Here is a 227,984-nt window from a genome sequence, read left to right on the forward strand (position 1 = left end):
GGCACCCACCTCCGTAACGCCTCCGCTCGGCCTCCTGACGTCGCGTTTGGCGGCGCCTGGACTATTGCGCATCGCAAGCAAAAGCAAAGGCAAAAGCCGGTCGGTAAAGCTATTTAGGACATCTCATTGGGGCTGCTATGCAGCCCATCGCGGGACAAGCCCGCTCCTACAGGCAACCCGCCAGTGGCAAGGTTTGCGTGATCCTGTAGGAGCGGCCTTGTGCCGCGATGGGGCGCGTAGCGGCCCCAATCATTGACCCCGGAGCGAAGCTCAGGGGCCGGATGCAGGAGCCAGCAGTTTTTGGTTACTTTTTATCGCGCCTGACAAAAAGTGACCCGCCGTAAAGGCGCAAAGGTGACTCAGCGTCGCCCTCGCAAACGGACTATTCGCTTAAATCAATACCAACGAGTCGACCAAACACCGGGCGCATTGGAATCGCGAAATATCCATTCGCCATGGCGGCGCTCGATCTCATGGGCGCAGGAAACCTAACGGCGAACCTGGCGCGCTTTCTTCATCCGGAACGCCACCCACAGCACTGCGATCCACAGCGGGATCAACATCACCGAGATGCGGATCGGCGGAGTCAGGTACATCACCACCAGGATCAGCACGATGAACGCCAGGCACAGGTAGTTGCTCAGCGGGTGCCACAAGCTGCGGTAGAACGGCGTGATCCCTGCGGCCAACTTGGCCTTGCGGAACTTCAAGTGAGTGATGCTGATGCTTGCCCAGTTGATCACCAGTGCCGACACCGCCAGGGCCATGAGCAGGCCGAAGGCCTCGCCCGGCATCAGGTAGTTAATCAGCACGCACAGGCCCGTGGCGAATGCCGAGACGCCCAACGCCGTCAACGGCACGCCGCGGCGGCTGACCTTGAGCAACTGGCGTGGCGCATCGCCCTGGCTGGCCAGGCCGAACAGCATGCGGCTGTTGGCATAGACGCAGCTGTTGTACACCGACAGCGCAGCCGTGAGCACGACGATGTTGAGGATGGTGGCCACCAGGTCGCTGTCCAGCTCATGGAAGATCATCACGAACGGGCTGCCGCCCTGCACCACTTTTTGCCATGGGTACAGCGACAGCAGCACAGCCAGCGCGCCTATATAGAAGATCAGGATGCGGTAGACCACTTGGTTGGTGGCCTTGGGGATGCTCTCACGTGGGTTGTCTGCCTCGGCCGCGGTGATGCCCACCAGCTCCAGCCCGCCGAAGGAGAACATGATCACCGCCAGGGCCATGATCAAGCCGGTGACGCCGTTGGGGAAGAACCCGCCGAATTGCCAGAGGTTCGCCACGCTGGCATCCGGCCCGCCATGGCCGCTGCCCAGCAACCAGGCGCCGAAGCCGATCATGCTGACGATCGCCACCACCTTGACCAGGGCGAACCAGAACTCCAGTTCACCGTAGACCTTCACCTGGGTCAGGTTGATGGCGTTGATCACCACGAAGAAGATCGCCGCCGTCGCCCAGGTGGGGAAGCCCGGCCACCAGTACTGGACATAGATACCGACGGCGGTCAGCTCGGCCATGCCCACCAGCACGTACACCACCCAGTAGTTCCAGCCCGAGACGAAGCCTGCGAACTCGCTCCAGTACTGATGGGCGAAGTGGCTGAAGCTGCCGGCGACCGGCTCCTCGACGACCATCTCGCCCAGCTGGCGCATGATCAGGAAGGCCATCAGGCCGGCAATGGCGTAGCCCAGCAGGACGGACGGGCCGGCCAGCTGGATAGTCTGGGCGATGCCCAAAAACAGCCCGGTACCGATGGCCCCACCCAGCGCAATGAGCTGGATATGGCGATTCTTCAACCCGCGCTGTAACCGCTCGGGCGTGCTCTGGTCTTGCATGAAGTGTCCTCAGGTCAGGAGGCGTGTTGTTGTTGGTGTGTGCGCAGTGAAGGATCTAGATCCATCCGCCCCACTGCAAGATGAAAATGCCGATATTGGTGGTGATCGCGGCGAGCAACGTGGTGATCACGATGATCGAGGCGGCCAGCTCGTGGTTGCCGTTGGCCGCTCGCGCCATCACATAGCTGGCCGCGGCGGTCGGGCTGCCGATGTAGAGGAACAGGATGCCCAGCTCGGCGCCACGGAACCCGCACAGCCAGGCGCCCAAGGTGCCGATCAAGGGCAGCCAGACCATCTTCGTCAGGCTGGCGTCGATGGCCAGCCTGCCGCTGTCGCGCAGCGCAGCCAGGGACAAGGTCCCGCCAATGCAGATCAGCGCCAGCGGCAGGGTCATCTGGGCGAGGTAGTCGCTGGAGGTCAGCAACCAGTTGGGTAACGCCACCTGGCCATAAGCCATGGGGGCGGCAAGCAGCACGCTGATGATCAGCGGGTTGCTGAAAATGCTCTTGCAGATGCTCCACGGGTCGGATTTCAGGTCCGGGCTGTAGACCGCCAACACCACCGCCGAGAGGGAGTTGTACAGGAGGATCACCAGGCCCGCGAGCACCGCGCCCAGGGAGATGCCGTAGTCGCCGTACAGGCTGGCGGCCAGGGCCAGGCCGATCACCCCATTGTTGCCGCGAAAGGCGCCCTGGGTGTAGATGCCGCGGTCGGCTTCGGGGCAGCGCCAGATGGCCAGGATCCAGGACAGGGCGAAACCGACCAGGGTGGCGAGAACGAAATAGAGCAGGACACCGGGCTTGACCGCAGCCGCCAGGTCGGCGTGGTAGATGCCGAGGAACAGCAGGGCCGGCATGCAGACGTTGAACACCAGGGACGAGGCGACCTTGATGAAGTTGTCGTCGATCAGACGGATACGCTTGAGGAGCACGCCCAGGAACAGCATGGCGAACACCGGGGCCGTGATGTTCAGCGTCTGGATGAGAAGGGCGAGCATTGCGGGTCCTGAGGGGTTGCCGTTGGGGGCTAATGATACGCGAACTAGGGGGATTTGCGGGGAATAGGGGGAATTCAGCGAAATTTCAGAGGTAACGGCGGTGGCCACTGCCGCTAGGATCATGTTGTTGGGTTGGCTGTCCCGGCCCTATCGTCGGCAAGCCGGCGATGGGCTGCAAGGCAGCCCTGACAGCACCAATCACCGAACGACCCTGTGAATCGATCAGCGTCGCACTGGACGTTTCTGCAACTTGCGCTGCAGCGTGCGTCGGTGCATCCCCAGCGCGCGCGCTGTCGCCGAGATGTTTCCATCATGCTCGGCCAGCACCCGCTGGATGTGCTCCCACTGCAACCGGTCCACCGACATCGGGTTCTCCGGCACCAGCGAATCCAGGTCCGCATGTTCGGACAGCAACGCCGCCAATACATCATCCGCGTCTGCCGGTTTGCACAGGTAATTGCACGCCCCGCGCTTGATCGCCTCGACCGCGGTAGCGATGCTGGAATACCCCGTCAGGATCAGCACCCGCATCTCCGGGTCGAGCTCCAGCAGCTTGGGCAGCAACACCAACCCGGAGTCCCCGTCCATCTTCAGGTCCAGGGTCGCGTAGTCAGGCACGTCCTGCCTGGCCAGCACCAACCCCTCCTCGGCGGAGGACGCGGTGCTCACGCGGAAACCGCGGCGGCTCATGGCCCGCGCCATGACGCGGGTGAAGGTGGCATCGTCGTCCACCAGCAACAGGTGCGGCAGCTCTTCGCCTTCGACCAGGTTTTCTTCGCTCATCGTTCATCTCCTCGCTTGCCATGGGGCAGGCGCAGCTCGGTGAGGGTGCCGCCCTGTTCATGACTATAGAGTTTCACCGAGCCGCCAGCACGGGTCACGCTGGCCTTGCTCAGGAACAGGCCCAGGCCGAAGCCTTTGCCCTTGGTGGTAAAGAAGGGTTTGCCGATCGCTTCGGCAATCGCCACGGGAATGCCGGCGCCGTGGTCTCGAATGCTGATGATGATGTCCTGCTCGTCCCAGTCCAACTGTACTTCCAGGTCGTCCGGGCAGGCATCGGCGGCATTGTTCAGCAGGTTCAGCAAGGCCTGGGTCAGGTCCGGTGGTGGCGTCAGGCGTGGTACCGCGCCGTCGCGCAGGCGCTGGAAGCGGTATGTGGCTTCAGGGCGCATCAGGTGCCAACGGTTGAGCGCCTCGTCGAGCCAGGCGGTCACCTCCTGCTCCACCACGCTCATCCGGCGGTTGGCCTCGGCTGCGCGTACCAGTTGCTGCAAGGTTTCCTTGCACAGCTTGACCTGGTCTTGGAGCACCTCCAGGTCTTCCTGCAATTGCGGGTCGGTATGATCCTGGCGCATCTCGTTGAGCAGCACGCTCATGGTCGCCAGCGGCGTACCAAGCTCGTGGGCGGCGCCTGCGGCCTGGGTGGCCACGGCCAGCAGTTGCTCGTCGCGCAGGCTCTCTTCGCGTCGGTCGGCGCGCAGTTTCTCCTGGCGGCGCAACTCCTCGGCCATGCGCGCGGCGAAGAAGGTGATCACCCCAGCGGCCAGGGCGATGCTCAGCCACATGCCGTAGACCTGCATCTTGTCCCGCGCCATGGGCAAGGTCTCGAGCGGGTAGAACTGCACCAACAGCAGGCTGTAGGCCACCAGCGCGATGCCCGACAGCACCAGCGAGTAGATCCACGGCAAGGTCACCGCGGCGATCGCCAGCGGCACCAGGTAATAGGAAACGAAGGGGTTGGTCGAGCCCCCCGAGTAATACAACAAGGCGCTGTGGATCAGCAGGTCGCAGGCCAGCTGGAAGGCATATTCCAGCTCGGTGACCGGCAACGACAGGCGCAGGCGCAGGGCGGTGAACGCGCACAGCAACGATGAAAGCGCCAGCGTCGCCGCCAGCGACAGCCAGGGCAATGGCAACAGCTCGGTCCAGTAGGCCACGCCCACGGAGCCGGCCTGGGCGGCCAGGACCAGGATGCGGATGAAGGTCAGGCGCCAGAGGTTCTGGCGGGTAGCGGACAGCGGGTGAACGGCAGCGAGCATGAGCTCTCCTGATGAGTGCTCCAGGAAAATCGCCTGAAGTATACCGAAGCCAGGCCCTCCACAGCAGCAATGCGGCAAAGCGCCACACTTTGTCACAGGTTCATGATGGCACTTAGGAACCCACTACACTGTTCCCGGTCTGATGGGCCATGCGTGGCAAGGACACCGCCCCCACGCTTTCTTTTTTGCCAAGGAGTCAACCATGCAACTACCTCGTCGCAGCACTGCGCTGATCCTGTCCTGTGGCCTGCTGGCCAGCCTGCCGGTGCTGGCCGCCGAAGCGCCCCGCTACAACCAGGTATCGCTGCGCGCCGAAGTCAGCAAGGAAGTGGCACGCGACCTGATGGTCGTGACCCTCTACAGCGAAGCCCAGAACAGCGACCCCGGCAAGCTGGCCAAGGAAATCACCGAGACCATGAACAAGGCCGTTCAGCAGGCGCGCCAGGTCAAGGATGTGAAGATCAGCCAAGGCAGCCGCAACAGCTACCCGGTGTACGACAGCAAAGGCCAGAAGATCACCGGCTGGCGAGAGCGCGCGGAGCTGCGCCTGGAAAGCGCCGACTTCCCTGCCCTGTCCAAGCTCACCGGCGAGCTGCTGCAGGACCTGAAGATGGGCGGCATGGACTTCTCCATCGCCCCGGCCACCCGCAAGGCCAGTGAAGATGCCCTGCTCAAGGACGCCGTCGATGCCTTCAAGGCCCGCGCACAGCTAGCCACCGAGGCATTGGGTGGCAAGGGCTACAAGGTGGTCAGCCTGAACCTCAACAGCAGCGGTTACCCACGCCCCTATCTGCGTAACGCGCCAATGGCCATGAAGGCCATGGCGGCCGACGAGGCGGCACCGGCACCGGACATCGAGGCCGGCACCAGCGAAGTCAGCATGAATGCCGATGGCCTGATCGAAGTGCAAATGCCCTGATCGGGCCTATGGCCGAAGCGACAGGTGCAACGCTTGTCGCTTCACCGTCTACGCTACGCCGCTGGAATTTTTCAGCTCAAAAAGACCTTTCCCACAGTACTTACGGCACTTTCCTATTGACTCAGAGGCCAGCAAATAACCGCTAAATTGCTGGCAAAAAACCATCGCAAACGTACAACTTGCGGCAAAGTTATAGGAATGCGACATCCATGTACGCTGGTCCCACTATTTTGACGCCAACTATCCTTCTGCCTGTTGCATTGGCAATCTCGCCTGCATAAGTATCCGCAAGTCGGCTCACGAGGCCACCTCAATCGAAAAAGAACAATGAGGCCACCATGCTAAAACACGCAGTCATTCCGTTCCTGGTCGGCGCAGGCTTGCTCGCCGGCGCACCTTCCGCACTTGCAGCCACCAACCTGGTGTTCTGCTCCGAAGGCAGCCCCGCCGGCTTCGACCCCGGCCAATACACTACCGGAACCGACTTCGATGCCTCGGCAGAGACCGTCTTCAACCGCCTGACCCAGTTCGAACGCGGCGGAACCGCTGTCATCCCGGGCCTGGCGACCAAATGGGACGTTTCCGAGGATGGCAAGACCTACACCTTCCACCTACGGGAAGGGGTCAAGTTCCATAGCACCGACTTCTTCAAGCCGACCCGCGAATTCAACGCCGACGACGTGCTGTTCACCTTCAACCGCATGCTCGACAAGAACCACCCCTTCCGCAAAGCCTACCCCACCGAATTCCCCTACTTCACCGACATGGGCATGGACAAGAACATCGCCAAGGTGGAGAAAATCGACGATCACACCGTCAAGTTCAGCCTCAACCAAGTCGACGCCGCGTTCATCCAGAACCTGGCCATGAGCTTCGCCTCGATCCAGTCCGCCGAATACGCCGACCAACTGCTCAAGCAGGGCAAGGCCGCCGACATCAACCAGAAGCCGATCGGCACCGGCCCGTTCGTGTTCAGCAAGTACCAGAAGGACGCCCAGATCCGCTTCAAGGGCAACAAGGACTACTGGAACCCCGACGATGTGAAGATCGACAACCTGATCTTCGCCATCAGCACCGACGCCTCGGTGCGCATGCAAAAGCTCAAGAAGAACGAGTGCCAGGTCACCCTCTTCCCACGCCCGGCGGACATCGAGCCGCTGAAGAAGGACCCGAAGCTGCAGATGCCTGAACAGGCCGGCTTCAACCTCGGCTACATCGCCTACAACGTGATGGACAAGGTCAAGGGCAGCAACGAGCCCAACCCCCTGGCCCAGCTTAAGGTGCGCCAGGCCCTGGACATGGCGGTGAACAAGCAACAGATCATCGAGTCGGTGTACCAGGGCGCAGGCCAACTGGCGGTCAACGCCATGCCACCGACCCAGTGGTCCTACGACACCACCATCAAGGACGCCCAGTACGACCCGGAAAAGGCCAAGCAGCTGCTCAAGGAAGCCGGCATCAAGGAAGGCACCGAGATCACCCTGTGGGCCATGCCGGTGCAACGCCCCTACAACCCCAACGCCAAGTTGATGGCCGAAATGCTCCAGTCCGACTGGGCCAAGGTCGGCATCAAGGCCAAAATCGTCAGCTACGAGTGGGGCGAGTACATCAAGCGCTCCAAAGGTGGCGAGCAAGGCGCCATGCTGATCGGCTGGAGCGGCGACAACGGTGACCCGGACAACTGGCTGGGCACCCTCTATGGCTGCGATGCCATGGACGGCAACAACTTCTCCAAATGGTGCTACAAGCCCTACGACGACCTAATCAAGCAAGCCAAGGCCACCCCTGACCAGGCCAAGCGCACCGAGCTGTACCAAAAGGCGCAGCACATCCTCAAGGAACAAGTGCCGATCACGCCTATCGCGCACTCCACCGTCTACCAGCCGATGAGCGCCAAAGTGAAGGACTTCAAGATCAGCCCCTTCGGCCTGAACTCCTTCTACGGCGTGAGCGTGGAGAAATAGCGCCAGCTCTTTCGCCGCGGGCCTGACGGCCTGCGGCGATCCCCAGCGCCACGAACGCAACCTGCAACCAGCGCCCTCCCGATGCCCCCAGCACCGGGACAGGGACCCTGTTGCCGCAATTCAACCAATCGCGGCGAAAACAGACGGAAAAGGACTCGCCATGCGCCATGCCACACTCCTCAGCACCCTGCTCGGCCTCGGCCTGATGACCCAAGCCCCTGGCCTGCTCGCCAAGAATCTGGTGTTCTGCTCCGAAGGCAGCCCCGCCGGCTTCGACACCGCCCAGTACACCAGCGCTACCGACAACGATGCCGCCGAACCGATCTACAACCGCCTGGTCGAGTTCGAACGTGGCGGCACCGCTGTCCAGCCCGCCCTGGCGACCCGCTGGGAGGTCTCCGAAGACGGCCTGCGCTACACCTTCCACCTGCGCGAGGGGGTGAAGTTCCACGGCAACAAGGCCTTCACGCCAAGCCGCGACTTCAATGCCGACGATGTGCTGTTCACCTTCAACCGCATGCTCGACAAGAATCACCCGTTCCGCACGGCCTACCCGACCGAGTTCCCCTACTTCATCAGCATGGGCCTGGACAAGAACATCGCCAAGGTCGAGAAGGCCGACCCGCTGACCGTCGTTTTCACCCTCAACAGTGTCGATGCCGCGTTCATCCAGAACCTGGCCATGAGCTTCGCCTCCATCCTCTCCGCCGAGTACGCCGACCACCTGCTGGCCGAGGGCCGCCCCAGCGATATCAACCAGAAGCCGATCGGCACCGGCCCGTTCGTGTTCCAGCGCTACCAGAAGGACTCGCAGATCCGCTACAAGGGCAACAAGGACTACTGGGCGCCGGAGGACGTGAAGCTCGACAACCTGGTGTTCTCCATCAACATCGACCCCTCGGTGCGTATCCAGAAGCTGCGCCGCAACGAGTGCCAGGTCACCCTGCATCCGCGCCCGGCAGACCTGCCGTCGGTCAAGGCCGACGACAAGCTGCAGGTATTGCAGAAGCCTGGTTTCAACCTTGGCTACATCGCCTACAACACCCAACATCCGCCCTTCGACCGGCTCGAGGTGCGCCAGGCCATGGACATGGCGGTGAACAAGCAGGCGATCGTCCAGGCTGTGTACCAGGAGGCCGGCCAAGTGGCGACCAATGCCATGCCGCCGACCCAGTGGTCCTACGACGACAGCATCAAGGACGCCCAATACGACCCCGAAAAAGCCAAGCAACTGCTCGCCCAGGCCGGCGTCAAGCCAGGCACGGAGCTCACCCTGTGGGCCATGCCCGTGCAGCGCCCCTACAACCCCAATGCCAAGCTGATGGCCGAAATGCTCCAGGCCGACTGGAGCAAGCTCGGCTTCAAGGTGCGCATCGTCAGCTACGAGTGGGGTGAATACCTCAAGCGCATGAAGAACGGCGAGCACGACATCGCGCTGATCGGCTGGACCGGCGACAACGGTGACCCGGACAACTGGCTGGGCACCCTGTACAGCTGCGATGCCATCGGCAGCAACAACTATTCCCTCTGGTGCGACCGGCAGTACGACACGCTGGTCAAGAAAGCCAAGCAGGTCACCGACCGTGAGCAGCGCACCCAGCTCTATCAGCAAGCCCAGCAACGTCTCAAGCAACAGGTACCGATCACCCCGGTGGCCCATTCCACGGTCAACCAGCCGATCAGCGCCAAGGTCAACGACTTCAAGGTCAGCCCTTTCGGGCGTAACGATTTTTCCGGTGTGAGTGTCGACTGACCGGACTGCGACCCGCGAACCGGCCGCCCCCCATCAAAGCGCTGGCATGGCGAGGGCTTCGCCCTCGATCGCGGGGCAAGCCCGCTCCTACACGGTCTGCGCCAGCAGCCTGATCTACCGGTTCCCCCGAATTTGCCCGGCGATCCCGCGGCAAACCTGGCAGTACCGCTGTACCGCAACATGCCCGGCCCATAAGGCACGGGAATAACTAGAAAATAGAAAGGGAGCTTCACCTTGAGACGTACAACCATCACCGCACTGGCCCTGGCCATAAGCGCAGTTTCCGCCACGGCACAGGCCGAACCCGTCAGCCAGGACTTCGTGCCCATCACCCTGAAATCAGGCAGCGAGCAGGCCGAGGCGAGTGGCTTTCTCGAAGGCCAGAGCCTGACCGGCAGCACGCGCAACTGGTACGCCCGGGAACGTGCTACCCGCGCGCCGCTGTTCAAGTACTACAAGAGCGACGGCACCCGGCACGCCACCCACAGCCGTGACAACTGGGTGCAGGGCACCATCCTCAATTACAGCTCGGGCTTCACCCAGGGCACCGTGGGCTTCGCCGTGGAAGCCGCCGGCTACAACGCCATCGCCCTGGAACGTGGCCGCGCCGCCGTGGCCGGGCCGAACAACCGCACGCTCACCCACAGCGACGGCGACGTGATCGGCCAGTGGAGCAAGATGGGCCTGGCCAACGTCAAGGCGCGGGTGTCCAACACCACCCTCACCGTCGGCCGCCAGTCGGTCGATACACCGATGATGGCCTACATCGGCAACCGTGCGCTGCCGTCGAGCTTCCAAGGCGCGTTCCTGCACAGCGCCGAGTTCGACAACCTGTCGTTCGACCTGGGCACCTTCGACCGCGTCTCGCCACGTACCGAGCAGAGCCTGAGTAAGTTTCGCAGCGAGTACAGTGCCACCGGCGTCGAAACCGACCGTGCCAGCACCGTCGGGGTCAATTACCAGCCGTTCAAGAGCCTGAGCACCAGCCTCTACGCCACCAAGGTCGAGGACTTCTGGAACCAGTACTACTTCGGCGCCAACCATGTGCTGGGCGACAGCGCGGTGCTGAGCCTGACCACAGGCCTGAACTACTACAAGACCGTGGACGCCGGCAGCCGCAAGATGGGCCAGATCGACAACGACACCTACAGCCTGTCGTTCGGCCTCACCCACCAGGCCCACACGCTGTCCGCCTCCTGGCAGCAGGTCAACGGCAACGAGTACTTCGACTACCTGCACGAGACCAACGGCATCTTCCTGGCCAACTCGCTGCTGTCGGACTTCAACGGCCCCAACGAGAAATCCCTGCAGATCTCCTATGTGCTGAACATGGCCCCCTATGGTGTGCCAGGGCTCAAGTTCAACGTGTACAACGCACGCGGCTGGGGCATCGACGGCACTCACTACCGAGGTACGGCGTATGACGTCAATGGCATGGACGGCGAGACCCATTATGAATGGGGCATCGGCACCAGCTACGCGGTGCAGAGCGGGCCGCTGAAAGACACCAGCATCCGCGCCACCTACACCGCGCACCGTGCCAGCAAGGCCCAGGCCGACGGCAGCCTGGACGAGCTGCGTATCGTCACCACCATTCCGTTCAACATTCTCTGAGCCAGGATGCCCGGCCCGCCCCCGTGCGGGCCGTGGCAGCTACGCTGGAACAATCTGCAGGGAGGTTCCATGAAATCGCTACCGCTACGTGCCGCCCTGGCGGCCGTCATCTTCGGCGCCGCGACTCACCTTGCGGCCAAGCCGCTGGTGGTATGCACCGAGGCAAGCCCGGAAGGCTTCGACATCGCCCAATACACCACCGCGGTTACCGCCGATGCCACGGCCGAGGCCATCTTCAATCGCCTGGTCGACTTCAAGCCCGGCACCACCGACATCCAGCCGGCACTGGCCGAACGCTGGGACATCAGCCCAGACGGGCTGGTCTACACCTTCCATCTGCGCAAAGGCGTCAAGTTCCACACCACGCCCTACTTCACGCCGACCCGCGATTTCAACGCCGACGACGTGCTGTGGAGCCTGAATCGGCAACTGAGAAAGGACCACCCCTGGCACGACAAGACCAGCGTCGGCTACCCCTACTTCGAAAGCATGGCCTTCAAGGACCTGCTCAAGTCGGTGGAAAAAACCGACGACCATACCGTGGTGATCACCCTGACCCGCCCGGAAGCGCCCTTCCTGCGCGACATGGCCATGGCCTTCACCTCGATCTACTCGGCCGAATACGGCGACCAGTTGCTCAAGGCCGGCAAGACCGCCGAGCTCAACAGCAAGCCGGTGGGCACCGGGCCGTTCATCTTCCAGCGCTACAACAAGGACGCCCAGGTCCGCTACAAGCCCAACCCGGACTACTTCCGTGGCAAGCCGCCAGCCGATGCCCTGATCTTCGCCATTGCCACAGACAGCAACGTGCGGCTGCAGAAACTGCGCGCCAACGAATGCCAGATCGCCCTGTACCCCAAGCCTGACGACGTCCCCGCCATCAAGACCGACCCCACGCTCAAGGTCGCCGAGATCGAGGCGCTGGTCACCGGCTACATCTCGATGAACACCGAGCACAAGTACTTGAGCGACGTGCGCGTGCGCAAAGCGATCAACATCGCCTTCGACCGCCAGACCCACGTCGATCAGCTGTTCGGCAAAGGCAACGCTCTGGTCGGAGTCAACCCGTACCCGCCGACACTGATCGGCTACAACAGCGAGAACCAGAACCCGCCCCGCGACCTGGCCAAGGCCCGCGAGTTGCTCAAGGAAGCCGGCGTGCCCGAAGGCACTCGGCTCACGTTGTTCACCCGCAACGGCGGCGGCCCCACCAACCCCAACCCACGCCTGTCGGCCGAAATGCTCCAGGCGGACCTCGCCAAGATCGGCATCAAGCTCGATATCCGCGTGATGGAATGGGCCGAAATGCTGCGCCGGGCCAAGAAAGGCGAGGCCGACCTGGTGTCCGCCGGCTGGGCCGGCGACAACGGCGACCCGGACAATTTCCTGAGCCCGCTGCTCAGCTGCGACGCGGTAAAGAGTGGCGAGAACTATGCCCGCTGGTGCAACCCGAAATTCCAGGAACTGATCAGCCGCGCCCGCGAAGTGATCGACAACGACGAACGCGCCAGGCTCTATGCCCAGGCGTTGAAGGTGTACGATGACGACCAACCCTGGATCAGCATGGCGCATCCGAAGATGTTCACCGCCATGCGTGACAACGTGGAGGGTTACGTGATCAACCCTCTGACCAACAACAACTTCGCCACCACCAAGGTGAAGTAGAACAACAACGACCGCCGGCGCCCCACGAAGGAGCCGGCGGCACCGCCTGACCGGCTGATGAGGTACACCCGACGATGTTGAGTTTTATTGCCCGGCGCCTGGGCCTGCTGATTCCGACCTTCTTCGGCATCACCTTGCTGACCTTCGCGCTCATACGCCTGATCCCCGGCGACCCGGTGGAAGTGATGATGGGCGAGCGCAGGGTCGACCCCGAAATGCATGCCCAGGCCATGGAGCGCCTGGGCCTGAATAAGCCCCTGCCGGTCCAGTACCTGGACTACATCGGCAAGCTCGCCCAGGGTGACCTGGGCGAATCGTTGCGTACGCGTGAAAGCGTGTGGAACGAGTTCCTCACCCTGTTCCCCGCCACCCTGGAGCTGGCCTTCGCCGCCCTGCTGTTCGCCGGCATCGTCGGCCTGCTGGCCGGGGTGATCGCCGCGCTCAAGCGAGGCTCGCTGTTCGACCACGGGGTCATGGGCATTTCCCTGGCCGGCTATTCCATGCCGATCTTCTGGTGGGGCCTGATCCTGATCATGTTCTTCTCGGTAAGCCTGGGCTGGACGCCCGTCTCCGGGCGCATCGACCTGCTCTACGACATCGAGCCCAAGACCGGCTTCATGCTCATCGACACCCTGCTCAGCGAAGAAGAAGGCGCGTTCAAGGACGCGGTCATGCACCTGATCCTGCCGGCCATCGTGCTGGGCACCATCCCCCTGGCGGTGATCGCCCGCATGACCCGCTCCTCGATGCTCGAGGTGCTGCGCGAGGACTACATCCGTACGGCACGGGCCAAGGGCCTGTCGCCTTCACGCGTGGTGTTCATCCATGGCCTGCGCAATGCGCTGATCCCGGTGCTGACCGTGTTCGGCCTGCAGGTCGGCACCCTGCTCGCCGGTGCCGTGCTCACCGAAACCATCTTCTCCTGGCCGGGCATCGGCAAGTGGCTGATCGAGGCCATCGGTGCCCGTGACTACCCCGTGGTCCAGAACGGCATCCTGTTGATCGCCTGCCTGGTGATCCTGGTCAACTTCGTCGTGGACATCCTCTACGGCCTGGCCAACCCACGCATCCGTCATCAGCGCTGAGGCCCAAGCCATGACTAGCTCGATTCCAAAATCCGTCACCCCGGCAAGCCCGGTGGACCAGAGCCTGCTCTACCCTTCCCCGTACAAGGAATTCTGGCAGGCCTTCTCGCGCAACAAGGGCGCCGTCGCAGGCCTGGCCTTCATGTGCCTGGTGGTGTTCTGCGCCGTGTTCGCCCCGTGGGTCGCCCCGCACAACCCCAGCGAGCAGTACCGCGACTTCCTGCTGACCCCGCCGGTCTGGCTCGAAGGCGGCACCTGGCAATTCATTCTCGGCACCGACGAACTCGGCCGCGACCTGCTCTCGCGGTTGATCCAGGGCGCACGGCTGTCGCTGCTGATCGGCCTGTCGTCGGTGGTGATGTCGCTGATCCCCGGCATCCTGCTGGGCCTGCTGGCTGGGTTCTTCCCGCAGATCCTCGGCCCCTCGATCATGCGCCTGATGGACGTGATGCTGGCCCTGCCGTCGCTGCTGCTGGCCGTCGCCATCGTCGCCATCCTCGGCCCAGGCCTGATCAACACCGTGATCGCCATCGCCATCGTCTCGCTGCCATCCTACGTGCGCCTGACCCGCGCCGCGGTAATGGGCGAGCTGAACCGCGACTACGTCACCGCCGCACGCCTGGCCGGCGCCGGCCTGCCACGTTTGATGTTCGTCACCGTGCTGCCCAACTGCATGGCGCCGCTGATCGTCCAGGCGACCTTGAGCTTCTCCTCGGCGATCCTCGACGCCGCCGCCCTGGGCTTCCTGGGCCTTGGCGTCCAGCCGCCCACCCCCGAGTGGGGCACCATGCTGGCCTCGGCCCGCGACTACATCGAGCGCGCCTGGTGGGTGGTCAGCCTGCCGGGCCTGACCATCTTGCTCAGCGTGCTGGCGATCAACCTGATGGGCGACGGGCTGCGTGATGCGCTGGACCCGAAACTCAAGAACGCCGCCTGAGGAGAACGCCATGTCACTGTTGCAGATCAACAACCTGAACGTGCGCTTCGGCGACGTCAATGCCGTGCCCGTGGTGGACGGCCTGGACCTTGCGGTGGATGCCGGCGAGATCCTCGCCATCGTCGGCGAGTCCGGCTCGGGCAAGTCGGTCACGATGATGGCCCTGATGGGCCTGATCGACGCACCCGGGCGCATCACCGCCGATGTGCTCAACTTCGACGGCACCGATATGCTCAAGCTCAGCGGCCGGCAACGTCGCAAGGTGGTGGGCAAGGACATCGCCATGGTCTTCCAGGACCCGATGACCGCCCTGAACCCCAGCTACACCGTGGGCTACCAGATTGAGGAAGTGCTGCGCCAACACCTCGGGCTCAAGGGCAAGGCCGCTCGCCAGCGCGCCCTGGAGCTGCTCAAGAAGGTCGAGATCCCGGCCGCCGAAAGCCGCCTGGACGCCTACCCCCATCAGCTCTCCGGCGGCATGAGCCAGCGCGTGGCGATCGCCATGGCCATCGCCGGCGAACCCAAGCTTTTGATCGCCGACGAGCCGACCACCGCCCTGGACGTGACCATTCAGGCGCAGATCATGGAGCTGCTGGTGAACCTGCAGAAGGAGCGCAACATGGCGCTCATTCTCATCACCCACGACCTGGCCGTGGTCGCCGAGACCGCCAAGCGCGTCTGCGTGATGTACGCAGGGCAAGCGGTGGAGGTGGGCCAGGTGCCGGAACTGTTCGACATCCCCGCCCACCCCTACAGCGAAGCCTTGCTGGCGGCCATCCCCGAGCACAGCATCGGTGCCGAACGCCTGGCCACCTTGCCCGGCATCGTCCCCGGCCGCTACGACCGGCCCAAGGGCTGCCTGCTGTCGCCGCGCTGCCCCTACGTGCAGGAAAACTGCCGTCAGCAGCGCCCTCCTCTAGATCCCCAGGCGCACAGCCTGGCACGTTGCTTCTACCCGCTGAACCAGGAGGTGGCGTGATGACCGTCGTCCTATCCGCCCGTGAACTGACCCGTCACTACGAAGTCTCCCGCGGCCTGTTCAAGGGCCATGCGCTGGTGCGCGCGCTCAATGGCGTGTCGTTCGAGCTGGAGGCCGGCAAAACGCTGGCCGTGGTCGGCGAGTCCGGCTGTGGCAAGTCCACCCTGGCCCGTGCGCTCACCCTGATCGAAGAGCCGTCCTCCGGCTCCCTGCAGATCGCCGGCACCGAAGTGAAAGGCGCCAGCAAGGCCGAACGCAAGCAGTTGCGCCGTGACGTGCAGATGGTCTTCCAGAGCCCCTATGCCTCGCTCAATCCGCGCCAGAAGATCGGCGACCAGCTGGCCGAGCCGCTGCTGATCAACACCGCCTTGAGCAAAGCCGAGCGCCGCGAGAAAGTGCAGAAGATGATGGAGCAGGTCGGCCTGCGTCCCGAGCACTACCAACGCTACCCGCACATGTTCTCCGGTGGCCAGCGTCAGCGCATCGCCCTGGCCCGGGCGATGATGCTGCAGCCGAAGGTGCTGGTGGCCGACGAGCCGACCTCGGCCCTGGACGTGTCGATCCAGGCCCAGGTGCTGAACCTGTTCATGGACCTGCAGAAGGAGTTCAACACCGCCTACGTGTTCATCTCCCACAATCTCGCGGTGGTGCGCCATGTGGCCGACCAAGTGCTGGTGATGTACCTAGGCCGCCCGGCGGAGATGGGGCCGAAGGAGGACATCTACGAAAAACCTTTGCACCCCTACACCCAGGCCCTGCTGTCGGCGACCCCGGCCATCCACCCAGACCCGCTCAAGCCGAAGATCCGCATTGCCGGTGAACTGCCCAACCCGCTCAACCCACCGGATGGCTGCGCCTTCCACAAGCGTTGCCCCTATGCTATCGAGCGCTGTGCCAAGGAAGTGCCGGCGCTGCGCCAGGTGAGCACACGGCAGGTGGCGTGCCATTATGCCGAGCAGTTCCTCTAGCACCTTCATCGCGGGGCAAGCCCGCTCCCACAGAACAACGCATACTGTTTGATTTTGCGGGCCTTGTGGGAGCGGCGGTGCGGCGGTCCCACAGGGGGACCAACGCTTGCCCCGCGATGGCGCCGGCAACGCCTGCCCTGGCCTTGTCACCCACGCCCGGCCAGGGCACTATCCCGCCATGACCCTCGCCGACACCCCCGAGCAAACCCCGCTCACCGCCGACACCGTGCTGCGCTACCACCTCTGCTGGAAGCACCGCGATCTCGACGGCGTCATGGCGCTCTACCACCCGGACATCCAGTACCACGACTTCTTTCAGAACCGCGTACTCGGCTTCGATGAGCTGCGCGACTATGTGCGCGCCAGCCTGCCCCATGCCGCTGGTGAGGACATCGTCCACAGCGACCGCATCCGCGTGGACGGCTGCACTGCCTTCATCCAGTACCAGGTCACGGTCCAGGGCGGCGACGGGCTGGTGGCGTTCCAGTCCAGCGAAGCGATCACCGTCAAGGACGGGCTGATCTGGCGCATCAACGAGTACGCCACCCTGGTACGCCGCGATGCCAAAGGCTCCGACCGCAGCAACCCACGACCGGCTACCAGCCGCCTTGGCCTGTCGCCCCGCCAGTTGTCGACCATGGCCCAGGACCTGGAACATTACTTCCAGCGCCAGCGCCCCTACCTCGACCCGGAGCTGGACCTGCAGCAGGTCGCCGAAGCCAGCGGCTACAGCCGCAACCAGATCTCCTACCTGCTCAACCAGGTGCTAGGGCAGAGCTTCTACCGCTACGTCAACCAGGCGCGCCTGCAGCACCTGCTGGCCAGCCTGGACGACAGCTGCACGCACATGCCGGTCGATGACCTGGCCTTCGCCGCCGGCTTCAATTCGCTCTCGGCGTTCTACAAGTGCTTTCGCGAACACACAGGGTTATCGCCCAAAGCCTATGTGAAGCAAATTTCCCTGCGTGCACGCACGTAGGACAGCCGCCACCCCGCCCCACTAGGATCGCCACAGACCTTTTATGGATGTGGAGCCGCAGCACCATGCAACCCTGGCGCACGATCAGCCTCTGGATGGACCAGCTCGACGACCCCCTCTGCGCACGCCCGGCCCTGGGCCAGGACCTGACGGTGGACGTGTGCATCATCGGTGCCGGCTACACCGGGCTGTGGACGGCCTACTACCTCAAGCGCCAGGCGCCGCACCTGAGCATCGCGGTGATCGACGCCCATATCGCAGGCTTCGGCGCCTCCGGGCGCAACGGCGGGTGGCTGATGGGCAACCTGCTGGGCGAAGACCGCATGCTCGCCAGCCTTTCGCCGCAGCAACGTCGTGCCAGCATCGACCTGCTGCATGCGATCCCCGATGAAGTCCAGGGCGTGCTGCAGCGCGAGGGCATCGACTGCGATTATCGCAAGGGCGGCGTGCTCTATTGCGCGGCCCGCTACCCCGAACAGGAGCGCAGCCTGCGCGCCTATCTGGACGGCCTGTACCGCCAGGGCATGACCGCGGACGACTACCGCTGGCTGGGCCCGGAGCAGCTCGGCGCCCAATTGCGGGTCAGCAATGCCTATGGCGCGATCTTCAGCCCCCACACCGCGACCATCCAGCCCGCCAAGCTGGTCCGGGGCCTGGCGCGCGTGGTCGAAGGCCTGGGCGTTGCTCTCTACGAGAACACCCCCGCCATCGACTGGCGCCCCGGCGAAGTGCGCACGCCACAGGCCACGATCCGCAGCCATTGGGTGGTGCCGGCAGTGGAAGGCTACGCCGCCAGCCTGCCGCCTTTGGGCCGTCATCAGTTACCTGTGCAAAGCCTGCTGGTGGCGACCGAGCCGTTACCGGAGTCGACCTGGGCGAGCATCGGCCTGAGTCAGGGCCAGGCCTTCAGCGAAAGCAGCCGCCAGGTCACCTATGGCCAGCGCACCGCCGATAACCGCCTGGTGTTTGGAGCCCGTGGCGGCTACCGCTTCGGCGGGCGACTGCGGGAAGACTTCAGCCTCACCGATGCCGAGATCGCCCTGCGCCGCTACCTGTTCAGCGAGCTGTTCCCACAACTCAAGGACGTGCGCATCACCCATTCGTGGGGCGGCAACCTGGGCATGGCCCGACGCTTCCACCCGCACATGCTGTGCGACCGCCAACGTGGCATCGCCCTGGCCGGCGGCTATGGCGGCGAAGGTGTCGGTGCCACCAACCTGGGCGGACGCACCTTGGCCGCGTTGATTCTCGACCAGCACAACGCCCTGACCGCACAGCCCTGGGTGTACGACAACCGCCCGCTGTCGAGCCTGGCCAGCTGGCCACCCGAGCCCTGCCGATGGCTGGGCTACAACGCGATCATTCGAAGCTTCGTGCATGAAGACCAGACCTTGGCCAACCCTGCCCGCGCGCCCTGGCGCAGGCACCTGGCCAGCAGCCTTGCCGACTTCATGGAAGGCTTCATGCGCTGATTCCCCTTCATCGCCACAGAGGATCCACCCCCATGAGCATCACCCAGTTCAAGCACACCGACAGCGCCATCCTGGGCAGCTCCACCCCGGTCGCCGTCCCTCTCGGCGAGCCGGTCGCGGTCACTTCGACGACCTGCGTCGAACGCAACGACGGCGTCGAGACCGGCATCTGGGAATGCACGCCCGGGCGCTGGCGGCGACAGATCGTGCAGCAGGAGTTCTGCCACTTCGTCAAAGGCCGCTGCACCTTCACCCCCGACGGGGGCGAGCCCTTGCAGATCGAAGCCGGAGACGCCCTGATGCTACCGGCCAACAGCACCGGTACCTGGGACATCCAGGAGACGGTGCGCAAGACCTACGTGCTGATTTTCTGATTCACCACTCGCCTGCCGCCCTTCGATAACAACAAACCAAGCAAGGTATACCGGACATGCGCACGCTTCTTCTCGCCCCCCTGATGCTCGCCGCCTGCGCGGCCCATGCCAGCGACTCGGTGAAGATCTACAACTGGTCCAGCTACATCGCCCCCGATACGCTCAAGCAGTTCCAGCAAGCCACCGGCATCGTGCCCACCTACGATGTGTTCGACAGCAACGAGACCCTCGACGGCAAGTTGATGACCGGTAATTCCGGTTACGACGTGGTATTTCCCTCCAACCATTTCATGGCCCGGCAAATCCAGGGCAAGGCGCTGAAAAAGCTCGACAGAAGCCAGCTGCCCAACTGGCACAACCTCAACCCGGTGCTGCTCAAGGCCCTGGAAGTGAACGACCCGGGCAACCAGTACGGCTTCCCATACCTGTGGGGCAGCACCGGCATCGGCTACAACATCGACAAGGTCAAGGCCGTGCTTGGCGACAACGCCCCGGTGGATTCCTGGGACCTGATCTTCAAGCCCGAGTACATTTCCAAGCTCAAAAGCTGCGGCGTCGCCGTGCTGGACAACGGGCCCGAGCTGCTACCGATCGCGCTGCATTACCTGGGCCTGCCGCATCACAGCCGTAACCCGGCCGACTACGACAAGGCCAAGGCGCTGCTGATGCAGGTGCGCCCCAACATCAGCTACTTCCATTCGTCCAAGTACATAGGCGACCTGGCCAATGGCGATGTATGCGTGGTAGTGGGGTTCTCGGGCGATGTGCTGCAGGCGAAGAACCGCGCCGAGGAGGCGCACAACGGGGTGAAGGTGGGCTATTCGATACCCAAGGAAGGCGCACCGCTGTGGTTCGACATGGTGGCCATGCCGGCCGACGCGCCGGACGAGAAGGCCGCCTATGCCTACATGAACTACCTGTTGCAACCGCAGGTGATGGCCAGCATCAGCGACCACGTGCAGTACGCCAACGGCAACCTCAAGGCCGACCCTCTGGTGGATCCGCAGCTCAAGGCCAACAGCATGATCTACCCCAGTGACGAGGTGCTGGGCAAGCTGTATGCCTTGGAGGCGATGCCGGCGAAGATCGACCGGATCAGGACGCGGATGTGGACCAGCATCAAGGCCGGGAATTGACGGCCCTGTAGAGCCTCATCGACCCCATCGCCGGCAAGCCGGCTCCCACAAAGAGGTTTGTGCCATACCTGTGGGCCGGCTTGCCGGCGAGGGGCCAGATCATAAGGTCCAGACCTGGCGCCAGGGATCAATGGTGCTCGCGGGTAGCGCGGAAGGTCACATCCGGCCAGCGCTCTTCCATCAGCGACAGGTTGACCCGGGTCGGCGCCAGGTAAGTCAGGTGGCCGCCGCCATCGATGGCCAGGTTCTCCATGGCCTTGTTCTGGAATTCCTCGAGCTTCTTCTTGTCGTCGCAGCTGATCCAGCGTGCCGACCAGACGGTGATCGGCTCGTAGGCGCACTCGACCTTGTACTCTTCCTTCAGGCGGCTGGCGACCACGTCGAACTGCAGCACACCGACCGCACCGAGGATGATGTCGTTGCTGCGCTCGGGGAAGAACACCTGGGTCGCGCCCTCTTCGGCCAGCTGCTGCAGGCCCTGACGCAGTTGCTTGGACTTGAGCGGGTCCTTCAGGCGCACGCGGCGGAACAGTTCCGGGGCGAAGTGCGGAATGCCGGTGAAGCCCAGCGCCTCGCCTTCGGTGAAGGTGTCGCCGATCTGGATGGTGCCGTGGTTGTGCAGGCCGATGATATCGCCGGCATAGGCTTCCTCGAGCTGTTCACGCTCGGAGGAGAAGAAGGTCAGCGCGTCGCCGATGCGCAGGTCCTTGCCCAGGCGCACGTGGCGCATTTTCATGCCCTTTTCGTACTTGCCCGAGCAGATGCGCATGAAGGCGATACGGTCGCGGTGCTTGGGGTCCATGTTCGCCTGGATCTTGAACACGAAACCGGTGAATTTTTCCTCGACGGGCTCGACGGTCCGCTCGTGGGCGACGCGGCCCAGCGGGCGCGGCGCCCAGTCGACGACAGCATCGAGCACATGGTCGACACCGAAGTTGCCAAGCGCGGTACCGAAGAACACCGGGGTCAGCTGGCCGTTGATGAACTCTTCCTGGTTGAATTCATGGCAAGCGCCCTGCACCAGCTCCAGCTGCTCGACGAACGCGTCGTACTGGTCACCCAGGTGCGCGCGGGCTTCGTCGGAGTCGAGCTTCTCGATGATCTTGGCTTCGGTGCGCTCGTGGCCGTGGCCCGGGGTATAGACCACGATGTAGTCGCCGGTCAGGTGATACACGCCCTTGAAGTCACGGTAGCAACCGATCGGCCAGGTGATCGGCGCGGCCTTGATCTTCAGCACCGCCTCGATCTCGTCGAGCAGTTCGATCGGGTCGCGGATGTCCCGGTCGAGCTTGTTGATGAAGCTGACGATGGGCGTGTCGCGCAGGCGGCACACGTCCATCAGGGCGATGGTACGCGGCTCTACGCCTTTACCGCCGTCGAGCACCATCAGCGCCGAGTCCACCGCGGTCAGGGTGCGGTAGGTGTCTTCGGAGAAGTCCTCGTGGCCGGGGGTGTCGAGCAGGTTGATCATGTGCTCGCGATACGGGAACTGCATCACCGAGGTGGTGATGGAGATGCCGCGCTGCTTCTCCATTTCCATCCAGTCGGAGGTGGCGTGGCGGTCGGACTTGCGCGACTTCACGGTACCGGCAACGGCAATCGCCTTGCCCATCAGCAAGAGCTTCTCGGTGATGGTCGTCTTACCGGCGTCGGGGTGGGAAATGATTGCGAAAGTGCGGCGCTTCGCGACTTCGGCGGCCTGGTTGGTCATGGGAAATCGCCTGACTGGGGTTCAAAAAGGGGCAGTATCATACCTGAAGTCGAGCCGCCGGCCAAAATCCGACGAATCGCTGGGGCCGCTTCGCGCCCCTATTCGCGGCACAAGGCCGCTCCTACAGGTACGGTGCAATCCTGTAGGAGCGGCCTTGTGCCACAAAAGGGCCGCAGAGCGGCCCAGCTCGTCATCAGAACCCTACACTGGCCTGCACATAGAACGTACGCGGCTCGCCTACATACAGCCCGGCGTTGTTGTCGCTGGAGCGGGTGTAATACTGCTTGTCGAAGAGGTTCTTCACCCCCGCCGCCACCTTGAGGTTCGACGCCTGCGGCCCGAAGTCGTACCCGCCGCGCACATGCCAGGTCACGTAGCCCGGAATATCGCCGTACTGCCCGTCGGCACTCGGCTCGGTGATGTAGTCGCCGTTGAAGCTGCCATCGGAATTGATCCCGGTCCCCGGCGCGCGCTGCTTGGATTGGGCATAGGCGTCGAGGTTCCAGGTCCAGCGGTTGATCTCGTAGCGCAGGCCGGCAGTGGCAACCTGGCGCGAGTAGAACGGCAGGTCGCGGCCCTTGAAGCCCGGGATCTCGCCTTCATAGGTCGCACGGGTATAGGTGTAGCCGGCATTGGCCGACAGCCCTTGCAGGCGCGGGTCGAGGCCGGACAGGTCATAGCGTACCGAGGCCTCGATGCCCTGGTGCTTGGTAGCGCCCAGGTTGGTCCAGCCCACATCGTTGCTGATGTACTGCAACTCGTCGTCGAAGTCGATGTAGAACGCCGTCAGCTCACCGGCCCAGTCGCCGTTGTCATAGCGCGTACCGATCTCGTAGGTCTTGGCCTTTTCCGGCTCCAGGCCATTGGCCGTGCTGTTGCCAGTCCCGCCCTGGCCGAGCTGGAAATACTGCAGGCTGCCGAAGGATGTCTCGTAGTTGGCGAACAGCTTCCAGGCGTCGGAAAGGTGGTACATCACGCTCAGCGCCGGCAGCGGCTCGTTGCTGGTGATGCTGCGCTTCTTCTCCGCCACCGGGCTACCATTGGCCCCGATCACCGGGCGGTCACGCCAGTCAGTGTTGATGTGCTCGAAGCGGATGCCCGGCGTGATGGTCCAGTTGCCGACATCGATCTTGTCGTCGATGTAGTAGGCGCTGGCCTCGGTACCACCGCTGCGGTCCTGGAACACATGGCCATCGGAGCCTGGTACCGGCGTGGGCACGTTGTCGACCAGCCCCAGGCGGGTCGACTGCTCGCGCATGGCCTCCTTCAGGTAGCGATAGCCAACGCTGACTTCCTGGGTGGTGGGGCCGGCGAAGAAGATGCGCGACACGCGCGGCTCGATGGCGAAGGTGTGATAGTTGCGCGGGTACGACGACAGCGTCTTCATGTCCCGCGAGGCGATGGAGCTGCCGCGGAAACTGTCGGTGTAGTAGGTCAGCACCTCGAACTGCGTCGCATCGTCGATCTGGCGCTGCCACTTGAACGACACGTCCTTGCGCCGGCCGGCGAAGTAGTCATAGTCGCGCACCGACTGGAAGGGGTCCTGGTCGAACTGGGCCTGGGTCAGGCCGCCGGGCATGTCGGCGCGGCCATCGTAGTAATGGAAGTTGAGCCAGAACTCGTCGCTGTCGGTAGGCGCCCAGTGGGTCTTGAGCATGACATCGTCGATATCGTTGTCGTTGTTGCTGCTGCGGTAACCGTCGCCATTGACGCCGGTGTACAGCAGCGCCACGCCCATACCGTTGTCGGCGGTGCCGCCGACGAAGGCCGACTCGGTGTGCTTCCAACCGCCATGCTGGGAGGTTTCCAGGGTGGTGGACAATTCACCGGAGGCCTTCTCGGGGATCGCCCGGGTGACGAAGTTGATCACCCCTCCGACGTTCTGCGGGCCATAGCGTACAGAGCCTGCACCGCGCACCACGTCGATGCTGTCCAGGTTGCCTGAGGAAATCGGTGCCATGGACAACTGCGGCTGGCCATAGGGCGCGAAGGCCGCCGGGATCCCATCTATCAGCACGGTCGAGCGCGGCGACAGGCGTGAGGTCAGGCCGCGCACGCCGACGTTCAGCGACAGGTCGCTGCCACCGGTGCCGTTGGAGTCCTGCACCTGCACGCCGGGGATGCCGCGCAGCACGTCACGCACATTCATCGCACCCTTCTCCACCATGGCCTCACGACGCACCACGGTGCGCGCGCCGGGGTGGTTCTGCACCACGCTCTGCTCAGCATCGCCCAGCCAGTCGCCCACCACCTTGATATCGGTGGGCGCCAGCTCCAGGCTGCCGGTGGTGAGCGAGCCGGCGGCCTGGGCCGGCTTGACCACTACGGTGTCCTGGGACATTTCATACGTCAGCCCACTGCCCAGCAGCAACTGCTGCAGGGCCTGTTCCGGCGCCAGGTCGCCCGACACCGCAGGGGCCTGCTTGCCCGCCACCAGCTCGGGGCTGAAGAACAGTTGCAGACGGGTTTGCTGGCCGAGCTGACTCAAGGCCGAGGCCAACGGCTGGGCCTGGATCTGGATGGCCGCCAGGGCTTGCTCGGCATGAGCGTTGGCAGTGGCGGCGCTGACCGCCAGGGCCAGGGCGAGAATGCGAAAACGCTGGAAGGGCTTGTTGTTGTTCACGTCGTCGAAAGATCCTGAAAAACGGGATAAACGCCAACCGCACGCAAATGGAAATGCTTGGCAGTTGCAGCTGGCGAGGAAGACGAACGAGCGGAAAAAAACCTGAATCTATTTCGAAATAATTTCGCTGGAGCCGTCAGGGTGGGCCTTGATCGCCACCGGCAGGATGCTCGGCAGGGCCCGCAGCAGAGCGTCGGTGTCATCGATATTGAAGGTGCTGGAAAGCCTGAGCCCAGCCACCTTGCCCGGGGCGACACGAAGCGGCCGGGCCCGGTAGCGGGACACTTCGGCGACCACCTCGGCCAGGGTGGCATCGTCGAACACCAGTTTGCCCTGGCGCCAAGCGGTCAGGGCCGCGGCGTTCACCGGGTAGGGTTGGGCCACCTGCCCCTGCGCGCCGATGTGCGAGCCCAGGCCCGCCGTCAGTTGCGCCAGCGAACCCGAAGCCCCTTGCACCCGCACGGCGCCCTGCTCGACTGCCACCCGGGTCTGGCCAGGGTCCAGGCGTACATCGAAACGGGTACCGGTCACGGTGACCTTGCCCTGGGCAGTTTCCACCACGAACGGCCGGGTGCTGTCGTGGGCAACGTTGAACATCACCTCGCCAGCTTCGAGCACGACCTGCCGCTGGCCCGCGCTGAAACGCACACCCAGGCGGGTGCCGCCGTTCAGCTCGAGCCGCGAGCCATCCGGCAGCTCGACCTGGCGGCGCTCACCCAGGGCCGTCTGCAGGTCCTGTCGATGATGCTCGCGTTGGTATTGCCAGCCGCGCCAGCCCAGCCCCAGGGCGGCGATGCCCACGCTCGCAGCCAGGGCCTGCTGTAGGAAGCGCCGACGCGGTAATTGCCTGACCGGGGCAGGTTCGCACAGCGCCTGGAGCCGCTCGCGGGGAATTCGGTCTGCGGCCAGCCATAACCGGCCGAGCAGCTCGTATTCCTCACGGTGGCGCGGGTCGGCGTCTAGCCAATGCTGCAACTGCGCCCGCACGTGGTCATCTGCAGGCCCATCGTTGATGCGGGCGAACCACGCGGCGGCTTGTTCACGCACGTCCAGGGCGCCGGGCTGTTTCATGCAAAGGGTCTCCTGACTCATCTGGTCGACACATCCAGGTGCTCACGCAGATGCCGGAGCGTGCGGATCATATACTTTTCGACCATGTTCTTGCTCAGCCCCATGCGCTCGGCGATCTCGGCCTGGCTCAGCCCCTCGAGCTTCTGCCAGACGAACACCCGCCGGCAATTGACCGGCAGCTCGGCCAAGGCCCGCTCGACGCAGTCGGCCAGCTCCAGGGCGTGTACATAGGCTTCGGGGTCACCATTGCCTGCGTGGCCGGCGTCGAACATCCCTTCTTCCAGGGCTTGGCGTCGGTCGTCACGGCGGTAGCCGTCCACGGCGATATTGCGGGCCGTCTGGTGCAGGTAGGCGCGCGGCTGCTCGACGGCCTGGCGTGGGTTTTCCAGCACCCGCACGAAGGCATCATGGGCGAGGTCCTCGGCCTGGGGGCGGCTGCGCAGTTTGCGTGTCCAGGTGCCGATCAGCTCGTGGTAGTGGTCGAGGAAGCCTTTGGGTCCGGACACAGTCGGTCATCAGGGAGGCGGAGAAGGCTGCGAATAGTAATGCTTCTCATCAAGCACAGCAAATCCGTCAGTCGGTAACAAAAAATTTATGCCTTTTTACCGGCACAGGCGTACCAGACGAATGTGGCCATAAATATGAACACCTCCGGCTTTTTCGCCGGTAAACCTGTGCCCACGGGAGCCTTGAAAACCCTGTGGGATCGGGTTTACCCGCGAGCGGGCAATCACTCTCCATTCCACAATTTTTTACGCCTTCCAACCCCTGGGGAACATCAGCCGGTCACATGAGTCGGTTATTCCATGAGCTGGTCGTCGATCCGCGGCCAACACGCCGGGATTGCCTGTTGATCTTGCTTTGTTCACGCCCTAAAGTGCGCGCCGAACGTCCATGCTGGAAACGATCCATCCGGCTCAAGTACTGACGACGAGACAGCAAGGTCACCCGCCGCTCCGCTTCACGGGCACGGTTGACCTTTTTGCTTTCGGCGACATGCCTTGGGAAGTAGGCGAACCAAAGTGGGGATACGGAGGACGTTCAGTTTGTTGCCACTTACATTTTCAGTTTGCCCATGGAGTCCCTCAGCATGTCGATCCAGGTCGAAGATTATTTCGCGCGCGAAACCTTCCAGAAGATGAAGGCGTTCGCCGACAAGCAGGAAACCCCGTTCGTACTCATCGATACCCAGATCATCAGCCAGGCCTACGATGACCTGCGCGCCGGTTTCGAGTTCGCCAAGGTGTACTACGCCGTCAAGGCGAACCCGGCGGTCGAGATCATCGACCTGCTCAAGGACAAGGGCTCGAACTTCGACATCGCTTCGATCTACGAGCTGGACAAGGTGATGAACCAGGGTGTCAGCGCCGACCGCATCAGCTACGGCAACACCATCAAGAAGTCCAAGGACATCCGCTACTTCTACGAGAAGGGCGTGCGCCTGTACGCCACCGATTCCGAGGCTGACCTGCGCAACATCGCCAAGGCCGCCCCGGGTTCGAAGGTGTACGTACGTATCCTCACCGAAGGCTCCACCACCGCCGACTGGCCGCTGTCGCGCAAGTTCGGTTGCCAGACCGACATGGCCATGGACCTGCTGATCCTCGCCCGCGATCTGGGCCTGGTGCCGTACGGCGTGTCGTTCCACGTGGGCTCCCAGCAGCGCGACATCAGCGTCTGGGACGCGGCTATCGCCAAAGTGAAGGTGATCTTCGAGCGCCTGAAGGACGAAGACGGCATCGAACTGAAGATGATCAACATGGGTGGCGGCTTCCCGGCCAACTACATCACCCGCACCAACAGCCTGGAAACCTACGCCGAGGAAATCATCCGCTTCCTCAAGGAAGACTTCGGCGATGACCTGCCGGAAATCATCCTCGAGCCGGGCCGCTCGTTGATCGCCAACGCCGGCATCCTGGTCAGCGAAGTGGTGCTGGTGGCGCGCAAGTCGCGCACCGCGGTAGAGCGCTGGGTATACACCGACGTGGGCAAGTTCTCCGGCCTGATCGAAACCATGGACGAAGCCATCAAGTTCCCGATCTGGACCGAGAAGAAAGGCGAGATGGAAGAAGTGGTCATCGCCGGCCCCACCTGCGACAGCGCCGACATCATGTACGAGCACTACAAGTACGGCCTGCCGCTGAACCTGGCCATCGGCGACCGCCTGTACTGGCTGTCGACCGGCGCCTACACCACCAGCTACAGCGCGGTGGAGTTCAATGGTTTCCCGCCGCTGAAGGCGTTCTACCTGTAAAGCAGAGCGGGGCCGCTTCGCGCCCCATCGCGGGACAAGCCCGCTCCTACAGAGGATCGCGTCTCCCTGTAGGAACGGGCTTGTCCCGCGATGGGGCACGCAGCGGCCCCGTTTCTCCATCATGCCGATCAGCGGCGTCGGTACTGGTCGAACCTGACGAACTCCGGCACGTTCACCTCCCGCACGTCCATCCGCTTCGCGGGACAAGCCCGCGCTTGCTAGGGCCGGGCTGTGGGGAGCGTCGGGTCAGGCCGCGCGCGTGTCCAGTTCGGCGGCATAGGCCGCAGCATGCTCCGCCAACATCGGCCCTGCGCCGAGCAGCGTGGCCAAGGCGCTGCGCAGGAAGTTCAGGTTGCCTTCGCTGCGTGCGCGCTCCAACCAAGGGCCTGCCTCGGACATCTGCCCTCGTTCGATGAGGACCATCGCCAGGCTGAACATCCCACGAAAATCCCCAGCCTCGGCCGAACGCCGATACCAGCGCATGGCACGCGCCGGGCTGGCGGCCGTGGCGATTCCCTGTTCCAGGTAACGCCCGTACAGGTTCATCGACTTGGCGTGGCCCATGTGCGCGGCTTTCTCATAGCAGGCCAACGCCTGCGCCTGGTTGGTCTTCACGCCGCGCCCGGTCGCCAGGAGGTTGCCCAGGTTGTAGAGCCCCCAATCCAGGCCGGCGTCGGCCGCGTGCGCATAATGGATGGCCGCCTGCGCAAGGCTGACCTCGCCTCCCCAGCCGTGCTCCAGGCAACGCCCCAACATGTTGTGCCCCATGGCGCTGCCACCCTGGGCAGCGATACCGAACCACTGCCGTGCCAGCACCGGGTCGCGCTCGATGCCGCGCCCATCGAGCAGAATCTGCCCCAGCAGCAACTGGGCCTGCACCACGCCCTGCCCTGCAGCTGCCAGGATCGCTTGGGCAGCCTTGCCGGGGCTGTCTTCGAGCATGGCCTGCAAGTCGGCGGTATCGACGATTTCCTCGCGATGCAACGGATAGGACACGGCTCAGACCTCGGCCCAACGGCGCAGCAGGTTGTGGTAGGTACCGGTCAGTTGCAACAGCGAGGGGTGATCGGGCACGTCGGCGGTCAATTGCTGGATGGCGTTGTCCATCTCGAACAGCAGGGCCCGCTGGCTGTCCTCGCGCACCAGGCTCTGGGTCCAGAAGAACGCCGCATAGCGCACACCGCGGGTCACCGGGTTGACCTTGTGCAGGCTGGTGCCGGGGTACAGCACCATGTCGCCGGCCGCAAGCTTCACCTGCTGTGTGCCGAAGGTGTCCTGGATCACCAGCTCGCCGCCGTCGTAGCTGTCCGGATCGCTCAGGAACAGGGTCGAGGACAGGTCGGTGCGCACCCGCTCCGGGCTGCCCTTGGGCTGGCGCAGTGCGTTGTCGATATGGAAATCGAAATTACCGCCTTCGCGGTAGCAATTGATCAACGGCGGGAACACCTTGTGCGGCAAGGCCGCGGACATGAACCGAGGGTTGCGCCACAGACGGTCGATCAGGGCGCTGCCGATCTCCTTGGCCAGCGCATGCCCCTCGGGCAACTGCAGGTTGTGCTTGGCCTTGGCCGACTGGTAGCCCGCCGTGACCTTGCCGTCGGCCCAGTCGGCCTGCTCCAGCGCCTCGCGGATGCGGGACAGCTCGTCGGCGTCGAACAGGCCGGGAATGTGAAGCAGCATGGTGGCGCACCTGGAATGAGGAAAGTCGCCAATGATATTGATTAACTTTTACGCCCTACAAGCCCCACTCGCCGCTTCCGACGTTTCAGCCACCCAAAACCGTAAAGAGAAATTGTAAAGATTGTAAATTCCTCACGAATGTTAACGGTTCTCAATTGTTAGTCACAATTGCTTACATTAAGATCCGCGCACTTCATACCTTGGGGAAGGTTCATCGAAATGCGTCACGTGCCATCTGCTGTGAGTTCACCACGTCTGCTTGCCTCTGCCATTGGCGTGGCGATTACTGCTTCTTCGGTCACCCAATTTGCCCAAGCCGCGGAACAGCCAGAAGGCGTCGTTTCCCTGGATGCGACCAGTGTCAACGCGGTACAAGAAACCACCAGCTACAAGACCGATACTGCCACCTCGAAGAAATACACTGCGCCGCTGCGCGAGACACCCAAGAGCGTGACGGTCATCCCTCAACAAGTCATTCGAGATACGGCTGCTACAAGCCTGGTTGATGCCTTGCGTACCACACCCGGCATCACCTTTGGCGCTGGCGAAGGTGGCAACCCTGCAGGGGATCGTCCAATCATTCGTGGCTTCAACGCCGAAAGCGACGTATTCGTTGACGGCATGCGCGACGTGGCGTCGCAAAGCCGTGAAATCTTCAACGTCGAATCGATCGAAGTCAGCAAAGGCCCGGGCTCTGCATTCACCGGCGCCGGCTCCACGGGCGGCAGTCTGAACCTGGTGACCAAAACCGCCAAGCTCGGTGACGCCTACAACGGTGGTTTCACCTGGGGCTCCGATCAGACCAAGCGCACCACACTGGATCTGAACCAACAGCTGACCGACACTTCGGCCTTTCGCCTGAACCTGATGAAACATGAGGCTAATGTCGCAGGTCGAGACGATGTGGATGTCAGCCGTTGGGGGGTTGCGCCTTCCTTTGCGTTCGGCTTGGGTACCGACACCCGTGTGACGGTTGGTTATTACCATCTCAAGACCGATGACATGCCGGACTACGGCATTCCGCTGAACCGCAGCGCCAACCGCAGCAAATACAATGTCGACAAACCGGCCCACGTCGATCGCGACAATTTCTACGGCCTGAATGGCCGCGATTACCGCAAGACCACCAACGACAGCGGTACGATCAAGATCGAGCACGACTTCAACGAGAATCTGACGCTGTCCAACAGCTTCCGCATGTCGCGCTCGACTCTCGACTACATTGTCACCAACCCAGACGATAGCAAGGGCAACGTTGCCGATGGGACCGTCTATCGCGCAACCAAGAACCGGAACTCGACCTCCAAAGGCTGGGTCAACCAGACCGACCTGAGCGCCAAGTTCAATACCGGCTTCATCGAGCACAGCCTGGTCACCGGCTTGGAGTTCACCTACAGCGATACCCATAATCGCGGATACGACATCAAGTCCGCTGCAGGTACGGGCACCAAGTGCACCCCTGCCCTGCTGGCTTCCGGTGACTGCACCAGCCTCTATGACCCGTCTCCAGATGACGCTTGGTCCGGTACCATCACCGACAGCAAGGCCTATACCGACACCGATACCAAGACCAGTGCTGCGTATGTCTTCGATACCCTCACATTCAATGACCAATGGTCGCTGAACATGGGCCTGCGCTATGACGACTACCAGACCAAGTCAAGCGGCTACGCCAATGCCGGCCGAAATGGCCCAGCGGGCAACTTCTCGCGCGAGAACAATGCCCACCTGTGGAACTACCAACTGGGTGTGGTCTACAAACCGCTGCCCAACGGTAGTATCTATGCGGCCTGGTCGACTTCCAGCAACCCATCGGGCGAAACTGCCGGCAACGGTGGTCTGGACTTGGCCAATAACAATAGCAACCTCGATCCGGAACGTAACCGCAACTACGAGATCGGTACGAAGTGGGACTTCTTCGACGAAAACCTGTCGTTGACCGCAGCCCTGTTCCGCACGGACAAGACCAACGCTCGAGTCACTGACCCAGACAACGCCACGTATCAGGTGCTCGATGGTGAGCAGCGCGTCCAAGGTCTTGAGTTGACCTATGCCGGTAACCTGACGAGCAAGTGGAAGGTTTATGGCGGCTACACCTACATGGAAAGCGAGATCGTCAAGACCACTACGCCGGCAAACAAAGGCAACCACATGCCGAGCACACCGCGTAACAACTTCACCTTCTGGTCTACCTACGACGTCGTTCCGCAGTTGACCATCGGTGCGGGTGCTACGTTCGTGGACTCGCGCTTTGGCGACGAGGCCAATTCGGTCGAGGTTCCGTCTTACTGGCGTTACGACGCGATGGCGACCTATCGCCTGACCAAGAATGTCGACCTGCAGCTCAACGTGCAGAACCTGACCGACAAGCGTTACTTCGACCAGGTATTCGCGCCCCACTACGCCCATGTAGCACCCGGACGTACTGCCCTGATGAGCGCCAACTTCCACTTCTGATACATAGCTCGACAAAAGCCCCGCCCATTCCGATGTGCGGGGCTTTCGCGTACCAAGGCATAATGCACACCGCGCCCTGCCCGGCGCCGAGACAAGGTGATCGATGTGGTGAAGAAGTCGCTGTTCCAATTGCACTGGTTCTTTGGCATCACCGCCGGCCTGGTGCTGGCACTGATGGGCGTCACCGGCGCGCTCTATTCGTTCCAGGACGAGCTGCTGCGCCTGCTCAACCCGCACGCGCTCCAGGCCGAGGTGCGCAAGGAAGGCGTGCTGCCACCGGCCGAACTGGTACGCAGAGTCGAGGCGGCCCAGGGCGACAAGGTGGCGATGCTTTGGGTCGATACCCGTGACGGCAATGCCGCACGCATCTTCTTCACGCCTCCGCCTGGCGAGCGCCGCGGCGAGCTGCGCTATGCCGACCCGTACACGGGCGAGCTCAAGGGCGAAGTGGCCGGGCTGGGCTTCTTCAACCTGATGTTGCAGCTGCATCGCTTCCTGGCCATGGGCGACACCGGCCGGCAGATCACCGGCGCTTGCACCTTGATGTTGATTTTCTTCTGCCTCTCCGGCCTGTACCTGCGCTGGCCGCGGCAGGCTCTGAACTGGCGCACCTGGCTGACCTTCGACTGGGCCAAGAAAGGCCGCGCCTTCAATTGGGACCTGCACGCGGTGGCCGGTACCTGGTGCCTGCTGTTCTACCTGCTGTTCGCCCTTACCGGCCTGTTCTGGTCCTACGAATGGTACCGCGAAGGCCTGAATAAGCTGCTGGCCGACGCACCGGCTGCCGGCCAACAGCACAAACGTGGCGAAGGCCGCGGGCGCCACGGCCCGCAAAAAGTGGACAAGAACGCGCCGCCATTGGTGGTCGACTACGACGCGATCTGGGCCAACCTCAAGGACGCCGCAGGCCCCGGCCTGGCCATGTACAACTTGCGTCTGCCACCGGTTGGCGGCCAGCCGGCCAACCTGTTCTACCTCCTGGCCGATGCCGACCACCCACGTGCGTTCAACACCTTGGTGCTGGACCCGGCCACCGGCCAGGTCAAACGCCACGACCGCTACACCGACAAATCCTTCAAGGCCCAGCTGCTGCAGAGCGTCTACGCCCTGCATGTCGGCGAATACTTCGGCCTGCCAGGGCGCATCATCGTCACCCTCGCCAGCCTCACCATGCCGCTGTTCTTCGTCACCGGCTGGCTGTTGTACCTCGATCGCCGCCGCAAGAAACGCCAAGTCCAAGCAGCTCGCGGCAGCGTCGCACCCGCTGCCACGGGCGCAGACGGCTGGCTGATCGGCTTCGCCAGCCAAAGCGGTTTCGCCGAGCAACTGGCCTGGCAGAGCGCCGGGCAACTGCAGGCGGCTGGCCTGCCGGTGCAGGTGCGCCCGCTGGCCGAGCTGGGCGAGGCCGAGCTGCGCCAAGCCAGGCGAGCGTTGTTCGTGGTCAGCACCTTCGGCGACGGCGAAGCACCCGACAGCGCGCGCACTTTCGAACGCAAGGCCCTGGGCCAGCCGTGGGCGCTGGACAACCTCAGCTATGCGGTACTGGCCCTGGGCGACCGCCAGTATCCGCACTTCTGCGGCTTCGCCCGCAGGCTTCAGGCCTGGCTGGCCGAACGCGGCGCCACCCGCGCCTTCAGCCCGGTGGAAGTGGACAACGCCGACCAGGGCGCGCTGCAACAATGGCAGCGAGAGCTGGCACAACTGACCGGCGCCCAGCCGATCGACGCCTGGCAACCGCAGAGCTTCGCCAACTGGACCCTGCGCCAGCGAACCTTGCTCAACCCTGGCAGCCAGGGCGCGCCGGTCTACCTGCTCGGCCTGCAGCCACAAGCCCCCCAGACCTGGGAAGCCGGTGACCTTGTGGAGGTGCTGCCGCGCAATGGCCAGCCACGCGTCGATGCCCTGCTTGCTGGCCTGGGCCTGGATGCTGATACGCCCGTCCAACTCGACGGCCTGAGCGAACCGCTCGGGCAGGCCCTGGCCAGCCGCCAATTGCCGAAAAGCCGCGAACACCTGGTGGGCTTGCATGCCCAGGCCCTGGTCGATGCCCTGATCCCCATCACGGCCCGGGAATATTCCATTGCCTCGATCGCCAGCGACGGCGTGCTGGAGCTGATCGTGCGCCAGGAACGGCACCCAGACGGCACCCTGGGCCTGGGCTCGGGTTGGCTGACCGAGTACCTGCCCGTGCACGGCAACGTCGGCGTGCGCCTGCGGCGCAACAGCGGCTTCCACCTACCCGATGCCCCGGCACCTATGATCCTGGTGGGCAACGGCACGGGCCTGGCCGGCCTGCGCAGCCTGCTCAAGGCGCGCATCGCCGAGGGCGAGCAACGCAACTGGCTGCTGTTCGGCGAACGCAACCGGGCCCATGACCTGTTGTGCGCTGACGAGCTACACGCGTGGCTGGCCAAGGGTGACCTGCAGCGGTTGGACCTGGCGTTTTCGCGGGACCAGGCGCAGAAGGTGTATGTGCAGGATGTGTTGATGCAGCAGGCCGAGACGCTCAAGCGCTGGGTAGCCGATGGGGCATGCATTTATGTCTGCGGCAGCTTGAAAGGCATGGCAGCCGGTGTAGACGCAGCGCTCAACGGCATCCTCGGGAGTGAAGTGGTACAGCAGCTGATCGAGGATGGGCGGTATCGACGGGATGTGTATTGATCAGGCACCCCTTTCGCGGCACAAGACCGCTCCTACAGGAGCCCGCGATCCCCTGTAGGAGCGGCCTTGTGCCGCGATGGGCTGCGAAGCAGCCCCTGGGTCTCAATGCAACTCGAAGGTATCGGCATCCAGGTTGGCCGGGAAGCGCGCCCGGTAGGCGGCCAGCTCCGCCGCACGCAGCACCACGGTGAACACCCCGTCGGCCTCGCCTGCGCTGAGCAGGCTCTCTCCCTGGAAGTCCAGTACCTGGCTGTCGCCCGAATAGGCAAAGCCCTTGCCATCGGTGCCCACCCGGTTCACCGCCGCCACGAAGCACAGGTTCTCGATGCCCCGCGCCGGCAACAGCCGGTTCCAGTGCTGGCGACGCGCGGCCGGCCAGTTGGCGGTATACAGCAGCAGGTCGGTATCCTGTGCGTCGCGGCTCCACACCGGGAAGCGCAGGTCGTAGCAGATCAGCGGGCGCACCCGCCAGCCCTTGAGTTCGAACTGCACCTGGCGCTCGCCTGGGGTGTAGTGCTTGTGCTCGCCGGCCATGCGGAACAGGTGGCGCTTGTCGTAGTGCAGGATCTCGCCATCGGGCCGGGCCCAGAGCAGGCGGTTGCGGTGGCTGCCATCAGCGGCCTGGATGATCACGCTACCGGTGATCACCACGTCATGCTTTTTCGCCTGGGCCTTGAGCCACTTGTAGGTCGGGCCGTTCTCAGGTTCGGCCAGGCGCTCCGACTCCATGGAAAAACCCGTGGTGAACATCTCGGGAAGAATCACCAGGTCCGCACCCTCGACCTGCGCCAGCAGTTCCTCGAAGTGGGCGTAGTTGGCCTCGCGGTCATGCCAGGCCAACGTCGTCTGTACCAGGGCGACTTTCAGGTTGGGCAGTTCACTCAGATCGCGCATAGTCTTTCCGCTGCCTGACGCAGCGTCTCCTCGCGTTTGGCAAAGCACAGGCGTACCAGGCGTTGCTCGGGAATGGGTTGCTGGTAGAACACCGAAACCGGGATGGTGGCCACGCCATGCTCACGGGTCAGCCACAGGGACATCTCGACGTCACCCAGGTCCGGGCGGATCTGCGAATAGTCCACCAGTTGGAAATAAGTGCCCGGCGTGCGGGTGAAGTTGAAACGCGAGCCCTGCAGCAGGTCGCAGAACAGGTCGCGCTTGGCCTGGTAGAAGCCCGGCAGCTCGTCGAGGTGCTCCGGGTGTTCGGCCATGAAGTCGGCCAGGGCACACTGCAAGGGGGTCACGCCGCAGAAGTTGACGTACTGGTGGACCTTGCGCAGCTCGACGCTCAATGCTGGCGGTGCGACCACATAGCCGGTCTTCCAACCGGTGACATGGTAGGTCTTGCCGAACGAACTGATCACGAACGCCCGGGCATACAGCTGCTCATGGGCCAGCACGCTGGCATGGCGCACCCCGTCGTAGACCAAGTGCTCGTAGACCTCGTCACTGACCAGGTAGATATCCCGGCCTTCGATCAGCCGCGCCAGTTGGTCCAGGTCCTCGCGGCTGATCAGCGCGCCACTGGGGTTGTGCGGTGAATTGAGGATGACCATGCGCGTGCGCGGGGTCAGGGCCTCGCTGAACTTTTGCCAGTCGATACGAAAATCGCCGTCGGTGAGCTGCACATGCACGCAGCGGCCACCGGCCAGCTCAACGGACGGCTCGTAGCTGTCGTAGGAGGGGTCGAAGACGATTACCTCGTCGCCAGCCTGGATCACCGCCTGGATGGCGCAGAAGATTGCCTCGGTGGCTCCGGGGGTGATGGTCACTTCCTGGTCGGCATCGACCTTGGCGCCATAGAGGCGGGCGATCTTGGCCGCCACCTGCTGGCGCAACGCCGGCAGGCCGGTCATCGGCGAATACTGGTTGTGCCCTGCCAGCACATGGCGGCAGACGGCATCGAGCAGCGCCTGGGGCGCGTCGAAGTCGGGGAAGCCCTGGGAGAGATTGAGCGCACCGGTCTGCACTGCCAACTGCGACATGGTGGTGAAGATGGTCGTGCCGACGTTCGGCAATTTGCTGCGGATCATGACGCCCTCTTTCCTGAACACTGCATTCGGCACGGGGTAGAGGCCGAGCATAGCGGATCGAGCGGTCAGGAAAAAGGTTGAAACAATATGGGACAGTGCTAGGCCCCAGGGGCGCTTCGCCCCCCTTTCGCGGCACAAGGCCGCTCCTACAGCGATCGCGTGACCTGTGTAGGAGCGGCCTTGTGCCGCGAAAGGGCCGCACAGCGGCCCCAGTACGGTGGCCTAGGCTTACTTGCGCTTGTCCTTGCGCTTCTTCTCGGCCTTCTTGTGGTGCGACATCAGGCGGCGCTTCTTGTTGACCTGGCGGTCGGTGAGGGTGTTCTTCTTGCCCTCGAACGGGTTGTCGCTGCCCTTGTACTCGATGCGGATCGGCGTGCCGACCAGCTTGAGCACCCGGCGGTAGGTGTTTTCCAGGTAGCGCGAGTAGGACCGTGGGATCTTGTCGGTCTGGTTGCCGTGGATCACGATCAGCGGCGGGTTCGCGCCACCGAGGTGGGCATAGCGCAGCTTGATCCGGCGGCCGTTGACCATCGGCGGCTGGTGCTCGCTGATGGCGTCCTCGAGGATCTGGGTCAGGCGGCTGGTCGGCCAACGGGTGACCGCCGACTTGAACGCGGCCTGCACCGACTTGTACAGGTGGCCCACGCCGGTGCCGTGCAGCGCGGAGATGAAGTGGATGTCGGCGAAGTCGACGAAGAACAGCCGGCGTTCCAACTCGGTCTTGACGTAGTCGCGCTCGCCCGGCTCCATGCCGTCCCACTTGTTCAAGGCGATGACGATGGCGCGGCCCGCCTCCAGGGCGAAGCCCAGCAGGTTCAAATCATGGTCGACCACGCCTTCGCGGGCGTCCATGACGAAGATCACCACGTTGGCGTCCTTGATCGCCTGCAGCGTCTTGACCACCGAGAACTTCTCGACTTCCTCGTGGATCTTGCCGCGCTTGCGCACCCCGGCGGTGTCGATGAAGGTGTACTTCTCGTCATCGCGCTCGAACGGGATGTAGATACTGTCGCGGGTGGTGCCCGGCTGGTCGTACACCACCACGCGCTCTTCGCCGAGCATGCGGTTGACCAGGGTCGACTTGCCGACGTTGGGGCGGCCAATGATGGCGATCTTGATGCCATCCTTCTCGCTCGGGCCAGGGATGCGCGTGGCCTCCTCGCCTTCGGCGACTTCCTCGTCGAGGGCTTCCTCGACCTTGTCGCGCGGGATATGGCCGAGCACGGCTTCCATCAGCGCGTTGATACCGCGTCCCTGGGAGCCGGCCACCGGAATGGCGTTGCCCATGCCCAAGGGCGAGAACTCCGCGCGGGCGACGTCCGCATCGATGTTGTCGATCTTGTTGGCGACCAGGATGGCTTCCTTGTTCCGCTTGCGCAGATGCTCGGCGATCATCTGGTCGGCGGCAGTCATGCCGGCGCGGGCGTCTACCAGGAACAGGACATAGTCGGCTTCCTCGATGGCCATCAGCGACTGCTCGGCCATCTTCTCGTCCATGCCCACTTCGTCACCGGTGATACCGCCGGTGTCGATCAGGATGTAGGAACGACCCTGCCAAGTGGCATCGCCGTACTGGCGGTCACGGGTCAGGCCCGACAGGTCACCGACGATGGCATCGCGGGTCTTGGTCAGGCGGTTGAACATGGTGGATTTGCCGACGTTCGGCCGTCCCACCAGGGCGATTACGGGAACCATGCGGCTCTCCACTCTTGAATTCTTGAAAATGCAAAGGCCGCTGCAAGGCAGCGGCCGGAGTTCGTGCGGCGCGTCGTGCGCCGCCGCTCGAGACCGAATGCGATCTCAAGCTTAGCTTCAGCGGATGGTCAATGCCTCGAGCTTGCCGCTGTTGCCGAAGACATAGATGGTGTCGCCGACCACCAGGGGCCGGGCGCGCAGGCCATCGCTGTCGATCTTCTCGCGGCCGACGAAGCGGCCATCGACCTGGCTGAGCAAGTGCAGGTAGCCTTCGAAGTCGCCCACCGCCACGTAGCTGGAGAACACCTCCGGTGCCGACAGCTGGCGGCGCGCCATGGCGTCGTTGCTCCACAGCGCGGTGGACGAACGCTCGTCGATGCTCTCGACGGTACCCGACGCCTCGCTGACGTAGACGTTGCCGAAGCCCTGGGCGACACCCACGTAGCTCGACGCATCGCGTTGCCACATGACACGGCCGCTTTCCAGGTCCAGGCCGGCGACGCGGCCTTGGTAGGTGCTCACATAGAGGGTGCCACCGGACAGCAGCAGGCCGCCGTCGATGTCGACCACGCGGTCCAGCTCGGAACGGCCCTGCGGGATGGCCACGCGGCTTTCCCACACCGGCACGCCGTTGCGGATATCCACGGCGATAACCTTGCCCGAGGACAGGCCGGCAACAGCCAGGCGGTTGGTCACGATCGGCGCGCCAGTGCCGCGCAGGGTCAGCACGGCCGGGGTATTCTCGTAGATCCACAGGCGGTCGCCGGTCGCGGCATCCAGGCCAATCAGGCGATCGTCCTGGGTCTGCACGACAACCACGTCGCCATTGTTGGCCGGTGGTGCCAGCACTTCGCTGGTCACCTGCGAACGCCAGCGCTCTTCACCGGTGCTGGCATCCAGGGCGATCACTTCCCCCTTGAGGGTGCCGAGCATGACCAGGCCGTAGCCAACGCCCACAGCGCCGGAGACCGGCAGGTCCAGGTCCTGCTTCCACACCACGTCGCCGTTGAGGCGGTCCAGGGCCATGACCCGGCCGTTGACGTCCGAGGCGTAGATACGGTCGTTCTCGATGGCCGGCACCAGGGTGTTGTAGGTCTCGCCCTGGCCGTCGCCGATCGAGCGGCTCCACTGTTTCTTGAGCACCACTTCCTCGGTGAACTTGGTCAGTTCGGCCGGGGGCAGTTCCTTCTTGCTGTTGCTGCTGCAACCTGCGGCCAGTACGGCCAGGGTCAGCACTGCTGCTTGTTTCCAACCGATCACGTCAGGCGTCCCCTTTGGCCAGGTCATCCAGCTTCAGTTGCAGGCCACCGATCGCGGCGTCGTCAGACAGCGCGGCCTTGGCTTTTTCATAGGCACCGTGGGCATCGTCGGCGCGACCCAGCTGAACCAGCAGGTCGCCCTTGAGCTCTTCGCGGCTGGCCTGGAAGGCCTTGTCGGTATCGCCATCGAGCAGCTTCAGGGCCTCTTCGGCCTTGTCCTGGGCAGCCAGGACGCGGGCCAGGCGCTGGCGCGAGATCTCGCCCAGGGTGGCGTCGGCTGGCTTGTCCATCACGCTCTTGAGCTCGGCGGCGGCATCGTCCAGCTTGCCGCTCTCGACCGCGACCTTGGCCACGAAGAGGCTGCCGTACTGGGCGTAGGCCGAACCACCGAACTCGCTCTTGAGCTTGCCGGACAGCTCGGCGACCTTGGTCGCGTCAGGTTGGCCGCTCGGCGTCAGGCTGGTTTCCAGCAGTGCCTGGTACAACGCCGAGGCACCCTGGGACTGGTTGGTCTGGTATTTCTGCCAGGTCTGCCAGCCCATCACCACCGCGGCGGCCAGCAGGGCACCGGTCAGCAGCGGCTTGCCGTTGCGGTTCCACCAGTCCTTGGCTGCGGCCAGGCCTTCATCATCGGTACTCGACACCCCAATACTCCTTTTCAGCAATTCGGCTGGTTGGTCCGCTTCACGCCTGGGCGAGAGCGGCTTGCAGATGCTCGGCCAGAGCATCCCAGGCAATGTTCTGTTGTTCGCCCTGGCCACGCAGGGGTTTAACGCCGACCACGCGCTGCGCGAGCTCGTCGTCACCGAGGATCAGGGCGAACAGCGCCCCGCTCTTGTCGGCCTTCTTGAACTGGCTCTTGAAGCTGCCGCCACCGGCGTTGACTGCCAGGCGCAGGCCCGACAGGCGATCGCGCAGGGCTTCGGACAGGCGCAGGCCAGCGAGTTCGGCCTGCTCGCCGAAGGCGCACAGGTACACGTCGATCTGACGGCTGATGGACTCGGGGACCTTGCCCAGGGTCTCGAGCAGCAGGATCAGGCGCTCGATGCCCATGGCGAAGCCCACGCCCGGGGTCGGCTTGCCACCCATCTGCTCGACCAGGCCGTCGTAGCGGCCACCGGCGCAGACGGTGCCCTGGGCGCCGAGCTTGTCGGTGACCCACTCGAACACGGTCTTGCTGTAGTAGTCCAGGCCACGAACCAGCTTGGTGTTGATCACGAACGGAATGCCAGCGGCGTCCAGGCGGGCCTTGAGGCCCTCGAAGTGCACGCGGGACTCTTCGTCCAGATAGTCCTCGAGCTTCGGTGCGTCGACCAGTACCGCCTGGGTACCCTGGTCCTTGCTGTCGAGGATGCGCAGCGGGTTGCTCTTGAGCCGGCGCTGGCTGTCTTCGTCCAGTTGCTCGAGGCGAGCCGACAGGAATTCGACCAGCGCGTCGCGGTAGCGCGCGCGGGCTTCGCTGGTGCCCAGGCTATTGAGCTCGAGCTTGACCGCGTCCTGGATGCCCAGCAGGCCCCACAGGCGCCAAGTCAGCATGATCAGTTCGGCATCGACGTCCGGCCCTTCCAGGTTGAACACTTCGACGCCGATCTGGTGGAACTGGCGGTAGCGGCCTTTCTGCGGGCGCTCGTGGCGGAACATCTGGCCGATGTACCAGAGCTTCTGCACCTGGCCGTTGCCGGTGATGCCATGCTCGAGCACGGCGCGCACGCAGGCTGCAGTGCCTTCGGGGCGCAGGGTCAGCGAGTCGCCGTTGCGGTCCTCGAAGGTGTACATCTCTTTTTCGACGATGTCGGTGACTTCACCGATGGAGCGCTTGAACAGCTCGGTGAACTCGACGATCGGCGTGCGGATCTGGCTGTAGCCATAGGTGTCCAGCAGGCCGGCCACGGTGCCCTCGAAGTAGCGCCACAGCGGCGACTGCTCGGGCAGGATGTCGTTCATGCCACGGATGGCTTGCAGCGATTTGCTCACGGAAAATCCTTACGAATCTGGGTATCAGCCACGGGCGATCAGCGCCGCGTCGGCCTCGGCCTTTTCGGCCGCTTTCTGGCGGATGAGTTTTTCCAGCTCATCGACCAGGTTGTCATTGGTCAGCTTCTGCGACGGCTTGCCATCGATGTAGACCAGGTTCGGCGTGCCGCCGGTCAGGCCCACATGGGACTCCTTGGCTTCGCCCGGGCCGTTGACCACGCAGCCGATCACGGCCACATCCATCGGTACCAACAGGTCTTCCAGGCGCCCTTCCAGCTCGTTCATGGTCTTGACCACATCGAAGTTCTGCCGCGAGCAGCTCGGGCAGGCGATGAAGTTGATGCCACGCGAGCGCAGGTGCAGCGACTTGAGAATGTCGTAGCCGACCTTCACTTCCTCGACCGGGTCGGCAGCCAGGGAAATGCGGATGGTATCGCCGATGCCTTCGGCCAGCAGCATACCGAGGCCGACGGCGGATTTCACCGTCCCCGAACGCAGGCCACCGGCTTCGGTGATGCCCAGGTGCAGGGGCTGGACGATCTGCTTGGCCAGCAGGCGGTAGGCTTCGACGGCCATGAACACGTCGGAGGCCTTGACGCTCACCTTGAAGTCCTGGAAGTCCAGGCGGTCGAGGTGCTCGACGTGGCGCAGGGCAGATTCCACCAGTGCAGCCGGGGTCGGCTCGCCGTATTTCTTTTGCAGGTCCTTTTCCAGGGAGCCGGCGTTGACGCCGATGCGGATCGGGATGCCGCGGTCACGGGCAGCATCGACCACCGCGCGCACGCGGTCTTCGCGGCCGATGTTGCCCGGGTTGATGCGCAGGCAGTCGACGCCCAGCTCGGCCACGCGCAGGGCAATGCGGTAGTCGAAGTGGATGTCGGCAACCAGCGGTACGCTGACCTGCTGCTTGATACGGCCGAACGCCTCGGCGGCGTCCATGTCCGGCACCGAGACGCGGACGATATCGACACCGGCATCGACCAGGCGCTGGATCTGCGCCACGGTGGCCGCGACATCATTGGTGTCGGTGTTGGTCATGCTCTGCACCGCGATGGGGGCATCACCGCCCACCGGCACATTGCCGACCCAGATCTTCCGGGATTCGCGACGTTTGATCGGAGATTCGCCGTGCATGACTTACTGTCCCAACTTCAGGCGAGCGGTCTCGCCACTGGTGAACGGAGCTACGTCGACCGCCTGGCCGTTGTAGCTGACCTGGGCGCCGCGGGCGAAGCCCAGGCGCACTGCGAACGGCGGCTTGCCGCTCAGGTCAAGGCTGTCGCCCTTACGCTTGATGGCGCTGAACAGCACCTTGCCGTTGCCGTCGGTGACCTGGGTCCAGCAATCGGCGGTGAACTGGATCTGTACCTTGCCGCTGCCGGCGGGGATTTCTGTCGGGGTGGCCTGAGTGTTGGCGGCGGCAGTGGCAACGGGTGAAGCCGGGGTTGCCGGGGCAACGGGCGCGGCAGCAGCTGGCGCGGTGGCGACGGGCGCGACCGAGGTAGCCGGTGGCGTCGAGGCCGCCGGGGCTGCAGGTTCGGCCGGGGCTACTGCAGGCACGGCAGGCGCAGGCGTGGTGGCAGGCGCAGGCGTTTCGGCCGGCGTTTCGCTGGCGCTGCCTGCCTCTGTCGCTGCGGCGTTCTCAGCCTGCTCCAGCGGCAGCGCAGCGGCTTCGGGCTGCTGGCCTGCGGTCACGGCCTGGTCTTCCGGCTCATCCAGTGGGTGGATCTGGGTGGTGCCGTCGGCGCTCTCGACCTCGACGTGCTCCAGGGCCATCTTGGCCAGGTCCTTGCCGCGCAGGCTGTTCTGGTCCTGCCACCAGAAGAAGCCGCCGCCGACCACGACCACCAGCAGCAACAGGCTGACACCGCGCAGGATATTGTGGGAAAGACGCACCGGCTCTTCGATGCGGCCCAGCGAATGGACCTCGCTGCCCTTGGCATGGGTGCCGGTGTATTGGTCGAAGGCCTCGACCAGCGGTGCCTGGTCCATGTCCATCAGCTTGGCGTAGGCACGGATATAGCCGCGGGCGAAGGTATGCCCCGGCAGCTTGTCGAAGGCGCCGTTTTCCAGGTTGTTCAACGAACTGACCGTGAGGTTGAGCTTGCGGGCCACCTCGGCTTGCGACCACGCCCGGTTCTCGCGGGCCTGGCGCAAGACCTCACCGGGATTCTGGCGAGTCGCTGCTGCTACTTCGGGGTGCGCGGCTTTCATCGTTGCTCCGACAGGTATTGCTGATATTCCGGCGTACCGGGATAAAGTCGTTGTAGTTGCTGGCCCAGCTCGGCCACGGTGCCAGGCTCATCCAGGGCCCTGGCAAGGCGGCTGCCCAACAGCAGGCTCCGGGCGTTCGCGTCGCTCAGCTGGCTGAAACGATCGTAGTAGTCCCGGGCCGGCACATAATGCCTGTTTTCGTAGGACAACTCAGCCATTTCCAGCAACGCTTTCGGTTGCCGCGGGTCAAGTTGCAGAGCCTTGCCCAGGTACTCGCGTGCCTGGTCGCGACGCTCGAGCTTCAGGGCGACCAGGCCAAGGTTCTCGTAGACCCGCGAGCGCTCAGGATACAGGGTATCGGCCGCGGCTTGGCGAAACATCTGCTGGGCCTGGCGAAATTGCCCCTGAGCATAAAGGAAACTGCCGTAGTTGTTGCGAATTCGTGTATCGCTCGGGCGGGCCGACAGAGCCTTGCGAAAGTGCGTCTCGGCCAGGGCCGGCTCGCCTTCGGCCTGGAATACCAGGGCCAGGGCGGCGTGGGCATCGGCGTCGTTGCCGTCGAGGGCCAGGGCCTTGATCAGCGGCGCCTTGGCCTGCCCGGTCAAACCTTGTTGCAAATAACCCAGGCCCAACTGCACGTAGGCCCGCCCTGCGTCCGCCCGCCCCTGGCGACTGGCCAGTGGATCACCCGCACCACCGGACACGCAGCCGGCCAGCAGCGTAAGCGTCAGGATCGACAGCGCAGTGCGCAGGGTCATGGCCGGGTCCTGTCAGTGGCGCACGGCGTTGTCTTGGAGCTCCGCCTCGGCGTTCAACTGACGCACGGCGATGTAGCGCTCGCTACGACGGGTACGGTCCATGACCTGGCCCACCAACTGGCCACAGGCAGCGTCGATGTCTTCGCCGCGGGTGGTACGGGTGGTGACGTTGAAACCACCGTGGTGCAGCAGGTCCTGGAAACGACGGATAGCGTTGTTGCTCGGCCGTTCGTAGCCCGAATGCGGGAACGGGTTGAACGGGATCAGGTTGATCTTGCACGGCACGTCGCGCAGCAGCTCGATCATCTGGGCCGCATGCTCGGGCTGGTCGTTGACGTCCTTGAGCAGAGTGTACTCGACGGTCAGCACGCGCTTGCCCCCGAGGGTGGACATGTAGCGCATGCAGGAGTCCAGCAGGACCTTGAGCGGGTATTTCTTGTTGATCGGAACCAGCTGGTTACGCAGCTCGTCGTTCGGTGCGTGCAGCGACAGCGCAAGCGACACGTCGATGTGCTTGGCCAGTTCGTCGATCATCGGCACCACGCCCGAGGTGGACAGCGTGACGCGGCGCTTGGAAATGCCATAGCCCAGATCTTCCATCATGATCTTCATGGCGGCGATGACATTGTCGAAATTCAAAAGCGGTTCGCCCATGCCCATCATGACCACGTTGGTGATGGCGCGGTCGATCTTGGCCGGGACGGTACCGAAGGATTTGTTGGCAAGCCACACCTGGCCGATCACTTCGGCGGCGGTGAGGTTGCTGTTGAAGCCCTGCTTGCCGGTGGAGCAGAAACTGCAGTCCAGGGCGCAGCCGGCTTGCGACGAGACGCACAGGGTGCCGCGGTCGTCGGTGGGGATGTAGACGGTCTCGACGCAGCTGCCGGAGGCAACGCGGACCACCCACTTGCGGGTACCGTCGGCGGAAATGTCTTCGCTGACCACCTCCGGGCCCCGAATCTCGGCAACGGCCTCGAGCTTTTCGCGCAAGGCCTTGCCGACATTGGTCATGGCGGCGAAATCATCGACGCCAAAGTGGTGAATCCATTTCATGACCTGACCGGCACGAAAACGCTTCTCTCCGATGGACTCGAAGAATTTTTCCATTTCCTGCAGGGTCAGGCCCAACAGGTTGATCTTGCCAGTCATGTCACTCATGGAATCACCCAAGACCTGCTTCGCTTAGCGAATGCGGTCGCACAGCTCGGTAGCGGAGAAGAAGTAAGCGATTTCGCGGGCAGCCGAAGCTTCCGAGTCGGAACCGTGAACAGCGTTCTCGTCGATGGAAACGGCGAAGTCGGCGCGGATGGTGCCGGCAGCAGCTTCTTTCGGGTTGGTGGCGCCCATCAGCTCACGGTTGGCCAGGACGGCGTTTTCGCCTTCCAGAACCTGAACGATGACCGGGCCGGAAGTCATGAAGGCAACCAGGTCGGCGAAGAAGCCGCGCTCTTTGTGCTCAGCGTAGAAGCCTTCGGCCTCGGCCTTGGACAGTTGCTTCATCTTCGAAGCGACGACGCGCAGGCCGGCTTTTTCGAAGCGAGTGGTGATCTCGCCGATGACGTTCTTGGCAACGGCGTCAGGCTTGATGATGGAGAAGGTACGTTGAACAGCCATGGATAACTCCAAAATTGAGTGTTGCGAAAAATTAAACCCGCGAATTATACGCGGGTTCCAGGGGATTGCCTAACCTGCAGGTGACGCTCAGTCGGCTTCTTCGATCCAGGCCGCCTGGATGGCCTCGAGCACTTTCTCACCGCCGCGTGACGGATCGTCGCTGAATTCTGGCAAGGCCAGCACCCAGCGGTGCAGATCGACGAAATTCACATAACGAGGATCGACCTCCGGCTTGCTTTGCGCAAGCTGGATGGCGATCTCAAGTACATCAATCCATTTCAGGCTCATGCTGGAACCTCAGTGCGGCGCTTCGGCGGCGTGGTTGAGCGAGTATTTGGGGATTTCGATCGTCAGGTCTTCATCGCCGACGATCACCTGGCAGGCCAGGCGCGATTGCGCTTCCAGGCCCCAGGCCTTGTCCAGCATATCCTCTTCCAGCTCATCGGCCTCTTCCAGCGAGTCGAAACCCTCGCGGACGATGCAGTGGCAGGTGGTGCAGGCGCAAACGCCACCGCAGGCGCTTTCCATCTCGATGTGATGCTCGTGGGCCAATTCCAGGATGTTGGTGCCTGGCTCCACCTCTACCACCAGCCCATCCGGGCAGAACTTCTCGTGCGGCAGGAAAATCACCTGGGGCATCGGTTACTCCTCGATCTCATTCAGGTTGCGCCCGGCCAGTGCGGCTTTGACCGTCGAATCAAGGCGACGGGCGGCAAAAGCATCGGTCACCTGCGACAGACGCTTGGTCTGCTGCTCGATGGCCGCGCCATCGGTGCCGGTGAGCAAATCACGCAATTCTTGCATCTGGAACTCGATCGCCTCGCGCTCCTCGGCACTGAGCAAACGCTCGCCGTCGGCATCCAGGGCGCCCTGCACGGCCTCGAGCAGCCGCTCGCCGTCGACCTGGTGCTCGCGCAGCTGGCGAGCCTGCTTGTCGGAGCCGGCGTGCTCGAAGGAGTCCTTGAGCATGCGGGCGATTTCGCCATCGGTCAGGCCGTAGGACGGCTTGACCTGGATGCTCGATTCCACGCCCGAGCCCAGTTCGCGGGCCGACACGCTGAGCAGGCCGTCGGCATCGACCTGGAAGGTGACGCGGATCTTCGCAGCACCAGCGACCATGGCCGGAATGCCGCGCAGTTCGAAACGCGCCAGGGAACGGCAGTCGCTGATCAGCTCGCGCTCGCCCTGCAGGACGTGGATCATCATGGCCGACTGGCCATCTTTATAAGTGGTGAACTCCTGGGCGCGGGCCACCGGGATGGTGGTATTGCGCGGGATCACCTTTTCCATCAGCCCGCCCATGGTCTCGAGCCCCAGGGACAGCGGGATGACGTCCAGCAACAACAATTCGCCACCCTCGCGGCGGTTGCCGGCCAACGTATCGGCCTGGATCGCGGCGCCGATGGCTACCACCTGGTCCGGGTCGATCGAGGTCAGCGGGGTACGGCCGAACAGCCCACCTACCGCCTCCCGTACACGCGGGACGCGGGTGGAGCCGCCAACCATCACCACGGCGCCGACCTCTTCGAGCTCGACGCCGCTGTCGCGAACGGCGCGGCGGCAGGCCTTCAGGCTGCGGGCGATCAAGGGCTCGATCAGGGCCTCGAAACCGGCGCGGGTCAGCTCGCCCTGCCAGGCGCCGTGGCGCACGCTGACCACGTCGGCGTCGGTCAGGGCTTCCTTGGCGGCGCAGGCGGCCTGCAGCAGTTGGCGTTGGGCGGAGGGGTCGAGGTCGGACGACAGCCCGGCCTGCTCGACGATCCAGCCGGCGATGGCGTGGTCGAAGTCGTCGCCGCCCAGGGCGGTGTCGCCACCGGTGGCCAGTACTTCGAACACGCCCGCGGTCAGGCGCAGAATGGAAATATCGAACGTGCCGCCACCCAGGTCATAGATGGCCACCACACCTTCGGCTTTCTCGTCCAGGCCATAAGCAACGGCGGCCGCGGTCGGCTCGTTGAGCAGGCGCAACACGTTGAGGCCGGCCAGGCGCGCGGCGTCCTTGGTAGCTTGGCGCTGGGCGTCGTCGAAATAGGCCGGCACGGTGATCACCGCACCCACCAGCTCGCCACCGAGCGTTTCCTCGGCACGCTGGCGCAACACCTTGAGGATGTCGGCGGACACTTCCACCGGGCTCTTTGGCCCCTGGACGGTGTCGATGAACGGCATGTGCGACTCGCCACCGACGAAGCGGTACGGCAGCTGCTCGCCCAGTTGTTTGACATCGGCCAGGCCACGCCCCATCAGGCGCTTGACCGACAGGACGGTATTCAGCGGGTCGCTGGAGGCCGCCTCGCGGGCAGCCAGGCCTACGTCGATGCCGCTGTCGAGGTAACGTACCGCCGAAGGCAGAATGACATTACCTTGTGCATCGGGCAGCGGCTCGCTGCGACCGCTGCGCACGGCAGCGACCAGGGAATTGGTGGTGCCCAGGTCAATCCCCACTGCCAGGCGGCGCTGGTGTGGCTGGGGGCTTTGACCGGGTTCGGCGATCTGCAGTAGGGCCATGCTTATCTGAGTACCTTAGGCGTCGTCACGTGCAACGCCGGGGTTAATCGTCGAGGCGCTCTTCGAGTTGGCGCACTTCCTGGGCGAGCTTGTCGAGAAACTGCATGCGGCGCATCAGGCGCTCTGCCCTGTCACGCTCGGCAGCCACGTCCCAGCAGGCGGCGAAATCCTCGTTCAACGTCTCCTGGGCGGCTTTCAGGCGCTTCTTGAAGACAGCGACACCGTCGAGGTCGGCTTCGTCCTGCAGCTCTTCGAGCTCTTCGCGCCACTGCATCTGCTGCAGCAGGAAGTCCGGGTCGTGGACGGTGATTTCCTGGGGCACTTCGTGGCCACCGATGGCCAGCAGGTAGCGGGCACGCCGCGGGGCGCTGCGCAGGGTCTGATAGGCCTCGTTGAGAGCCGCGGACTTCTCCAGCGCGACACGCTGTTCGCGCTCGGAGGCATCGGCGAAGCGGTCCGGATGGACCTCACGGGCCAGCTCGCGATAGCGCGTGGCCAGCTTGTCGAGGTCCAGGCGGAAACCGGGCTGCAGGTCAAACAGGGCGAAATGGCAAGGAGTACCCACGTCAAGCCTCAGACATTGAAGCTTTCGCCGCAGCCACATTCACCGCGCACGTTGGGGTTGTTGAACTTGAAGCCTTCGTTCAACCCTTCCTTGACGAAGTCCAGCTCGGTGCCGTCGAGGTAGACCAGGCTCTTGGGGTCGATGATGACCTTCACGCCGTGGTTCTCGAAGACTTGGTCTTCGGCCGCCACTTCATCGACGAACTCCAACACGTAGGCCAGGCCCGAGCAGCCGGTGGTGCGCACGCCCAGGCGAATGCCCTCGCCCTTGCCGCGCCCTTCGAGGGAACGCCGCACGTGGTTGGCGGCGGCTTCTGTCATGCTGATAGCCATCGGAACTCTTTCCTCAACTTCAGTTAGCGCACAAGCGTCTTAGACCAAGCCTTTCTTCTGCTTGTAGTCGCGCACAGCAGCCTTGATGGCATCTTCGGCGAGTACCGAGCAGTGGATCTTGACCGGCGGCAACGCCAGTTCTTCGGCCAACTGGGTGTTCTTGATGGTCTCGGCTTCGTCCAGGGTCTTGCCCTTCATCCACTCGGTGGCCAGGGAGCTGGAGGCAATGGCCGAGCCACAGCCGTAGGTCTTGAACTTGGCATCTTCGATGATGCCCTGCTCGTTGACCTTGATCTGCAGGCGCATGACGTCGCCGCAGGCCGGCGCGCCGACCATGCCGGTACCGACATCCGGGTCGTCGGCGTTCATCTTGCCGACGTTGCGCGGGTTTTCGTAGTGGTCGATGACCTTTTCACTGTATGCCATGGTGCAATTCCTTCCTCATCAGGGAGCCGCTCTTGCTGGCGACTGCTTAGTGGGCGGCCCACTCGATCTTGGAGATGTCGACGCCGTCTTTGTACATGTCCCACAGCGGCGACAATTCGCGCAGTTTGTTCACCGCCTCGCAGACTTTCTGCGCGGCGTAATCGACTTCTTCCTCGGTGGTGAAGCGGCCGAAGGAGAAGCGGATCGAGCTGTGCGCCAGCTCGTCGTTGCGGCCCAGGGCGCGCAGCACGTAGGACGGCTCGAGCGAAGCGGAGGTGCAGGCCGAGCCGGACGATACGGCGATGTCCTTGAGCGACATCAGCAGCGACTCGCCTTCGACGTAGTTGAAGCTCAGGTTCAGGTTGTGCGGCACGCGGGCAGTGCGGCTGCCGTTGACGTACAGCTCTTCGAGGTTGGAAACCTGTTCGAAGAAGCGGTCGCTCAGGGCCTTGATGCGCACGTTCTCGGCGGCCATTTCCTGCTTGGCGATGGCGAAGGCCTCGCCCATGCCGACGATCTGGTGGGTCGGCAGGGTGCCCGAACGCATACCGCGCTCATGGCCACCGCCGTGGATGATGGCTTCCAGGCGTACGCGCGGCTTGCGGCTGACGTACAGCGCGCCGATGCCTTTCGGGCCATAGACCTTGTGCGCCGAGAACGACATCAGGTCGACCTTCAGCTTCTGCAGGTCGATCTCGACCTTGCCGGCGGACTGGGCGGCATCGACGTGGAACAGCACGCCGCGCGAGCGGGTCAGTTCACCGATGGCGGCAATGTCGTTGATCGAGCCGACTTCGTTGTTCACGTGCATCAGCGAGACCAGGATGGTGTCTTCGCGCAGGGCCGCCTCGACCATGGCCGGGGTGACGATGCCGTCTTCGCCGGGCTCGAGGTAGGTGACTTCGAAACCTTCGCGCTCGAGCTGGCGAGCGGTGTCCAGGACCGCCTTGTGCTCGATCTTGGAGGTGATGATGTGCTTGCCCTTGGTCTGATAGAAGTGCGCCACGCCCTTGAGGGCGAGGTTGTCGGACTCGGTGGCACCGCTGGTCCAGACGATCTCGCGCGGGTCGGCGTTGATCAGCTCGGCAACCTGGCGACGACCGTTTTCGACGGCTTCCTCGGCCTTCCAGCCGAACACGTGGGAACGCGAGGCCGGGTTACCGAAGTTCCCGTCGACCAGCAGGCAGTCGGCCATCTTCTGGGCGACGCGCGGATCGACCGGAGTGGTCGCGGAGTAATCGAGGTAGATCGGCAACTTCATTGGGTATCTCCTATCAGGCGGTGGCGTCGCTCGTCGCTGCTATCAGTCGACGGCGGACGTCTCAATCTTGTCCATCCGGGCGGTACGGCCCGAGACGCGGCGCAGGTCCTGGCGATGGGCGACTTCCTGCACCTCGCGGCGCTCGACCAGATCGGCCAGGCTGATGCCGCTGAGGAACTCGTGGATCTGCTGGCTGAGGTCGCACCACAAGTGGTGGGTCAGGCAGGTATCGCCGGCGTGACAGTCCCCCAGGCCCTGGCAACGGGTGGCATCGACCGATTCGTTGACCGCGTCGATGACCTGGGCCACCTGGATGGTTTCCATGCCACGCGACAGCTGGTAGCCGCCGCCCGGACCGCGCACGCTGGAAACCAGGCTGCCACGGCGCAGCTTGGCGAACAGCTGTTCCAGATAGGAAAGGGAAATGCCCTGGCGCTCGGAAATGTCGGCCAAAGACACCGGCCCATGCTGCGCATGCAACGCCAGGTCAAGCATGGCGGTCACGGCATATCGGCCTTTGGTAGTCAGTCGCATGGCTATTGGGTACCACGGGAGTTACAGGATGTGTGCGAGTATGCGATTCCCGAGCATTTAAGTCAACTATTAGACCTAGTGCTTTAGTCGGGTATGCATCGGGGAGGCGGGCGCGAGTCTAACAGACCAGGGGCGTGAGCACACGCCCCATATCTCACCGCGCCGTAATCAATGCGCCTGGGTGTCGCTCTGCGCGGTTTGCTTGACCTCGACGAAGTCTTCCTCGGGCAGTGCCGGCAGTTCCTTGCCGCAATAGTCGCTGCCCAGCTTGGTCAACGCACCGCACATGCCCTCGAGCCGTTCGTCGACCGCCTGCAGGTGGTCGAGCATCTGGCCGATGGCGCGGGCCACCGGGTCGGGCATGTCGCCACTGACGCCGTAGGCATCGAAGCCGATCTTCTCGGCCATGGCCTTGCGCTTGGCCTCGACCTCGTTATCTTCAGCCTTGACGATGATCCGCCCGGGGATCCCCACCGCCGTGGCACCGGCAGGCACCGCCTTGGTCACCACAGCGTTGGAACCGATCTTGGCCCCGGCACCGACGGTGAACGGGCCGAGAACCTTGGCCCCGGCACCGACCACCACGCCGTTTTCCAAGGTCGGGTGGCGCTTGCCTTTGTTCCAGCTGGTGCCGCCCAAGGTCACGCCCTGGTACAGGGTGACGTCGTCACCGATCTCGGCGGTCTCGCCGATGACGATGCCCATGCCGTGGTCGATGAAGAAGCGCCGACCGATGGTGGCACCGGGATGGATCTCGATGCCGGTCAGCCAGCGACCGAAATTCGACACCAGGCGCGCCAGCCACTTGAAGTCACGCACCCACAGGGCATGGCCCAGACGGTGCAGCCAGATGGCATGCATGCCCGGGTAGCAGGTCAGCACCTCGAAGGCATTGCGCGCCGCCGGGTCGCGATGGAATACGCTTTGGATATCTTCGCGCAGACGTTCGAACATCTTTTTCTAGTCCTTCCGCTTATGCGGCTCGCCCCGTGCGACTTTCTGGGTCTCGGTGAGGATGCCGCGCAAAATGCTCATTTCCGAACGATTGACCGAGCTGCGCCCATAGAGCCGACGCAGGCGCGGCATCAGGTGCTTGGGCTTCTCCGGGTCAAGGAAGCCGATCTGCACCAGGGTTTTTTCCAGGTGCTCGTAGAACAGCTCCATCTCGTCCATGGTCGCCAGCTCGCCGCTGCGCAGCGAGTTGGCCTCGAACTTCTCGACCTTCGTCGGCGCGCCCTCGGCCGCCAGCCAGGCCATGCGCACCTCGTAGGAGAGCACCTGGACCGCTGCGGCTAGGTTCAGCGAACTGAAGTCGGGGTTCGAAGGAATGTGCACGTGGAAGTGACATCGCTGCAGCTCTTCGTTGGTCAGCCCAGCATGCTCGCGACCGAACACGAGGGCGATCTCCTCACCGGCACCGGCGTGTTCGACGACCTTGGCACCGCATTCACGGGGGTCGAGCAACGGCCAGGGGATGCTGCGCTCGCGGGCACTGGTGCCGATCGCCAGGCTGCAGCCGACCAATGCCTCTTCGAGGCTGTCGACCACCTGGGCGTTGTCCAGCACATCGTCTGCGCCGGATGCGCGCGCCGTGGCATCCACGGCGGGGAAATCCAGAGGCTGGACCAGCACCAGGCGCGACAGGCCCATGTTTTTCATGGCACGCGCAGCGCCGCCGATATTGCCGGGGTGGCTGGTATTGACCAGAACAACACGAATATTCTGCAACAAGGTGTTGAGCTCACGGATGTGGATAACGGGGCAAACGATCTTACAGAAGCGACGGACGTAACGCCACGAAAGCACATGTCACCCTTCTGCCGAAGCAGATTTCTGATAGACTATGCGGCTTTCCTCTTTAACATCCCAGGTGAAACGCCCATGCAGCCTATGCTGAATATCGCCCTGCGCGCCGCTCGCAGCGCCAGTGAATTGATTTTCCGCTCCATCGAACGCCTGGACAGCATCAAAGTCGACGAGAAAGAAGCCAAGGACTACGTGTCCGAGGTTGACCGCGCCGCCGAGCAGACCATCGTCAACGCCCTGCGCAAGGCCTACCCGAACCACTCCATACAGGGTGAAGAAACCGGCCTGCACGCCGGTACCGGTGAAGAAGGCAAGGACTACCTGTGGATCATCGATCCACTGGACGGCACCACCAACTTCCTGCGTGGCGTTCCTCACTTTGCGGTCAGCATCGCCTGCAAATACCGTGGCCGCCTCGAGCACGCCGTCATCGTCGACCCGGTTCGCCAGGAAGAATTCACCGCCAGCCGCGGTCGCGGCGCCCAGCTCAACGGCCGTCGCCTGCGCGTCAGCTCGCGCACCAGCCTGGAAGGCGCCCTGCTGGGTACCGGTTTCCCGTTCCGTGACAACCAGATGGCCGACCTGGACAACTACCTGGGCATGTTCCGCGCACTGACCGGCCAGACTGCCGGCATCCGCCGCGCCGGCGCCGCCAGCCTGGACCTGGCCTACGTCGCTGCCGGCCGCTTCGACGCCTTCTGGGAGTCGGGCCTGTCCGAGTGGGACATGGCTGCGGGCGTGCTGCTGATCCAGGAAGCCGGTGGCCTGGTGAGCGACTTCAATGGTGGCCACGACTTCCTCGAGAAGGGTCACATCGTCGCTGGCAACATCAAGTGCTTCAAGGCCGTGCTGACGGCCATCCAGCCGCACCTGCCCGAGTACATGAAGCGCTAAGCGCTGCGTACAGGCACAAAAAAAGCACCCTTCGGGGTGCTTTTTTTGTGCCCTGCAGGAGGCGGCCTTGTGCCGCGAAAGGGCTGCAAGGCAGCCCCGGCAATTTCTGCCGGGACTCAGATCCTGGGGCCGCTTCGCGCCCCTTTCGCGGCGCAAGGCCGCTCCTACAAAACGGCAGAGCGCGGTTTTACTGCCCGGCCTGGTTCTCGCTCAGGACCAGGTTGCCATTCTTGTCCAACGGAATGGTCGAACCCGGCTCGTGGTTCATCTTCACGCGGCCAACCTTGTCGCCGATGGAATAAGTCACGTTGTAGCCGACCACCTTCTCGCTCAGGTCATTGACCGTGTTGCAGCGGGTTTGCGTCGTGGTATAGGTGTCACGCTCCTGCATGCCCTCCTGCACCTTGTTGCCGGCGTAACCACCACCCACCGCACCGGCCACGGTGGCAATCTTCTTGCCGGTGCCGCCGCCGATCTGGTTGCCCAGCAGGCCGCCGGCAATGGCACCGACCACGGTACCTGCGATCTGATGCTGGTCCTTCACCGGCGCCTGGCGCGTCACGGTGACGTCCTTGCACACCTGGCGCGGGGTCTTGATGGTTTCCTTGATGGGCTGCACGTCCGTAACCTGGGCGTACTCCGGCCCTTTGTTCACCAAGCTGTAGGTTGCGACAGCACCTCCGGCGGTCACACCGACAGCACCCAGCACCGCACCCACAAGCATTGATTTATTCACGTGAACCTCCTGATCGTACCCGCGGCATCAGCCGCCTTCTCCCAGCCTTGGAGCATAAAAAAAGGCGCGAGTTCAATACCCGCGCCTTTCTTCACGCCAAACGGCAGCCTGCAACAGCTTACGGACGGTCGTCCTCACCCTCGGCCTTGACCGGCGGGATCAGGTCTTCGCTGCTCAGGTTCAGCCAGATCAGCACCACGTTAGCGATGTAGATCGACGAGTAGGTACCGGCCATGACGCCAATGAACAGCGCCAGGGAGAAGCCGAACAGGTTGTCGCCGCCGAAGAACAGCAGCGCAGCGATGGCCAGCAAGGTCGACACCGAGGTGGCCACGGTACGCAGCAAGGTCTGGGTGGTCGAGACGTTGATGTTCTCGATCAGCGACGCCTTGCGCATCACGCGGAAGTTCTCACGCACCCGGTCGAACACCACGATGGTGTCGTTGAGCGAATAGCCGATGATCGCCAGGACCGCCGCCAGCACCGTCAGGTCGAAGGTGATCTGGAAGAACGACAGGATACCCAGGGTGACCACCACGTCGTGGATCAGCGAGATGATGGCACCGACCGCGAACTTCCACTGGAAGCGGAAGGCCAGGTAGACCAGAATGCCGCCCAGGGCCAGCAGCATGCCCAAGCCACCTTGGTCGCGCAGCTCCTCACCCACCTGCGGGCCGACGAACTCGACGCGCTTGACCGTGGCCGGGTTGTCGCCACCGGCCTTCTGCAGGGCCGCGGCAACGCGGTTGCCCAGCTGTGGGTCGTCGCCGGGCATGCGCACCAGCAGGTCGGTGGTGGCGCCGAAGCTCTGCACCACGGCCTCGTCGAAGCCGGACTGGACCAGCTCGGCACGCACGGCCTTGAGGTCGGCCGGGCGCTCGTAGGTCAGCTCGATGAGCGTACCGCCGGTGAAGTCCAGGCCGAAGTTCAGGCCCTTGTGCCACCAGCTGAACAGCGCCAGGACGGTGAGGAGCACGGTAATGGCGAACGCGACATTGCGCACGCCCATGAAGTTGATGGTTTTCATCGCAGCTCCCTCAAACCCACAGCTTCTTGATGTCACGCCCGCCGCAGGTCAGGTTGACCAGTGCACGGGTCACCATGACGGCGGTGAACATCGAGGTGAAAATCCCGAGGGACATGGTGACCGCGAAGCCCTTGACCGGGCCGGTACCCATGGCGAACAGGATGCCGCCGACCAGCAAAGTGGTCAGGTTGGCATCGACGATCGCCGAGTAGGCGCGGTTGAAGCCCTCGTGGATGGCACGCTGCACCGACATACCGGCGGCGATCTCTTCACGGATACGCGAGAAGATCAGCACGTTGGCGTCCACCGCCATACCCATGGTCAACACGATACCGGCGATACCCGGCAGGGTCAGGGTGGCGCCCAGCAGCGACATCAGCGCCAGCAGCAGGACCATGTTGCCCGCCAGGGCGATGGTGGCCAGCACGCCGAAGGCGCGGTAGATGGCGATGATGAACAGCGAGACGAACAGCATGCCCCACAGGGACGCGTCGATACCCTTGGTGATGTTGTCGGCACCCAGGCTCGGGCCGATGGTACGTTCTTCTGCGAAGTACATCGGCGCGGCCAGGCCACCGGCACGCAGCAGCAGGGCAAGCTCGGACGATTCGCCCTGGCCGTTCAGGCCGGTGATGCGGAACTGGCTGCCCAGCGGCGACTGGATGGTCGCCAGGCTGATGATCTTCTTCTCTTCCTTGAAGGTCTGGATCGCCACGTCTTTCTCGACGCCGTCGACCACCTGCTTCTCGTAGCGGGTCATCGGCTTCTGCTCGATGAAGATCACTGCCATGCTGCGGCCGACGTTGCTGCGGGTGGCGCGGCTCATCAGCTCGCCACCGTGGCCGTCGAGGCGAATGTTGACCTGCGGGCGGCCATGCTCGTCGAAGCTGGCCTGGGCGTCGGTCACCTGGTCACCGGTGATGATCAGGCCACGCTCGACCGCGGCGGAACGGCCGCCTTCGCGGAACTCGAAGACCTCGGTGGTGGCCTTGGAGGCGCCCGGCTCGGCACCAAAGCGGAACTCCAGGTTGGCGGTCTTGCCCAGGATACGCTTGGCTTCGGCGGTGTCCTGCACGCCCGGCAACTCGACCACGATACGGTTGGCGCCCTGGCGCTGGACCAGCGGCTCGGCCACGCCCAGCTCGTTGACCCGGTTGCGCACGGTGGTCAGGTTCTGCTTGATCGAGTATTCGCGGATCTCGGTCACTTTTGCCGGGGTCAGCGCCAGACGCAGCACGGCGAGCTCGTTACGCTCGGTGGTGGTCAGGTCGAAATCATTGAAATTCTTGCGGATCAGGCTGCGGGCCTGCTCGCGGGTGGCATCGTCGGCGAAGCCCAGCATGATGCCGCCGTCCTGCTGAGGCAGGCTGCGGTAGCGGACGCGCTCTTTGCGCAGCAAGGTCTTGACCTCGCCTTCGTAGACTTTCATGCGGGCGCTCATGGCCTTGTCCATGTCCACTTCCAGCAGGAAGTGCACACCACCGGACAGGTCCAGGCCCAGCTTCATCGGGCTCGCGCCCAGGTTGCGCAGCCATTGCGGGGTGGTCTGGGCCAGGTTCAGGGCCACGACGTAATCATCGCCCAATGCCTTGCGCACCACATCCTTGGCCGGGAGCTGGTCTTCCTGGTTGGTCAGGCGCACCAGCGCACTGCCCTTCTCGCCCAGGCTGCCGCCCTTGACGGCAATACCGGCATCGGTCAGCGCCTTGGTGGCGCGGTCCAGGTCGGCCTGACCCACATGCAGCGCGGAGCTCGCACCGCTGATCTGCACCGCCGGGTCATCCGGGTAGAGGTTGGGAGCGGAATAAATAAAGCCGATCGCCAGCACAGCCAGGATCAGCAGGTATTTCCACAGAGGGTATTTGTTCAGCATCACGCCGCCCGTTCAAGACGCGGGGCGCGTTGCGCGCCCCGACTGGAAAAGAAAACCGGTAACTCAGATAGCCTTGAGCGTACCTTTTGGCAGGGTCGCGGCCACGGCGCCCTTCTGGAACTTCAGCTCGACGTTGTCGGACACTTCCAGGACCACGAAGTCGTCGGCCACTTTGACGATCTTGCCGGCGATGCCGCCGTTGGTGACAACTTCATCACCTTTTTGCAAGTTGCTCAGCAGGTTCTTCTGCTCCTTGGCACGCTTGGCCTGCGGGCGCCAGATCATCAGGTAGAAGATGACCAGGAAACCGACCAGGAAGATCCATTCGAAGCCGGTACCGGCTGGGCCGGCGGCAGGGGCAGCAGCGTCCGCGTAGGCGGCGGGAATCAGAAAGCTCATTGGGCACTCCAGTTGCTATAAGTTTATAAGTGCAAACAGTCAGTCCAAGGGCGGCACGGGCAGCCCGCGCTTGGCGTAGAAGGCGTCGACAAAGGCGGCCAATTTACCTTGTTGAATAGCCTCGCGTAAACCGGCCATCAAGCGCTGGTAATGGCGCAAGTTGTGGATGGTATTCAGCATGCTGCTCAACATTTCGCCACATTTATCCAAGTGATGGAGATAGGCGCGGGAGAAGTTGGTGCAGGTATAGCAGTCACAGGTCGGATCCAGCGGCGAATCATCATGGCGATGGAACGCGTTGCGGATCTTGATCACCCCGGTATCGACGAACAGATGGCCGTTGCGCGCGTTGCGCGTCGGCATCACGCAGTCGAACATGTCGACGCCGCGGCGCACACCCTCTACAAGATCCTCGGGTTTGCCTACCCCCATAAGGTAACGAGGTTTGTCAGCCGGCATCTGACCGGGCAGGTAATCCAGCACCTTGATCATTTCGTGCTTGGGCTCGCCCACCGACAGGCCGCCGATGGCCAGGCCGTCGAAGCCGATGTTCTCCAGAGCTTCCAGCGAGCGCATGCGCAGGTCCTGGTACATGCCACCCTGGACGATACCGAACAGCGCCGCGGTGTTGTCGGCGTGGGCGTTCTTCGAACGCTGGGCCCAGCGCAGCGACAGTTCCATGGAGGCGCGCGCCACGTCGTGCTCGGCCGGGTACGGCGTACACTCGTCGAAGATCATCACGATGTCCGAGCCCAGGTCGCGCTGGACCTGCATGGACTCTTCCGGGCCCATGAATACCTTGGAGCCGTCGACCGGCGAGGCGAAGGTCACGCCCTCTTCCTTGATCTTGCGCATGGCGCCCAGGCTGAACACCTGGAAGCCACCGGAGTCGGTGAGGATCGGGCCCTTCCACTGCATGAAGTCGTGCAGGCTGCCGTGCTTCTTGATCACCTCGGTGCCCGGGCGCAGCCACAGGTGGAAGGTGTTGCCCAGGATGATCTCGGCGCCGATGGCCTCGATGTCGCGTGGCAGCATGCCCTTGACCGTGCCATAGGTGCCCACCGGCATGAACGCCGGGGTTTCCACCGTGCCACGGGGGAAGGTCAGGCGGCCGCGACGGGCCTTGCCGTCGGTAGCCAGCAGTTCGAACGACATTCGACAGGTGCGACTCATGCTTGATCCTCGGGGCCGCGGGGCGCCGGATTGCGGGTGATGAACATGGCATCACCGTAACTGAAGAAGCGGTACCCCTGCTCGACCGCCGCCGCGTAGGCAGCCATGGTCTCGGGGTAGCCGGCGAAGGCCGAGACCAGCATCAGCAGCGTGGACTCCGGCAGGTGGAAGTTGGTGACCAGGGCATCGACCACATGGAACGGCCGACCCGGGTAGATGAAGATGTCGGTGTCGCCGCTAAAGGCCTTCAGCTGGCCATCACGGGCGGCACTTTCCAGCGACCGCACGCTGGTGGTCCCCACCGCGATCACCCGCCCACCACGGGCGCGGCAGGCCTGGACGGCGTCGACCACGTCCTGGCTGACCTCGAGCCACTCTTTATGCATGTGGTGGTCTTCGATCTTGTCGACCCGCACCGGCTGGAAGGTACCGGCGCCCACGTGCAAGGTGACGAAGGCTCGCTCCACGCCCTTGGCGGCGATCTTTTCCAGCAGCGCCTCGTCAAAATGCAGACCCGCGGTCGGCGCGGCCACGGCGCCGGCGCGCTCGGCATAGACGGTCTGGTAGCGCTCACGGTCGGCGCCTTCGTCGGGGCGGTCGATATAGGGCGGCAGCGGCATGTGGCCGACGCGCTCGAGCAGCGCCAGCACCTCTTCGCCAAAGCGCAGCTCGAACAGCGTCTCGTGGCGCGCCACCATCTCGGCCTCGCCACCGCCGTCGATGAGGATCTGCGTGCCTGGCTTGGGCGCCTTGCTGGCGCGGACATGGGCCAGTACCCGGTAGTTGTCGAGCACGCGCTCGACCAGCACCTCCAGCTTGCCGCCGGAGGCTTTCTGGCCAAACAGCCGCGCCGGAATCACCCGGGTATTGTTGAATACCATCAGATCGCCGGGGCGCAGGTAGTCGAGCAAGTCGGTGAATTGACGGTGCGCCAGCTCCCCGCTCGGTCCATCGAGGACCAGCAGACGGCTGCCATGGCGCTCGGCCAGGGGGTGGCGGGCGATCAGGGAATCGGGGAGTTCGAAGGAAAAATCGGCGACGCGCATGATGGTGTTCGGTTCGACAGGGCCGGAAAGTTTAGCCCAAAGAGCGAAAATTGACCATGAAACCCGATTGACCGTCCCTCAGAGGCTCTCTATACTGCGCCCCCACAAGCCCTGATGGCGGAATTGGTAGACGCGGCGGATTCAAAATCCGTTTTCGAAAGGAGTGGGAGTTCGAGTCTCCCTCGGGGCACCAAGATCCGAAAGAAACCGACCTTATGGTCGGTTTTTTTGTGCCTGGGATTTTTTTGGGGGCATGACTTGGGGTTTGAGGTGATGCGCGCGATCTACGCCCCACCTCGAAACCAAGACAGGCACCTGCCAGCCCCCCCCTATCTCCCGACAAGCAGCGACGCGCTCCACATCCCGTGAAAGAACCTGAGTTTTCGGATTTTCCCCATTCCCTGTAGGCTGTTTCCCAAACATACTCGCTCCCCCTTTCAAGCCATTGCGGTGCTCTGGATCGGGCTCTAGTCTCGGCCTGTCGTTGCCAATCAACGACCGGGTTTAGCCGCCCGTTCTTTCGTCGGACACCGCCGCTAATTCAATGCCGAGCCAATCGACATTGGTGCTTTATGGCAGCTGTGCGCGGGGCACCTTCGGGTGCGCCGGGTGCCTGACGTCCCGGTCGGCTAACCCGCGTTACAGCTGCCACCCATTCGTTTAGCCGCGTTCGGTGGCAGCTCCATCACGACAGGAGCTTCACCATGCTAAAGATCGTCCCCGACCCACCCTACCCCACCGAACTCGCCCATTCCCTCGAAGACATCCTGATGCAAACCTCCGAATACCTGGTTTGCGCCCTCTCCATCGCCCAACAGAACACCCTCACCCATCAAGCCTCATCCGCCCAGGCGCTGACCCTGGCCACGATGCATGAGATCGAGGCGGCCCGCGGCATGGTGAAAATGGCGCTGAGCAAGGTTCAGGTACGCTACTGACAAGGAGGATTACGATGACGAGCAAGACGGTAGGCGTCACCTGTTTTGGCTATGGCACAGGTGATGCGCCCTTGTTTCGGGTGGAACCGGGACAGGACGCGATCCTCGCGTTGGACCAAGCCTCAGCGATGCTTCAATGCGTTCGGCGGATGACGCTGCTGGCGGCAACCGATGGCGAGGCAGACCTCGGCTGGGCGGCACATCTGCTCAGCGACATGGCCAAGGCGATCATGGACGACGTGGAAATTGGGCGGCAGCGTACACAGCCATAGCCCACCGCCGGATAAGCCCGCCCTCATAGAACGATGCACGAAACCCTGTGGGAGCGGGCTTGTCCCGCGATTAGCCGAGCCCGATGTCTCCATCGCCTGACACGGGCTTCGCCCTTGATCGCGGGACAAGTCGGACCGCCGCACCGCCGCACACAGCGGATCAGCGCTAGCCGCTTGTTCTCTGCATGACAGGGCTGGGTGATCTCCATAGGAGCAGTGCAAAGGTCGAGCATTGGCCTTCGATCAAGCTGATCTTCTCAACACGAGATAACGGTACACAGGCCCTCAAGTTCAACGATGTATCCTAGAAGTAAGCCCCACTTATCCAAGGCATACCCCATGAAGCTGACACACCGCCCCGTGCGCCACGACGATATCGCCGCCATCTGTTGCTTCCCGCAAGGTGCGGACGAACTGTTCTACATGTTCCCCAAGGCCACCTACCCGCTCACGCCGGACCAACTGAGCGATGCCATTGCCCAGCGCAGCGGCTCGACGGTGATCGAAGGTGATGGCGTGGTGCTGGGCTTTGCCAATTTCTACAAGGCCGAGCACGGTGGCGTATGTGCATTGGGCAATGTGGTGGTCGCTCCCGCCGCGCGTGGCCGTGGCGTAGCACGCTACCTGGTGCAATGCATGATCGACTTGGCCCGCGAACAGTTCGCCGCGCGGGAGGTGTGGGTGTCGTGCTTCAACCACAACACGGCGGGGCTGCTGCTTTATCCACAGTTGGGGTTCGTGCCGTTCGGCATCGAGGAACGGCAGGCACCGGATGGCAGCCGGGTCGCGCTGGTGCAGATGAGTCAAAGATTCACATGAGCAGGTCGTCAGCGTGATACGGAATGAGGCTGTGCAAAAAGGTCGATTCCCAATGCACGAACGACCCTCAGAATGGTATCGAAGCGAGGCTTGGCACCTGGCGTAAGCGCCTTGTAAAGGCTCTCACGCCCCAGGCCGCTGTTTGCTGCAATTTCGGACATTCCCCGCGCCCTGGCGATATGTCCGAGAGCACGGATGATTTCATCACTTTCACCATCGGCCAGCACCTGGCTCAGGTACTCACTGATTGCCTCATCGCTGTCCAGCAATGTAGCCATATCAAAAGGGATCAGTTTCTCTGTCATTTCATCTCCTTCGCGAGCTGCCTGGCTTGGAGGATATCGGAGGCCTGAGAGGACTTATCCCCACCTGCCAGCAGGAGGATCAGCCGACCCGCCTTGCAGGTGAAATAGATTCGATAGCCAGCAGCAACATCGATACGCAACTCGCTGAGGCCGCCTCCGAGCGACTTCACGTCACCCAGATTTCCCATTGCTACCCTTTCTATTCGGCGACCTATAGCCACCTTCGCCCTCAAGTTCCTTAATCCAGCCAACCATAGAGCAAAGCGCTTCGTCTGCTCGACGTCATAGATCACCACGGCCTCCATCGTATCCTAATGGATACAAAGCAACAAGATTTGGAAGCGGTTCACTCTGGCAAGCGCTTCAGCGATGAGATAGCCAGTGCGGTCCCACGATTGGGTCAGCTTTATCGTCGCAGTTCGAGAGACAACAGATAGCGAGCGCTACGCGCTCGATCGCGGGGCAAGCCCGCTCCCACACAGGCGCTTCGAGAGCGGCATCGTACCTGTAGGAGCGGCCTTGTGCCGCGAAAGGGCCGCAAGGCGGCCCCTGGGATGATCAGGCGCGCACGTACCGCTGGCGCAGCATGTCGCTGAAGGCATCCACCAGCAACACCAGCACCAGCATGCCGATGATCACGGTGCTGGCCTGGGCTTCCTGGAACAGGCTCAGCGTGGTGTAGAGCATCTGCCCCAACCCACCCGCACCCACGAAGCCAAGCACGCTGGCCATGCGGATGTTGTTCTCCCAGCGGTAGAGGCTGTAGGCAAGCAGTTGCGGCCAAAGGTTGGGCAACGTTCCAAAGCAGAACGCCGCGGCCTGGCTGCCACCTTGCAGGCGGATGGCGGCGGCAGGCTCGGTGGGGGCGTTCTCCAGGGCCTCGGCGAACAGGCGGCCCAACACACCAGCGGTATGCAGGGCCAGGGCCAGGGTGCCGGCATTGGGCCCCAGGCCTGCGGCAAGCACGGTCAGGGCGGCCCAGACCAGCTCAGGGATTGCACGCAGGGCATTGAGCAGCAACCGCGCAGCGCCCTGCAATGGCCAGCCGAAGCGGCCCGCGGCCGGCAGTGCCAGCAGCAGGCCGAGCACCATCGCCAGCAGGGTCCCGAGCCCGGACATGGCCAGGGTCTCCAGTGCGCCCTTGCCTACAGCCCGCAGGTGCTCGGCGGACAGGTCCGGGCTCAGGAAGTGGTGGGCATATTCGCCCATCTGCGCCAGCCCGCCATTGCCCACCACCGACGCCATGTCCAACTCGAGGTAGCCGAACGACGCCACCACGGCGGCGAAAATCGCGACGACCACCAACAGGTTGATCACCCGGTTCATGCCAGCCTCCCCCGCAGCACGCGGCTGAGCAGGTCGGCCAGCATCACCAGCACCAGGAACGCCAACAGCATGCTCGCCACCTCGGCCCCGGCGAACATGCGCATCGACAGGTCGATCTGCTGCCCCAGCCCGCCGGCACCGACGAAGCCCATCACCACCGAGGCGCGCACGGCACATTCCCAGCGGTAGACGGTATAGGAGACCACCTCCGCCGCCGCCCCCGGCAGGATGCCGTAGAAGAACGCCGTAAGCCGACCACTACCCGCCTGCAATAAGGCATGTGCCGGGCGCTGGTCCACCGATTCGAAGATCTCCGCATAAACCTTGCCCAGCATGCCGGCATAGGTGATGGCGATGGCCAGCACCCCAGCGGTCGGCCCCAGGCCCACGGCACGAACGAACAGCAACGCCCAGACGATTTCCGGCACGCTGCGCAGGAACACCAGCAGCCCGCGCACCGGCAGGCGCAGCAGCCGTGACCCCAACCCAGGGCGCCCACCCCGGGAGGCCGCGCGCAGCGACAGCGCGCGGCTGGCCAGCAGGCTGGTCGGCACCGCCAGCAGCCAGGCCAGGGCCATGCCGGCGGTGGCCACGGCCAGGGTCTGCAAGGTGGCCTCGAACAACAGCGAGAGGAAGTCGGCATCATGGGCCGGTGGCCAGAACCCACTGGCGAAACTGGCCATCTGTTGACGGTTTTCGGCCTGCAGCAGCACGCCTGGGTTCAGCTCGCTCAGGTGCAAGCCTGGCCATAACACGGCCAGGGCGAGCAGGGTCAGCAACAACCGGGGCCAAGCCGCCGGGTCGCGGGCGTCGGCCTTCAGCATCGTGGTATCTGTACCGTCAAGGTCGGGCCCGGCGACGGCGGCGAGCTCAACTGCTCGTTGGCATAAAGCGCGTCGAGCAGGCTTTCGGTGACCGCCTGGGCCGGGCAGTCGAATGCCACCTGGCCGTCGCGGATACCCACCACCCGAGGGAAATGCGCCAGCGCCAGCTCCACCGCATGCAGGCTGGCCACCAGCGTTACGCCGTTGGCCTGGGCATGGCGGTTGAGCAGTGCCAGGCTGTGTTCGGCGAGTACCGGGTCCATGGCCGACACAGGTTCGTCGGCCAGCAAGACGTCAGGCCGCTGATACAGCGCGCGGGCGATGCCGACGCGCTGCAGCTGGCCGCCGGAGAGCTGGCCGCACTGGACGAACAGTTTGTCCGCCAGGCCCAGTTCAGCCAGGGCCTGTTGCGCACCGGGCACATCGGTCGGGTAGACCAGGTTGAGCAGGCCGCGCAACGTGCCCCACTGCCCCAGCCGCCCGGCCAGCACCGCAGTGACCACACGCTGGCGTGGCGGCAAGGGCGGTGCCTGGTGCACCAGCCCCACGCGCGCGCGCAGGCGTTGCCGGGCCCCGGCCGACAGCGCCCAGGGCTGTTCGCCGAGCAGCTCCAGGCGCCCGACACTGGGCTCGATGGCGGTCGCCATCACGTGCAGCAGGCTGGACTTGCCGGCCCCCGAGGGGCCGATGATCGCAACCCGCTCGCCCTTGTCGATACGCAGGCTCACCGCATCGAGTGCGCGGACCTGGCCATGGCGCAGGCCCACACCGTGCAGATGGATAGTCACTTGAGCAGACCGGCCTCGCGTGCCGCTTGCTCGGTGCCTACGTAGTTCTCCGGCTTGGTTTCGATGAAGCGGCTGGCGGCCTGCAGGTCAAGGATCGCCTTGTGCTCCGGGTTGGCCGGGTCCAGCGCGAGGAAGGCCGCCTTGATCTTTTCCTTCAAGGCCGGGTCCATGTTGCCGCGCACGGTCCAGTTGTAGTCGAAGTAGGTCGGGGTGGTGGCGAAGACCTTGACCTTGTTGGTGTCGACCTTGCCAGCATCGACCAGCTTCTGCCAGACGCTGGCGTTGAGCACGCCGCCGTCGACCTTGCCGGCCTGGACCCAGGCGACGGTGGCGTCGTGGGCACCGGAGTAGGCTACACGGCTGAAGTAGCCTTCAGGCTTGATGTTGTCCTGCTTGAGCATGAAGTAGCGTGGCATCAGGCTGCCGGAGGTGGACGAGATCGAGCCGAAGGCAAACGACTTGCCCTTGAGATCGGCCAGGCTCTTCACATCCGGGTTGGCAGTGATGAACTTGGAGGTGAACTGGGCGTCCTGCTCACGCTGCACCAGTGGCGTGGCGGTCGGGTCCTTCAGGTGCACCTGGACGAAGGTGAAGCCGCCCAGCCAGGCCATGTCCAGGCGGTTGGACGCCAACGACTCGACCACCGCCGGGTAGTCGGCCACCGGTACGAACTTCACGTCCATGCCCAATTGCTTGGAGAGGTATTCCCCCAGTGGCTTGAACTTGCGCAGCAGTTCGGTCGGCGCCTCATCGGGGATGGCGCTCACCCGCAGGGTATCTGCAGCCTGGGCAATGACGGCACAGCAGGACAGCACGAGGCCGGCGGCGACCGCCAGGGGACGTTTGAGCATGGGATTCTCCGGTTCAATAGCGGGGAAAGGGCCGGCGACGCGCCGACGGAGGGGAATTATAAGAGTCGCTGGCGCAAAGGCCAGCTTTGCTACAATCGCGCATCACGAAAATTCGAGGTGCGTATGAGCGAACCGATTCGTCTGACCCAGTACAGCCACGGCGCCGGCTGTGGTTGCAAGATTTCTCCCAAGGTGCTGGATGTGATCCTCGCCGAGAGCGGCACCCAGGCCCTGGACCCGAAACTCTGGGTCGGCAACGCCTCGCGCGACGACGCGGCGGTCTATGCGCTGGACGATGAGCGCGGCGTGGTCTCGACCACCGACTTCTTCATGCCCATCGTCGACGACCCGTACGACTTCGGCCGAATCGCCGCCACCAACGCGATCAGCGACATCTATGCCATGGGCGGCGACCCGCTGATGGCCATCGCCATTCTCGGCTGGCCGGTCAACGTGCTACCGCCCGAGGTGGCCCGCGAAGTGATCCGTGGAGGCCGCGCCGTATGCGCCGAGGCGGGCATTCCGCTGGCCGGCGGCCATTCCATCGATGCCCCCGAGCCGATCTTCGGCCTGGCCGTCACCGGCGTGGTCGGCAAGCGTCATCTCAAGCGCAACGACACTGCCAGTGCGGGCTGCCGCCTATACCTGACCAAGCCTCTGGGCATTGGCATCCTCACCACCGCAGAGAAGAAGGCCAAGCTGCGCGAGCAGGACCAGGGCCTGGCCCGCGACTGGATGTGCACCCTCAACACTCCCGGCAGCCGCTTCGGCAAGCTCGATGGAGTCAAGGCCATGACCGACGTCACCGGCTTCGGCCTGCTCGGCCACCTGGTGGAGCTGGCCGAAGGCAGCGGGCTGACCGCGCACCTGCGCTACGACGCCGTGCCACGCCTGCCCAGCGTCGAGCACTACTTGGCCGAGGGCTGCATCCCTGGCGGCACCCTGCGCAACTTCGACAGCTATGGCCACAAGATCGGCGCCCTCACCGACGCGCAAAAGCACCTGCTGTGCGACCCGCAGACCAGCGGCGGCCTGCTGGTGGCCGTGAGCCCCGAAGGCGAGGCCGAGTTCCTCGCCGTGGCAGCGCAACTGAACCTTGCCCTCTCGCCGATCGGCGAGCTGGTCGAGCGACAGACCCACGCAGTCGAGGTGCTTTGATGCGCAACGACTGCACCGATTACCGCCAGCTGTTCCTGAACGACGTGCCGATGATGGACATGCGCGCGCCGGTCGAATTCGCCAAGGGTGCCTTCCCCGGCGCCGTGAACCTGCCGTTGATGAATGATCAGGAGCGGCAGAAGGTCGGCACCTGCTACAAGCAACAGGGCCAGGCCGCCGCCATCGCCCTGGGCCACCAGTTGGTCAGCGGGGCGACCAAACAGGCGCGCCTGGAGGCCTGGGCGGCATTCGCCAAGGCCCACCCCGAGGGCTATCTGTACTGCTTCCGCGGCGGCCTGCGCTCACAGATCGTGCAGGGCTGGCTGAAGGATGAAGCCGGCATCCAGTACCCGAAGGTCAAAGGTGGCTACAAGGCCATGCGTAACTTCCTGCTGGGCACAACCTTGCAGGCGGTCGAGCAGTGCGACTTCGTGCTGGTGGGCGGGCTTACCGGCACGGGTAAGACCGATGTGCTGGTCCAGCTAGACAACGTGCTGGACCTGGAAGGCCATGCCAATCACCGTGGTTCCAGCTTTGGCAAGCGCGCCACCGCGCAGCCAGCGCAGATCGATTTCGAGAACCAGCTGGCCATCGATATCCTCAAGAAGCGCGCCCGCGGCCTGCAGCAATTCGTGCTGGAAGACGAAGGACGCATCGTCGGCAGTTGCTCGGTGCCCCTGGAGCTGTACCAGGGCATGCAGCAGTACCCACTGGTGTGGCTCGAGGACAGCTTCGAGAACCGCGTGGAACGCATCCTGCGCGACTACGTGATCAACCTGTGTGCCGAGTTCGTCGCGGTACATGGTGAAGAACAGGGGCCGACCCTGTTTGCCCAGCGCATGCTCCAGAGCATGGTCAACATCCACAAGCGTCTTGGCGGCGAGCGCTTCCAGCGGTTGTCCGCGCTGCTGGAACAGGCGCTGGACGAGCAGCTGCGCAGCGGCGACGTGGGCCTGCACCGGGGCTGGATCGAAGGCTTGCTCAACGAGTACTACGACCCGATGTACGCCTACCAGCGCGAGGCCAAGGCGAGCCGTATCGAGTTTGCCGGCGATGGCGTGGAAGTGCGGGAGTACCTGAAGGCCCGGGCCAAGCGCGAACCTCGATAGCGCTCGCAGAACCTGTGGGAGCGGCGGTGCGGCGATCCGGCTTGTCCCCCGATTGGGCCGGGCCCGATATCACCATCGCCTGGCAAGGGCTTCGCCCTTGATCGCGGGACAAGCCCGCTCCCACCCGGCCTGCGCTGTTTTCAGAGACACCGCCGTACCTGTGGGAGCTGGCTTGCCAGCGATAGGACCGGGGCAAGCAACTCAAGACAGTTGGCTTCCACAAGGGGGCGCGACGGCGCCGCCCTGGCTTGTCATTGCCCCGGGCTCAGCACCCGCTCCAGCTCCGCGGCCCGCTCGCGGGTCAGATCCATCAGGCACATGCCGCTTTCGAGCTGGCGGAGAGTGCCCCCGCTTACCTGCCCATGAAACGCGCAGTTGTCGTCACGGAACTTGATCCAGGTGCGCTGCACCTCACGCAACGCCTTCTGCTGGCTTGGCTCCAGCTTGGCCATCAACTGCTTGTAGGCACGATTCAGGCGCTCATCCTGTACCTGGGTCTCGGTGACGATGCAATTGCTCATGGCCAGGGTGCTCATGGCCTTGTCCATGCACTGCGAGTAGGTCGATGACGGCGCCTGTGCTTGGGCCTGGGTGGCACAGCAGGCCAGGACGATGGCGGCCAGAGAATATCGGGTCATGTACGCTCCTTGTGCGTTGACATCGGGGTCAGAGCCTAGTGTGGTGTTTTGCAAATACGACCAATAAGTCGCGAGTTATTTTTGTGCTCAAGCAAGGCGTCGCGACAAGTCGTAGCCCAGCTACGGCGAGGAGCGACAACGCAGCATGAGCGCAAAAAGCGCCGCGACTTATGGTTGTTATTTGTGAAACACCACACTAGCACTCCTGCCCACTCGATCAGCCGTAGCCTGGAAAAATCGGACACGTCCTACTCTTGCGCCTGGTCCGCCTCGCACAAGGTGCGAATCCGTTCGCGCAACCATCGGTGCCCGGCATCGCCCTCACGTCGTGAATGCCAAGCCTGGGTAAAACCAAAGGGCGCAATGGCCAACGGTGGCTCGAAGCAGCGCAAGCCCGGCTCCAGGCGGGTGCCCGCCAGGCTCCGACGGGCCACGGTAAGCACCAGGTCGGTGCCGATGATCAGCCCCTGGGCCACGCCCCAGTGCGGCAAGGTCAAGGCAATGCGACGTCGCTCGCCCAGTGCCTGGAGCGCCAGGTCGATCTCGTTGTCGATGCCCGGCCGCACGGCCACCAATACATGGGGGCGAGCCAGCCATCGATCCAGCGCCAGCCCACCACGGGGCGGCAATGTCTGGCGGTCGGCCAGGCACACGAAAGACTCTTCGAACAATACCTGTACCTGGACCTCGGACGGCAGCTCAGGGAATACCCCCAGGGCCAAGTCCACCTCGCCATCGATCAACTGCCCAAGCATGGCCTCCCGACTGCCCTGGGACACCACAAGGTCGATTTCCGGCGCCTCGGCCCTGAGCAGGCGCATCAGCCCGGGCAGCACGACCCGCGCGCCATAGTCCGACATGGCCAAGCGAAAGGTTCGCCGCGCCCGGCTCGGCTCGAAGCGCGGGCTGCCCAACAAGCCGTGCAATTGCTCCAGGGCTTGCTCGAGCGGGTCGCGCAAGGCCTGGGCCCGGCTGCTCAGGTGCAGACGACCGCCCCTGCGCACCAGCAGGGGGTCGGAGAAGATTTCTCGCAACTGCGCCAACGCATGGCTGACCGCAGGCTGGCTGCGGTGCAGGCGCACCGCAGCACGGGACACATGCTGCTCGCTGAGCAAGGCATGCAGGGTCAAAAGCAGATTGAGGTCGATGCGGCGAAAATCATCCATTGTACGAATAAGGCCCGTGCAAACTTCGAATTTCCATCATTGAAATGGATAAACAACACTGCGCCTAGTGTTTTTCCAAAGGAGCCCCCGATGCCACATGCCCTCACGCTGTCCGCCCTCCTCCCCTTGCTCGTTGCGCTGCTGGCCGGCGCGGCGGTGCCCTTCCAGGCCGGCAGCAACGCTGCGCTGGGACGCCTGCTTGGCCACCCGCTGTGGGCGGCCGGGGTATCGCTGATGGTCAGCCTGTTGATGCTGGTACCGGCCTTGTTGGCAATGCGCGCGCCTGCGCCGCAGCTCCAAAACCTTGCCCAGGCCCCCTGGTGGGCCTGGTTCGGTGGCGTGGCAGGCGTGCTCTACATCACCGCCGCGCTGGTGCTGACACCGCGCCTGGGTGCGGCGGGGTTCATCGTCTGCGTGATCGCCGGGCAGGTGCTGTCGTCATTGCTGATCGACCAGTGGGGGTTGATGGGGCTGCCGGAGCGGCCCGTCAATGCGATTCGCCTGGCCGGGGTGGGCATGATCGTGATCGGCATGCTGGTCGTGCAATGGGGCACGTCCCGCGCCTCATAGGGTGGCAGCCGTCATTACAAGGCCTGCGGTTGCTCCGGCGGCATCAGCACTTTGTCCACATCGAAATGCAGCGCGGGCATCTGGGTGCCGGCATACATCACCACGGCCAAGGCCGCGATCAGCCCGACATCGAGCCAGTGCCAGGCCGGCATGTCGTCGACGTGCCTGGCCTTCCAGCACCACCAGGCCTGGCCCAGACAGAACGACACGATCGCCAGCAGCCACAAGTAGAAGCCTGCGCCAAAGCCGGTGACATCCTGGAATGCATAGCTCTGGTTGTCCGGCAGGCGCTCGATACTCAGGCTGCTGGCGGCCAGGTAAAGGGCGCCCAGCCCCAACAGCAGTGCCAGGCGGCGAAAGCGCCGGTGCGCCAGGACCGCCAGCGCCAGCAACGGGTTGGCGAACCATTGGTACAGCCCGAAAGGTACGCCCCAAGGCCCGTAGAGCAGCATTTGCAGCGCGGGCACATGCCGACCGGCGCTGGTCGAGGCACCGTCGAAACAAAGCCCCAGCAGATAGAGCGCCAGGCTGAAGGTGAGGTAATAGGCAGGCAACCGCGAGCTCCATCGGATAACGACAAGCCCATGACCATACCGCACCCAGGCCTCAGGTGACAGGCAGAACCAGCGCCGCGCCCTGCCCTGCTCGCCCTCAGGCGACTTCGGCCCCGTCATCCTCCGGCCAATGCGGCTCGTTGGCTTCCAGCGGCAGCAGCCCGTAATGCGCGCGTGCGGCATCGCAGCTGGGGTTGTGCACGCCATTGACCCAGGACGCCTCGAATTCCCGACAAGGGCTGGAACGGTTTGCGTAAATGGTGCAAGCGACCTGCTTGCCGACCTCGCCGTTCAGGGCGATGCAACGGCATGGCTTGGCATCGGTGCCGATCATCGCGACGCGGGTCGGGTTGATCTGCACCACCAGGTCATCGGGCACAAGGCCACCGGCGGACTGGCATTCGCCCCAGAAGAAAGACACACGGAAGTACCCGCAGCAGGCGCCGCAGTCAAGGCAAGGGTTGTATTCGGACATGATGGCACGGAGGGAAAGTTGTTGTTTTCGGGGCTGGGCCCGCGCGCCATTTTCAATCCAAGCCGGGGTGGCTGAGAAGAGGGGTAAAGCAAAAATAGTTTGCCGCTGATCCGGGAAAAACGGGGCCGACTCGCAGCCCCGTTTGCGCCGTTACTTGCGGGTCAGACCATCGGCCCGGAACATCTGCCGAATGCCCCGGATCGCCTGGCGGATACGGTCCTGGTTCTCGATCAGGGCGAAGCGCACATGGTCGTCACCGTAGTCGCCGAAGCCGATGCCGGGCGATACGCAGACCTTGGCCTCGGCCAGCAGCTTCTTGGAAAACTCCAACGAACCCAGGTGGGCATAGGCTTCGGGGATCTTCGCCCAGACATACATCGAAGCCTTGGGGTTCTCGACCATCCAGCCGAGCTCATGCAGCCCCTTGACCAGCAGGTTGCGCCGTTGGCGGTACTGCTCGGCGATATCGCGCACGCACTGCTGGTCGCCTTCCAGCGCGGCGATGGCCGCGACCTGCAGCGGGGTGAAGGTGCCGTAGTCGTGGTAGCTCTTGATCCGTGCCAGGGCGCTGACCAGCTCCGGGTTGCCGACCATGAAGCCGATGCGCCAGCCAGCCATGTTGTAGCTCTTGGAGAGGGTGAAGAATTCCACGGCGATGTCCTTGGCGCCGGGTACCTGCATGATCGACGGCGCCTTCCAGCCGTCGTAGACGATGTCGGCATAGGCCAGGTCGTGGACTACCAGCACATCGTACTGCTTGGCCAGGGCCACCACGCGCTCGAAGAAGTCCAGCTCGACGCACTGCGCCGTCGGGTTGGACGGGAAGCCCAGGATCATCATCTTCGGCTTGGGGATCGACTCGCGAATCGCCCGCTCCAGCTCGTTGAAGAAGTCCACGCCCGGCACCAGCGGCACCGATCGTACCTGGGCGCCTGCGATCACTGCACCGTAGATATGGATCGGGTAGCTGGGGTTGGGCACCAGCACCGTGTCGCCATGGTCGAGGGTGCCGAGCATCAGGTGTGCCAGGCCTTCCTTGGAACCGATGGTGACGATGGCTTCGCTTTCCGGGTCGATCTCGACATCGTAGCGGTCCTTGTACCAGTGCGAGATGGCCCGGCGCAGGCGCGGGATACCGCGAGAGGTGGAGTAACCGTGGGTGTCTTCGCGCTGGGCGACCTGCACCAGCTTCTCGACGATGTGCGGTGGGGTAGCACCGTCGGGGTTGCCCATGCTCAGGTCGATGATGTCCTCGCCACGACGGCGGGCCGCCATCTTGAGCTCGGCGGTGATGTTGAAGACGTAAGGGGGGAGACGATCGATGCGCGCAAAGCGGCGCGGCGAACCTGGGTTGGCCATGGCTTCCTCTGAGTACGTAAGCGCCCGGAACCGTCCGAGCGACGCTGGCCGCTGCGGCGGCCTGAATCAGAAGATAGTGCCGAAACACGACCTCTGTAAAGGTCTATTTCCTGTTTTTATCGTTTTTTTCAGGTTTATTTTTCCATGTGCCAGCGAGCTTGCCCCGCGATAGGGCCCGAACATGCATAAAAAAACCCCGGCACATGGCCGGGGCTTTTCGTGTAACAGGCGACTGTCAGCGTGCGTAGGTCATGAGCACGTCGGTAGCGGTCTGGCTGTCCACCGACATCATCACGCTCAGGGCGGTGACAGTGAGGATGGAGAAACCGAATACCTTGCGCGCCCACTTGCTGTCGTCCTCAGCCTTGTAGCCACCCCAGGCCATGTACAGCCAGTACAGGCCCATGGCGGCGGCAACGGCCAGGTAGCCAAGCCCTGCATAGCCACCAAGGGTGAGCATGAGGGTAGCCAGCACGAAGGCCAGCACGTACAGCACGATCTGCTTCTTCGCCGCCAGGATACCGCGCGCCACCGGCAGGACCGGGATGTTGGCCGCGCTGTAGTCCTTGAAGCGGAAGATGGCGATGGCGAAGCTGTGCGGCATCTGCCACAGGCTGAACATCACCAGCAGGGTCACTGCAGCCAGGTCGAAGCTGTTGCTCACGGCGCAATAACCGATCACCGGAGGCATGGCACCGGACAGGCTGCCGACCAAGGTGCCGTGCACCGACTTGCGCTTGAGCCAGAGGCTGTAGAAGCCGACGTAGACGACGAAGCCCACCAGCGCACAGAACGCCGACAGCGGGTTGGCCTGGACATACAGCAAGCTGAAGCCCGCCACCCCAAGCAGGGTGGCATAGACCAGCGCGAAGGGCAGCGACATACCGCCCTGGACCATGACGCGGTTCTTGGTGCGCTCCATCTTCTGGTCGATGTCGCGGTCGATGCAGTTGTTGAACACGCATCCGGACGCGACCACCAGGGAGGTACCCACCACCACCGCCAGGAACAGGGCGAAGTCCACATGGCCCTTCGCGGCAAGGAAGAAACCGCCTGCCACGGAAAGCACGTTACCGAAAATGATCCCCGGTTTGGTGATTTGGATAAAGTGCTTCACGGACATGCAGTCTTACCTCACTTGGCCATCATTTCGATGTGGATGCTGAACATGATCCACAGCGACAGGCCGACCAACAGAGCGATTACGAGAGTGGTGAACAGGAACGTCGACACATTGGAGCGCTGCTCTTTCGAGCGGTCCATGTGCAGGAAGTACACCAGGTGCACCACCACCTGGATGACGGCCATGGCCACCACGATCAGGACGGTCAGGTTCTTCGGCAGGCTCGGGTACATCACCAGACCGAACGGGATCGCGGTCAGGATGATCGACAGGATGAAGCCGATCGCGTACGACTTGACGCTGCCGTGGTTGCCTTCGTGATGAGTGTCGTGTGCGCTAGCCATTACAGAACTCCCAGCAGGTAGACGACGGTGAAGACGCAGATCCAGACCACGTCCAGGAAGTGCCAGAACAGGCTCAGGCAGCTCATGCGGGTCTTGGCGGTCGGGGTGATGCCCTTGGTGCTGATCTGGTACATCAGTACAGCCATCCAGATCAGGCCGGCAGTCACGTGCAGACCGTGGGTACCTACCAGGGCGAAGAAGCCCGACAGGAAGCCGCTGCGGTTCGGGCCGTAGCCTTCGCCGATCAGGTGATGGAACTCATAGACTTCCATCGCGATGAAGCCGGCACCGAACAGGAAGGTGATGGCCAACCAGCCCAGCACGCCGCCCTTGTTGCCTTTGAACATCTGCAGCATGGCGAAGCCGAAGGTGATCGACGACAGCAGCAGCAGTGCGGTTTCGACAGCTACGAAATCGAGCTGGAAGATGTCATGACCCGACGGGCCGCCGGCAAAACTGCCGGACAGCACCGCGTAGGTGGCGAAGAGCGACGCAAACAGGATGCAGTCGGTCATCAGGTACAGCCAGAAACCGAGTACGGTCATCTGGCCCGAGTCGTGGTGGTGGTCGTCGTGCCCATGGTCGTGACCATGAGCGCCGGCGTGGATTACTTGACTGGACATTGATTACACCCGCTCAAACGATTCGACACGTGCGCCGGCAGGCAGAGCACCTGCTTTGGCCAGCGCTTTCATGCGCTCGCCTTCGATGCGCGCCACTTCTTCGGCCGGAACCATGTAGCCCTGGTCGTCACGCGCAGCGTGGCGAACGAAGACAGCGATGGTTGCAACCAGGCTCGCGCCTACCAGCCACCAGATGTGCCAGATGAAGGCGAAGCCGAAGACGGTCAGGAACAGGCCCATGAACAAACCGGTGGAGGTGTTGCTCGGCATGTGGATCGCTTCGTACTTGGCCGCAGGCTTGTAGGCGACACCGGCTTCCTTGGCTTCGTGCCAGGCGTCCAGGCCAACCTTCTCAGGCATGTGGGCGAAGTTGTAGAACGGAGGTGGCGACGAGGTCGACCATTCCAGGGTACGGCCGCCCCATGGGTCGCCGGTGACGTCCAGGTTCTGGTTGCGGTCGCGAACCGATACGTACAGCTGGATCAGCTGGCAAGCGATACCGAACAGGATCAGCACGGCGCCGACGACGGCAACGTACAGGTACGGTTCCCAAGCCGGGTTGTCCGAGTGGTTCAGACGACGGGTCATGCCCATGAAGCCCAGGGCGTACAGCGGCATGAACGCTACGTAGAAGCCGGAGATCCAGAACCAGAAGGCAGCCTTGCCCCACTTCTCGTTCAGGGTGAAACCGAAGGCTTTCGGGAACCAGTAGGCGAAGCCGGCGATGTAGCCGAATACCGCACCACCGATGATCACGTTGTGGAAGTGGGCGATCACGAACAGGCTGTTGTGCAGGACGAAGTCAGCACCTGGAACAGCCAGCAGGACGCCGGTCATGCCACCGATGGAGAAGGTGACCATGAAGCCCAGGGTCCACATGATCGGCGCGGTGAAGCGCAGACGACCTTGGTAGATGGTGAACAGCCAGTTGAACAGCTTCACACCGGTCGGAATGGAGATCAGCATCGTCGCCAGGCCGAAGAAGGTGTTGACGCTGGCGCCGGCACCCATGGTGAAGAAGTGGTGCAGCCAGACCGCGAAGCCGAGAACGGCGATCGCGCCCGATGCGTAGATCATCGAGTGGTGACCGAACAGGCGCTTGCCTGCGAAGGTCGAGGTGACTTCCGAGAACACGCCGAAGGCCGGCAGGATCAGGATGTAGACCTCAGGGTGACCCCATGCCCAGAACAGGTTGACGTACATCATCGGGTTCCCACCAAGCTCGTTGGTGAAGATATGGAAGTCCAGATAACGGTCAACGGTCAGCAGGGCCAGAGCAGCAGTCAGGATCGGGAACGAAGCGACGATCAGCACGTTGGCCCAGGTGCAGGTCCAGGTGAAGATCGGCATGTCCATCAGCTTCATGCCAGGGGCGCGCATCTTCATCACGGTGACGAGGAAGTTCACGCCGGTAAGCGTCGTACCCAAGCCTGAGAGCTGTAGCGCCCAGATGTAGTAGTCGACACCCACGCCAGGGCTGTACTGGATGCCCGCCAGCGGCGGATAGGCAACCCAACCGGTCTTGGCGAATTCGCCAACGCCCAGGGAGATGTTGACCAGCAGCACGCCTGCCAGCAGCAGGTAGAAGCTCAGGGAGTTCAGGAACGGGAAGGCAACGTCACGTGCACCGATCTGCAGAGGAACCGCCAGGTTCATCAGGCCGGTGAAGAACGGCATCGCCATGAAGATGATCATGATCACACCGTGGGCGGTGAAGATCTGGTCATAGTGTTCAGGCGGCAGGTAGCCTTCGGCGCCACCGGTAGCGGCAGCGAGCTGGGTACGCATCATGATGGCGTCGGCGAAGCCGCGCAGCAGCATGACCATCGCGACGATGATGTACATCACCCCGATCTTCTTGTGGTCGACCGTGGTCAGCCACTCAGTCCACAAGTAGGTCCACTTGCGGAAATAGGTGATAGCACCGACCAAAGCGATACCACCGAGCGCAATCATGGCAAGCGTCACCATGACTATCGGCTCGTGATAGGGTATCGCCTCCAGACTTAGTTTACCGAACATCTCTTACTCCTCTGCCCCGGCAGCTGGTTGCATACTCGATTCCACACCCTTGGTAGTGGCCAGTTCCTTGCTGCCTACTTCTTCGTGGCTTGGGCGACCGCGGTTCATACCTTCGTACTTGTCGACGATGATCTGGAACTGGTCAGCCGAAGCCTCGCTGTACAGCGTGACTGGGTTGTTTTCGCTAGGTTTGGCCAAGGCTTCGTATTCAGCCTTATCCAGCTTCTTCGGCGACTGCTTGACCTCGGCGACCCACTTCTCGAAGTCAGCCTGGGAGGTTGCAGTAGCCTTGAACTTCATGCCGGTGAAACCGGCGCCGCTGTAGTTGGCGGAGATACCGTCGAACTCACCGTTCTCGTTGGCGATCAGGTGCAGTTTGGTGGTCATGCCGGCCATGGCGTAGATCTGGCCGCCCAGGCCCGGGATGAAGAAGGAGTTCATCACGGCGTCGGAAGTCACGCGGAAGTTGACCGGGGTGTTAGCCGGGAAGACGATCTTGTTGACCGTGGCGATGCCCTGCTCCGGGTAGATGAACAGCCATTTCCAGTCCAGCGCGACCACGTCGATCTGCACCGGCTTCACATCGGAATCCAGTGGACGGTATGGGTCCAGCTTGTGGGTGGAGTGGTAGGTGACGTAGCCCAGGGCGATGATGATCAGGATCGGGATGATCCAGACAGCCGCTTCGATCTTGGTCGAGTGCGACCAGTCGGGGGTGTAGGTGGCAGCCTTGTTGGAAGCACGGTACTTCCAGGCGAACGCGATGGTCATGATGATGACCGGGATGACGACCAGCAGCATCAGGCCGGTGGCGATCAGGATCAGGTTCTTTTGCTCAATGCCCACCTGGCCCTTTGGATCGAGCAGGGTCCAGTTGCACCCACTGAGTAAAAGCATGCCTAAAAAGGGCAATATGCCAAACAGTCTGGGGTAACGCTTTTTACTCATCTCACGACCTCTAGATCAGCTTGCTTCAATGCAATTTGTGTTTTGGTCGCCAACACTTCGTCCTGCCAAGCGTCAGCATTTCGGGCTCGAATTCGCTCCTGCCTGTGGTCCGACTGCTGGACCTGGGCGCGAGCGGGTTTACGGTGCTTTGTGGTTCGTAGGCTAACGGCCTGTACTTCAGACCAAGTCCATTTGGTGCGGGAAAACGCGGAGGGGGGTCCGCCCGGTATCGCCGTTGGGCGAAACTTGTCGAAGTCAGCAAAAGAAAGCGCTGCGGCTTCCTCCAATCCTGCGACTCGCAAGCAGTGCCGAACGGAAATTGGGGGCGATTGTAGATAGGTCGCCCCCCCTTGACTATGACTTATTGAGCAACAGTCTTTTACCGAATTGGTAACAATACTGCTCAAAAAATCAACTTCGCGACAGTTTGTCGCACCCCGCTTGATAGCCCTGGAGCCCGCATTCTACAAGGCTTTGTCGTTGATCTAGGTCAAGCAGGAGGCGAGGTAAAGATGTTATCTCGCCATGCAACAGAGAGGCCTCGAAGCGGGACTTTTGTCTAACCCCGCCGACGATTGCGATAGATGCCCAGCGGCACCAGGACCGCGGTGAGGACGAACGCCAGGAGTGCCCATTGCGCCAGGGACAACCCCAGAATTGGCGGATAAGGCGTGGAGCAGAACCCATCGACCTGGAACGCCAGCGGCCACACGTGTGCCAGCGGCAGGTCATCGACGATCGGCTGCAGGGTATCGATACCGCAACTGACCATCGGGTGCGCGAGTATATACACATGGTTGCCGGCCGCAACGATTCCGCCGATTGCGCTGAGCACCACCAGGGCTTCGAAGAAGGTCAGGCTGCGCCGACCGGGCATGGCCGCGGCGATGAAGGCGAATACCGCGATCAACAGCAGCGCGTAGCGTTGCAGAATGCACAGCGGGCATGGTGCCTCGCCGAGCACCACCTGCATGTAGAGCGCGCCGCCGATCAGCGACAGGCAGATCACGCCCAGCAACACCAGGAAGCGCCGTTCGCGGTTCAGGTGCGAGGTTTGTTCGTTCATTACCGGTTCCTTCGATGGATAGTGGCAAGGCGAGGGGCCCGTCAGGGCGTTGGCCTGCCTGGCGACAGTCTACACGCGCGCCGAGGCGGCATGCGGTACTGCGCTGGGGCTATCCGGTGACGACTTCTGACCAGACGAAGCGACGTCGGTTCAACGTCGCCCGCCCAAAAGCGGCAGCCCGGATGTCGGACAGGCGAAAGCCCCTCGACACCCGGGAGTGAAGGATACCGTGATTAATGGAAGATTAAAGATGAAATTGCGCCTGCTTATTTCATCTCCTTCTATATAAAGGAAGGCTAGCAAGGCCCAATCGCTGGCAAGCCAGCCCCCGCACGCACGATGTCACGTTCGTTTCGTCTCGATTACCCACGTTCGGGAACACCGCGTACGAGAGCTGGCTTGCCAGCGATTGGAAAAACCATGGAGTCCGCTTCGCCGGCAAGCCGGCTCCCACAGGTACGGCGGCGCCTATGAAACAGCGCAGCACAGGTGGGAGCCAACTGTCTTGAGTTGCTTGCACCGGTCCTATCGCTGGCAAGCCAGCTCCTACAGGTACGGCGGTGTCTCTTAAGACAGCGCAGGCCTGGTGGGAGCCGGCTTGCCGGCGATCGGGTCATCGCTGCTATCGGTTCGTTATTCCAACGCCGCCGCCGGCCCGAAGAACTCGTAGCGGCTCTGCTGCTCCGGCACGCCCAGGCCTTTCAGGTGGCGCTTGACCGCCGCCATGAAGCCTTTAGGCCCCAAGAAGTAGGCGTCCACGTCACGCTCGCCCGGCAGCCACTGACCCAGTTGTTCCTGGCTCAGCAGGCCCACGGCATCGGCTTCGCCGCTGCCGCCCTGCTCGTAGCAGTAGAAGCGTTTTAGCTGCGGGTGACGCGCGGCCAGGCCGTCGATCCAGTCGCGGAAGGCATGCACCGCGCCATTGCGCGCACAATGGATGAAATGCACCGGGCGCTGGGTCTGCAGTGCGGCCTGGAGCATGGCCAGGGTCGGGGTGATGCCCACACCGCCACTGATGAGCACCAGCGGTTTGTCGCTGGCGGCCAGGGTGAAATCACCGGATGGTGGGAACAGCTGCAGCGTTTGGCCGACCATCAACTGGTCATGCAGGTAGTTCGATACCTTGCCGCCTTCTTCACGCTTGACGCTGATGCGGTACTGCTCGCCATCGCAAAGGGCCGACAGGGAGTAGTTACGGCGCTGTTCGGTGCCGTCGACGAACAACTGCAGGCCGATGTACTGGCCGGGCTCGGCCTTGAGTACCGGCTTGCCATCCACCGGAGCGAAATAGAACGAGGTGATTTCGCTGCTTTCCTGCTCACGACGCACCAGGCGGAATTCACGGGTACCACGCCAGCCACCGGCGGCCTCTTCCTTCTGCTTATAGAGGTTTTCCTCGGCGCCGATGAGGATGTCGGCCAGTTGCCCATAGGCTGCGCCCCAGGCGTCGATCACTTCCGGCGTAGCGATGTCCTTGCCCAGGACTTCCTCGATGGCGCGCAGCAGGCATCTGCCGACGATCGGGTAGTGCTCGGGCAGGATCTGCAGGGCAACATGCTTGTTGATGATCTGGCCAACCAGGCCGCCGAGCTGTTCCAGCTGGTCGATGTGGCGGGCGTACATCAGCACGCCGTTGGCCAGGGCACGCGGCTGGTCGCCGCTGGCCTGGTGAGCCTGGTTGAACAGCGGGCGTACCTCGGGGTACTCGCTGAGCATCATCTTGTAGAAGTGAGTGGTCAGGGCTTCGCCGCCGCTTTCGAGCAGCGGAACGGTGGCCTTGATGATTGCACGTTGTTCGGCATTGAGCATTGCAACGACTCCTGAGCCTATGGCTTGAACTTGACTGCCTTGGCTATATCACCAATCGTGCCAACTTTTCCGGCCAATGAATCCGGGGGCTCCATACAAGGGGGAGTCAAAACGACACTGACCGGCGTATAGTCATATCGACCAACAGGAGTCCTTATGACTGCAAAGCCCCTCCTCACCAGCCTGCTGCCGCTGGTCAGCGACCTGTCCCGCGACCTACCCGACCAAGAGCGCTATCGGCGCCTGCTCGAAGCGATGCGCGGTCTTCTGCCATGTGACGCCGCCGCGCTGCTGCGCCTGGATGGCGAATGGCTGGTGCCCTTGGCCGTTGATGGCTTGTCGGCCGACACCCTCGGGCGACGCTTCAAGGTCAGCGAACACCCCCGTTTCCAGATCCTGCTCAGCCGCAGCGGGCCAACCCGCTTCGCCAGCGACAGCGAACTGCCCGACCCCTACGACGGCTTGGTCAACGCGCCTCATGCCGACCTGGAAGTGCACGATTGCATGGGTTGTCCCTTGATGGTGGATGAACGGCCCTGGGGTCTGGTGACCCTCGACGCCCTCACCCCCGGGCAGTTCCAGAGTCTGGAGCTGGATGCCCTGCAAGCGTTCGCCAGCCTCGCCGCCGCCACTGTGACCGTGGCCGAACGTATCGAGGACCTGTCGCTGCGCGCCGAGGATGAACACCAGCGCGCCGAGGTCTACCGCCAGGCCAGTGGTCTGGACAAGGAGCTGATCGGCCAGAGCAAGGCGCACAAGCGCCTGCTGGAGGAGATCCGCCTGGTTGGCGGCAGCGACCTGACCGTGCTGATCACCGGCGAGACTGGTGTGGGCAAGGAGCTGGTGGCCCAGGCCCTGCACCGCGCCAGCGCCCGGGCCGACAAACCGCTGATCAGCCTCAACTGCGCAGCCCTGCCCGACACGCTGGTGGAAAGCGAACTGTTCGGCCATGTGCGTGGCGCCTTCACCGGCGCCCATGGCGAACGCCGGGGCAAGTTCGAGCTGGCCAACGGCGGCACGCTGTTCCTCGACGAGGTGGGCGAGCTGCCATTGGCCGTGCAGGCCAAGCTGCTGCGCGTGTTGCAGAGCGGGCAACTGCAGCGCCTGGGTTCGGACCGGGAGCACCGGGTCGACGTGCGCCTGATCGCCGCCACCAACCGCGACCTGGCCGAGGAGGTGCGCAACGGTAAGTACCGCGCCGACTTCTATCATCGCCTGAGCGTCTACCCGCTGCAGGTCCCGCCATTGCGCGAGCGCGGTCGCGACGTGTTGCTGATCGCCGGCTATTTCCTCGAGCAGAACCGCTCGCGCTTGGGCCTGAACAGCTTGCGCCTGAGCACCGACGCCCAGGCCGCCCTGCTGGCCTACGACTGGCCCGGCAATGTACGCGAACTCGAGCACCTGATCGGCCGCTCGGCGCTCAAGGCGCTCGGCCAGCATGCCCAGCGCCCGCGGATCCTGACCCTGGAAGCCAGCGACCTGGACCTGCGCCCTGCCCTGCCGGCCAACGCCGAGCCGACACCGTCGCTCGCCGCACCACAGGCCAGTCTGCCCCAGGGCGGCCTGCGCGAGGCGGTGGACGATTACCAGCGACGCTTGATCGAGGCCTGCCTGGTCAAGCACCAAGACAACTGGGCGTCGGCAGCACGGGAGCTAGGGCTGGACCGGGCCAACCTCAGCCGGCTGGCCAAGCGACTGGGCCTGCGCTGAGCGAAGCGGCCCAATCGCGGGACAAGTCGGACCGCGATGGGGCCATCGACCTAAAGCCTGACCCGAACAGGCCGATAACCCGGCATCCTCCTTTATTCCCGACAGACTCGAAGGTTGCCCATGGCCACGCAAAACGCCCGTGCGGACTCGTTGTCCCTGCTGCTGTTCACCCTGCGCAGCGGCAAGCTGATGGCGATCAACCTGCTCAAGGTCAGCGAAATCATCCCCTGCCCGTCGCTGACCAAGCTGCCGGAGTCGCACCCCCACGTCAAAGGCGTGGCCACCCTGCGTGGCAACCCGCTGTCGGTGATCGACCTGTCCCGCGCCATCGGCGAACAGCCCCTGGCCGACCCGGATGGCGGCTGCCTGATCGTCACCGAGATCAGCCGCTCGCGCCAAGGCCTGCACGTACAGGCGGTGAGCCGCATCGTGCACTGCCTGAGCACCGACATAAAACCACCGCCCTACGGCTCCGGCACCCGTTCGTTCATCACCGGCGTCACCCGCGTGGACAACACCTTGGTCCAGGTACTGGACATCGAAAAGGTCATCCATGCCATTGCCCCGCCAGAACCCGAGCCCCATCCGGGCGAGCTCAGCGAAGAAGATGCCAGCCTCTTGGCCGCCGCCAACATCCTGGTGGTGGACGACAGCCAGGTCGCGCTGCAGCAATCGGTCCATACCCTGCGCAACCTGGGCATCGAATGCCATACCGCGCGCAGCGCCAAGGATGCGATCAACGTGCTGCTGGAGCTACAAGGCACCGAGCGGGAGATCAATATCATCGTCTCGGATATCGAGATGTCCGAGATGGACGGCTACGCCTTCACCCGTACCCTGCGTGAAAGCCCGGACTTCCAGCACCTCTACGTGCTGCTGCACACTTCGCTGGACAGCACCATGAGCGCCGAGAAGGCCAAGCTGGCCGGAGCCAATGCCATCCTCACCAAGTTCTCCTCGCCAGAGTTGACCGACTGCCTGGTGGTGGCGGCGCGCACGGTGGTGTTTGCCGAGCACTGAGATCCCAGGTAACCAACACCTGGGCTTGCAGGCAGGGTGTGCTCGGGCATAATTCGCGCAGCTTCCTTCGTCAGCGAGTGGCCACAACCCCGTGACCGAAAACATCCGTTTCGCCTGCACCGGTTGCGGTAAGTGCTGCACCGGCCACCATGTTCCGCTGACCCTGGGCGAAGCCCGCCAGTGGGCGGCCAGCGGCGGCCAGATGGTGGTGCTGATCGAAGGCTTCGTCGTTGACGGCCCAGGCCTGCCCGCCGAGCAGCGCGACCATGTGCTGCGCCGTTCCTGCCCGGTGGCCTGCGGCGAAGCCGAGCTGCGCGTCTCGGTGACCTTCGCCGCGTTCAACCCCGGCCGCTGTCGCAACCTGGACGACAACGACCTGTGCACCATCTATGAAACCCGCCCGCTGGTGTGCCGTATCTACCCGGCGGAGATCAACCCGCACTTGCCACTGCGCCCGGAGAACAAGGATTGCCCACCCGAGGCCTGGCAACAAGGCCCCGAATTGATCCATGGCCAGGTACCGGTGGACCCGCAGTTGGCGGCGCTGATCGAGGCCTCGCGCCAGGCCGACCGCGACGACATCGCGGCCAAGGTCGCCATCTGCCAGGCCCTGGGCATGACCACCAGCGCCCTCAAGGGCAACGGGTTCACTGCCTACCTGCCGGCGATGGAGCCATTCGCCCAGGCCCTGGCACAGGTGCCGGACGACAACCATGCGCCCTGGACGCTTCATGTCGAGGCCCCCGCCCTTGCTCAGGAGCTGGCCAGCCATGGGTTGCTGACCACCGCCGAGACGCCGGTGTACTACGCCTTCATCGGCTTCTGACGACACCCCTGCCAAGCCCTCAACTACGCGGGTTTGCGGTGAGATCCGGCTATTTTCCGACTTGATCATTACTTTTTGCGCAACAGTGCTTATCCAACTCAAGCCTGTTTCCGCGCCTGTGTTAGGACTAACTTACGCCTGTCCCAATTAACACTTGCCTTGCAAGAAGGTTGTTTCAAATGTCCAACAGTATGGGTATTGCCAGCGTTTTCGTCCTGTCGTCCCTGTTGCTGTCGCCCCTGGCCATGGCTGAAGAATCGCCGGCCTTCGTAGCCCGTAACGCCGAACTTTCCGCTGTTCACCAAGACGCCCGCGACGCCTATGCCGCTCAGCAAGCAGACGCGGCAAAAGACGTGCGGCAGACTGCCTCCAAGGTCGTTACCGATGATCAGAGCGAAAGTTGATCGACGACTTTCATAGCGCCTGTTTTTCCCTCGGCTAGCCCGTGGGCGCCTTGTGCGTCGATATGTTAGCCTTTTAAAGCCGCTGCCGATCAGCGGCTTTTTTTATGTGCCCGAATTATCAGCCACGCTGTTACGTATCCCATAAAGAAACTTGCAAAACCCGAAAACAACAACGCCTCACCGCCAGACCAAAGGAGCTCGTACCGGTGTCTTCCGCGTTTCGCTTTACCCCGTTGTTCGTTGCACTCGCCGCAACGATGCCTGTCGCCGCACACGCCGATGAAGCCAAGGCTGATGGCTTCATCGAAGGCGCAACCCTGAACCTGCATTTTCGCAATGCCTACTTCAACCGCAACAACCTCAACCCAGGCGTGCGTGATCTGCGCGAATGGGGCCAGGGTGCCGTCGCGCGCTTCGAGTCCGGTTACACGCCGGGCGTGGTCGGCTTTGGCCTCGATGCCCACGGCATCCTGGGCCTGAAGCTCGACGGCGGTGGCGGCCATGCCGGTACCAGCATCCTGCCCGAGCACTTCAAGGACAACGGTGAGCTGGGCGCAGCCCCACATGCCTTCTCCACCGCAGGCGCGGCGGTCAAGTTCAAGGCCTTCGACACCGAGCTCAAGGCCGGTGACCTGTTCCTCACCAACCCAGTGATCGCCGGCGGGGAAACCCGCATGCTGCCGCAGACCTTCCGCGGCGTGAGCTTGACCAACACCAGCATCGACGGCCTGCTGCTCGAAGGCGGCCAGGTCAGCTTCACCAAGCCCTACAACCAGAGCGGCCACCGCCGCATCGACACCTACTATGGGCAACTGGCGGACGGCACCAAGAGCGACCACCTGAGCTGGGCCGGCCTGTCCTGGAGCGGTACAGAGAACATCACCACCAACTTGTACGCCGCTGAACTGAAGGACATCTGGAACCAGTACTACTTCGATTTCGACTACACCTATGTGGTCAACGACCTGGTCAGCCTCAACCCCGGCCTGCACTTCTACCACACCCAGGACACCGGCCAGGCGCTGCTGGGCACTATCGACAACAACACCTATAGCCTGCACTTCACCGTCAATGCCGGCTACCACAGCATCACTGCCGCCTACCAGCGCGTGAACGGCAACACGCCGTTCGACTACATCAACCTGGGCGACAGCGTGTACCTCGACAACTCGCGCATGTATTCGGACTTCAACGCCCCCAACGAGCGTTCCTGGAAGCTGCAGTACGATTATGACTTCACAGGCGTCGGCATTCCCGGCTTGAGCACCTCGGTTTCCTACTCGCGCGGCGAAGCCGACCTGACCAAGGCGGCCCAGAGCGACTACTACGGGTACTACAACGCCGATGGCAAGAACGCCATGCACTGGGAACGCGACCTGGACATCAAGTACGTGTTCCAGGAAGGCAACCTCAAGGACCTGTCGGTGCTGCTGCGCTACGCCAGCCACCGCGGCAGCCAGGGCTACGCCGATATCGACGACAACAGCGATAACGATGAAGTGCGGGTGATCGTCGACTACCCCTTGAACATCTTCTGACCTCAAGGCCCGGCGAGGGGCTGCGCCTTGTGGGAGCAACTATCTAGAGTTACTTGCCCAGGCCCTATCGCTGGCAAGCCAGCTCCCACATCTGGAAGCAGCGCAGTACCTGTGGGAGATAACCCATCCCTCCCGGGCTGCGCTGTCGCGCAAAGAACAAGCGGCTAGCGCTGGTCCCCCTGTGGGAGCCGGCTTGCCGGCGATGGGCTGCACAGCAGCCCCAGCTGCAGCCGACAAGGCTCAATTGGACTGGCATTCGGCCAGGGCTCCATGTTTTCCGTCGACCGAATCTTGTTCGCCCCTGCGGGCTTCCCTAGAATACTGCCGCCGCGTAATGGCCCCGCCCGTGCAGTAGCGAGCATGCCCACCCGATCATCGCGTTCTTCCCTGTACAGGTCGCACCCCGAACTGATCCTCAACCTGGGCAGTTGCCTCGCCGTGCTCGCCATCGTAGCCATCGTCAGCTACCTGCTGGCCCGCGAGCGCGACAGCGTCGAGCAGTCGGCCATACGTTCTTCGGGCAATATCGTCCAACTCATCGAAAGCGATATCCTGCGCAACGTCGAACTCTATGACCAGTCCCTGCACGGGCTGATCTGGGCGGTGAAACATCCCGAATTGCTAAACACATCGCCAGAGCTGCGCCAGCAGATCCTCTTCAACCAGACCTTCGCCGCCCCGGTGCGTGGGGATATCCTCTGGCTCGGCGCCCACGGCGATGTGCTGGGCGACTCGCTGCATACGCGGCCACGCCAGGCCAATTTCGCCGATACCATCGCCTTCCAGGCTCACCGCGACCGACCGGACCTTGGCCTGTTCATCAGCCCGCCGTTCAAGGCCCGTCTGGGCGAGCTGGACTGGTGCATCAGCTTCAGCCGCCGCATCTCAGGCCCCAATGGCGAATTCGCCGGCGTCGCCGCCGGCGCCCTGCGCCTGGACTATTTCACCGAGCTGTTCGAGCGCTTGGACATCGGCAAGGACAGCAGCATCAACCTGCTCAACACCGATGGCCAGTTGCTAGCCAGGCAACCTTCACGCCCGCAAGACCCGATGATCGGCAGCGACTACAGCGAGCGGCCCAACTTCCAGCGCATCCTCAACGAGCGCAGCGGCAGTTTCACCGCCAGGTCCGAGCACACCGGGGTGCAGCGCATCTATACCTTCGCCCGGGTCGCTGACCTGCCGCTGATCGTGCTGGTGGTGGATGCTTCCGATGAGGTGTTCCAGTCCTGGCGTCGCACCGCGACCCTGGTGGGCGTCGCCACTGGCATGCTGTGCATCGGTATTCTTTGGCTGACCTTGTTGCTGGGCCGCGAATTGCGCCGCCGCCAAGAGGCCGAGCGAGGCCTGGCGGCCCTTGCAGCCACCGATAGCCTCACCGGGCTCGCCAACCGCCGCCGGCTGGACCAGGTGCTGCGCCAGGAGTGGGCCCGCGCCCAGCGCAACCGCCAGCCGCTGGCCATTCTCATGGTGGATGTGGATCACTTCAAATCCTTCAACCAGCGTCACGGCCATGCTGGCGGCGACCATGCCCTGCGCGAGGTCGCCAAGACGATAGAGCGCTGCATCCGCCGCCCGGCGGACCTGGCTGCGCGCTATGGAGGGGAAGAGTTCCAGGTGGTATTGCCCGACACCGATCTACCCGGTGCCAGGCTGCTGGCCGAACGCATACGCGACAGCGTGCAGGCGCTGCCACCGTTCGGCGACGACGAGCGGTCGGTGACCGTGAGCATCGGCATCAGCCTGCATACGCCAGGCACCCAGCAAGACCTCACGGGCTTGCTGGGCTCGGCGGACGAGGCGCTCTACCGGGCCAAAGCCAACGGCCGCAACCGCGTGGAAGGCCCCACGGGTTAGGAACGTGCCCGCGCGGCGTCGCGCAGTGCTTTTACCTGGTCATGGTTGCGCTGCACGCCTTGCAGCTGTTTTTCCACCAGGGCATAGGTCTCGTCGCTGGCGGTGCGGCCAAGCTTGACCAGCTTCTCGCGCGCGTCCTTGTAGGCTTTCAGGGCAAAGTCCTCACCGCGCTCGACCTCGTTGAGCACCGCTTCCTCGCTCTTGCCGGTCAGCATCGACTTGAAATTAACCCAGCCCCGATGCAGGTCGCCGCTCAGACTGGTGGAGGTTTCCGGGTCGCCGCCCAGGCGTCGCACTTCGCCTTGCAGCTCGGCGGCGGCACTGGCGCACTCGCCAGCGCGTTGGACGAAGAACGCCTTGAGCTCAGTGTTCTTCACATCTTCGGCCGACTCCTTGAAGCCTTTTTCGCCGTCTTTGCTGTACTCGATCAGGTCGTTGAGTACGTCGATCACGTCTTTGTTTGGATGACTCATGGCGCAAACTCCTTGGCAGGTGATAGTCCCTTGTAGAGGAGCAGGCATCGTGCCAAGCCAGGCAGAGAATATAATTCCAATTAAAAACAATAAGTTACAGCCAACAGGCGCAACCGTTGACGAGGCGTTCTGCATGATTGCCGCTTGGGCGTTCGTGCACTTTGCAGTATGGTCGGCGCTTTGCACTGCCAGGCCGTCCAATGAAACCCGAATCCCTGCAACTGCTGGTTACCCGCACCATGCCCTTCGGCAAGTACCAGGGGCGCCTGATCGCCGACCTGCCGGGCGACTACCTGGCATGGTTCGCTCGCAAAGGCTTCCCGGCCGGGGAGCTGGGTGGGTTGCTGGCCCTGATGCACGAGATCGATCACAACGGGCTGGGGGAATTGCTGGTGCCGTTGCGGCGCAAACAGCCGCGCCAGCCTTGAAACAGCTATCGCCGGCAAGCCGGCTCCGACAAGGTTATCGCTGCTCTTGAGCACAGCGCAGAACCTGTAGGAGCCGGCTTGCCGGCGATTGGGCCACAGACGCGAGCAGGGCCTCAGCCTTTCACCGGCGCCACCGCCAGCTCCACCCGCTCACCCTTCTTGATCACCGCATACACCACCGCCGTCAGCAGGCTCCCGGCCAGGATCGCCACCAGGTACAGCAGCGCGTGGTTGATCGCATTGGGGATCAGCAACACGAACAAACCGCCATGGGGCGCCATCAGCTTGCAGCCAAAGTACATCGACAAGGCGCCGGTCAGCGCGCCACCAGCGATGCTCGCCGGGATCACCCGCAGCGGGTCCTTGGCCGCGAAGGGAATTGCGCCCTCGGAAATGAAGCACAGCCCCAGCGCCAACGCCGCCTTGCCCGCCTCGCGCTCGCTCTGGGCGAACTTGCGCCGGGCCAGGAAGCTGGCCATGCCCAGGCCGATCGGCGGCACCATGCCGGCAGCCATGGTCGCCGCCATCGGCGCGTAGCTCGACGACGCCAGCAACCCCACCGAAAACGCATACGCCGCCTTGTTGATCGGCCCGCCCAGGTCGACACACATCATCCCGCCCAACAGCAGCCCAAGCAGGACGGCGTTGGTCGTGCCCATGCTGTCGAGAAAGTGCGTCAGGCCTTCGAGCATCGCCGCCACAGGTTGGCCGACCACATAGATCATCACCAGGCCCGTGAACAGGCTGGCGAGCAATGGAATGATCAGAATCGGCTTGAGCGCGTCGAGGCTGCTCGGCAGGCGCGCCCAGCGGCTGATGGCCTTGGCGCTGTAACCCGCCAGGAAGCCTGCGACGATGCCGCCGATGAAGCCCGCACCAAGGGTACTGGCCAGCAGGCCGCCGATCATGCCGGGGGCAAGCCCGGGCCGGTCGGCGATGGACCAGGCGATATAGCCGGCAAGCAACGGCACCATCAGCTTGAAGGCCGCCTCGCCGCCGATCTGCATCAACGCCGCCGGCAAGGTGCCGGGCTCCTTGTAGGCCTCGATGCCGAAGACGAACGACAGGGCGATCAGCAGGCCACCGGCCACCACCATTGGCAACATGAACGAGACGCCGGTGAGCAAGTGTTTGTAGACGCCGGTCTTCTCGCCCTTTTTCACGGCCTCGCCGGACGTCTCGCCCGTCGCCTCCACCTTGCCCTGGGCCAAGGCCTTGTCGAGGGTGGCGCGGGCCTGCTTGAGGGCGATGCCGGTGCCGCAGCGGTAGATACGCTTGCCGGCGAAGCGCGCGGTCGGCACCTCGATGTCGGCGGCCAGCAGCACCACGTCGGCCTCAGCGATGGCCTCGGCGGGCAGAGGATTACGCGCCCCCACCGAGCCCTGGGTCTCCACGGTGAGCTGGTAGCCCAGCTCCTTGGCCGCCTGCTGCAACGCCTCGGCTGCCATGAATGTATGAGCCACCCCCGTGGGGCAAGCCGTCACCGCGACGAGCCTGGGCACGGCAGCAGCCGGCAGCGCCTGCTCGGCGTCCAGCGGTTGCAGCACCTGGGCTTTGGCTGCGGCCTCGTCGAGGAAGCTGCCACGGTCTGCCAAGGCCTGGGCAGGCGTGCTCTGGTAGACGCGCTTGCCGACGAAGCGGGCAAGGTCCACAGCACCAGTGCTGACCACCAGCACCCAGTCGGCTTCGGCGATCTGCGCCGGGCTCAGGCAGCGCTCGGGATGCTCGGCGTCCTGCACCTCCACGCTGGTGCTCCAGCCCCGCTGCTGGGCCGCCGCCGACAGCAGGCGCGCGCTCAGCACGCTGGATACCTGGCCGTTGGGGCAGGCGGTGATGATGGCGATGTTCATCGGCAACCCTCTTGTTGTTCTGTCAGTTGCACGGCGCTTTCCAGGCGCGCCAGCTGTTCCCGATCGCGGATACCGAAGCCGACCTGGCTCACCGCCTGCGCGGCGATGGCCGTGGCGCGGCGCAGTGTCTGCCCGGCCGGCTCACCCTGCAGCAGCCCATGGACCATGCCGGCGACCAGCGAATCGCCAGCACCGACCGTGCTGGCCACCCGCACCTTGGGCGGTTGCCCGTGCAAGGCCAGGTCCTGGGCGAACCAGCTGACGCCCTGCTCGCCCTGGGACACCACCACATGCTTGATGCCCGACGCCAACAGGCGCTGGGCAGCCGCACGCTGGTCAGCCGGGCTGTGCATGGCGGCACCGAGCGCCTCGCCCAATTCCTCGGTGTTAGGCTTGACCAGCCAAGGCTGGGCCTGAAGGCCTACGCGCAATGCTTCGCCGCTGGTGTCCAGGGCAACTTTCAGGCCTTGCCCCTTGAGCATCTGCAACAGGGCCTGGAACCACTGAGCATCGACGCCTCTTGGCAGGCTGCCGGCCACCACCACCGCATCGTGCTCTGCCGCCACCTGTTCAAGGCGCCGCATCAGGGCGAGCTGGGCGACCTCGTCGACCTCAGGCCCCTGGCCGTTGATGTCGGTGACGCGGCCATCGGCCTCGACCAGCTTGATGTTGTTGCGGGTCTCGCCAGGCACCCGCACAAAACAGTCGACAAAACCGCGCCAGGCGATGAGTTCTTCGAACGGCGCCAGGTTGTCGCGGCCGAGAAAACCACCCACGGTCACGCGATGGCCCAGGTCAGCCAGCACCTGCGCCACGTTCAGGCCTTTGCCGGCGGCATGGCTGTGCTGGGCCTGGCTACGGTTGACCTGCCCCGGGTGCAGGGCCTGCAGGCTGACGGTGATGTCCAGCGCCGGGTTGAGGGTGAGGGTGAGGATCTTGGCCATTCAGTAACGCTCCACCAGCGCCCGTACCGCAGCGGCGCTTTCCTGTTGCAGGGCCTCGCGCGCCAGGGCGCGGGCCGTCTGGTGATCGGCCTGGCGAACCAGTGCCTTGACTTCGGCGATGCTGCGGGCGGCGACGCTGAGCTCATCCACGTCCAGGCCGAGCAGCACCGCGACCGCCTGCGGGTCGGCCGCCAGCTCACCGCACACGCCTACCCACTTGCCCTGGGCATGGGCGGCGCGCACGGTCATGTCGATCAGTTGCAGCACGGCCGGGTGGAGGCCGTCGGCCTGTGCCGAGAGGCTTGGGTGGCCACGGTCGATGGCCAGGGTGTATTGAGTCAGATCGTTGGTGCCGATACTGAAGAAGTCCACCTCACGGGCCAGCTGTGGTGCCAGCAAGGCAGCCGATGGCACCTCGACCATGATGCCGACCTGCAGGTCGGCGACCGGGATTTCCTCGCGCAGGCGATCGACCATGGCCTTGGCCTCGCGCCATTCGTGTACTTGGCCGACCATCGGGAACATGATACGCAACGGGCGATCATCCGCGGCGCGCAACAAGGCGCGCAGTTGGTCTTCCATCACCTGTGGGCGCTGCAGGGTCAGGCGCACGCCACGCACGCCGAGGAAGGGGTTTTCCTCGGCGGCGATCGGCCAGTAGGGCAAGGGCTTGTCGCCGCCCACATCGAGAGTACGCACCACCAGCGGGCGCCCGGCCAGGCCATCGAGCACGCGGCGGTATTCGGCTTCCTGGGTGGCCACATCCGGTGCCTGGGGGTGGGCCATGAAGATCAGTTCGGTACGCAACAGGCCTACGCCTTCGGCGCCCTGCTCCACCACCTTCTCGATGCCGGTGCTCTGGCCGATGTTCGCGCACACCTCCATGGCGCGGCCATCGCGGCTCACCGCGGGTTCGTGGCGCTTGGCCCAGGCGGCCTGCAGGCGTTGCTCGCGCAGGTCGCGTTCGGCCAGGGCACGTTGCAGTTCGTCGGCAGGCGGCGCCACGCTGACCCGGCCACGCTGACCGTCGAGCAGCAACGGCGTACCGGGCTCTAGCAGCAGGATCGCAGCCCCTACGCCGACCACCGCCGGGATGCCCAGAGCACGGGCGACGATGGCGCTATGGGCGGTGGCACCACCCTGTGCGGTGACGATGCCGGCGACGCGCGCCGGGTCCAGGCGAGCCACGTCGGATGGACCGACCTCGGCCATTACCAGCACATAAGGCTGCTGGGGCTCCGCTACTGCCTGGACCCCGCACAATTGCGCCAGCACGCGCCGGCCGATGTCGCGCAGGTCGGCGGCACGCTCGGCCAGCAGCGCGTCGTGCAGCGCCTCCTGCTGGCGCGCGGCGCTGTCGATGACGGTCATCCAGGCGGCTGCGGCGCTTTCACCCTGCGCCAGCCGCTGCTCGACCTCATCGCCCAGGCCCGGGTCGGCGAGCATTTCCTGGTGGGTGACGAAAATCTCGCCGATAGCCTTGTCGCTGCGTTGCACCAAGGCTTGCAGTTCGGCGTTCACCGTCTCCAGGGCCTGGCGCAGCTTCTGACGCTCCTGGGCGGGCGACTCGCCGCGCAGGGGGTAATCGATCTCACGCTCGACATGGACATGGGCCGGGCCACTGGCGATGCCCGGCGCGGCACCGATACCCTGGACCAGGCTGCCGGCGGCAGGTGCCTGCAACACTTCGACGGCAACGGGCGTAGCCAGCACCACCTGCTCGGGCAGCGGCTCCACGTCTTCGCCCAAGCCTTGTTCGATGGCGGCAAGCAACACCGGCAACGCATCGCTCGCGATGTTCGGTTCGGCGATCAGTTCAAGCGTCTGGCCACGCCGGGCACCGAGGCTCAGCAGCTTGCTCAGGCTCTTGACCGATACCGCCGGCTGGCCGCTGTCGAGCAGGCGCACACGGATCTCGCCCTCGAAGCCCTTGGCCAGTTGCGCCAGCACCTTGGCCGGGCGGGCATGCAAGCCGTGGGGGTTGGCCAGGACGATGCGCGCACAGGGCCAATCGCTCGGCGCCTCACCGCCCAGCACCTCGAGCACGTCGCGGCTGTTGGTGGCCTGGTAGAGCATCTGCCCACGGCCTTCGATCAGCACCTCGCACAGGCGCTCGAGCAACGCCTGGTGGGCAACGCCCAGGCTGGCCAGGCAGAACAGGCCATTGAGCGGCTGGTCGCGATAGCGCAGCGGCTGCTGCGGCGTGACGAAGGCCAGACCCGGCTGGCGCACCTGGCGTTCGCTGTGCAGCCACCACAGGCCTTCGCCCAAGGGCAGCGGCTCGGCCTGCTGCAGCACGCTGGCAAAGCCTGCCTCGACGCACCCGGCGCGCTGCAACAGGCGTGCGCCACGCCAGGCCAGTTCATCGAAATCTTCAGCCGCCAGGTTCAGGCCCACCAGCTGCGCATCGAGCGCCAGCGCCTGGGGCGCGCCTTGCAGCAGCTTGAGCAGGGCCTCGGCGGAACTGGCGCGGCGCAAGGCCTCGGCCAGGTCGGTCTCGCCCAGGGCACGGGTCAGCAATTGCAACAGGCGCAGGTGTTCGTCGGAGCGGGCCGCGATGCCGATGGCCAGGTAGACGACCTGGCCATCGCCCCATTCGACCCCCTCGGGAAACTGCAGCAGACGCACGCCGGTGGCGAACACCTGGTCACGGGTCTGCGGGGTGCCGTGGGGAATGGCGATACCCTGGCCGAGGAAGGTCGAGCCTTGCGCCTCGCGAGCCTCAAGCCCTTGCAGGTAACCTTCGGCGACCAGTCCATCAGCGACCAGCCGATCGGCCAGCAGACGCAGCGCCTGGGCCTTGTCGGCGGCCACCTGGCCCATGGCGATCTGCTCCTGAGCGAGCTCCAGCATGACCTTCTCCTTTTGCAGCCCCGGGGTCGGGTACTGAGGTATTGTTGTGAAATTCACGAAAAGGGCCAGTGCAACGACCTTGCGCGGGTGGCAAGCCGCGGCAGGTAAATCACCTGCTGAATCGTTTAACCTGACCAGGAGGCCACGTTACTCGATAATCTTGCGACGAAAAAGCCCCATCCTGTCGGACAATTGCGACAATGGTCGCCTGCGCACGGCCTGGCCCTTGAGTCACACTACCCGGTCAAGTCCGCAGCAGCCCCGGTAATAACAAGGAAAATTCGGTGAAACTCAGCGATATCGCCCGTCTGGCCGGTGTGTCCGTGACCACCGCCAGCTACGTCATCAATGGCAAGGCCGAACAGCAGCGCATCAGCAACAGCACGGTCGAGCGCGTGCGCGCGGTGGTCGAAGCCCACGGCTTCACACCCAACCCGCAGGCTGCCGGCCTGCGCAGCCGGCACACCCGGACCCTGGGCTTCATTCTCCCGGATCTGGAGAACCCCAGCTATGCCCGCATTGCCAAGCAGCTCGAGCAAGGTGCCCGTGCCCGTGGCTACCAGTTGCTGATCGCCAGCAGCGATGACCAGCCGGACAGCGAACGGCAGTTGCAGCAACTGTTCCGCGCGCGCCGCTGCGATGCGTTGTTCGTCGCCAGCTGCCTGCCGCCGGACGACGACAGCTACCGCGAATTGCAGGACAAGGGCCTGCCGGTGATCGCCATCGACCGGCGCATGGACCCAGCGCACTTCTGCTCGGTGATCAGCGACGACCGCGATGCCAGCCGCCAACTGGCCCAGAGCCTGCTGGACACCCACCCTCGCACCATCGCCCTGATTGGCGCCCGCCCGGAGCTGTCGGTCAGCCAGGCCCGCGCTGGCGGTTTCGACGAAGCGCTGCAACCGTTTAGTGGCCAGGTACGCCGCTACCAGGGCGAGGCCTTCAGCCGTGAATGCGGCCAGCGCCTGATGCTGCAATTGATCGAGGACTTCGGCGGCCTGCCCGATGCCCTGGTCACCACGTCCTACGTGCTGCTGCAAGGCGTGTTCGACACCCTGCAGGCACGCCCGGCCGATTCGCGCCAGCTGCAGCTGGGTACCTTCGGTGACAACCAGCTGCTGGACTTCCTGCCGCTGCCGGTCAACGCCATGGCCCAGCAGCACGGGCTGATCGCCGCCACCGCCTTGGAGCTCGCCCTGGCCGCCATCGAGGACAAACGCTACGAGCCCGGTGTGCATGCCGTGGCACGTACCTTCAAGCAACGCATCAGCGCAGGCTGACCATGCGCCTGATCGACACCCACACCCACCTGGACTTTCCCGACTTCGATGCCGACCGCCAGCGCCTGCTGGCCAACGCGCAGGCCCTCGGCGTAGAGCGCATGGTGGTGCTGGGTGTGTACGAAGGCAACTGGCAGCGCGTGTGGGACTTGGCTTGCAGCACGCCCAACCTGCATGCCGCGCTCGGGCTGCACCCGGTGTACCTCGACCAGCACCGCCCCGAGCACCTGGCCCAGCTGCGCGACTGGCTAGAGCGCCTGCAAGGCCACCCGCACCTGTGTGCGGTGGGCGAGTTCGGCCTGGACTTCTACCTGCCAGAACTGGACAAGGGCCGTCAGCAAGCGCTGTTCGAAGCGCAGTTGCAACTGGCCTGCGACTTCGCCCTGCCCGCCCTGCTGCATGTACGCCGCAGCCACGCTCAGGTGATCGCCACCCTCAAGCGCTACCGACCCGCCCGCGCCGGGATCATCCATGCCTTCGCCGGCAGCTACGAGGAGGCCCGCGAGTACATCAGGCTGGGCTTCAAGCTGGGCCTGGGCGGTGCCGCCACCTGGCCCCAGGCACTGCGCCTGCGCAAGACCTTACCGCGGTTGCCGCTGGAAAGCGTGGTGCTGGAGACCGATGCGCCGGACATGGCGCCGGCGATGTTCCCCGGCGTGCGCAACAGCCCGGTGCACCTGCCGCAGATCGCCGGCGCACTGGCCGAGGTGATGGGCATCGAGGCCGAACGGTTGGCGCACGTCAGCAGCCGCAATGCCTGTGAGGTATTTGGCTGGTAGCACCGGCCCAATCGCGGGACGAGCCCGTTCCCACAAAGGACCTGCAAAATCAAATTGTTATGCGTTGCTCTATGAGAGAGCGGGCTGGCCCCGCGATCGGGCCGTCCACTGCCTAGATACGAAACGCCCCGATCAGCCGCTTGAGCTCCAGCACCTGGGTCGACAGGCTCCGGCTGGCATCCTCGGCTTGGTTGGCCCCTTGGGTCGTGTCCTGGGCGGCGCGGTTGATCGCCACGATGTTCTGGTCGATGTCGTGGGCCACCGCGGTCTGCTGCTCGACAGCGGCGGCGATCTGCTGGTTCTGCTCGACGATGCCACCCACCGCCCCGAGAATGTTGCCCAGCGCTTGCTGCACTTGGCGCGCCTCGCCCACCGTACCAGCTGCCATCTGGTGACTGCTGCCCATCGCCCTGACTGCCGCGCCCACTCCTTCCTGCAGGCGCTGGATCATCTGGGCGATCTCTTCGGTGGAGTCCTGGGTGCGCCTGGCCAGGGTCCGCACCTCGTCGGCGACCACGGCGAACCCCCTGCCCTGCTCGCCGGCCCGGGCGGCCTCGATGGCAGCGTTCAGGGCCAGCAGGTTGGTCTGCTCGGCAATGCTGCGGATCACTTCCAGCACCCGGCCGATGGCCTGGCTGTCGCCGGCCAGCTGGTTGACCGCAGCCACCGTCTGGTCGATCTCGCCGGCCAGGCGGGCGATGCTGCCCTGCTGGCTTTCCACCAGGCCTCGGCCCGTGGCGCTTTCGCGGTTGACCTGTTGCGCGCCTTCGGCGGCCAGGGCCGCGCTGCGTGCGACTTCCTGGGACGTGGCACTCATCTGGTTCATGGCCGCAGCCACCTGCTCGATCTGCTCGCGCTGGCCGCCGACGGCCTGGTTGCTGCGCACCGACACCGCCAACACCTGATCGGCCTGCTCCTCGACCAGGCCGACCGTGCGGCTGACCTGGCCGATCAGCTCGCGGATGCGTTGCACGGTCTGGTTGAACCCCTGGCCCAGTTCACCCAGCTCGTCCTGGCTGCGGGCGCGGAAACTGACGGTCATGTCTCCGGCGGCAACCTTGTCCATGGCCGAGCCGAGGTTGCCCAACGTCTCGCGAATGGAGACGTAGAAGGCTCCGGCAAGGTAGATGATCAGGGCGAACACCACGGCCAGCGCAGCGACCAGGGCGACCATGCGCAACCGGTGCTCCTCCAGGCGCGCCTGCAACTGCACCTGCAAGTGGGCGAGAATGGCGTCGTTGAGCCGGTAGGTCTGCGCCATCAGGCCGCTGACCTGCTGGTAGAACCCTGCCCAGGGCGCCTCCAGGGTCTCGGCCATCACCACTTGGTCTTCGAACAGGCCGGCCGCCTGCTTGATGGTCGCCTGGCTGGCCTGGGCCAGCTCGGCCAGGCCGGCCTTGGCCAACGGGTCGGCGGCCAAGGCTTCGTCCAGTCGAATGCCGTAGTCGGCGGCCAGCCGCTCCAGGCGTTGCAGCAAATCTTCGAAACGGGCGCTGCCGGAGGAGTCGATGAAGCCACGGCCCAGGGCCGTGGCCCCCATCGCCCGCCCTTCGCCCAGCGCCTGGGTCACCTGGCCCGTGGCCGTACCCAGCACCTCGCTGAAATGGCGCACCGACGCCTGGCTGTCCTGGTCCAGGCCCACGTGGCTGGCCACCTGCTTGACCAGCACCTGAGCCTGCACCAGCAGTTTGTCCACCAGGGCCGCCTTGCTTTGCAGGGATGACTCGTTGCGGGCCCGATCGAGCAGTTCGCCCACCTCGTCGCGCCGGGCCCGCAGTTGCGGGTCGTCGAACTGCAGGGCCTGCAGCTTCGCTGCGACCTGCTCCTGGCTCTGGCCGATGCGTTGCTCCAGGTCGCCGGCCTGCCCCGATTGACCGAGCATGACGTTGACCTGCAAGAGGTTGCCCAGGGTTTCCAGCTCCCCGCGCAAGGCCAGGGCGCCCGCCAGAGGGGCCAGGCCCTGGAGTTCGACGCGAGTGGTATGGAATTGCTCATAGACGCCGCGCACCAGGTAGAAGCTGGTGACCAGCATCGGCACGAAGAACAGGGCGCTGATCAGGCTGAACTTCAAGCCGAAGCTCAGCCGGTCCATCAGGGCGATGGCCGGATAGAGCAAACGCTGCATGCGCATCTCCTTGGATTCTTTTTATTCTTTGAGGTAGCACAAGGCCATTAACGGCCAGGCGACCTGTATAGCGCAGAACGAATCCAAGGTTTGTAATTTTCTGTAGGCGCGGCCTTGTGCCGCGAAAGGGCTGCAAAGCAGCCCCTAACCCCGCACGCCCAGTCAGACCAACACGGTCCACAGCGCAAAAAACGCGTACCACAGCACCGCACAACGCAGCAGTAGCTCCCAGAGGCTGTCCAACCGCCCCAGCCCGCGCTGGTTGTCTTCTTCCTCGGGCACCGTGTCGGCCACCCGCCCGACCCGCGCCACCAGGTGCCCGGCACTGATGTGCCAGTTGAGCAACTCGTGCAACATGACCCGCACCACCGCGACGAAGTTACCGACCAGGGCGAAGCTCAACGCCAGCACCCGCACCGGCACCCAGTCCATGGTATGACGCAGTTGCTCGGCCCGTTCCTTGAGCGCCGGTTGCCGGCTGTTGCCCGCGCACAGAGCCAGCAGGCGATAGGCCAGGGCCGCCCCCGGCCCCAGCAGGAAATACCAGAAGATCACCGCGAAAAAGCTCTGGTACGCCTGCCACAGCAAATGACCCTGCACCCGGATCAACAAGCTTTGCGCATCGTCGGCGGCCAACCCCAGGTCTCGCTCGGCCACGTGCAACGCGGCCTGGTCATCGCCCCGGCGCCAGGCATCGCGGAACGGCCCCAGGGCCGCCTTGGCATCACCCCGCCCAAGGCTGTAGATCAGCACCAACAGGTGCACCGGCAACGCCAGCAACCCGTAGGCCACCGGCTCCAATACGTGCAGCAGCAAGACCAGCAATGCCACCGGCGCCAGCACCAGGATGGCAAGGGTCCACCAGGGGTGTACCTTGCCGCTGCGCTCCAGGCGCACCAGCTCGCCCAAGAAGAAACCATCACGTTGCAGCCGCTGGCGCAGGGCGGAGAATTTCTCGACCCAGAGCACCAGCACCAACACCAGGAAACTCATGCATTGTCCTCATTGCACTGCAGCGCCGCGCGATAGCGGCACCAGTCGAAGGCCGGGCCCGGGTCGGTCTTGCGTACCGGGGCGATGTCGCTGTGGCCACAGATGCGCTGCGGGCCGATCACCGGCCAGGCGCGACGAATTTCGCGAGTCAGCTGCTCCAGGGCGGCGTACTGGGCATCGGTGTAGGGCAGCTCGTCGGTGCCTTCAAGCTCGATGCCGATGGAAAAATCGTTGCAACCCTCACGCCCCTCGAAGCTCGAGACACCCGCATGCCAGGCCCGGTCGAGCAGGGACACGAACTGGGTCACCGCACCGTCACGCTCGACGAATAGGTGCGCCGATACGGTGAGGTGGCAAATGTCCTGGAAATAGGGGTGCTCGTTTGGGTCTAGCTGGTTCTGGAAGAACTGCTGCACCTTGCCGGTACCGAAGCAGGCCGGCGGCAGGCTGATGTTGTGGATGACCAGCAGGGAGATGGCTTCGCCTTCGGGGCGCGCATTGAAGTTGGGCGAGGGGCAGTGGGTAACGCCGCAGAACCAGCCTGTCGCTCGATCCAATTGCATGGAGCAGTTCCTGAAAATCGTCGGGAAGGTAGCCAGTATGCCCCGCACCCGATGCGCTTGCATGTAAATGATTGTTCAGCGAGCCGCCTGGGAGCGCAAGCGTCCGAGCACTGCTTCCAGTGCCCGCTCGAACAGCAGCCCGTCGTCCAGCAGGCGCAGCTCGCCGCGGCGCAGGGCCTGGACCAGCCCCGCACGGTTCCACTCGCGCACCTTCATACCGGTGCGGTTGGCGAAGACGAAGCGGTCATGGCTGTCGATCCTGGCCACCAGCTTGCAGCGCAGCAACTCGTCGTCATCCATCACCTCGACCCACGTACCGACCCGCAGCCGCTGCACCTGAGCCAGTTCCGGCCCTTGCATGTCCGGCTGCAGCAAGGGGCCGCACGCGGACTCGTCGGCCACCGCAAGAATGATTTCCTCGGCCACTAGTCTGTGCTCCACGGCACAGTCGCTGCTCGGCGTACCCACGCAGGCAGCCAGGTGCAATTGCTCCAGCTGCTGGAAGAATTCGCGGGTGGTAACCGCGTCCATGACCACGCTCGCCAGGCCCTCGCGCAGGGCCTTGAGCAGCCCGGGCACCTGCTGCAGCAAGCGCTCGCGCGCCTGGGGCTCGTGGTGCGGGGCGATGCTCGCCAGCAGCGTGTCCATGGTCGCCAGCCCTTGCGTCCAGGCCGGGGAACCCACGCCATGCTTGAGCCAGGCCAGCAGCAAGACTTGGCTCCAACCCTGGACCAGCATGTGCACCACCGCCTGCGGCAGGACCCGGCCATGCAAGCGCAGGTTCAGCTCCTGTTGCACCTGCAGACGAGCCTGCAGGGCCCGGGCCCGCCCTTGCTCGGCATCTCGCGTGCGTTGCTCGAGCAGTTCGTTGCGTCGGCGCTCTTGCTGGCTGAAAGCCAGGAAGTCCTCGAGCAGTTCGTTGAACAGGCGAGAGTCATCGGTGAAGTCGTTGAGCAGGCGCTGGACAATACGCTCAATGCGCAGTTGCAGGCTGTCGCGCAGCCCCTCGCTGCCGGCCTCCCAACCGATGGCGGCCGCCGCGATCTCGTTGAGCAGGCGCCGGGCCGGGTGGCTGGCACGGCTGAATACGGCCTTGTCGAGCAAGGCCACCTTGAGCAATGGAATGTGCAGCCGCTCGATCAGCTCGCGCACGGTCGCTGGCAGGTTGGTATCGCCTTGGATGAATTCGAACAGCAAGCCGACCAGGTTGAAGGTGTCTTCGTCGGCCGTGGCGATGCAGCGACGCGTGCCGCTGCGCACGCTGACCCGCAGCAGCAGTTGTTCGAGCTGCTGCCCTAGATCGAAGTCGTCGGCCTCGCTGGTGGCGGGCAGGTAATGTTGCAGATGAGAAAGCAGCCGCAACAAGTCGCCGGTGCTGACCGGCTGCGCGCCGGCCACCTGCTGGACACGCGGCGCAACGCGGCCACGCATGGGTGCCAGCAAGGGCTGCAGGGCGTCGAAAAACACCTGGCTGGCGTCATCGACCTGCAACTCGTCGGCCGCTGCCGGGCGGCTGGATGCGCGCTCCAGGTGACGACGGTCCTCGGCGCGGCGCCGTGGCACAGCCTTGAGTTCAGGCAGCACCCCAGCGCTGGCCAGCAACTGGTTGGCCTGCTCGTAGAGTTGGTCGATGTCGCGCAGCACATAGCGCTCGAACAATTTCAGCAAGACCAGCTTGACCCTTGGCCCTACGCCCAGGTCGCGCCCGGCCTGCAGGAAGAGCTCGCACAAGCGTTCAGGCTCCAGCGCGAGCCCTTGGGCCAGAGGGGTCTCGAGCAGGGCCTGGAAGCGCTGCGTCAGTTGCTTGAGGGCCAGGCCATCCCGGGACAATACCCGCGCGACCATCGCCTCGACAACGGCAGAGCGCTCCAGTTGCGCGGTGCTGCGCGGGTGATCGGCCACGCTCGATGGCCGCTCATCGGCCTGATTGAGCCGGGCGAACGCATCGTGAAAGCGGTCGAGGAAGCCGCGTTCGATGCTCTTGCGCTTGAGGCGCAGGTCGCGCATCGCCTCGAAGTACAGGTTCTGCTCGAACCGTTCACTGGCCTTGTCAGCCATTTCGAAAAGGGTGTCATCGGCATTGTCGAACAGCCGCTGCAGGCCCAGGCGCAATTGCAGCGCCGCCTGGTCGCGCACCTGCAAGAGCGGGACCGGCAGGCAAGGCAAGGGCACACGCGCCCCTCGATCGATGGCCGCCGCCAGCGGCACCACCTTGCCTTCTATCTGCATCCCGGACTCCTTGTAGGGTGTTCTGTTCGAATGACCTGGGCTAGTCAAAACCATGACGCCAAATACTGGTCGCATTATCGGTAAAAAATCTGACAGCTTCTAGCGCGATCTACTTACGCCCCCAACTGACCATGGGTTCGCCGAAATGCTCACTCGTCCTGACCAAAGGTCACCGGTGTGGTTGCCGCTGTACACGTCGGCCCCCTGCCCTATAATCGCCGGCACCTAGCTTGTGGAGCCGACCATGCCGAACCTACGCCTCGCCGACCTGACCGCCGAAATCGAAGCCAACGTGCGCCGTGCGTTGCTGGAAGATATCGGCAGCGGCGACATCACCGCCCAGCTGATCCCGGCCGAGCGCCTGGCCAAGGCGACTATCATCACCCGCGAAGACTGCTCCATCGCCGGTACCGCCTGGGTCGATGCGGTGTTCCGCCAGCTCGACCCGCGAGTGGCGGTGCACTGGCAGGTGGCCGACGGCGATCGGGCCAAGGCCAACCAGGCGCTGTTCCACCTCGAAGGCCCGGCGCGTTCGTTGCTCAGTGGCGAACGCACGGCGCTGAACTTCCTGCAGATGTTGTCTGGCGTTGCCACCCGCGCGCGCTTTCTCGCCGACCTGGTGCAAGGCACCCAGGTGCGTCTGCTCGACACCCGCAAGACCTTGCCGGGCCTGCGCCTGGCGCAAAAATATGCCGTGACCTGTGGCGGTTGCGACAACCATCGCATCGGCCTGTATGACGCCTTCCTGATCAAGGAAAACCATATCGCGGCCAGTGGCGGGGTGGCCGAGGCGGTGGCCGCGGCGCACAAGATCGCCCCGGGCAAGCCGGTGGAAATCGAAGTGGAAAGCCTGGACGAGCTGCGCCAGGCGCTGACGGCCGGCGCCGACATCGTCATGCTCGACGAATTGACGCTCGATGAAATGCGCGAAGCCGTGCGCATCACCGCCGGCAAGGCCAAGCTGGAGGCCAGTGGCGGCGTCAATGAAAGCACCCTGCGGGTGATTGCCGAGACGGGGGTGGACTACATCTCCATTGGTGCCATGACCAAGGATGTGAAGGCGGTGGATTTATCCATGCGTCTTAGCCTGTAAATCGATCCTGCAACAAGCCCGTACCGTCGGGACTGCAACGGGGTGCAAAGCGCCCCGATTGCCTGAATGACCGACATACATCCTGATTATTGCGCAGCCCATCTTCCTTCGACAGCAGGCAAGCCTGCTACCTGACCTCATATAAAAGATTCCTACCCCATTAAAGAATCTGGCCACTTGCAACTTACCTGGCAGATATGATCGTACCCGACGTCATAGAGCATCCATACCATTGATGGACTGGCGTTATTCCGGCTATCAAAGGAGAAATACTATGACGCAAGACACCCACGTACAGTGCTTAGTGATCCATCGGCTGTTTATTGAACAGGCATAAAAAAACCCGACCCTGGGTGCCCAGGGTCGGGTTCAAAGCATCAACGATCGTTAGAACGATGCGTTGGCCAGCCCGTCCAGGTAACGCTCGACGTCCAGTGCAGCCATGCAGCCGGCACCGGCGGAGGTGATCGCCTGACGATAGACATGGTCAGCCACGTCGCCTGCGGCGAATACGCCTTCGATGTTGGTGGCGGTGGCGTTGCCTTCACGGCCGCCGTTGACCACCAGGTAGCCGTCCTTGAGGGTCAGCTGGCCTTCGAACAGCGAGGTGTTCGGGGTGTGGCCAATGGCGATGAATACACCGTCGACCTTGATTTCGTCGCTGCTGCCATCGTTGTTCTTCAGGCGGGCACCGGTTACACCCATGTCGTCACCCAGCACTTCGTCCAGGGTGGCGTTGAGCTTGAGCTCGATCTTGCCTTCGGCCACACGGGCGTGCAGCTTGTCGACCAGGATCTTCTCGGCACGGAAGGTGTCGCGACGGTGTACCAGGGTCACCTTGCTGGCGATGTTGGCCAAGTACAGTGCCTCTTCCACGGCCGTGTTGCCACCGCCCACCACGGCGACCGGCTTGTTGCGGTAGAAGAACCCGTCGCAGGTGGCGCAGGCCGAAACACCCTTGCCCATGAATGCCTCTTCCGACGGCAGGCCCAGGTAGCGGGCGCTGGCGCCGGTGGCGATGATCAGGGCGTCGCAGGTGTAGGTGCCGCTGTCGCCCTTGAGGGTGAACGGCTTGTTGGCCAGGTCGACGGCATTGATGTGGTCGAAGACGATTTCGGTCTCGAAGCGCTCGGCGTGCTCCTGCATGCGTTGCATCAGCGCAGGGCCGGTCAGGCCGTGGGGGTCGCCCGGCCAGTTGTCGACTTCGGTGGTGGTGGTCAGCTGGCCACCCGCCTGCATGCCGGTGATCAGCAGCGGCTTGAGGTTGGCGCGGGCGGCGTAGACCGCAGCGCTGTAACCGGCAGGGCCGGAACCGAGAATGATGACGCGCGAATGACGTACTTCAGACATGTCGAACTCCTGTCGAGGCGGCCGCGGGCCGGCATCGGTGTGGAATTAAAAGGGACCCACGCAGCACTTGGGGAAGGCTACAACGCGTAGATCCGAAACCAAAAGTTGAGCGCACTGTAGCGAGGTCGCAGAGATTAAGGAAATATCCTTCGACAATCCACCTTATAGAGTGCTTCTATCCAAGGCGAAAACCGATAGAAAATCTTCACTCGCTTTTGTTACAGGCCATTGCTCCGGGACATGGCGCCTTTCGTCGCGCCGGCAAACTCGGGTAAGGTCAGCGCGTTTTCCCTTTGATCCGGAGCGTCTCGATGCAAGCCCCTGTCCTCTCTGGCCCCCAGTACCTGCGCGAAGGGCTGAAACTGGTCATGAGCCCGAACCTGCGGCTGTTCGTCCTGCTGCCGCTGGCGGTCAATTTGCTGTTGTTCGGCGGCCTGATCTACTTTGCCGGGCACCAGTTCAGCCTATGGGTCGATGCCTTGATGCCCACCCTGCCGAGCTGGCTGAGCTTTCTCACCTACATCCTCTGGCCACTGTTCGTCGCCTTGGTGGTGCTGATGGTGTTCTTCACCTTCACCCTGGTGGCCAACATCATCGCCGCGCCGTTCAATGGCTTCCTCGCGGAAAAGGTCGAGGTGGTGGTGCGCGGCGAGGACACCTTCCCCGCCTTCAGCTGGGCTGAGTTGATCGCCATGGTGCCACGCACCCTTGGCCGCGAGATGCGCAAGCTGGGCTACTTCCTGCCGCGGGCCATCGGCCTGTTCATTCTCTCGTTGATCCCGGTGGTCAACGTCGTGGCCGCTCCGCTGTGGCTCATCTTCGGGGTATGGATGATGGCCATCCAGTACATCGACTACCCGGCGGACAACAACAAGATGAGCTGGCAGGACATGCTCGCCTGGTTGCGCAGCAAGCGTTGGCAGTCGCTGGGGTTCGGTGGCATTACCTACCTGGCCTTGATGATCCCGTTGGTGAACGTGCTGATGATGCCGGCGGCGGTGGCAGGCGCCACCTTGTTCTGGGTGCGTGAAGAAGGGCTCGGTAGAACGTCCCAGCGATAGATATTTACACCAGGTACGCTTCCGGTCAGCGGCTCAATCATCGCCCACACCTTGTGGTATTTCATCTTTGGAGGATGACCAGATGATTGACGAAAAGCTGAAGGAAGCCATCCCTAACCAGCAAACGACTGACGTAGATCCTGTTGATGCAGCGCTTGAAGCGCTCGCCGAGCCTGAACTGGAAGCACCGGAAACATTTGCTGAACCTGAGCAAACCCGTGTGTTCGAGACCATAGAGCAACCTGAAGGCCCAATTGACCCCCTGGGCCCGGTGGGTCAACGACGCGGGGTAGGCAAAGAGGGACCCGACCTCACCAATGCCGAAAATGAAGCATTTGAAAAAGTACAGGCGCGTGCTGAGTTCCTGCTTCGGGACGTACTGCCAGCACATGGCTTGGACCCGTTCGGGGACTGGATCATCCACGCCAAGGACGATTTTTCCGAACGGTCCCATGCCGTCACGTTCCTGACATGGGCATTCATTACCGGAACCCTGCAAAAGCCAGATGTGGTTGAGTATGAAGATGCTCGTACAGGCGAGGTGGTTACCGATACAGACGGCAACTTCTGGGCCGCCCTGCAAGAAACCTTCAACCTCATGATGAGGGCAGGCGTCATCGCCTGATGCTTGAGATGCTCCAAGGCCTGCGCGCAGTTCGCGCCGCAGGCCTTTTCCAGCGCTTGCTCAAAGGCTCAACTGGCTGGAAAACCGCCCCACCGCATCCACCACCTTCTTCGCGCCTTCCTGGATCTCGACGATCACCCCACCGGTATCGGCAGCCAACGTCAGCCCTTGCTCGGCCTGGCGCTTGCTGGTGTCGATGATATCCACTGCTGCCTGGGCCAGTTGCTCGTTCTGCAGTACCACCTTGGCAATCTCGTCGGTGGCCGTGCTGGTGCGCGAGGCCAGTTGGCGCACTTCATCGGCCACCACCGCGAACCCTCGCCCCTGCTCGCCTGCCCGTGCCGCTTCGATGGCCGCGTTGAGCGCCAGCAGGTTAGTTTGCCCGGCGATATCGCTGATGGTCTTGATGATCGAGCCGATCACCCGGGACTGTGTGTCCAGCGCCTGGATTCCCTGGGCCGCGTCCTGCATCGAGCGCTCCAGACCACGCATCACATCGACGGTCTGGGTCACCACATCCGTGGCCTTGCGCGCGCTGGCATCAGTGCCCAGCGAGGTGTTGTAGGCGATATCCGCAGCCTCGGCCACGGCCAGTTCCTGGTTGACCTGGTCGGTGATCACGGTCGCGAACTTGACCACTTTGTAGAGCACGTCATGGGCATCGATGATCGGGTTGTAGGACGCCTCCAGCCACACCACCCGGCCATGGGCATCGATGCGCTTGAACCGGTCGGCGACGAATTCGCCACGGCGCAGCTTGTCCCAGAAGGCCTGGTAGGCTGGCGAATTCGCTTCTTCAGGTTCACAGAAAATACGGTGATGCTTGCCGCGCACCTGCTCCAGGGAATACCCCATGGCCTGCAGGAAACGGTCATTGGCGGTCAGCACCTCGCCTTGCAGGTTGAACTCGATCAGCGCGGTTGAGCGCATCAACGCTTTGATCAGGCTTTCGTGCTCGCGAGAGGTCTCGATGGTGCGCGTGAGGTCGCTCGAATGCAGACTGAAATAGCGGATTCGCCCGTCGCTGCTCTTGACCGGCTGCAGGATCGAACGCAGCCAGGCTTCCTGGCCATTGCCGCGCAGCAAGCGGAAGGCGCCGTTGAGGTGTTCGCCACGGGTGATGGCGCTTTTCATGCGGTGATAGAAGTCCAGCTCCTTCACATGGGCCGGGACGATGTCCTCGATATTGCGCCCGATCAATTGCTCGGCCCGGTAGAGCATCTCCTGTTCGAAGTTGCTATTGACCGACTCGATACGACCGTCGGGGCCAAGCTGCAGGACCAGCATCTCGCTGTCGAGGCTTTCCTTGACCTGCTCGATGGACATCAGGTCCTCGCGCAGTTGCTGGATTTCTTTCTTGAGTTTGCTATTGAACATGACCGCTCCCGGGAGCGCACCCCGACCGTTTGGATACTTCTGCATCGGCTGGCCCCACCGGATTCTTGAGTGGCCCACAGGGAAATGTTCACACGGACAAAACCTGAAACACACGGCGTCATTGGCCAGTCACCAACCTGTCACATGAACGCAACGGCCCAGGCGGACACTTTTGACATGAACATACCGCCCCTGCGCATCACCCTCGTCACCGAAACCTTCCCACCCGAGATCAACGGCGTGGCCAATACCCTTGGTCGCCTCAGCGATGGCCTGCGCCAACGCGGGCACCACGTGGAACTGGTACGCCCTCGCCAGGCCAGCGACAACGCCAGCCACGACACCGACGACCTGTTGCTCTGCCGCGGTTGGCCGTTGCCTGGCTACCCGGGTTTGCAATGGGGTGAAATAACCAAGCGCGCGTTGGTACGACGTTGGCGTCGACAGCGCCCGAATGTGCTCTACATCGCCACCGAAGGCCCGCTGGGCTTGAGCGCACTGCGCGCCGCGCGGCACTTGGGCATCGCCGTGGTCAGCGGCTTCCATACCAACTTCCCACAGTACTCGGGGCAATATGGCCTGGGCCTGCTGACCCGCCTGCTCACCCATTACCTGCGATGGTTCCACCGGCGCACCGCGGTCACCCTGGTGCCCAGCGCCAGCCAGCGCCTGGAGCTCGAACGCCGGGGCTTCGAACGCCTGGGGTTGATGGCACGGGGGGTCGATGCCTGCCTGTTCAACCCGGCCCGGCGCAGCCAGGCATTGCGCCAGGCGTGGGGCCTGGGGCCGGACGATATCGCCGTGATCCATGTCGGCCGCCTGGCCGCAGAGAAGAACCTTGGGCTGCTGCAGCCTTGCATGGACGCGTTGCACAAGGCTTACCCACAGCGGCGCATGCGCCTGGTGATCGTTGGCGATGGGCCACAACGCGAGCGCCTCGAACAGACGCTCCCCGATGCCGTGTTCTGCGGTGCGCAACGGGGCCAAGCGCTGGCAGAGCACTATGCCAGTGGCGACCTGTTCCTGTTTCCGAGCCTGACCGAGACGTTCGGCAATGTGGTTCTCGAAGCCCTGGCCTCGGGCTTGGCCGTGGTCGCCTACGACGAGGCGGCCGCCGCCCAGCATATCCGCCACGGCCACAGTGGCGGCCTGGCGATGCCAGGTGACCAGGCGGGTTTCATCGATGCGGCGTGCTGGTTGTTGGAGGAAGACGAGACCCTACGCAGAGTACGCCTGAATGCACGGCAGCACGCCAGCCGTCAGGGCTGGCCGGCGATCGTCGAGCAGTTCGAGGGGTACCTGGCCAATGCCTGCCGACAGCCTGAGGGCAACCGAACGGTGGCCGCGGGCCTGGAATCATCGGCGCCGCGCAGCTAAACCCCATCGCCGGCAAGCCGGCTCCCACAGGGTGTGGTTGGCGCTGCACCAGTGGGAGCCGGCTTGCCCACAACCATAGAATCTCCCACAGGGGGGCAGCGCTAGCCGCTTGTTCGCTGCGCACCGCTCAAAGGCACCGCGATACCTGAGCGGCCTTGCGCCGCAAAAGGGCTGCAAAGCAGCCCCAGGCCCAAAACGCTGAAACCTCAGCCCAGCGCCTTCTCGATCGCCTGGACCACCGCCGGATCGTCCGGCGTGGTACGCGGAGCGAAACGGGCCAATACGCGGCCATCCTTGCCCACCAGGAATTTCTCGAAGTTCCAGGTGATATCCCCGGGGAATTCAGCCCCCTCACCCGCCAGCAGGCGGTACAGGGAATGGCGCTGCGGCCCGTTGACCTCGAGCTTGGCGCCCAACGGGAAGCTCACCCCGTAGTTGAGGCTGCAGAACGCCTGGATCTCCTTTTCGCTACCCGGCTCTTGCCCGGCAAACTGGTTGCATGGCAAACCCAGGACACTGAAGCCTTTGTCCTTGTATTCCTGGTACAGGTTCTCCAGAGCCTTGTATTGCGGCGTCAGGCCACACTTGGAGGCGACATTGACCACCAACACCACCTGGCCCTTGAACGGTGCGAGGGGCAGTTCCTCGCCGTTCAGCGCCTTCAACGTCAGGTCGTGAAATGCACTCATGATGACTCCCCTCTCAGGTTCCCGATGGTCGCAGGGGCGAATCGCGCCCACTAAAAAGGCGCGCGGCCAAACCGTCATCCTTCCCCAAGGAAGGCAAAACGGCTTGCCCGAGCGCCTGGCGACTCTCTGAGCTTAGCGCAGAAAATCAGTGGTGATGGCCACCTTCACCGTGGATATGACGGTGAGCGATTTCTTCATCGCTGGCGTCACGCACGTTGACTACCTTGACCTTGAAGTTCAGGCGCTGGCCGGCCAGCGGGTGGTTGCCGTCGACGGTGATGTCGTCGCCGTCGATGTCGCGGATGGTGACGATCTGCATCTGGCCATCCGGCGCCGAAGCGTGGAACTGCATGCCGACTTCCAGCTGGTCGACGCCTTCGAACAGGCTGCGGTTCAGGGTGCTGACCAGCTCGGCCAGGTATTCGCCGTAGGCTTCTTCAGGTTCGATGGCAACGTTCAGCTCGTCACCGGCCTGCTTGCCTTCCAGGGCTTTTTCCAGGCCCGGGATGATGTTGGCGGCACCGTGCAGGTACACCAGCGGCGCACCACCGGCGGAACTGTCGATGACCTCCCCGGCGTCGTTGGTCAGGGTATAGTCGATGGAGACAGCCTTGTTGGCGGCGATCAGCATGGGGCAAGACCTTTTGCAAAAGAATGTAGAGCGATCAAGTGTAACCAACGCATCGCCCGATTGCGAACGCGTGTCGGAGAATGACAAATCCGTCAGTCGGATCACCGGCTTCCACCAGGACGAAGAGGGCCACTGGGTGGTCGAGCTGTCGTGCGGCCATACGCAGCACCTGCGCCACCAGCCACCGTGGCAAGCGCGGCCCTGGGTGCTCGACCCGGCCGAGCGCCAGCGCCGCATCGGCCAGGTATTTGCCTGCGGCTGGTGCGCCCAGGGGCCCGATAGCGCTACCCTTGGCGGCTGAACCCTTGCACCGCTTATTTCGAGAAGCACGCATGCAAACATTTTTCATCGCGCCGACCGACTTCGGTGTCGGCCTGACCTCCATCAGCCTTGGCCTGGTGCGCACCCTGGAGCGCGGCGGGCTGAAGGTCGGCTTCTTCAAGCCGATCGCCCAGCACCACCCCGGCGATACCGGCCCCGAGCGCTCCAGCGAACTGGTGGCGCGCACCCATGGTATCCGCCCGCCGACGCCCCTGAGCTTGGCCCAGGTCGAGCGCATGCTCGGCGATGGTCAACTGGACGAGTTGCTCGAGGAAATCATCCGCCTGTACCAGCAGGCCTGCATCGGCAACGACGTGGTGGTGGTCGAGGGCATGGTGCCGACCCGCCACGCCAGCTATGCCGCGCGGGTCAACCTGCACCTGGCCAAGAGCCTGGATGCCGAGGTGATCCTGGTGTCGGCGCCGGAAAACGAAGTGCTCAGCGAACTCTCCGGCCGTGTCGAGCTGCAGGCCCAGCTGTTCGGCGGCCCGCGCGACCCGAAGGTGCTCGGCGTGGTGCTCAACAAGGTACGCACCGACGAAAGCATGACCGACTTCGCCGCCCGTCTGCGCGAGCACTCGCCGCTGCTGCGCGGCGACGACTTCCGCCTGTTGGGTTGCATCCCCTACCAGCCCGAGCTCAACGCCCCGCGCACCCGCGACGTGGCAGAGCTGCTCGGTGCCCAGGTGCTCAATGCCGGGGACTACGAGCAACGGCGCATGAACACCATCATCATCTGTGCCCGCACCGTGGCCAACACCGTGCCACTGCTCAAGCCCGGCACCCTGGTGGTGACCCCGGGCGATCGCGATGACATCATCCTCGCCGTGAGCCTGGCGGCAATCAATGGCGTGCCGCTGGCCGGCCTGCTGCTGACCAGTGACAGCAAGCCCGACCCGCGCATCCTGGAACTGTGCCGGGGCGCCCTGCAGGCCGGGCTGCCGATCCTTTCGGTGGGTACCGGCTCGTACGACACCGCCAACCGCCTCAATTCGCTCAACCGGGAAATCCCGGTGGACGACCGCGAGCGCGCCGAGTTCATCACCGACTTCGTCGCCAGCCACCTCGACGCGGCCTGGCTGCATCAGCGCTGCGGCACGCCGCGCGAGCTGCGCCTATCGCCGGCGGTATTCCGCTACCAGCTGATCCAGCGCGCCCAGCAGGCGAACAAGCGTATCGTTCTGCCCGAGGGCGCCGAGCCGCTGCTGGTGCAGGCGGCAGCCATCTGCCAAGCCCGCGGCATCGCCCGTTGCGTGCTGCTGGCCAAGCCCGAGGAGGTCGAGGCGGTTGCCCGCGCCCAGGGCATCACCCTGCCGCCTGACCTGGAAGTGCTCGATCCCGAGCTGATCCGCGGGCGCTACGTCGAGCCGATGGTGGAGCTGCGCCGCAGCCGCAACCTCAACGCGCCGATGGCCGAACAGCAACTGGAAGACCCGGTGGTGGTCGGCACCATGATGCTGGCCCTGGATGAAGTCGACGGCCTGGTCTCGGGCCTGGTGCACTCCACTGCCAACACCATTCGCCCGGCCTTGCAGCTGATCAAGACCGCACCGGGCAGCAGCCTGGTGTCCTCGGTGTTCTTCATGCTGTTCCCCGAGCAAGTGCTGGTGTATGGCGACTGCGTGATGAACCCCCACCCCAGCGCCGCAGAGCTGGCCGAGATCGCGCGGCAGAGCGCCGAGTCGGCCCAGGCCTTCGGTATCGCACCACGGGTGGCGATGCTCAGCTATTCAAGCGACTCGGCGGCCAGCGACGAGGAAGTGGAGAAGGTGCGCGAAGCCACACGCCTGGCGCAGCAGGCCGAACATGACCTGCTGATCGACGGCCCGTTGCAGTATGACGCGGCGGCCAACCCCGAGATCGCTCGCCAGCTGGCACCGGCAAGCCCGGTCGCGGGCCGCGCCACCGTGTTCGTATTCCCGGACCTGAACACCGGCAATACCACCCACAAGGCGGTGCAGCGCAGTGCCGATTGCGTAAGCCTGGGGCCGATGCTGCAGGGGTTGCGCAAGCCGGTGAACGACTTGCCGCGGGGCGCGCAGGTGGACGATATCGTGCATACCATCGCCTTGACCGCGATTCAGGCCAGCACCGTGCGCTGAAATGCAAAGGGGCCGCTACGCCCCCATCGCGGGGCAAGCCCGCTCCCATTAGGTACGGCGGTGTCTATGAAAACAGCGCAGACCCGGTGGGAGTGGGCTTGTCCCGCGATGGGGTGCGCAGCGGCTCCTCGTTCCTTACACCTTACGGGTACTGCTGCACAGTGCCCTGCTGGTCATACTGCTGGCCCGGAATCGGCTTGAGGTTCACTTCCACGCGACGGTTCTGGGCGCGGCCGTTGGCGTCGGCGTTGCTGGCGATCGGCTGGTCCGGGCCCATGCCGCGAACGGAAACGCGCGACGGGTCGACACCCTGGGAGGTCAGGTAGGTGCTGACGGCCTGGGCACGACGCTGAGACAGGTCCATGTTGTGCTGGCGGCTGCCGGTGCTGTCGGTGAAGCCCACCACCTCGATGGTGTTCTGGTTGAACTGCTTGAACGAGTTGGCCAGGTTGTTCAGCGGCGAGTAGAAGCTTGGGGAGATGTTCGCCGAATCGGTGGCGAAGGTGATGTTGCCCGGCATGATCAGCTTGATCTGGTCACCCTGGCGCTGCACCTCGACACCGGTGTTGGCCATCTTCGCACGCAGCTCGGCTTCCTGCTTGTCGGCGTAGTAGCCGTAGCCTGCGGCAGCGGCGCCCACCGCGGCAGCACCGATCAGCGCGCCCTTGCCACGGTTGTTATGGTCGATGGCGGCACCGGCGATGGCACCGGCCAGCGCGCCCAGGCCACCGTACTTGGCGGTCTTGCTCATCCCTGTGGAGCCTTGAGCCTGGCCCTGGCTGTCATAGGGGTTCTGGCCGGCACAGCCAGTCATCAGGGCAGCAGCGGTAGCGACGATAATCAGACGACGCATGGTGAACATGGACAAGCTCCTACAGATATTCGAGAGTGCAACAGGTCATGGATGGCCCTATGCCAGCCTTGGACCCAGGCGAAACGGAAAAATTCCCTGAAACCTCAGGCCCGCACGAAAGGATTTTCGCGCATCTCGTCGCCAAGGCGGGTATCCGGGCCATGGCCCGTGACCACCACCGCCTCTTCATCCAGGCAATACAGCCGCGACTTGATGGAACGAACGATAGCCCGCTGGTCGCCCCCCCACAAATCGGTACGACCGATGCCGCGGCGGAACAAGGTATCGCCAGCGATCAGCAGCTTGGCATCGGCGAACCAGAAGCTCATCGAGCCAGGCGTGTGGCCAGGCGTATGCAAGGCCACACCGCAGCCGCAGGCCAGCGCCTCGTCATCGCCCAGCCAACGGTCCGGCGACGGCACTGGCGTGTAAGGCACACCGAACATCTGGCACTGCATCTCGAGGTTGTCCCACAAAGGCTGGTCGTCCTTGTGCAGGTGCAAGGTCGCGCCGGTCAGCTCCTTGAGCTTGCCCGAGGCGAGGAAATGATCGAAATGGGCGTGGGTGTGGATGATGCTCACCAACGTCAGGCCGTGGGCCTGCAGGCGCGCGAGAATCTTCTCCGGGTCACCGCCCGGGTCGACGACGATGGCCTTCTTGCTGACCGGGTCGCCGACCAGGGTACAGTTGCATTGCAGCGGGCCTACGGGGAAGGTTTCGCGGATCAGGGTGGTGGGGGCGGTCATGGGCGGCTCCTAGATACTGCCGGCATGTTAGCGGTGCCTGGTGGGCCTGTCTCGGGTGTTTGTCTTGGACTATGCAGTGTGACGCAGATCGAGCGCCGCACGGGCGGCGCTCGATCTCACAGGCACCGCATACCTCGCCCCCTGCCACTAAGGCAGATACAACCGGAACAACCCCCCCCCCAGCGCCCCGCCATTGGCGATCTCGATGCGCCCGCGCACGCCGTTGCGTTCGTGCAGGGCCGCGATGCGTGCGGCGAAGTACAGGCCAAGGCCGGTGCTGCCAGTGCGTGAGTCGATACCCTGGAGGTAGTCCTGCTGACGCTCGAGCATACGCTCTGGATAACCCGGGCCATCGTCGTTGACGCTGATGACCAGTTGTTCGCCCTGCTCCTCGATGCCAATCAGCAGGGCGTGGCCGGCGTGGCGGATGGCATTGGTGAGGACGTTGGCCACCACCGAGGCGACCAGTTCGCGGTCGAAGAACCCCAGCGGGTTGTCGGTGTCGATGCGCCAGGTGGCGAGGATGTCGCGATGCCTGAGCACTTCCTGCTGGGCCGCGAGCTGAGCCTCGATGAAATCGTCCAGCTCGTGATAGTCGGGACAGATCGGCAACTGGTTGATACCCAGCTTGTACAGGCCCAGCAGCTGGACCAGCATGCCGTTCAAATGACGGAACTCATGCTCCATCACACCCTGCTCGCTGCCACCGTGCAGTGCCTCGGGCAAGCGTGCCAGCCATTGGTCGTGGGCCTGGATCAAGGCCGACAGCGAGTTCTTCATGTCGTGCACGGTGGAGGCGATCACCGTGGAAAAATCCAGCCCCAGTTCGTCTCTATTCATGCGCCGAAGATCCGGATGTGCAGTTTGCGGTAGCGGTCGTAGCGGCTGTCGCTGGCCGGGATGCCTGCAACGCTTTGCAGGCAGTTGCGGCACTCCTGCATGATCGCCGGCGTGGGGCTCTCGCCGCCCACACGCAGCAGCGCCTGGGCGGTATTGAGAGCGATGCTGATATTCTTCGGTTGCAGCGCCAAAGCCCGGCGGAACATGTCCAGGGCTTCGCCGAGCTGGCCCGCCTGGTAGCTGCGCACACCCTGGCGGTTGAGGTCGACCGCTTCGGTGACGGCGCCGAGCACGGCCGGATCGTCGGTGACGCGGGCAACGCTCTGCATGACCTTGGGATCGTCGCCATAGGTTTCCACGCAGCCCTTGAGGATGCTGGTGCCTGCCGCTTCCTGGCCGAGCTGCTGCAGTTGCCTGGCCACGGTCAGGGCGGCCTCGACCGAGAAGAACTGGTCCATTTTCTCCAGTCGCTGCAGAGCCTGTTCGGTGAGCTTGCCAGCGGTTTCGGGGTCGCCGGCCTGCTGCAGGCTGGCGGCCTTCATCAGGCGCGCGCGCACTTGCAGGCCCTGGTCTTCGACGTGTTCCTTGGCGACATCGCTGAGCACGCTGTTGATCTCGACGCGGGTGCGCGCGTCCAGGCCGTTGCCGACATTCTTGTTCATCAGCGCTTGGACCAGGCCCAGGTTGCTCTCCGGGTCCTTGTAGCGCGAACTCTGCCCTTGGTTGACTGCATGCCGATAGGCCTTGGACGCGCTCTCGAAATCTTCGTTATCCAGGGCCAGCTTGCCCAATGCCGCCTGCCGGCGCACGGCCAGGGGCGACAGGCGCACGGCCTCTTCGAGCATGTGCTGGGCGCGCTTGGTCTCGCCCTGGGCCACCAGCACCTCGGCCAGGCCGTCGTAAAGGCTGGGCATGATCGGAAACGCCTTGAGCGCTTGCTCGAAGACGCCCTGAGCTTCGGCGTGCTGGCCGCGCTTGTGCAGCAGGTTGCCCAGGGCAGCATAGACCCAGGGCTGCGGGCGACTGGCCAGAATGGTCTTGAGGAACTTCTCCAGCTCCTCGACGCGGTTCAGATCACGCAAGGCATCGGCCCTGTAGCGCAGGCACAGCGGGGCGAAGCGCGGGTCTTGCTTGCACAGTTCGGCGCAGGCCGCCAGCACCTCGGCCGGGCGGCCGCGGTCCAGGGCCTGGAGGATGGGTTTGAGCAAGGTCTTGCGCTGCGCCAGCTTTTCCAGGCGCTGGGCCAGGCCCACGCGGTTGAACGGTTTGGTCAGGTAGGCATCCGGCTCGTGCTCCAGGGCGCTGAGCACGATCGCCTGGCTGCTCTCGGCGGTGACCATGATGAACACACATTCATGGCTGATCAGCTTGTCCAGGAGCAGGTCTTCGAGCACCTGCTGGCCGTTCTTCTTGCCGTCGCCAAGGTGAAAATCCTGAAGCACGAAGTCGTAGCGCTTCTGCGCGCACATGCGCAGGGCCTGCTCACCGCTGTCGGCGGTGTCCACGTCGCGTGCGCCCAGCTCCCGGAGCATGGAGCGGGTCGAGGTACGAAAGTCGGTGAAATCATCGACGATCAGAAAGCTTTTTTGCCCATACTGCAGCATCAATACGACCTGTATTGGCGAGGGGTTGGAGGGTGGCACGCGACGATGCCCGACATAGGGCCTGGCAGTGTCGACGCAGGCCGCCCCTGTAGGAGCGGGTTCGTCCCGCGATGACGTCGGCACGGATAGCCAGTAACCCGAACAGCTTATCGGCAGCAGGCGAGGAAAACTGAGGGCGCGATGACGCCGGCAGCTATGGCAGTCAGGCAAGCAACCCGAGCGACTTGGCCTTGGCCACCGCCTGGGTGCGCCGCTCCACGCCAAGCTTGCTGTTGATATGGCTGGCGTGGGTCTTGACGGTGTGCAGGGAGATGAACAACCGCTCGCTGATCTGCTGGTTCGAGCACCCCTGGGCGATCAGCTCGAGCACCGCCAGCTCACGGCCACTGAGCGCTTCGGTACTTTCATTGACCACCACCGGACGCGGCAGGCGCGCCAACAGCTCCGCCTGGACCAGGCAGGCCGGATGCGCCGCCAGTTGCTCCCGCAACCAACAGGGGTGCGCCTCGAGCAACCGCTGGAAGGGCTGTAACACGCCCCCTTGGGCCGCCTCCAGCGCTTGGGGCAAAAGGGCCTCGGCCTCCTGCACCCGGCCTTCGTCGAGCAACTGGGCCATCCAGTGGCATAAACCGCAGACCACTAGCATCATCCCGCCGTTGCCCTGGCCACGCGCGACCAGCGCGCGAAGGCGGCCGGTGGTCTCCTGTGACCGGCCCAGCACGCCGTCGAGCAGAGCCTGCTGCAATTCGATATGAAGCGGCAGCAATGGATGGAACTCCGGTGCCGCCGCCGGTTGTTCGCCGCCGTAGGTCTGGCCCAGGCGCAACAGCCAGGACTCGGCGAGGTCCGTGCGCCGCTGGGCGAGCCACAGTTCGCACTTCACCAGGGTGATCATGGCCAGGTAGAAGATCGGCGGCACGTCCCAGATATGCATCAGCCGCTCGGCCTCGGCCAGTTCGGCGAAGGCTTCGGCAAAACGCCCTTCGCGGCCGTCGAGCGAGGCGATCACGCAGTGGCCGATCAAAACGCTGATGTCGCGGCAGGCCCGTGCTTCGCTGAGCCCGGCGCGCAACCGAGCGCGGCCCTGGGCCGGCTGCAGGCGGGAGACCAGCAGGTAGCCTTCGTACAGGGTCAGCCTGGCCCGCACCGCATACAGGCGCTGGGCAGCCAGCCCCTGCAAGCGCTGCAATCCTTGGCGCACTTCCTCCAGGGCCCGCAGTGCTTCGCCCCGGGCATGCAAGACCCGGGCGCGATCATAATGGGCCAAGGCCTCGAACAGAGGGTTGCCGACCCGCTGTGCGAGCTCCAGGGACTCGCGGTTCCAGCCACGCGCGCGCCAGAAGTCACCGTCGGCGATCGCCAGGTTGGACAACGTCGACAGGCACACCAGACGCTGGCCGTAACGCTTGTACGGCAGGCTTTGCAGGGCTTCGCTGCAGTAATCCAGGGTCCGCTGGCGATCTCCCCGCCCCCGGGCGATCACGCCGCTCAACGCCAGCCACTGGGCGAGCATGGATTTTTGCGCGGTGGCCGAGGGCGCAGGCAGGAAACGGCTGAGATGGGCGGCCAATTCCTCGGCCGCATCCAGCTGGCAGGCCAGGCCCAAGGCCCAGCTGTACAGGACGATCAGGCGCGGGGTGCTGATGAGGAGACTATCGGGCAGGTCCATCTTCCAGCGTAGCAACATGCCGACATTCTGCTCGGCCAGCAGTTGCTCCTCGGAAAGGCTTTGCACCAAGTCGGCAGCCACGTCCAGATGGCCGGCGCGCAGGGCCTGCTCCACGGCTTCGTCGAGCAGCCCCTGGACCTGGAACCAGCGGCAGGCCCGCAGGTGCAACGCCCCCAGCGACTCGCTGCCCTGGCGGCTGCGCAGCAGGTCGGAAAACAGGTGATGGTAGCGGAACCAGTGGCCGTGCTCGTCCAGCGGCACCAAAAATACCTGGTGGGCCTGCAGGTAGCGCAGGATGCCCATGCTGTCGTCGCGCTCGCGTAGGGCATCGCACAATTCGGCGCAGAAACGCTCCTGGCAGGCAGTGTCGTAGAGGAAGGCCTGCACATGCGCTGGCAGGATATCGATGACTTCCTCCAGCAGGTAATCCCTGATCAACCCTTCGCCGCCGTGCAAAGCCTGGGGCAAGGCGTTGTTTTCGCCCGATTCGCTGGCCGCCAACTGCCAGAAGCGCAGCCCCGCGACCCAACCGTCGCTGCGCTGGATCAGGTTGTCCAGCGCCTGACCGCGCAGGCCGGAGGGTTGTCGACCGATCACGGCCAGCGCTTCGTCGGGCGTCAGGCGCAGGTCTTGCTCGGTGAGCTCGACCAACTGACGTGACAGGCGCAGCCGGGCCAGGTGCCAGTCCGGTCGTTGGCGGCTGGTGACCAGCAGCATCAGCCCATTGGGCAGGTGGTTGAGGAAGAACTGCAGGCAGCGGTCAAGCACCGGCCCCTGGGCCAGGTGGTAGTCATCCAGCACCAGCAACACGGGCGAGTCCGGTTGCAGGTAGAGGGCAAGCTCGTCGAGCAGGCCGTCGAGCCACTCTTCGAAGGCGAACGGCTGGTGGCGCTGACGCATCTTCAGAAGGCCCATGGCCTGGCCACCAAGCGCCGGGCAGAACTGCTGGAGCCCTTCGAGCAGGCGTTCGAGGAAGCGGCCTGGGTCGGCATCCCGCGGGCTCAGGCCCAGCCAGAGGCTGCGCCAATGGGTCGGCAGGGCCTGGCAGAACTCGATGGCCAGGGAGCTCTTGCCGAAACCGGCCGGCGCATTGACCAGCAACAGGCGCCCACTCAGCCCGGCGTGCAGCCGCTGGCACAGGCGCGACCGGGGAACGTGCCCATCCGGCAGTGGTGGCCGGAAGAAACGCCCGTCCAGCAGGCCCAAGGCCTGGCTGGCGAATCCATGCGTACGGGACAGGTCTGTCATGGCCGGCTCGTTCAGGGTGGAGGACGATGGCAGTACGGATTGTTGCGAGACTAGCGGGTAACGCGGCGCATTTGAAGATGATGGCTGCATCAGACGAGGAAAAGACTACAACAAAAAGCAACAAGACCGATGGCGGGAATGGGCGGGCATTGGATGCGTGAATGGGGCTGCGATGCAGCCCATCGCGGCACAAGGCCGCTCCTACAGGGACCGCGCAGGCCGTGCAAAAAGGGCTGCAAAGCAGCCCTTTGACCTCACGCGAGAACGAACCTCAACGCACGCCATCCTGGCGCAACGCGGCAGGTTGGAACTCGCTGCGGCTGGCACTGAAACCGAAGTCGTAGGCGCGCTTCTCCTCGTTCTTCATGCCCAGCGCCAGGTAGCGACCCGATTGCAGGTCGTAGATGGCTTCCAGCGTGTACCAGGGCACCTGCACGTTGTAGTAGTCCTGGGCATGGGCTTCCGATACCCGCCACAACTGGCCACGACCGTCGTACTGGTCGATCACCGCGGCCTGCCAGGTGTCCTCGTCGATGTAGAAGTCACGCTTGGCATAGATGTGCCGCTGACCCGGTTTCAAGGTCGCTACCACATGCCAGACGCGGCGCAGCTCATAGCGGGCCAGGTCTTGGTTGATGTGCCCGGGTTTGAGGATGTCTGCGTACTTGAGCGTCGGCGAATCGAGCTTGTAGGCGTTGGACGCAATGTACATCTCTTTCTTGCCTTCGAGCTTCCAGTCGTAGCGGTCCGGTGCCCCGTTGTACATGTCCAGGTTGTCGGAGGTACGCAGGCCATCGGCCGCGGTGCCCGGGCCGTCGTAGGAAACCTGCGGGGCCTGGCGCACACGGCGCTGGCCGGCGTTGTAGATCCACGCCTTGCGTGGCTCCTTGACCTGGTCGAGGGTCTCGTGAACCAGCAGCACGGTGCCCGCCAGGCGCGCCGGGGCGGTGACCTTCTGCTTGAAGTAGAACAGGATGTTGCCTGGGTTGTTCGGGTCGTAGTCCTTCATCCGGTCACGGAAGACGAACTGGTCCTGGAAGTACACCAGGCTGTACGAGCCGTTCTGCTGTGGCGTGGCCTGGGTGACCAGGCGCGTGACGCTGCCACCGCGATAGCGGGTGATGTGGTTCCAGATCACCTCAAGGCCGGTCTTCGGTATCGGGAACGGCACTGCGGTGCGGAAATCCTTCAGGCCGTTGCCGCCTTCGACCAGGGTGGTCTTGGTGGCGTTCTCCTTGATGGCGGCGAACACTTCATCGGGCACGGTGGCGCCACGATGGGTCTTGTACACCGGGATCTTGTAGGTGTCCGGGTAGCGCTTGAACATCGCCAGCTGGCCGGGGGACAGCTTGTCCTTGTACTGGTCGACGTTCTGCGCGGTGATGGTGTACAGCGGCTGCTCGCCCGCATAAGGGTCGGAGAGGAAGCCTTTGGCGTCGGCACTGCCTGCAGTCTTGGACAGCGGCTGCCAGGGTCCGATGGTGCCATCGGCGTTCCCGGCCTTCTCCGCCCCCATCGGGGTGAGGGTCGTGCCCAGCTTGGCCGCCTCGTCGGCGGACACCGCAGCCATGACGCTGGTCGCCAGCAGGGACAGCCCCAGCACACCGGCCTTCAGCAGACTCTTGGTCTTGTTCATTCTGTTGTCGTCCTGGATCGTTGTTCTTAGAAGTTCACGCCGAAGCTGAGGGCGACGAAGTCGCGATCATCCACGGTGGTGTACTTGCCATCGAAGAAGTTGGTGTACGACAGGCTCGCCGTGTAGGTGTTCTGATACTCGGCGTCCAAGCCCAGGCTGATGGCCTTGCGACCTTCCTCGAAGTTGGCACCTGGGCCGGGCGAGTAACCCGAGACGTCATGGGACCAGGCCACGTTGGGCTTGAGGTTGACCCCGGCGAAGACGTCGTTGTAGTCCCAGATGGCGCGGGCGCGATAACCCCAGGAAGTGGTGGTCGCGTAGCCGTCGTTCTCGCACTTGCGGCTGAGGTTGGCGGTCGAGGTGTCCAGGCCCGAGTTGCCCAGGGTGCTGCCGTTGAGCAGCTCGCAGGTATTGAACGGCCCCGTGGCCGGCAACGGGCCTGGCCCATAGACCGGGTCGCGGCCGTACCGGGCCTTGCTCGAGCTTTCCAGGCCACCGATATGGGTGACGCCGATTTCACCCACCACCGTGAGGCGGCTGGCGCCCATCACCTGGTCGAAGAAGTGCGTGAAAGTGGTCTGGAACTGGGTGATTTCCTTGCGCCGGTAACCATGCAGGTCCTGGCCCGGTGTGCCGGTGAGCACCGAGGCGTTGCTGTACGGTGGCACTCCGATCGGGCCCACGCCGGCGAACAGGATGTCGGTGGTGTTCAACTGCACAGGCGCATTGGGCCGGTAGCTCAGCTCGCCGCTCCAGGCCGTACCGGTCGGCAAGGTGGTGGAGAAGCTCAGACCATACAGGCGGATGTCTTCGGGGTACTCGATGAAGTATTCCGAGTTGCCGGCGACGATCAGCGGCGCAAGGCCGGCGAATGGGCCACCCAGCAAGGCGCGGGCACGGTCGTAGGTCGACTGGGACGCGCCGCTGGCGCTGAAGATCGGCGCGCGGCTGTGGTAGTTCATGAAGTAGGCGCCGAACTCGGTATCCAGCGGCTCGAACATGTAGCGGAAGGCGACACCGAACTGGCCGCTGTCACGGGCGTCGCGGTCAGCGCCGCGGCGCACCAGCACACCCTCTTCGTTGATGTCCACGCCCTGGCTGTTGAGGAATGGCACCGCGGTGGGGATCGCCCGGCTGCTGGCCAGCACGCGCAGGTTGTCGGTGCAGCCGTCGGCGACGATGTCCGGCTGGGAGAAGAAGGTGCCGCAGTTGTCGACGACGGTCTGGTCCCACTCGATCTGGTAGAACGCCTCGGCCGACAGGTTGTCGGTCAGGCTCTGGGACACATAGAACATGTTGACCGGAATCAGGCCTTCCTTGATTTCCGCGCCTGGACGGCGAAACGCCGCCACGTCGATCGGGTTGACCGCGTTGATACCGCCGCCGATGAAGGTGCTTTCACCCCAACTGATCACCTGCTTGCCCAGGCGCACCGAGCCTGGCTGATCGCCGATGGAGTAGTTGTGGTAGACGAACGCGTCGAGCAGCTCGGCGCCGGACGACTTGGCGCCCTCCTTGCGATTGGAGTCGCTGATGTCCTTGAACTCGCGGTGTTCGTCCTTGAGTTCGAAGTCGTACCAGTACTTGCCCCGTACGAACACGCCGGTATCGCCGTACTTGAGCTCCAGGTCATGGATACCCTTGAAGATCTTCGAGAAGGTCTCGCCCTTCTTGAAGTTCAGGTGGCCATCGTCGGAGGTCTGGGACAAGCCCTTGCCCCCGTTGTTGGCACCGATCAGGTTCTTGTTCGGGTTGGCCGTCGACCAGCTGGCGCCGATGGAGAGCGAGGAATCGAACTGGCCTTCGATTTCACCGATGTTGAAACTGACACCGAACGCGGGACTTGCGAGCGTGGAAGCGAGGCTGACGGCCAGGGGCAGCTTGGCCCGGCGCCAGAACAGGTTTGCAGATGTCATCGACGCTACTCCATGTACTTTTATTGTTATGGCAGTGAGTCCTTTCAGAAACGGCCCGAGCGACCGGTGTGCAGGCTTTCGCCCTGGCGCCGCGACTTGCACGCGGCGCCTCCCCATTCCTGAAAATCCCCTGACCCCGACTATAGCCAGCAGGCACAGGTGCTTGATCCCTCTAAAGTGTGATTTGCATGCACCCACTCCGGTGGCGGCCCGCAGGCCACGGCAAGCATGGCGCAATTCTGCCGTTTTACAAGCTCGCAACCGCTCTGCAATGGGGGCCGCGCGGTAGCCCAGGCGGCCCGACGGGAAGTCAGAGCGTCGACAGGAACGTACTGTTGCTGGCTTGCCACTGGAGGATGTCCTGGCGGATGCGCTTCTTGTCGAGCTTGCCGACACTGGTCTTGGGAACTTCGGTAACAATGGCGATCTGGCTGGGGATCGCCCACTTGTTGATATGCCCCTGCTCGACGAACGGCTTGAGGTGCTCCTTGAGCGCCTTGGCGTCGATCGCCTGGCCTTCGCGCAACACCAGCAAGGCGAAAGGCCGCTCGCCCCATTGCGGGTCGGCGATACCGACCACCGCCACTTCGCGCACCGCAGGGTGCCGGCTGATCAGGTCCTCCAGGTCCAGGGAGGAGATCCATTCACCGCCGGTCTTGATCACGTCCTTGATGCGATCGCGGATATCGATGTAGCCCATCCCGTCGAGGGTGGCGACATCACCGGTGTGCAGCCAGCCGCCGGCCCAGAGCTCTTCGCTTTTCTGCTTTTCTCCGAAATAGCCCATGGTCAGCCAGGGGGCTCGCAGCACCAGTTCGCCCTGAGTTTCCCCGTCGGCGGGCAGGAAGTTGCCCTCGCCATCGACGATCGCCGCCTCCACCAGCGGTACCGGCACGCCCGCCTTGATCCGGTAGGAGATACGCTCATCCTCGCTGCCGGCCTGCAGTTCGTCGTTCAGGTGGGCGCAGGAGATCAGCGGGCAGGTCTCGGACATGCCGTACGCCGCGGTGAGCTGGATGCCCCGGGCCAGGGCCGCCTCGTACAACGCACGGTTCAGGGCGCTGCCGCCGATGATGATCTTCCAGCCGCCGAAGTGTTCGCCCTGGCCGGCTGGGCAGTTGAGCAGCATCTGCAGGATGGTCGGCACGCAGTGGGAGAAGGTGACCTTTTCCTCGCGCCACAGCTTGAGCAGCATGTCCGGCTCGTAGCGCCCCGGGTAGACCTGCTTGAGGCCGAGCATGGTGGCGGCGTATGGGATGCCCCAGGCATGCACATGGAACATCGGCGTGATGGGCATGTACACGTCGTTGCTGCCCAAGAGGCGCACGCTATCGATACTACCGGTCACCGAGGCTTCGGCCAGGGTGTGCAGCACCAGCTGGCGGTGGGTGAAGTACACGCCCTTGGGGTTGCCGGTGGTGCCGGTGGTATAGAAGGTGGTGGCCACCGAATTCTCGTCGAAGTCGGGGAAGTCGTAGCGCGGGCTGGCAGCGGCCAGCAGTTGCTCGTACTCGCCGACCAGGTTGGGCAGGTCGGCGTGCTTGTCGGGGCCGTCGGTCAGCAGCAGCGTCTTGTCCACCGTGGTCAGTTGGCCGGCAATGGCCTGGTAGAGCCCGACGAAGTCGCTGTTGACCAGCACGAAGCGGTCCTCGGCGTGGTTCATGGTGTAGAGGATCTGCTCCGGCGACAGGCGCACGTTGATGGTGTGCACCACCGCACCGATCATCGGGATGGCGAACATGCATTCCAGATAACGGTGGCTATCCCAGTCCATCACCGCCACGGTGTCACCGGCCTTGACCCCGGCCTCGGTCAGCACGTTGGCCAGGCGCGCGATTCGCTCGACCAGCTGCGGGTAGGTCAGGCGCAACTGGTCGCGGTAGACGATTTCGCGGGTCTTTTCGTAGCGCCCGCCCGACATCAGCAGGCGCTTGATCAGCAAGGGGAAGGTATAGGCGCCCTCGGCGGGCTGGATGATACGCGTCTGCAACATGGGTATCCCTTTTTTGCATTGCGGGCCGGAGAAGTCTGGCCGTTACTGTAGAACGGTGACGCACCGGTCAAATCAGCCGAAGGAATGATTTGCCGGGCACAAGGTATGAGTGGCCAGGTGCCGTGTGCTTGACACATCGCCCGCTCGCCGTCAGGTTGATGAACCCCTGTGGGAAATAGCCCAGCCCTTCGGGCTGCGCTGTCGCGAAGAGAATCCATGACTAGCGTGCCGCTTGTGAAAGCGGGCTTGTCCCGCGATTGCCCCCTGCCATCGCGCCTGTATGGCAAGGGCTTCACCCTTGATCGCGGGGCACGCCCGCCCCGACAAAAGGGTACGCGAAACCAGAACCTACCAGCCCCGGAGCCTGCCATGCCCAGCCCGCGTCGCGCCGTATTTCTCGATCACCAGTCCCTGGACCTCGGCGATCTCGACCTCTCGCCGCTGCATGCGCAGTTCGACGACCTTCAGCTGTATGCCTCGACCCGCCCGGAGCAGGTCGCCGAGCGCCTGCAGGGCGCCACCGCGGTGGTCAGCAACAAGGTGATGATCGATGCCGCAGCGATGGAAGCCAACCCGCAGTTGCAGTTGATCCTGCTCGCCGCCACCGGCACCAACAATGTCGACCTGGCCACCGCCCGCCTGCGGGGCGTCACGGTGTGCAACTGCCAGGGCTACGGCACGCCCTCGGTGGCCCAGCACACCCTGGCCCTGCTGCTGGCCCTGGCCACGCGCCTGTGCGACTACCGCCAGGCCGTCGCCGATGGCCGCTGGGCCGCGGCCAGCCAGTTCTGCCTGCTGGACTTCCCCATCGTCGAACTGCAGGGCAAGACCCTCGGCTTGCTCGGCCATGGCGAGCTGGGCGGCGCGGTGGCACGCCTGGCCGAAGCCTTCGGCATGCGTGTGCTCAGCGGGCAGATCCCCGGCCGTCCGGCGCGCGCCGAACGTCTGCCACTGGACGAGCTGCTGCCCCAGGTCGATGCGCTGACCCTGCACTGCCCGCTCAACGATCACACCCGCCACATGATCGGCGCCCGCGAACTGGCGCTGCTCAAGCCCGGCGCCCTGGTGGTCAACACCGCCCGCGGCGGGCTGATCGACGAGCAGGCCCTGGCCGATGCCTTGCGCAGCGGCCACCTGGGCGGCGCTGCTACCGACGTGCTGAGCGTCGAACCGCCGGTCAACGGCAACCCGCTGTTGCAGGCAGATGTCCCGCGCCTGATCGTCACGCCCCACAACGCCTGGGGCGCGGTAGAGTCGCGCCAGCGCATCGTCGGCCAGTTGAGCGAGAACGCCCAGGCGTTCTTCGCCGGCCAACCACGGCGTGTGGTCGGCTGAAGCCAGGGCCTCTGGTACACTGCGCCACTTTTTCAGGAGACGCCGTCCATGGACCCGCGCAGTGAAGTGTTGCTTCGCCAGGCCGAACTGTTCCAAGGCCCGTTGCTGCTTGCCGGGCTCCCCGCCGACGATCTGCTCGGTCAATTGCCGGGCGCCCACGGCTGGTCCTGGCATGCCGGCGACCAAGCGCTGCTCGACAGCCGTTTCGCCGGCCGCAGCCATTATGGCGTCGAGGTGCCGGACGTCGCGTTCGAGGCCGCCGTGCTGTTCCTGCCCAAGTCCCGCGAGCTGGCCGCCTACCTGCTCAACGCCCTGGCCTCGCGCCTGGCCGGCCGTGACCTGTACCTGGTGGGCGAAAAGCGCGGCGGCATCGAGGGCGCGGCCAAGCAGCTACAGGCGTTCGGCAAGCCGCGCAAGCTCGACAGCGCCCGGCATTGCCAGTTATGGCAAGTGACTGTGGACAACGCACCCCAGGCCAAACCGTTGGAAAGCCTGGCCGAGCGCTTCGAGCTACCGCTTGCCGACGGCCCGCTGCAGGTGGTCAGCCTGCCCGGCGTGTTCAGCCATGGCCGGTTGGATCGCGGCACCGCCCTCCTGCTCCAGCACCTGGACAACCTGCCGGTCGGTCGCGTGCTGGACTTCGGCTGCGGCGCCGGGGTGCTGGGCGCGACGGTCAAGCGCCGTTACCCACAGAGCCAGGTCACTCTGCTCGACGTAGACGCCTTCGCCGTGGCCAGCAGTCGTCTGACCCTGGCGGCCAACGGCCTGGACGCCGAAGTGATCAGTGGCGACGGTATCGATGCCGCGCCCACCGGGCTGGCCCTGATCTTGAGCAACCCGCCGTTCCATACCGGGGTGCACACCAATTACCAGGCTTCGGAAAATTTGCTGAAAAAATCCGGCGATCACCTGCAAAAAGGCGGTGAAATGCGCCTGGTCGCCAACAGTTTCCTGCGCTACCAGCCGCTCATCGAAGGGGCCTTGGGCAACTGCCGAACCTGCGCCGAGGCGGAGGGCTTCCGCATCTACCAGGCAACACGCGGTTAAAAACAGGGCTTGCCGAAACCCGTTCTGCTAGGCAGAATCCGCACCGTCCTAGGGGAGTAGTCTCCCGCGAGCGCCCAGCTCGCCCGGCACGCGTCAACACACTTGGCCCACAGGCCATGGCGCGTGCGACCCAAGCTCCATAGAGAGCGATCCGCACCGCCGGATCACGGGTTTGACAAGACCTATGACACGCACACCTTACCCGGGGCGGGGAGGTCGTACGTGTCATAGCCGTGTCGGCCCGCCCCCGTAGGAATCCTGATGCTGGAATCGTTGCTCGTCCCCACCGCCATCGTTGCCCTCGCCGAGATCGGCGACAAGACGCAACTGCTTGCACTCATCCTCGCCGCGCGCTTTCGCAAGCCTTGGCCGATCATCGCCGGTATCATCGCCGCCACCCTGGCCAACCATGCCGCCGCCGGTGCCGTAGGCGCCTGGGTCAGCAGTTTCTTCAGCGACACGGTGCTGCACTGGATCCTGGCCGCGAGCTTCGCCGCCACGGCCTTGTGGACCCTGGTACCGGACAAGATGGACGATGACGAGAACAGTGCAGCACGCCGCTTCGGCCCGTTCGTCACGACCCTGATCGCGTTCTTCCTGGCCGAGATCGGCGACAAGACCCAGGTGGCCACGGTCATGCTGGCGGCCCAGTATCCTCACCTGATCATGGTCATCATCGGCACCACCCTGGGCATGCTGATCGCCAACGTACCGGTGGTGTTGGCAGGCAATTTCGCGGCGGAAAAACTGCCGCTGACCCTGATTCGTCGCCTGGCAGCGATGGCGTTCTTCGTGCTGGCCATCGTCGCGGTGTATTCGGCGATGAAGGCCAGCGGTTGGGTCTGAGACCGGGGGCGCTTTGCGCCCCTTTCGCGGCACAAGGCCGCTCCTACAGGATCTTGCGCAACCCTGTAGGAGCGGCCTTGTGCCCCGATGATTACTTCTTCGCCGCCTGGTACAGCGGCATCACCTTCGGAATGGCCGCCTGCAGCGAGGCGATCCGGGTGCTCGATGCCGGGTGGGTGCTCATGAACTCCGGCGGCGCACCGTTCGAGGCCTGGTTCATCTTGTTCCACAGAGTGATCGCGGCATTCGGGTCGTAGCCGGCACGGGCGGCCAATTCCAGGCCGATCAGGTCGGCCTCGTTCTCGTTGGCACGGCTGTTGGGCAGGGTCATGGCGTAGTTCACCACGGTATCGGCCAGGGCCATGCCACCCTGGCCCAGGCCGAACAGGGCACCGGCGCCCTGGCGTGCCATTTCCACGCCGTAGGCCTTGGACATCGCCTCGCGACCATGCTCACGCAGGGCGTGGGCGATTTCGTGGCCCAGCACCGCGGCGATCTCGGCGTCGGTGAGCTTGAGCTGGTCCATTAGGCCGGTATAGAAGATGATCTTGCCGCCTGGGCCGCAGTTGGCATTGAGCTCGTCGCTCTTGATCAGGTTGACCTCCCAGTTCCATTGCGCGGCGTCGGGCCGGAACTTCGGCGCCTGGGCGATCAGCCGGTCGGCGATGGCCTGGATGCGCTTGGCCTTGGCGCTGGTCTTGTCCAGTTCGCCCTTGGTCGACGCCTCGCTGAGGGTCTGCTGGTAGGACTGGGCATACATCTGGTTGACCTGGTCGGTCGAGAGCATGCTGAACATGTACTGCTGGCGGTCGACGCCCACGGCGCCACCGCTGGTGGTATTCACCGCCTGGCAACCGGCCAGCAGGATACTGGTGCCCAGCAGGCTGGCAACGAATGATCTACGCATGAAAACACTCCCTTTCTACATGCCGCGTATCCTAGGCCGAGTCGCCTGGCGTCGCCAGAGCCGCAAGGAAGATTTATCCGCATCCCCTCATGCTTTGGGATTACCCCGCCGATAACCTCGGGTAACGACCCTCCTGAGTGCGCGGTGCCCCATGAAGTTCAAGTCGATCCAGTTTTCCGTGGCAGCCCTTGCCGGCGCCATCGTGTTGAGCATTGTCGCGGCCCTGGTGCTGTACGCCGTGTATTCCGGCGAACGCACCCAGGCGCTGGTGCAGGAGCGCACCCGCCAGCAGTTCGAGAGCGTGATCGAACAACGCCTGGCCGCCCTCGCCCGCACCCAGGTCAGCGAGATCCAGCGCGGTCTCGAAGCGCCCCTGCTGATCGCCCGCAGCCTGGCCACCAGCAATGCGATGATCGGCATGCAAGGCGCAGATGGCCAGCCGCTGATGCGCATCGACCGCGAATACCTGGCCAACCAGCTCAAGCGCACCGTGGAGGTCAACCCGACGGTGCTCGGCGCCTACCTGGGCTGGGAGCCCAACGCCCTGGACCACGACGATGCGCGCTATGCCGGCAGCAGCCTGGTGGGCGTCGACGGCGCCACCGGCCGCTTCCTGCCCTGGTGGTTCCGCAATGGCGATGGCAGCCTCGGCCAGGACAAACTGATCGATGTCGACGACCACACCGTGCTGGCCACCGGCGTGCGTGCCAGTGAGTACTACCTGTGTCCCAAGGAGTCGAAGAAGGCCTGCGTGATCGACCCGGCGCCGTACAAGGTCGGCGACAAGACCGTCATGCTCGCCTCCTTCGTCGAACCGATCCTGGTCAATGGCCAGTTCCAGGGCATCGCCGGGGCCGACCTGTCGGTGGACTTCATCCAGGACCTGCTCAATGCCGCCGACCAGCAGCTGTACGGCGGCGCCGGCGAACTGGCCCTGGTGTCGAGCAATGGCCGCCTGGTGGCCTATACCCGCGACCCGTCCAAGTTCGGCGAAAAGGCCGATGACGTGCTCGACGCCGAACAGGCCGGCACGCTGAAAAACCTCAGCGGCGAAGACCTGCACTACGAAGTCGATGAAGCCAAGGACCGCATCGAGCTGTACCTGCCGTTCCGGGTCGCCAATACGGCCGCGCGCTGGTCTTTGCTGCTGGAGTTGCCGTTGAGCACCGTCATGGCCGACGTGCACAAATTGCAGCAGGACCTGGCCGAGCAACGCCGTACCGACATCACCGGCATGACCCTTGTGGGCCTGGGCATCGCCGCCGTCGGCCTGCTGGTGATCTGGTTGCTGGCCCACGGCATCGCCCGCCCACTGCGCCAGATGGTGGCCATGCTCGATGACATCGCCCAGGGCGAAGGCGACCTGACCCGTCGCCTGCATAGCGACCGCGCCGACGAACTGGGCGCCATCGCCAAGGGCTTCAACACCTTCCTGGCCAAGCTGCAGGCAATGATCAGCCAGGTGGTGGGCTCGGTGCAGAAGGTCAGCGATTCGTCGGAGCACACCGCCGACATCGCCATCCGCACCAACCAGGGTGTGCACAAGCAGATGGCCGAGATCGACCAGGTGGCCACCGCGGTGCAGGAAATGACCGCCACCGCCCAGGATGTGGCACGCAACGCTACCCATGCCGCCCAGGCCGCGAACAACGCCGACCAGGCCGCCAACCAGGGCCTGCTGATCGTGCGCGACACCTCCCATTCGATCAGTGCCCTGGCCACCGAGATCGGCCGTGCGGTCACCGTGGTGCAGACCCTGGCCCGCGACAGTGAGAACATCAATGCCATCCTGGTGGCGATCCGCGCCATCGCCGAGCAGACCAACCTGCTGGCGCTCAATGCCGCCATCGAAGCCGCCCGTGCCGGCGAACAGGGCCGAGGTTTCGCGGTGGTCGCCGACGAGGTGCGCAACCTGGCGCAGAAGACCCAGCAGGCTACCGAAGAGATCCAGCAGATGATCCAGCAGCTGCAGCAGGGTACCCGCGAAGTGGTCCGGGTGATGGAAGACAGCCAAGGCAAGACCGACGACAGCGTGCAGCAGGCCAGCCGCGCCGCCGAAGCACTGGAAAGCATCACCCAGGCGGTGTCGGTGATCAACGACATGAACACCCAGATCGCCAGCGCTGCCGAACAGCAGAGTGCAGTGGCCGAGGACATCAACCGCAACGTCATCAATATCGGCCAGGTAGCCGGTGAGGTGGCCGGCGGTGCGGACGAGTCCAGCCAGGCCAGTGCCGAGCTGACCAAGCTGGCCGAGCAGCAGCGCCGGTTGATCAATCAGTTCCGCGTCTGAAGCCTTAGAGCTGCTGGGCTGCTATGCAGCCCAATCGCGGGACAAGCCCGCTCCCACACCCAAGGGAGGCGCTGTACCTGCGGGAGCTGACTTGCCGGCGATGGGGCTGCCTTGCAGCCCAATCGCAGGACACCCCCACATCCAAACACGGCGTTGTACTTGTAGGAGCGGGCTTGTCCCGCGATTGGGGCGCAAAGCGCCCCCATCAAGCGGGAGTCAGGCACTCCGGTCCATCGAGCTTCGGATCGTTGACGAAATGCGCCAGCGCCCGCTCGCGCAATGCCGCGGGCCGACTGGCCAACAGCTCGTGCAAGCGCGCCAGCGGTGTATCTGGGTCGAGCCAGGCCGCTTGCCCCGCCTCGTCGAGGATCAACGGCCGGCGCTGGTTCATCGCCGCCTGGGTCACCACAGCGCAACTCAGCCACACCTGATCCTGCACCGGATACGCCTCCCATACCCCGGCGAAGAACAGCGATGCCCCCTCCCCCGGCGTAAGCCAGTACGGGCGCTTGCGCACGTTGCCGCGCCATTCGTAGAAGCCGTTGGCCGGCATCAGACAGCGTCGCTGGCGAAAGGCGTCGCGGAACATCGGCTGCTCGGCCAAGGTTTCGGCGCGGGCCTGGGCCGGGGTGCGGGAAAGGTCGGTGAGCCACGCCGGCGTCAGCCCCCAGCGCGCCCGGGCTAGCTGCAGCTGGCCGTCGAGCTGGCGCTGGATCAGCACCGAAGCGCCTGGGGCGATGTTCCATTGCGCCTGCTGGTCGGCGGGGTAGCCCGGCAAGGCGGCAAAGGCCGCAGACCAGCGAAACAGGGCGTAGCGTCCACACATGGCGATAAAAAACTCAACAGATCAGGGTTCCGGGATAACTCTCCGGTTCGTCGCCGGCAAGTGGCAGGGCGGCATTGTACGCATCGATCAGCTGCCGTGCGTACCCGGCCTGTTCATCGGGCACCGCCAGGCCCAGCAACCCCTGCATCGGCAATTCACCCACGCCGCCGACCAGGTCGCGCCCCACCAGGTGCACTTCGACGCCTTCGCTGGCGAGCATGCCCACCAACAATTGCGCCTCCATCAGGCTTTCCGGCTCGTAGATCCTTTTCATCAAGCGTCATCCTCGCGTCGTGCTTCGAGCATCCATTCGTCACCATGCACCTGCAGAATGAACACGATGGGCTGGCAACAGACCTGGCAGTCCTCGGTATAGACCTGGTCGCCACCGGAAATGTCCACGGTGGTCTCCACCGTTTCGCCGCAATAGGGACAACGATAGAAGTCGATCTCCAGCATCGCGGCCTCCGCGCTGACTTATGCGTATAATTGCCGGTCTGTTTACAGGGCCTGCGTGTGTCCGAGCCGTTTTTCGGGCCCCACCCCTACTTATTACCCTAGCCGTTTCCAACAAGAGAGCATGATGGGCGAATTCGATGCCATCCGACCGTACGACGACGCTGAGGTGCCTGCTGTCCTGGCACGCCTGCTCAGCGACCCGGCATTCCTGGATATCCTCACCCACTTCCGCTTCCCGCGCGCGGCCGGTGCCTTCGGCTGGCTGCTCAAGCCGCTGATCGCCCGCCGCCTGCGCAAGGAGTTCGCCGGCGTCAAATGCGTCTCGACCCTGCAGGACAAGGTCGAGTACTACGTCGACCAGACCATCGAGCGGGCCACCGACGGCGTGACCTATTCGGGCGTCGAACAGCTCAAGTCGGGCGCCGCCTACCTGTTCCTGGCCAACCACCGGGACATCGTCATGGACCCGGCCTTCGTCAACTACGCGGTGTACCACGCCGGCCTGCCGACGCCACGCATCGCCATCGGCGACAACCTGCTACAAAAGCCCTTCGTCAGCGACATGATGCGCCTGAACAAGAGCTTCATCGTGCATCGCTCGCTGAGCGGTCGCCGGGAGAAGCTGGCCGCCTACCAGCTGTTGTCGGCCTACATCAACCACTCGATACGCAACGATTGTGTATCGATCTGGATCGCCCAGGCCGAAGGGCGGGCCAAGGACGGCGACGACCGTACCGATTCGGCGATCCTCAAGATGTTCCACATGAGCCGCAAGGACGAGCCGTTCGGCGCAGTGATCCAGGGCCTGAACCTGATCCCGGTGTCGATCAGCTACGAGTACGACCCCTGCGACCTGGCCAAGGCCCGGGAGTTGTACATCCGCGCCACCACCGGCACCTACAAGAAGGCGCCCGGCGAAGACGATAACAGCATTGCCCAGGGCATCACCGGCTACAAAGGCCGCGTGCACATCAACTTCGCGCCCCCGGTGACCGAGTACTACGAGGATACCAAGCAACTGGCACAGGAAATCGACCGGCAGATCCTCGGCGGCTACCGCCTGTTTCCGGTACATTACCTGGCATATGAGATGTGGAGCGAGGCGGACCCGGCCTTGCAGGTGCCGAGTGCGCAGAAGCTGTTCCCGGCCGAGGAGTTGGCCAAGGCCAAGGAAGAATGGCAGCGCCGCCTGGACGCCTGCCCAACCGAGCAGCAACCGTACCTGGTGCAGCAGTACGCGACGCCGGTACGCAACCAGTATCAGGTCAAGGCACAAAGCCCCGTCGCCTGACACGCTTGCCGTGGGTGCGGGCTTGCCCGCCCCAGAGGCTTATCGGCTGTTCAGATCCAGGTGCTGAACCAGGACAGCAGCAGCGCCATGGCCAGGCAGGAAAACCCGAGGATGTAGTAATAGCGCGGCACGCGCTGGCCGAAAGTATCGACCATCACCTCGTCACTCACCACACGCTCACGCACCACTGCCTCGCGCCGCCGGGCACTGTGCAGCAACATGCCGCCTGGGCAGGTGATCAGCAGGGCGAGCAGGTTGATCAACTTGGCTGGATGGGCGGCCAGGAATCCCCAGAGCACTTGCAAGGACATCGCAACAACCTCGGTAATCTGAAAGAACGACAGCGGAGGCCGGCATTCTACCCAAGCCCGCCCCTGGCGCTCGGGTTTTGCGACCAGCTGTCATTAATTTCATCTGTCACACGCTCGTCATGAGGAGACGCCACTCTGTCGGCCTTTTCTTACAACGGAGCTAGACATGCTGCACGCCGAAAACCAGGACCGCCTCTATCTCGTCACCCAGAGCGATGAACAGCAGGCGCTGATCGACGGCTTCGCCATCAACGTCCAGGATCAGCAGTGGCTGGTCTACTGCGCCTTGGGCGGCCACGCCCACCAGGACCTGCCGGAAGTCGACCCGCGCACCGGCCTTAGCGTGATCGATTTCCACATCGCCGCAGCCTGACGCTCCCGTAGAAGCGGCCTCGCGCCGCGAAAGAGCTGCAAAGCAGCCCCGACGATCACAGACAGAACGCACAAAAAAGCCCGCCGTCGGATGACCGAGCAGCGGGCTTTTTATTGGCGCGTATCGCTTACTCGCCCAGCACCTGACCGATGGTCGGGTCCTTGAACAGGCGGGTCAGCGCATCGCTGAGCACGTCACCCACCAGCTTGGTGTTGGTTTCCTGGTTCGGCGCCATGCCGAAACGCTGGTCCAGGGAGGCGCCGTAGCGGCCGCTGTAGCGGCGGTTGGCGTTGGACACGTCGGCACGGAAGGTGGCGCCGATGGTGGCTTCGGTCACGTACAGGTTGTCCTTGGGCGACTGATACTTGAGCTCGGCCAGGGTCACGGTCAGTTGCGGGGCGTTGTAGGCGTTAGGCGTCGGGGTGAAGCCGAGCAGGCGCACCGCCGCTTCGGCCTGGGCCTGCAGCTTGGGCACGATGTCGTTGCCACTGACGCTGATGGTGCTGGTTTCAGGGTACATGCCACCGCGGGTGCCCAGGGACTGCGAAGCACGCCCGTCGACCACCTTGACCACCACCGGCTGGCCACGACCGACCGGGTTGAGCTGGGCGGTGAGCTTGGGTTGCGGGCTGAGTTGTTGCGGGCTGTGGGCACAACCGACCAGGCTCAGGCTGGCCACCGCGATCAAACCGAACAACAGTCGTTGCAACATGCGCGTTTCTCCAGAAAATGCGGCAAAGGCCCACAGTATACCCAGTCGCGCGCGAACCAGTCATCGGAGCGGGCACGCTGTCACATTGGTTTCATGCCTTGCACCGTATCCTGTGCCCAGACCGAACGAACAGGATCGCTCGCCATGGCCTCGCTCTGGAACCTGCTTTTTCCCCGCCCCCGCCGGAACACCTACGCCCGCCTCGACGCCGACGGCAGATGCCTTGGTTTCATGCACTGCACCCGGCTACCCGCCAGCAGCGGCTGGGTCCAGGTCAGCGAAGCGCAGCTGGGCTGGCTGGGCCAACCGCTACCGGCCAGCGCCCGGGTTTGCGCACGCGCAAGCCGTCGCTGGCAGCAACGCACCCTGCCAGCCTGACAAACGCAGCAATAAAAAGCCATTAAGCGCACCTTTCTGCCCGCGACATCGTTATAATCTCCCCCCGATTATAAGGACGTCTCCTGATCGGGCCCCGCATCGCCGTTGACCACGGCACCTTCGACGCTTCGCCCACAGAGAGCCTTCCACTCAGGTCTTGCATCGGCTGTCGTGCCTGCTGTTCCCGGCCTTCGCACTGCATGAACCTGTGGGTTGCCATCGCGCAGTCCCTTTTGAGGTTCACGTTCCAAAAGAACGTGAAAAAACGGGTTTTTCAAACTTCACAAGAGTGTGGCGAGCAAAATGAACAGTCTGGCATGTGCAAAAGCGACAGATGCGTCCCGAACAGCCTCGAACAGACGACAACAGCCTTCATCCTCGATGGGGTGCTGAGGCCGGTCCATACCGCACGGCGGATACCTTGACCATAAGTCGCATTGCCGCACCCGTGGCAAACGGCGTTCAATATGTGAACACCAAGACTGAGTTGGCAGTGTCCGCGGAAGTGGCAAGAACTGCGAAGAGTCGGACATGGCGATCCTGGCCACCCCAGTGATCCTATGCTGTCAATTAGGTGCTGTAGATTGTGGAGACGCGTTAAATGGCGCAGAACGAATCGGTTGATGTAGTACTGGTAGGCGCGGGCATCATGAGTGCCACCCTGGCCGTACTGCTCAAGGAACTCGACCCGACGATCAAGCTGGAGGTCGTCGAGGCGATGGACTCCGGTGCCGCGGAAAGTTCCAACCCTTGGAACAACGCAGGGACGGGCCATGCTGGCCTGTGCGAGCTGAACTATACGCCCCAGGCCGCCGATGGCAGCATCGACATCAAGAAGGCCGTGCACATCAATACCCAGTTCGAGGTGTCCCGCCAGTTCTGGGCCTACCTCATTCGCAAGGGCGGCTTCGGCTCACCGCGCGCCTTCATCAACCCGGTGCCGCACCTGAGCTACGTCGAAGGCGACAAGGGTGTTGCGTTCCTCAAGAAGCGCTTCGAGCTGCTCAAGCAGCATCACGCCTTCGCCGAGATGGAATACACCGAAGACAAGGCCGTGATGAACGAGTGGATGCCGCTGATGATGCCAGGCCGCCCGGCCGACCAGCACATCGCCGCCACCCGCGTGATCAAGGGTACCGACGTCAACTTCGGCGCCCTGACCAACAAGCTGCTCAAGCAACTGGGCAACAGCCCGGACGCTCAGGTCAAGTACAGCAAGAAGGTCGTCGGCCTGCGTCGCAACGGCAGCGGCTGGACCGTCAGCATCAAGGACGTCAACAGCGGCGGTAGCCGTGAAGTCGACGCCCGCTTCGTGTTCCTCGGCGCCGGCGGCGCGGCCCTGCCGCTGCTGCAGATGTCCGGCATCCCCGAGAGCAAGGGCTTCGGCGGCTTCCCGGTCAGCGGCCAGTGGCTGCGCTGCGACAACCCGGAAATCGTCAAGCAGCACCAGGCCAAGGTCTACAGCCAGGCCGCGGTCGGCGCACCGCCCATGTCGGTCCCGCACCTCGACACCCGCGTAGTGGACGGCAAGAAGTCCCTGTTGTTCGGCCCGTACGCAGGCTTCACCACCAAGTTCCTCAAGCATGGCTCCCTGCTCGACCTGCCGCTGTCGGTGCGCATGGGCAACATCGGCCCGATGCTGGCCGTGGCCCGCGACAACATGGACCTGACCAAGTACCTGGTCAGCGAAGTGATGCAGTCGATGGAACAGCGCCTGGAGTCCCTGCGCCGCTTCTACCCTGAAGCCAAGGCAGAGGACTGGCGCCTGGAAGTCGCCGGCCAGCGCGTGCAGATCATCAAGAAGGACCCGAAGAAAGGCGGTATCCTGCAGTTCGGTACCGAACTGGTCGCGGCCCAGGATGGCAGCCTCGCGGCGCTGCTCGGCGCCTCGCCAGGGGCCTCGGTGACCGTGTCGATCATGCTCGAGCTGATCGAACGCTGCTTCCCCGAGCAGGCCAAGGGTGCCTGGGCCGCCAAGCTCAAGGAGATCTTCCCGGCCCGCGAAAAGGTCCTGGCCACCGACGCTGCGCTCTATCACAAGATCAGCGCGCAGAACGACGAAGCGCTGGAAATGGTCGAGGACAGCAGCCCGGCGCAGCAAAACTACGCCTGAGTCTGCCTGTAACGAAAAAACGCCCTTCGGGGTAATGCCAGTCAGTTAAGCCTTATCGGCTGCACTTGGGGCTGCTACGCAGCCCATCGCCGGCAAGCCGGCTCCCACAGGGACAGCACTGCCCTCAAGGCTGACGCGTTACTTGTGGGAGCCGGCTTGCCGGCGATGGGTGTGCAGCGCCCCGTATCCTTAACTGACAGGCATTACCCTTCGGGCGTTTTTTTGTGCCTGGTGTATCGGTGTCGGCCCTATCGCGGGGCAAGCCCCACAGAGCAACGCATAACGATTTTGCAGGTCCTTGTGGGAGCGGGCTTGCCCCGCGATAGGCCGGTACAGGCCTACCTCTTAACTGCGGGCTTTATCGATGATCTCGATGTACTCGGCCGCATTGCGCTGGTCGGCAATCAGCTGGACGAAGGTCTTGCCCTGCTCGTCCTTGCCGTCCAGGTCCAGGCCAGCCTCAACGAAGAAGCCGACGAAGCGCTCGAAGTCGTCGACGCGCAGGCCACGGTAGGCCTTGATCAGCTTGTGCAGCGAAGGCGAAGTCTGTCCGTCGGCCGGCTCGAACCGAAGGAACGTCTTGACGTAGTCGTCGCTGATCTCGTCACCAATCACCTGCTTCTTGTCTTTACGCATTGCCGACTCCAAGTGGACCATCACGGACATTTCAAAGGCCGGCAGTGTACCCCTCGTGGCCCACGGGCCTCAACGCGTACGTACGGTGCCGGTGTGCAGGTCGGCCCACACGTGGCCGTTGGGGTAGGTGAGAAACTGCACGTACAGGGTTTCGTTGCGCAGCAGATCCATGATCACGCGGTAGTTGGCCATCGGGTAGCTCAAAGTCAGGGTCCGTGTTTTCTCGTCGAAGGCTGGCTTCTTCAGGCTCTTGCCACCCTCTCCATCGAAATTGACCAGCACCTGGCTAATGGTCGCCCCCTTGCTCAGCGGCTTGCCCTTCAGGCGCAGCAGCAGCGAGGAGGTGATCGGGATGGGTTGCTGGTCGGACTGACGCTGGATACCGGCCACCACCGAATAGTCGGTCACCTGCAGCAACTGCTGGGCCGAAGGGGCTTGCTGGCGCAAGGCCAGGTCGTCGGGGGGCAGGAACTGGCCATGCAGCGGCGCCGCGGACAGCGGTAGGCTCACCGCCAGCAGGAAAGGAAGAATCGCACGCATGTGAGGCTCCTTGGCAGGGAGAAGCACTCTAGCATGGTGCTGGGCTGAAGATAGTGGGGCGCGTTGCAGCCCCAGACTCACTCGAACTGCGCGCGCATCCAGGCGTGGTACTCGGCCACGCCTTCCTCACCTTCGCGCGGCGCCCAGTGGGCATGCTCGCCCTCGCCGACCGGCCGGTACGGCCCGGCCTTGCACTCGAACAGGATGCTGTCGGCCTCCAGCACCACCAACCCATGGTAGGTGCCCGGCGCCAGATCGACGCCCAGGCAGCCGCCCCCCGCCTGCAACACGCGCTTGCCGGTCACCACCCCCTGGTCGTCGAAGATCAACAGGCCCAGGCGGCCCTTGAGCACGATCAACGCCTCGGCCTTGTCATCGCTCAGGTGACGGTGGGGCGGAATGTACGTGCTCAGCTGCAAGCCGACCGCCATGCGGTGGCAAGGCTCTTCCATCTGGTGGAAGTTGTGGTGCTGGCGGCCGCGCGGGTTGTCGGCGGCCTTCTGCGCCAACCCGGCAAACAGCGTCTGATCGATGAATGCGGGCTGGCGCATGGTCACAGGCCCTTGACGGCGAAGATGCCGTTGGCGTTGCGCCAGTAGCCTTTGTAGTCCATACCGTAGCCGAAGATGTAGCGGTCGACGCACGGTAGGCCTACGTAGTTCGCCTTCAGGTCCGGGCTGGCCTTGCGGTCGTGGTCCTTGTCGATCAGCACGGCGGTGTGCACCGAGCGGGCCCCTGCATGCTTGCAGAAGTCGATGATGGCGCTGAGAGTGTGGCCTTCGTCGAGGATGTCGTCGACGATCAGCACGTCGCGGTCGATGAACGAGATCTCGGGCTTGGCCTTCCAGAACAGTTCGCCGCCGCTGGTCTGGTTGCGGTAGCGAGAAGCGTGCAGGTAGGAGGCTTCCAGCGGGAACTGCAGGTGGGTCAGCAGCTTGCCGGCGAAGATCAGGCCGCCGTTCATGACGCAGAAGACCACCGGGTTCTTGTCGTGCAGGTCTTGGCAGATCTGCTGGCCGACCTTGGCGATGGCCGCTTCGACCTCGGCTTCGGTGTACAGGCAGTCAGCCTCGCGCATGACTTGACGGATATGCTCGAGATCGGCGGACATGGCGCTCTCCAGGGGGCTCGGAATTGGAAAAGCGGGCAAAGGTACGCATCCGCTCGTCACAGATCAAGCATTTATGGACTAACGTGCAGAATGACTGGACGACAGCTCAGGCTGAATAGATTAATCTAGCGCGGTTTTTTTGCCCGCCTCCCGGAGCCCTCCCTATGCCTACTCGTGAGATCCGCCATCCGCTGATCCGCCACAAGCTCGGCCTGATGCGCCGTGCCGATATCAGCACCAAGAACTTTCGCGAACTCGCCCAGGAAGTCGGCGCCCTCCTGACCTATGAAGCCACCCAGGACCTGCCGCTCGAAACCTACGAGATCGACGGCTGGTGCGGCAAGGTGCAGGTCGAGAAGATCGCCGGCAAGAAGATCACCGTAGTCCCGATCCTGCGCGCCGGCATCGGCATGCTCGACGGCGTGCTCAGCCTAGTGCCGGGCGCCAAGGTGAGTGCCGTGGGCGTCGCCCGCAACGAAGAGACCCTCGAAGCGCACACCTACCTGGAAAAACTCGCGCCGGACATCAACCAGCGCCTGGCCCTGATCATTGACCCGATGCTGGCCACCGGCGGTTCGATGGTCGCCACCATCGACCTGCTGAAAAAGGCCGGCTGCAAGGAGATCCGCGCGATGGTCCTGGTCGCGGCCCCCGAAGGCATCGCCGTGGTGGAGAAAGCCCACCCCGACGTGCAGATCTACACGGCCTCGATCGACCAGCGCCTGAATGAACACGGCTATATCGTCCCCGGCCTGGGCGATGCCGGCGACAAGATCTTCGGCACCAAACAGAAGGACGCCTGACCATGCAGGACGGCTTCAACGACCCGCTTTGGCGCCAGGTCGTCTCGGGTGCGCAGATGCTCTTCGTAGCATTCGGCGCACTGGTGCTGATGCCGCTGATCACCGGCCTCGACCCCAACGTGGCCCTGTTCACCGCCGGTATCGGCACCCTGCTGTTCCAACTGGTCACCGGGCGCCAGGTTCCGGTCTTCCTGGCCTCGAGCTTTGCCTTCATCACCCCGATCATCCTCGCCAAGGGCCAGTTCGGCCTGGCTGAGACCATGGGCGGCGTGATGGCGGCCGGCTTCGTGTACACCTTCATGGGCCTGATGGTGAAGATAAAGGGCACCGGCTTCATCGACCGTATGCTGCCACCGGTGGTGATCGGCCCGGTGATCATCTCCATCGGCCTTGCCATGGCGCCGATCGCCGCCAACATGGCCATGGGCAAGGGCGGCGACGGCAGCGTATTGATGCCGTACAAGACCGCGATGCTGATCTCCATGCCGGCGTTGCTGACCACACTGATCGTGGCCGTGTTCGGCAAGGGCATCTTCCGTCTGGTGCCGATCATCGCCGGCGTGCTGGTGGGCTTTGGCCTGTCGTTCGCCTTCGGCGTGGTCGACACCGCCAAGATCGCTGCCGCGCCTTGGCTGGAGCTGCCCAAGTTCACGGCCCCTGCATTCAACTGGCAGGCGATCCTGTTCATCGTACCGGTAGCGCTGGCGCCGGCCATCGAGCATATCGGCGGGGTGATCGCCGTGGGCAGCGTGACCGGCCGCGACTACCTGAAGAAGCCCGGCCTGCACCGCACCCTGCTCGGTGACGGCCTGGCCACCACCGCAGCCGGCCTGTTCGGCGGCCCGCCCAACACCACCTATGCCGAAGTGACCGGCGCGGTGATGCTGACCAAGAACTACAACCCGAAGATCATGACCTGGGCGGCGATCTTCGCCATCACCCTGGCCTTCATCGGCAAGTTCGGCGCACTGCTGCAGAGCATCCCGGTACCGGTGATGGGCGGCATTCTTTGCCTGCTGTTCGGCTCGATCGCGGCGGTGGGCATGAACACCATGATCCGCCACAAGATCGACCTGGCCGAGGCACGCAACCTGGTGATCGTCTCGGTGACCCTGGTGTTCGGTATTGGCGGTGTGTTGATCGGCAGCGGCGACGGCCCGGATGACTGGGGCCTGAAAGGCATCGCCCTGTGCGCCATCGTGGCCATCGCGCTGAATCTGATCCTGCCGGGTAATGACAGCTGGAAGCACAAGCAGCTGGATAACTGAGATCACGGGGCTGCTGCGCAGCCCTTTCGCGGGACAAACCCGCTCCCACAGGGTTCACCGCAGCCCTTGTAGGAGCGGCCTTGTGCCGCGAAAGGGCCGCAATGCGGCCCCAGCCATTTAGGCCTTCTCGCACATCCGCGCCAGTACCCTCACCCACTCTGGGTGATCATTCAGACAAGGCACCAGCACCAACTCCTTGCCCCCCGCCTCGATGAACTGCTCGCTGCCGCGCATGCCGATCTCTTCCAGCGTCTCGATGCAATCGGCAACGAACGCCGGGCACATCACCAGCAGCTTCTTCACCCCCGCCTTGCCCAGCTCGTCCAGGCGCGTCTCGGTGTAGGGCTCGATCCATTTGGCGCGCCCCAGGCGCGACTGGAACGACACCGACCACTTGCCGTCCGGGATTCCCATCTTCTGCGCAAACGCCCGCGCGGTGGCCAGGCATTGGCCGCGATAACAGACTGCTCGCATCTGAGCGCTGGCATCCTTGCAGCAGTCGGCGGCCTGGAAGTCATGCTTGCCAGTCGGGTCGAGCTTCTTCAAGTGCCGTTCGGGCAGGCCGTGGAAGCTCAGCAGCAGGTGGTCGTAGTCCTGCTCCAGGTACGGCCTGGCACTGGCGGCCAGCGCCTCGATGTAGTCGGGGTGTTCGTAGAACGGCTGCAGCACGCGCATCTGCAACGGCAGCCGGCGCTCAGCGATGGTCTGCTTCGCCAGCTCCACTACCGTGGTCACGGTGCTGTCGGCGAACTGTGGATAAAGCGGCGCCAGGGTGACCTTGCGCACGCCTTGGGCCGCCAGGCGCTCCAATACCTCGGGCAAGGCGGGCTCGCCGTAGCGCATGGCGATTTCCACCGGGCCATGGGGCCAATGCTCGGCCATCGCCGCCCGCAGGCGCCGGGTCAGCACCACCAGGGGCGAGCCCTCGTCCCACCAGATCGAGGCGTAGGCGTGGGCCGACTGTTCCGGGCGCTTGATCAGGATCAGCGACACCAGCAGGCGCCGTACGGGCCAGGGCAGGTCGATCACGTAGGGGTCCATGAGGAACTGGTTGAGGTAACGGCGCACGTCGGCCACCGAGGTGGAGGCCGGCGAACCCAGGTTGACCAGCAGCAGGGCGTGATCGGTCATGCAGCGTCCTATGTCAGAGGCGGCTGGACAGCTTGTCCAGCGCCGATTGCAGATCGTTGAAGCGGAACGTGAAGCCAGCCGCCAGCAGGCGAACCGGGCGAGCGCGCTGGCCACCGAGCAATAGCGTCGACAGCTCGCCCAGGCCAGCCTTGAGCAGCAGCGCCGGCACCGGCAGCACAGCGGGCCGATGCAGCGTGCGGCCCAGGCGCTTGGCGAATTCGCGGTTGCGCACCGGTTCCGGCGCGCAGGCATTATAAGGACCGCTGCAGTCCTTGTGCTGCAAGAGAAAATCAATCAAGGCGATCTGGTCTTCTATATGGACCCAGGGCATCCACTGTCGACCATCGCCCAAGGGCCCGCCCAGCCCCAGCTTGAACGGCATGCGCAGGCGCGACAAAAAGCCGCCGTCGCTGGCCAGTACCAGGCCGGTGCGCACCAGCACCACGCGGATACCCAGCCGTTGTGCACGCTGGGCGGTTTCTTCCCAGGCGATGCACAACTGGCTGGCGAAATCCTCCTTCACCGGCGGCGACGCCTCGGTCAGCTCGCGCTCGCCACCATCGCCATACCAGCCCACTGCCGAGCCTGAAATCAGCACCTCGGGGCGCTGCTCGCGGCTTTCCAGCCAGGCCAGCAACTGCTCGGTGAGGGTGATGCGGCTGGCCCACAGCAAGGTCCGCCGCGCAGCCGTCCAAGGGCGATCGGCGATGGGCGCACCTGCCAGGTTGACCACCGCATCCACCCTGTCGTCCGCAGCCAGTTCATCCAGACGGGCGATACCGCGCACACCCGTACCGCAAATGCCTGGCACCTTTTCGGGGCGCCTGCTCCAGACCGTCAGGCGATGCCCCTGGTCGCGCCAGTACTGGCAGAGGTGATGGCCGATCAAACCTGTACCGCCGGTCAGCAATATATGCATGGCTGTGTCCTCGCAAGCTGCGCCCGTGGTCTATTTTTAAGAACAAAGGCACTTTTTAGACCGGATGCTCTCGGATAAACATAGGCCAACCTGCCCTACCGAGCGGAATAACCTTATACAAAAAAAGAGCATTGTACAGGTTTTCCTGACCGCGTAGTCTGCTAACAGCAAGGTTCGAAGAGGCCATCATGACAGTACCTATTGCCATCATCGGTGCCGGTATCGCCGGCCTGTCTGCCGCACAGGCCCTGCAGAAAGCCGGGCAGACCGTTCACCTGTTCGACAAGGGCCATGGCAGCGGCGGCCGCATGGCCAGCAAGCGCAGCGAGGCCGGTGCGCTGGACCTCGGTGCCCAGTATTTCACCGCGCGCGACCGGCGCTTCGTCGAGCAGGTGCAGCACTGGGTCGCCGCAGGCTGGGCCGAGCAATGGAAGCCGCAGTTGTACAACTACCGCGACGGCGAGCTGACGCCCTCTCCCGACGAGCAGATACGCTGGGTAGGCGTGCCGCGCATGAGCGCCATCACCCGTGGCCTGCTCAAGGACGTGACGGTGAACTTTGGTTGCCGCATCGCTGAAGTGTTCCGCGGTAAACAGTACTGGCACCTGCAGGACACCGAAGGCTGCAGCCACGGCCCGTTCAGCCGTGTGGTGATCGCCGTGCCCGCGCCGCAGGCCACACCCCTGCTGGCCGCGACGCCGAAGCTCGCCGCCGTGGCCGCAGGCGTGCAGATGGAACCGACCTGGGCAGTCGCCCTGGCGTTCCAGTCCGCCCTCGACACCCCCATGCAAGGCTGCTTCGTGCAGGACAACCCGCTCGACTGGCTGGCCCGCAACCGCAGCAAGCCCGGGCGCGACGAACACCTGGACACCTGGGTATTGCACGCCACGTCCAGTTGGAGCAAACAGCACATCGACCTGCCCAAGGAAGACGTGATCGAACAGCTGTGGGGCGAGTTCGCCGAGCTGGTAGGCTGCGTGGTACCCGCCCCTACCTTTGCCCTGGCGCACCGCTGGCTCTATGCCCGCCCGGCCGGCAACCATGAATGGGGCGCCCTGGCCGATGCCGACCTGGGCCTGTATGCCTGTGGCGACTGGTGCTTGTCCGGCCGCGTCGAAGGCGCCTGGCTCAGTGGCCAGGAAGCCGCCAGGCGGCTGCTGGAGCATCTGGAGTGAACGCGCCTTTACAGGCCTGAGCCAAGCACCGCAGCGGCGGTGCTCGCGCTCGAATGGCCGGTCACGGCGCGCCCTGCCTAAAAATCGCTTGCATAACCCCGCTGCTGTGTTGAAATCGACTTGTACAAAAAAATACACATGTACAGGTTTTATGGATGCAGCGATGAAGGATGCAGACAACCAAGCCATCACCCCCTTCCAAGCCCAGGCACATGCGCAATGGCAGCACCTGCTTGCCGAAGGCCTGAGCCGTGGCGCATTGGTGCGCTTCCACTCCCGCTACAAGTACCTGGTAATGGCCTGCAGCCCCAAGGCCTACCGTGAACTGGGGCGCCTGCTGGGCAGCATGTCCGGTGATGACGATCCGCAGCGGGTCGGCGCGAATTATTTCATCCAGTTGCAGCAAGCCCTGCAGCACACGCCCAGCCGAGGCACCCACACCAATGTGCTGCAGCATCTGAGTGGTTACCTGCGCCCCGTGCTGGCACAGCACGAGCGCAGCCAATTGCAGGAAACCATCCGCCACTACCAACAAGGCAGCGTGGCGCTGACGGTTCCCCTGGCACTGCTCAGGCACTACTTGCAGGAACATCCTGACCCTTACCTGCTGCAGCAGGTCTATCTGCAACCCGCCCTCCATTCCCCAGCTGCCGCATAACCCGACGAGGCGCTTCACCATGCAATTGATCTGGCTGCGCACCGACCTGCGCGTCGAGGACAACCACGCGTTGAGCGCCGCCTGCGCGCACGGGCCAACCATCGCCTTGTGGCTGGCCAGCCCCGGCCAATGGCAGGCCCATGACGATGCCGCCTGCAAGGTCGACTTCTGGCTGCGTAATTTGCAGGCCTTGCGCCAGTCGCTGGAGCGGCTCGACATACCGCTATTGATCCGTCAGGTCGACACCTGGCAGCAAGCGCCCCAGGCGGTGCTGGAGGTATGCCGGCACTATAAGGTGCAAGGCGTGCACTGGAACGAGGAATATGGCGTCAACGAACAGCAGCGCGACGCACGCACCCAGGCGTTGCTACACGAGGCCGGCATCGCAGCCCAGGGCTATCTCGACCAACTGTTGCTGCGCCCAGGCGCGGTACTGACCCGCAGTGGCCATTACTTCCAGGTGTTCGGCCAGTTTCGCAAGGCATGCCTGGAACACCTGCGCCTGAGCCTGCCGCCCCTGGCCCCGCGCGTGAGGAGGCAGGCGCCGACCGGCATCGCCAGCGATCCGATCCCCCAAGGGTTCCCCGGCTTTGCCGCTCCAATGCGAAGCCTGCGCGAGCATTGGCCGGCGGGTGAAAACGAAGCGCAGCGCCGCCTCACCCGTTTCATCGATGAAACCGTCGAGGATTATCCGCGCCTGCGCGACCTGCCCGCCAGAACCGGTACCAGCCAACTCTCGCCTTATCTCGCCGCCGGCGTGATCTCGCCACGCCACTGCCTGCACGCAGCCCTGCTCAGCAACCAGGGCGAGCTGGACAGCGGCAACGCCGGCATACAAACCTGGATCAATGAGCTGCTCTGGCGGGAGTTCTACAAGCACATCCTGGTGGGTTATCCACAGGTCGCCCGGCATCGGGCGTTCCGCGCCCACACCGAGGCCTTACCCTGGCGAGACGCCCCCGAGGACCTGGAGGCCTGGAAGGCCGGGCGTACCGGCTTTCCGCTGATCGACGCGGCCATGCGCCAGCTGCTGCATACCGGCTGGATGCACAACCGCCTGCGCATGGTGGTCGCCATGTTCCTGAGCAAGAACCTGCTGATCGACTGGCGCCTGGGCGAGCGCCACTTCATGCGCCACCTGATCGACGGCGACCTGGCCGCCAACAACGGCGGCTGGCAGTGGAGCGCGTCCACCGGGACCGATGCGGTGCCGTACTTCCGGATCTTCAACCCGATCAGCCAGTCGCGTCGCTTCGATCCACAAGGGCAGTTCATCCGGCACTGGCTGCCGGAGCTGGAGGGGTTGGATGACAAGGCGGTGCATGAGCCCGGAGGCAGCGGCGACCTGTTCGCGGCGCCCTACCCGCGGCCGATCGTCGACTTGGGCAACAGCCGGGCGCGGGCCTTGGCGGCGTTTCAGGCCCTGAAAGGTTGAGCCGGGCGCGCAAGGCCGCATTCCTGTAGGAGCGGCCTTGTGCCGCGAAAGGGCAGCACAGCAGCCCCTTCACCGAGGGAAAGAATGAACCGGCCCGGCCCCACCCCAGAGCAGCGGCAGCACTGTGCCCAATGACTGCGGCTGCGCGCTGGTCCAGAATACGGCCCCCCGCGCCGGCCCCTCGGCCAACAGGTTTCGCGCGACCAGCAGGCGCTGCAGCTGTCGCGCTACGGCTGCGCCGGTATCGATGATCGCCACGTCCGAGGGCACCAGCTGCGCCAGCAGCGGGCGCAGGAAGGGATAGTGGGTACAACCGAGGATGACGGTATCGCACCCGGCCGCCAGCAAAGGCTGCACATAGCCCAAGAGCAGCTGGCGCAGCTCGGGGCTGTCGAGGTCGCCGGCTTCGATACGTTCGACCAGCCCAGGGCACGGCTGGGTCACCACCTGCACATCACTGGCGAAACGGTCGAGCAAGGCCGCGAACTTGGCACTCTGCAAGGTGCCAGTGGTGGCCAGGACACCGACCACGCCCGAACGGGTGGCCAACGCCGCCGGCTTGACCGCCGGCTCCATGCCCACCAGGGGCCAATCCGGATACAGCTCGCGCAGGTCGGCAACCGCGGCCACCGTGGCGGTGTTGCAGGCCAGCACCATGGCCTTGGCGCCCTGCTCGCGGAAGAACTCGGCAATGTGACGCAGGCGCTGGCGGATGTAGTCCGGGGACTTCTCGCCGTAGGGCACGTGGCCGCTGTCGGCGACATACAGCAGCGACTCGTTGGGCAGCAGGCGCTGGATCTCGGCGAGCACCGACAGGCCGCCGACCCCCGAGTCCATCACGCCTACCGGCGCCGAGCGCTCAGCCATGCCGGCTGCCACACACCGGGCACGCCGGGTCGCGCTTGACCCGCAGTTCGCGCATGCGCGTGCCGAGGGCATCGATCAGCAGCAGGCGGCCGATCAGCGGGTCACCGAAACCGGCCAGCAGCTTCATCGCCTCCAGGGCCTGCAAGCTGCCGACCAGGCCAACCAATGGCCCGAGCACGCCGGCTTCGCTGCAGGTCAGCTCGGCTTCGCTGCCATGGCCGTAGAGGCAGTGGTAGCAAGGGCTGTGGTCACGACGCGGGTCGAACACCGACAACTGCCCTTCCAGGCGAATCGCCGCGCCACTGACCAGCGGCTTGCCGGCAGCGAAGCACGCGGCGTTGACCGCCTCGCGGGTGGAAAAGTTGTCGGAGCAGTCCAGCACTACATCGACCGCTGCCACGGCCGCGGCGAGCGAATCTTCGTCCAGTGCCTGGCGATGGGCGACCAGGGTGATCTCGGGGTTGATCGCCTGCAGGCGCTTGAGTGCCGAGTCGACCTTGCTCATGCCCACGCTGTCGCTGTCATGGATGACCTGGCGCTGCAGGTTGGTCAGGTCGACGGTGTCGAAATCGGCCAGGTGCAGCTCACCCACGCCGGCAGCGGCCAGGTACAAGGCCACCGGCGAGCCGAGCCCACCCAGGCCGACCACCAGTGCCTTGCTGCGCTTGAGCCGCAACTGGCCGTCGATGTCCACCTGGGCCAGCAGAATCTGCCGGCTGTAACGCAACAGTTCCTGATCGCTCAGCATGGCAGTCGCCCCATGGTAATACGTTCGTGGTCGGCCAGGTCGCGCTGGCTGGCCACCTCGCCAAAGCCGTGGCTGGCCAGCAGTTCGCGCACCGCCGCCGCCTGGTCATAGCCGTGCTCGAGCAACAGCCAGCCGCCGGGCAGCAGGTGCTCGGGCGCCTGGGCGATGATCACGCGCAGGTCGTCCAGCCCGTCGGCGCCCGCCACCAGCGCGCTGCTGGGCTCGAAACGCACATCGCCGGCCACCAGGTGCGGGTCGTCTGTCGCGATATAGGGCGGGTTGCTGAGGATCAGGTCGAAGCGCTCGCCGGCCACGGCGTCGTACCAGTTGCTCAGGCGCACCTGGACATTGCCCAGGCCAAGGCGCTCACGGTTGCGTTCGGCCAAGGCCACGGCCTCCGGGACGCGGTCCAGCGCCGTCACCTGCCAGGCCGGGCATTCACTGGCCAAGGCCAGGGCGATGGCGCCGGTGCCGGTGCCAAGGTCGAGCACACGCGCAGGGCGAGCCGGTACTCGGGCCAGGGCCGCTTCCACCAGCAGTTCGGTCTCCGGGCGCGGGATCAACGTGTGCGGTGCCACTTCCAGGTCCAGCTTCCAGAAGCCTTGCTGGCCGAGGATATAGGCCACCGGCTCACCGGCACGGCGGCGCGCCAGGTAGCCGGCGAACGTCTCGGCCGCCTCGCTGTCGACGATGCGCTCAGGCCAGGTGTGCAGGTAGCTGCGCGACTTGCCCAAGGCCGCGGCGAGCAACAGCTCGGCATCCAGGCGCGCGGTCGGCGAATCCGGCAGCTGCGCATTGTGCAACAGGCTGGCGATGATGGTCATTCAATCCCCCAGGGCGGCCAGCTGGTCGGCCTGGTACTCGGCCAGCAGGGGCTCGATCACGGCATCGACACCGCCGGCCAGGATATCGTCGAGCGAATACAGGGTCAGGTTGATGCGGTGATCGGTCACCCGGCCCTGTGGATAATTGTAGGTGCGGATGCGCTCGGAGCGGTCGCCCGAGCCCACCAGCAGCTTGCGCTCGCTGGCGATGGCATTCTGCGCGGCGCTGGTCTGCATGTCGTTGAGCTTGGCTGACAACCACGACATGGCCCGGGCGCGGTTCTTGTGCTGGGACCGCTCCTCCTGGCACTCGACCACGATACCGGTGGGCAAGTGAGTGATGCGGATCGCCGAGTCGGTCTTGTTGACGTGCTGACCACCGGCACCGGAGGCGCGGTAGGTGTCGACCCGCAGGTCGGCCGGGTTGATCTCGATGGCGACCTGCTCGTCCGGCTCGGGCAGCACGGCCACGGTGCACGCGGAGGTGTGGATACGGCCCTGGGATTCGGTCTCCGGCACCCGCTGCACGCGGTGCGCGCCGGACTCGAACTTGAGCTTGCCGTACACGCTCTCGCCCTCGACCCGGGCGATGATTTCCTTGTAGCCGCCGTGCTCGCCTTCGTTCTCGGAGAGAATCTCCAGGCGCCAACCACGTTTCTCGGCATAGCGCGAATACATGCGGAACAGGTCGCCAGAGAAAATCGCCGCCTCGTCGCCGCCGGTGCCGGCGCGGATTTCGAGAAACACGTTGCGACCGTCGTTGGGGTCCTTGGGCAGCAGCATACGCTGCAGCTGCGACTCCAGGCCGACCAACTGTTCCTTGGCCTCGCGGACCTCCTCGACGGCCATCTCGCGCAGGTCCGGGTCACTGTCCTTGAGCAGCGCCTGGGCACCTTCCAGATCGTCCTGGACCTTGCGCCACTCTTTATAGGCGTCGATCACCGGCTCGACTTCGGCGTACTCGCGCGAATAGGCGCGAAAACGCGTCTGGTCGGTGATGACTTCAGCATCGCCCAGCAGGGCGGTGAGTTCCTCGAAGCGGTCCTGGAGCGTGTCCAGTTTATTGAGCAGCGACGCTTTCATTGCGGGGTCTTGTCCGTCGAGCCCTCGTTGAGGGCAAAGAGTTCCTGGGCCATGGCCAGCGCATCGAGGCGGCCTTCGGCGGAGAGCTTTTTCAGTTGCACGCTGGGCGCATGCAGGAGTTTGTTGGTCAACCCACGCGCCAGTTGGGCCAGCACTTCTTCGGGGTTGCCGCCATTGGCCAGCAGGCGCTGGGCCTTTTGCAGTTCTTCGTCGCGCAGGCGCTCGCTTTGCTGGCGGTAGGCCTTGAGCACATCCACCGCAGCCAGCTCGCGCAGGCGCACCATGAAGTCCTCGGCGCCCACCGACACCAGTTCCTCGGCGGCCTGGGCTGCGCCCTGGCGGCTCTTGAGGTTTTCCGCGACCACTTCGTGCAGGTCGTCGACGGTATAGAGGTAGACGTCGTCCAGCTCGCCGACCTGCGGCTCGATATCCCGCGGCACGGCGATGTCGACCATGAAGATCGGCTTGTGCCGGCGCTGCTTCAGCGCGCTTTCCACTGCACCCTTGCCGAGGATCGGCAATTGGCTTGCCGTGGAGCTGATGACGATGTCGCTGTTGGCGAGCTCCTGGGGGATGTCGGACAACAGCACCGCATGGGCCCCGAACTGCTCGGCCAGGGTGCTGGCCCGTTCGAGGGTGCGATTGGCCACGACGATCCGGCGCACCCCTTGCTCGTGCAAGTGGCGGGCGACCAGGGTGATGGTCTCGCCGGCACCGATCAACAGCGCCTGGCTGCGCCCAAGGTCGCTGAAGATCTGCTTAGCCAGGCTGACGGCGGCGAAGGCCACCGAAACCGGGTTTTCGCCGATGGCGGTGTCTGTGCGCACTTGCTTGGCGGCACTGAAGGTGGCCTGGAACAGGCGCCCCAGCAGCGGGCCGATGGTGCCGGCTTCGCGGGCGACAGCGTAGGCGGACTTCATCTGACCGAGAATCTGTGGCTCGCCGAGCACCAGGGAATCCAGGCCGGAAGCGACGCGCATCATGTGCTTGACAGCATCGTGCTCCTCATGGATGTAGGCGCTGGCGCGCAGCTCGTCGAGGCTCAGCTGGTGGTACTCGGCCAGCCATTGCAGCACCGCGTCGGCGGCCAGGTGGTCCTGCTCTATATAGAGCTCGCTGCGGTTGCAGGTCGACAGGATCGCGGCCTCGCGGCTGGCGGTCAGTCGGCAGAGCTGCTGCAGGGCATCGACCAGCTGCTCTGGCGTAAACGCCACGCGCTCGCGTACGTCTACCGAGGCAGTCTTATGGTTGATACCAAGTGCAAGAAAGGCCATGCAAGGTCGCTGGTTGTGACGAGAAGCCGATAATTGTCCTACTTCGCAGGTTCCAGAACAACCACCGTTCGCTATTGTCGTGATAGCAGGGGTGCATGCCTGGGGATGGCTACATGAGGACAGCTATCGCGGAACCCTCCTCCCCCCAGAAGGTCGCAGTTAACCAGACACCGCACTGGTGGGTTTGCCCTCGCGCTTGTGTCATCATGCTCCGACCGCCGGTAAGTCCTTCTTAAGCCCCTTTATATGAACAGACCTTACGCATTGCTGCTTGCCTTCGCCCTGCTCCAGGGCTGCCAGAGCCTGGCCCCGCAAACGGCCGAGCCACCCGTGGCCGAGGCCGGCAAAGGCGAACCGGAAAAGCCCGTGGTGTATGGATCGTTCAAGCAGGAAACGCTGTACAGCCTGCTGGTGGCCGAACTCGCCGGCCAGCGCAACCGCTTCGACATCGCCCTGGCCAACTATGTCGACCAGGCCGAGAAGACCCAGGACCCAGCGGTCTCCGAGCGCGCCTACCGCATCGCCGAGTACCTGGGTGCCGACGAGCCGTCCCTGGATACCGCCCTGATCTGGGCCCGCAACGATGCGCAAAACCTCGACGCCCAACGCGCCGCCGCCATCCAGTTGGCCCGCGCCGGGCGCTACGACGAATCCATGACCTACATGGAAAAAGTCCTCCAGGGCAAAGGCGACACCCATTTCGACTTCCTCGCCCTGTCGGCCGCCGAAACCGACCAGAACACCCGCGACGGCCTGCTGCAAAGCTTCGACCGCCTGCTGGTCAAGCACCCGGACAACGGCCAGCTGGTATTCGGCAAGGCCCTGCTGCTCAACCAGGACGGCAAGACCCAGCAAGCCCTCGACCTGCTCGAGGCGCACCCTCCACAGAACGGCGAAGTGGCCCCGGTGCTGTTGCGCGCACGCCTGCTCCAGGCCCTGGACCGCGGCCCGGAAGCCCTGCCGCTGCTGCGCGGGGCCATACGCGACAACCCCGACGACAAGCGCCTGCGTCTGACCTATGCCCGCACCCTGGTCGAACAGGACCGCATGGCCGATGCCAAGGCCGAGTTCGAAAGCCTGCTGCAGCAGTACCCCGAGGATGACGAGCTGCGCTATTCGCTCGCCCTGGTGTGCATGGAGAACAAAAGCTGGGACGAAGCCGAAGGCTACCTGCAGGAACTGGTCGAGCGCGACAGCAATGTCGATGCCGCGCACCTGAACCTGGGCCGCATCCGCGAGGAGCGCAGCGACCCTGAAGCGGCCCTGCGCGAGTACGCCCTGGTCGGCCCAGGCCCCGACTACCTGCCGGCGCAGCTGCGCCAGGCCGACATCCTCATCGCCAACGGCCGTGCCACCGAGGCCTCGCGCCTGCTCGCCGAGGCGCGCGAAGCCCAGCCCGACTACGCCATCCAGCTGTACCTGATCGAAGCCGAGAGCTACGGCAACAACAGCAAGGACGCCCAGGCCGAGCAGGTCCTGGCCCAGGCCATCAAGCGTTACCCGGACGACCTCAACCTGCTCTACACCCGCGCCATGTTGGCCGAAAAGCGCGATGACCTGCCGCAGATGGAAAAAGACCTGCGCGCCATCATCGAGCGCGAGCCGGAAAACGCCATGGCCCTGAACGCCCTCGGCTATACCCTGGCCGACCGCACCACCCGCTACGCCGAAGCCAAGGCGCTGATCGAAAAAGCCCACCAGCTCACTCCGGACGACCCGGCAGTGCTCGACAGCCTGGGCTGGGTGAATTATCGCCTGGGCAACCTCGACGAGGCCGAACGCCTGCTGCGCCAGGCCTTGGAACGCTTCCCCGACCACGAAGTGGCCGCCCACCTGGGCGAAGTCCTCTGGGCCAACGGCAAGCGCCGTGAAGCCCGCCAGGTCTGGGCCAAAGCCTTCGAAGGCCAGCCCGACAGTCCCATCCTGCGCAAGACCCTCCTGCGCCTGACCGGATCAGAGACCCTGTAGATATGTTCCTGCGTCATTGCATTACCTTCACCCTGATCGCCCTGCTCGCCGGCTGCGCCGGTTTCACCAGCCGCGAAGCCTTGCACGGTCAAGGCGACCCGCAGCAGTGGCGTGCCCATAAAGCGCAGTTGAGCACCCTCGACGGCTGGCAAATCAACGGCAAGGTCGGTATCCGCGCCCCACGCGACTCCGGCAGCGGCACCCTGTTCTGGCTGCAACGCCAGGACTACTACGACATTCGTCTGGCCGGCCCCTTGGGCCGTGGCGCCGCCCGCCTGACCGGACGCCCCGGCGGCGTGGTACTGGAGGTGGCCAACCAGGGCCGCTACGAAGCGCCAAGCCCTGAAGCCCTGCTCGAAGAGCAGCTCGGCTGGCAGTTGCCGGTCTCGCACCTGGTGTGGTGGGTTCGCGGCCTGCCCGCGCCCGACAGCAAGAGCCAGCTGACCCTGGACGGCGACAGCCGCCTGGCCAGCCTGAAGCAGGACGGCTGGCAGGTCGAGTACCTGAGCTACACCCAGCAGAACGGCTATTGGCTGCCCGAGCGCCTGAAGCTGCACGGCCAGGACCTGGACGTCACCCTGGTGGTCAAGGACTGGCAACCCCGCCAGCTGGGGCGCTGATCCATGGGCACGCTGACCCTGCCGGCCCCGGCCAAGCTCAACCTGTGGCTGCACATCACCGGCCGCCGCCCGGACGGCTATCACGAGCTGGAAACCGTGTTCCAGTTCCTCGACCACGGCGACGAGCTCAGCTTCGCCCTGCGTGACGACGGCCAGGTCCGCCTACACACCGAGATCGAAGCGGTCCCCCACGACAGCAACCTGATCGTGCGCGCAGCCCGCATGCTGCAGGCACAATCCGGCACCTCGCTGGGCGCCGACATCTGGCTGGACAAAGTCCTGCCCATGGGTGGCGGCATCGGTGGCGGCAGCTCCGATGCCGCCACCACCCTGCTGGCGCTGGCACACCTGTGGCAACTGGACTGGAACGAAGACCGCCTGGCCGCCCTGGGCCTAGCCCTCGGCGCCGACGTGCCGGTGTTCGTGCGTGGCCATGCCGCCTTCGCCCAGGGGGTGGGCGAGCAACTGACCCCGGTCGACCCCGAAGAGCCCTGGTACGTCGTGCTGGTGCCGCAAGTGTCTGTCAGCACAGCGGAAATTTTTTCGCATCCAGAGTTGACACGTGATTCCCTCCCCCTTAAGATGCGCCCCGTTCCCGAGGGAAACAGTCGAAATGACTGCCAACCGGTGGTCGAGCAACGTTATCCAGAAGTTCGCAATGCGTTGAATTCCCTGGGTAAATATACGGAAGCTCGAATGACCGGCACTGGAAGTTGCGTGTTTGGGGCCTTCCCAAGCAAAGCCGAAGCTGATAAAGTTCTGGCCCTTCTTTCAGAGACCCAAACAGGGTTTGTGGCAAAGGGAAGCAATATTTCGATGTTGCATCGCAAGCTGCAAAGTCTGATCAAGAAGTCGAGTGCCTAGCGCTCGCAGCAACAGATACAGGGGCGTCGCCAAGCGGTAAGGCAGCAGGTTTTGATCCTGCCATGCGTTGGTTCGAATCCAGCCGCCCCTGCCATTTTCCTTATACTCATCCAGGTTACCCTCAGCCTTCAGGTACTGCGCGTGTCCAAGATGATGGTCTTCACGGGGAATGCCAACCCCGATCTGGCTCGGCGTGTTGTACGTCAGCTGCATATTCCACTGGGTGATGTTTCTGTCGGTAAATTCTCCGACGGCGAAATCAGTGCTGAGATCAATGAAAATGTTCGTGGTAAGGACGTCTTCATCATCCAGCCAACCTGTGCTCCTACCAATGACAATCTGATGGAACTGGTGGTGATGGCCGACGCCTTCCGCCGCTCCTCAGCGTCTCGAATCACCGCCGTGATTCCCTACTTCGGATACGCCCGCCAGGACCGTCGTCCGCGTTCGGCACGTGTAGCCATCAGCGCCAAAGTCGTCGCTGACATGCTCACTGTCGTGGGTATCGACCGTGTACTCACCGTCGACCTGCACGCTGACCAGATCCAGGGCTTCTTCGATATCCCCGTCGACAACATCTACGGCTCGCCCGTACTGGTCGACGATATCGAAGACCAGCGTTTCGAGAACCTGATGATCGTCTCCCCGGACATCGGTGGCGTGGTACGTGCGCGTGCCGTGGCCAAGTCCCTGGGCGTCGACCTCGGGATCATCGACAAACGCCGCGAAAAGGCCAACCATTCCGAGGTCATGCACATCATCGGCGATGTCGAGGGGCGCACCTGCATCCTGGTAGACGACATGGTCGATACCGCCGGCACCCTGTGCCACGCGGCCAAGGCCCTGAAAGAACACGGTGCTGCCAAGGTTTACGCCTACTGCACACACCCTGTCCTGTCGGGCCGTGCGATCGAGAACATCGAGAAGTCGGTACTGGACGAGCTGGTGGTGACCAACACCGTCCCGCTGTCCGCCGCTGCTCAAGCCTGTGACCGTATCCGCCAGCTGGATATCGCACCGGTTGTCGCTGAAGCGGTACGTCGCATCAGCAACGAAGAATCGATCAGCGCGATGTTCCGCTAAGCGGAACAGACGCTGACGAAAAGCGCCCCGCCCCGACACTGGTTGTCGGGGCGGGGCTTTTTTGCCATCCCCGTTGGCGCTGGTCGCAAACGCCCTCGGGAGGCTATTTTGGAGAAACAAAATGACTGACTTCACCCTGAACGCCCAAGCGCGTACTGACCTGGGGAAAGGTGCGAGCCGCCGCCTGCGTCATTCCGCCAGCATCCCTGCCGTTGTTTACGGTGGTGATAAAGAAGCCCAATCCCTGACCATCGTGGCCAAGGAAATCGCCAAGCTGTTCGAAAACGAGGCTGCCTTCAGCCACGTTCTGGAACTGAATGTCGACGGCGCCAAGCAGAACGTCGTGGTCAAGGCCCTGCAGCGTCACCCGGCCAAAGGCTTCATCATGCACGCCGACTTCGTTCGCGTCGTTGCTGGCCAGAAGCTGACTGCCAAGGTACCGGTTCACTTCATCAACGAAGAAGCCCCGGTCAAGAAAGGCGGCGAGATCTCCCACGTCGAGTCCGAGATCGAAGTGTCCTGCGAAGCCAAGGACCTGCCTGAATTCATCGAGGTCGACCTGGCCAACGCTGAAATCGGCACCATCATCCACCTGTCGGACCTGAAAGCTCCGAAAGGCGTAGAGTTCGTCGCTCTGGCCCACGGTGATGACAAAGCTGTTGCCAACGTCCACGCCCCGCGCGTTGCCGCTGAAGCAGCTGAAGGCGCTGCCGAGTAATCCACTCGCGCGCCGGCGTTGATCGGGTTACAGTGCCGCGCGCACCGTAACCCACCAACTCCAAGGAAGAGCCCCTGACGTGACCGCCATCCAGTTGATCGTCGGCCTGGGTAACCCCGGCCCCGAATACGAACAGACCCGGCATAACGCAGGGGCTCTTTTCGTAGAACGCCTTGCCAGCGCCCAGCGCGTTTCGCTGTCCGCTGACAAAAAATATTTCGGCCTGACGGCGAAGTTCAGCCATCAGGGCAACGATGTTCGCCTGCTGATCCCCACCACCTACATGAATCGCAGCGGCCAGTCCGTAGCGGCCTTGGCCAATTTCTTCCGCATCAAGCCGGAAGCGATCCTGGTGGCGCATGACGAACTCGACCTGCCTCCGGGCGTCGCCAAACTCAAGAAGGGCGGCGGCCATGGTGGGCACAACGGCCTGCGCGACATCATCGCGCAGCTCGGCAACCAGAACGACTTCCACCGCCTGCGGCTTGGCATCGGCCACCCGGGCGACGCCAAACTGGTCTCCAACTTCGTCCTGGGCCGCGCACCGCGCGCCGAGCAGGAGAAGCTCGACGCCAGCATCGATTTTGCCCTCGGCGTGATGCCGGACGTCCTCGCCGGCGACTTCGCCAAGGCGATGCGCGAACTGCACAGCCAGAAGGCCTGATTTCCTAGAGAGGGGAATACCCATGGGTTTCAATTGCGGCATCGTCGGCCTGCCCAACGTCGGCAAGTCCACCCTGTTCAACGCCCTGACCAAGTCCGGCATCGCGGCAGAGAACTTCCCCTTCTGCACCATCGAGCCGAACAGCGGCATCGTGCCGATGCCCGACGCACGCCTGGACGCCCTGGCCGCGATCGTCAAGCCTGAACGCGTGCTGCCCACCACCATGGAATTCGTCGACATCGCCGGCCTGGTCGCTGGCGCTTCGAAAGGTGAAGGCCTGGGCAACAAGTTCCTCGCCAACATCCGCGAGACCGACGCCATCGCCCATGTGGTGCGCTGCTTCGAAGACGAGAACGTGATCCACGTCTCCAACAGCGTCGACCCCAAGCGTGACATCGAGATCATCGACCTGGAACTGATCTTCGCCGACCTCGACAGCTGCGAGAAGCAACTGCAGAAGGTCGCACGCAACGCCAAGGGCGGCGACAAGGACGCCTTGGCACAGAAGGCTCTGCTGGAAAAACTCATCGCCCACTTCACCGACGGCAAGCCGGCCCGCAGCCTGATGAAGGACATGAGCGCCGAAGAGAAGGCCGTTATCCGCGGCTTCCACCTGCTGACCAGCAAGCCGGTGATGTACATCGCCAACGTTGCCGAGGACGGCTTCGAGAACAACCCGCACCTGGACGTGGTCAAGGCCATCGCCGAGGAAGAAGGCGCGATCGTGGTGCCGGTGTGCAACAAGATCGAAGCCGAGATCGCCGAGCTGGAAGAAGGTGAAGAGAAGGACATGTTCCTCGAGGCCCTGGGCCTGGAAGAGCCTGGCCTGAACCGCGTGATCCGCGCCGGTTACAGCCTGCTCAACCTGCAGACCTACTTCACCGCCGGTGTGAAGGAAGTCCGCGCCTGGACCGTACGCGTCGGCGCCACCGCCCCGCAAGCCGCTGCCGTTATCCACACCGACTTCGAGAAAGGCTTCATCCGCGCCGAAGTGGTGGCCTACGACGACTTCATCCAGTTCAAGGGTGAGGGCGGCGCCAAGGAAGCCGGCAAATGGCGCCTGGAAGGCAAGGACTACATCGTCAAGGACGGCGATGTGATGCACTTCCGCTTCAACGTGTGATAACCATACGTTAGAAAAAACCCCTTGAGGACAGGCGCCTCAAGGGGTTTTTCTTTTGGCGCCTGCCCTTGTAAGAGCGGCGGTGCGGCGGTCCGACTTGTCCCGCGATCAAGGGCGCAGCCCTTGCCAGGCGACGGTGATATGACAAGCCCGCTCCTTGTGACTGGTGCTGCTGGCCAGGCGAACCAGGCAGCGACGGCCCACTCAAACACTATTCAAGAATGGTGACCGTCGCGGTAGTGCCCGCGCGCAGTGGTGGCGCATCGGCCGCGCGCTCCAGGCGCAGACGCACCGGGATGCGCTGGGCCAGCTTGACCCAGGTGTAGCTCGGGTTGACGTTGGCCAGCAGGCGGTTGCCCGGCTGGTTCTCCCGGTCGGTGATCGCATAGGCGATGCTTTCCACGGTGCCTTGCAGCCGCTCGCCGCTCATCAATTCGATGCGTGCCCGGCTGCCGATCTTGATCTTCGGCAGCTTGGTTTCCTCGAAGTAACCGCTGACATGGAACGACTCGCTGTCCACCAGGGCCAGCAGCGGCGCGCCGGGCTGGGCGAAGTCACCCTGACGGGTCAGCAGGTTGGTCACGTAGCCATTGACCGGGGCGCTCACGCGGGTGTGTTCAAGGTCCAGGCGCGCTTGCTTGAGCGTGGCTTCGGCGAGTTTCACATTGGCCTGCGCCAGCCCCAGGTTGGATTGCTCGCGCAGCAGGTCCGCCTGGGCCACGGCGACATCGGTGCCGGACTTTTCCCATTCTTCGGCAGAAATCGCCGACATCGATTGCAGCTTACGGCGCCGTTGCTCCTCGCTGCGCCGCTGCTTGAGCAACGCCTCGCTGGCGACGATGGCGGCCTGTGATTGCCCCAGGGTGGCTCGGGCCACCTCGACTGCGCGCTCGGCATGCAGCACGGCCAGTTCGTAGCGGGCAGGGTCGATCTGCAACAGCAAGTCGCCGCGGTGGACGAACTGGTTGTCCTGCACAGGTAGCTCGATGATGCGCCCGGCGACTTCCGCCGACAAGGTCACCACATCCGCGCGTACCCGCGCATCGCGGGTCCAGGGCGCGCGGGTGTAGTAGTTCCAGGCGAGCCAGACCAGGCCGACGGCAATCGCCAACACCACCAAAGTCAAGGCCTTGGCCACAACAGGTTTCAACGCAGGCATTTCAGACGCTCGCTCCCATCGACAATACGAGGGCCGCGCAGATCGCGGCATACAGGGCTCCCTGGAACAGCGCCGGGTGCCAGACCCGCGCCAACACGCCAACCCGACGCAGCACGGCATCGGCGATCAGGAACAATGGCAGCCCCAACAGCAGGGCCTGGGCAATGGGCGGCAGGTAGACACCGCCAAATTCGAAATCAATGGGCATGGGCGCCCTCCTGTTCAGGCAGCGGCAGAGGCCCCGCCAGGACCGACCGATAGCGCTGCAGCAACTGACTGGCAACCGCGAGCGCCACGCGCAGGATGAACAAGCGCCGCAGCGCTTCCCGATCAGCGTCCAGGTGCGCCTCGTGCAACGCATCCAGGGCCTGGCCGACCCGTTCGGCCTCCTGCAACAGCCCGTCGATGTCCACCGGGCGTTGCCCGCCGATGACCTCGGCCATCCCCTGCAACACTAGGCCTAAACGGGCTTTCGTGCCTTCTGGCAGCGCCACGCTGGTCACGCACTGGGTACGCGCCTGGCCCAGGGCAATGGCCAATGCCGGGCAAACCAGGCTGCAATCGAACAGCGCCCGGGAACGCGGGTCGGTCGCCGCCGGCAGCAAGCCGATCATCGCGGACAGGCGGTCGAGCGTACGGCTTTCGAAGTCGAACTGGTGGGTCAACCCGTTGCCCTCGGTCACCTGCCGGTACACATCGTCACGGGTCAGGCGGAACAGCCGGGCCATGCGTTTTGGCGCATTGAATGGAAAGACCAAGGCGAACACCACCATGGCCAGCACCCCGGCGACCACGTAGCCACCCGCGAACTCGAACCACTGGATGGCACTGTTGTGGTAGGCGCCGACGTTCTGCGGCCCGATCATCAACAGGCTGATCAGGCCGATGCCCATGCCGATGCCGGCGGTCATCGGGTTTGCCAGGCCAACGGCTGCCAGGTAGAGCAACGGCGCCAGGCACAGGGCAAGCATTTCGAAATCGGTGAAGATCGGCAGCAGCGCAAACTGGTACAACGCCGACAGCACCAGCGCCACCAGCAGGCCGCGGTTGTAGTTCTGGCTCGCCAGTAAGGGCCTTGGCAGGGTCGCCATCAGCGAACACATCACGCCGATCAGGATCACCCCGGAGCGCGCGCCGTCCCAGGCCGTTTCGATCCATAGCCAGCCGGCCAGGAACAAGGCCAGGAATGCCCGCACGGCATTCATGCCGGCCAGGCGAAAATCCAGGTGCAGGGCACTGAACCGCCCCTGGTCATGAGGGCAGCTGGCCGCCCTGCCCTGCTGGATCGCCTCGTTGAGCTCGATCAGCTCATCGAGTTGCTGCAACAGGCGCGCCTGCTCCCAGCGCAGGGCCCAGGCCAGCGAACGCATGCGCGGCGGCAATGGCTCGTTGAGAAACTCGGCGCGGTCGGCAGCCTGGTCGAAGCCCTGGTGCAGGCAGCGGATCGCCTTGCGCCCGCTCGCCGACAACGCCACACCGTCGCGGGCCAGCGCGTCCAGGCTGTCCAGCTCGGCCAGGCGCAGCAGCTGGATGCCGGCCGGCAGCGGCCCTTGCCAATGCTGCTTGATCAGCTCGCGTTGCTGGCGCAGCACCAACAGACGCGACACCAGCAGCACCAACTGGTTGGCCAGCAGTTGCACCAGCCCGTCGGCGCTGCGCAGGTGCGGCGCATCGAAATACAGGTGCCGGCGCAGGCCTTCCAGCGCGCTGATCTCAGCGATCAGCTGCGCCTGGCGTTGACTGAACGCCGCCTCGTCTTCTTCGGTACGGACCACTTCGGCCGCGTGACGGGCGATCAGCTTGACCAGACTATCGACCTTGCTGAAATACCCCTGCGCCACCGCCTGGGGGCGAGCGGTCAACAGGCTGACCACGGCCACGCAGACCACGGCCAGCAGGGTTTCGGTCAGCCGGGTGATGGCCAGCAGGAAAATACCGTCCGGCTCCGGGACCGCCAGCATCGCCACCACCACGGCAGTGAACCCACTCAGGACGAAGGCGTGGGAATCGGTGTAGCGCAACAAGGTCCCCCCGGCCGTGCAGAAGGCCAGCCAGAGGGACAGGCAGACGATGAAAGGCATCGGCGCCTGGGGGAACAGCGCCATGATCGCCACCGCCACGGCTGCGCCCGCCGCTGTGCCGAGCACCTGGGCGAAGCTGCGCTTGAGGGTCATGCCGGCCAGCGGCAGGCTGATGATGATCACGGTCATCAGCGCCCACTTCGGTTGTTCCAGGTCGAAGATGAACGCCAGGTACAGGCACAGGAGGCCTGCGACGAGGGTGCGCAGCGCGAACAACAGCACCCCGCGCCCGGGGTTCAAGGCCAGCTTGAAATAGGCAATCAGTGGACCCATTCGGTACCTCGAGACACGGACGGGGAACCCTGCGCCAAGGCATGGCTTCCCGAGCCAGGTTATTTCATCAGCAGGTTGCAGCTGGTACAGACACAACGTTAGTTCGATAAACGGCCTGTCGGTAGAGGCCGAATTCGCCCCCCTGCGTTCCATTTGGTGAACGCTTTTGCCTGAGTGCCAGCACTTATCCTGTAGGGTGCGTGCGGACATGGAATTGGTTCACAAATTTCTGAACTGATTATTTATCCCCAGCGATTTTTCCCTCCGTCGCCCCTCACCAGAATCGCTTCACCAACAATCACAATAATCGTGAGGCCACGCCCGTGGACCAGACCCTCCAGGTAAGGCAAGCCGCCGCCGACCTCGTCGACGCCTTCGCCAGCAACGACACCGCCCGCTACTTCGCCTGCTTCAGCGAAGACGCCACGTTCCTCTTCCACACCTTGCCGCACCCGCTGCTCTCGCGCCGTGCCTATGAAACGCTGTGGGCGCAATGGCAGGCCGAAGGCTTTGCCGTGCTGGCATGCCAGTCCAGCAACGCGCAGGTGAGCTTGCAAGGTGAGGTGGCGATCTTCATGCACGACGTGGCCACGCACATTCGCATCGCAGGCCAAGAGCACCGGCTGGCCGAGCGCGAGACCATCGTCTTCAAGCGCCAGGGCGAACGTTGGCTGGCCTGCCACGAACACCTGTCGGTCGCCTCCGACACCTGATGTCGCGGCCCTGCCGCACTGCCAACGCACCACAAGAAAGTCCGCGCATCGCGCCGACTCACAACAACCGCGCTGGAGCCTTACCATGAGCCACTCGACCGGTATCGAGACCAATGGCGTCGAACAGATCCCCGATGATCAACGCGACGCGACCCCACTGGACCTGTTCCGCCTGATCTTCGGCGGTGCCAACACCTTCGCCACCGCCGTGCTGGGCAGCTTCCCGGTGCTGTTCGGCCTGTCGTTCCAGGCCGGGCTATGGGCCATCCTGCTCGGCGTCGGGGTGGGCGCCTTGATCCTCGCCCCCATGGGCCTGTTCGGTGCGCTCAATGGCACCAACAATGCGGTATCGTCCGGCGCGCACTTCGGCGTGCATGGGCGTATCGTCGGTTCGTTCTTGTCGTTGCTCACCGCCGTGGCGTTCTTCTCGCTGTCGGTTTGGAGTTCAGGCGACGCCCTGGTCGGTGGCGCCAAACGCCTGGCCGGGCTGCCGGAAACCGACCTGACCCTGGGCCTGGCCTACGGCCTGTTCGCGGTGCTGGTGCTGGTGGTGTGCATCTTTGGCTTCCGCTTCATGCTGTGGGTCAACAAGATCGCGGTATGGGCCTCGAGCCTGCTGTTCCTGCTGGGCATCCTGGCCTTCGCCGGCCCCTTCGACATGCACTTCGCCGGTAGCGTCAACCTCGGCCAACCCGGTTTCTGGGCCGCCTTCGTCGGTGCGGCGATCCTGGCCATGAGCAACCCGGTCTCGTTCGGCGCATTCCTCGGCGACTGGTCGCGCTACATCCCGCGTCAGACGCCCAAGGCACGCATCATGCTGGCTGTGATCGCCGCCCAGGCGGCGACCCTGATCCCGTTCCTGTTCGGCCTGTGCACCGCGACCCTGGTGGCCACCCAGGCCCCGGACTACATCGCGGCCAACAACTACGTCGGCGGCCTGCTGGCGATCTCGCCGGGCTGGTTCTTCCTACCGGTGTGTCTGATCGCGGTGATCGGCGGCATGTCCACCGGCACCACCTCGCTGTATGGCACCGGCCTGGACATGTCCAGCGTGTTCCCGCGCCTGCTCAGCCGCGCCGGCGCGACCCTGCTGATCGGCGTCGCCGCCATCGCCTTCATCTTCATCGGCCGCTTCACCTTCAACCTGGTGCAGAGCGTGTCCACCTTCGCCGTGCTGATCATCACCTGCACCAGCCCCTGGATGGTGATCATGATCCTCGGCCTGGTCACCCGTCGCGGCTTCTACCATGCCGACGACCTGCAGGTGTTCACCCGTGGCCAGCGTGGCGGGCACTATTGGTTCACCCATGGCTGGAACTGGCGCGGCATGGGCGCCTGGATTCCCAGCGCGGCGGTGGGCCTGTGCTTCGTCAACCTGCCGGGGCAGTTCGTCGGCCCGCTGGGCGAGCTGGCCGGCGGAATCGACCTGAGCCTGCCGGTCACCCTGGGCATGGCTGGCCTGCTGTATATCGCCCTGCTCAATCTGTTCCCTGAACCCGCCGGCGTCTATGGCCCCCAGGGCCCGCGTTGGGTGCGCTGCAAAAGCGCCCCGCGCACGCCGGTGACCACCGCCGAATCCGCCTGACTGGAACCCGACCATGACCAACCCCCACTACATCGACGGCCGCTGGGTCGAAGGCCAAGGCAACGATTGCATCACCGTGCATGACCCCGCATTGGGCCAGCCATTCGCCGAGCTGATGTCCGCCAGCACTGCCCAGGTCGACCAAGCCGTGGCCGCCGCCTGTCGTGCCCTTCCCGCCTGGAAAGCCACTGCTCCGGGCGAGCGTGCCGCGCTGCTGCGTGGCTTCGCCGAACAACTTGGCCAGCGCCGCGAAGCCCTGATCACCCTGCAAATGCGCAACAACGGCAAGCCCCGCCACGAAGCCGAGATCGACCTGGACGATGCCGTGGCCACGTTCGGCTACTACGCCGACCTTGCCGAGCAGTTGCCTGGCAAGAATGCCGAGGTCCCCCTGGCCGCCCCCGGCTTCACAGCCCGTACGCGCCTAGAGCCGGTGGGCGTGGTCGGCTTGATCGTGCCGTGGAACTTCCCCCTGGTGACCAGCGCGTGGAAGCTCGCCCCGGCCCTGGCCGCCGGTTGCACCGTGGTGCTCAAGCCTTCGGAAGTCACCCCGCTGATTGAACAGGCCTACGGCCAGATCGCCGAGGCGCTGAACCTTCCCGCCGGGGTGCTGAACATCGTCAACGGCAAGGCCGAGACCGGCGCCGCCCTGAGCAGCCACAACGGCCTGGACAAGCTGTCGTTCACCGGCAGCAACGGCGTAGGCAGCCAGGTCATGCGCGCTGCTGCAGCCCAGTGCCGCCCCGTGACCCTGGAGCTCGGTGGCAAATCGGCGATCGTGGTGTTCGATGACTGCGACGTGGACCAGGCCGTGGAATGGATCGTCGCCGGCATCACCTGGAACGCCGGGCAGATGTGCTCGGCCACCTCGCGCCTGCTGGTCCAGGACGGCATCGCCGACGCGCTGCTGCCACGCCTGAAGGCGGCCCTGGAACAGATGCAGGTGGGCAACCCGCTGGTCGAGGACGTGGCCATGGGCCCGCTGACCAGCCAGGCGCAATGGCTCAAGGTCGCCAGCTACTTCGCCATTGCTCGCGAAGAAGGCCTGCACTGCCTCACCGGTGGCCAGGTGCTGGACCGCGACGGCTGGTTCGTCAGCCCCACCGTGTACGTGGAGGTGCCCGAGGGTAGCCGCCTGTGGAACGAGGAGATTTTCGGCCCCGTCCTGTGCGCCCGCCGCTTCGCCACCGAGGCGCAGGCCATCGCCCAGGCCAACGACAGCCGCTTCGGCCTGGTCGCCACCGTGTGCAGCGCCGATCTGGAGCGCGCCGAGCGTGTGGCCGACGCCCTGGAAGTCGGCCATGTGTGGATCAACTCGGTGCAGGCGGTATTCGTCGAGACCTCCTGGGGCGGGACCAAGGGCAGCGGCATCGGCCGCGAGCTCGGGCCATGGGGGCTGTCAGCGTACCAGTCGGTCAAGCATGTGACGCGTTGCCTGGGCTGATATCCGCTTGGGGGCGCCATGCGCCCCTTTCGCGGCACAAGGCCGCGCCTACAAAAAGCCGCCTCACACATAAAAGCCCATGTCTCTGGTGACTTTTACCCCTCGCCGCAAAGTCCCACCCCTGGTAGCCCAACAATCACAACACCAGGCCAGACCTCCCATGCACCCGCAACGCACCGCCCTGCATAACGAGCTGCACGCCCGCCCGTCGCTGTACTTCGACGAGCCTGCCCATGTCCACCACCTGGCCCTGCTGGGCAATGACACCGCCTGCCTGGCCTTGCTGCAACGCTGCTGCCCGGACGCTGTCGACATGGAGGCCGCCCAGGGCATCACCCGGCTGGACGGCAACCCCTTCAAATGGGAGCGCCACGCCGAGTTCTTCACGCTGATCCTGGTAGTGCCCTGCGCCACCCACGATGCCGGCTGGCAGGCGCTGCCCCAGGTCCTGGCCGACGCCATCGCCCCCCAGGCAGACCAGGTGATCAATGCCGTGCAGGTGCTGGTGCGTGGCGAGCAGGACCTGGACCTGACCCGCTACGGCTTCAAGGACCCTTGTGGTTCCTGCGTCGGTGGCGGCGACGCGGTGGTGTGGAGCGATTTTCGCCTGACCGAAGACGGCACCAACCGCCTGCTGTTCGTCAATCGGCGCCTGAACGCCTATCGCCAGGGCCGAATGATCCGCCGTCTGCTGGAAATCGAGACCTACCGCATGATGGCCTCGCTGGCCCTGGCCACAGCCAAGACCCTGAGCCAGGAGCTGGACGCCTTCGACCGGACCCTGGTGAGCCTCTCCGAGCGCAGTGCCAGCGTCGACGGCCATGACTCCAAGGCCCTGCTCGAAGCCATCGCCCACCTCTCGCGCCAGGTAGTCAGCCGCACGGTGAAGACCCGCCACCGTTTTGGCGCCACCCAGGCCTATGCGCAGCTGGTGTTCGAACGTCTGGGCGAGCTGCGCGAAAGCCACGTGGGCGATTGCCAGCGCCTGGGGGTGTTCATCGAGCGACGCTTCAAGCCGACCGTGCGCTATTGCGCCGCCACCGAGCAGCGCCTGGAGCAACTGGCCAAGAATGTGGCCAACCTGGGCGACCTGCTGCAGGCGCGCGTGCAGGTGGAGATGGAAGAACAGAACGCCGGCATCCTGCGCAGCCTCAATGCCCGGGCCGATACCCAAGTGAAGATCCAGAAGGCCGTGGAAGGGCTGTCGATCATCGCCATCACCTACTACCTGCTGAACCTGTTCAAGCTGCTGTATGGCGGCCTGAATGTACTGGGTGCCGGGCTGACGGCGCGCGAGGCCTTGGTGGGGATGGCAGTGCCGGTGATGGTGGTGCTGGGAATGATCCTGCTACGCATCAGACGGGCGAAGCAGCACTGAACCAGGCACAAGGCACTCCCCCTGTAGGAGCGGCCTTGTGCCGCGAAAGGGCTGCACAGCAGCCCCAGGCCTCACCGCGCTTCGTCAGCCGGCCGTGCGCTGTCCTGCAACAACACCATGCTCTGCGGCGAAGACAGCGCGATACCTTCGTCACGCAACCGCCCCAGTACCGTGAACAGCAGGTCGCTGCGCGCACCCGACACCTGCCGTGGGCTGCTCACGTAACCGCTGACGTTGATCACCATCCCGCTGGCAGTGAGGTCCTTGAAGGTCACCGACGAGGCTGGCGCATCGAGGATCGACTCATGCTCGCGAAACGCCGCCAGCAGCAGCTCGCGCACTTTGTTCGCATCGGTGTCCAACGGCAGGGTCAGGGTGATGCCGACCACGCCCAGGGCGTTGCCCATGGTCACGTTGCGCACGTTCTGGGAAATGAACTGCGAGTTGGGCACGATCACTGTGGAACGGTCGGACATCTGGATTTCCGTGGCACGCACGTTGATCCGGCGGATGTCGCCCTCCACCCCGGCCAGGCTCACCCAGTCGCCCACCTTGACCGGGCGCTCGGTGAGCAGGATCAGGCCGGAGATGAAGTTCTGCACGATCTGCTGCAGGCCGAAACCGATACCCACCGACAGCGCACTGACCACCCAGGTCAGGCTGGTGAGGTTGATGCGCAGGGTCGACATCACCAGCATGGCCAGGAACAGGAAGCCCAGGTAGCCGACCAGGGTCACCAGGGAGGCACGCATGCCGGCATCCATGTCGGTCTCCGGCAGCAGGCGCTCGCTCAGCCAACGCTTGACCACGCGGATGGCGAACAGCCCTCCGAGGAACATGGCCATGGCCAGGAAGATGTCCTGCGGCACGATGTTCAGGTTGCCGAGCACCTTGCCGCCACTGCCGTCCCATTCCGCCAGGCTCAGCAGCAGCTCGCCGGGGCTGGTGCCCGAGGGCATGAGCACCAGCAGGCCGGCGACGAACAGCAGCACCGTGCGCCCGATACCGGCCAGTATGGTACTGGCCTGGGCCTGGTGGCGCGGCTGCAGCCCAAGCGCCGAGGACAATGCCAGGCCACTGGGCTGACGCGGCGACAACAGGGTTTCGCACAGGTCACCGAACACCGTGATGAGCAGGTAGGCGCAGGTTGCCACCACGCTGATCCACAGCAGCTTGGCGGTGAGGAAGTAGGCCAGGGTCAGGTAGCCGGTGAGCAGGGCCAACAGGATCAGCCCCACCCAGACCACGATCACGAACGGTATCAGCCCGGCCAACCCAGGCGGGCGCTCCAGCTGGTGCCGTGTGCGCGCGCGGCGGTAACAGACCAGGGCCGCAACGAAGATCAGCGACACCACCAGGGCGGTCAGGCCGTTGGTGGCCACGGTCAGCGCCAGGCTGGTGCCGATCACGCTGTTGATGCGTTCCTGGGTCAGCAGCACCATCAGCGCCAGGGCCAGAACCTGGGGGAACCAGCCCAGGGCGCTGGCCACTTCGTCCGGGATCGGCGGCAGGCGCCAGGAGGGGCGCTGCAGCATCAGCATGGCGCGGCCAAGGCCGGCGATGAAAGCGCTGAACACCACCAGGGTGAGGATATGGTTGGTCAGGCTGGCGATGTTACTGCCCAGCTCGGCGCTATTCTCCAGGCCCCAGCGCACCAGCGACACCGAGCCGCCGATGGTGCTCAGGGTCGCCAGGCTGACGCTCAAGGCCAAGGCACTGCGCCGCAGGCGGCCTTCGGGCAGCCAGCGGATCATGGCATCGGCCAGCAGCCGTTCGAGCACCTTGCGCACCAGTGTCCAGACCAGCAAGGCGGCCACCAGGCTGCTGACGAACAACCAGCGGTGCTCGGCACTGAAGGCACTGGCCACGGCATCGGTCGCCTCGCCGCGCAAGTCGCGCAGGCGTGCCACGTCTTCGTCGGTCGGGCGGATCAAGCTCGACCAGAACGCCGGGCTCAGTGGGCTGGCGGCGCGGGTGGTGACCTGCGAATTGAATTGGCTGCGGCGCAGGTTGACGATCTGCGTGGCCAGGTCACGGGCCGACTGGGTCAGCTTCACCGCCTGCTGTTGTTCGGCCAGTACCGATTTCTTTTCATCGCTCAACTGCTTGCGCTGGCGGGTGATGCTGTCGGCTTCGTCGGGCAGCACCGGGCCGAGCACCTTGAGCTGGTCGTCCAGGCGCTCCACGTCGGAGGTGCGTTGCGTGCCCAGGGCGTCAGCCTGGCGTTGCACCTGCAAGGCGGCCTGACGCAGCTGGGACAGCAAGTCATCGTTGGCCTCGCTGGTAAGCCCCTGGCGGACCTGGTCCAGGCGGTCGCTCAACTGCTCCAGGCTGGCGTTCTCATCCAGCGTGGGCAGCTCACCCGCGCTCAACGGCCCGACCTGTGCCGACCAGGCCGGCGTGGCTACCCACAACAGCAGGGCAAGCGTTGCTACACAAAAACGGTAAAGGCTCAGGCGCCTCATCGAATTCCCCTATTTACACGCTCGATTGGGCGGGGATTCTACGCTGCTCGCAGCGCTCAGGTGAGTGCCGTTTCTCGCGTGAGCAATTGCCGTTTACGCTCCACGCCCCAACGGTAGCCGCTGAGGTCGCCGTCACGGCGTACCACCCGGTGGCAGGGGATGGCCACGGCGAGGCAGTTGGCGGCGCAGGCCTGGGCGACGGCGCGCACGGCCTTGGGTGCACCGACGCGTTCGGCGATGTCGGTGTAGCTGACCGTGCTGCCCGCGGGAACCTCGCGCAGCGCCTGCCAGACGCGCTCCTGGAAGGCCGTGCCTTGCACGTCCAACGGCAACGCCAGCCCCAGGGCCGGTTGCTCGACGAAGCCCACCACCTCGGCGACCAGGCGTTCGAAACCGGCGTCGCCGCCGATCAGCCGAGCCTTGCTAAACTGGTCCTGCAGCTCCTCGAGCAAGCGCTCGGGGTCCTCGCCCAACAGGATGGCGCAGATGCCCCGTTCGCTCTGCGCCACCAGGATCGCGCCGAGCGAGCATTGGCCGATGGCGAAGTGAATGGTCGAGCCCGCGCCCTTGGCCCGATACTCCCTCGGGCGCATCCCCAAGCGTTGGCCGGCGCTCTCGTAGAAGCGGCTGTTGGAGTTGTAGCCGGCGTCATAGATGGCCTCGGTCACCGAGCTGGCGCGGTCGTCGAGCCGCTCACGCAGGCGCCGGGCGCGGTAGGCCGAGGCATAGGCCTTGGGCGTGAGCCCGGTCTCGGCCTTGAACACGCGGTGCAGGTGGAAGGGGCTGACGGCCAGCTGTACACCGAGCTGGTCGAGGTTAGGCGCCGTCTCGCTGGCCTCGATCAACCGGCAGGCGCGGGCCACCAACTCGGTGCGGCGCATCGACTGCAGAGCCTTGCCCTCGGTGCAGCGGCGACAGGCACGGTAACCGGCCGCTTCGGCGGCGTCGGCGTCGTCGAAGAACTCGACGTTCTCGCGCTTGGCCAGGCGCGACTTGCAGCCAGGCTGGCAGTAGACGCCCGTGGTGCGTACGGCGTAGACGAAATGACCACTGGCCGCCGTGTCGCGGCTTTGCACGGCGAACCAGCGGTCGGCGTCGGTGGCGTAGGCGGTGGCAGGCTTCATGAATTCTCTCCTGGCGGCTGATGGTTGCAAGCCTGACAGGCCGGGTTGGAACGGGCACTCCGTTTATTGCTGGGTAATCTGTGGTGCATTCATCGCCGGCAAGCCGGCTCCCACCTGTCCCGCGCTGTTTTCAGAGGCACCGCCGTACCAGCCGGCCGCCGATGAGACAGCGCCATACGTTCAGGCGCGCCACAGGTACCAGGACGCCACGGTCCGATACGGGCTCCAGCCGCCTCCCAGCGAACGCATCTGCGCCGGCGTCGGTGCCTTGTCCATGCCCTTGAGCCGACGATACCCCTCGCGCACGCCGAAGTCGTCCACCGGCAGGATATCGGAGCGCTCCAGGCAATAGATCAACAGCATCTCCACGGTCCAGCGCCCGACGCCACGCAGGCTCACCAGACGCTCGATCAGCACATCGTCATGCAATGCCAGCGCTTGCTCGCGGCTGGGGACGATGCCGTCCAGACGCGCCTGGGCGATCCCCTGCACCGTTGCCAGCTTGCTCGCAGAAAAGCCACAGCCGCGCAGCATCTCGGGCGGCGTGGCCAGCAGTTGCTCGGGGCTTGGGAACGCGGCCCCCGGGTACAACGCCAGCAGACGCGCCAGGATCGCTTCGGCCGCCCGGGCGTGCAGCTGTTGGTAGGCCACCGCCCGCACCAGCGCTTCGAAGGGCTCGCGCTCAGGCACAGCGCTGTGCTGGCAGGGGCCGATGGCCGCGATGTGCCGGGCCCAGTCTGGGTCGAGCGCCGCGAGAAAGTCCGTGGCCTGGCGATAGGCCGAGGGCGAGAGGTCGGCGTGGATCATGCGCGATAGCCTCCGATGATCGGAAAAGGACCAGCTTAGACCAACCCTTGACCGACCGAACGACGGTTCTTGCGCAGGTAATTGCCGCGCCTCAGTCCGTAACGGCTCGCAGCTTCCCTGCCCGCCGGTAGGACTGCCGGGCAAAGCACACGAACAACCCTGCCATCACGGCCAGCGCCATGGGCAGCCCGTGCGGTGCCACGTCCATCGCTGCCCCGCTGACCAGCGGCCCGACCAGGCTGCCGACGCCCCACAGCAAGCCCACGCTGGCATTGGCCGTCACCAAGTCCTGGCCCTTGAAGCGCTGGCCGATCAACACCAACGCCAGGGTATAGATACCGCCAGCCACGGCGCCCAGCACCACCAGCAGTGGCCACAGCAGCCAGCTCATCTGCAGCAGCCACGGCAGGCCGATGCCGATCGCCATGGCGACCACACCGCATACCAGGTGCAACCCGGTACGCTCGACCCGGTCGGCCAGCCAGCCCAGGGGCAGCTGGAAGATCATGTCGCCTGCGAACACCACGGTCACCATCAACGCCGCTGCACCCACTGCGAAACCATGGCTGGTGGCATATACCGGCAACAGCGACAGCACCACGGCATCGAAGAACGAGAAGAACAACACCGCCACGCACAGCGCCGGCGCGACCCGGAAGAATCCGGCCAGGCCAAAGCTCTTCTCGCCTTCCTCGTGCTCGACATGGTCATTGGGAACAGTCAACAGGATGCACAGCAACGCTAGGCCGTAGCAGGCGGTGACCACACCGATGACCCACGGGCTGTTGGCGCCAAGCACCGCCAACATGGCCGGGCCCAGCACCTGGAAGCCGGTGAAGCTGGTAGCGTAGAGCGCCATGATCTTGCCGCGGTTGTGCTCCGGGCACAGCTCGTTGACCCACGACTCGCCAAGGATGATGGCGATGCCCATGCCGACACCCAGCGCCAGACGCAGCACCGCCAAGTACCAGATCGAGGTGAAGGCGCCTTCGAGCAACGCGATGCTCAGGGTGCACAAGCTGAAGCACAGCAAATAGATGGTGCGCCGGGTCAAGTGGCGGCAGCAGGCATCGACCATGAACGCCGAAAGCATCATGCCCGCCGCGGGGATGGCCGAGAGGATACCGATCTCAAGGGTGCCAGCCCCCGCCTCGTGCAGACGCAACGACACCAGCGGCAGACTCGCGCCCAGGCTGAACCCCACCACCGACACGGCGAACAACAGGCCCGCCAGCAAACGCATGTTCATTACCACTCCTTGCTCGCCGCCCGAAGGCACCCTGGGCCGGGGCGGCTGGAAAAACCACTGGAAAGATGTGCGAACGCAGCCGCCCGCAGCCACGCCGGCAGGCGGGCACGCAGGGGCGCAAGGATCAGTTCAGGGCAAGGTGTGGCGAGAAGGTGAAGGCGAACAGCACGCTGCGCCGACGCTTGAGCACCGTGTCGCTCGGCCACGCACGACGCACCGCCTGGACGACAGGCTGGTGGACAAGGCGAAGGCTCTGGGAACGGCGCATTGCATCGACTACGTGAATTGAAAGGAGGCGGCACTCTAGGCCAGAGGCCGGTGTTACGTCAATTGCGACACTGGCCGGTTCAGTGGGCCCGTAAAAGCGCTGGGACCGCGTCGCGCTCCAATCGCGGAGCAAGCCCGCTCTCATAGAACAACGCATAACTATTTGTTTTTGCAGGCCCTTTGTGGGAGCGGGCTTGTCCCGCGATTGGAGCGCAACGCGGTCCCAATACCGATCAACGCTTGCCGGTGGAAGGCAGGAATACTGCCAGCAAGCCAAACAGCGGCAGGAACGAGCACAACCCATATACATATTCGATCCCTCGCAGGTCGGCCAGGTAGCCCAGCAGCGCCGCACCGATGCCACCGAAACCGAACATCAGGCCGAAGAAGATCCCGGCGATCATGCCCACGCTGCCCGGTACCAGCTCCTGGGCATAGACCACGATGGCCGAGAACGCCGAGGCCAGGATGAAACCGATCACTACGCTGAGCACGCTGGTCCAGAACAGGTCGGCGTACGGCAGGGCCAGGGTGAACGGTGCCACGCCCAGGATCGAGAACCAGATCACCGCCTTGCGCCCGATTCGGTCACCGATCGGCCCGCCGAAGAAGGTGCCGGCTGCCACCGCGCCCAGGAACAGGAACAGGTGCAGCTGGGAGCTAGCCACCGAAACGCCAAACTTCTCGATCAGGTAGAAGGTGAAATAGCTGGTGAAGCTGGCCATGTAGAAATACTTGGAGAACACCAGCAAGCCCAGCACCACCAACGCCAGGATCACCCGCTGGCGCGAGATGCCATGGCTGGCCTGCACAGCCTTGCGGGCCTTGAACTGGTTGAGGTGGCCCTTGTACCAACCGCGCAGCAACAAGGTCACGGCGAAGAAGAACAGCCCGGCCAGGCCGAACCAGGCCACATGGCTCTGGCCGAAGGGAATGACGATGGCCGCCGCCAGCAGCGGGCCGAGGGCGGAGCCGGCGTTGCCGCCAACCTGGAAGGTCGACTGGGCCAGGCCGAAGCGTCCTCCCGATGCCAGGCGGGCAATGCGCGAGGTCTCGGGGTGGAAGGTCGAGGAGCCGATGCCCACCAGCGCCGATGCCAACAGAATCATCGGGAAGCTGCCGACGAACGCCAGCATCACGATCCCCACCAGCGTGCACAACGTGCCCAGCGGCAACAGGTTCGGCGCCGGACGCCGGTCGGTGAAGAAACCGACCCAGGGTTGCAGCAGCGAGGCCGTGATCTGGAACGTCAGGGTGATCAGGCCGATCTGGGCGAAGCTCAGGTTGTAGTTGGCCTTGAGCATCGGGTAGATGGCCGGCAGCACTGCCTGGATCAAGTCATTGATCAGGTGTGCCAGGGCACAGAAGCCGATGATGCGCATCACCAGTGGGCTGGCCTTTGCAGCGGTGCTGGTGCCGGTGGAGGTCTGGGCGCTGGTGATGGCCATGGCTGTGTCCTTTCCGCGAATTTGGGATCCGATTATCAGGAAAGAACTAGATACTTAGCTACCTTTTTATGCGATCCGCGGCTCGACGGGCCAGGCCTGCATAGCGCGTTGTTTGCAGTTTGGAGTGTGCAGTGAGCGACTCGCCCAGCTAAGCGTTTGAAAGGCCGGAAATTTTTTTTACAACGAGTGTTGACAGAGCCGCGATTCGAGCTAATAATGCGCGCCAAGTCGGCTACATAGCTCAGTTGGTTAGAGCATAGCATTCATAATGCTGGGGTCCGGGGTTCAAGTCCCTGTGTAGCCACCACTTTCAAAAAAGGGCTTATCGAAAGATAAGCCCTTTTTTATTGCCTCGAAAAAACCGTCAACGCACGCCCGCCACTACCACGACCAGGCCCAGCCCGATCAAGGCCACGCCGATCACCCGGTCGACCACCCCTTGCCGCTCGATCATCGCCTGGCGCAGCGCGGCGCTCGAGAAGAACACCGCCACCAGGCTGAACCAGGCCCAATGGGCAAACGACATGAACACCCCATAGGCGAAGTCCAGCGCCAGCGGGCTGCCTGGCTGCACCACCTGGGTATAGGCACTGACCACGAACAGCATGGTCTTGGGGTTCAGCGCATTGGTCAGGAAACCCGTGCGCAGGCCTTGGAGCACGCCAGCCCGAGGGCTCTGACCGATGCCATCGAGCGAGATCCGCGAGGTGTTGGTCAACGACTTGTAGCCCAGGTAGACCAGATAACCGGCCCCCACCACCTTCATGGCCAGGAACAGCACCGGGCTCTGGCTGATGATCACGGCGATGCCGAGCACGGTGTACAACACATGTACCTGCACGCCCAGGGCGATCCCCAGGGCTGCGGCCAGGCCCGCCTTGCGCCCCTGGGCATAACTGTTGCGGGTGACCATGGCGAAATCGGCGCCCGGGCTGATGACGGCCAGCACGGTGAACAGGGCGACGGCGATCAGTTCATTCACGAAAAACTCCTCGATTGGCGATGAAAATGCACAGAGCGCTGATTATCGAGGGCTTATTCGTGGGGAAAAATCGATTTATAGTGCTGCAAACCTGTTAGTTTTTTTCACCGATAGACGAAAGCCTTGCTGGCCCAACCGCGGTGCAAGCACGCTCCCCAAAGGCTACCCGGGTTCTCCCTTGTGGGAGCAGGCTTGCCCCGCGATGCGCCGGCACAGACGACACACGACCATGAAACTGCCCCCACTCACCGCCCTGCGTTATTTCGATGTCGCCGCGCGGACCGAAAGCTTCGTGCGCGCCGCCGAGCAGTTGCACGTGACCCACGGCGCTGTCAGCCGCCAGGTGCGTCTGCTGGAGGAAAGCCTGGGCCTGGAGCTGTTCGAGCGGCGCAACCGCGCTCTGTTCCTGACCCCGGCCGGTCGCAGCCTGCATGGCACCACCCAGTCGATCTTCGAACAACTCGAAGGCGCAGTGCAGCGCCTGCAAGCACAGACGCAAGGCAATGTGCTGGTGGTGTCGTGCGAGCCGACCATCGCCATGCGCTGGCTGATCCCGCGCCTGCCCCGCTTCCATGCCACCCATCCAGACCTGCAGCTGCACCTTGTGGCAGCGGGCGGGCCGCTGGACTTCAGCCGTGCCGGGGTGGACCTGGCGCTGCGGCGCGACGACTTCCACTGGGACCGCACACTGCACAGCTTGAAGATTTGCGAGGAGTGGATCGGCCCGGTCGGCCAGCGACGCCATGCTGACAGCCTCGACGGCCAGCGCCTGCTCCACAGCGCCACCCGGCCTGACGCCTGGAACACCTGGCAGCGCCTGGCCGGAGAGAAGGTACGCCACACCGAGCGCAGCGACTTCGAGCATTTCTACCTGTCGATCCAGGCCGCCAACGCGGGGCTTGGGCTGGCCATCGCGTCAGCGTTGATGGTCCGTGACGAACTGGACAGCGGGCAGCTGGTAGCACCCTTTGGCTTCCTGCGAGACGGCTCTGCCTACCACCTGCTCAGCCCCCTGCCCCTGGAGGACGGCGGCAAGCGCCAGCGCTTCGCCGAGTGGGTGATGGGCGAATGCCAGACGTGCCTCGCTCACCTGGGCCTGGTGCAGAACGACGAGCCCGAGCGGCCGTCGCCACCCCAGGTGCGATAGCCAGCCGTATCGAGGTGGATGCGCCCGGAAGGATAACGCCCCAGGCCCATGTTCCAGGCCTGGCCATGCTGCTTCCAGAACCGGCACAGCGGGTTGGGGTCGGCCCAGTCGGGCAGCAGCACGTCGACCGCGAAAGCCCGGGTATGGGCGCTGCCCACCGCACCGCCGGCACAGGCATTCAGGCGTGGGTCGCGGTAGGCCGAGACCACTTCGAACTGACGCAGGATGCCTTGTTCGTCGAGTGTCTTGAGCAACATCAAGGTGGCACGCACCTGTGGCCAATGAGTGGCCGGCGGCACGGCAAAGGGTGAGGCCCGACACAGGCGCCAGTCCGAGGCCGAGCGCAGCAGCTGATGGATCGGTACCACGCCGTAGAGACGGGCATCCACCAGCATCTGGCGAAAGGCACGGGTCGGGTGGTCGCCTGCCCATTGGGCGAACATCCAGACATCACGCTCATCGGCGTGGGCCATGCTTGCCAGGAACCCTGCCACGCATGCCAGCAGCTTCATGCCTTTCATTCTTCACTCCTGTGTAGCTACTACAGCGAGTAAAGCACGGGGCCGCTGCGCCGCCCAATCGCGGGACAAGCCCGCTCCCACAGTGGACCGGCGCTTGCCCCGCGATTGGGCGGCAGGGCAGCCGCGAAAACCTACTCCAAAGGCCGCAGGCGATACTGCGGCGGCAACTGGGCAAACCCGCTGATGGTGGTGTCCAGGCTCTTCCAGCGGCCATCCTTGATGCCATAGATGCAACCATGGATCGACAGCTCCTGGCCGCGATGCCAGGCATTCTGCACGATGCTGGTGTGGGCCACGTTGGCCACCTGCTGGATCACGTTCAGCTCGCACAGGCGGTCGACCTTGGCTTCTTCGGTATCGAGCTTGGCCAGCTCGCCGCGCTTTTCGTAGTACAGGTCGCGAATCGAACGCAGCCAGCCGTCGATCAGGCCCAGCTGGCGGTCCTGCATCGCGGCGCGCACACCACCGCAACCATAGTGGCCAGTGACCAGAATGTGCTTGACCTTGAGCACCTCCACCGCGTACTGGATCACCGACAGGCAGTTCAGGTCGGTGTGCAGCACCACATTGGCCACGTTGCGGTGCACGAACAGGTCGCCCGGCAGCATGCCGACGATCTCGTTGGCCGGCACGCGGGCATCGGAACAGCCGATCCAGAGGAATTCCGGGGTCTGCTGGCGAGCCAGCTTGGCGAAGAAGTCCGGGTCGCGCTGCTTGATCGCATCGGCCCAGCGTTCATTGTTGTCGATCAGTTCCTGCAGGTCATGCATGGTCGTTGCCTCATCAGGGTATGCCTGTGTGACTCGACCAGCCCCTGCGAGGTCACTCTTCGAACAGGGTGCAGGCCATCACCAGGGCGTCTTCGCGTCCGCCGGCGACTGGGTAGTAGTCGCGCCGGCGGCCGATTTCGTTGAATCCGTAGCGCTCGTACAGGCGGTAGGCCGACTGGTTGCTGGCACGCACCTCCAGGAAGCACTCCCGGCCGTTGAGCTGGTAGGCACGGGCCATCAGGTGCTGCAGCAGGCGCAGGCCCAGGCCGCGGCCCTGGTTCTCCGGCTTGACGGTGATATTGAGCAGGTGGGCCTCGTCGATGATCACATTGATCACGCCATGGCCGACCTGCTGCTGGCCGTCGAACATCAGCCAGACCTCATAGGACTTGAGCGCATCCTGGAAGATTCCGCGAGTCCACGGATGGCTGAACGCGGCATATTCGATTTTAAGCACGGCATCCAGATCCGCCTCGGTCATCGGGCGGAAACTGATCGAGTCACTCATTCAACGCTCTTCCAGCGCGCCATCAGCCGGCGCATCGCTTGCCAGACGTCCGCCTTGCGCTGCGGCTCGTCCATCAACAGTTCAAGGCCCGGCAAGGCCCAGGCGTCGCCAAGGCCCTCGACCTTCAGTTCTTGGTAGTAGGCCTGGTCATCGGCCTGGCCTGCGAAGCGCACGGCGGGCAGGCCGACCAGCCACAGGCAGGTGCAGGGCGCCTCTTCCAGGCGCGCTGCGATGAAGCCCTGGACGAAGTCGCGCGCCGCCTCCGGCCCCTGATCCATGCTGCCGCGCACCAGCAATGGCCAGCGCACCGGCTCGCCGATGATCTGCGGCGCGTCGGGCAAGCCGGCGGCGCGCAGCATGTCCTTGAGCAGCAGGTAGGAGGGATCACGGCTCTGGAACGGTTGCCCGGTGGCCAGCTCGACCAGCACCAGGCACCGACCTGCGCGCAGCAACTGCAGTGCGAAACGTGGCGGCGGTACCGGCGCCGGACGGGGCGCCGGGGCCTGCTCCTCGGCCTCGACCGGCTTGTTGGCGGGCTTGGGTGCGCTGCCCGGTCGGGGAATCTCGATCTTCGGGCGCTCGACGGTGCGAGCCTGGACGGCGGGGGTTTCGGCAGGCGCTGGCGCGCTCGGGCGCACCTCGACGGCAATGTCCTCGACCGGCGCCAACGGCAGCAGCAGTTCCGGGCGCGACGGTGCGGCGAACGGCAGTTCGGCGCGCGGCAGCCAGTGCACCACTTGCATGGCGGAAAGGTAGGCGCGGCGGCGGGGCTCGGTCAGCAAGGCACGGGGTCCGGGGGGGGGGTGAGGATTGGCGGGTATTCTAGCGCGTACGCCTTGGGTTTTGCAGGGGTTGTGAGACCGAGCGCCGCTCGCGATGCGCCGCGCGGGCGGCGCGCGATCTCATTACAGACCAAGGGGTGAAATCCTCCCCCCCGGATGCAGTACAATCGCCCCTTTTATTTGGCAACGAGTCGACCCGCCAATGATCGAACCCAAGCGCGTCCTGCGCGCCCTAGCCGAACACTGGGCCTTGATCGAGCCGCTGTGCGAGCGCTTCGACCAAGGCACCCTGAGCCTGGTCGAGCTGCGCCAGCAACTGGCCCGACAACAGGTGGAAAGCACGCCGCAGGACATCACCCAGCTGCTCGACGTGTGGATCCGCCTGGACATTCTGGTGCCGGTGGCCAAGAGCCCGAACCGCTTCGAGCTCAACGCCCAGATCCACGACTTCCTCGCCTACCTGCGCCGTGAGCACCGCCTGGGCCTGTGCCTGGAGATCGAGGCCTACCTGCGCCACCTGGAGCGCCTGGCCGGGCACATCCAGGACGCTTTCGACAACCGCGACAGCGACGACCTGGCGCGCCAGCTGCGTCTGCTCGACATGCGCGTGCGCGATGTCCTCAAGAAGCTCGACAACGATGAACAGGCGCTGGTCGCCGTGGCCGAACGGGCCAAGACCAGCAACCGCCAGATTCCCCTGCGCCAGCGCTACGCCGAAGTCCTGGCGACCTGGGACGAGTACGTCGAACCGATGATCCAGCTGGTCAATGCCGACGGCGCCTTCGAGCAAGGCGTGCGCAAGGTCGAGACCGTGCTGCTGCGCCTGCTGGGCGAACAGGCGCGCCTGGGTCACCTGGTCGACGACGACATGCTGCTGCGCACCCATGCGCGCATCCTCGAGATGCAGACCAGCGCCCAGCTCACCCTGCGCCATGCCCGTGAACTGCTGCTGCCGCTGCGCGAAGAAGCACGCCGGCACAACGCCGTGACCCGCGGCGCCGCCCTGGCCCTGTCGGTGATCCGCAAGAAGGGCATCGATGCGGTGCCGCAAGCGGCCATGCCGATGTTCACCCGCCCGCAGAGCACCTTCCTCGGCAGTGCCAGCCAGGTCGAGGCGTACGTCTACGCCCTGGCCCGATTCGAACCCAAGCCGGCGCGCTTCCCCAAGGCGCACAAGTCGCAGAAAGGCCCACTGCCCCGCGCCCCGCGCACGGTCAAGGAAATGCTCGAGCGCTGCGAAGACGCCCTGCCCCTGCCGGACCTGATGGTCTGGCTGCTGGAGCAAGAGCCCGAAGGCGCCACCGACGAACTGCTGTACTGGTTCTCGCGCCTGTCGCGGGAGAAGCGCTTCAGCCGCGAGCGCCTCGAACGCCAGGAATACACCACCCGCGAACACCTGGTCAGCCTGCGCTCCTTCGCCCTGACGTCCAGCCGCGAAGCCACGCCAACGACCACGTCCGACTCCAACGCGAGCCCAGCCAATGCATCTTGATCTTTCCGAACTGTCCCAGCTCGCGCCGATCTTCCGCGAGCTGTTCAAGGGCTTCCACATCAGCCGCCGCGACCCTGAGCTGTACGCCCAGCTGTCGAACTTCCAGGACCAATACCGCACCCTGTTCAAGGCCCTGGGCTTCGAGCTGGTGTGCGATACCCGCGGTTTCTACTACTTCGTGCCCGAGCAGGCCGCCGCTCAGGTCAACAAGACCGCGCAGCGCCTGTCGCTGTTCACCTTCATCCTGGTCGAGCACCTGGCCGACCAGGGCCGCGACCCGATGGCCGTGCTCGATGGCGGCAGCGTCGGCCGCGACGAGCTGCCGTCCTTGCTGGAAAAGTACCGTGACCTGTTCATCCAGGCCGAAGTGCAGACCGTCGAGGAGCTGGAAGAGAAAATCCTGCGCCGCATGACCCAGCTGGGCTTTGCCCATGAAGAAGGCGGGATCTACCGCTTCCTGCCGCCGATGCACCGTTTCCTCGACGTGTGCCTGTCGGTCCAGCAGGACCGTGACCTGGCCGCCAGCCTGCACAGCGACCTGCCGCTGCCAACGCCGGTTCTGGTCGAGGAAGAGAGCCCGGAAGCCCTCAACCGCACCGACGACCCACTCGACCTCACTCCGTTCGACGACGAGGAAAGCGAGGAAGAAGCCCTGGCCCGAGCCATCCGCGAAGAGCAACAGGAGATTGACGCATGAGCCAGGAACGCTACGGTATTCGCCGCTTCGCACTGCTCAACACCGCCGGCTACAGCCTGGGCCTGTTCCCCCTGGAACACCCGCTGTCGGTCTACGGTGCCAACAACCTGGGCAAGTCCGCCTCGATCAACGCCCTGCAGTTCCCGATCCTGGCGCGCATGTCCGACATGAGCTTCGGCAAGTACAGCCTGGAGCAGTCGCGCCGGTTCTACTTCGCCAGCGACACCAGCTACATCCTCTGCGAACTGAACCTGCCCCACGGCCCTCACGTGATCGGCGTGGTCGGGCGCGGCCCGGGCGGCGGCTTCGGCCACCAGTTCTTCGCCTACCAGGGCCAGCTGGACCTGGCGCACTACCAGAAGAACGACACCTGCCTGCGCCAGAAGGAGCTGTTCACCAACCTCGAGCAGCACGGCCTGAAAGCCTATGAGCTAAAGCCCGACGAACTGCGTCGGCTGCTGGTCGGCGGCCACACCTCGGTGCCGCTGGACCTGACCCTGATCCCGCTGCGCTCGACCAGCGAGCAGAGCCTCAAGACCTTCCGCGCACTGTTCATCAACCTGCTGCACATGCGCGAGATCACCGCGGCCAAGCTCAAGCAGCTGTTCCTCGATGCCTTCGAACACAGCCTGCGCTCGGGCAGCGTCGACTACATCGCCGCCTGCGAAGAAGCTTTCCGTGACGTACGCCGCATGGAACAGGACTACAACGCCCTGGTCGCCGCCGGCCCCCTGGTCGAGGCCCTGGCCGGCGGAGTGGCCCAGCGCGACATCCTGCGCGGCAAGCTGCACCGCATCTCACCGTTGCTCGACAACCTGCTGGGCACCTGGCAGGAATACGCCATGGCGCGCAAGGAAGAGCTGGTCATCCAGTCCGAGCACTACCGCAGCGAGCAGGACCGCCTGCAGAACGACCAGCGCGGCGGTACCCAGGAGCTGATGCGCCTGGAGCGTGAGATCACCGGCATCCAGCGCTGGCTGGGCGAGCTGTCGGTGCTCAAGCACCGCTTTGCCCTGGTCAACGACGTGAAGACCCTGGAGCAGCAATTGCTGGCCGCCAAGGACGCCCACGACGAACTGGCCGGCGCCCTGGCCCAGTCGCGGCAGTTCTCGGCCGAGGACTTGGACGAGCGCGTTCGCGACCTGGAAAAACGCCTCAAGCAGGTCAAGCAGCAACTCGACCACGCCGACAACAACAGCTACGCCCGCCTGCGCGAGGAGTTCTCACAGCAGGACGTCGACCGCCTGATGCGCCTGTTCAACGGCGCACTGTTCAGCCTGCCGCTGGGCAACCGGGGCATCGAACTGGACGACAGCGATGTCTGGGTGAAAACCCTGGAAGCCGTGCTCGACAGCTTCAAAGGCGAGCGTTTCGAGGCCCCGGGCCTGTCCATCGACCTGTCGCACATCGACCCGCCGGCGCTCCAGGCCCTGGCTGACCGCGCCGCCCTGCGCGACCAATCGGCGCGTCTGGAAAAGGAGCTCAAGCAGCTCAAGACCCAGCAGGCCGTCGCCGCCGACCGCACCGCCTCCAAGGCGCAGACCGAAGCCCTTTACCAACAGGTGCTCGATGCCCAGAAGGCCCTGGAAGACTATCGCCGCACCGAGACCCTGAGTGCCGAGGAGCCGGAGAAGCTGGAACAGCTCGCCCAGCTCGAAGCTGCCCAGGACGAACTCAAGCGCTCCAGCGACGCCTTCACCGAGCGCGTCCAGCAACTGTCGGCCAAATTGCAGCTGGTGGGCCGGCAGATCGCCGACCTGGAAGCCAAGCAGCGCACCCTGGAAGACGCCCTGCGCCGACGCCAGCTGCTGCCGGCCGATCTGCCGTTCGGCACGCCGTTCATGGAAGCGATCGACGATTCCATGGACAACCTGCTGCCGCTGCTCAACGACTATCAGGACAGCTGGCAGGCCCTGCAGCGCGTGGACAACCAGATCGAAGCGCTGTACGCCCAGGTGCGCCTCAAGGGTGTGGCCAAGTTCGACAGCGAAGACGACATGGAGCGCCGCCTGCAACTGCTGATCAACGCCTACTCGCACCGCACCGAGGAAGCCCTGACCCTGGCCAAGGCACGTCGCGCGGCGGTCACCGACATTGCCCGCACCTTGCGCAACATCCGCAGCGACTACGACAGCCTCGAGCACCAGCTGGCCTTGTTCAACCGCGAGATCAACAAGCGCCAGGTGTCCAACCTGGAAAGCTTCCGCGTGGTCCTGGCACCGAACAAGGAAGCGCTCAAGCACATCGACCAGATCATCCACAGCGCCGGCCAGTACGAGGAAGGCGAGACCCTGTCGGTGTTCGACCTGACCCAGAGCGCCGAGCAGGACCACAAGAACGAAGAGGCCAAGGAGTACCTGGCACGGCTGGTGGCGGCCAACCACAACCAGCTGGGCCTGAAGGACCTGTTCGAGCTGGCCTTCGAGATCACCAAGATCAACGGCCAGCCGGTGATCCATGCCGACATCGACGGCGCCGCCTCCAACGGCACCACCATGACCATCAAGGCGCTGACCAACATGTACTTGTTGCTGCACCTGATGGACCGCGACCTGGCCGGGCGCATTCGTCTGCCCTACTACCTCGACGAGGCAGCGGACATCGACGAACGCAACCAGGCGGCATTGCTGGAGACCAGCCAGCAGCTGGGCTTCGTGCCGATCCTGGCGAGCGTGAAGCCGCAGGTGTCGGCGCGGGTGGCGATCGACCTGGAAGGCGGCAGTGGGCCGAACGGCATCTACATCGACGAGGCAGACTGGAAGTACATCAGCCGGATCGATGAGGTGAAGGCGATCGTGCGTGAGGATCAAGCCGAAGAGATGGCCTGAGGTGATGGGGCCGCTTTGCGGCCCTTTCGCGGCACGAGGCCGCTCCTACAGGAATAAGCGTACCCCTGTAGGAGCGGCCTCGTGCCGCGAAAGGAGGCCAAAGGCCTCCCGCTCGGGCGTTATTTAGCCCAAGGCAGGATCGGAATCGCCGTCACCGCATTCTGCGGGCTGCCTTCGATCAGCCGGTCGCTGTATACCAGGTACACCAGCGTATTGCGCTTCTCGTCCAAAAAGCGCACCACCTGCATGGTCTTGAATACCAGCGAGGTGCGTTCCTTGAACACCTCCTCGCCGTCCTTCAATTCACCCTTGAAGTGGATCGGCCCCACCTGGCGACAGGCGATCGACGCCTCGGCCCGGTCCTCGGCCAAGCCCAACCCACCCTTCACCCCGCCAGTCTTGGCCCGCGACAGGTAGCAGGTCACGCCCTCGACCTTGGGGTCATCGAACGCCTCGACCACGATGCGATCATTCGGCCCGAGGAACTTGAACACGGTGGAAACCTGGCCGATCTCCTCGGCCCCGGCCAGCATCGGCAGCGCCAGCGCCGCCATGGCAATCATCCTTTTCAGCACGTTCATTCCCTCAGACCAGCACCAGGTTGTCGCGGTGCACCAGCTCCGGCTCGGCGCTGTAACCCAGCAGGCTCTCGATGGCATCGGACGGCTGGCCGATGATCTTCTGCGCCTCCAGGGCACTGTAGTTGGCCAGGCCACGGGCCACCTCAAGGCCGTCCGGGCCGACGCACACCACCATCTCGCCACGGCGGAAGCTGCCTTGCACGGTCTTCACGCCCACCGGCAACAGGCTCTTGTTGGCCTGGCGCAAGGCCTGCACGGCGCCCGCGTCGAGCACCAGGGTGCCACGGGTCTGCAGGTGGCCGGCCAGCCACTGTTTGCGAGCGGCGAGCATACCGCGCTCCGGCGACAGCAACGTCCCCAGGCGTTCACCGGCCTTGAGTCGATCGAGCACGCGCTCGATACGGCCCCCGATGATGATCGTGTGAGCACCGGAACGGGCCGCCAGGCGCGCGGCGCGCAGCTTGGTCTGCATGCCGCCGCGCCCCAGGGCGCCACCCGTCCCGCCGGCTACGGCGTCCAGGGCCGGGTCGTCGGCGCGGGCTTCGTAGATCAACTGCGCTTCGGGGTTGTTGCGCGGGTCGGCATCGAACATGCCGTCACGGTCGGTGAGGATCACCAGCAGGTCGGCTTCCACCAGGTTGGCCACCAGGGCCGCCAGGGTGTCGTTGTCGCCGAAGCGGATCTCGTCGGTGACCACGGTGTCGTTCTCGTTGATCACCGGCACCACGCCCAGGTCGACCAGGGTGCGTAGGGTGCTGCGGGCGTTGAGGTAACGCTTGCGGTCGGAGAGGTCGTCATGGGTCAGAAGGATCTGCGCGGTGTGCTTGCCATGCTCGCCGAAGCTCGACTCCCAGGCCTGCACCAGACGCATCTGGCCAAGGGCAGCGGCGGCCTGCAGCTCGTTCATCGCGCTCGGTCGCGAGGTCCAGCCCAGCTGGCTCATGCCTGCGGCCACGGCCCCGGAGGAGACCAGCACCAACTCCACGCCCGCTTCCCGCAGCGCGACCATCTGCTCGACCCAGACAGCCATGGCGCCGCGGTCGAGGCCCTTGCCATCCGCCGTCAGCAGGGCGCTGCCGATCTTCACGACCCAGCGCTTGGCGCCTGTCACCTTGCTTCGCATCTTCTCTTCCAACCTATGTCGAATCTGTAGATACCAAAACGCCGCTCATGGGAGCGGCGTGCCGTGAAAATGGTGGTGCCCTCAATCGCGGAACAAGCCCGCTCCCACAAGGATCGCATCGGACCTGTGGGAGCGGGCTTGCCCCGCGATGAATTCAACGCCCAAGCCTGATCAACGGCACACTGCTCGCAGAGCGGCGTTTAGTGTACTGCAACCGATCAGTCGCGCACGTAAATGATTTCCGGACCGTCTTCATCGTCCTCGAAATCATCCCAGTCGTCATCATCGCCGATGTCGTGCACGCTCTTGACCCCGGTGCGACGCAGGGTACGGGCATCGTCCAGCGCCTGCAGTTGGGCACGGGCCTCGTCTTCGATGCGCTGGTCGAGCTCGGCCAGTTCCTCGGCGTAAGCCGGGTCGTTGGCCAGGCGGTCGGCACGGTCTTCGAGGTAGCGCATCAGGTCGTGACTCAGCTGCTCGGTACCCTGCTTGGCGATGGCCGAGATCACGTACACCGGGCCGTCCCAGTTCAGGCGCTCGACCACTTCCTTGACGCGCTCGTCGCGCTCCTCGTCCATGATCATGTCGGCCTTGTTCAGCACCAGCCAGCGCTCACGGTCGACCAGTGCCGGGCTGAACTGGGCCAGCTCGTTGATGATCACCTCGGCGGCATCGGCCGGGCTGCTGCCGTCCAGCGGCGCCAGGTCGACCAAGTGCAGCAGCACGCGGGTACGCGCCAGGTGCTTGAGGAAGCGGATACCCAGGCCCGCCCCTTCGGAGGCGCCTTCGATCAGCCCGGGGATGTCGGCGATGACGAAGCTCTTCCAGCGGTCGACGCTGACCACGCCCAGGTTCGGCACCAGCGTGGTGAACGGGTAATCGGCGACCTTCGGCTTGGCGGCCGAGACCGAGCGGATGAAGGTGCTCTTGCCGGCATTCGGCAAGCCCAGCAAGCCGACATCGGCCAGCACCTTCAGCTCCATCTTCAGGTCGCGCTGCTCGCCTGGCTTGCCTGGCGTGGTCTGGCGCGGCGCGCGGTTGGTGCTGGACTTGAAGCGGGTGTTGCCCAGGCCGTGCCAGCCGCCCTGGGCAACCATCAGCTTCTGGCCAGGGGTGACCAGGTCACCGATCACTTCCTGGGTCGAGGCGTCGATCACGGTGGTGCCGACCGGCACGCGCAGGAACAGGTCTTCACCCTTCTTGCCGGTGCAATCGGTGCTGCCGCCGTTCTGGCCACGCTGGGCTTCGTGGTGACGGGTGTAGCGATAGTCGACCAGGGTATTGAGGTTTTCGTCGGCCACCATGTACACCGAGCCACCGTCACCACCGTCACCACCGTTGGGGCCGCCGTTCTCGATGAACTTCTCGCGGCGGAAGCTCATGCAACCATTGCCGCCATCACCGGCCTTGACCCGGATCGATACTTCGTCAACAAACTTCATAAAAACCGCCTCTCGCCTTCCGGCGAGCTGAATAACTTGAACACATGAGGCTCTTGCAAAAATGAGCGCGGCGGCCCCGTACGACCGTAGAAACCCACGCCGGCAGCCCATACAAACAGCTTTGCAAGAGGCTCACCACAAACGAAAAAGCCCCGTCGCATGACGGGGCTTCTGGAGCGACGTCGCGATTAGGCTGCGACGATGCTCACGTAACGGCGGTTGAACTCGCCTTTCTTCTCGAACTTGATCACGCCTTCGATCTTGGCGAACAAGGTGTGGTCCTTGCCCATGCCAACGCCGTAGCCAGCGTGGAATTCGGTGCCGCGCTGACGGACGATGATGTTGCCCGGCTTGATAACCTGGCCGCCATACATCTTCACGCCAAGGCGTTTCGATTCTGAGTCGCGACCGTTACGAGTACTACCACCAGCCTTCTTGTGAGCCATGGTTCAATTCTCCAAATAAATTCAGGGGACCTAGGCGATTAAGCCTGGATACCGGTGATTTTGATCTCGGTGAACCACTGGCGGTGGCCCATGCGCTTCATGTGGTGCTTACGACGACGGAACTTGATGATGCGAACCTTGTCGTGACGACCTTGCGAAACGACTTCAGCCACAACCTTGGCACCCGCGACGACTGGAGCGCCGATGGTGACGTCGTCGCCGTTGGCGACCAGCAGAACGCGATCGAAGGTCACGGATTCGCCAGTGGCGACTTCCAGTTTCTCGATCTTGAGGAATTCACCTTCAGCGACTTTGTACTGCTTGCCGCCGGTAACGATTACTGCGTAAGACATGGTATTTCTCCGATAATCCTGCTCACCCAGCGCTTTATATGATGAGTATTGGCTGGCATGGCTGCACTGGGCTGGAACGGCCCGGTGCAATTGCGTAAGGCAGGTGCTGCCCAGGAAGTTAGGGTGCGCGATTGTACGCAACCCGATAAATGCTTGCAAGTGGCGGCCCCGGGCCACGGGCAGCGCGCCTTGACACACCGGGACCCGCGACCTAGCATGCCGCGCAACCTCAATGGAGCAGCCGATGCAACCCCAATCCTTCTACCGCGCGGTAGCTGACGATTTCAGCGCCGTCGACGAGATCATCAAGAAGCAGCTGACCTCGCGCGTGCCGCTGGTATCGAAGATCGGCGACTATATCACGTCCGCTGGCGGCAAGCGCCTGCGCCCGCTGTTGGTGCTGCTGTGCGGCAAGGCCCTGGGCCGCGAAGGCGACGACCTGCGCCTGCTGGCGGCGACCATCGAGTTCCTGCACACCGCCACCCTGCTGCACGACGACGTGGTCGACATGTCCGGCATGCGCCGTGGCCGCTCCACCGCCAACGCCCTGTGGGGCAACGCGCCGAGCGTGCTGGTGGGCGACTTCCTGTATTCGCGCTCGTTCGAGATGATGGTCGAGCTCGGCTCGATGCCGGTCATGCAGATCCTCTCCAAGGCCACCCGGGTGATCGCCGAGGGCGAAGTGCTGCAACTGTCGCGGGTACGCGACGCCAGCACCACCGAAGAGGTGTACATGGACGTGATCCGCGGCAAGACCGCGATGCTGTTCGAAGCCTCGACCCACAGCGCCGCCGCGCTGGCCGGTGCCAGCGACGAACAGCGCGAGGCCCTGCGCACCTTCGGCGACCACCTGGGCGTAGCCTTCCAGCTGGTCGACGACCTGCTGGACTACAAGGGCGACTCGCAGACCCTGGGCAAGAACGTCGGCGACGACCTGGCCGAAGGCAAGCCGACCCTGCCGCTGATCTACACCATGCGCGAAGGCACCGCCGAACAGGCCGCCCTGGTGCGCCAGGCGATCCAGAAAGGTGGCCTGGAGGACTTGGAACAGATCCGCGTCGCCGTGGAAGCCTCCGGCGCCCTGGACTACACCGCCCAGCTGGCCCGCGACTACGTCAAGCGCGCCATCGAATGCCTGGAAGTGCTGCCCGCCAGCGAATACCGCGATGCACTGGTAGAGCTGAGCGAGTTTTCGGTCGCCCGTACCCACTGATTTCGCGTCGCCCCAATCGCGGGACAAGCCCGCTCCCACAGGTCCGTTGCACATAGGATCTAGTGAGAGCGAGCTTGTCCCGCGATTGCATTTGCACAGCAAGCCCCATCTACCGGGCAAAACCTTATACAATGTGGGCTTTATTTCTCCTGTCTTGAGGAAACTCCGTGAGCACTTTGCCACCTTGCCCAAAATGCAACTCCGAATACACCTATGAGGATGGCACCCAACTGATCTGCCCCGAATGCGCCCACGAGTGGTCGCCCAACGCCGAAGCCGAGGCTGCCAGCGACGACGTGGTGAAGAAGGATTCGGTCGGCAACGTCCTGCAGGACGGCGACACCGTTACCGTGATCAAGGACCTCAAGGTCAAGGGCTCATCCTTGGTGGTGAAGGTCGGCACCAAGGTCAAGAACATTCGCCTGTGCGACGGTGACCACGACATCGACTGCAAGATCGACGGCATCGGCGCCATGAAGCTGAAGTCGGAGTTCGTTCGCAAGGTCTGACGACCAGCCGCTCGGGGTTGCCGCCCAGGCAGCCCCGACAGATCCTGCAACAAGGTCCCTACCCCGCCTGGAAGAAAATAGCCAATAGGGCCTTGCTATTCTGATAATAAGAATTATTCTCATTGGAACCCGCTTTCCAAGGAGAACAGCCATGACCTATCTGATCGATGCCTGGCTCGACCGGCCCCACCCTTACCTGAGAATCCTGCACCGGGACACCGGCGAAGTGTGCGCCGTGCTCGAGGAAGACGCGCTTGACGAACTGCGCGACCAGGGCGACCTGGACTTCAATGGTTTGAATTCGAGTGAGCCTGGAGTGCTCAAGGAGGTGGTGCGCAATCTGTTCCTGTTCTGCTACGCGCGGGCGTTGCGCCCTGGGGGAACGGACTGGAATTGAAGCCTTCAGGCCCGGCCTCATCGCCGGCAAGCCGGCCCCCACAGGCTTACACCACCTTTGTGGGAGCCGGCTTGCCGGCGATTGGGCCGCAAAGCGGCCCCAACGGCATTACAGAACGTCGAGCAGCTCGACGTCGAACACCAGCACGCTGTGCGGCGGGATGCTGCCGACGCCCTGGGCACCGTAGGCCAGTTCGCTCGGTACGTACAGGCGCCACTTGCTGCCGGCGTTCATCAGCTGCAGGGCTTCGGTCCAGCCAGCGATCACACCACCGACCGGGAATTCAGCCGGCTGGCCACGCTCGTAGGAGCTGTCGAACACGGTGCCGTCGATCAGGGTGCCATGGTAGTGGGTACGCACGTTGTCTTCACGGCTTGGCTTGGCGCCTTCGCCTGCGGTCAGGACTTCGTACTGCAGGCCCGAGGCCAGAGTGGTGATGCCGTCACGCTTGCCATTCTCGACCAGGAAGGCCTTGCCGGCAGCAGCGGCAGCTTCGGCCTTGGCAGCGGCTTCGGCTTGCATCACTTCACGGATGACCTTGAAGCTGGCCGACAGGTCGGCCTCGCTGACGCGGCTGTCAGCGCCGTTGAAGGCGTCGGTCAGGCCGGCCAGGATGGCTTCCAGGCTTACGCCAGGTGGCGGGTTGTCGCGCAGCTGGCCGCCCAGCTGACGGCCAATGCCGTAGCTGACGCGCGATTCGTCGGTGGTCAGGTTGAGTTCGGACATTTCACTCTCCGCTTGAGGGCGAAGGTAATCCGCCCTACATGAAAAAGGGCGAGAAGCCTAGCACACAGCGGCGCGGTGATCAGCTATCGGAACTACCAGGCCGAACGTTGGGAAATCGGCACCTTCAGGTCTTCTTCCGGGTGAGTGCCCATCCCGCACATCTCGTCCTGGACGGACCAGTGCACCAAGTTCATGGACAACAACGGCACGGCGCTGAGCAGTTTGCGTGCGTCCTCCACCGAATGCACCCGCAGCCGTTCGCCACGAACATCGGCCAGCGGATGGGCATGCCCCTTGACCCGGGCCTCGAGCAAATAGTCGCCGCCTTCGATGGCGATGAGGTTGAGTTCATCGACATGACCGGCCCTGGCCTCGACGTTGAGCTGATGCAGGTTCATGAGAGTACCTCGCAACGGGAACCACGCATGACTGCTCATTTTTCGTACAGCCCAAGCAAAACCACAAGCCATGAACGCGACCGCCCGTCCGTTTTCCAACGGACGGGCGGCGGGTACAACCGGCAGCAGCGCTGTCAGTGCTTGGTGACTTTGTCCAGGTAACCCATGACGAAGGCCGAGATGACGAACGTCATGTGGATGATCACGTACCACATCAAGTAGTCGGTGGAGATGTTCTGGGCATCCATGAACACCCGCAACAGGTGGATGGAGGAAATCGCCACGATCGACGCAGCAACCTTCATCTTCAGCGAGGAAGAGTCCATCTTGCCCAGCCAGTTGAGCTTCTCCTTGCTGTCGTCGATGTCCAGCTGCGAGACGAAGTTCTCGTAGCCAGAGATCATCACCATGACCAGCAGGCCACCGACCAGCGACATGTCGATCAGCGAAAGGATCACCAGGATCAGGTCAGCTTCGCTCAGGGAGAAGACATTGGGCAGGACGTGGACGACTTCCTGGAAGAATTTCAGCGCCAGGGCCAACAGGCCCAGGGACAGGCCAAAGTAGATCGGAGCGAGCAGCCAGCGCGAGGCATACATCGCGTTTTCGAGGAAACGTTCCATGGGAGGTAGAGACTCGTGAGATGACGAAAAAGCGAGGCGCGAGTATAGCCATCCACGTCCCGACAGCAAAAGCCTGGCAGGGTCGAGGTGGGTTTGCGACCCAATCGCCGGCAAGCCGGCTCCCACCTGTCCTGCGCTGTTTTCAGAATAGCGACCGTGCCAACGCCCCCTCGGCCTCAGGTTTCGGGATGGAACTGGAAATCCCCGAGGTTGCGGCAACGCTCGCCGTTGATCCTGCGCAGCTGCGCCTGCAGGTGCAGGCACCAGATCTGTGGATCATCGGCAACCTGGTAGCCGTGCAGGGTCAGGCTGTCGACAATGGCATTGAGTACCGACTCCGCCACCATCGGCCCATGGAAAGGCCCTTGAGCCTTGATGGCCGAAGGCTGTTCCCCCGCCATGCCGGCGGCGAACAGCAAGGTCCACATGCCGGTATCGCCAGCCAGCGGGCGAATGCTGCATTCGATGCGGGTCACCAGGCCCAGGCACTGGCGGGTGAGGCTGAGGTTGCGCATGGCGGCGTCCCCTCTGTGAAGCCTTGTTCAGCCCGGAACCTCAAGGCTGTTTCCATCCTGAACGCTGCTGCCGTCCTTAAGTTCCAGCATAGAAGACGCGCGGAAAAAGATGGAAAACCGGCGCTAAACGGTAGCCACTGGCCGCCAGCGCCGGTTAATTGACTCAGGCCGGATTGGCCTGGGCCACCGCCTCCTCCAGGCGCTCCTTCTCGGCTTCCTTGACGTCTTCCTCGCTGATCATCTCGGCGATCACCCGCAGGCGCTCCACCACCCGAGCGTTGACGCTACCCTCGGGGAATTGGCCCTTCTCGTCCGGTGCACCGGCTTCCTCGCCTACCAGCAGGCTCAAGGCTTCATCGGCCTGGCTGACGGCGTAGACATGGAAGCGCCCGGCCTCGACGGCCTGCAGCATACGCTCGTCGAGCATCAGCGTGGCGACGTTGGCCCGAGGGATGATCACGCCCTGCTCGCCGGTCAGGCCGCGCGCTTCGCAAAGCCGGAAGAAGCCTTCGATCTTCTCGTTGACTCCACCGACCGCCTGCACTTCGCCGAACTGGTTGATCGACCCAGTAATGGCGAAGCACTGTTTGAGCGGCGTGCGCGACAGCGCCGAGATCAGCGTGCAGACCTCGCCGAGCGAGGCGCTGTCGCCATCGACGTAGCCATAGGACTGCTCCAGGGCGATGCTGGCCGAGATCGCCAGCGGGAACTCCTGGGCATAGCGGCTGCCCAGGTAACCGGTGAGGATCATCACGCCCTTGGAGTGGATCGGCTGGCCCAGGTTGACCTCGCGCTCGATGTCGACGATACCGCTGCCGCCCGGGTAGACGGTGGCGGAGATACGTGCCGGCATACCGAACGCCGAATCGCCCACCTCGAGCACGGTCAGGCCATTGCATTTGCCGATGGCCGCGCCTTCGGTGTCGATCAGGATGATCCCGGCGAGCATGTCGTCGAGCACCCGCTGGGAAACGCGCCCGGTACGGGTGGCCTTGGCCTTGAGGGCGCGCTCGATGTGCCCGGCGTCGGTCATCTCCTCATTGGCCAGCTGGCGGATGAAGTCCGCCTCGCTGACCAGCTGGAACAGGTCGCCGATACGTGCCGACAGGCGCGACTGGTTTTCCGCCAGGCGGGCGCTATAGGTGGCCAGGCGCGCCACGGCGTCGCCGGTCAAAGGCGCCATGCCTTCCTCGTTGGTGCGCGTGCGCAGCAACTGGGCGAACTGCTCGAGGTTCTCGTCGACCAGCGGCATGTCCTCGTCGAAGTCCACCAGCACCCGGAACATCTCCTGGAAGTCCGGGTCATGGTCCTGCAGGGCGTAGTAGAGCTGGCGCGAGCCGATGATCACCAGCTTGACGTTGAGCGGGATCATCTGCGGCGTGAGGGTCACCGTCGCGACCCGGCCCAGCTCGCCCAGGGGCGATTCCATCTTCAGCTTGCGCGACTGCAGGGCCCGCTTGAGGGCATCCCAGACGAACGGCTCGCCGAGCATCTTCTCCGCTTCCAGGATCAAAAAGCCGCCGTTGGCGCGGTGCAACGCGCCTGGGCGCAGCTGGCGATAGGAGGTGTAGAGCGCGCCTTGGTCGGTGCTGTATTCGATGCGTCCGAACAGGTTGTCGTAGGTCGGGTGCGGCTCGAAGACCATCGGCGCACCGCCGCTGGCGTGGTGGCCGACCACCAGGCTCGGCGCGTACTGCTCCTCGAGCATCTTGCGCGCCACGGCATCGGGCTTGCTGTCGTCGACCAGTTGCTCGACCACGGTGCGCAGCAGGTTTAGCTGCATGGACTGCAGGTAGGCGCAGACCGCGGCGTTCTCGGCGTATTTCTCCGAAAGCGGCGCCAGCAGCGGCTGCAGCGCCAAGGTGATGGTTTCCTCGTTGAGCTGGCGCAGCTGGTTGTTCGACTCACGCTTCCATTGCGGCAGGCTGGCCAGTTCCTCGTTCAGGCGCTCCTCCAGCTCGGCGATGTCCTCGTGGAAGCGCTCGCGCACCTCCTCGGGCAGTTGGGCGAATTCGGCTTCGTCCAAGGCCTTGCCGTCGCTCATGGGGGTGAAGGCGACATTGCTGGCGTCGCGGTACAGGGCCACGTCCTTTTCCAGCGAAGCCCGCTCGATCACGTCCAGGGCGCGGTCGTAGCGCTGGTTGAAGGCGCGGTCGATGGCGCCCTTCTTCTGCTGGTAGGACGGGTGTTCGAACACCGCCGGGAAGGTCGACAGCAGGTTGTCGATCAGGCCGTTCATGTCGGCGATGAATTCGCTGGCGCTGCCGGCCGGCAGTTCCAGGGCCCGGGGCTCGCGGGTTTCGTCGAAGTTGTTGACGTAGACCCAGTCAGCGGGGGTTTGCTGGCGCTTGCCCTCGGCCTTGAGGTAGCGCTTGACGAACGAGAAGCGGCCGGTGCCGGGCTCGCCCATCACATACACGTTGTAGCCAGGGCGCGGCATGGCCACGCCGAATTGCAGGGCCTCGACGGCACGTTCCTGGCCCAGGACGCCTCGGAACGGCTCCAGATCGTCAGTGGTGGCAAAGGCAAACTGTTCAGCGGAGAAACGCCGGGTCAGGGCTTCGGGCGCGAGACGCAGGCGCGAGGCGACAGGATCGGGCATTGGGTTTCCTTACTTCGGCGGGGCGGGATGACAGGCATTCTGGCGCTGCCTGCGCGCAGCTTGCAAGGCTTGCCGGGACTTTATGTCGCAGGGGCACAGGTCCGTCTACCCATGCAATTTTTCGCAATAAATAACGCAACCTTTGGATCGTGCCTAAACTCCAACCTGCGCGGGTGGGCGTATTTGCTTTCCCGACCTGGCAACCGCGTTGCCAGAACCCTGACCATTGGTACGTCTACGAAAGAGAACAAAGCTATGAAACGGATTCTTCTGGGTACTCTGTTCGCCGCTGTCTCGATCAATGCCATGGCTGAAGCGCCGGGTGGCCCGAACTGCGGCTGGGGCAACATGCTCTTCGAGGGCCAGCGTGGCACGCCGGCCCACTTCCTGGCCTCCACCACCAACGGCACCTCCGGCAACGCGACGTTCGGCATGACCTCGGGCACCAACGGCTGCTCGACCAAGGCCTCCCTGACCTATGGCGGCAAGTCGTGGTTCGCCATGAACGGCATGATGAACGAACTCTCCGAAGACATGGCCCAGGGCCAGGGCGAAGCCTTGACCACCTATGCCGTGGTCCTCGGCGTGGCACCTGAAGACCGCGCGCACTTCGCCGCTGTCACCCACCAGCACTTCAGCGAGATCTTCAGCAGCGCCGACGTCACTGCCGAAACCGTCCACAGCAACACCCTGGCTGTGCTCAAGAGCGACCCACGCCTGGCCAAGTACGCCACCGAGGCCTGAGTCCTGCCCTTCCCGCCCCGGCTTCGGGGCGGGTTCGGTCACTTCCACCTTCGGCATCATCCAGACGTAGTTGCCCGATATGCTCAAACGCCTCGCTTGCCTGGCGCTGGTCGCCAGTGCCCCGCTTCATGCCGCACCACAACTCGACCCGGCCCGTATCCGACAACTGGCCTCGACGCCCTACTGGATCGCCCTCGGCCATTACGAGACGGCCAAGCTCGGTGGCTGGCGCAGCTATGTGGACGACGCTACCTTCTTCCTCGCCGAAGACGGCGCCCACCACCCCGAGCAGGAACTGCAGGCTACGGTCCAAGCGCTGTATGCCCCTGCCAGCCTGGGTGACAAGCATGCCCAGTGCGTGTTCCCGGCGCGCACCCGCTGGCTGCGCGAGCAACTGCAGCTCACCGATTTGCCGCAACCCGATTGCCAGGAATTCGCGACCTGGTACCAGTCGATCGACCCGCACAGTGCCGTGCTGGTATTCCCGGCGGCCTACCTGAACAGCCCCTCGTCGATGTTCGGCCACACCCTGCTGCGCATCGACCAGTCGAAAACCCGCAGCGACGACACGGCGCTGCTGAGCTACGCGATCAACTTCGGCGCTTACATCGAAGGCAGCGACAACAGTATCCTCTATGCCTGGAAAGGCCTGATGGGTGGCTACCCCGGCCTGTTCGCACTGATGCCCTACCAGGAAAAGCTCTCCGAGTACCGCAGCCTGGAAAACCGCGACCTGTGGGAGTACCAGCTGGACCTCACCCCGGAGGAAACCGGGCGCATGGTCGAGCATGTGTGGGAGCTCAAGCAGATCCAGTTCGACTACTTCTTCTTCGACGAGAACTGCTCCTACCGCCTGCTGGAACTGCTGCAGGTGGCGCGCCCGAGTCTGGACCTGACCTCGCAGTTCCCGCTGACGGCCATCCCCACCGACACCGTCAAGGCAGTCAAGCAATCGGGCCTGGTGGCCAGCGTCCACTACCGGCCTTCACGCGAACGCGAGCTGCTGGCCCGCGCTGAGCCGCTGGACCATGATGAAAAACAACAGGTGCTGGCCGTCAGCGCCGATACCGACCAATTGCAGTCACCGGCCTTCACCGCCCTGCCCCGTGAACGCCAGGCCCTGGTACAGGACGCGGCCTACCGGCTGGAACGCTACCGCGCCAACGGCCAGCAACGCGACCCGGCCCAGGCCAGGCGCAGCTTCGAATTGTTGCGGGCGATCAACCGCAACCCACCGCCGCCCCTGGAGATCGAGCGCCCAGGCCTGCCCGAGGACGGCCACCAGTCGCGCACCTGGCAACTGGGTGTCGGCACCCGAGAAGACCGCGCCTACGCCGAATATGGCCTGCGCATGGCCTACCACGACCTCAACGACAACGCCTATGGCTTCCCCCTGGGCGCGCAGATCGAGATTCTCCAGCTCAAGCTGCGCCAGTACGAAGGCAACGACTGGCAGGTGCAGCGCCTGGACTTGGCGACCATCCGCTCCCTAACCCCGCGCAATGACTTGCTACAACCCTGGTCGTGGCAAGTGGCAGGCGGGCTGGAGCGGGTTCCGGGCAAGCATGACGACGAGGTGCTGGTCAGCCACGTCAACGGCGGGGCCGGTGGCACCTGGCAACTGGCCGACGGCCTGCTGGGCTTTGCCCTGGGCACGCTGCGGGTCGAGCATCACAACGATTTCGCTCAGTTCATCGCTCCGGCCGCCGGCTTCAACGGTGGCCTGCTGTGGCGCAACGGGCTGGGCAACCTGACCTTGGAAGCCAAGGGGGATTACTTCGCCAATGGCGAGGTGCGCCGCAGCCTGAGCCTCAACCAGCAATGGGAGATCAGCCAGAACCTGGGGCTGCGCCTGAGCGCCAGCCGCGAGTTCAGCCACCTGGCCACGGCCCAGAACGAAGTGATGCTCGAATTGAAGTGGTACCACTACTGATATAGGCCCGCGTCTGTAGGAGCGGCCTTGTGCCGCGAAAGGGGCCGCATCAAGCGGTGATATACAACCTCTGGGGCCGCTTGGCGGCCCTTTCGCGGCGCAAGGCCGCTCAGAAAGAGACGACATCGAGCCTTTGACACCGTTTTGACAGCCCCCCGACAAATCGCCACCTAGACTTTCAGCTATCGGTTGGAGGTTGCGGATATGTGGCGGTACGGGTTCGGCTTGTGGATAACGTTGCTCCTGGTGGGTTGCCAGTCGGCCCATGAACAGATGATCGACCAGGGTTACCCGCCCGCCTATGCCGACGGTTTCGGCGATGGTTGCAGCAGCGGCCGCCAGGCTGCAGGGCTGATGGTCGGGGATTTTCGCAAGAACGTGCCGCGCTACCTGCACGAACGTCAGTACGCCAGCGGCTGGGACGACGGTTTCCGCCAATGCCACGCCATGCAGAACAACGAGGACCTGCGCCAGTATCGCGAACGCTACTGGGACGAACGTGACCGGGATTGGCAGCAGGAGAAGGATCGCGGCGCCGCGCGCGCCTATCGCCGCCAATGAGTCGCAAACGGACAACCGTTGAAACCCACCCCCTGCCACCATGGTCTCCTGCACAAGGAGGCCTTTCATGAGCCGAGCATTCGTCAACGAAGACCAGGCCGCCGCCCAGGCCAGCCAACCGGTGGAGCGGCGGGTGAGTGACCAACCCAACTACGTGACCGCCAGTGGCCTGCGCCAGCTGCAAGATCGTGTGACCGAGCTGAATGCCCTGCGCAGCGAGCTGTTGGCACGCGGCGAGCATGGCGACAAACAGCAGTTGGCAGATACCGAGCGGGACCTGCGCTACTTCAGCACGCGAGTGCAGAGCGCCCAGGTGGTACCTGCGGCAACGTCGCATAGCAAGGTGCAGATTGGTAGCCGGGTAAGGTTCATCGATGCGCAGGACCAGGAGCATGTGGTGCGGCTGGTGGGCGAGGATGAGGCGGATGCGGGGCGCGGGCTGATCAACTGGGGGTCGCCATTGGGGCGGGCATTGCTGGGTGCGGGGCCTGGAGATGAGGTGCTCTGGCGGCGGCCGGTGGGAGAATTGATGATTGAAGTGGTCGAGATCGAGGGTGAGCCCTGAAAGGGCCGCTGTGCGGCCCATCGCCGGCAAGCCGGCTCCCACAGATACATCACAAATCCCGAGGACCGTGATCTCCCTGTGGGAGCCGGGTTGCCGGCGATGGGCTGCAAAGCAGCCCCAAAGACCTCACATCAGACCACGCCCTGGGCCAGCATGGCGTCGGCGACCTTCACGAAGCCCGCGATATTGGCGCCCTTGACGTAGTTGATGGTGCCGTCGGCCTCTTCGCCATAGTGCACGCACGCGTGGTGGATCGACTGCATGATGTTGTGCAGCTTGCTGTCCACTTCACCGGCCGTCCACAGCAGGCGCATGGCGTTCTGCGACATTTCCAGGCCCGACACGGCCACGCCACCAGCGTTGGAGGCCTTGCCTGGGGCATACAGGATCCCGGCTTCCAGGAAGATATCCACAGCCTCGAGGGTGGTCGGCATGTTGGCGCCTTCGGCCACGCAGATGCAACCGTTGGCCAGCAAGGTACGGGCGTCTTCGGCGTTGAGCTCGTTCTGGGTGGCGCATGGCAGAGCGATGTCGCACGGCAGGCTCCACGGAGTCTGGCCCTTGCGGAACTCCAAGCCGTACAGACTGGCCAGCTCGCTGATGCGGCCGCGCTTGACGTTCTTGAGCTCCATCAGCGCATCCCACTGCTCGTCGGTCAGGCCGGCTTCGCAGAACAGCGTGCCTTCGGAGTCGGACAGCGAGATCACCTTGCCGCCCAGGTCCATGACCTTGCGTGCAGCGTACTGGGCCACGTTGCCGGAGCCGGAAATGGCCACGCGGCGGCCATCGATGCGCAGGTCGCGGCGCTTGAGCATTTCTTCGGCGAAGTACACGCAGCCGTAGCCGGTGGCTTCCGGACGGATCAGGCTGCCGCCGTAGGTCATGCCCTTGCCGGTCAGCACCGAGGTGAACTGGTTGGCCAGGCGCTTGTACTGGCCGAACATGTAGCCGATTTCGCGGGCGCCGACACCGATGTCACCGGCCGGCACGTCCAGGTCGGCACCGATGTGGCGGTACAGCTCGCTCATGAAGGCCTGGCAGAAACGCATGACCTCGGCGTCGCTCTTGCCCTTCGGATCGAAGTCAGAACCACCCTTGCCGCCACCCATGGGCAGCGAGGTCAGCGAGTTCTTGAACACCTGCTCGAAGGCCAGGAACTTCAGCACACCAAGGTTCACCGATGGGTGGAAACGCAGGCCACCCTTGTACGGGCCGATGGCGCTGCTCATCTGGATGCGGTAGCCGCGGTTGACCTGCACCTTGCCTTGGTCGTCGACCCACGACACGCGGAACAGTACAGCACGCTCCGGTTCGACCATGCGCTCGAGAATGCCGGCCTTCAGGTAATGGGGGTTGGCTTCCAGGAAAGGCCAGAGGCTGCGCAGCACTTCTTCCACGGCCTGGTGAAACTCAGGCTGGGCCGGGTCGCGCTGCTTGAGGCGGGCCAGGAAATCGTCGACGGATTCGATCATGGTAGACATCTCACCAAGAGGATTGGACTTGTTGGTTTTTTTCCGGACTTTACCAAGAACCCATCGCACCGGAACAGGGCGCCATGTCGTTTTTATGAAAATTTTTAGTGCATTTTCTATAACTGTATACAAAAGACGCCCCCCCTGTAGGAGCGGCCTCGTGCCGCGATCGGGCGCGAAGCGGCCGTAAATCCAGGCATCTCGGTTGTACCTGATAGGCCTCGTTTGTAGTTTTTGCGGCCGCTACGCGCCCGATCGCGGCGCAAGGCCGCTCCTACAGGGTGAGGGCGGTACGGCAGGAAGAACACGCACAAAAATGGGGCCCCGAGAGGCCCCATTCTTGTGCAGCGAAAACTAGCTTATTGGGCCAGCTTCTTGTGCCGGACCCGGTGCGGCTGGGCAGCGGCATCGCCCAGGCGCTTCTTGCGGTCGGCTTCGTACTCGGTGTAGTTGCCCTCGAAGAACACCACGTTCGAGTCGTCCTCGTAGGCCAGGATGTGGGTGGCCACGCGGTCCAGGAACCAACGGTCGTGGGAGATCACGATCGCGGCGCCTGGGAAGTCCAGCAGGGCTTCCTCCAGCGAACGCAGGGTTTCGACGTCCAGGTCGTTGGACGGTTCGTCCAGCAGCAGGACGTTGCCGCCCTCCTTCAGGGTCAGGGCCAGGTGCAGACGGCCACGCTCACCACCGGAGAGGTCCTTGACGAATTTCTGCTGGTCGCCGCCCTTGAAGTTGAAGCGGCCGACATAGGTGCGCGACGGGATCTCGTAGTTGCCGATGCGGATCATGTCCGAACCGTCGGAGATCTGCTGGAACACGGTCTTGGCACCGTCCAGGTCCTCGCGGCTCTGGTCGACGCAGGCCAGCTGCACGGTTTCACCGATCTCGATACTGCCCGAGTCCGGCTGCTCCTTGCCCATCAGCATGCGGAACAGGGTCGACTTACCAGCACCGTTGCCGCCGATCACGCCGACGATGGCGCCCTTGGGCATGGCGAACGACAGATTGTCGATCAGCACGCGATCGCCATAACCCTTGGTGACGTTCTTGAACTCGATGACCTTGTCGCCCAGGCGCGGGCCTGCCGGGATGTAGATCTCGTTGGTCTCGCTGCGCTTCTGGAATTCCTGCGACTGCATTTCCTCGAAGCGCGCCAGACGGGCCTTGGACTTGGACTGGCGGGCCTTGGCGCCTTTGCGCACCCACTCCAGTTCCTCTTTCATGGCCTTTTCGTGAGCGCTCTGCTGCTTGGATTCCTGCTCCAGACGCGCTGACTTGGCCTCCAGCCAGCCCGAATAGTTGCCTTCGTACGGGATGCCGGCGCCGCGGTCCAGCTCTAGGATCCAGCCGGCGACGTTGTCCAGGAAGTAACGGTCGTGGGTAATCGCCACCACAGTGCCGGGGAAGTCATGCAGGAAACGCTCGAGCCAGGCCACCGAGTCGGCGTCCAGGTGGTTGGTCGGTTCGTCCAGCAGCAGCATGTCGGGGGCCGACAGCAGCAGGCGGCACAAGGCCACGCGGCGCTTTTCACCACCGGACAGGTGCTCGATCTTCGCCTCCCATGGCGGCAAGCGCAGGGCATCGGCGGCGACGTCCAGCTGGCGCTCCAGGTTATGACCATCGGCGGCCTGCAGGATGGCTTCGAGCTTGGCCTGCTCGGCGGCCAGCTTGTCGAAGTCGGCGTCGGGCTCGGCGTAGGCGGCGTAGACCTCGTCCAGGCGCGCCTGGGCGTCCTTGATCACGCTGACCGCTTCCTCGACCACTTCACGAACGGTCTTGGTCGGGTCCAGCTGCGGCTCCTGGGGCAGGTAGCCGACATTGATGTCGGGCATCGGACGGGCTTCGCCGTCGAATTCCTTATCGACGCCCGCCATGATGCGCAGCAGGGTCGATTTACCCGCGCCGTTCAGGCCGAGCACGCCGATCTTGGCACCCGGGAAGAACGACAGGGAAATGTTCTTGAGAATTTCCCGCTTCGGCGGCACGACCTTGCTCAGCCGATGCATGGTGTAGACGTATTGAGCCAAAACCAAGCCCTCTATCAGATAGGTAAAGACATCGACCCCGGCAATGGCCAGGGGACGCATGTGTTTACGGGGTGACGTTGAACAAAGGGGGCCATTCTACGCCAACTGGTGGCGATTCACAGATGGCAGGGCCGCTTTGCAGCCCAATCGCGGGACAAGCCCGCTCCCACAGGCCCTGTGCTGCCTCCATTGGAGCGGGCTTGTCCCACTCTCTATGCTGCCTTCGAAGAACCTGTGGGAGCGGGCTTGTCCCGCGATTGGGCCCTTACAGCCGACGCAGCACTCAGACGTGAGACTGCTTCGCCTTGCCGCGCGGCAGGCGGCAACGGTCGTTCTGCTCGGCCAGGCGTGCGGCCCAGGCGGCCTTGACGCTGAAGCCACCGGCACGGGCCGGCGTGTTCGCTGCCGGCTTGGCGGCAGGCTTGGCAGCCGGTTTCGCCGCTACAGCCGCTGGTGCGACAGGTGCAGCCGCCGGTTCGGCGACGGCCTTGGCCGACTTGCGCAGCTCGGCCAGCGACGGGCTCTTGCGCACGGCCGCGGCAGTGTCCGGCTTGGCCAGGGAGCGCTGGCAGGACTTGCAGGATACGTCATCGGCCACGACAGTGCTGACCAGGGTCTGACTGCTGCGCCCGCAGGCGGAATCGAGGCCATTGGTGGAATAGTGGGTAACCAAAACCGTACATCTCCAAAAAGCGTTGACTATGAAGCGGCCGGCATTCTCGCACAGCTTGCAAGGTCTTGCCGAATAGCCGTCGCTCGCCAAGATCATCGGCAGCGGACAGACGGGGTGGCACTTTGCCATAATTGCGCGCATGCTAGTCGGCTTCATGCGTCACCTTATATAGTGCGCCCGGCCCTGTGCCCGGGCACGGCCCATGCATAGTCCGCCCTGCCATCGCCAGACACATCGCAGGTCCAACGCTTGACCAATCTCACCCAACCACCGTCGCTGTGCCCTGCTCCAACCGCTCCGGCCAGTGCCTTGCGCGGCTCGCTCAAGGGAGCGCTGGCTTTGCTGGCCCTGGTCCTGCTGGGGCTGTTGTTGTGGCAGTTGTTCGCCCAGTACCGCCATACCCAGGCCGACCTGTACCAGCAAAGCCTGAAGGCGAGCGCGGAGCTGGCCGACCACCTGAACCTGAACATGGCGCTCAAGGCCCAGCAGGCGGCGAACCTGGTCCAGCCCTATGCCGACGCACCGCCCGAAAAAGCACTGCCACCTTTGCTCGGCACCCTGCGCGCACGCCTGCCCGGGCTGCGCCACCTGGCCTGGCTGGACAGCGCCGGGAGCATCCTGGGCGACAGCTTGCCCGGCAGCCCCGACCGCCAATCGCTTGACGAACTGGTGCGGCTCAACCAGGGGCGCCCCTATTTCTTCGGCAATGCGGCGGATAACCGCTTCATCTATTTGCTGCTGCGCCAGCCGGCCAACCCGAAACCTGGCTACTGGCTGCTGCGCCTGTCCAACGACTACTACCAGCAGCTCACCGAACACCTCACCGGCAAAGACCGCCTCTGGCTGCTGGAAAACAGCCGCAACGGCCAGGTCCTCACAGGGCAAGGCACGCCTGAACGCCACAAGGACGACCTGCAAAGCGTGATGCTGGCCTTCATCGACAACAGCACCTGGCAGTTGCGCGGCCTGTTCGACGCCGGGCAGGCCCGGGCCGAGCTGCTTCCGGCATTGATCGGCAAATGCCTGCTGGTACTGCTCTGCGCCCTGTTGCCGGTTTTGGCCCTGATCAACATGCGCCGTCGGCAGCGGGCCTTGCAGGAAGACCGCCGGCGCTACCACGAGATCTTCGAAGGCACGGGCGTGGCGCTGTGCGTACTCGACCTCTCCAGCCTGCCCGGCCAGCTGGACCGCTACCACCTGCGCAACCGCGCCGCACTCCGGCACAGCCTGGCCCTGGACGCCAGCCTGCGCCGCACGCTGTTGCAGGAACTGAAGATCACCGAGATCAACCAGGTCGCCCGCCAGTTGCTCAACGTGCACTGCCATGAGGGCGCCTGGCAGCGCCTAATCGACGGCAGTGGCGATGGCCGTGAAAGCGTCGGCATGCAATTGATCGACGCACTGATCGAACAGCGCAGCTTGCTGGAGCTCGAAGTGCGCCTGTCCGCGCCCCTGGGCGGCGAATTGCACCTGTGGCTGATGGCGCGCCTGCCACTGCATCGGCGCGACTACCAGGCGGTGATCCTGAGCATCAGCGACATCACCAGCCGCAAGCAGGTGGAGCTGTCGCTGCTCGAGCGCGAAAGTTTCTGGTCGGACGTTGTCCGCACCGTTCCCGACCAGCTCTACGTGCAGGATGTGCACAGCCAGCGGATCATCTTCAGCAACCGCCACCTGGGCCAGACGCTGGGCTACGACCGGGCGGAGCTGGCGCAGATGGGCGACCGTTTCTGGGAGCTGCTGCTGCACCCCGAGGATGCCGACCACTACCGTCTGCTGCGCCGGCAACAGCGCGACACCAGCCATGACCAGTCGCTGCACTGCCAGTTGCGTTTCCGCCACCGCGATGGGGGCTGGCGCTGGTACGAAATCCGCGAACAGGTACTGACCCGTGACGCCGATGGCCTGGTCACCCGCATCATCGGCGTGGGCAAGGACGTGACGGTGCAGATCGAAGCCAGCGAGTCGCTGCGCGACAGCGAGCAGCGCTACCGCATGCTGGCCGAAAGCATCAGTGACGTGATCTTCTCCACCGACAACCAGCTGCAGCTCAACTACGTCAGCCCCTCGGTGCAGGCCGTGCTGGGCTACCCGGCCGACTGGATCTTCGAGCACGGCTGGCAGTCGATCATCGCCAACCCGGCCCAGCTCACCGGCATCTACAGCCTGCTGGAGCGAGTCAGCAAGACCCTGGGCGACACCGAGCAACTGGCCCAACTGCGCAGCCAGCTGCCCACCCAGATCTTCCTGTTCGATTGCCTGCGCGCCGATGGCCGCAAGATCCCCATCGAACTGCGCCTGGTGCTGGTGTGGGACGACCATGAGCACTTTGAGGGTGTGCTCGGCGTGGGCCGCGACATCAGCCAACAACGCCGCGCGGAAAAAGACCTGCGCATGGCCGCAACGGTGTTCGAACATTCCACCTCGGCCATCCTCATCACCGACCCGGCCGGCTACATCGTGCAGGCCAACGAAGCGTTCAGCCGGGTCAGCGGCTATGCGGTCGACGAGGTGCTCGACCAACTGCCGAGCCTGCTCACCGTCGACGAGCAGCAAGAGGCGCACCTGCGCTACGTGGTCAAGCAATTGCACCAGCATGGCAGTTGGGAAGGCGAGGTCTGGCTCAAACGCCGCGACGGTGAGCACTACCCGGCCTGGGTCGGCATCACCGCCGTGCTCGACGACGAAGGCGACCTGGCCAGCTACGTGTGCTTCTTCACCGACATCAGCGAGCGCAAGGCCAGCGAGCAGCGCATCCATCGCCTGGCCTACTACGATGCGCTGACGCACCTGCCCAACCGTACCCTGTTCCAGGACCGCCTGTACACAGCGCTGCAACAGGCCGAACGGCACAAGGCGTGGGTGGTGCTGATGTTCCTGGACCTGGACCGCTTCAAGCCGATCAACGACTCGCTCGGCCATGCCGCAGGCGACCGTATGCTCAAGGACATGGCCCAGCGCCTGCTGGCCTGTGTCGATGACGACGACACCGTGGCGCGCATGGGCGGCGATGAATTCACTCTGCTGCTGCAGCCCAGGGCCAGCCGCGAGATAGCCCTGAATCGCGCAATCCACGTCGCCGAGAACATCCTCGCCAGCCTGGTGCGCCCGTTCGTGCTGGAAAACCGCGAGTTCTTCGTCACCGCCAGCATCGGCATCGCCCTGAGCCCGCAGGATGGCAGCGAGCTGAGCCAGCTGATGAAGAACGCCGACACCGCGATGTATCACGCCAAGGAGCGCGGCAAGAACAACTTCCAGTTCTACCAGGCCGACATGAACGCCAGCGCCCTGGAACGCCTGGAACTGGAGAGCGACCTGCGCCATGCGCTGGAGCAGAACGAATTCATCCTCTACTACCAGCCGCAGTTCAGCGGCGATGGCAAGCGGCTGACCGGAGCCGAGGCCCTGCTGCGCTGGCGCCACCCGCGCCGGGGGCTGGTGCCGCCGGGCGATTTCATCCCGGTGATCGAGGAGCTGGGGTTGGTGGTGGACGTCGGCGATTGGGTACTGCGCGAAGCCAGCCGCCAGCTCAAGGCCTGGCACAAGGCCAAGGTGCGAGTGCCCAAGGTCTCGGTGAACATCTCGGCACGGCAGTTCTCCGATGGCCAGCTGGGCACGCGCATCGCCACCATTCTCGAGGAAATTGGCCTGCCGCCGGCTTGCCTCGAACTGGAGCTGACCGAGAGCATCCTGATGCGTGACGTCGACGAGGCCATGCAGATCCTCGACGGCTTGAAGATCCTGGGCCTGAGCATCGCGGTCGACGACTTCGGCACCGGCTATTCGTCGCTGAACTACCTCAAGCAGTTCCCCATCGACGTGCTGAAAATCGACCGGACCTTCGTCGACGGCCTGCCCGAGGGCGAACAGGATGCGCAGATCGCCCGTGCGATCATCGCCATGGCCCACAGCCTGAACCTGGCGGTGATCGCCGAGGGGGTGGAAACCCACGAGCAATTGGAGTTCCTGCGCGAACACGGCTGCGACGAGGTGCAGGGCTACCTGTTCGGGCGGCCGATGCCGGCCAGCCAGTTCGAGGCGCAGTTCAGCAACGAGACCCTGTTCATGTTCCAGTGACCGTGGTGCCATACGGTCCCTGTAGGAGCGGCCTTATGCCGCGAAAGGACTGCAAGGCAGCCCCGGCAATTTCTGCGAGGACGCAGATCCTGGGGCGCTTCGCACCCCTTTCGCGGCACAAGGCCGCGCCTGCAAGGGCCCAGCGCAGCAGGCAAAAACCGGACCCGAAAGTCAACTGCAGCCCAGTCGCCACGCGGCCTGCAACATGAGCCCCACCGGTCCGCAACTTGATGCCACTTCATATGCCAGGTGCCGATCAATCGGTTAGAATGCCCCCCCAATTCAGCCCGATCCTTGAGGACCGCCATGTTCAGCCGTGATTTGACCATTGCCAAGTACGACGCCGAGCTCTTCGAAGCCATGCAGCAAGAAGCTCTGCGCCAGGAAGAGCACATCGAGCTGATCGCTTCTGAAAACTACACCAGCCCCGCAGTCATGGAAGCCCAGGGCTCGGTGCTGACCAACAAGTACGCCGAAGGTTACCCAGGCAAGCGCTACTACGGTGGTTGCGAGTACGTCGACGTCGTCGAGCAACTGGCCATCGACCGTGCCAAGCAGCTGTTCGGCGCCGACTACGCCAACGTCCAGCCGCACGCCGGCTCCCAGGCCAACGCCGCGGTCTACCTGGCCCTGCTGTCGGCGGGTGACACCATCCTGGGCATGAGCCTGGCCCACGGTGGTCACCTGACCCACGGCGCCAGCGTCAGCTCCTCGGGCAAGCTGTACAACGCCATCCAGTACGGCATCGACGGCAACGGCCTGATCGACTACGACGAGGTCGAGCGTCTGGCGGTCGAGCACAAGCCGAAGATGATCGTCGCCGGCTTCTCGGCCTACTCCCAGGTCCTGGACTTCGCCCGCTTCCGCGCCATCGCCGACAAGGTCGGTGCCTACCTGTTCGTCGACATGGCCCACGTGGCTGGCCTGGTCGCCGCTGGCGTCTACCCGAACCCAGTACCGTTCGCCGACGTGGTCACCACCACCACCCACAAGACCCTGCGCGGCCCACGTGGCGGCCTGATCCTCGCTCGCAAGAACGAAGAGATCGAGAAGAAGCTCAACGCAGCCGTCTTCCCAGGCGCCCAGGGTGGCCCGCTGGAGCATGTCATCGCCGCCAAGGCCATCTGCTTCAAGGAAGCCCTGCAGCCTGAGTTCAAGGCCTACCAGCAGCAAGTGGTGAAGAACGCCCAGGCCATGGCCAGCGTGTTCATCGAGCGTGGCTTCGACGTCGTTTCCGGCGGCACCCAGAACCACCTGTTCCTGCTGTCGCTGATCAAGCAGGACATCTCTGGCAAAGACGCCGACGCGGCGCTGGGCAAGGCGTTCATCACCGTCAACAAGAACTCGGTACCGAACGACCCACGTTCCCCGTTCGTCACCTCGGGCCTGCGTTTCGGCACCCCAGCCGTCACCACCCGTGGTTTCAAGGAAGCCGAGTGCCGCGAGCTGGCCGGCTGGATCTGCGACATCCTGGCTGATCTGAACAACGAAGCGGTGATCGACGCCGTTCGCGAGAAGGTCAAGGCCATCTGCAAGAAGCTGCCGGTATACGGCAACTGATTGACCGTTGGGGCCGCTTCGCGGCCCTTTCGCGGTGCAACCCCGCTTCTACCTGGAGCGGGCTTGCCCCGCGAAAGGGCTGCAAAGCAGCCCCAATCGTTTTCAAGCCCTAACCCAACGCTTCGAACCCCGCCCGGATCTTCTCTTCCGGCAAATCATCGGCGATGAATACCATCACGCTCTCGCGTGCCTCCCCTTCGCTCCACTCGGCATCCCAGTCGAAGCCATACAACTTGAGTACACCCTGGAACACCAGGCGGCGGTCTTCGCCAGCAATGTTCAGCACACCCTTGTAACGCAGCAACTGCTTGCCATGGTTTTCCAGCAGCGCGTTCATGAAGTCGCTGAGCCGGTCGATGTCCAGCGGAGTATCGGTGCGCAGCACCAACGTCGAGATGCGGTCCGTGTGCTTGAGCACCGGGCGCAAGGCAGGCTTCAAGTTGGCGCCCAGGTCGGTGTTGAGGTTGAAGCCACGCACGTCCAGCAATTCGGCCAGGTCGATACGGCCATGCTCGACCACGCGGATCGCGGCGCGGCCGTTGATGCGGGCCAAACGCGCCTGCAGGGCCTCGACCGTGGCGGGCTCGACCAGGTCGGTCTTGCTCAGCAGCAGGCGGTCGGCGAACCCCACCTGGGCCTGGGCGATGGCCTGGGCGAGGTGCACGTCGGCATGGGCGGCGTCCACCAGGGTGATGATGCCGTCGAGGATGTAGCGCTCACGCAGCTCTTCGTCGATGAAGAAGGTTTGCGCCACGGGCGCGGGGTCGGCCAGCCCCGTGCATTCGATGACCAGACGGTCGAAGGCGATCGACCCAGCATCCAGGCGCTCGAGCAGCAGGTACAGGGCTTTGGTCAGGTCGGTGTGGATGGTGCAGCACACGCAGCCATTGGCCAGGGTCATGACCTGCACCGGCTCGTCGCCCAGCAACTGGCTGTCGATGCCGGCTTCGCTGAACTCGTTTTCGATCACGGCGATCTTCAGGCCATGCTCGGCCTTGAGCATGTGCTTGAGCAGCGTGGTCTTGCCGGCACCTAGGAAGCCTGTGAGTACGGTTACGGGAATAGGCATCTGCACGCGGTACATCTCCTGTGCGGAAAAAACACTGGCCCCATCGTCGGCAAGCCGGCTCCCACAATTACCGCACAAACCTTGAGGCCTGTGGGGCACCTGTGGGAGCCGGCTTGCCGGCGATGAGGCCGGGACAGGTTAACGCTTGAGGTTCAACAACACTTGGGCCCGGACTTGCCACCGTAACGCGCTTCTTGGCGCTCCCGGAAGAACGCCTCGTAGCTCATCACCGGCTTGTCCGGGTGCTTGGTCTGCATGTGCTCGACATAGTTGTCGTAGTCGGGCATGCCGACCATCAGGCGGGCTGCCTGTCCCAGGTATTTACCCAGTCGCCCCAGGTCGTTGAACATCACGGCTTTCCTCTTGTGTCACGCGTCAGGCAGCGCCTGGAACGGAGTTTCCTTGTCGCTGCGCTCTTTGCGCCCCAGGGCGGCGATGCCGACCTTGATGGCGAAGAACAGCACGCTGAACACCACCACCAGGAACAGCACGGTCAGGCCCGCGTTGGTGTACGCGTTGTAGATCACGTGTTGCATCTGGCCGATGTTCTTGGCCGGTGCCAGCACCTGGCCTGCGTCCAGGGCCACGCTGTACTTGTCAGCCAGGGCCAGGAAGCCCACGGCCGGGTTCGGGTCGAACAGCTTGATCAGGCCCGCGGCGGTGGTGCAGATCAGCAGCCAGACAGCCGGCAGCAGGGTGACCCAGACGTACTGCTGGCGCTTCATCTTGATCAGCACCACGGTGCCGAGCATCAGGGCGATACCGGCCAACATCTGGTTGGAGATGCCGAACAGCGGCCACAGGGTGTTGATGCCGCCCAGCGGATCGATCACGCCCTGGTACAGCAGGTAGCCCCACAGCGCCACGCAGCCAGCGGTGCCGATCAGGTTGGCGCCCCACGAGTCGGTACGCTTGAGCGCCGGGACGAAGCTGCCCAGCAGGTCCTGCAGCATGAAGCGACCGGCACGGGTACCGGCGTCCACCGCGGTGAGGATGAACAGCGCCTCGAACAGGATCGCGAAGTGGTACCAGAACGCCATGGTGTTCTCGCCCGGCAGAACCTGGTGAAGGATCTGCGCGATACCCACCGCCAAGGTCGGTGCGCCACCGGCACGGGCCAGCACGGTGTGCTCGCCGATGTCACGGGCGGTCGCCTCGAGCTGTTCGGGGGTGATCATGAAGCCCCAACTGCTGACGGTCTGAGCCACCGATGCGACGTCGGCGCCGACCACCGCGGCCGGGCTGTTCATGGCGAAGTACACGCCCGGCTCGATCACCGAGGCGGCGACCATGGCCATGATGGCGACGAACGATTCCATCAACATGCCGCCGTAGCCGATGTAGCGGGCGTTGACTTCGTTGTCCAGCAGCTTGGGCGTGGTCCCCGAGGAGATCAGCGCATGGAAGCCGGACACCGCGCCACAGGCAATGGTGATGAACAGGAACGGGAACAGGGTGCCCTTCCACACCGGGCCGGTGCCGTCGGTGAACTGGGTCAGGGCCGGCATCTTCAACTCAGGTGCGATGATCAGGATACCGATGGCCAGGCCCACGATGGTGCCGATCTTGAGGAAGGTCGACAGGTAGTCACGCGGTGCCAGTACCAGCCACACCGGCAGCACCGCGGCGACGAAGCCATAACCGACCAGCATCCAGGTGATCTGCACCCCGGTGAAGGTGAATGCCGGGCCCCAGGTCGGATCCGCGGCCACCTGGCCCCCCAGCCAGATCGACAGCAGCAGCAGGACCACGCCGATGAGCGAGATCTCGCCGATACGACCCGGGCGGATGTAGCGCATATAGACGCCCATGAACATCGCGATCGGGATGGTCGCCATTACCGTGAACATGCCCCATGGGCTCTCGGCCAGGGCCTTGACCACGATCAGCGCAAGCACCGCGAGGATGATGATCATGATCAGGAAACAGCCGAACAGGGCGATGGTGCCCGGGATACGGCCCATCTCCTCGCGGACCATGTCTCCCAGGGAGCGGCCGTTGCGACGGGTGGACAGGAACAGGACCATGAAGTCCTGTACCGCACCGGCCAGCACCACGCCAGCGATCAGCCAGAGGGTGCCGGGTAGGTAGCCCATCTGTGCGGCGAGCACCGGGCCCACCAATGGGCCGGCGCCGGCAATGGCGGCGAAGTGGTGGCCGAACAGGATGTGCTTGTTGGTCGGGACGTAGTCCAGGCCATCGTTGTTGAGGACCGCCGGGGTGGCCCGACGAGGATCGAGCTGCATCACCTTGGTGGCGATGAACAGGCTGTAGTAGCGATAGGCGACCAGGTAGAGGGCCACTGCCGCGACCACGATCCACAAGGCATTGATCGCCTCGCCGCGACGCAGGGCGACCACACCCAGCGCACAGGCGCCTATGACTGCCAGCGCCAGCCACGGAATGTGGCGTAGCAGGCTATTATTGTTGTTCATGGTTTGCTTCCAGCTGGTGGATTGGAAAAGACCGCCCATCGAGTCTAGGGCGTGTCATCGCGCATTGCCATACTTGCTTTGGTCTAGAGCCTCTGCGGCCCGATAGCGGTACCTGATGCATAACCACAATCAACTATAGTCAGGAAGTACCCCAGGAGGGCTTGCCCCATGAGCGAACATGACGAACGCCGTCGATTCATGCGCATCGACTTCGACGCTCCCACCGAGCTGCGCCAAGGCCTCAAGCGTTGGCCCGTGAAGCTGCTGGACCTGTCGCTCAAGGGCCTGTTGATCGAACGCCCCTCTCCCTGGGACGCCGACCTGACCCAGGATTTCGATGCCATCGTCCACCTCGACCCGAATACCCAGGTACGCATGCAGGTGGAGTTGCGCCACGAAGAACCCAACCGGCTGGGCTTCGTCTGCCTGTACATCGATATCGACTCAATGAGCCATCTGCACCGTCTTGTGGAGCTGAACGTGGCCGACAGCACCGAAATGATGCGTGAGCTGCGCGAACTCATCGAATATTGATATCTCTTAGCCTGCTAACGTTCTAACCCCCAAGTGTTTCCTGTCTACCCAGACAGCTTTCTATCGTGGGCAGAATGGGTTGTACACACCCCTCTAGTACTGCCTTCGCCACCTTGGAACGCATTCTGCATTCACTTGAACCGCGACCGACGGTTACCCCTGTTGGTGCTCTGATCGATATCTTGTATACAATTTCTGTAGTATTTTTTTGTAGGAATTGTCTACAGTAGCGGCACAACAATAAACAAGTGAGCCTGCTCCATGACTACGTCCCCTAGCACGTCTCCCACCAAGCGCCCCGAAGATGAAAATCTCGGGCTTGGTGCCAACTTGGCTTATGGTCTGCAACACGTATTGACCATGTATGGGGGCATCGTCGCCGTACCCCTGATCCTGGGTCAGGCTGCCGGCCTGGCCCCGGCCGAAATCGGCATCCTGATCGCCGCCTCGTTGTTCGCCGGTGGCCTGGCGACCCTGCTGCAGACCCTCGGCCTGCCGTTCTTCGGCTGTCAGCTGCCGTTGGTGCAAGGGGTTTCGTTCGCAGGCGTGGCGACCATGGGTGCGATCCTCAGCAGCCAGGATGGCGGTGGCCTGCCGGGCGTACTCGGTGCGGTCATGGCCGCCTCGTTGATCGGCTTTTTGATCACCCCGGTGTTCTCGCGCATCACCAAGTTCTTCCCGCCGCTGGTGACCGGTATCGTCATCACCACCATCGGCCTGACCCTGATGCCGGTCGCCGCGCGCTGGGTCATGGGCGGCAACAGCGCCTCGCCGGAATTCGGCAGCGTGGCCAACATCGGCCTGGCAGCGCTGACCTTCGCCATCGTCCTGCTGCTGAGCAAGCTGGGCAGCGCGACCATCTCGCGCCTGTCGATCCTCCTGGCCATGGTGATCGGTACCTTGATCGCCTGGGCCCTGGGCATGACCGACTTCAGCAAGGTCGCCGAAGGCCCGGTCTTCGCCTTCCCCACCCCCTTCCACTTTGGCATGCCGACCTTCCACATCGCCGCGATCCTGTCGATGTGCATCGTGATCATGGTGACCCTGGTGGAAACCTCGGCGGACATCCTCGCCGTGGGTGAGATCATCGACACCAAGGTCGACTCCAAGCGCCTGGGCAACGGCCTGCGCGCTGACATGGCATCGAGCATCCTGGCGCCGATCTTCGGCTCCTTCACCCAGAGCGCCTTCGCCCAGAACGTAGGCCTGGTGGCCGTGACCGGCGTGAAGAGCCGTTACGTGGTGGCTACCGGCGGCGTGATCCTGGTGGTGCTGGGCCTGCTGCCGATCATGGGCCGGGTGATTGCTGCGGTACCGACCCCGGTACTGGGTGGCGCGGGCATCGTGCTGTTCGGCACCGTGGCAGCCAGTGGTATCCGCACCCTGGCGACGGTCAACTACAAGAACAACGTCAACCTGATCATCGTCGCCGCCTCCCTGGGCTTCGGCATGATCCCGATCGCCGCGCCGACCTTCTACCATCACTTCCCGAGCTGGTTCGAAACCATCTTCCACTCGGGCATCAGCTCCGCAGCGATCATGGCGATCCTGCTGAACCTGATCTTCAACCACTTCAAGACCGGCAACTCGGACCAGCAATCGGTATTCGCCGCCGGCTACGAACGCACCATCCAGTACTCGGACATCTCGTGCCTGCGCGATGGCGACTATTTCAAGGATGGCAAGCTGTTCGATGCCGATGGCAACGAGGTACCGGTAATGGAACTCGACGAGCATGGCAACCAAGCGCCCCGGCGCAAGGCGTTAGCCGAGCACTGATCGCCGCTTGAGGTGATCGAGGGGAGCCGACGCGCATCGTCGGCTCCCCTTTTTCTTTACATCGCAAAAATGGGCGCGCTTTGCGCCCCTTTCGCGGCACAAGGCCGCTCCTACAGGAAGAACATCACCATCAGGCGTCGTTGATCCGATCATAGTCATCTGTAGGGGCGGCCTTGTGCCGCTAAAGGGCTGCGAAGCAGCCCCAGCAACGGTACGTCCTACTCGAACAATGCATCCAGCGCCTGCTCGAGACGTGTCACGGCAATGACCTGTAACCCCGCCGGCGGCTCCTTGGGCGCGTTGCCCTTGGGCACGATCGCTCGCTTGAAGCCGTGCTTGGCCGCTTCCTTAAGCCGCTCCTGGCCGCTGGGCACCGGGCGCACCTCGCCGGACAGGCCGATCTCGCCAAACACCAGCAGCCCATGGGCCAGCGGACGATTGCGCAGGCTGGACATCACCGCGGCCAGCAAGGCCAGGTCCGACGCGGTCTCCAGCACCTTCACCCCGCCCACCACGTTGAGGAACACGTCCTGGTCATGGGTTGGAATACCGCCATGGCGGTGCAGGACCGCCAGCAACATGGCCAGGCGGTTCTGGTCCAGGCCCAGGGTAACGCGTCGGGGGTTGGCCAGGTGGCTATCGTCCACCAGCGCCTGCACCTCCACCAGCATCGGCCGGGTGCCCTCCCAGGTAGCCATGACCACGCTGCCGGGGACTTCTTCCTGGGTGCGGTTGAGGAAGATCGCGGAGGGGTTGGAGACTTCCTTCAGACCGCGGTCGGTCATGCCGAACACGCCCAGCTCGTTGACCGCACCGAAGCGGTTCTTCACTGCACGCAACAGGCGCAAACGCCCATCGGATTCCCCTTCGAAGTACAACACCGTGTCGACCATGTGCTCGAGCACACGCGGCCCGGCCAGCGAGCCTTCCTTGGTCACATGGCCGACCAGGAAGATCGCCGTGCCGCTCTGCTTGGCATAGCGCACCAGCAAGGCCGTGCTCTCGCGCACCTGGGCCACGCCGCCGGGAGCCGACTGCAACTGCTCGGTGAAGATGGTCTGGATCGAGTCGATGACCATCACCCGTGGTTTTTCCTGGCGCGCGGTGGCGATGATCGACTCGATGCAGGTCTCGGTCATCACCTTGAGCTGGTCCTGGGGCAGGCCCAGGCGACGTGAACGCATGGCCACCTGCTGCTGGGATTCCTCGCCGGTGACATAGAGTGCCGGCATGCGCGTGGCGATGTTGCACAGCGTCTGCAGCAGGATGGTCGACTTGCCGATGCCCGGGTCACCACCGATCAGCACCACCGAGCCGTCCACCAGCCCACCGCCCAACACGCGGTCCAGTTCGGCACTGCTGGTGGTGAAGCGCGGGATCTCCTCGACGCTGACCTCGGCCAGGGTCTTGATCTGCGCCTGTTGCCCGGCCCAACCGGTACGCCCGGCAGGCGCCGCGGCGCCGCCGCTTTCGATCATGGTCTCGACCAGAGTGTTCCAGGCCCCGCACTCGCCGCATTGGCCGGCCCATTTGGGGAAGGTCGCGCCGCACTCGGTGCAGCCATACAAGCGCTTGGCCTTGGCCATGGGCTCAGTCTCCTGGAAAAAATCGCCATGATAGCCGAGCCGGACGTGTCTCGAACGCGTCGTGCGACGACAAAACTATTCGCACTAAACGCAGTCTGTAGCCGCACCGCAACGCATGAAGCGAATTGCTGGCTTAAACTGCGAATACCTCTCCATTTGTTACAAGGAATAAACCATGGGAATGCTCAGTGAATTCAAGGCCTTCGCGGTCAAGGGCAATGTCGTCGACATGGCAGTCGGTATCATCATCGGCGCGGCCTTCGGCAAGATCGTATCGTCCTTCGTGGGCGACGTGGTCATGCCGCCGCTGGGCTTGTTGATCGGTGGCGTGGACTTCAGCGACCTGGCCATCACGCTCAAGGCGGCCGAGGGAGACGTCCCTGCGGTGATGCTGGCGTACGGCAAGTTCATCCAGACCGTGATCGACTTCCTGATCGTGGCCTTCGCCATCTTCATGGGCGTGAAGGTGATCAACCGCCTCAAGCGCGAGGAAGCCGTGGCCCCGAGCGCCCCGCCCGTGCCGAGCGCCGAGGAAACCCTGCTGACCGAGATTCGCGACCTGCTCAAGGCGCAGAACCGGCAATAAGCGATACCCTCATCGCGGAACAAACCCGCTCCCACAGGGGCTGTGCATGCAGCCCTTGTGGGAGCGGGCTTGTCCCGCGATTGACCCCAGCGCCGCTTTACCAGTAGTTCTCCACCGCCACCTGCCCCGGCCGCTTGCTCAGGCTCAACTGCAGGTCGCGCGCCTTCAGCACCTTGCGCGTGTCATCGATCATGTCCGGGTTGCCGCACAGCATGATCCGCGAATGCTCCGGCGACAGCGCCAGGCCCGCCGCCCTTTCCAGCTCGCCGTTTTCGATCAGCGTGGTGATCCGTGCATTCAATGCCCCCGGGTGCTGCTCGCGGGTGACCACCGGGATGAACTGCAGCTTGCCCGCGAACTCCGCCAGGTAGTCGCGCCGCTCGAGCCCTGCGATCAGCTCCAGGTAGGCCAGTTCCTTTGCCTCGCGCACCGAATACACCAGCTTGATGTTGTCGAACCGCTCCCACGCCTCGAAGTCCTGCAGGATCGACATGAACGGCGCGATGCCGGTGCCGGTGGCCAGCAGCCACAGATCGCGGCCGCCGACGAAGCGGTCCAGGGTCAGGTAGCCGAAGGCCTGGCGGTCGATCAGCAGGTTGTCGCCCTCGCCCAGGCGGCTCAGCTCGCTGGTGAACTCGCCGCCTGGCACGACGATGGAGAAGAAGTCGAGGAATTCGTCATGGGGAGCGCTGACCATCGAATAGGCCCGCCATACCACGCTGCCGTCGGCCTTGGTCACACCCAGACGAGCGAACTGCCCGGCGCGAAAGCGAAACCCTGCGTCGCGGGTGACCCGCAAGGTGAACAGGCTGGTGGTCAACGGCTGGACGTCGAGCAGGGTCTGGCGAGTGAACTTGTCGGCGCTGGCGGTCATGACGGACTCCATCGGGCAGGTGCGCCCAGTGTCGCGCAAAGCGCCAGGGATGAACACCGACGGTTTGTAGGGCCTCGTCGTACAAGCCGGCGGCAAAGCCCTGTAGAATCGCGCCCCTGAAGCTCGTCGTGGTCCGCGCCGAGCAGATACGCACCGAGCCCTACGCCATGCCCCTGCTGACCAGCCCCTTCGCCGAACTTGACCTGATCCGCCAGCCGGACCAGGCCAACGACCCCCTGCAAGCCTTCGACGCCGCCGACGAATACCTGCTGGCGCACCTGGCCAGCCAGGCGCCCACCGCCGATTGCCGGGTGCTGGTGCTCAACGACAGCTTCGGCGCCCTAGCCGCCAGCCTGGCCGGCCAGATGGCGGTGACCAGCAGTGGTGACTCGCACCTGGGCCATTTGGCACTGGAAAAGAACCTGGCACGCAATGGCAAGCCATTCGACGCCGTGCCCTTCGTGCCCGCCAGCGAAGCCTGGCAGGGGCCGTTCGACCGCGTGCTGATACGCGTGCCCAAGACCCTGGCGCTGCTGGAAGAGCAATTGATCCGCCTGCAAGGCCACCTGGCCCCTGACGCCCAGGTGATCGCTGGAGCCATGATCAAGCACCTGCCCCGCGCCGCAGGCGACCTGATGGAGAAGTACATCGGTCCGGTGCAGGCTTCGCTGGCGCAGAAGAAGGCGCGCCTGCTCACCGCGACCGTCGCCGAACGCCCTGCCGCGCGCTCACCCTACCCCAGCCGCTACCGCCTGGACGCGCCAGCCCTCGAGCTGGTCAACCATGCCAACGTGTTCTGCCGTGAAGGGCTGGACATCGGCACCCGCGCCTTCCTACCCCACCTGCCCCGCGACCTGGGCCGGGCACGCGTGGCCGACCTTGGCTGCGGCAATGGCGTACTGGCGATCGCCAGCGCCCTGGCCAACCCCGATGCGCACTACACCCTGGTGGACGAGTCGTACATGGCGGTGCAGTCGGCCCAGGAGAACTGGCGCGCGGCGCTGGGTGATCGGGACGCGAACATCCGCCCTGCCGATGGCCTGGCCGGGCAGGAAAAACAGTCGCTGGACGTGGTGCTGTGCAACCCGCCGTTCCATCAGCAGCAGGTGGTGGGGGACTTCCTTGCCTGGCGCATGTTCCAGCAAGCCCGCGAGGCATTGGTGGTGGGTGGGGCGCTTTATATAGTGGGCAACCGTCATCTGGGTTACCACAGCAAGCTGGGGCGGTTGTTCCGGGGGGTGGAGCAGGTGGCGGCGACGCCGAAGTTCGTGATCCTCAAGGCCCGCAAGTAATTTATTTTGGGGCTGCTTTGCAGCCCCGATGACTCAGTGGGTACTCAACCCCGCCGCACTCATGAACATCCGCATCAGCCAGGCCACGATGCCCAGCGCTGCCACGCTCCCCGCCCAGATCAGCACCAGCCAGCCCAGGCGTTGCCAAAGCGGTTTCTTCTCTTCAACCACCATCACCGAACCTCCTAGTGATAACCGTGCTCATGGGTGACCTTGCCGCGGAACACGTAGTAGCTCCAGAAGGTGTACCCAAGGATGAACGGCAGGATGAACAACGTCCCCACCAGCATGAAGCCCTGGCTCTGCGGTGGCGCCGCGGCGTCCCAGATCGAGATCGACGGCGGGATGATGTTCGGCCACAGGCTGATCCCCAGGCCGCTGTAGCCAAGGAAGATCAACACCAGCGTGAGCAGGAACGGCGTGTAGTGCGCATTGCGTGCCACCGCCCGCAGCAACCCGTAGAAGGTCACCAGCACCAGGATCGGCACCGGCATGAACCAGATCAGGTTCGGCATGCTGAACCAACGGTCGGCGATCTGTGGGTAAGCCAACGGCGTCCACAGGCTGACGATGCCGATCACTGCCAACAGCACCAGCGCCAGGGGCTTGCCCAGGTCATGCATCTGCTGTTGCAACGGCCCTTCGGTCTTCATGATCAGCCAGGTGCAGCCCAGCAGGGTATAGGCGACGATCAGGCCCACGCCGGAGAACAGGCTGAAGGGGGTCAGCCAGTCCAGGGCGCCGCCGGCATAGTGCCGGTCCACCACCTTGAAGCCCTCGATGAAAGCGCCCAGGGCCACGCCCTGGAAGAAGGTCGCCACCAACGAGCCGCCGATGAACGCCTTGTCCCAGATATGGCGCTTCTCGGCCGTGGCCTTGAAGCGGAACTCGAAGGCCACGCCGCGGAAAATCAGCCCCACCAGCATCAGGATCAGCGGCAGATACAGCGCCTCGAGCACCACCGAATAGGCCATCGGGAAGGCCCCGAACAGCCCGGCACCACCGAGCACCAGCCAAGTCTCGTTGCCGTCCCACACGGGGGCGACGGTGTTCATCATCACATCACGATCACGCTCGCCCTTGACGAAGGGGAAGAGCATGCCGATACCCAAGTCGAAGCCGTCCATCACCACATACATCATGACGCCGAAGATGATGATCACGGCCCAGATCAACGGAAGGTCGATACCCATGGCTCAGTTCTCCTTGCTCAAGCTGGCGGAGTCGGCCTCATGGCCCTCATCGGCGGCGGACAACGGCCGTGCCGGCGTACGTTTCTGGCCAGGGCCGCCAGGGTTCTGCTCGTCGCCCTCCCCGGTCTTCGGCCCTTTGCGCACCAGGCGCAGCATGTAGCCAAGGCCAGTACCGAACAGGGCGAAGTAGACCACCACGAAAATCACCAAGGTCAGGCCGAGCTGGCCGTAGCTGTGGTTGGACACGCCATCGGCAGTGCGCATCAGGCCGTAGACCACCCACGGCTGGCGACCGATCTCGGTGGTGAACCAGCCGGCCAGCAGGGCGATCAACCCCGAGGGGCCCATCCACAGCGCGAAATGCAGGAACGGCCGCGAGCTGTACAAGGTGCCGCGCTTGCGCAGCCAGAGGCTCCAGAAGCCACAGACGATCATCAGCAGGCCCAGGCCGACCATGACCCGGAACGACCAGAACACGATGGTCGAATTGGGGCGGTCCTCCGGCGGGAACTCCTTCATCGCCGGTACCTGCTTATCCAGGCTGTGGGTCAGGATCAGGCTGCCCAAGGCCGGGATCTCGACCTTGAAGCGGGTGGTTTCGGCTTCCATGTCGGGAAGGCCGAAGAGGATCAGCGGGGTCGATTCACCGGGGGTGTTTTCCCAGTGGCCTTCGATGGCCGCAATCTTCACCGGCTGGTGCTTGAGGGTGTTCAGGCCGTGGAAGTCTCCGATCACCGCCTGGATCGGCGCGACGATCAGCGCCATCCACATGGCCATCGACAGCATTTTGCGCACCGCCGGGTTATCGCGCCCGCGCAGTAAGTGCCAAGCCGCCGAAGCACCGACGAAGAAGGCCGTGGAGACGAACGCAGCGGTGGCCATGTGCATCAGGCGGAAGGGGAAGGACGGGTTGAAGATCACCGCCAACCAGTCCACCGGTACCACCCGGCCATCGATGATCTCGTGGCCCTGGGGGGTTTGCATCCAGCTGTTGGAGGCCAGGATCCAGAAGGTCGAGACCAGGGTACCGAGCGCCACCATCACCGTGGAGAAGAAGTGCAGCCCGCGGCCGACCCGGTTCCAGCCGAACAGCATCACGCCCAAGAAACCCGCCTCGAGGAAGAAGGCGGTGAGCACTTCATAGGTGAGCAAGGGGCCGGTGATGGCGCCTGCGAAGTCGGAGAAGCGGCTCCAGTTGGTGCCGAACTGGTAAGCCATGACCAGGCCCGAGACCACGCCCATGCCGAAGTTGACGGCGAAGATCTTCGACCAGAAGTGGTAGAGGTCGCGGTAGACGTTGTTGTGGGTCCTCAGCCAGAGGCCTTCGAGGACGGCCAGGTAGCTCGCCAGGCCAATGGTGATGGCCGGGAACAGGATGTGAAAGGACACGGTAAATGCGAACTGGATTCGGGCGAGCTCCAAGGCCTCTAAACCGAACATAGTGCTTCCTCTTCAGGTAATCCGGCGTCCGGGCTCGTGACCTTGACGCCCACTGCCCCCACGGTTATCGAGTGCGGCGCGTTGGAATTGTTCTGTTCGATCGCAGGGATTGCGGCCAGTGGCCAGATCGTTGCACCTGGAACGATTGACCCAGGTCAACGAATGTTGGGAAGCATAGACCCGAATGGGCAGGCGAGCCGTGTGGTTGATTGCCGCGTGACGGGTTGTCCCACCGCCTTGCAGGGCACCGGGAAAAGTGCCGAAGCGGGCAAACAGCAACCATTTGTTACAAACAGATGATACGCTGCCACGCCTCTAGCGCGCCTAAGTCAAGGGTCACCGATGTCCGATTCCGCCGTGCAGTCGCTGCGTCACCACCGTCCTTTCCTGGCCTTCTGGCTGGCCCGGGTATTCACCGCCAGTGGCTTCCAGATGCTCACTGTGGCTATCGGCTGGCACCTCTATCAGTTGACCGGCAACGTGCTCGACCTGGGCCTGGTGGGGCTCGTGGAGTTCGCCCCGCGGGTGCTGTTCATGCTGCACACCGGCCACGTCGCCGACCGCTACGACCGACGCCGCGTCGCCGCCTTGTGCCAGAGCCTGCAAGCACTGATCGCCCTGGCCCTGGCGCTGGGCAGCGCCACCGACAACGTCAGCCGCGAACTGATCTTCGTCCTGGCCTTCCTGCTCGGTGCCACCCGCTCCTTCGAGATGCCGGCCACCCAGGCGCTGCTGCCCAACGTGGTGCCGCCTGAATTGTTCCCGCGGGCGGTGGCGGCTTCGGCATCGGCTACCCAGGCAGCGACCATCGTCGCCCCGGCGCTGGGCGGTTTGCTCTATGCCTTCGGCAGCATCTGGGTGTATGGCCCGACCGTGGCGCTGTATGCCATCGCCTGCCTGCTCACCCTGAGCCTCGATGCCCGCCAGCAAGTGGCCCAGCGCGGGCGTGCCAGCCTTGAGTCGCTGCTGGCCGGGATCCGCTTCATCCGCAGCCGCCCGGACATTTTCGGGGCGATTTCCCTGGACCTGTTCGCCGTGCTGCTGGGCGGCGCCACGGCGCTGCTGCCGGTGTTCGCCAAGGACATCCTGCTGACCGGCGCCTGGGGCCTGGGCCTGTTGCGCTCGGCACCGGCGGTGGGCGCGCTGCTGATGTCGCTGTGGCTGGCGCGCTTCCCGGTGGAGCGCAAGGTCGGCTTGACCATGTTCACTGCCGTCGGTGTGTTCGGCGTGGCCACCATCGCCTTCGGCTTGTCCACCTCGTTCTGGTTCTCCCTGGCGGTGCTGGTGGTGCTGGGTGCGGCGGACATGATCAGCATGGTCATCCGCGGGGCGTTCGTGCAGCTGGAGACGCCGGATGAGATGCGCGGCCGGGTCAGTGCGGTGAACGGCTTGTTCATCGGCGCCTCGAACCAGTTGGGCGAGTTCGAGTCGGGGGTGACGGCGCACTGGTTCGGCACGGTGCCGGCGGTGGTGTTGGGGGGTGTGGGTACGCTGGTGGTCACCGGGGTGTGGATGAGGTTGTTCCCGACCTTGGCCAAGCGCGACAAGTTGCACACGGGTTGATCCTGCCGGCCCTATCGCGGGACAAGCCCGCTCCCACAGAGACCGCACTGCTCTTCGGCTCTGCGCAGTACCTGTGGGGGAGCCGGCTTGCCGGCGATAGGGCCTATCCCGCAGCCATAGGCCCTTCCACAGGGACCGCACTGCTCTTCGGCTCTGCGCAGTACCTGTGGGAGCCGGCTTGCCGGCAATTGGCCAACGCAGACAACCGCATATCCTGCCCTATCCAGCAGCCATAGGCCCTCGCCATCCATGCTGGTATGATGCGCGGCTTTTTTCCGCCCCGCAGAAAACCACGGCAACCGGTACGGTCTGTGCTTTGCTGATTGGGGTCGATACATTCACGGCGCCGGGGGCGCCTTGGGGAGCGGGCATGCTGGACAGGCTGTTTCAACTAAGAGCACACAACACCAACGTGCGCACCGAGATTCTCGCGGGCGTCACCACCTTCCTGGCCATGGCCTACATCCTGTTCGTCAACCCGAGCATCCTCGGCGAGACCGGCATGGACAAGGGCGCAATATTCGTCGCCACCTGCCTGGCCGCGGCCATCGGCTCGGTGACCATGGGCGTAATCGCCAACTACCCGATCGCCCTGGCGCCGGGCATGGGCTTGAACGCCTTCTTCACCTACACCGTGGTGCTGCACATGGGCCACACCTGGCAGGTGGCCCTGGGCGCGGTCTTCCTCTCGGCGGTGCTGTTCTTCCTGCTGTCGATCTTCCGCATCCGCGAATGGATCGTGAACAGCATCCCGCTGCCGCTGCGTTCGGCCATCGCCGCGGGTATCGGCCTGTTCCTGGCACTGATCGCCCTGCATAACGCCGGCATCGTCGTCGACAACCCGGCCACCCTGGTGGGCCTGGGCGACCTCAAGCAGCCAGCGCCGATCCTCGCCACTCTGGGGTTCTTCCTGATCGTGGCCCTGGAAGCGATGAAGGTCCGCGGCGCGGTGCTGATCGGTATTCTCGCCGTGACCCTGGCATCGATCCTGATGGGCGTCACGCCGTTCGCCGGGGTGGTATCGATGCCGCCTTCGCTGGCTCCGACCTTCCTGCAGCTGGACATCGCCGGCGCTCTGGACGTAGGCCTGATCAGCGTGATCTTCGCCTTCCTGTTCGTCGACCTGTTCGACAACTCCGGCACCCTGATCGGCGTGGCCAAGCGCGCCGGCCTGATGGGCAAGGACGGCCACATGCCTAAAATGGGCCGCGCCCTGATCGCCGACAGCACCGCAGCCATGGCGGGCTCGCTGCTGGGCACCTCCACCACCACCAGCTACATCGAGTCCGCCGCAGGCGTGAGCGCCGGTGGCCGCACGGGCCTGACCGCCATCGTCGTGGCGATCCTGTTCCTGCTGGCGTTGTTCTTCGCCCCGCTGGCCGGTAGCGTGCCGGCCTTCGCCACTGCGCCGGCACTGCTGTTCGTCGCGGTGCTGATGGCTTCGGGCCTGGCGGAAATAAACTGGGACGACGTCACCGAGGCTGCGCCGGTGGTGGTCACCGCCCTGGCCATGCCGCTGACCTACTCGATCGCCAATGGCATCGCCTTCGGCTTCATCACCTGGACCGCCA

General features: G+C 64.2%; 207 protein-coding genes, 3 tRNA genes, 4 pseudogenes and 1 riboswitch (1 of these 215 running past the window's edge). Of the genes and pseudogenes, 85 read left to right on the forward strand and 129 right to left on the reverse strand.

The genetic code is table 11. The features are described 5' to 3' along the window. Window positions 1-488: 488 nt before the first annotated feature. The 4 genes from IRZ56_RS03300 to IRZ56_RS03315 form a co-directional block, all read right to left on the reverse strand. Window positions 489-1,850 (reverse strand): amino acid permease, encoded by a 1,362-nt coding sequence (locus tag IRZ56_RS03300; RefSeq protein ID WP_196143619.1) that lies wholly within the window; start codon window positions 1,848-1,850, stop codon window positions 489-491. Between the two features lie 55 nt (window positions 1,851-1,905). Beyond that, window positions 1,906-2,847: an AEC family transporter gene (locus IRZ56_RS03305; RefSeq protein WP_196143620.1), complete on the reverse strand. Its 942-nt coding sequence runs from the start codon at window positions 2,845-2,847 to the stop codon at window positions 1,906-1,908. Window positions 2,848-3,069: 222 nt separating this feature from the next. Then, complete coding sequence (locus IRZ56_RS03310) at window positions 3,070-3,630, reverse strand: response regulator transcription factor (RefSeq protein WP_196143621.1); 561 nt, start codon at window positions 3,628-3,630, stop codon at window positions 3,070-3,072. Beyond that, window positions 3,627-4,886 carry an ATP-binding protein gene (locus IRZ56_RS03315; RefSeq protein WP_196143622.1) on the reverse strand — a complete coding sequence of 420 codons (1,260 nt, stop codon included), beginning with the start codon at window positions 4,884-4,886 and terminating at the stop codon, window positions 3,627-3,629. Before IRZ56_RS03315 ends, IRZ56_RS03310 begins: the two co-directional genes overlap by 4 nt. 202 nt (window positions 4,887-5,088) lie before the next feature. On the opposite strand from IRZ56_RS03315, the gene IRZ56_RS03320 reads away from it, so the two are divergent. The 13 genes from IRZ56_RS03320 (at window position 5,089) to IRZ56_RS03380 (ending at window position 20,731) form a co-directional block, all read left to right on the forward strand. Further along, entirely contained in the window at window positions 5,089-5,805 is a 717-nt protein-coding gene (locus IRZ56_RS03320; RefSeq protein WP_196143623.1) for an SIMPL domain-containing protein, read from the forward strand. 338 nt (window positions 5,806-6,143) lie between these two features. Then, on the forward strand, window positions 6,144-7,769 hold the full coding sequence (locus IRZ56_RS03325; protein WP_196143624.1) for an ABC transporter substrate-binding protein: 1,626 nt from the start codon (window positions 6,144-6,146) through the stop codon (window positions 7,767-7,769). A gap of 160 nt (window positions 7,770-7,929) precedes the next feature. Beyond that, window positions 7,930-9,522 (forward strand): ABC transporter substrate-binding protein, encoded by a 1,593-nt coding sequence (locus IRZ56_RS03330; RefSeq protein ID WP_196143625.1) that lies wholly within the window; start codon window positions 7,930-7,932, stop codon window positions 9,520-9,522. A 234-nt stretch (window positions 9,523-9,756) separates the two neighbouring features. Continuing rightward, window positions 9,757-11,136 (forward strand): OprD family porin, encoded by a 1,380-nt coding sequence (locus IRZ56_RS03335; RefSeq protein WP_196143626.1) that lies wholly within the window; start codon window positions 9,757-9,759, stop codon window positions 11,134-11,136. A 69-nt stretch (window positions 11,137-11,205) separates the two neighbouring features. Continuing rightward, complete coding sequence (locus IRZ56_RS03340; RefSeq protein ID WP_196143627.1) at window positions 11,206-12,801, forward strand: ABC transporter substrate-binding protein; 1,596 nt, start codon at window positions 11,206-11,208, stop codon at window positions 12,799-12,801. A 74-nt stretch (window positions 12,802-12,875) separates the two neighbouring features. Next, window positions 12,876-13,886, forward strand: coding sequence for an ABC transporter permease subunit (locus IRZ56_RS03345; protein ID WP_196143628.1), 1,011 nt, complete (start codon window positions 12,876-12,878; stop codon window positions 13,884-13,886). 10 nt (window positions 13,887-13,896) lie between these two features. Beyond that, the gene (locus IRZ56_RS03350; RefSeq protein WP_084854567.1) at window positions 13,897-14,823 is read left to right on the forward strand and encodes an ABC transporter permease subunit; all 927 of its coding nucleotides are present in this window, start codon (window positions 13,897-13,899) and stop codon (window positions 14,821-14,823) included. Window positions 14,824-14,833: 10 nt separating this feature from the next. After that, the gene (locus IRZ56_RS03355) at window positions 14,834-15,802 is read left to right on the forward strand and encodes an ABC transporter ATP-binding protein (RefSeq protein WP_196143629.1); all 969 of its coding nucleotides are present in this window, start codon (window positions 14,834-14,836) and stop codon (window positions 15,800-15,802) included. Continuing rightward, the gene (locus IRZ56_RS03360) at window positions 15,802-16,770 is read left to right on the forward strand and encodes a peptide ABC transporter ATP-binding protein (RefSeq protein WP_196143630.1); all 969 of its coding nucleotides are present in this window, start codon (window positions 15,802-15,804) and stop codon (window positions 16,768-16,770) included. Before IRZ56_RS03355 ends, IRZ56_RS03360 begins: the two co-directional genes overlap by 1 nt. 178 nt (window positions 16,771-16,948) lie before the next feature. Then, window positions 16,949-17,749 carry an AraC family transcriptional regulator gene (locus IRZ56_RS03365; RefSeq protein ID WP_196143815.1) on the forward strand — a complete coding sequence of 267 codons (801 nt, stop codon included), beginning with the start codon at window positions 16,949-16,951 and terminating at the stop codon, window positions 17,747-17,749. A gap of 65 nt (window positions 17,750-17,814) precedes the next feature. Then, on the forward strand, window positions 17,815-19,221 hold the full coding sequence (locus tag IRZ56_RS03370) for an NAD(P)/FAD-dependent oxidoreductase (RefSeq protein WP_196143631.1): 1,407 nt from the start codon (window positions 17,815-17,817) through the stop codon (window positions 19,219-19,221). A 32-nt stretch (window positions 19,222-19,253) separates the two neighbouring features. Beyond that, window positions 19,254-19,595, forward strand: coding sequence for a cupin domain-containing protein (locus IRZ56_RS03375; protein ID WP_196143632.1), 342 nt, complete (start codon window positions 19,254-19,256; stop codon window positions 19,593-19,595). Window positions 19,596-19,651: 56 nt separating this feature from the next. After that, entirely contained in the window at window positions 19,652-20,731 is a 1,080-nt protein-coding gene (locus IRZ56_RS03380; protein ID WP_196143633.1) for a polyamine ABC transporter substrate-binding protein, read from the forward strand. A 127-nt stretch (window positions 20,732-20,858) separates the two neighbouring features. Here the strand turns inward: IRZ56_RS03380 and IRZ56_RS03385 are convergent, their stop codons facing one another. The 4 genes from IRZ56_RS03385 to IRZ56_RS03400 form a co-directional block, all read right to left on the reverse strand. Continuing rightward, a complete protein-coding gene (locus IRZ56_RS03385) occupies window positions 20,859-22,442 on the reverse strand; it encodes a peptide chain release factor 3 (protein WP_196143634.1) in 1,584 nt (527 codons plus the stop codon). Window positions 22,443-22,635: 193 nt separating this feature from the next. Continuing rightward, window positions 22,636-25,065 carry a TonB-dependent receptor family protein gene (locus IRZ56_RS03390; protein ID WP_196143635.1) on the reverse strand — a complete coding sequence of 810 codons (2,430 nt, stop codon included), beginning with the start codon at window positions 25,063-25,065 and terminating at the stop codon, window positions 22,636-22,638. A 108-nt stretch (window positions 25,066-25,173) separates the two neighbouring features. Then, on the reverse strand, window positions 25,174-26,136 hold the full coding sequence (locus tag IRZ56_RS03395) for a FecR family protein (RefSeq protein WP_196143636.1): 963 nt from the start codon (window positions 26,134-26,136) through the stop codon (window positions 25,174-25,176). Between the two features lie 17 nt (window positions 26,137-26,153). Beyond that, on the reverse strand, window positions 26,154-26,642 hold the full coding sequence (locus IRZ56_RS03400) for an RNA polymerase sigma factor (protein WP_196143637.1): 489 nt from the start codon (window positions 26,640-26,642) through the stop codon (window positions 26,154-26,156). A gap of 584 nt (window positions 26,643-27,226) precedes the next feature. Between IRZ56_RS03400 and IRZ56_RS03405 the strand changes: the two genes are divergently transcribed. Continuing rightward, complete coding sequence (locus IRZ56_RS03405; protein WP_196143638.1) at window positions 27,227-28,390, forward strand: type III PLP-dependent enzyme; 1,164 nt, start codon at window positions 27,227-27,229, stop codon at window positions 28,388-28,390. 246 nt (window positions 28,391-28,636) lie between these two features. On the opposite strand, the gene IRZ56_RS03410 is transcribed toward IRZ56_RS03405, so the two are convergent. Together IRZ56_RS03410 and IRZ56_RS03415 are read right to left on the reverse strand one after the other, a co-directional pair. Then, on the reverse strand, window positions 28,637-29,386 hold the full coding sequence (locus IRZ56_RS03410; RefSeq protein WP_196143639.1) for a tetratricopeptide repeat protein: 750 nt from the start codon (window positions 29,384-29,386) through the stop codon (window positions 28,637-28,639). A 3-nt stretch (window positions 29,387-29,389) separates the two neighbouring features. Continuing rightward, window positions 29,390-30,070 carry a Fe2+-dependent dioxygenase gene (locus IRZ56_RS03415; RefSeq protein ID WP_196143640.1) on the reverse strand — a complete coding sequence of 227 codons (681 nt, stop codon included), beginning with the start codon at window positions 30,068-30,070 and terminating at the stop codon, window positions 29,390-29,392. 219 nt (window positions 30,071-30,289) lie between these two features. Here IRZ56_RS03415 and IRZ56_RS03420 point away from each other — a divergent pair, with 219 nt between their 5' ends. Then, the gene (locus IRZ56_RS03420) at window positions 30,290-32,527 is read left to right on the forward strand and encodes a TonB-dependent receptor (RefSeq protein ID WP_196143641.1); all 2,238 of its coding nucleotides are present in this window, start codon (window positions 30,290-30,292) and stop codon (window positions 32,525-32,527) included. A gap of 105 nt (window positions 32,528-32,632) precedes the next feature. Continuing rightward, the gene (locus tag IRZ56_RS03425) at window positions 32,633-35,188 is read left to right on the forward strand and encodes a PepSY domain-containing protein (RefSeq protein WP_196143642.1); all 2,556 of its coding nucleotides are present in this window, start codon (window positions 32,633-32,635) and stop codon (window positions 35,186-35,188) included. Window positions 35,189-35,290: 102 nt separating this feature from the next. Here IRZ56_RS03425 and IRZ56_RS03430 read toward each other — a convergent pair whose 3' ends face one another. The 21 genes from IRZ56_RS03430 to trmJ form a co-directional block, all read right to left on the reverse strand. Beyond that, on the reverse strand, window positions 35,291-36,082 hold the full coding sequence (locus tag IRZ56_RS03430; protein ID WP_196143643.1) for an amidohydrolase: 792 nt from the start codon (window positions 36,080-36,082) through the stop codon (window positions 35,291-35,293). Continuing rightward, window positions 36,070-37,218, reverse strand: coding sequence for a pyridoxal phosphate-dependent aminotransferase (locus IRZ56_RS03435; protein ID WP_196143644.1), 1,149 nt, complete (start codon window positions 37,216-37,218; stop codon window positions 36,070-36,072). The genes IRZ56_RS03430 and IRZ56_RS03435 overlap by 13 nt, the downstream gene beginning before the upstream one ends. 228 nt (window positions 37,219-37,446) lie before the next feature. After that, on the reverse strand, window positions 37,447-38,913 hold the full coding sequence (gene der / locus IRZ56_RS03440) for a ribosome biogenesis GTPase Der (protein WP_196143645.1): 1,467 nt from the start codon (window positions 38,911-38,913) through the stop codon (window positions 37,447-37,449). Window positions 38,914-39,030: 117 nt separating this feature from the next. Further along, window positions 39,031-40,173 (reverse strand): outer membrane protein assembly factor BamB, encoded by a 1,143-nt coding sequence (gene bamB, locus IRZ56_RS03445; protein WP_196143646.1) that lies wholly within the window; start codon window positions 40,171-40,173, stop codon window positions 39,031-39,033. 1 nt (window position 40,174) lies between these two features. After that, on the reverse strand, window positions 40,175-40,816 hold the full coding sequence (locus tag IRZ56_RS03450) for a tetratricopeptide repeat protein (RefSeq protein ID WP_196143647.1): 642 nt from the start codon (window positions 40,814-40,816) through the stop codon (window positions 40,175-40,177). Between the two features lie 40 nt (window positions 40,817-40,856). Further along, the gene (hisS, locus tag IRZ56_RS03455) at window positions 40,857-42,146 is read right to left on the reverse strand and encodes a histidine--tRNA ligase (RefSeq protein WP_196143648.1); all 1,290 of its coding nucleotides are present in this window, start codon (window positions 42,144-42,146) and stop codon (window positions 40,857-40,859) included. A gap of 24 nt (window positions 42,147-42,170) precedes the next feature. Continuing rightward, a complete protein-coding gene (ispG, locus tag IRZ56_RS03460) occupies window positions 42,171-43,280 on the reverse strand; it encodes a flavodoxin-dependent (E)-4-hydroxy-3-methylbut-2-enyl-diphosphate synthase (RefSeq protein WP_084854595.1) in 1,110 nt (369 codons plus the stop codon). 3 nt (window positions 43,281-43,283) lie between these two features. After that, complete coding sequence (locus IRZ56_RS03465) at window positions 43,284-44,360, reverse strand: RodZ domain-containing protein (protein WP_196143649.1); 1,077 nt, start codon at window positions 44,358-44,360, stop codon at window positions 43,284-43,286. Continuing rightward, window positions 44,357-45,118, reverse strand: coding sequence for a type IV pilus biogenesis/stability protein PilW (gene pilW / locus IRZ56_RS03470; RefSeq protein ID WP_196143650.1), 762 nt, complete (start codon window positions 45,116-45,118; stop codon window positions 44,357-44,359). Before pilW ends, IRZ56_RS03465 begins: the two co-directional genes overlap by 4 nt. A gap of 12 nt (window positions 45,119-45,130) precedes the next feature. Continuing rightward, entirely contained in the window at window positions 45,131-46,276 is a 1,146-nt protein-coding gene (rlmN, locus tag IRZ56_RS03475) for a 23S rRNA (adenine(2503)-C(2))-methyltransferase RlmN (protein WP_196143651.1), read from the reverse strand. Between the two features lie 24 nt (window positions 46,277-46,300). Next, entirely contained in the window at window positions 46,301-46,732 is a 432-nt protein-coding gene (gene ndk / locus IRZ56_RS03480) for a nucleoside-diphosphate kinase (RefSeq protein ID WP_023382208.1), read from the reverse strand. 87 nt (window positions 46,733-46,819) lie between these two features. Beyond that, the gene (gene iscX, locus IRZ56_RS03485) at window positions 46,820-47,020 is read right to left on the reverse strand and encodes a Fe-S cluster assembly protein IscX (RefSeq protein ID WP_196143652.1); all 201 of its coding nucleotides are present in this window, start codon (window positions 47,018-47,020) and stop codon (window positions 46,820-46,822) included. Between the two features lie 9 nt (window positions 47,021-47,029). After that, the gene (fdx, locus tag IRZ56_RS03490) at window positions 47,030-47,371 is read right to left on the reverse strand and encodes an ISC system 2Fe-2S type ferredoxin (RefSeq protein WP_134689986.1); all 342 of its coding nucleotides are present in this window, start codon (window positions 47,369-47,371) and stop codon (window positions 47,030-47,032) included. Window positions 47,372-47,374: 3 nt separating this feature from the next. Beyond that, window positions 47,375-49,237, reverse strand: coding sequence for a Fe-S protein assembly chaperone HscA (gene hscA / locus IRZ56_RS03495; protein WP_196143653.1), 1,863 nt, complete (start codon window positions 49,235-49,237; stop codon window positions 47,375-47,377). A gap of 43 nt (window positions 49,238-49,280) precedes the next feature. Beyond that, a complete protein-coding gene (gene hscB, locus IRZ56_RS03500; protein WP_196143654.1) occupies window positions 49,281-49,802 on the reverse strand; it encodes a co-chaperone HscB in 522 nt (173 codons plus the stop codon). Window positions 49,803-49,810: 8 nt separating this feature from the next. Continuing rightward, window positions 49,811-50,134 (reverse strand): iron-sulfur cluster assembly protein IscA, encoded by a 324-nt coding sequence (iscA, locus tag IRZ56_RS03505; RefSeq protein WP_084858488.1) that lies wholly within the window; start codon window positions 50,132-50,134, stop codon window positions 49,811-49,813. 39 nt (window positions 50,135-50,173) lie between these two features. Continuing rightward, window positions 50,174-50,560 carry a Fe-S cluster assembly scaffold IscU gene (gene iscU, locus IRZ56_RS03510; protein WP_084858489.1) on the reverse strand — a complete coding sequence of 129 codons (387 nt, stop codon included), beginning with the start codon at window positions 50,558-50,560 and terminating at the stop codon, window positions 50,174-50,176. Between the two features lie 46 nt (window positions 50,561-50,606). Then, window positions 50,607-51,821 (reverse strand): IscS subfamily cysteine desulfurase, encoded by a 1,215-nt coding sequence (locus tag IRZ56_RS03515; RefSeq protein WP_084858490.1) that lies wholly within the window; start codon window positions 51,819-51,821, stop codon window positions 50,607-50,609. A gap of 42 nt (window positions 51,822-51,863) precedes the next feature. Then, window positions 51,864-52,355 carry a Fe-S cluster assembly transcriptional regulator IscR gene (gene iscR / locus IRZ56_RS03520; RefSeq protein ID WP_084858491.1) on the reverse strand — a complete coding sequence of 164 codons (492 nt, stop codon included), beginning with the start codon at window positions 52,353-52,355 and terminating at the stop codon, window positions 51,864-51,866. A gap of 168 nt (window positions 52,356-52,523) precedes the next feature. Then, complete coding sequence (gene cysE, locus IRZ56_RS03525; RefSeq protein WP_196143655.1) at window positions 52,524-53,309, reverse strand: serine O-acetyltransferase; 786 nt, start codon at window positions 53,307-53,309, stop codon at window positions 52,524-52,526. A 6-nt stretch (window positions 53,310-53,315) separates the two neighbouring features. Continuing rightward, a complete protein-coding gene (trmJ, locus tag IRZ56_RS03530; protein WP_196143656.1) occupies window positions 53,316-54,086 on the reverse strand; it encodes a tRNA (cytosine(32)/uridine(32)-2'-O)-methyltransferase TrmJ in 771 nt (256 codons plus the stop codon). Window positions 54,087-54,236: 150 nt separating this feature from the next. On the opposite strand from trmJ, the gene suhB reads away from it, so the two are divergent. Further along, the gene (gene suhB, locus IRZ56_RS03535; protein WP_196143657.1) at window positions 54,237-55,055 is read left to right on the forward strand and encodes an inositol-phosphate phosphatase; all 819 of its coding nucleotides are present in this window, start codon (window positions 54,237-54,239) and stop codon (window positions 55,053-55,055) included. Window positions 55,056-55,242: 187 nt separating this feature from the next. On the opposite strand, the gene IRZ56_RS03540 is transcribed toward suhB, so the two are convergent. The 6 genes from IRZ56_RS03540 to queA form a co-directional block, all read right to left on the reverse strand. Further along, a complete protein-coding gene (locus IRZ56_RS03540) occupies window positions 55,243-55,791 on the reverse strand; it encodes a glycine zipper 2TM domain-containing protein (RefSeq protein ID WP_196143658.1) in 549 nt (182 codons plus the stop codon). A 118-nt stretch (window positions 55,792-55,909) separates the two neighbouring features. Further along, window positions 55,910-56,818 (reverse strand): protein translocase subunit SecF, encoded by a 909-nt coding sequence (gene secF / locus IRZ56_RS03545; RefSeq protein WP_196143659.1) that lies wholly within the window; start codon window positions 56,816-56,818, stop codon window positions 55,910-55,912. Between the two features lie 10 nt (window positions 56,819-56,828). Continuing rightward, window positions 56,829-58,691 carry a protein translocase subunit SecD gene (gene secD, locus IRZ56_RS03550; protein ID WP_196143660.1) on the reverse strand — a complete coding sequence of 621 codons (1,863 nt, stop codon included), beginning with the start codon at window positions 58,689-58,691 and terminating at the stop codon, window positions 56,829-56,831. A 63-nt stretch (window positions 58,692-58,754) separates the two neighbouring features. After that, on the reverse strand, window positions 58,755-59,090 hold the full coding sequence (gene yajC / locus IRZ56_RS03555) for a preprotein translocase subunit YajC (RefSeq protein WP_010223473.1): 336 nt from the start codon (window positions 59,088-59,090) through the stop codon (window positions 58,755-58,757). A gap of 39 nt (window positions 59,091-59,129) precedes the next feature. Beyond that, entirely contained in the window at window positions 59,130-60,245 is a 1,116-nt protein-coding gene (gene tgt / locus IRZ56_RS03560) for a tRNA guanosine(34) transglycosylase Tgt (protein WP_172403058.1), read from the reverse strand. 14 nt (window positions 60,246-60,259) lie between these two features. Next, complete coding sequence (gene queA, locus IRZ56_RS03565; RefSeq protein WP_196143661.1) at window positions 60,260-61,309, reverse strand: tRNA preQ1(34) S-adenosylmethionine ribosyltransferase-isomerase QueA; 1,050 nt, start codon at window positions 61,307-61,309, stop codon at window positions 60,260-60,262. Window positions 61,310-61,417: 108 nt separating this feature from the next. On the opposite strand from queA, the gene IRZ56_RS03570 reads away from it, so the two are divergent. The 4 genes from IRZ56_RS03570 to IRZ56_RS03585 all read left to right on the forward strand — a co-directional run bounded on the left by IRZ56_RS03570 (window position 61,418) and on the right by IRZ56_RS03585 (window position 63,338). Next, window positions 61,418-61,502, forward strand: a tRNA-Leu gene (locus tag IRZ56_RS03570). 511 nt (window positions 61,503-62,013) lie between these two features. Continuing rightward, on the forward strand, window positions 62,014-62,247 hold the full coding sequence (locus tag IRZ56_RS03575) for a hypothetical protein (RefSeq protein ID WP_196143662.1): 234 nt from the start codon (window positions 62,014-62,016) through the stop codon (window positions 62,245-62,247). Window positions 62,248-62,261: 14 nt separating this feature from the next. After that, window positions 62,262-62,519, forward strand: coding sequence for a DUF3077 domain-containing protein (locus IRZ56_RS03580; RefSeq protein WP_196143663.1), 258 nt, complete (start codon window positions 62,262-62,264; stop codon window positions 62,517-62,519). A 339-nt stretch (window positions 62,520-62,858) separates the two neighbouring features. Then, window positions 62,859-63,338, forward strand: a complete 480-nt coding sequence (locus IRZ56_RS03585; RefSeq protein WP_196143664.1) for a GNAT family N-acetyltransferase — start codon at window positions 62,859-62,861, stop codon at window positions 63,336-63,338. Between the two features lie 8 nt (window positions 63,339-63,346). Here IRZ56_RS03585 and IRZ56_RS03590 read toward each other — a convergent pair whose 3' ends face one another. The 6 genes from IRZ56_RS03590 to IRZ56_RS03615 all read right to left on the reverse strand — a co-directional run bounded on the left by IRZ56_RS03590 (window position 63,347) and on the right by IRZ56_RS03615 (window position 67,432). Continuing rightward, complete coding sequence (locus IRZ56_RS03590) at window positions 63,347-63,643, reverse strand: addiction module antidote protein (protein WP_196143665.1); 297 nt, start codon at window positions 63,641-63,643, stop codon at window positions 63,347-63,349. Next, a complete protein-coding gene (locus tag IRZ56_RS03595; protein ID WP_328310797.1) occupies window positions 63,640-63,936 on the reverse strand; it encodes a type II toxin-antitoxin system RelE/ParE family toxin in 297 nt (98 codons plus the stop codon). The genes IRZ56_RS03590 and IRZ56_RS03595 overlap by 4 nt, the downstream gene beginning before the upstream one ends. 265 nt (window positions 63,937-64,201) lie before the next feature. Next, entirely contained in the window at window positions 64,202-64,969 is a 768-nt protein-coding gene (gene phnE, locus IRZ56_RS03600; RefSeq protein ID WP_196143666.1) for a phosphonate ABC transporter, permease protein PhnE, read from the reverse strand. Continuing rightward, on the reverse strand, window positions 64,966-65,793 hold the full coding sequence (locus IRZ56_RS03605; protein WP_196143667.1) for a PhnE/PtxC family ABC transporter permease: 828 nt from the start codon (window positions 65,791-65,793) through the stop codon (window positions 64,966-64,968). The genes phnE and IRZ56_RS03605 overlap by 4 nt, the downstream gene beginning before the upstream one ends. Next, complete coding sequence (locus IRZ56_RS03610) at window positions 65,787-66,581, reverse strand: phosphonate ABC transporter ATP-binding protein (protein WP_196143668.1); 795 nt, start codon at window positions 66,579-66,581, stop codon at window positions 65,787-65,789. The genes IRZ56_RS03605 and IRZ56_RS03610 overlap by 7 nt, the downstream gene beginning before the upstream one ends. Further along, on the reverse strand, window positions 66,578-67,432 hold the full coding sequence (locus tag IRZ56_RS03615; protein ID WP_196143669.1) for a putative selenate ABC transporter substrate-binding protein: 855 nt from the start codon (window positions 67,430-67,432) through the stop codon (window positions 66,578-66,580). The genes IRZ56_RS03610 and IRZ56_RS03615 overlap by 4 nt, the downstream gene beginning before the upstream one ends. Before the next feature lie 123 nt (window positions 67,433-67,555). On the opposite strand from IRZ56_RS03615, the gene selD reads away from it, so the two are divergent. Together selD and mnmH are read left to right on the forward strand one after the other, a co-directional pair. Beyond that, window positions 67,556-68,590, forward strand: a complete 1,035-nt coding sequence (selD, locus tag IRZ56_RS03620) for a selenide, water dikinase SelD (RefSeq protein WP_196143670.1) — start codon at window positions 67,556-67,558, stop codon at window positions 68,588-68,590. Continuing rightward, entirely contained in the window at window positions 68,590-69,699 is a 1,110-nt protein-coding gene (gene mnmH, locus IRZ56_RS03625; RefSeq protein WP_196143671.1) for a tRNA 2-selenouridine(34) synthase MnmH, read from the forward strand. The genes selD and mnmH overlap by 1 nt, the downstream gene beginning before the upstream one ends. 251 nt (window positions 69,700-69,950) lie before the next feature. Here mnmH and IRZ56_RS03630 read toward each other — a convergent pair whose 3' ends face one another. Further along, window positions 69,951-70,337: a lysozyme inhibitor LprI family protein gene (locus IRZ56_RS03630; protein WP_196143672.1), complete on the reverse strand. Its 387-nt coding sequence runs from the start codon at window positions 70,335-70,337 to the stop codon at window positions 69,951-69,953. Between the two features lie 248 nt (window positions 70,338-70,585). After that, a complete protein-coding gene (locus IRZ56_RS03635) occupies window positions 70,586-71,503 on the reverse strand; it encodes a LysR family transcriptional regulator (protein ID WP_196143673.1) in 918 nt (305 codons plus the stop codon). Between the two features lie 90 nt (window positions 71,504-71,593). On the opposite strand from IRZ56_RS03635, the gene IRZ56_RS03640 reads away from it, so the two are divergent. Beyond that, window positions 71,594-72,073: a DMT family transporter gene (locus IRZ56_RS03640; protein WP_196143674.1), complete on the forward strand. Its 480-nt coding sequence runs from the start codon at window positions 71,594-71,596 to the stop codon at window positions 72,071-72,073. 14 nt (window positions 72,074-72,087) lie between these two features. Here the strand turns inward: IRZ56_RS03640 and IRZ56_RS03645 are convergent, their stop codons facing one another. The 10 genes from IRZ56_RS03645 to hmpA all read right to left on the reverse strand — a co-directional run bounded on the left by IRZ56_RS03645 (window position 72,088) and on the right by hmpA (window position 82,396). Further along, entirely contained in the window at window positions 72,088-72,627 is a 540-nt protein-coding gene (locus IRZ56_RS03645; RefSeq protein WP_196143675.1) for a hypothetical protein, read from the reverse strand. A gap of 97 nt (window positions 72,628-72,724) precedes the next feature. Continuing rightward, window positions 72,725-73,102: a YkgJ family cysteine cluster protein gene (locus IRZ56_RS03650; RefSeq protein ID WP_196143676.1), complete on the reverse strand. Its 378-nt coding sequence runs from the start codon at window positions 73,100-73,102 to the stop codon at window positions 72,725-72,727. A gap of 150 nt (window positions 73,103-73,252) precedes the next feature. After that, entirely contained in the window at window positions 73,253-74,461 is a 1,209-nt protein-coding gene (gene alaC / locus IRZ56_RS03655) for an alanine transaminase (protein WP_196143677.1), read from the reverse strand. Between the two features lie 235 nt (window positions 74,462-74,696). Further along, window positions 74,697-75,584, reverse strand: coding sequence for a heme o synthase (cyoE, locus tag IRZ56_RS03660; RefSeq protein ID WP_196143678.1), 888 nt, complete (start codon window positions 75,582-75,584; stop codon window positions 74,697-74,699). A gap of 11 nt (window positions 75,585-75,595) precedes the next feature. After that, entirely contained in the window at window positions 75,596-75,928 is a 333-nt protein-coding gene (gene cyoD / locus IRZ56_RS03665; RefSeq protein WP_043208038.1) for a cytochrome o ubiquinol oxidase subunit IV, read from the reverse strand. Beyond that, window positions 75,928-76,551: a cytochrome o ubiquinol oxidase subunit III gene (cyoC, locus tag IRZ56_RS03670; RefSeq protein WP_084858519.1), complete on the reverse strand. Its 624-nt coding sequence runs from the start codon at window positions 76,549-76,551 to the stop codon at window positions 75,928-75,930. The genes cyoD and cyoC overlap by 1 nt, the downstream gene beginning before the upstream one ends. 3 nt (window positions 76,552-76,554) lie before the next feature. After that, a complete protein-coding gene (gene cyoB, locus IRZ56_RS03675) occupies window positions 76,555-78,573 on the reverse strand; it encodes a cytochrome o ubiquinol oxidase subunit I (RefSeq protein WP_043208033.1) in 2,019 nt (672 codons plus the stop codon). A gap of 3 nt (window positions 78,574-78,576) precedes the next feature. Then, window positions 78,577-79,521: a ubiquinol oxidase subunit II gene (gene cyoA / locus IRZ56_RS03680; protein WP_196143679.1), complete on the reverse strand. Its 945-nt coding sequence runs from the start codon at window positions 79,519-79,521 to the stop codon at window positions 78,577-78,579. A gap of 559 nt (window positions 79,522-80,080) precedes the next feature. Further along, the gene (locus tag IRZ56_RS03685; RefSeq protein WP_196143680.1) at window positions 80,081-80,587 is read right to left on the reverse strand and encodes a disulfide bond formation protein B; all 507 of its coding nucleotides are present in this window, start codon (window positions 80,585-80,587) and stop codon (window positions 80,081-80,083) included. 633 nt (window positions 80,588-81,220) lie between these two features. Continuing rightward, complete coding sequence (gene hmpA / locus IRZ56_RS03690) at window positions 81,221-82,396, reverse strand: NO-inducible flavohemoprotein (RefSeq protein ID WP_196143681.1); 1,176 nt, start codon at window positions 82,394-82,396, stop codon at window positions 81,221-81,223. Window positions 82,397-82,552: 156 nt separating this feature from the next. On the opposite strand from hmpA, the gene norR reads away from it, so the two are divergent. From norR to IRZ56_RS03720, 6 genes are all read left to right on the forward strand, one after another. Next, complete coding sequence (norR, locus tag IRZ56_RS03695) at window positions 82,553-84,106, forward strand: nitric oxide reductase transcriptional regulator NorR (protein WP_196143682.1); 1,554 nt, start codon at window positions 82,553-82,555, stop codon at window positions 84,104-84,106. A 120-nt stretch (window positions 84,107-84,226) separates the two neighbouring features. Next, the gene (locus tag IRZ56_RS03700) at window positions 84,227-85,126 is read left to right on the forward strand and encodes a chemotaxis protein (RefSeq protein ID WP_196143683.1); all 900 of its coding nucleotides are present in this window, start codon (window positions 84,227-84,229) and stop codon (window positions 85,124-85,126) included. Between the two features lie 91 nt (window positions 85,127-85,217). Continuing rightward, window positions 85,218-85,952 carry a YkgJ family cysteine cluster protein gene (locus tag IRZ56_RS03705; protein ID WP_196143684.1) on the forward strand — a complete coding sequence of 245 codons (735 nt, stop codon included), beginning with the start codon at window positions 85,218-85,220 and terminating at the stop codon, window positions 85,950-85,952. A gap of 179 nt (window positions 85,953-86,131) precedes the next feature. Further along, window positions 86,132-86,356, forward strand: coding sequence for a hypothetical protein (locus tag IRZ56_RS03710; protein WP_196143685.1), 225 nt, complete (start codon window positions 86,132-86,134; stop codon window positions 86,354-86,356). Between the two features lie 206 nt (window positions 86,357-86,562). After that, window positions 86,563-87,894 (forward strand): OprD family porin, encoded by a 1,332-nt coding sequence (locus IRZ56_RS03715; protein WP_196143686.1) that lies wholly within the window; start codon window positions 86,563-86,565, stop codon window positions 87,892-87,894. Between the two features lie 360 nt (window positions 87,895-88,254). Then, the gene (locus tag IRZ56_RS03720) at window positions 88,255-89,751 is read left to right on the forward strand and encodes a sensor domain-containing diguanylate cyclase (protein ID WP_196143687.1); all 1,497 of its coding nucleotides are present in this window, start codon (window positions 88,255-88,257) and stop codon (window positions 89,749-89,751) included. On the opposite strand, the gene IRZ56_RS03725 is transcribed toward IRZ56_RS03720, so the two are convergent. Continuing rightward, on the reverse strand, window positions 89,748-90,224 hold the full coding sequence (locus tag IRZ56_RS03725) for a ferritin-like domain-containing protein (protein ID WP_084858530.1): 477 nt from the start codon (window positions 90,222-90,224) through the stop codon (window positions 89,748-89,750). The genes IRZ56_RS03720 and IRZ56_RS03725 overlap by 4 nt on opposite strands. A gap of 200 nt (window positions 90,225-90,424) precedes the next feature. Here IRZ56_RS03725 and IRZ56_RS03730 point away from each other — a divergent pair, with 200 nt between their 5' ends. Next, the gene (locus tag IRZ56_RS03730) at window positions 90,425-90,652 is read left to right on the forward strand and encodes a DUF3820 family protein (RefSeq protein WP_196143688.1); all 228 of its coding nucleotides are present in this window, start codon (window positions 90,425-90,427) and stop codon (window positions 90,650-90,652) included. Between the two features lie 113 nt (window positions 90,653-90,765). Here the strand turns inward: IRZ56_RS03730 and IRZ56_RS03735 are convergent, their stop codons facing one another. From IRZ56_RS03735 to ptsP, 3 genes are read right to left on the reverse strand one after another with little or no spacing between them, the layout of a single operon-like run. Beyond that, window positions 90,766-92,502, reverse strand: coding sequence for a PTS fructose-like transporter subunit IIB (locus tag IRZ56_RS03735; RefSeq protein WP_196143689.1), 1,737 nt, complete (start codon window positions 92,500-92,502; stop codon window positions 90,766-90,768). Next, entirely contained in the window at window positions 92,499-93,446 is a 948-nt protein-coding gene (gene pfkB / locus IRZ56_RS03740; protein WP_196143690.1) for a 1-phosphofructokinase, read from the reverse strand. Before pfkB ends, IRZ56_RS03735 begins: the two co-directional genes overlap by 4 nt. Further along, a complete protein-coding gene (ptsP, locus tag IRZ56_RS03745; RefSeq protein ID WP_196143691.1) occupies window positions 93,447-96,299 on the reverse strand; it encodes a phosphoenolpyruvate--protein phosphotransferase in 2,853 nt (950 codons plus the stop codon). Window positions 96,300-96,583: 284 nt separating this feature from the next. Here ptsP and cra point away from each other — a divergent pair, with 284 nt between their 5' ends. Next, window positions 96,584-97,579 (forward strand): catabolite repressor/activator, encoded by a 996-nt coding sequence (gene cra / locus IRZ56_RS03750; protein WP_196143692.1) that lies wholly within the window; start codon window positions 96,584-96,586, stop codon window positions 97,577-97,579. Window positions 97,580-97,581: 2 nt separating this feature from the next. Next, window positions 97,582-98,358 carry a TatD family hydrolase gene (locus IRZ56_RS03755; protein WP_196143693.1) on the forward strand — a complete coding sequence of 259 codons (777 nt, stop codon included), beginning with the start codon at window positions 97,582-97,584 and terminating at the stop codon, window positions 98,356-98,358. A 112-nt stretch (window positions 98,359-98,470) separates the two neighbouring features. Here IRZ56_RS03755 and IRZ56_RS23395 read toward each other — a convergent pair whose 3' ends face one another. The 5 genes and pseudogenes from IRZ56_RS23395 to IRZ56_RS03775 form a co-directional block, all read right to left on the reverse strand. Further along, window positions 98,471-99,184 (reverse strand): methyl-accepting chemotaxis protein, encoded by a 714-nt coding sequence (locus IRZ56_RS23395; RefSeq protein ID WP_419183247.1) that lies wholly within the window; start codon window positions 99,182-99,184, stop codon window positions 98,471-98,473. A gap of 141 nt (window positions 99,185-99,325) precedes the next feature. Then, window positions 99,326-100,489 (reverse strand): annotated as a pseudogene (locus IRZ56_RS23400) (HAMP domain-containing protein); the annotation flags it as partial. A gap of 156 nt (window positions 100,490-100,645) precedes the next feature. Beyond that, window positions 100,646-101,476 carry a regulatory signaling modulator protein AmpE gene (gene ampE / locus IRZ56_RS03765; RefSeq protein WP_196143695.1) on the reverse strand — a complete coding sequence of 277 codons (831 nt, stop codon included), beginning with the start codon at window positions 101,474-101,476 and terminating at the stop codon, window positions 100,646-100,648. Continuing rightward, window positions 101,473-102,039, reverse strand: a complete 567-nt coding sequence (gene ampD, locus IRZ56_RS03770; RefSeq protein WP_196143696.1) for a 1,6-anhydro-N-acetylmuramyl-L-alanine amidase AmpD — start codon at window positions 102,037-102,039, stop codon at window positions 101,473-101,475. The genes ampE and ampD overlap by 4 nt, the downstream gene beginning before the upstream one ends. A 75-nt stretch (window positions 102,040-102,114) precedes the next feature. After that, the gene (locus IRZ56_RS03775; protein WP_196143697.1) at window positions 102,115-104,268 is read right to left on the reverse strand and encodes a DUF1631 domain-containing protein; all 2,154 of its coding nucleotides are present in this window, start codon (window positions 104,266-104,268) and stop codon (window positions 102,115-102,117) included. Window positions 104,269-104,512: 244 nt separating this feature from the next. Between IRZ56_RS03775 and nadC the strand changes: the two genes are divergently transcribed. Then, entirely contained in the window at window positions 104,513-105,361 is an 849-nt protein-coding gene (nadC, locus tag IRZ56_RS03780; RefSeq protein WP_196143698.1) for a carboxylating nicotinate-nucleotide diphosphorylase, read from the forward strand. A 387-nt stretch (window positions 105,362-105,748) separates the two neighbouring features. On the opposite strand, the gene trxB is transcribed toward nadC, so the two are convergent. After that, window positions 105,749-106,711 (reverse strand): thioredoxin-disulfide reductase, encoded by a 963-nt coding sequence (trxB, locus tag IRZ56_RS03785; protein WP_196143699.1) that lies wholly within the window; start codon window positions 106,709-106,711, stop codon window positions 105,749-105,751. A gap of 311 nt (window positions 106,712-107,022) precedes the next feature. On the opposite strand from trxB, the gene cysZ reads away from it, so the two are divergent. Beyond that, a complete protein-coding gene (cysZ, locus tag IRZ56_RS03790) occupies window positions 107,023-107,772 on the forward strand; it encodes a sulfate transporter CysZ (protein WP_196143700.1) in 750 nt (249 codons plus the stop codon). Between the two features lie 82 nt (window positions 107,773-107,854). After that, entirely contained in the window at window positions 107,855-108,397 is a 543-nt protein-coding gene (locus IRZ56_RS03795) for a hypothetical protein (protein ID WP_196143701.1), read from the forward strand. A 60-nt stretch (window positions 108,398-108,457) separates the two neighbouring features. On the opposite strand, the gene IRZ56_RS23405 is transcribed toward IRZ56_RS03795, so the two are convergent. Together IRZ56_RS23405 and IRZ56_RS23410 are read right to left on the reverse strand one after the other, a co-directional pair. Further along, the gene (locus IRZ56_RS23405; RefSeq protein WP_419182922.1) at window positions 108,458-108,889 is read right to left on the reverse strand and encodes a methyl-accepting chemotaxis protein; all 432 of its coding nucleotides are present in this window, start codon (window positions 108,887-108,889) and stop codon (window positions 108,458-108,460) included. Between the two features lie 162 nt (window positions 108,890-109,051). Continuing rightward, window positions 109,052-109,819 (reverse strand): annotated as a pseudogene (locus IRZ56_RS23410) (PAS domain-containing protein); the annotation flags it as partial. 132 nt (window positions 109,820-109,951) lie between these two features. Here IRZ56_RS23410 and IRZ56_RS03805 point away from each other — a divergent pair. Then, window positions 109,952-111,151 (forward strand): glycosyltransferase family 4 protein, encoded by a 1,200-nt coding sequence (locus IRZ56_RS03805; RefSeq protein ID WP_196143703.1) that lies wholly within the window; start codon window positions 109,952-109,954, stop codon window positions 111,149-111,151. A 206-nt stretch (window positions 111,152-111,357) separates the two neighbouring features. On the opposite strand, the gene IRZ56_RS03810 is transcribed toward IRZ56_RS03805, so the two are convergent. Together IRZ56_RS03810 and IRZ56_RS03815 are read right to left on the reverse strand one after the other, a co-directional pair. After that, complete coding sequence (locus IRZ56_RS03810) at window positions 111,358-111,840, reverse strand: glutathione peroxidase (protein ID WP_196143704.1); 483 nt, start codon at window positions 111,838-111,840, stop codon at window positions 111,358-111,360. Between the two features lie 145 nt (window positions 111,841-111,985). Beyond that, the gene (locus IRZ56_RS03815; protein WP_084858548.1) at window positions 111,986-112,471 is read right to left on the reverse strand and encodes an FKBP-type peptidyl-prolyl cis-trans isomerase; all 486 of its coding nucleotides are present in this window, start codon (window positions 112,469-112,471) and stop codon (window positions 111,986-111,988) included. Between IRZ56_RS03815 and IRZ56_RS03820 the strand changes: the two genes are divergently transcribed. Further along, window positions 112,470-112,772: a DUF3565 domain-containing protein gene (locus IRZ56_RS03820; RefSeq protein WP_196143705.1), complete on the forward strand. Its 303-nt coding sequence runs from the start codon at window positions 112,470-112,472 to the stop codon at window positions 112,770-112,772. The genes IRZ56_RS03815 and IRZ56_RS03820 overlap by 2 nt on opposite strands. A 31-nt stretch (window positions 112,773-112,803) precedes the next feature. Further along, a complete protein-coding gene (gene pta / locus IRZ56_RS03825; protein WP_196143706.1) occupies window positions 112,804-114,894 on the forward strand; it encodes a phosphate acetyltransferase in 2,091 nt (696 codons plus the stop codon). Window positions 114,895-115,036: 142 nt separating this feature from the next. Here pta and IRZ56_RS03830 read toward each other — a convergent pair whose 3' ends face one another. From IRZ56_RS03830 to IRZ56_RS03865, 8 genes are all read right to left on the reverse strand, one after another. Further along, window positions 115,037-115,756: an OmpA family protein gene (locus IRZ56_RS03830; protein WP_196143707.1), complete on the reverse strand. Its 720-nt coding sequence runs from the start codon at window positions 115,754-115,756 to the stop codon at window positions 115,037-115,039. 95 nt (window positions 115,757-115,851) lie between these two features. Beyond that, window positions 115,852-116,493 carry an MBL fold metallo-hydrolase gene (locus IRZ56_RS03835; protein ID WP_196143708.1) on the reverse strand — a complete coding sequence of 214 codons (642 nt, stop codon included), beginning with the start codon at window positions 116,491-116,493 and terminating at the stop codon, window positions 115,852-115,854. 147 nt (window positions 116,494-116,640) lie between these two features. Further along, window positions 116,641-117,333, reverse strand: coding sequence for a sensor histidine kinase (locus IRZ56_RS03840; RefSeq protein ID WP_196143709.1), 693 nt, complete (start codon window positions 117,331-117,333; stop codon window positions 116,641-116,643). Further along, window positions 117,330-118,937 carry a tetratricopeptide repeat-containing response regulator gene (locus IRZ56_RS03845; protein ID WP_196143710.1) on the reverse strand — a complete coding sequence of 536 codons (1,608 nt, stop codon included), beginning with the start codon at window positions 118,935-118,937 and terminating at the stop codon, window positions 117,330-117,332. The genes IRZ56_RS03840 and IRZ56_RS03845 overlap by 4 nt, the downstream gene beginning before the upstream one ends. A gap of 202 nt (window positions 118,938-119,139) precedes the next feature. Continuing rightward, complete coding sequence (locus IRZ56_RS03850; RefSeq protein WP_196143711.1) at window positions 119,140-121,854, reverse strand: LuxR C-terminal-related transcriptional regulator; 2,715 nt, start codon at window positions 121,852-121,854, stop codon at window positions 119,140-119,142. Between the two features lie 271 nt (window positions 121,855-122,125). Then, window positions 122,126-123,490: a DUF1329 domain-containing protein gene (locus IRZ56_RS03855; protein ID WP_196143712.1), complete on the reverse strand. Its 1,365-nt coding sequence runs from the start codon at window positions 123,488-123,490 to the stop codon at window positions 122,126-122,128. Window positions 123,491-123,516: 26 nt separating this feature from the next. Continuing rightward, window positions 123,517-125,406 carry a DUF1302 domain-containing protein gene (locus tag IRZ56_RS03860; RefSeq protein WP_196143713.1) on the reverse strand — a complete coding sequence of 630 codons (1,890 nt, stop codon included), beginning with the start codon at window positions 125,404-125,406 and terminating at the stop codon, window positions 123,517-123,519. 310 nt (window positions 125,407-125,716) lie between these two features. Continuing rightward, window positions 125,717-127,399, reverse strand: coding sequence for a fatty acid--CoA ligase (locus IRZ56_RS03865; protein WP_196143714.1), 1,683 nt, complete (start codon window positions 127,397-127,399; stop codon window positions 125,717-125,719). 369 nt (window positions 127,400-127,768) lie between these two features. Between IRZ56_RS03865 and IRZ56_RS03870 the strand changes: the two genes are divergently transcribed. The 3 genes from IRZ56_RS03870 (at window position 127,769) to IRZ56_RS03880 (ending at window position 130,627) form a co-directional block, all read left to right on the forward strand. Beyond that, on the forward strand, window positions 127,769-128,734 hold the full coding sequence (locus tag IRZ56_RS03870) for a 2-hydroxyacid dehydrogenase (RefSeq protein ID WP_196143715.1): 966 nt from the start codon (window positions 127,769-127,771) through the stop codon (window positions 128,732-128,734). A 48-nt stretch (window positions 128,735-128,782) separates the two neighbouring features. Beyond that, complete coding sequence (locus tag IRZ56_RS03875; RefSeq protein WP_196143716.1) at window positions 128,783-129,781, forward strand: class I SAM-dependent methyltransferase; 999 nt, start codon at window positions 128,783-128,785, stop codon at window positions 129,779-129,781. 39 nt (window positions 129,782-129,820) lie between these two features. Beyond that, window positions 129,821-129,954, forward strand: a riboswitch (yybP-ykoY riboswitch). A gap of 91 nt (window positions 129,955-130,045) precedes the next feature. Then, complete coding sequence (locus IRZ56_RS03880) at window positions 130,046-130,627, forward strand: TMEM165/GDT1 family protein (RefSeq protein WP_196143817.1); 582 nt, start codon at window positions 130,046-130,048, stop codon at window positions 130,625-130,627. Between the two features lie 91 nt (window positions 130,628-130,718). On the opposite strand, the gene IRZ56_RS03885 is transcribed toward IRZ56_RS03880, so the two are convergent. Next, window positions 130,719-131,534, reverse strand: coding sequence for a M48 family metallopeptidase (locus IRZ56_RS03885; RefSeq protein WP_196143717.1), 816 nt, complete (start codon window positions 131,532-131,534; stop codon window positions 130,719-130,721). A gap of 1,234 nt (window positions 131,535-132,768) precedes the next feature. Between IRZ56_RS03885 and IRZ56_RS23415 the strand changes: the two are divergent. Both IRZ56_RS23415 and IRZ56_RS23420 read left to right on the forward strand, forming a co-directional pair. Then, window positions 132,769-132,972: pseudogene (locus IRZ56_RS23415) on the forward strand (HAMP domain-containing protein); the annotation flags it as partial. A gap of 111 nt (window positions 132,973-133,083) precedes the next feature. Next, window positions 133,084-133,827, forward strand: a complete 744-nt coding sequence (locus tag IRZ56_RS23420; protein ID WP_419182923.1) for a methyl-accepting chemotaxis protein — start codon at window positions 133,084-133,086, stop codon at window positions 133,825-133,827. A 205-nt stretch (window positions 133,828-134,032) separates the two neighbouring features. Here IRZ56_RS23420 and IRZ56_RS03895 read toward each other — a convergent pair whose 3' ends face one another. The 3 genes from IRZ56_RS03895 to IRZ56_RS03905 are packed head-to-tail and all read right to left on the reverse strand — an operon-like array spanning window position 134,033 to window position 135,112. Continuing rightward, on the reverse strand, window positions 134,033-134,653 hold the full coding sequence (locus IRZ56_RS03895) for an SOS response-associated peptidase (protein WP_196143719.1): 621 nt from the start codon (window positions 134,651-134,653) through the stop codon (window positions 134,033-134,035). 13 nt (window positions 134,654-134,666) lie between these two features. Continuing rightward, complete coding sequence (locus IRZ56_RS03900) at window positions 134,667-134,927, reverse strand: putative signal transducing protein (protein WP_196143720.1); 261 nt, start codon at window positions 134,925-134,927, stop codon at window positions 134,667-134,669. Beyond that, a complete protein-coding gene (locus IRZ56_RS03905) occupies window positions 134,927-135,112 on the reverse strand; it encodes a CPXCG motif-containing cysteine-rich protein (RefSeq protein WP_084858569.1) in 186 nt (61 codons plus the stop codon). Before IRZ56_RS03905 ends, IRZ56_RS03900 begins: the two co-directional genes overlap by 1 nt. A 121-nt stretch (window positions 135,113-135,233) precedes the next feature. Here IRZ56_RS03905 and IRZ56_RS03910 point away from each other — a divergent pair, with 121 nt between their 5' ends. Then, complete coding sequence (locus IRZ56_RS03910; protein WP_196143721.1) at window positions 135,234-136,403, forward strand: 1-acyl-sn-glycerol-3-phosphate acyltransferase; 1,170 nt, start codon at window positions 135,234-135,236, stop codon at window positions 136,401-136,403. Window positions 136,404-136,453: 50 nt separating this feature from the next. Here IRZ56_RS03910 and IRZ56_RS03915 read toward each other — a convergent pair whose 3' ends face one another. Further along, the gene (locus IRZ56_RS03915) at window positions 136,454-136,714 is read right to left on the reverse strand and encodes a hypothetical protein (protein ID WP_196143722.1); all 261 of its coding nucleotides are present in this window, start codon (window positions 136,712-136,714) and stop codon (window positions 136,454-136,456) included. Between the two features lie 166 nt (window positions 136,715-136,880). On the opposite strand from IRZ56_RS03915, the gene IRZ56_RS03920 reads away from it, so the two are divergent. Continuing rightward, the gene (locus IRZ56_RS03920; protein ID WP_196143723.1) at window positions 136,881-137,087 is read left to right on the forward strand and encodes a hypothetical protein; all 207 of its coding nucleotides are present in this window, start codon (window positions 136,881-136,883) and stop codon (window positions 137,085-137,087) included. 127 nt (window positions 137,088-137,214) lie between these two features. Here IRZ56_RS03920 and IRZ56_RS03925 read toward each other — a convergent pair whose 3' ends face one another. Beyond that, complete coding sequence (locus tag IRZ56_RS03925; protein WP_084858573.1) at window positions 137,215-137,799, reverse strand: YajG family lipoprotein; 585 nt, start codon at window positions 137,797-137,799, stop codon at window positions 137,215-137,217. Window positions 137,800-137,943: 144 nt separating this feature from the next. Between IRZ56_RS03925 and IRZ56_RS03930 the strand changes: the two genes are divergently transcribed. Together IRZ56_RS03930 and mqo are read left to right on the forward strand one after the other, a co-directional pair. Next, complete coding sequence (locus tag IRZ56_RS03930) at window positions 137,944-138,177, forward strand: hypothetical protein (protein WP_196143724.1); 234 nt, start codon at window positions 137,944-137,946, stop codon at window positions 138,175-138,177. A 601-nt stretch (window positions 138,178-138,778) separates the two neighbouring features. Continuing rightward, window positions 138,779-140,290 carry a malate dehydrogenase (quinone) gene (gene mqo / locus IRZ56_RS03935; protein ID WP_196143725.1) on the forward strand — a complete coding sequence of 504 codons (1,512 nt, stop codon included), beginning with the start codon at window positions 138,779-138,781 and terminating at the stop codon, window positions 140,288-140,290. Between the two features lie 345 nt (window positions 140,291-140,635). On the opposite strand, the gene IRZ56_RS03940 is transcribed toward mqo, so the two are convergent. The 4 genes from IRZ56_RS03940 to IRZ56_RS03955 all read right to left on the reverse strand — a co-directional run bounded on the left by IRZ56_RS03940 (window position 140,636) and on the right by IRZ56_RS03955 (window position 142,577). After that, on the reverse strand, window positions 140,636-140,926 hold the full coding sequence (locus IRZ56_RS03940; RefSeq protein WP_196143726.1) for a PA4642 family protein: 291 nt from the start codon (window positions 140,924-140,926) through the stop codon (window positions 140,636-140,638). Between the two features lie 69 nt (window positions 140,927-140,995). Continuing rightward, a complete protein-coding gene (locus tag IRZ56_RS03945; RefSeq protein WP_196143727.1) occupies window positions 140,996-141,466 on the reverse strand; it encodes a hypothetical protein in 471 nt (156 codons plus the stop codon). A gap of 77 nt (window positions 141,467-141,543) precedes the next feature. Further along, the gene (locus IRZ56_RS03950) at window positions 141,544-142,017 is read right to left on the reverse strand and encodes a WbuC family cupin fold metalloprotein (protein WP_196143728.1); all 474 of its coding nucleotides are present in this window, start codon (window positions 142,015-142,017) and stop codon (window positions 141,544-141,546) included. Between the two features lie 2 nt (window positions 142,018-142,019). Next, complete coding sequence (locus tag IRZ56_RS03955; protein WP_084858579.1) at window positions 142,020-142,577, reverse strand: hypoxanthine-guanine phosphoribosyltransferase; 558 nt, start codon at window positions 142,575-142,577, stop codon at window positions 142,020-142,022. A 164-nt stretch (window positions 142,578-142,741) separates the two neighbouring features. Here IRZ56_RS03955 and upp point away from each other — a divergent pair, with 164 nt between their 5' ends. Together upp and IRZ56_RS03965 are read left to right on the forward strand one after the other, a co-directional pair. Further along, window positions 142,742-143,380, forward strand: a complete 639-nt coding sequence (upp, locus tag IRZ56_RS03960; protein WP_028691132.1) for a uracil phosphoribosyltransferase — start codon at window positions 142,742-142,744, stop codon at window positions 143,378-143,380. A gap of 2 nt (window positions 143,381-143,382) precedes the next feature. Beyond that, on the forward strand, window positions 143,383-144,648 hold the full coding sequence (locus IRZ56_RS03965) for a uracil-xanthine permease family protein (RefSeq protein ID WP_196143729.1): 1,266 nt from the start codon (window positions 143,383-143,385) through the stop codon (window positions 144,646-144,648). A 117-nt stretch (window positions 144,649-144,765) separates the two neighbouring features. Here the strand turns inward: IRZ56_RS03965 and hemH are convergent, their stop codons facing one another. Both hemH and IRZ56_RS03975 read right to left on the reverse strand, forming a co-directional pair. Further along, window positions 144,766-145,779: a ferrochelatase gene (hemH, locus tag IRZ56_RS03970; RefSeq protein ID WP_196143730.1), complete on the reverse strand. Its 1,014-nt coding sequence runs from the start codon at window positions 145,777-145,779 to the stop codon at window positions 144,766-144,768. Between the two features lie 13 nt (window positions 145,780-145,792). Then, window positions 145,793-146,698 (reverse strand): TIGR01777 family oxidoreductase, encoded by a 906-nt coding sequence (locus tag IRZ56_RS03975; protein WP_196143731.1) that lies wholly within the window; start codon window positions 146,696-146,698, stop codon window positions 145,793-145,795. Window positions 146,699-146,886: 188 nt separating this feature from the next. Between IRZ56_RS03975 and IRZ56_RS03980 the strand changes: the two genes are divergently transcribed. The 3 genes and pseudogenes from IRZ56_RS03980 (at window position 146,887) to phrB (ending at window position 149,966) form a co-directional block, all read left to right on the forward strand. Next, window positions 146,887-147,873 (forward strand): NAD(P)/FAD-dependent oxidoreductase, encoded by a 987-nt coding sequence (locus IRZ56_RS03980; RefSeq protein WP_084858583.1) that lies wholly within the window; start codon window positions 146,887-146,889, stop codon window positions 147,871-147,873. Between the two features lie 208 nt (window positions 147,874-148,081). Beyond that, window positions 148,082-148,531, forward strand: a pseudogene (locus IRZ56_RS23105) (YbgA family protein); the annotation flags it as partial. 19 nt (window positions 148,532-148,550) lie between these two features. Beyond that, window positions 148,551-149,966: a deoxyribodipyrimidine photo-lyase gene (gene phrB, locus IRZ56_RS03990; RefSeq protein ID WP_196143733.1), complete on the forward strand. Its 1,416-nt coding sequence runs from the start codon at window positions 148,551-148,553 to the stop codon at window positions 149,964-149,966. A gap of 69 nt (window positions 149,967-150,035) precedes the next feature. Here phrB and murI read toward each other — a convergent pair whose 3' ends face one another. The 5 genes from murI to hemA are packed head-to-tail and all read right to left on the reverse strand — an operon-like array spanning window position 150,036 to window position 154,762. Next, on the reverse strand, window positions 150,036-150,833 hold the full coding sequence (gene murI / locus IRZ56_RS03995; protein WP_196143734.1) for a glutamate racemase: 798 nt from the start codon (window positions 150,831-150,833) through the stop codon (window positions 150,036-150,038). Continuing rightward, window positions 150,826-151,581: a molybdopterin-synthase adenylyltransferase MoeB gene (locus IRZ56_RS04000; protein WP_196143735.1), complete on the reverse strand. Its 756-nt coding sequence runs from the start codon at window positions 151,579-151,581 to the stop codon at window positions 150,826-150,828. The genes murI and IRZ56_RS04000 overlap by 8 nt, the downstream gene beginning before the upstream one ends. After that, entirely contained in the window at window positions 151,575-152,405 is an 831-nt protein-coding gene (gene prmC / locus IRZ56_RS04005; RefSeq protein ID WP_196143736.1) for a peptide chain release factor N(5)-glutamine methyltransferase, read from the reverse strand. The genes IRZ56_RS04000 and prmC overlap by 7 nt, the downstream gene beginning before the upstream one ends. Continuing rightward, window positions 152,406-153,488, reverse strand: coding sequence for a peptide chain release factor 1 (prfA, locus tag IRZ56_RS04010; protein ID WP_196143737.1), 1,083 nt, complete (start codon window positions 153,486-153,488; stop codon window positions 152,406-152,408). Next, window positions 153,485-154,762: a glutamyl-tRNA reductase gene (gene hemA, locus IRZ56_RS04015; protein WP_196143738.1), complete on the reverse strand. Its 1,278-nt coding sequence runs from the start codon at window positions 154,760-154,762 to the stop codon at window positions 153,485-153,487. The genes prfA and hemA overlap by 4 nt, the downstream gene beginning before the upstream one ends. Before the next feature lie 246 nt (window positions 154,763-155,008). On the opposite strand from hemA, the gene IRZ56_RS04020 reads away from it, so the two are divergent. The 8 genes from IRZ56_RS04020 (at window position 155,009) to ychF (ending at window position 161,802) form a co-directional block, all read left to right on the forward strand. Next, window positions 155,009-156,730 carry a tetratricopeptide repeat protein gene (locus IRZ56_RS04020; protein ID WP_196143739.1) on the forward strand — a complete coding sequence of 574 codons (1,722 nt, stop codon included), beginning with the start codon at window positions 155,009-155,011 and terminating at the stop codon, window positions 156,728-156,730. A gap of 2 nt (window positions 156,731-156,732) precedes the next feature. Beyond that, window positions 156,733-157,350, forward strand: a complete 618-nt coding sequence (lolB, locus tag IRZ56_RS04025; protein ID WP_196143740.1) for a lipoprotein insertase outer membrane protein LolB — start codon at window positions 156,733-156,735, stop codon at window positions 157,348-157,350. Window positions 157,351-157,353: 3 nt separating this feature from the next. Further along, a complete protein-coding gene (gene ispE / locus IRZ56_RS04030) occupies window positions 157,354-158,214 on the forward strand; it encodes a 4-(cytidine 5'-diphospho)-2-C-methyl-D-erythritol kinase (protein WP_196143741.1) in 861 nt (286 codons plus the stop codon). A 19-nt stretch (window positions 158,215-158,233) separates the two neighbouring features. Beyond that, window positions 158,234-158,308 (forward strand) — tRNA-Gln (locus tag IRZ56_RS04035). A gap of 47 nt (window positions 158,309-158,355) precedes the next feature. Further along, entirely contained in the window at window positions 158,356-159,297 is a 942-nt protein-coding gene (locus tag IRZ56_RS04040) for a ribose-phosphate pyrophosphokinase (RefSeq protein WP_016391678.1), read from the forward strand. Window positions 159,298-159,418: 121 nt separating this feature from the next. Beyond that, entirely contained in the window at window positions 159,419-160,015 is a 597-nt protein-coding gene (locus IRZ56_RS04045) for a 50S ribosomal protein L25/general stress protein Ctc (protein WP_196143742.1), read from the forward strand. A gap of 79 nt (window positions 160,016-160,094) precedes the next feature. After that, window positions 160,095-160,679, forward strand: coding sequence for an aminoacyl-tRNA hydrolase (gene pth, locus IRZ56_RS04050; RefSeq protein WP_050703727.1), 585 nt, complete (start codon window positions 160,095-160,097; stop codon window positions 160,677-160,679). 22 nt (window positions 160,680-160,701) lie between these two features. Continuing rightward, the gene (ychF, locus tag IRZ56_RS04055; RefSeq protein WP_196143743.1) at window positions 160,702-161,802 is read left to right on the forward strand and encodes a redox-regulated ATPase YchF; all 1,101 of its coding nucleotides are present in this window, start codon (window positions 160,702-160,704) and stop codon (window positions 161,800-161,802) included. A 211-nt stretch (window positions 161,803-162,013) separates the two neighbouring features. Here the strand turns inward: ychF and IRZ56_RS04060 are convergent, their stop codons facing one another. From IRZ56_RS04060 to IRZ56_RS04070, 3 genes are read right to left on the reverse strand one after another with little or no spacing between them, the layout of a single operon-like run. Continuing rightward, window positions 162,014-162,961 carry an HlyD family efflux transporter periplasmic adaptor subunit gene (locus IRZ56_RS04060; protein WP_419183246.1) on the reverse strand — a complete coding sequence of 316 codons (948 nt, stop codon included), beginning with the start codon at window positions 162,959-162,961 and terminating at the stop codon, window positions 162,014-162,016. Window position 162,962: 1 nt separating this feature from the next. Beyond that, window positions 162,963-163,169: a DUF1656 domain-containing protein gene (locus IRZ56_RS04065; protein ID WP_196143744.1), complete on the reverse strand. Its 207-nt coding sequence runs from the start codon at window positions 163,167-163,169 to the stop codon at window positions 162,963-162,965. Next, window positions 163,159-165,315, reverse strand: a complete 2,157-nt coding sequence (locus tag IRZ56_RS04070) for an FUSC family protein (RefSeq protein WP_196143745.1) — start codon at window positions 165,313-165,315, stop codon at window positions 163,159-163,161. Before IRZ56_RS04070 ends, IRZ56_RS04065 begins: the two co-directional genes overlap by 11 nt. A 323-nt stretch (window positions 165,316-165,638) precedes the next feature. Between IRZ56_RS04070 and IRZ56_RS04075 the strand changes: the two genes are divergently transcribed. The 4 genes from IRZ56_RS04075 (at window position 165,639) to IRZ56_RS04090 (ending at window position 170,435) form a co-directional block, all read left to right on the forward strand. Beyond that, window positions 165,639-166,028, forward strand: a complete 390-nt coding sequence (locus IRZ56_RS04075) for a YybH family protein (protein WP_196143746.1) — start codon at window positions 165,639-165,641, stop codon at window positions 166,026-166,028. 85 nt (window positions 166,029-166,113) lie between these two features. Then, on the forward strand, window positions 166,114-167,613 hold the full coding sequence (locus IRZ56_RS04080; RefSeq protein WP_196143747.1) for a purine-cytosine permease family protein: 1,500 nt from the start codon (window positions 166,114-166,116) through the stop codon (window positions 167,611-167,613). A gap of 13 nt (window positions 167,614-167,626) precedes the next feature. Beyond that, window positions 167,627-169,057, forward strand: a complete 1,431-nt coding sequence (locus tag IRZ56_RS04085) for an aldehyde dehydrogenase family protein (protein ID WP_196143748.1) — start codon at window positions 167,627-167,629, stop codon at window positions 169,055-169,057. 160 nt (window positions 169,058-169,217) lie between these two features. Further along, complete coding sequence (locus IRZ56_RS04090) at window positions 169,218-170,435, forward strand: DUF3422 domain-containing protein (protein WP_196143749.1); 1,218 nt, start codon at window positions 169,218-169,220, stop codon at window positions 170,433-170,435. A gap of 71 nt (window positions 170,436-170,506) precedes the next feature. Here IRZ56_RS04090 and IRZ56_RS04095 read toward each other — a convergent pair whose 3' ends face one another. The 6 genes from IRZ56_RS04095 to IRZ56_RS04120 form a co-directional block, all read right to left on the reverse strand. Further along, window positions 170,507-172,900, reverse strand: a complete 2,394-nt coding sequence (locus IRZ56_RS04095; RefSeq protein WP_196143750.1) for a DUF3772 domain-containing protein — start codon at window positions 172,898-172,900, stop codon at window positions 170,507-170,509. 56 nt (window positions 172,901-172,956) lie between these two features. Further along, entirely contained in the window at window positions 172,957-174,024 is a 1,068-nt protein-coding gene (ada, locus tag IRZ56_RS04100; protein ID WP_196143751.1) for a bifunctional DNA-binding transcriptional regulator/O6-methylguanine-DNA methyltransferase Ada, read from the reverse strand. A 180-nt stretch (window positions 174,025-174,204) separates the two neighbouring features. Then, window positions 174,205-174,831, reverse strand: coding sequence for a DNA-3-methyladenine glycosylase family protein (locus tag IRZ56_RS04105; protein WP_196143752.1), 627 nt, complete (start codon window positions 174,829-174,831; stop codon window positions 174,205-174,207). A 91-nt stretch (window positions 174,832-174,922) separates the two neighbouring features. Beyond that, a complete protein-coding gene (locus IRZ56_RS04110) occupies window positions 174,923-176,080 on the reverse strand; it encodes an MFS transporter (RefSeq protein WP_196143753.1) in 1,158 nt (385 codons plus the stop codon). Between the two features lie 124 nt (window positions 176,081-176,204). Then, on the reverse strand, window positions 176,205-176,348 hold the full coding sequence (locus IRZ56_RS04115) for a hypothetical protein (protein ID WP_196143754.1): 144 nt from the start codon (window positions 176,346-176,348) through the stop codon (window positions 176,205-176,207). Between the two features lie 232 nt (window positions 176,349-176,580). Then, window positions 176,581-177,795, reverse strand: coding sequence for an MFS transporter (locus tag IRZ56_RS04120; RefSeq protein WP_196143755.1), 1,215 nt, complete (start codon window positions 177,793-177,795; stop codon window positions 176,581-176,583). A 230-nt stretch (window positions 177,796-178,025) separates the two neighbouring features. Between IRZ56_RS04120 and IRZ56_RS04125 the strand changes: the two genes are divergently transcribed. Then, window positions 178,026-178,102: transfer RNA gene (locus IRZ56_RS04125), tRNA-Met, on the forward strand. Between the two features lie 57 nt (window positions 178,103-178,159). On the opposite strand, the gene IRZ56_RS04130 is transcribed toward IRZ56_RS04125, so the two are convergent. Next, window positions 178,160-178,777 (reverse strand): LysE family translocator, encoded by a 618-nt coding sequence (locus IRZ56_RS04130; RefSeq protein WP_196143756.1) that lies wholly within the window; start codon window positions 178,775-178,777, stop codon window positions 178,160-178,162. Between the two features lie 229 nt (window positions 178,778-179,006). On the opposite strand from IRZ56_RS04130, the gene IRZ56_RS04135 reads away from it, so the two are divergent. Beyond that, the gene (locus IRZ56_RS04135; protein ID WP_196143757.1) at window positions 179,007-179,924 is read left to right on the forward strand and encodes a LysR substrate-binding domain-containing protein; all 918 of its coding nucleotides are present in this window, start codon (window positions 179,007-179,009) and stop codon (window positions 179,922-179,924) included. Here the strand turns inward: IRZ56_RS04135 and IRZ56_RS04140 are convergent. From IRZ56_RS04140 to IRZ56_RS04155, 4 genes are all read right to left on the reverse strand, one after another. Continuing rightward, window positions 179,864-180,436 (reverse strand): D-Ala-D-Ala carboxypeptidase family metallohydrolase, encoded by a 573-nt coding sequence (locus IRZ56_RS04140; protein ID WP_196143819.1) that lies wholly within the window; start codon window positions 180,434-180,436, stop codon window positions 179,864-179,866. The genes IRZ56_RS04135 and IRZ56_RS04140 overlap by 61 nt on opposite strands. 140 nt (window positions 180,437-180,576) lie before the next feature. Beyond that, entirely contained in the window at window positions 180,577-181,215 is a 639-nt protein-coding gene (gene can, locus IRZ56_RS04145) for a carbonate dehydratase (protein ID WP_084858612.1), read from the reverse strand. 52 nt (window positions 181,216-181,267) lie between these two features. Then, window positions 181,268-181,723 (reverse strand): ribosomal protein S18-alanine N-acetyltransferase, encoded by a 456-nt coding sequence (gene rimI, locus IRZ56_RS04150; RefSeq protein WP_196143758.1) that lies wholly within the window; start codon window positions 181,721-181,723, stop codon window positions 181,268-181,270. Beyond that, window positions 181,720-182,505 carry an energy transducer TonB gene (locus IRZ56_RS04155; RefSeq protein ID WP_196143759.1) on the reverse strand — a complete coding sequence of 262 codons (786 nt, stop codon included), beginning with the start codon at window positions 182,503-182,505 and terminating at the stop codon, window positions 181,720-181,722. The genes rimI and IRZ56_RS04155 overlap by 4 nt, the downstream gene beginning before the upstream one ends. 202 nt (window positions 182,506-182,707) lie before the next feature. Between IRZ56_RS04155 and mksB the strand changes: the two genes are divergently transcribed. From mksB to mksF, 3 genes are read left to right on the forward strand one after another with little or no spacing between them, the layout of a single operon-like run. After that, window positions 182,708-183,997 (forward strand): Mks condensin complex protein MksB, encoded by a 1,290-nt coding sequence (gene mksB, locus IRZ56_RS04160; protein WP_196143760.1) that lies wholly within the window; start codon window positions 182,708-182,710, stop codon window positions 183,995-183,997. Next, window positions 183,987-184,694 (forward strand): Mks condensin complex protein MksE, encoded by a 708-nt coding sequence (mksE, locus tag IRZ56_RS04165; protein ID WP_196143761.1) that lies wholly within the window; start codon window positions 183,987-183,989, stop codon window positions 184,692-184,694. The genes mksB and mksE overlap by 11 nt, the downstream gene beginning before the upstream one ends. After that, complete coding sequence (mksF, locus tag IRZ56_RS04170; RefSeq protein ID WP_196143762.1) at window positions 184,691-187,522, forward strand: Mks condensin complex protein MksF; 2,832 nt, start codon at window positions 184,691-184,693, stop codon at window positions 187,520-187,522. Before mksE ends, mksF begins: the two co-directional genes overlap by 4 nt. A 119-nt stretch (window positions 187,523-187,641) precedes the next feature. Here mksF and IRZ56_RS04175 read toward each other — a convergent pair whose 3' ends face one another. The 5 genes from IRZ56_RS04175 to rplU form a co-directional block, all read right to left on the reverse strand. Next, on the reverse strand, window positions 187,642-188,103 hold the full coding sequence (locus IRZ56_RS04175; protein ID WP_196143763.1) for a CreA family protein: 462 nt from the start codon (window positions 188,101-188,103) through the stop codon (window positions 187,642-187,644). Window positions 188,104-188,107: 4 nt separating this feature from the next. Next, entirely contained in the window at window positions 188,108-189,226 is a 1,119-nt protein-coding gene (proB, locus tag IRZ56_RS04180; RefSeq protein ID WP_196143764.1) for a glutamate 5-kinase, read from the reverse strand. A gap of 218 nt (window positions 189,227-189,444) precedes the next feature. After that, on the reverse strand, window positions 189,445-190,668 hold the full coding sequence (cgtA, locus tag IRZ56_RS04185; protein ID WP_196143765.1) for an Obg family GTPase CgtA: 1,224 nt from the start codon (window positions 190,666-190,668) through the stop codon (window positions 189,445-189,447). A 188-nt stretch (window positions 190,669-190,856) separates the two neighbouring features. Further along, window positions 190,857-191,114 carry a 50S ribosomal protein L27 gene (rpmA, locus tag IRZ56_RS04190; RefSeq protein WP_070092741.1) on the reverse strand — a complete coding sequence of 86 codons (258 nt, stop codon included), beginning with the start codon at window positions 191,112-191,114 and terminating at the stop codon, window positions 190,857-190,859. Window positions 191,115-191,152: 38 nt separating this feature from the next. Continuing rightward, the gene (gene rplU, locus IRZ56_RS04195; RefSeq protein WP_011532169.1) at window positions 191,153-191,467 is read right to left on the reverse strand and encodes a 50S ribosomal protein L21; all 315 of its coding nucleotides are present in this window, start codon (window positions 191,465-191,467) and stop codon (window positions 191,153-191,155) included. Between the two features lie 244 nt (window positions 191,468-191,711). Here rplU and IRZ56_RS04200 point away from each other — a divergent pair, with 244 nt between their 5' ends. The 3 genes from IRZ56_RS04200 to IRZ56_RS04210 all read left to right on the forward strand — a co-directional run bounded on the left by IRZ56_RS04200 (window position 191,712) and on the right by IRZ56_RS04210 (window position 193,586). Then, window positions 191,712-192,680, forward strand: a complete 969-nt coding sequence (locus IRZ56_RS04200) for a polyprenyl synthetase family protein (protein WP_084858621.1) — start codon at window positions 191,712-191,714, stop codon at window positions 192,678-192,680. A 167-nt stretch (window positions 192,681-192,847) separates the two neighbouring features. Next, the gene (locus IRZ56_RS04205) at window positions 192,848-193,189 is read left to right on the forward strand and encodes a zinc ribbon domain-containing protein YjdM (RefSeq protein WP_196143766.1); all 342 of its coding nucleotides are present in this window, start codon (window positions 192,848-192,850) and stop codon (window positions 193,187-193,189) included. Between the two features lie 151 nt (window positions 193,190-193,340). Further along, complete coding sequence (locus IRZ56_RS04210) at window positions 193,341-193,586, forward strand: hypothetical protein (RefSeq protein ID WP_196143767.1); 246 nt, start codon at window positions 193,341-193,343, stop codon at window positions 193,584-193,586. A 108-nt stretch (window positions 193,587-193,694) separates the two neighbouring features. Here the strand turns inward: IRZ56_RS04210 and IRZ56_RS04215 are convergent, their stop codons facing one another. The 5 genes from IRZ56_RS04215 to IRZ56_RS04235 all read right to left on the reverse strand — a co-directional run bounded on the left by IRZ56_RS04215 (window position 193,695) and on the right by IRZ56_RS04235 (window position 198,450). Then, window positions 193,695-194,312: an FKBP-type peptidyl-prolyl cis-trans isomerase gene (locus tag IRZ56_RS04215; RefSeq protein WP_196143768.1), complete on the reverse strand. Its 618-nt coding sequence runs from the start codon at window positions 194,310-194,312 to the stop codon at window positions 193,695-193,697. Window positions 194,313-194,404: 92 nt separating this feature from the next. Beyond that, a complete protein-coding gene (locus IRZ56_RS04220; protein ID WP_196143769.1) occupies window positions 194,405-194,710 on the reverse strand; it encodes a DUF6482 family protein in 306 nt (101 codons plus the stop codon). A gap of 134 nt (window positions 194,711-194,844) precedes the next feature. After that, a complete protein-coding gene (locus IRZ56_RS04225) occupies window positions 194,845-195,333 on the reverse strand; it encodes a TIGR00645 family protein (protein ID WP_084858626.1) in 489 nt (162 codons plus the stop codon). A gap of 176 nt (window positions 195,334-195,509) precedes the next feature. Next, complete coding sequence (locus IRZ56_RS04230; protein WP_084858627.1) at window positions 195,510-195,848, reverse strand: hypothetical protein; 339 nt, start codon at window positions 195,846-195,848, stop codon at window positions 195,510-195,512. A gap of 163 nt (window positions 195,849-196,011) precedes the next feature. After that, window positions 196,012-198,450 (reverse strand): Lon protease family protein, encoded by a 2,439-nt coding sequence (locus IRZ56_RS04235; RefSeq protein ID WP_196143770.1) that lies wholly within the window; start codon window positions 198,448-198,450, stop codon window positions 196,012-196,014. Window positions 198,451-198,705: 255 nt separating this feature from the next. Here IRZ56_RS04235 and IRZ56_RS04240 point away from each other — a divergent pair, with 255 nt between their 5' ends. The 4 genes from IRZ56_RS04240 to IRZ56_RS04255 all read left to right on the forward strand — a co-directional run bounded on the left by IRZ56_RS04240 (window position 198,706) and on the right by IRZ56_RS04255 (window position 202,253). Next, a complete protein-coding gene (locus IRZ56_RS04240) occupies window positions 198,706-199,194 on the forward strand; it encodes a DUF3015 domain-containing protein (RefSeq protein WP_084858629.1) in 489 nt (162 codons plus the stop codon). 79 nt (window positions 199,195-199,273) lie between these two features. Next, window positions 199,274-201,127, forward strand: a complete 1,854-nt coding sequence (locus tag IRZ56_RS04245) for a DUF4105 domain-containing protein (RefSeq protein ID WP_196143771.1) — start codon at window positions 199,274-199,276, stop codon at window positions 201,125-201,127. Between the two features lie 204 nt (window positions 201,128-201,331). Beyond that, complete coding sequence (locus IRZ56_RS04250; RefSeq protein ID WP_196143772.1) at window positions 201,332-201,688, forward strand: hypothetical protein; 357 nt, start codon at window positions 201,332-201,334, stop codon at window positions 201,686-201,688. 67 nt (window positions 201,689-201,755) lie between these two features. Further along, entirely contained in the window at window positions 201,756-202,253 is a 498-nt protein-coding gene (locus tag IRZ56_RS04255) for a GreA/GreB family elongation factor (protein ID WP_196143773.1), read from the forward strand. Window positions 202,254-202,384: 131 nt separating this feature from the next. On the opposite strand, the gene gdhA is transcribed toward IRZ56_RS04255, so the two are convergent. The 3 genes from gdhA to IRZ56_RS04270 form a co-directional block, all read right to left on the reverse strand. Beyond that, complete coding sequence (gene gdhA, locus IRZ56_RS04260) at window positions 202,385-203,725, reverse strand: NADP-specific glutamate dehydrogenase (RefSeq protein WP_196143774.1); 1,341 nt, start codon at window positions 203,723-203,725, stop codon at window positions 202,385-202,387. A gap of 359 nt (window positions 203,726-204,084) precedes the next feature. Continuing rightward, complete coding sequence (ettA, locus tag IRZ56_RS04265; RefSeq protein WP_196143820.1) at window positions 204,085-205,752, reverse strand: energy-dependent translational throttle protein EttA; 1,668 nt, start codon at window positions 205,750-205,752, stop codon at window positions 204,085-204,087. 283 nt (window positions 205,753-206,035) lie between these two features. Next, entirely contained in the window at window positions 206,036-206,425 is a 390-nt protein-coding gene (locus tag IRZ56_RS04270; RefSeq protein WP_196143775.1) for a hypothetical protein, read from the reverse strand. A gap of 249 nt (window positions 206,426-206,674) precedes the next feature. Between IRZ56_RS04270 and IRZ56_RS04275 the strand changes: the two genes are divergently transcribed. Together IRZ56_RS04275 and glyA are read left to right on the forward strand one after the other, a co-directional pair. After that, window positions 206,675-210,502 carry an EAL and GGDEF domain-containing protein gene (locus IRZ56_RS04275; RefSeq protein WP_196143776.1) on the forward strand — a complete coding sequence of 1,276 codons (3,828 nt, stop codon included), beginning with the start codon at window positions 206,675-206,677 and terminating at the stop codon, window positions 210,500-210,502. 306 nt (window positions 210,503-210,808) lie between these two features. Beyond that, the gene (gene glyA / locus IRZ56_RS04280) at window positions 210,809-212,062 is read left to right on the forward strand and encodes a serine hydroxymethyltransferase (protein ID WP_196143777.1); all 1,254 of its coding nucleotides are present in this window, start codon (window positions 210,809-210,811) and stop codon (window positions 212,060-212,062) included. 109 nt (window positions 212,063-212,171) lie between these two features. Here the strand turns inward: glyA and yjiA are convergent, their stop codons facing one another. The 3 genes from yjiA to IRZ56_RS04295 all read right to left on the reverse strand — a co-directional run bounded on the left by yjiA (window position 212,172) and on the right by IRZ56_RS04295 (window position 215,566). Then, on the reverse strand, window positions 212,172-213,137 hold the full coding sequence (gene yjiA / locus IRZ56_RS04285; protein WP_196143778.1) for a GTPase: 966 nt from the start codon (window positions 213,135-213,137) through the stop codon (window positions 212,172-212,174). Window positions 213,138-213,283: 146 nt separating this feature from the next. Next, window positions 213,284-213,481 (reverse strand): YbdD/YjiX family protein, encoded by a 198-nt coding sequence (locus tag IRZ56_RS04290; protein ID WP_008094130.1) that lies wholly within the window; start codon window positions 213,479-213,481, stop codon window positions 213,284-213,286. Between the two features lie 18 nt (window positions 213,482-213,499). Then, a complete protein-coding gene (locus IRZ56_RS04295; protein ID WP_196143779.1) occupies window positions 213,500-215,566 on the reverse strand; it encodes a carbon starvation CstA family protein in 2,067 nt (688 codons plus the stop codon). Between the two features lie 168 nt (window positions 215,567-215,734). Between IRZ56_RS04295 and IRZ56_RS04300 the strand changes: the two genes are divergently transcribed. Together IRZ56_RS04300 and IRZ56_RS04305 are read left to right on the forward strand one after the other, a co-directional pair. Continuing rightward, entirely contained in the window at window positions 215,735-216,100 is a 366-nt protein-coding gene (locus IRZ56_RS04300; protein ID WP_196143780.1) for a PilZ domain-containing protein, read from the forward strand. A 261-nt stretch (window positions 216,101-216,361) separates the two neighbouring features. After that, window positions 216,362-217,879: a nucleobase:cation symporter-2 family protein gene (locus IRZ56_RS04305; RefSeq protein WP_196143781.1), complete on the forward strand. Its 1,518-nt coding sequence runs from the start codon at window positions 216,362-216,364 to the stop codon at window positions 217,877-217,879. A 218-nt stretch (window positions 217,880-218,097) separates the two neighbouring features. Here IRZ56_RS04305 and radA read toward each other — a convergent pair whose 3' ends face one another. Then, a complete protein-coding gene (gene radA / locus IRZ56_RS04310) occupies window positions 218,098-219,465 on the reverse strand; it encodes a DNA repair protein RadA (protein WP_196143782.1) in 1,368 nt (455 codons plus the stop codon). A gap of 175 nt (window positions 219,466-219,640) precedes the next feature. Here radA and mscL point away from each other — a divergent pair, with 175 nt between their 5' ends. Beyond that, window positions 219,641-220,051, forward strand: coding sequence for a large-conductance mechanosensitive channel protein MscL (gene mscL / locus IRZ56_RS04315; protein ID WP_196143783.1), 411 nt, complete (start codon window positions 219,641-219,643; stop codon window positions 220,049-220,051). 97 nt (window positions 220,052-220,148) lie between these two features. Here mscL and IRZ56_RS04320 read toward each other — a convergent pair whose 3' ends face one another. Then, entirely contained in the window at window positions 220,149-220,925 is a 777-nt protein-coding gene (locus IRZ56_RS04320; RefSeq protein ID WP_196143784.1) for a ferredoxin--NADP reductase, read from the reverse strand. 167 nt (window positions 220,926-221,092) lie between these two features. On the opposite strand from IRZ56_RS04320, the gene IRZ56_RS04325 reads away from it, so the two are divergent. Continuing rightward, entirely contained in the window at window positions 221,093-222,217 is a 1,125-nt protein-coding gene (locus IRZ56_RS04325) for a methyltransferase (RefSeq protein WP_196143821.1), read from the forward strand. 33 nt (window positions 222,218-222,250) lie between these two features. Here IRZ56_RS04325 and IRZ56_RS04330 read toward each other — a convergent pair whose 3' ends face one another. The 3 genes from IRZ56_RS04330 to IRZ56_RS04340 are packed head-to-tail and all read right to left on the reverse strand — an operon-like array spanning window position 222,251 to window position 224,850. After that, window positions 222,251-222,391, reverse strand: a complete 141-nt coding sequence (locus tag IRZ56_RS04330) for a DUF2474 domain-containing protein (protein WP_196143785.1) — start codon at window positions 222,389-222,391, stop codon at window positions 222,251-222,253. An 11-nt stretch (window positions 222,392-222,402) separates the two neighbouring features. Continuing rightward, window positions 222,403-223,410: a cytochrome d ubiquinol oxidase subunit II gene (cydB, locus tag IRZ56_RS04335; protein ID WP_196143786.1), complete on the reverse strand. Its 1,008-nt coding sequence runs from the start codon at window positions 223,408-223,410 to the stop codon at window positions 222,403-222,405. A 3-nt stretch (window positions 223,411-223,413) separates the two neighbouring features. Next, window positions 223,414-224,850: a cytochrome ubiquinol oxidase subunit I gene (locus IRZ56_RS04340; RefSeq protein ID WP_196143787.1), complete on the reverse strand. Its 1,437-nt coding sequence runs from the start codon at window positions 224,848-224,850 to the stop codon at window positions 223,414-223,416. A 342-nt stretch (window positions 224,851-225,192) separates the two neighbouring features. On the opposite strand from IRZ56_RS04340, the gene IRZ56_RS04345 reads away from it, so the two are divergent. Both IRZ56_RS04345 and IRZ56_RS04350 read left to right on the forward strand, forming a co-directional pair. Beyond that, a complete protein-coding gene (locus IRZ56_RS04345) occupies window positions 225,193-226,413 on the forward strand; it encodes an MFS transporter (RefSeq protein ID WP_196143788.1) in 1,221 nt (406 codons plus the stop codon). A 370-nt stretch (window positions 226,414-226,783) separates the two neighbouring features. Beyond that, window positions 226,784-227,984, forward strand: partial view of an NCS2 family permease gene (locus tag IRZ56_RS04350; RefSeq protein ID WP_196143789.1) — the 5' portion only. Its footprint extends 95 nt past the window's final position; only the first 1,201 of its 1,296 coding nucleotides appear in the window; its start codon is at window positions 226,784-226,786; the stop codon falls past the right edge of the window.

Origin of the sequence: Pseudomonas guariconensis, assembly GCF_015680235.1 — a bacterium.
Lineage (GTDB): Bacteria > Pseudomonadota > Gammaproteobacteria > Pseudomonadales > Pseudomonadaceae > Aquipseudomonas > Aquipseudomonas guariconensis_A.

Bases quoted from the DNA above. Each gene is read 5' to 3' on its own strand.
- IRZ56_RS04045 (WP_196143742.1), top strand. From the start codon at position 159,419: ATGACTGACTTCACCCTGAACGCCCAAGCGCGTACTGACCTGGGGAAA.
- mksB (WP_196143760.1), top strand. From the start codon at position 182,708: ATGATCGAACCCAAGCGCGTCCTGCGCGCCCTAGCCGAACACTGGGCC.
- ptsP (WP_196143691.1), bottom strand. From the start codon at position 96,299: ATGCTGGAGCTCGCTCAGGAGCAGATCGCCATGGGCCAGGTGGCCGCC.
- IRZ56_RS03615 (WP_196143669.1), bottom strand. From the start codon at position 67,432: ATGCTCAAACGTCCCCTGGCGGTCGCCGCCGGCCTCGTGCTGTCCTGC.
- iscX (WP_196143652.1), bottom strand. From the start codon at position 47,020: ATGAGCCTGAAATGGATTGATGTACTTGAGATCGCCATCCAGCTTGCG.
- IRZ56_RS03330 (WP_196143625.1), top strand. From the start codon at position 7,930: ATGCGCCATGCCACACTCCTCAGCACCCTGCTCGGCCTCGGCCTGATG.
- IRZ56_RS03755 (WP_196143693.1), top strand. From the start codon at position 97,582: ATGCGCCTGATCGACACCCACACCCACCTGGACTTTCCCGACTTCGAT.
- IRZ56_RS03805 (WP_196143703.1), top strand. From the start codon at position 109,952: ATGAACATACCGCCCCTGCGCATCACCCTCGTCACCGAAACCTTCCCA.
- IRZ56_RS03910 (WP_196143721.1), top strand. From the start codon at position 135,234: ATGATGGGCGAATTCGATGCCATCCGACCGTACGACGACGCTGAGGTG.
- IRZ56_RS03915 (WP_196143722.1), bottom strand. From the start codon at position 136,714: ATGTCCTTGCAAGTGCTCTGGGGATTCCTGGCCGCCCATCCAGCCAAG.
- glyA (WP_196143777.1), top strand. From the start codon at position 210,809: ATGTTCAGCCGTGATTTGACCATTGCCAAGTACGACGCCGAGCTCTTC.
- IRZ56_RS03315 (WP_196143622.1), bottom strand. From the start codon at position 4,886: ATGCTCGCTGCCGTTCACCCGCTGTCCGCTACCCGCCAGAACCTCTGG.
- murI (WP_196143734.1), bottom strand. From the start codon at position 150,833: ATGGCTGAGCGCTCGGCGCCGGTAGGCGTGATGGACTCGGGGGTCGGC.
- IRZ56_RS04290 (WP_008094130.1), bottom strand. From the start codon at position 213,481: ATGTTCAACGACCTGGGGCGACTGGGTAAATACCTGGGACAGGCAGCC.
- IRZ56_RS04135 (WP_196143757.1), top strand. From the start codon at position 179,007: ATGAAACTGCCCCCACTCACCGCCCTGCGTTATTTCGATGTCGCCGCG.
- IRZ56_RS23420 (WP_419182923.1), top strand. From the start codon at position 133,084: ATGGCCGAGATCGACCAGGTGGCCACCGCGGTGCAGGAAATGACCGCC.
- IRZ56_RS04210 (WP_196143767.1), top strand. From the start codon at position 193,341: ATGACCTATCTGATCGATGCCTGGCTCGACCGGCCCCACCCTTACCTG.
- IRZ56_RS23405 (WP_419182922.1), bottom strand. From the start codon at position 108,889: ATGCGTGGTCTGGAGCGCTCGATGCAGGACGCGGCCCAGGGAATCCAG.
- IRZ56_RS04225 (WP_084858626.1), bottom strand. From the start codon at position 195,333: ATGGAACGTTTCCTCGAAAACGCGATGTATGCCTCGCGCTGGCTGCTC.
- mksF (WP_196143762.1), top strand. From the start codon at position 184,691: ATGAGCCAGGAACGCTACGGTATTCGCCGCTTCGCACTGCTCAACACC.
- IRZ56_RS03835 (WP_196143708.1), bottom strand. From the start codon at position 116,493: ATGACCGCCCCCACCACCCTGATCCGCGAAACCTTCCCCGTAGGCCCG.
- iscA (WP_084858488.1), bottom strand. From the start codon at position 50,134: ATGGCTATCAGCATGACAGAAGCCGCCGCCAACCACGTGCGGCGTTCC.
- pfkB (WP_196143690.1), bottom strand. From the start codon at position 93,446: ATGGCCAAGATCCTCACCCTCACCCTCAACCCGGCGCTGGACATCACC.
- IRZ56_RS03930 (WP_196143724.1), top strand. From the start codon at position 137,944: ATGGCCTCGCTCTGGAACCTGCTTTTTCCCCGCCCCCGCCGGAACACC.
- IRZ56_RS03885 (WP_196143717.1), bottom strand. From the start codon at position 131,534: ATGCGTAGATCATTCGTTGCCAGCCTGCTGGGCACCAGTATCCTGCTG.
- IRZ56_RS04235 (WP_196143770.1), bottom strand. From the start codon at position 198,450: ATGCCCGATCCTGTCGCCTCGCGCCTGCGTCTCGCGCCCGAAGCCCTG.
- IRZ56_RS03345 (WP_196143628.1), top strand. From the start codon at position 12,876: ATGTTGAGTTTTATTGCCCGGCGCCTGGGCCTGCTGATTCCGACCTTC.
- IRZ56_RS04230 (WP_084858627.1), bottom strand. From the start codon at position 195,848: ATGCGCAACCTCAGCCTCACCCGCCAGTGCCTGGGCCTGGTGACCCGC.
- IRZ56_RS03725 (WP_084858530.1), bottom strand. From the start codon at position 90,224: ATGAGTCATCCAAACAAAGACGTGATCGACGTACTCAACGACCTGATC.
- IRZ56_RS03580 (WP_196143663.1), top strand. From the start codon at position 62,262: ATGACGAGCAAGACGGTAGGCGTCACCTGTTTTGGCTATGGCACAGGT.
- IRZ56_RS03320 (WP_196143623.1), top strand. From the start codon at position 5,089: ATGCAACTACCTCGTCGCAGCACTGCGCTGATCCTGTCCTGTGGCCTG.
- cyoC (WP_084858519.1), bottom strand. From the start codon at position 76,551: ATGTCCAGTCAAGTAATCCACGCCGGCGCTCATGGTCACGACCATGGG.
- IRZ56_RS03730 (WP_196143688.1), top strand. From the start codon at position 90,425: ATGAAACCCGAATCCCTGCAACTGCTGGTTACCCGCACCATGCCCTTC.
- IRZ56_RS03650 (WP_196143676.1), bottom strand. From the start codon at position 73,102: ATGTCCGAATACAACCCTTGCCTTGACTGCGGCGCCTGCTGCGGGTAC.
- secF (WP_196143659.1), bottom strand. From the start codon at position 56,818: ATGAAAACCATCAACTTCATGGGCGTGCGCAATGTCGCGTTCGCCATT.
- IRZ56_RS03860 (WP_196143713.1), bottom strand. From the start codon at position 125,406: ATGACATCTGCAAACCTGTTCTGGCGCCGGGCCAAGCTGCCCCTGGCC.
- IRZ56_RS04245 (WP_196143771.1), top strand. From the start codon at position 199,274: ATGCTCAAACGCCTCGCTTGCCTGGCGCTGGTCGCCAGTGCCCCGCTT.
- IRZ56_RS03820 (WP_196143705.1), top strand. From the start codon at position 112,470: ATGGGGCAAGACCTTTTGCAAAAGAATGTAGAGCGATCAAGTGTAACC.
- IRZ56_RS03795 (WP_196143701.1), top strand. From the start codon at position 107,855: ATGATTGACGAAAAGCTGAAGGAAGCCATCCCTAACCAGCAAACGACT.
- IRZ56_RS04255 (WP_196143773.1), top strand. From the start codon at position 201,756: ATGAGCCGAGCATTCGTCAACGAAGACCAGGCCGCCGCCCAGGCCAGC.
- mscL (WP_196143783.1), top strand. From the start codon at position 219,641: ATGGGAATGCTCAGTGAATTCAAGGCCTTCGCGGTCAAGGGCAATGTC.
- IRZ56_RS03710 (WP_196143685.1), top strand. From the start codon at position 86,132: ATGTCCAACAGTATGGGTATTGCCAGCGTTTTCGTCCTGTCGTCCCTG.
- IRZ56_RS03830 (WP_196143707.1), bottom strand. From the start codon at position 115,756: ATGTTCACCATGCGTCGTCTGATTATCGTCGCTACCGCTGCTGCCCTG.
- IRZ56_RS03585 (WP_196143664.1), top strand. From the start codon at position 62,859: ATGAAGCTGACACACCGCCCCGTGCGCCACGACGATATCGCCGCCATC.
- IRZ56_RS03640 (WP_196143674.1), top strand. From the start codon at position 71,594: ATGCCACATGCCCTCACGCTGTCCGCCCTCCTCCCCTTGCTCGTTGCG.
- IRZ56_RS04060 (WP_419183246.1), bottom strand. From the start codon at position 162,961: ATGCCTGCGTTGAAACCTGTTGTGGCCAAGGCCTTGACTTTGGTGGTG.
- ispE (WP_196143741.1), top strand. From the start codon at position 157,354: ATGGGCACGCTGACCCTGCCGGCCCCGGCCAAGCTCAACCTGTGGCTG.
- IRZ56_RS03720 (WP_196143687.1), top strand. From the start codon at position 88,255: ATGCCCACCCGATCATCGCGTTCTTCCCTGTACAGGTCGCACCCCGAA.
- ispG (WP_084854595.1), bottom strand. From the start codon at position 43,280: ATGCACGGCGAATCTCCGATCAAACGTCGCGAATCCCGGAAGATCTGG.
- IRZ56_RS04000 (WP_196143735.1), bottom strand. From the start codon at position 151,581: ATGCTGAGCGATCAGGAACTGTTGCGTTACAGCCGGCAGATTCTGCTG.
- radA (WP_196143782.1), bottom strand. From the start codon at position 219,465: ATGGCCAAGGCCAAGCGCTTGTATGGCTGCACCGAGTGCGGCGCGACC.
- IRZ56_RS03815 (WP_084858548.1), bottom strand. From the start codon at position 112,471: ATGCTGATCGCCGCCAACAAGGCTGTCTCCATCGACTATACCCTGACC.
- IRZ56_RS03870 (WP_196143715.1), top strand. From the start codon at position 127,769: ATGCCCAGCCCGCGTCGCGCCGTATTTCTCGATCACCAGTCCCTGGAC.
- alaC (WP_196143677.1), bottom strand. From the start codon at position 74,461: ATGGCCAACCCAGGTTCGCCGCGCCGCTTTGCGCGCATCGATCGTCTC.
- IRZ56_RS04115 (WP_196143754.1), bottom strand. From the start codon at position 176,348: ATGCGCCGTTCCCAGAGCCTTCGCCTTGTCCACCAGCCTGTCGTCCAG.
- cysE (WP_196143655.1), bottom strand. From the start codon at position 53,309: ATGTTCGAACGTCTGCGCGAAGATATCCAAAGCGTATTCCATCGCGAC.
- IRZ56_RS03920 (WP_196143723.1), top strand. From the start codon at position 136,881: ATGCTGCACGCCGAAAACCAGGACCGCCTCTATCTCGTCACCCAGAGC.
- pilW (WP_196143650.1), bottom strand. From the start codon at position 45,118: ATGACCCTGCGCACTGCGCTGTCGATCCTGACGCTTACGCTGCTGGCC.
- cyoB (WP_043208033.1), bottom strand. From the start codon at position 78,573: ATGTTCGGTAAACTAAGTCTGGAGGCGATACCCTATCACGAGCCGATA.
- IRZ56_RS03900 (WP_196143720.1), bottom strand. From the start codon at position 134,927: ATGAAAAGGATCTACGAGCCGGAAAGCCTGATGGAGGCGCAATTGTTG.
- IRZ56_RS04065 (WP_196143744.1), bottom strand. From the start codon at position 163,169: ATGCCCATTGATTTCGAATTTGGCGGTGTCTACCTGCCGCCCATTGCC.
- IRZ56_RS03975 (WP_196143731.1), bottom strand. From the start codon at position 146,698: ATGCATATATTGCTGACCGGCGGTACAGGTTTGATCGGCCATCACCTC.
- IRZ56_RS03375 (WP_196143632.1), top strand. From the start codon at position 19,254: ATGAGCATCACCCAGTTCAAGCACACCGACAGCGCCATCCTGGGCAGC.
- can (WP_084858612.1), bottom strand. From the start codon at position 181,215: ATGCATGACCTGCAGGAACTGATCGACAACAATGAACGCTGGGCCGAT.
- IRZ56_RS03365 (WP_196143815.1), top strand. From the start codon at position 16,949: ATGACCCTCGCCGACACCCCCGAGCAAACCCCGCTCACCGCCGACACC.
- IRZ56_RS03850 (WP_196143711.1), bottom strand. From the start codon at position 121,854: ATGACAGACCTGTCCCGTACGCATGGATTCGCCAGCCAGGCCTTGGGC.
- IRZ56_RS04020 (WP_196143739.1), top strand. From the start codon at position 155,009: ATGAACAGACCTTACGCATTGCTGCTTGCCTTCGCCCTGCTCCAGGGC.
- cyoA (WP_196143679.1), bottom strand. From the start codon at position 79,521: ATGAGTAAAAAGCGTTACCCCAGACTGTTTGGCATATTGCCCTTTTTA.
- fdx (WP_134689986.1), bottom strand. From the start codon at position 47,371: ATGCCCCAGGTGATTTTCCTGCCGCACGAGAAGTTCTGCCCGGATGGG.
- IRZ56_RS03360 (WP_196143630.1), top strand. From the start codon at position 15,802: ATGACCGTCGTCCTATCCGCCCGTGAACTGACCCGTCACTACGAAGTC.
- IRZ56_RS03700 (WP_196143683.1), top strand. From the start codon at position 84,227: ATGGCCACGCAAAACGCCCGTGCGGACTCGTTGTCCCTGCTGCTGTTC.
- trxB (WP_196143699.1), bottom strand. From the start codon at position 106,711: ATGTCTGAAGTACGTCATTCGCGCGTCATCATTCTCGGTTCCGGCCCT.
- hmpA (WP_196143681.1), bottom strand. From the start codon at position 82,396: ATGCTCAATGCCGAACAACGTGCAATCATCAAGGCCACCGTTCCGCTG.
- suhB (WP_196143657.1), top strand. From the start codon at position 54,237: ATGCAGCCTATGCTGAATATCGCCCTGCGCGCCGCTCGCAGCGCCAGT.
- IRZ56_RS03420 (WP_196143641.1), top strand. From the start codon at position 30,290: ATGCGTCACGTGCCATCTGCTGTGAGTTCACCACGTCTGCTTGCCTCT.
- IRZ56_RS04330 (WP_196143785.1), bottom strand. From the start codon at position 222,391: ATGGTGGTTGAAGAGAAGAAACCGCTTTGGCAACGCCTGGGCTGGCTG.
- secD (WP_196143660.1), bottom strand. From the start codon at position 58,691: ATGCTGAACAAATACCCTCTGTGGAAATACCTGCTGATCCTGGCTGTG.
- IRZ56_RS03945 (WP_196143727.1), bottom strand. From the start codon at position 141,466: ATGCGTGCGATTCTTCCTTTCCTGCTGGCGGTGAGCCTACCGCTGTCC.
- cyoD (WP_043208038.1), bottom strand. From the start codon at position 75,928: ATGGCTAGCGCACACGACACTCATCACGAAGGCAACCACGGCAGCGTC.
- selD (WP_196143670.1), top strand. From the start codon at position 67,556: ATGAGCGAACCGATTCGTCTGACCCAGTACAGCCACGGCGCCGGCTGT.
- ampE (WP_196143695.1), bottom strand. From the start codon at position 101,476: ATGAGTTTCCTGGTGTTGGTGCTGGTGCTCTGGGTCGAGAAATTCTCC.
- IRZ56_RS03855 (WP_196143712.1), bottom strand. From the start codon at position 123,490: ATGAACAAGACCAAGAGTCTGCTGAAGGCCGGTGTGCTGGGGCTGTCC.
- IRZ56_RS03840 (WP_196143709.1), bottom strand. From the start codon at position 117,333: ATGAATAGAGACGAACTGGGGCTGGATTTTTCCACGGTGATCGCCTCC.
- cydB (WP_196143786.1), bottom strand. From the start codon at position 223,410: ATGGGTATCGACCTTCCGTTGATCTGGGCCGTGATCATCATCTTCGGC.
- prmC (WP_196143736.1), bottom strand. From the start codon at position 152,405: ATGACCATCATCGCCAGCCTGTTGCACAATGCGCAGCTGCCGGATTCG.
- IRZ56_RS03845 (WP_196143710.1), bottom strand. From the start codon at position 118,937: ATGCTGCAGTATGGGCAAAAAAGCTTTCTGATCGTCGATGATTTCACC.
- ndk (WP_023382208.1), bottom strand. From the start codon at position 46,732: ATGGCTGTTCAACGTACCTTCTCCATCATCAAGCCTGACGCCGTTGCC.
- queA (WP_196143661.1), bottom strand. From the start codon at position 61,309: ATGCGCGTCGCCGATTTTTCCTTCGAACTCCCCGATTCCCTGATCGCC.
- prfA (WP_196143737.1), bottom strand. From the start codon at position 153,488: ATGAAAGCGTCGCTGCTCAATAAACTGGACACGCTCCAGGACCGCTTC.
- IRZ56_RS03465 (WP_196143649.1), bottom strand. From the start codon at position 44,360: ATGAAAGCCGCGCACCCCGAAGTAGCAGCAGCGACTCGCCAGAATCCC.
- IRZ56_RS04300 (WP_196143780.1), top strand. From the start codon at position 215,735: ATGAGCGAACATGACGAACGCCGTCGATTCATGCGCATCGACTTCGAC.
- iscU (WP_084858489.1), bottom strand. From the start codon at position 50,560: ATGGCATACAGTGAAAAGGTCATCGACCACTACGAAAACCCGCGCAAC.
- IRZ56_RS04320 (WP_196143784.1), bottom strand. From the start codon at position 220,925: ATGACCGCCAGCGCCGACAAGTTCACTCGCCAGACCCTGCTCGACGTC.
- IRZ56_RS04080 (WP_196143747.1), top strand. From the start codon at position 166,114: ATGAGCCACTCGACCGGTATCGAGACCAATGGCGTCGAACAGATCCCC.
- IRZ56_RS04120 (WP_196143755.1), bottom strand. From the start codon at position 177,795: ATGGCCATCACCAGCGCCCAGACCTCCACCGGCACCAGCACCGCTGCA.
- upp (WP_028691132.1), top strand. From the start codon at position 142,742: ATGCCTACTCGTGAGATCCGCCATCCGCTGATCCGCCACAAGCTCGGC.
- IRZ56_RS04110 (WP_196143753.1), bottom strand. From the start codon at position 176,080: ATGAACATGCGTTTGCTGGCGGGCCTGTTGTTCGCCGTGTCGGTGGTG.
- rplU (WP_011532169.1), bottom strand. From the start codon at position 191,467: ATGTCTTACGCAGTAATCGTTACCGGCGGCAAGCAGTACAAAGTCGCT.
- IRZ56_RS03685 (WP_196143680.1), bottom strand. From the start codon at position 80,587: ATGAACGAACAAACCTCGCACCTGAACCGCGAACGGCGCTTCCTGGTG.
- lolB (WP_196143740.1), top strand. From the start codon at position 156,733: ATGTTCCTGCGTCATTGCATTACCTTCACCCTGATCGCCCTGCTCGCC.
- IRZ56_RS04175 (WP_196143763.1), bottom strand. From the start codon at position 188,103: ATGAACGTGCTGAAAAGGATGATTGCCATGGCGGCGCTGGCGCTGCCG.
- mksE (WP_196143761.1), top strand. From the start codon at position 183,987: ATGCATCTTGATCTTTCCGAACTGTCCCAGCTCGCGCCGATCTTCCGC.
- IRZ56_RS03310 (WP_196143621.1), bottom strand. From the start codon at position 3,630: ATGAGCGAAGAAAACCTGGTCGAAGGCGAAGAGCTGCCGCACCTGTTG.
- IRZ56_RS04090 (WP_196143749.1), top strand. From the start codon at position 169,218: ATGCACCCGCAACGCACCGCCCTGCATAACGAGCTGCACGCCCGCCCG.
- IRZ56_RS04105 (WP_196143752.1), bottom strand. From the start codon at position 174,831: ATGATCCACGCCGACCTCTCGCCCTCGGCCTATCGCCAGGCCACGGAC.
- IRZ56_RS04070 (WP_196143745.1), bottom strand. From the start codon at position 165,315: ATGGGTCCACTGATTGCCTATTTCAAGCTGGCCTTGAACCCCGGGCGC.
- cysZ (WP_196143700.1), top strand. From the start codon at position 107,023: ATGCAAGCCCCTGTCCTCTCTGGCCCCCAGTACCTGCGCGAAGGGCTG.
- proB (WP_196143764.1), bottom strand. From the start codon at position 189,226: ATGCGAAGCAAGGTGACAGGCGCCAAGCGCTGGGTCGTGAAGATCGGC.
- IRZ56_RS04345 (WP_196143788.1), top strand. From the start codon at position 225,193: ATGTCCGATTCCGCCGTGCAGTCGCTGCGTCACCACCGTCCTTTCCTG.
- IRZ56_RS03925 (WP_084858573.1), bottom strand. From the start codon at position 137,799: ATGTTGCAACGACTGTTGTTCGGTTTGATCGCGGTGGCCAGCCTGAGC.
- IRZ56_RS03590 (WP_196143665.1), bottom strand. From the start codon at position 63,643: ATGACAGAGAAACTGATCCCTTTTGATATGGCTACATTGCTGGACAGC.
- hemA (WP_196143738.1), bottom strand. From the start codon at position 154,762: ATGGCCTTTCTTGCACTTGGTATCAACCATAAGACTGCCTCGGTAGAC.
- IRZ56_RS03380 (WP_196143633.1), top strand. From the start codon at position 19,652: ATGCGCACGCTTCTTCTCGCCCCCCTGATGCTCGCCGCCTGCGCGGCC.
- IRZ56_RS03865 (WP_196143714.1), bottom strand. From the start codon at position 127,399: ATGTTGCAGACGCGTATCATCCAGCCCGCCGAGGGCGCCTATACCTTC.
- IRZ56_RS03630 (WP_196143672.1), bottom strand. From the start codon at position 70,337: ATGACCCGATATTCTCTGGCCGCCATCGTCCTGGCCTGCTGTGCCACC.
- IRZ56_RS04140 (WP_196143819.1), bottom strand. From the start codon at position 180,436: ATGAAGCTGCTGGCATGCGTGGCAGGGTTCCTGGCAAGCATGGCCCAC.
- IRZ56_RS03575 (WP_196143662.1), top strand. From the start codon at position 62,014: ATGCTAAAGATCGTCCCCGACCCACCCTACCCCACCGAACTCGCCCAT.
- IRZ56_RS03385 (WP_196143634.1), bottom strand. From the start codon at position 22,442: ATGACCAACCAGGCCGCCGAAGTCGCGAAGCGCCGCACTTTCGCAATC.
- IRZ56_RS04325 (WP_196143821.1), top strand. From the start codon at position 221,093: ATGCCCCTGCTGACCAGCCCCTTCGCCGAACTTGACCTGATCCGCCAG.
- nadC (WP_196143698.1), top strand. From the start codon at position 104,513: ATGCCGAACCTACGCCTCGCCGACCTGACCGCCGAAATCGAAGCCAAC.
- IRZ56_RS04240 (WP_084858629.1), top strand. From the start codon at position 198,706: ATGAAACGGATTCTTCTGGGTACTCTGTTCGCCGCTGTCTCGATCAAT.
- iscR (WP_084858491.1), bottom strand. From the start codon at position 52,355: ATGCGACTGACTACCAAAGGCCGATATGCCGTGACCGCCATGCTTGAC.
- IRZ56_RS04305 (WP_196143781.1), top strand. From the start codon at position 216,362: ATGACTACGTCCCCTAGCACGTCTCCCACCAAGCGCCCCGAAGATGAA.
- IRZ56_RS03810 (WP_196143704.1), bottom strand. From the start codon at position 111,840: ATGAGTGCATTTCACGACCTGACGTTGAAGGCGCTGAACGGCGAGGAA.
- IRZ56_RS03895 (WP_196143719.1), bottom strand. From the start codon at position 134,653: ATGTGTGGACGCTACGCCCTGTTTCGCTGGTCTGCGGCCTTTGCCGCC.
- IRZ56_RS03415 (WP_196143640.1), bottom strand. From the start codon at position 30,070: ATGCTGCTTCACATTCCCGGCCTGTTCGACGCCGACGAGCTGTCCCGC.
- IRZ56_RS03305 (WP_196143620.1), bottom strand. From the start codon at position 2,847: ATGCTCGCCCTTCTCATCCAGACGCTGAACATCACGGCCCCGGTGTTC.
- tgt (WP_172403058.1), bottom strand. From the start codon at position 60,245: ATGTCGTTCGAACTGCTGGCTACCGACGGCAAGGCCCGTCGCGGCCGC.
- phrB (WP_196143733.1), top strand. From the start codon at position 148,551: ATGCAATTGATCTGGCTGCGCACCGACCTGCGCGTCGAGGACAACCAC.
- IRZ56_RS03950 (WP_196143728.1), bottom strand. From the start codon at position 142,017: ATGCGCCAGCCCGCATTCATCGATCAGACGCTGTTTGCCGGGTTGGCG.
- mnmH (WP_196143671.1), top strand. From the start codon at position 68,590: ATGCGCAACGACTGCACCGATTACCGCCAGCTGTTCCTGAACGACGTG.
- hemH (WP_196143730.1), bottom strand. From the start codon at position 145,779: ATGACCGATCACGCCCTGCTGCTGGTCAACCTGGGTTCGCCGGCCTCC.
- IRZ56_RS03300 (WP_196143619.1), bottom strand. From the start codon at position 1,850: ATGCAAGACCAGAGCACGCCCGAGCGGTTACAGCGCGGGTTGAAGAAT.
- IRZ56_RS04220 (WP_196143769.1), bottom strand. From the start codon at position 194,710: ATGAACCTGCATCAGCTCAACGTCGAGGCCAGGGCCGGTCATGTCGAT.
- ada (WP_196143751.1), bottom strand. From the start codon at position 174,024: ATGAAGCCTGCCACCGCCTACGCCACCGACGCCGACCGCTGGTTCGCC.
- yajC (WP_010223473.1), bottom strand. From the start codon at position 59,090: ATGAGCTTTCTGATTCCCGCCGCCTACGCGGACGCTGCTGCCCCTGCC.
- IRZ56_RS03940 (WP_196143726.1), bottom strand. From the start codon at position 140,926: ATGCGTAAAGACAAGAAGCAGGTGATTGGTGACGAGATCAGCGACGAC.
- IRZ56_RS03515 (WP_084858490.1), bottom strand. From the start codon at position 51,821: ATGAAGTTGCCGATCTACCTCGATTACTCCGCGACCACTCCGGTCGAT.
- IRZ56_RS04340 (WP_196143787.1), bottom strand. From the start codon at position 224,850: ATGTTCGGTTTAGAGGCCTTGGAGCTCGCCCGAATCCAGTTCGCATTT.
- hscA (WP_196143653.1), bottom strand. From the start codon at position 49,237: ATGGCCCTACTGCAGATCGCCGAACCCGGTCAAAGCCCCCAGCCACAC.
- IRZ56_RS03370 (WP_196143631.1), top strand. From the start codon at position 17,815: ATGCAACCCTGGCGCACGATCAGCCTCTGGATGGACCAGCTCGACGAC.
- cgtA (WP_196143765.1), bottom strand. From the start codon at position 190,668: ATGAAGTTTGTTGACGAAGTATCGATCCGGGTCAAGGCCGGTGATGGC.
- IRZ56_RS03875 (WP_196143716.1), top strand. From the start codon at position 128,783: ATGGACCCGCGCAGTGAAGTGTTGCTTCGCCAGGCCGAACTGTTCCAA.
- IRZ56_RS03325 (WP_196143624.1), top strand. From the start codon at position 6,144: ATGCTAAAACACGCAGTCATTCCGTTCCTGGTCGGCGCAGGCTTGCTC.
- IRZ56_RS03735 (WP_196143689.1), bottom strand. From the start codon at position 92,502: ATGAACATCGCCATCATCACCGCCTGCCCCAACGGCCAGGTATCCAGC.
- mqo (WP_196143725.1), top strand. From the start codon at position 138,779: ATGGCGCAGAACGAATCGGTTGATGTAGTACTGGTAGGCGCGGGCATC.
- IRZ56_RS03955 (WP_084858579.1), bottom strand. From the start codon at position 142,577: ATGTCCGCCGATCTCGAGCATATCCGTCAAGTCATGCGCGAGGCTGAC.
- IRZ56_RS04295 (WP_196143779.1), bottom strand. From the start codon at position 215,566: ATGAACAACAATAATAGCCTGCTACGCCACATTCCGTGGCTGGCGCTG.
- IRZ56_RS03605 (WP_196143667.1), bottom strand. From the start codon at position 65,793: ATGCTGAAGGCCGACGCCCGCGACCCGGCGGCTTGGCCCCGGTTGTTG.
- gdhA (WP_196143774.1), bottom strand. From the start codon at position 203,725: ATGATCGAATCCGTCGACGATTTCCTGGCCCGCCTCAAGCAGCGCGAC.
- IRZ56_RS03635 (WP_196143673.1), bottom strand. From the start codon at position 71,503: ATGGATGATTTTCGCCGCATCGACCTCAATCTGCTTTTGACCCTGCAT.
- IRZ56_RS03355 (WP_196143629.1), top strand. From the start codon at position 14,834: ATGTCACTGTTGCAGATCAACAACCTGAACGTGCGCTTCGGCGACGTC.
- IRZ56_RS03395 (WP_196143636.1), bottom strand. From the start codon at position 26,136: ATGAAACAGCCCGGCGCCCTGGACGTGCGTGAACAAGCCGCCGCGTGG.
- IRZ56_RS04085 (WP_196143748.1), top strand. From the start codon at position 167,627: ATGACCAACCCCCACTACATCGACGGCCGCTGGGTCGAAGGCCAAGGC.
- IRZ56_RS03435 (WP_196143644.1), bottom strand. From the start codon at position 37,218: ATGATCCGCAGCAAATTGCCGAACGTCGGCACGACCATCTTCACCACC.
- IRZ56_RS04215 (WP_196143768.1), bottom strand. From the start codon at position 194,312: ATGTCCGAACTCAACCTGACCACCGACGAATCGCGCGTCAGCTACGGC.
- IRZ56_RS03905 (WP_084858569.1), bottom strand. From the start codon at position 135,112: ATGCTGGAGATCGACTTCTATCGTTGTCCCTATTGCGGCGAAACGGTG.
- IRZ56_RS03350 (WP_084854567.1), top strand. From the start codon at position 13,897: ATGACTAGCTCGATTCCAAAATCCGTCACCCCGGCAAGCCCGGTGGAC.
- IRZ56_RS03965 (WP_196143729.1), top strand. From the start codon at position 143,383: ATGCAGGACGGCTTCAACGACCCGCTTTGGCGCCAGGTCGTCTCGGGT.
- rlmN (WP_196143651.1), bottom strand. From the start codon at position 46,276: ATGAGTGACATGACTGGCAAGATCAACCTGTTGGGCCTGACCCTGCAG.
- IRZ56_RS03980 (WP_084858583.1), top strand. From the start codon at position 146,887: ATGACAGTACCTATTGCCATCATCGGTGCCGGTATCGCCGGCCTGTCT.
- IRZ56_RS04250 (WP_196143772.1), top strand. From the start codon at position 201,332: ATGTGGCGGTACGGGTTCGGCTTGTGGATAACGTTGCTCCTGGTGGGT.
- IRZ56_RS23395 (WP_419183247.1), bottom strand. From the start codon at position 99,184: ATGAACCAGATGAGTGCCACGTCCCAGGAAGTCGCACGCAGCGCGGCC.
- IRZ56_RS03405 (WP_196143638.1), top strand. From the start codon at position 27,227: ATGTCGATCCAGGTCGAAGATTATTTCGCGCGCGAAACCTTCCAGAAG.
- norR (WP_196143682.1), top strand. From the start codon at position 82,553: ATGACTGCAAAGCCCCTCCTCACCAGCCTGCTGCCGCTGGTCAGCGAC.
- ampD (WP_196143696.1), bottom strand. From the start codon at position 102,039: ATGCAATTGGATCGAGCGACAGGCTGGTTCTGCGGCGTTACCCACTGC.
- rpmA (WP_070092741.1), bottom strand. From the start codon at position 191,114: ATGGCTCACAAGAAGGCTGGTGGTAGTACTCGTAACGGTCGCGACTCA.
- phnE (WP_196143666.1), bottom strand. From the start codon at position 64,969: ATGAACCGGGTGATCAACCTGTTGGTGGTCGTCGCGATTTTCGCCGCC.
- pta (WP_196143706.1), top strand. From the start codon at position 112,804: ATGCAAACATTTTTCATCGCGCCGACCGACTTCGGTGTCGGCCTGACC.
- ychF (WP_196143743.1), top strand. From the start codon at position 160,702: ATGGGTTTCAATTGCGGCATCGTCGGCCTGCCCAACGTCGGCAAGTCC.
- IRZ56_RS03430 (WP_196143643.1), bottom strand. From the start codon at position 36,082: ATGCGCGATCTGAGTGAACTGCCCAACCTGAAAGTCGCCCTGGTACAG.
- IRZ56_RS03775 (WP_196143697.1), bottom strand. From the start codon at position 104,268: ATGCAGATAGAAGGCAAGGTGGTGCCGCTGGCGGCGGCCATCGATCGA.
- cyoE (WP_196143678.1), bottom strand. From the start codon at position 75,584: ATGTCCGTGAAGCACTTTATCCAAATCACCAAACCGGGGATCATTTTC.
- rimI (WP_196143758.1), bottom strand. From the start codon at position 181,723: ATGAGTGACTCGATCAGTTTCCGCCCGATGACCGAGGCGGATCTGGAT.
- IRZ56_RS03340 (WP_196143627.1), top strand. From the start codon at position 11,206: ATGAAATCGCTACCGCTACGTGCCGCCCTGGCGGCCGTCATCTTCGGC.
- IRZ56_RS04200 (WP_084858621.1), top strand. From the start codon at position 191,712: ATGCAACCCCAATCCTTCTACCGCGCGGTAGCTGACGATTTCAGCGCC.
- IRZ56_RS04095 (WP_196143750.1), bottom strand. From the start codon at position 172,900: ATGAGGCGCCTGAGCCTTTACCGTTTTTGTGTAGCAACGCTTGCCCTG.
- der (WP_196143645.1), bottom strand. From the start codon at position 38,913: ATGGTTCCCGTAATCGCCCTGGTGGGACGGCCGAACGTCGGCAAATCC.